This window comes from Tenacibaculum sp. AHE14PA, assembly GCF_019278465.1.
Classification (GTDB): Bacteria; Bacteroidota; Bacteroidia; order Flavobacteriales; family Flavobacteriaceae; genus Polaribacter; species Polaribacter bernardetii.
Genome location: NZ_CP058983.1, coordinates 2157918 through 2388603, shown reverse-complemented (window position 1 = coordinate 2388603; position 230686 = coordinate 2157918). Strand labels below are relative to the sequence as shown.

Below are 230686 nucleotides of genomic sequence, written 5' to 3'. Positions count from 1 at the left end.
GTTTCCTTGTACATCATAAATTACATTATTTCTTTGTCTTTCGAAATCAGAAACAGGATCTTCTTTATTCCACTTTAAGAATAACTCCTTAGAACCAACCTTTTCAAAAGTTTCACCATATCTTACATTTAAATAAAATACCATTCTAGCGATATCTCCTTTCCATTCATCTCCAGGAAACCAAGTACTACCTTCCTTTTTATATGTTCCTGTTCCATCTATAAAAGGAAAATTAGACCTTTGTGTGTTAATAGCATCATCACATGAACGTAAATGGTGCAAATCTGTAACAGCATCCTCAGCTGATAATTTAGATTGTGGATAAACGTGTTCTGTATTAAATGTTTGTGTAGGATATGTATTAGATCCAGACGTATACTCTCTTTCATCTCTACTTTCACTTGTGTACATTAAAATAACGTTATCTACATTACTTAAATCTTCATCTGCGTTATATAAATAATTATGTCTTTCACCATAAGTTAATATGTTGCTATGAGATTTGGTAACTAAATCTATTAACGTATTGTAGTTGGTGTTTTGATCGTCTATGAAAGATACGCCATTATAATAAGCTGCTAATTCGGCAGGTATATTAAATGATATTACTTCTACAACGTTTATTGTTATTGTTGCTGTTGCGCAAGTTGCTGTTGCGTCGTTATCACATAATGTATATGTAAAATTATCTTGTCCTGTAAAGTCTGCAACTGGTGTGTACGTTATTGTTCCGTCGCTATTTAAAGTTACAGTACCATTTGTACTTGTATCATCTAAAGAATCAACTTTAGCACCATCTATAATGGTATCATTATCTAGGTGGCTACTAATATTAATTGTAGAATTAATACCTACATTATAACTATCGTTAACAGCTTCTGGACTGCCTTTATCTGCAACATTAATTGTAACAGTAGCTGTAGAACAAATTTCAGGTGACACTTTACTACAAATAGTATAGTTAAAAGTATCTTCGCCAGAAAAATTATTTGATGGGGTGTATATGTATGTAATACGGTCTACTTCAATAGTACCTCCATTAGCTGTTGCATCATCAAAGGTAATAGTAATTCCTGTAGATGGGTATTCATCGTTAGTTAAAAAACTAGGTAGCTCTAAAAAAGTACCTTCATTAGCTTCAAAAACATCATCTTTTGCTATTATTACTATTTCTTCATCTATTGGATCAGGAGTAGGATCTGGTTTTACAACATCTGATTCATTTCCTCCACAATTGATAAGTAACAAGGTTAAAAAACCAAGAAATAATACTTTTTTCATCATTTTACTCTTTAAGTTATTGTTTTATTATTTTATCATGCACTTTGGTTGGAATATTATCATTCCACACTGTTAATATATCTGTAGCTACACTTGCTCCGCTACCTGCTGCTATAGCAAACTGACTGCGTATACCTGATAAAGTACCGCAAACATACAAACCTTTTTTAATTAAGTAGTTAAAATTGCGCAATTGTACTCTGTCTTTCATCACATTAGCTCTCATATGAGGCTCAATATACTGCTCTAGTCCTGCTATTTCAAATGGTTTAGAGTAATTTAAGGCTATAACTACCTTTTTACTGTAATATTCATTTTTGTTAGTTATAACTTTATAACCTTCTTCACTATCTAAAACCGATAATACTTTTTCATTTTCAATTTGAGAAACATGTGGATATTGATTAGACAATTGTTCTTTACCTTGCTCTAAAATATCACTACCTAAAGTACCAACAGGTAATCCTAAAACATTATTAAACAAAGCATTTTGTAAATGAGATATTCGTTGATGCATTAAAATACCAACTTTTTTATTTTTTGCATATTCTTTTTTATAAGCAGAGCCTATAACTAGTGCGCATTGCATACCAGAAACTCCTCCTCCTATAATTAAGCAATCAAAACTCATTTATGCTAATAATACTTTTATATTCTCTGCAAATAATCTTACTGCAATAGCTAGTAAGATTACTCCAAAAATCTTTCTAATAATTTTAATTCCGTTATTACCTATAATTTTTTCTATTCTAGATGATGTTTTTAATACAATGTAAATAACTATTACGTTTAATAAAACGGCAATAATTATATTTGATATATGGAACTCTGCTCGCAAAGATAAAAGAGTTGTTAAACTACCCGGCCCTGCTATTAAAGGAAATGCTAACGGAAAAACAGTTGCTGTTAATGTTTCATCCTCATCATCTTTATATAAAGTGATTCCTAAAATCATTTCTAAAGCGATAAAAAATAAAATAAATGCACCTGCAACGGCGAAAGAATGTACATCTACACCTATAACTCCTAATAATTCTTTACCTACAAATAAAAACAGAATCATTATAGCCCCAGCAATAACAGATGCTTTTTCAGACTGTATATGCCCAACCTTTTTACGTAAGTCGATAATAATAGGAATGTTACCTATAATATCAATTACTGCAAACAACACCATAAACGCAGTAAAAACTTCTTTTATGCTAAAATCCATAATATCTTTTTTTTCAGCTGCAAAATTATATAAGTAATGTCACAATCTAGTATTTTTGCACCTAAATTTTATGTGAAGTTATTGTTAACTTGCACTTTTAAATATATTTTATGTTTCAATTAGGAAAAACTATCGTTTCAGAAGATCTTATCGATAAAGATTTTGTTTGTAATTTATCTGCCTGTAAAGGAGCTTGTTGTATTGACGGAGATGCTGGCGCACCTTTAGAAAAAGAGGAAACAAAGATTTTAGAAGATATATATCCTAAAATTAAACCCTTCCTCCGTAAAGAAGGTATTGAGGCTATTGAGAAACAAGGTGTATGGATTACTAGTGACTTTAGTGAACTAGAAACTCCTTTAATAAATAATGCCGATTGTGCTTATGTTATTTTTGATGATAAAAACACTGCATTATGTGCTATAGAAGAGGCTTACAACCAAGGTATTGTAGATTGGAAAAAACCTGTTTCTTGTCACCTTTATCCTGTTAGAGTGAAGGATTACAGTGAGTTTTCTGCTGTTAATTATGATAAGTGGGAAATTTGTGATGATGCTTGTTCTTTAGGTAAAGAATTACAAGTACCAGTTTATAAATTTGTAAAACAAGCACTAGTTAGAAAGTTTGGGCAAAATTGGTATGATGAATTAGAACAAATTGCAGAAAAAAGAAATAGATAATCTAATATATTATTATAATAAAAAAACGACGCTAAATAGCGTCGTTTTTTATTATTTTCAAAGTATTATTATTCTAATTAACACTAAAACTCCAAACTTGCCCTATAGACTTTGCTCCTGAGTTATCAATCGTATTAACTTTCCAGTAATATGTTTTACCTGTTGCAACAGTTACATTATATAATTCTTCATCTTGAGAACTTGTTACATCTGTTAAGTCTGCATCTTGGCCAAAGAAAACCTCATATGATAATGTGTCATCTGTATTAGAATCTGCGCCCGTCCATTTTAAATCAACAGATACAGTTGATGCATCTAATGCTGATTCAGCGGCTGGACTAATTAATTCTGCTGTAAAAGGAGCATTATTTGCTTCTCCTGTTCCTTTCGTATAAAATGCAAATACTGAAGATGCTTCTCCCGATAAGCCTTTACTGTCGGTAGCGGTTACTCTCCAATAATATGCAACGCCCTTGTCTAAATTAATAGATTTAGTGGAAGAACTTGCTGTTTCTGTTTTAATTATAGTAGCCATGTCACGGCTATTAGAAAATTCAACTTTATAACTAATAGCATCGTTATTAGCATCTGTAGCATCGCTCCAATCAAAAGCAATTGTATTATCTATACATAATAAATCTTGTGTTGGGTATGCTAAACTAACTTTACTTGGAGCTTCGTTAACCACCTCTGGTTCTCCTCCGCCTTTACTACTTCCACCTCCACAGGCAACAAATAATGGAAGTGAAAATAATGCGATTTTTTTTATTGCTTTTCTCATTTTTTTAAGATTTTAAAAGTATTAGTCTTATCGTTTCCTAATTTCAGTATATAAATACCTGCTTTATAACTATTGAATGGAATTGATAATTCGTTTCCTTGTCTTTCTATTGTTTTATCTAAAACAACTTTACCTGTTACATCAAACACAATAACTTTAACATTATTTGATGTATCAACCGGTAATAATAATTCGATAGATTCTGTTACTGGATTGTTTCTTAAGAAAACATTATCAATAACTGTTTTAAATTTACCTTCACATGCTTTTGCTGTAGTTACCTCTAAAACACCTTTTCCTTCAACCTTAACGTTAAATGTTGATTGCTCGAATGTATTAATTAAATCGCCATTTAAAAACACTTTATAAGGTGCCGTTCCTGAACTTACATTTACGGTGTAATCTCTAGATTGGTTGTTTTTAGCCACTCTTAATGAAAAAGCTTCAGCTGCTTTTATATTTATTTCAAAACATTGCTTATAATCTTTACCGTCAATCTCTACACAAATTTCATAGCTACCAGGAGTTAAATTTTCGAAAGTAAACGATGTAGATGTCAATGCTGTGGTTTCTTCTTTACCCTCTCCTTTTAATGTTACCGTATAGTTTACAAAAATTTGCTGAACATTAATGGTAATTTTACCATCGCTTTCACCTGCACAAGTTTCTGAAATAGACTCAATTTTAATGTTATCTGTATCTAAATAACTAGTATCACAAGTATCTCCAACTCCGTTTCCGTTAGTATCTGTTTGATCTGAGTTTGCAGTATTTATACAGTTATCAACATCATCCATAATACCATCGTCATCGGTATCTTGACAAGCATCTCCAACTCCATTTCCATCTGTATCTTTTTGATCAGGGTTTGCTGCATTAACACAATTATCTACACTATCTAAAATACCATCTTCATCTGTATCTTGACAAACATCTCCTACACCATTTCCATCAGTATCTAATTGATCAGGGTTTGCAGTACCTGGACAGTTATCAACATCATCCATAATACCATCTTCATCGGTATCCTGACAAGCATCTCCGATTCCGTCGTTGTTAAAATCTTTTTGATCTGCATTTTTAGTATCTATACAATTATCAACATCGTCCATAATACCATCTTCATCGGTATCCTGACAAGCATCTCCTACACCATCTCCGTCAGTATCTAATTGATCAGGATTTGCAGTATTTATACAATTATCTACGTCATCCATAACACCATCTTCATCGCTATCTTCACAAGCGTCTCCGATTCCATTTTCATTTGCATCCAATTGATCAGCATTAGCTGTGCTTGGGCAATTATCTACCCCATTTAATACCCCATCACCATCATCATCTCCTGTTGGGTCTGATATAAATTTACCTGAAAAAACCCCTCTTCCATAAGTTGCTGCAAAAACAGTATTATCATCACGCAAATCTAAATCTAAAACAGGAACATTGCTCATTCCGTTATATGACTGTGTCCAACTAGGTGAAACTGCATTAAAGTTTTTTGTTTTCCATACACCTAAATCAGTTCCTATAATTACTTCATTTGTACTAATTGGATTTTGTAATATTGATTTTACTGGTAAGTCTGGCAAATCCCCTTCTTTATTAGCCCAGTTAATTCCTCCATCTGCAGAGTACCAAATATTTACAACACCATAATTATGCATTGTTACAAAAATTTCATCTTCATTTTCTCCTAATTCAATATCTGATACCGTTCCTACAAAATCAGCCCCGGTAATTTCAGACCAAATACTACTGTCTGTATCTGCATTTTCTATTTTTAATACCTTTCCGTTTTTTAAACCTGCAAAAAGTAGACTTGATGTTGTTGTATAAGTAGATATTTTCAGAGTAGATGGCGCTGAATCCATTAACGAATTTGAAAGTGTACTTTTCTGAGGAACTATTGTTAATATATCTGAGTATCTTCTAATAGAAATACCTGTAGAACCTGAATAGTTTGAATATAGAATATTAAGATTTGAATCTAATTCCTCTTGATTAATAAAATCTCCATTAGATGAATCTTCATCATTAATCGTATAAGATTGTTCCGTTTTATAATCATACAAAACAATACTTTGATTATAAACATAATTAGATATAAAGTATTGATCATTTCCGTCAGTATCAAAGAAACTAGCAGCTCCATCACCTCCTGCAGCTCTTATAGAACTATTAATTCCTGCTCTAGCTGTTTCTACTAGTTGAGTTCCGTTGTCTTGAGCTCCTGCAATGAAATACTCTTCACCTGCAAATGCTGTTGATGGTGCTACACCTACGGTATAAAATTGTAATGTATTATAGTTATTATTTCTTGCCGAAATAATACTTCCTGCATTATTTGAAAAATATACTCCACCGTCGTTACCAAAAACCATTCTTGACGAAGAGGCAAAGGCTAAACCATGCTGATCTGCATGCACATTTTGAGAACCAAAACCTCCATACCAATGTGAGCGTTGATCCCAGGTTTGACCTGCATCTGTAGATTTAAATAAATCTATACCTCCAACATAAAGAATATTTTCATTATTTGGATCTACTTTTAGTAATAAATCATAAAAAGCTTGACCTCTCGTAAAATCATTTGCAGGAATACCTGTGTCTTTATCATCTGGTAATGGTAATTCATTTACTGTCGCAAAATCATCAGTTGTTTTAAACATTTTAACTGGTGTTACAGAACTATTTATTTGAGACAAAACATAAACTGTACCTGCATTAGATGGTGAAACAGCTATTTCTGTTCTTGACCCTGTTTCTACGGAATATATTAAATTAAAAGTATCACCATTAACTGATTTTAAAATAGCTCCACCTCCATCTCCATAAGTATAACTAGAAGTTGTACTTAAATAGATAGAATTATCAGCACCTAATTCAAAATTATTCGGCTCATATTCATTTCCTGCACTTGTTTTTGGCATGTTTAATTTAGAGAAGTTTACACCGTCTGTAGATTTATAAACACCATAACTGTCTCCCCCTAATGAAACACCCCCTAAGTAGCCAGATTCACCTGCTGCTATATAAACTTCTGAAACTCCTGAATTATTTCTTATAACAATATCATTAATATGTTGTATTCCAGGAACAACTAATACATTTGTTGCATTACTTCTACCTTTGGTTAAAGTAATATTAACCGCTTCAGTTGATAGAGCGTTTATTATTGCATTACCGGCTGTTCTGGTTGTCATAACTGCTGGTATTGTGACTGAAGCATCATCCCCTCCCATTGGTATTGGATTTCCATCAACATTATTTACCATAACAACTGCTATAGCACCCGCAGTTTCCGCTTGCTTAACTTTTAAATCAAAATTACAACTACCTCTCCTTATTACTGCTATTTTACCATCTAACTCACTTGCGTTAGTCAATTCCTCACAACCATTATCAAATGGTGCTGTTATATCATTAACTAAAACTACGTCTCCAGTAACTGAAGCTCTTAAATCTCCACCAAAGGCAGTAGCCAAGGTTGATATATATTCTCCTGAAATACTTGCTGGACTATTAACCGTAACCTTTGAGTTTGCATCTAAGAAAGAAGCTCCATCAATACCTCCAAAAATATTAGACCATGTAACTCCACCATCGGTAGATTTCCATAAACCATCTCCGTTTACATCTCCGCTTACATAAGATTCTCCAGTACCTACATAAAATATATTTGGATTATTTGGATCAGCTGCAATACAAGATACTGCTAGATTTTCAGGGATTCCTACACGAATCCATTTAGAGTTTACATCTGATATTTTAGTGTTTTTCCATAAACCGCCACTAACTCCTCCGGCAAAAACAGTTTCATCTGTAGTATCATTTGGATCAAATAAAAGTGCTCGTGTTCTTCCTCCTACATTATCAGGACCTCTTTCTTCCCAAGCATTAGTAGCTTCACCAGGAACTTTTTGACCTGCTCTTAGCTTACTCAACTCCTTTTGAAGTCTTAAAACATCTCTCTTATAAGTTCTTCCTGTATTAGGGTTTATTTCACTTAAATATTTTTGTTCGAAATAAGCATTTGGAGGTAATCCTTGTGCTTTTCTTTCTTTTTTAGGAAGTTTTCCTATTTTCTGAAAAGGGTGATTTTTCAAAAATTCTGCGTGTTGACTTCTCAATTTGTCGGCAGCTGTCTCTTTAGTGCCTATTGAATTAAAGACAACACCACCTACAGCTAAAACAAGTAAGCCAACAAATAGTATTTTTTTATTCATGGTAAAGTTATTTATGATATATAACAGTTAGTGTTAAAATTACCCTAACTTTTTTAACAAAAAGCTAAAATATAGATTATATTTACTAATAAAGCTTAATTTAATAATTAATTACGCAATATTTCCTTTTGTTTTTTTAAATAATCGTATTGCAAAACTATCCGACAAACCAGATACATAACTACAAATTTGCATAACCCTATCATAAAGTGCGGCTTTTTCTTGCTGATATTCATCAGGAAGTAAATTCAACACCAGTGTATCGTAGTTAGATTGTGTTCCGTTATACTTATTGTTTAACGCTGTTACAAAAACATCTAATAGGTCTGCAATAATCTTATACCCAGCAACTTCTTTTTCGATGACATCTTTACTACGGTATATTTTTTCTATACTTATTTTAATGATATCGTTAATTTGTGCTTCGTATATACATTTATCTAGTAATGATTTTTCGAAACTACCGTTTAAAATAGCTGTTTCATTTTCTAAAAAGATGTCAACTGCTTCGTTAATTAACACACCTATTGCTAAAGCTCGTAAATAACTAATACGGTCTTTTGTGTATTTTAACGAATGATATTTTTTACTATCAATCGTGTTTTTAACCAACTTAATCATATACTCTAAAGCATAATCTTCATCGATTAGCCCTAAATTAATTCCGTCTTCAAAATCGATAATTGTATAACAAATATCATCTGCAGCTTCTACTAAATATGCTAATGGATGACGATAATAGGATATACCGTCACTTTCTTTTTTCTGTAAACCTAAATCGTTCGCAACATCTAAAAAACCTGCTGTTTCCGACTGAAAAAAGCCATATTTTTTATCGACTATATGTTTTGTTGGTTTCTTCGGAAGTGATTCTTTAGGGTATTTCATAAATGCTCCTAAAGTTGCATAACTTAAACGCAAACCTCCTTCGCTACCTGGCTTATTTTCGGTTAAAATCTTGAATCCGTTTGCATTTCCTTCAAAATCTATTAAATCTTGATATTCTTTTTCGGTAAGTTGCTCTTTATATTTTAATCCGTTACCGGTTTTAAAATACTCTCCGATGGCTTTTTCACCTGAATGCCCAAAAGGCGGATTCCCAATATCATGTGTTACGGATGCCGCAGCAACAATCGCTCCGAAATCATTAAAAGTGTAGCCTAAATCTACTAAATTCGGGTGGCGTTCTAACAATACTTTACCAACACGTCTTCCTAAGGTTCTACCAACTACCGACACTTCTAAACTGTGTGTTAATCGGGTGTGTACAAAGTCGGTTTTTGATAACGGAATTACCTGTGTTTTATCTTGTAAACTACGAAAGGCTGATGAAAATATAATTCTATCAAAATCTACTTCAAAGCCTAAACGGGTTTCGTCTTGTAATATGCGTTCACGTTTTTGTGTATCACCAAAACGTTTTAAAGAAAGGAGTTGTTCCCAGTTCATTGGTTTCATTTTTATAATAAATCTAAATCTATTAACATATTAAATGCTTTTGCATTTCCTTTTTTATGGGCTTTTTTAAGGTAAGTTATTCCTTGTTCCCTTTTATTAATTGAAATATAATAGGCTCCTAAATGTGCATATGCATCATAATTTCCTAAAAAAAATGCTTTTTTTGCGTAGTTAACTAGCTTAGTGTTAATTTTAGTATTTTTCTTTAATAGTTTTTCTAGGTTACTAATACCTTCTTCTCTTTTTAAAAGCAACATGCAAGACTCTACCACATTGCGCTTGCATAAATTATTGTATTTACTTACTGTATTTTTAGTGTATACTAAAAGACTTGTTTTAGAATGAGTTTTTTGCAAATCGTAAAATGAACTTAGTAATTGGGCTCGGGTACTTGCTTTTTTATTATTTTTTCTGTTGTTTTTAACAGTTTTACCACTGCTATTAACCCATAAAACATCTTTTGTCCATTTACCAACTCCTTTAAGAGTTTTGTTATTTACAATTTTAAATATTAAAATTCCTTTATCTGGAAAAACAAACAAGCTATCGTTTCTATGAAAATAATTTGCCTTAATTTTAGTAAATGGCGCTATGGCTACTTTTCCGTTAGCATCAAATGTAAATGATGTATACATTGATTTACCTACTACCTTAAAATTTCCATATAAATTATTATTACAATTTTGAGCCTTTGCAGCTAGTGTAAAAAGTAATAATGTTATTATAATACTGTTTTTCATGCTTCAAATTTACAAAAAAAGAGAAGCCTTTCGACTTCTCTTTGGTAAACTCTACAACTTCTTTAAAAAAGGTCTTGAAGATTTAAGAATTCATATAATTTAAAGAATCCTAAAATATTAATTAGATAATATATTCCCTTCAATAATTTATCTAAATTAAAAGAAATTCTATTATCTATTTTTGAAATATTTTGAATTACTGTTATATTATTAACTATTATAATTGTACTTTTAAAATTCTCTTTATTTCCTATTTTAGTAATTAATTTATCTTTGCTATATATCATTTAACTATTGTTTTAGGCTATCAACAATTTATTTTTTTTGTTAATAACAATTTAACGTAGCTCCCTAGTTGTTTTTAAAAGGGGTATGCTACTTACAATTTATTTTATAAATATTTAACTTGATAGAAAGAGCATTGTTTTGTACTTTTGTAAAACAAATGGAGACGAGGTAATCTCTTCTTCTCTAATTTTGTAATATTATTGGGCGGCAATCCAAAAAATATTTAAAAAAAATCAAGAGGGATATTTAATTATGTTCCTTTTTTTTATGCTTTTTATTTACTACCTCAGCAAATGACTTTAATGATTCATAAAAAAAAGAGAAGTCAAAAGACTTCTCTTTTTTCACTTTTAATCTAATTTATGTCATTACAAACAAGAAAATCTAATTAACAGATTGCTTCACTTTGCTCGCAATGACCTATTATCTTCTAAGACCCACACATTAAACAATCGTCGTCTGGTGCTCCGTTTTTAGAAGCATCAACCATGGCTTTAAATTCTGTAGCACTCATTGGTTTTTCTTCTTCAACTACAGCCTCTTTCTTTTCGATGTTTAAGGTGAATTGCTTTGCGTTTACTGCCGATTTTGTACGTAAATAGTACATTCCTGTTTTTAAACCACTTTTCCAAGCATAAAAATGCATTGAAGTTAGTTTTGCATAATCAGGATCTTTCATAAATAAGTTTAACGACTGAGATTGATCGATAAAATAACCTCTATGGCGCGCCATATCGATAATATCTTTCATACTCATTTCCCAAACTGTTTTGTATAAATCTTTTAAGTCTTGCGGAATAGTAGCAATATGTTGGATAGATCCGTTTGCACGCATAATATCTTCTTTCATATTATTATCCCATAAATTTAACTCTACTAAATCTTCTAATAAGTGCTTGTTTACTACAATAAACTCACCAGATAATACTCTACGAGTATAAATATTAGAAGTATATGGTTCGAAAGCTTCGTTATTTCCTAAAATTTGTGAAGTAGATGCTGTTGGCATTGGCGCCACTAATAACGAGTTACGAACACCGTGTTCCATCACTTTTTTACGCAAAGCATTCCAGTCCCAACGACCACTTAAATCGTCTTCTTTAATTCCCCACATATTGTGCTGAAATTCTCCTTGAGACATTGGCGAACCTTTAAATGTTGAATATGGTTCTTTTGCTTTTGCAATTTCCATAGATGAAGTTACAGATGCAAAATACAAGGTTTCGAATATTTCTTGGTTTAACTTCTTAGCTTCATCAGATGTAAACGGTAAACGCAACATGATAAACGCATCTGCTAATCCTTGAATACCTAATCCTACCGGACGGTGACGAACGTTAGAGTTTTCTGCTTCAATAACCGGATAATAGTTACGATCAATAACGGTATCTAAGTTTCTAATTACTTTTTTAGTTACTTTAAATAGCTTTTTATGATCAAAAAACTTATTTCCGTTTTCATCTTCACCAACAAACATTGGTATTGCTATGGATGCTAAATTACATACTGCTACCTCATCTTTGGCAGTATATTCCATAATTTCAGTACATAAATTTGAAGAACGAATGGTTCCTAAATTTTTCTGATTTGATTTACGGTTAGCAGCATCTTTATACAACATGTACGGTGTACCTGTTTCTATTTGCGACTCTAAGATTTTCTCCCATAAATCACGTGCTTTTATTGTTTTTCTACCTTTACCAGCAGCTTCATAGCTTGTATATAAACGCTCGAACTCTTCTCCATAAGTATCAAATAAATGCGGACATTCATGAGGACACATCAACGTCCAGTCTGCATCTTTTTGTACACGCTCCATAAATAAATCAGAAATCCACATTGCATAAAACAAATCACGCGCTCTCATTTCTTCTTTACCATGATTTTTCTTTAAATCAAGAAAATCATAAATATCAGCATGCCAAGGCTCTAAATACATTGCGAAAGAACCTTTACGTTTTCCTCCTCCTTGATCTACATAACGTGCTGTATCGTTAAATACTTTTAACATTGGTACAATTCCGTTTGATGTACCGTTAGTACCAGCAATATAACTTCCTGTTGCACGAATATTATGTAAAGACAAACCAATACCTCCTGCAGATTGCGAAATCTTAGCAGTTTGTTTTAGTGTATCGTAAATACCTTCTATACTATCATCTTGCATTTGTAATAAAAAACAAGACGACATTTGTGGTTTTGGTGTACCTGCGTTGAATAATGTTGGCGTAGCATGGGTAAAATATTTTTTACTCATTAACTCGTATGTAGCGATTGCTTCGTCAATATCTTCTTTATGTATACCTATAGATACACGCATTAACATGTGCTGCGGACGCTCTACAATATTACCATTAAGCTTTAATAAATAAGAGCGCTCTAAGGTTTTAAATCCAAAATAATCGTAGTTAAAATCACGACTATAAATAATAGTAGAGTCTAATTTATCAGCATTTTTCATGATAATGTCATACACATCATCTGCTAATAAAGGAGATTTTTTTTCTGTACGAGGGTTTACGTATTCGTACAAATCAACCATCGTTTCTGAAAACGACTTTTTAGTGTTTTTATGTAAATTAGATACGGCAATTCTTGCAGCTAATTTTGCATAATCAGGGTGTGCAGTTGTTAATGTTGCAGCAACCTCAGCAGCTAAATTATCTAATTCAGATGTTGTTACACCGTCATATAAACCTTCAATAACACGCATTGCAACTTTTACGGGGTCAACAATCTTGTTTAATCCGTAACACATTTTTCTAACCCTCGCTGTGATCTTATCAAACATCACAAGCTCTCTTTTACCGTCTCTTTTTGCTACATACATATTATTACTCTTGTTTTTAATTTGGTTATAAGAATCACACAGGTTTTACTCTAAGAGCGACTCTTACATGTTAAAATATTTTTGTTTCTTTTTTGAAACTATATTTAGCTTAAACGCCTTCGTGTTTTTAGCTAAACTTTACCGCATGTAGGGGTTAGCAGTAGTGTTATTCTTTTTTTAAAAATCAGCATCGAAACTAATGTCTCCTGTACCACCTGATGATACTCCTGCTTTTTGATATTCTGAAACTCTTTTTTCGAAGAAGTTCGTTTTTCCTTCTAATGAAATCATTTCCATAAAGTCAAACGGGTTTGTAGCTTCATACTCTTTATCACATCCAAACTCTAGTAATAACCTATCGGTTACATACTCTAAGTATTGTGTCATTAACTTAGCATTCATACCAATTAAACTTACCGGTAAAGATTCTGTAATAAATTCTCTTTCGATAGTAAGTGCATCTAAAATAATTTCGCGAATACGATCTTTAGGCACTTTATTTACCATGTGATGGTTGTGTAAATGAACTGCAAAGTCACAGTGCATTCCTTCATCACGAGAAATTAATTCGTTAGAAAATGCCAATCCTGGCAACAAACCTCTTTTCTTTAACCAAAAAATAGAACAAAAAGATCCTGAAAAGAAAATACCTTCAACAGCTGCAAAAGCAATTAATCTTTCTGCAAACGAATCAGACTCTATCCATTTTAATGCCCAATCTGCTTTCTTTTTAATCGCTGGAAAAATTTCTATTGCCTTAAACAATTTATCTTTTTCTGCATCATTCTTTACATACGTATCTATTAATAATGAATACGTTTCAGAATGCACGTTTTCCATCATTATTTGAAAACCATAAAAGAATTTTGCTTCAGAATATTGTACTTCGTTTACGAAGTTTTCTGCTAAATTTTCATTTACAATTCCGTCAGAAGCTGCAAAAAAAGCTAAAACATGCTTAATGAAATAACGTTCATCGTCAGTTAACTTTGTTTCCCAATCGATAACATCTACTGATAAATCGATTTCTTCGGCGGTCCAAAAACAAGCTTGTTGTTTTTTATACCATTCCCATAAATCGTCATGTTGAATTGGAAAAATTACAAATCTATCTTTGTTTTCTTGTAAAATTGGTTCGATGAAAGCCATTATATATTTGTGCTAAATTTTAATGTTATTTTTATTTTCTAGAGGGGTTAACAAAGATTCAAAAAATTACTAAAAACTGAAAGCCTTACTTATTCACAAATCCCTTGAAGTTTTCAACAAATTGAAAAAAAAACACAAAAGAGCGTCATTTCAACAAAAGCACAACTTATTTAAAAACAAGTATTTAAAATTAAAAAACAAGCTTGAGTAGTGATAATCACTGAGTTTCCTATTTTGGTTTTTTTGCATAAAAAAAGTGATGTTTTCACATCACTTTTTCACTTTATTTTTAGACCTATTTCTCTACCTTTAAAACATCTTTTATAATTTCTTCTATTTGTTTTTTTGGTAATGCTCCGTTTGCCATTTGAGGCTGTTCACCTGCTTTGCAAAATAACATTGAAGGAATACTACGAATTCCGAAAGCAGCAGATAATTCTTGTTCTGCTTCTGTATCAATTTTATAAATATCAATTTTACCTTCATACTCTTTACTCAACTCTTCTAAAATCGGAGCCAAAGTTTTACATGGTCCACACCAATCTGCATAAAAATCAATTAATGCTGGTTTATCTCCTTCAAACCTCCACTCTTTATTTTCTTCAAAATTAAATACTTTTTCTAAAAAAGTTGCCTTTGTTAAATTTTCTGTCATGCTGTTTTTATTAATTATTTACTTGAAAATTTTCAAGCTTAAAGGTAGTCGTTTTTATTTCTTAAAGATTACAAGAACACTATTTAGTGTTAAAAACGTCATAAAAAATAGGATTCTCATACTTTTTTCTGCTAACTTTGAAAGAATTAACTAATTTTTAAACCATGAAAAAAATCCTTTTTTCGATTCTTTGTGCGAGTACTATTTTAGTGTCTTGCAAACAAGAAAATCAACCTAAAAATACAATTACTGTGAAGTATCCAGAAACTGCTAAAAAAGCTGTTATAGACACCTTATTCGGAACTGCTGTCACCGATAACTATCGTTGGTTAGAAGATGATAGAAGCAAAGAAACTGAAAATTGGGTTAAAGCTGAGAATGAAGTAACCTTTGATTATTTAAGTAAAATACCATATCGCGAGCAGCTAAAAAATCGTTTATCTGAATTATGGAACTATGAAAAAATAGGGACTCCTTTTAAAGAAGGCGAATACACCTACTTTTATAAAAACAACGGATTACAAAATCAGTATGTTTTATATAGGAAAGACAAAGAAGGTAAAGAAGAAGTTTTCTTAGATCCAAATACGTTCTCTGAAGACGCAACAACATCATTAGGTTCTGTTAGTTTTTCTAAAAACAGCGAAACAGTTGCCTATTCAATTTCTGAAGGAGGTAGCGATTGGCGTAAAATAATCGTTATGAATGCCAAGAGCAAAGAAATTATTGGTGATACTTTAATTGATGTAAAGTTCTCTGGAATTTCTTGGTACAAAAATGAAGGTTTCTATTATTCTAGTTACGATAAGCCAAAAGGAAGTGAATTATCTGCAAAAACAGATCAACATAAATTATACTACCATAAATTAGGAACGGCACAAAAAGAAGATACTGTTGTTTTTGGAGCAACTCCTCAAGAAAAACATCGTTACGTTGGTGGTAGTGTTACTGAAGATAATAATTATCTTGTAATTACAGCAAGCGTATCAACATCAGGAAATAAATTATTTTTTAAAGATCTTTCTAAGCCTAATAGTTCTTTAATAACAATTTTAGATCATACAGATAGTGATACCTACCCGATAGATAATATTGGCTCTAAAATATACTTGGTAACCAACCTTAATGCGCCTAATAAAAAAGTAGTTACTGTAGATATTTCTAATCCAACTACTGAAAATTGGAAAGATTTTATTCCTGAAACAAAGAATGTTTTAAATGCATCAACAGGTGCCGGTTATTTCTTTGCAGAATATATGGTTGATGCGGTTTCTAAAGTAATACAATATGATTATGACGGAAAATTAATTCGTGAAGTAAAATTACCTGGCGTAGGATCTGCCGGTGGTTTTGGCGGAAAAGCAACTGCTAAAGAATTGTATTTTTCATTTACAAACTACAACACACCTAGTTCATCTTATAAATTCGATCCGAAAGAAGGAACGTATGCTGTTTATTGGAAACCTGCAATTTCTTTTAATGGGGATGCTTATGAAAGCAAACAAATATTTTATTCTTCGAAAGACGGAACAAAAGTTCCGATGATTATCACCTATAAAAAGGGATTAGAATTAAATGGTAAAAACCCAACTATTTTATACGGTTATGGCGGATTCAATGTTTCTTTAACACCTTCATTTAGTATTGCAAACGCTGTTTGGATGGAGCAAGGTGGTGTATATGCCGTACCTAATTTACGTGGTGGTGGTGAATACGGTAAAAAATGGCATGATGCCGGAACACAATTAAAAAAGCAAAATGTATTTGACGATTTTATTGCTGCAGCCGAATATTTAATCAACCAAAAATATACCTCATCAGATTTTCTTGCCATTCGTGGCGGATCTAATGGTGGTTTATTAGTGGGAGCAACCATGACACAACGACCGGATTTAATGAAAGTAGCATTGCCAGCAGTTGGAGTTTTAGATATGTTACGCTATCATACATTTACTGCAGGAGCAGGTTGGGCGTACGATTACGGAACCGCAGAGCAAAGCAAAGAGATGTTCGATTATTTAAAAGGCTATTCTCCTGTGCACAATGTTAAAAAAGTTACGTATCCAGCAACCATGGTAACTACTGGTGATCATGATGATCGTGTGGTACCAGCGCATAGCTTTAAGTTTGCTGCCGAGTTACAAGACAAACAACAAGGGGAAAATCCGGTATTAATTCGCATCGAAACAAATGCAGGTCATGGTGCTGGGACACCAGTTGCAAAAACAATAGAACAGTATGCCGATATTTTCGGATTCACCTTATTTAATATGGGGTTTGATCAGTTACCAAATCCACCAAAATCTAAAATTAAGAGTTAAAATTTGTAACAGCTTAAAAATTACAGATACTAATACATAAATCAATCTAAATTAAACACAATGAAAACCATTCACAAAATGCTGTTTACTACTGCAGTCGCTTCCATAGCAATTGCTTCGTGTAAAACAGAAAGTAAGCCTGAAGAAAAAAAATCTCAGGGAATTATTATTGAAAACATGGATACTTCTGTTAAACCAACAGATGATTTCTTTAGATACGTAAACGGAACTTGGATGGATAAAACCGAGATTCCTGCTGACAGAACTTCTTGGGGTGGTTTTGGTGAATTACGTAAAAAAACGGATGCTGATGTATTGGTTATTTTAAATGATGCTATTCAAGAAAGAGATTTTCCGAAGGTAAAAGACGCTGAAGGAAATGAAATAGATTCTGATCAAGAAAAAGCAGTAAACTATTACGAAACTATAATGGATACTGTTGCTAGAAACAAGCAAGGTACCGAGCCAATTAAGCCTTTTTTAGCTAAAATTGAAGAAATTAAAACTAAAAAAGATGTAGAAAACTATATTACAAACATGGCACCTTATGGTGGTGGTGGTTTTTATGGTTTTGGCGTTTATAACGATTTAAAAAACAGTAGCCAATACGCAGGTTATATGGGCGCTGGTGGTTTAGGTTTATCTCGTGATTATTATATGGATGTTAAAGTTGCCGATAAATTAGCTAAATATCAAGAGTTTGTTGCTAAAACATTAATGACTTTTGGTGATGATGAAGCTACTGCTAAAAAGAATGCAGCTACTATTGTTGCTTTCGAAAAAAGTTTAGCAGCACCAATGATGACCAAAGAAGAGCGTAGAGATACACGTAAAATGTATAACCCTATGACGGTTGCCGAATTAACTGAATTAGCTCCTGCAATTGATTGGGCAGCACATTTAGAAGGAATTGGTGTTACTGATCTTGATAAAATAATTGTTACCGATCTTGGATACTTTAAAGCATTAAGCGGAATTTTAGATGCTCGTTCTGTAGAAGATATTAAATTGTTATTCCGTTGGAATACAATTAACAATTCACTTGGTTTATTATCTACCGATTTAGAAACTGCTAATTGGGAGTTTTACAGCAAAGAAATGCGCGGTGCAAAGCAACAACGTCCAAGAAACGAACGTGCTTTAGGTAATTTAAATGGTGCTGTTGGTGAAGCTTTAGGTAAGTTGTATGTTGATAAAATGTTTCCACCAGAAGCAAAAGCAAAAGCGAAAGAAATGATCGACAATGTAATGTTAGGTTTCGAAAAGCGTATTGCTGGTTTAGAGTGGATGAGTGAAGAAACTAAAACTAAAGCATTAGAAAAGTTACATAAGTTAACTGTTAAAATCGCCTATCCTGATGTTTGGAAAGACTATTCTGAATTACAAGTAAAAGGATTAACAGAAGGTGGTTCTTACTTCGAAAACGCTAAAAACGTTACTAAGTGGAATTATAACAAGAACATGGAAAAATTAGGAAAAGCTGTAGACAGAACAGAATGGGGAATGTCTCCTCAAACTGTAAATGCTTACTTTAATCCTGTAAACAACGAAATCGTTTTTCCTGCTGCAATTTTACAACCTCCTTTTTATGATTACAAAGCTGATGAAGCTGTAAATTATGGTGGTATCGGAGCCGTAATTGGTCACGAAATTTCTCATAGTTTCGATGATTCTGGTGCTCGTTTTGATGGCGATGGAAACCTTAAAAACTGGTGGACTGAACAAGATTCTGAAAAATTTGCTGTAATTGGTAAGCAATTGGTAAAACAATATAGCGACATTATTGCTATCGATAGTATGCACTTAAACGGTGAATTTACTTTAGGTGAAAATATTGGTGATTTAGGTGGTGTACAAGCTGCTTACGAAGGTTTACAAATTTTCTTAGAAAAGAACGGAAAACCTGCTGATATTGATGGTTATACTGCAAACCAACGTTTTTTCCTTTCTTGGGGAACAATCTGGAGAACAAAAATGCGTGATGAAGCTTTAAAGAACTTAATTATGACAAACACACACGCTCCAGGTCAATATAGAGCGTATATGCCACTTAAAAACGTTGATGCTTTCTATGAAGCTTTTGATGTTAAAGAAGGTGATAAAATGTATTTAAAACCAGAAGAAAGAGTTAGAATTTGGTAAGATCACAGACCTTTTTGATATGATTCTCTTTATGAAAGTCATAAAATAAAATGATAAAACCGATACAGAAATGTATCGGTTTATTTATTTTTATAAAATGAATTATCTTAAAATAATCACAGCAGTAATATTACTTTTAGCAACATTATTTTTGCTAGTAAGTTGTAACCAAGAGAAGCTAAACAATAAAATGAATTCAAGGAAAATAGTAATTGCACATCGTGGCGCATCCGCATATTTACCAGAACATACTATGGAGGCAAAAGCAATGGCTTATGCTATGAATCCTGATTATATTGAGCAAGATTTAGTGTTAAGCAAAGACAATGTTCCTGTAGTAATTCATGATATTTACCTAGATGATGTTACCAATGTTACTGAGGTTTTTCCTGATAAAAAAAGAAAAGACAATCGTTATTATGTAATTGATTTTACATTTGATGAGTTGCAGCTGTTACAAGTTACAGAACGTTTTAACCCAAAAACAGGAAAACAGTTTTATCCAACGCGTTTTCCCAAAAATAAAGGAAATTTTAAATTACATTCTTTTGAGCAAGAGATAGAATTGATTCAGGGATTAAATTATAGTACAGGGAAAAATATCGGAATTTATCCAGAAATTAAAAATCCGGAATTTCATTATGAAAACGGAAAAGACATTGCTAAAATTACCCTAGATATTCTTTCAGATTACGGATATAAAACAAAAAACGACAACTGTATTTTTCAATGTTTTGACGCCAAAGAATTAGAAAGAGTTAGAACAGAATTAAAATCTGATTTATTTTTAGTGCAATTGATGGAGTTTCCTGAGGAAACAAAAAAACTACAACATTTTGCAACATATGCAGACGGAATTGGACCTTGGTACAAGCAAATTATTGATAAAAAAGAAAACGGAAAATGGTTGTTTACTTCTTTCGTTTCAGATGCTCATAAACTCGGATTAAAAGTACATCCATATACTTTTAGAGCCGATCAATTAGGCGAGTTTTCTTCTTTTAATGAGATGCTACAAGTGTTATTTTTTGAAGCAAATATTGACGGTGGTTTTACCGATTTCCCCGATAAAATAGTTGAATTTTTAGCTAAGAAGTAACTTCAATCAGTTTTGATCGATAAGCAGATAGTAATTTAGATTTAGAGATAAAGCCAAGGTATTTTCCGTTTTTGATAACAGGTAAATTCCAAACACCACTTTCTTTAAATTTCTGCATTACTTTTTCAACAGAATCCGTGTGCTGAATAATCGATGGCGCACTTCTCATAAAAGTTTCTACAGTAACTTTATCGTACATTTCGGTATCAAACATAATGGGCCTAATATCATCTAACAAAACAATTCCTAAAAACTGTTTGTCCTTTTCAGTTACAGGGAAAATATTTCTGTTAGAATTAGAAACCGCTTTTTTAAGCATGTCACCTAAAAGCATTTCTGGATGAACAGCTTTAAAATTTGTTTCTATCAATTTGTTAATCTTCATCATCATTAGCACATTTTTATCTTTGTTATGTGTAATGAGTTCGCCTCGTTCAGCTAATTCTACCGTGTAAATAGAGTTGGATATAAAGTATTTTGTAACCGCAAAAGAAATTGCGGCAACCAACATTAAAGGAACAAATAGATTATAACCACCAGTAATTTCTGCAATTAAAAAAATAGCGGTTAAAGGGGCATGTAATACGCCTGCCATTAAACCAGTCATACCTATTAAAGTAAAGTTAGATTCTGATACATTACCGCCTAATTGATTAATCATTTTTGCAGATACATTCCCTAAAGCACTTCCCATAACTAAGGTAGGAATAAAGATTCCGCCAACACCACCAGCAGCAAATGTCGTAGTCATGGCTATGGCTTTAAATAGCGTAATTAGTAATAAGAAACCGATAACAATCCAAACATTTTCGAAATCTACATTATACGGAATGTCTTTTAAGGCAGCCAAAGCGTTTCCTTCTAATAAATTATTAATTAATCCGTAACCTTCACCATATAAAGGCGGAATTAAATACAACATTACTCCAATTGCAATTCCGCCAATAATAAATTTATGGATTGGTTTTTTAATCCGTTTAAAGAAATTGGTAATACTAAAATAAATTTTCGAAAAATACACAGAAGCTAATCCGGTAACAAAACCCAACAACACATAATAAAAAATATCTTTTATTTTAAAAGCATCTATCAATTTGAAACCTAATAAAGCATCTTTTTCAAAAAAGAAATAAGAAGTTATAACAGCAGAAACTGACGCCAATAATAAAGGAACCAATGAGGCAAAAGCTAAATCTAAACTAAAAATTTCGATAGCAAATATTATCGCAGCAACAGGCGCTTTAAACATAGATGACATTGCACCGGCCGTTGCACAACCAATTAAAAGCATTCTTGTTTTTTGATTCATATGAAACAACTGAGAAACCGTTGATCCTAATGCGGCACCAGTACTTACAGCCGGACCTTGTAAACCAACAGAACCACCAAAACCAACAGTAATTGGTGCGGTAATTAGAGAGGCATAAATTTTATATCTCTCTATGATTCCGCTACGTTTAGAAATAGCATGAAGTGTTGTAGAGATACCATGACCAATCTCTTTTTTAATGAATCTTTTTTTAATGTAATACACTAAAGCGAGCCCTATAATTGGAAAAATAAAATAAAGAGAATGATGAATATCCTTAATAAACTTACCTTCTAAAATAGTTTGAAAAAAAGAAGTCATATTCTTTAGAATAAGCGTTCCAATTCCGGCTAAAAAACCCACAAAAACACTTAATACATATACAAATTGTCGTTCAGAAATATTTTTATATCTCCAAATTAATATTTTTTTGAATATGTTTCTAGATTTTGGCATTCATCAATTATAATAAGAGCTTTGTATTAAATTACGACTTTTCTTGAGTGCTGATATCTTTTATCAAACCAAAGGCAAAATAAACAACTAAGAATCCACCAAAAACAATACAAAGCCACATAAAAATTTTAGTTTCCCAAAAAGGAGTGGTTTTTATTTTTATTGCTTCTTGTTTAACTTTCGAGAAGTTTAAAACGCTTACTTCTTTTAAGGCAATTGTTTTGTTAGATATAAAATTACCTAGGTCGTACGAAGGTTTAATAAGTATAGTATCAATTACTATGGTGTATTTTTCTTGCTGCTTTAAATTAGCGATTACGTATACTGGTTTTTGTAATAATTGTACGTTTTCTATCGCCAAAGGCGGATTGTCTTTGTTTTCGATTTCGATACTAAATTCTTTTTCATTTAAATTGTTAAGAACAAACGTATTTTTGTTTTTAGAGTTCAATTGAAATCTAGCAATTACCTGATCATAAGTTTCAAAACGTTTTTTAATTTTACGAGTTCTCTTTACGATAACCTTTGCGTTGCGCAGAAAAAAATCAGTAGTAATATTAAACGAAATAGTATTTATTTTATGCGCATTTTCTGACGAAAATTTAAGTTGAGTTACCTTTTTATCTTTTAAAGTAACCGTTTTTTGTTTGTAGTTAAAAACCTCTAAAGGTGCTTGTGTAAAAAACTTACTTTCATAAACACCAGCTTCTAAAATATTGATAGGTAATGAGTTTTTATCGTTAAAGTTAATACGTAAAAAAGCATAGGTGTTTAGCGGGAAATCTATCGTTTTTTCTAAAAACACTTTTCCGGATGTCGTTTTACTAGGAATATTTATATACGATAGTTTTTTGTCTGAAACCAAACCAAACCAATCTTTGCCGTTATCACTACCATACACATTATAGCTTTTTCTGATTTTAGTATTTGCTATTTTGAATATAATATAATCTTGCTTTTTACCACTTTCATTTTTTATAATAATAGAAGTAACAGAATCTTTAATTACTTTTTTAGAAGCTATTTTAATCGTTTTAAAAGCAGAAAAATTCCTGTCGTTATTATAAATTAAAACATACGGAACCTCATTTTTTTCAGCATCTTTAATTCGTAAAAAATTAAAATTATCATTACTTGAAGCACGTATCTTTTGAGATAGCATTATCTTATGTAAACCATCTTCTTTAATTGTATCTAAAGATCCTTTGTAGCTTTGGCTAAAACCAGTAATTGCAATAAATAAGGCTGCTAATAAACTATATTTTTTCATTGTTGTCTTCTTTTTCTGAGGTTTCATCAACTACTAATTTTTTAATTTTTTGATACACAAAAGAAATCACTAGTATTAAAATTCCTAATAAAATAAAAGCAATTATTTTTCCGGTTTCTGATACGTTTTTAATATCGTACATAAACAATTTAACAATCGTTAAACCCAATAACGAAAGTGCAATTACTCGCAATGTTTTCCATTGTCTTCGTATTCCTATAATTAAAAATATAAAAGAGAAAACACCCCAGAGTATCGGATATCCTATTTTTATAATTTGTGCTTTAGTTTCTTGTACTTGGGTGTTTACAAAATTGCTTTTTAAATATTGATTATCTTCAGTATTGGGAAATTTTTCGGCTAACTCAACTGTATCAATCGTATTAGAAATATATAAACCGTGGGTCATTATTTCATTACTTAACACATAAACAATCGCAAAAGTAAATAACCATGGTAACCATTTACTTTTCGTTGCATTAATATTAAAAAGAAATGGTGTTTTTTTAAATAGTTGATATCCGAAATAAACCAAACACGCTAAAACAATATAATGAAAGTAAAAAGCATATTTAGTATTGGTGTTACCTATAAAATTTTGAGCCATTTCGTTTGCCGAAAACTTATAAAATGAAAGAATATAAAATAAGATAGAAAAACTACTTATTAATAATACGAACTTCGAAAATACTTTGTTTTTGAACATTGCCGTTAAGTATAATAAGACAGCCACAAAAACAAAATGATAAACTAGTGGGAAAGATAACACTGAAAAAGTGTTTTCTAAAAATTGATCTGCTTGATAAAAGACTTCTAAAATCCCAGTAAAATAACTTACAAGAATGGCAAGTATTAAAACCAATTTTTTGTAAAAATTAATATTCAGTACAAAAACTTTAGCAACAACTTCCTTTTCTTTTTGTAATAACCAATACGTTAAAAACAACGAAACACTTACCGTAAAACCAGCAATAAATAACGGATTAAAGACCACTGATAATTCTTCGGATGAACCATAACGATCCCAATCTATTAATAAACTAAAAAGCGTTAGCGTTTGTACAATTACGGCACCTATTTTAAAAGAATTAATTTTCGATTTTTGAGACAACCAAAATAACAACACCGCTTCTGCAGCCCAAAATAAGGTAATATGATTTCCTTCAAATTGAATTGGTATTGTAAGTGTAACAAAAGTAAGCGCTAAGCCAATTAAGAGATATATTGCGTTTTTATCTAATCCGAATTTTTTATATAAAACTGTGGCATAGCCTAAATTATAAACCGCTAATAACAATGTAAATAATCCAGTAAGATTAGAGTCTAAATCATTTAGTATTAACATTCCCGTTCCGAAAAATACAAACGTATTCGCAACCAAAATAAGATATTCTATAGCAGAGAAAACGCCTTTATTTTTAAGGTTGTTTAAAACAATGGTAATACTAAATATAAAATAAAAAATAGTTGCAAAATTTAAAGCACCTGTATGTGAAAATGATGGTTCTCCTATTTTTAAGGCGCACCAGCTAGTAAATAATATGGTAGTAAAAATGTAGGCTAAAATGGTAGAAACTTTCCATTTTTTAAAATAAGAAATCCCTAATATACCAATGTTTAAAATGGCAATATAAGTGAACAATATAATGTAATTACCTTCACCAGTACTCACCATAAAAGGTGCCGCAAATCCACCAATTAATGATAAAACAGCTAGTTCTTGACGGTTGTAAGAAACAGAAACTAAACTACTAAAGGCAGTAATCACTGCCATTATACTAAAAGCAACGGTTTGACTAAATAGTTGGTATTCGTTAAACGCAATATAAATAATAAAATAAAAGATACTAATTGCTCCGGCTACTAAAACCGAGCTAAAAGAGGCGTAATTTTTCTTTAGTTTATGAGCAATAGCCATAACAAGCGAACCGCATAAAATACCAATACCAACTCTTGCCGGTTCGTTTATCCAATCTTTATCAATAGCATATTTAACGAAGAAACTAATTCCCAATACTAAAATTAAGATTCCGAGTTTATTAATTAAGTTTTCACCTATAAACTTTTCTAAATCAGGATTTTTCTCCTTAAATGATTTTAACCAAGATTTTTTTGGAACTGTTTTAATTTTCTGCTTTACAACTTGTTTTTGAGTTATTGTTGATGCTGTTTTTTTTGAAGTATCAACAACAGGAACTGGTTGTATTGTTTTTTCGATGCTTTTTTCAGGGACAATAGTAGTAGCTTTTACTACTTTAATAGGTTCATTCTTTACAGGTTCTTTGGCTACAACAACTGTTTCTTTTGTTTCGGAAGCTGTTCTTTTTGAAAGAATTTCATTTTGAAGAAAACGAAGTCGGTTTTTTAAATCTTCAATAGTTAGGTTTTGTTCTTTAAACTTGCTGTTTATATTTCTGTTAAGAAAATAGAAACATAAAATGAGTGTTATAAATAAAAAACCTTCCATAGAATCTCTTTTTGAATTTCAATATCAAATGTAAACTTTTAAAATGATACCGATTGTTGTAATAATTAAAATGAAAAAGTAACTTTAATACATAGAACTTCTATTGGAAATTAATCATTAAAAATATTCAGTTTATAGTTTATTTGTTAGGTAGGAATTTTTGCAACTCTTCATAATCGCCTAAATATAATTGACGTAAAGCTTCTACATAGGGTCTTTGATTATAGTAGCCGTCATTAAAATCTTTTATAGCAGCATCTAGCAGCTTAGTCGCTTTTTCAATTTCACCTTGTTCTTTAAATATAAAGGCTTTGTAGTATTTTGCATCAGCGCTAAAACCGTACGAGTTTTTAATAACACGATCAAAGCAAAGTTGTGCTTCTGTATAGTTTTCTAACTCGAGATATGCGATACCTTTGTATAAAAAGGCTGTAACATCTACAGAGCTTTCACTAAAATCTTCAATTTCTTTATCGATATATTTATCAAAATAAAAAATAGCTTTTTTATAGTCGTTTAAGCCTAAATAAGCAATTCCTCGCCAACAATCTACACTTAAACCTTGCGGAGCATCAATAAAATTAGGTGTTAAAATATCGCTCTTATCAAAATCTGCAATTGCTTTTTTGTAGTCTCTATAAAACCATAAATACAAGTATCCACGCCAAGGAATTCGGTTTACAGAATCTAGTTTTAAAGCCTTGTCGTATTGCGGTTTCCATTTATTTGGCATTCCTCTTTTTAAATGCGCAACTGATAACTCATAGATACCTTGTTCGTATGTAGGATCTATTTTTAAGGCTTCTACAATTCCGTTTTGAAAAGGTGTTGAACCTTGTGTAAAAAACACGGCTTTTTTATATCTTTTTTTAGCTAAAGTTCTTTTGCTTTCTTCATTTTTACAAGACAGAAAACTAATAATAAATATAAGGCTAAGGGATAATTTGAGTAACTTTTCCATTTTCTATTCTATAAGATATGTACATGTAATAATTTTGCGGTGTGTTATCATAAGAAATAACATTCCAATTTGCTGGTTTTGAGGTAAAGGTCAATAACTCATCTACCATTTTAGGATTTAGAGATTTTTCTTTTAAATCTAAATCCATTTCAATAATTTCAAACCAACCAGCATTTCCTTCACAGTTTACTAAAAACCGATAATTTAAATAACCAGATTCTGTATAATTATTTGTGTTAAACTGCGTGTTTACTGCATCTCTAAATTGCTTTTTAGAGCCTTTGTAAGCTTTTAAACTTGCACTACTATAGGTGTGATAAATACCACCATCATTACATAGTTGGTGTTTATCGTTTAAAAGTGCTTTACTTTGGTCGATATAGCCAACATAATGTTTAAAAGGTTTGTTTTCGGTATCGTATGCTTGGTTAATATAAAAGTAGCCGAAGAGAAGTAGCGAACCAATAAGAACTAAAATAGTAGTAATAACTATTAAAACAATTTTTAGAATTTTCTTTTTTTTCATGATTTAAAAGTAATAAAAAAATCCCGTTCTAAATTTAGAACGGGATTTTATATGTTTTCTGTTATTGCGAATGATAATGAAGCAATCTCTTAATTTATAAACAGATTACTTCGTCAGTTTTCCTCGTAATAACGTTTATTCTTTTAAATCTAATTTTATACTTAATTCTGATAATTGCGCATCGTTTAAAGCAGCCGGAGCATCAATCATTACATCACGACCAGAGTTGTTTTTAGGGAATGCAATAAAATCACGAATTGTTTCTTGTCCGCCTAAAATAGCAACCAATCTATCTAATCCGAAAGCTAAACCACCGTGTGGTGGCGCACCATATTCAAAAGCATCCATTAAGAAACCAAATTGTTCTTTAGCTTCAGCTTCTGTAAAACCTAAATGCTTAAACATAATAGCTTGTGTTTCTTTATCATGAATTCTGATAGAACCTCCACCAATTTCATTTCCGTTTAACACTAAATCGTAAGCATTTGCTTTTACATCGCCAGGATTGGTATCTAATAATTCTAACTGACCTGGTTTTGGTGAGGTAAACGGGTGGTGCATTGCGTGGTAATTGCCAGTTTCTTCGTCTAACTCTAATAAAGGGAAATCAATTACCCATAACGGAGCAAATACCTTCGGGTCTCTTAAACCTAAACGTTCTGCCATTTCCATACGTAAAGCAGATAATTGTGCACGTACTTTTGTAGTGTTTCCTGATAAAATACAGATTAAATCACCAGCTTTTGCGCCAGTTTTTTCTGCCCATTTTGCTAAATCTTCTTGGTCGTAAAATTTATCTACAGATGATTTAAAAGTACCATCTTCGTTACATTTAACATACACCATTCCTAAAGCACCAACTTGTGGACGACGTACCCAATCTATTAATTTATCTATTTCTTTTCTTGTATATTTTGCTCCCCCAGGAACTGCAATTCCTACAACTAGCTCAGCATCGTTAAATACTTTAAATTCTTTTTGTTGTGCAACATCGTTTAATTCTCCAAACTCCATTCCGAAACGGATATCTGGTTTGTCATTTCCATATAAACGCATGGCGTCATCAAACAACATTCTAGGGAACTTATCTACTTCAACATTGTTGATTTCTTTTAATAAATGACGTGTTAATCCTTCAAAAATATTTAAAATATCTTCTTGATCTACAAAAGCCATTTCACAGTCAATTTGTGTGAATTCTGGCTGACGATCGGCACGTAAATCTTCATCTCTAAAACATTTTACAATCTGAAAGTATTTATCCATTCCACCAACCATTAATAGTTGTTTGAATGTTTGAGGAGATTGTGGTAATGCGTAAAACTGACCTGCATTCATACGTGAAGGCACTAAGAAATCACGTGCTCCTTCTGGAGTTGACTTGATTAAATAAGGCGTTTCTACTTCTATAAACTCTTGGTCAGATAAATATTTACGTACTTCCATTGATACTTTCGATCTAAAGATCAAACTATCTTTTACAGGATTACGACGAATATCTAAATAACGATATTTCATTCTGATATCTTCACCACCATCCGTTTTATCTTCAATAGTAAAAGGCGGAGTCTTAGCTTCGTTTAATATTTCTAAACTAGTTACTAATAATTCAACCTCACCAGTAGGAATATTTTTATTTTTCGATTCTCGTTCGATAACAGTACCGGTAACTTGAACAACAAATTCACGTCCTAAAGTTTTGGCTTTTTCCATTAAATCTTTAGATGTACGCGCTTCGTCAAAAATTAACTGTGTAATTCCGTAACGATCACGTAAATCTACCCAAATCATAAAACCTTTATCACGAGATTTTTGTACCCAACCAGATAAGGTAACTTCAGTATTTATGTGTGAGGCTCTTAATTCGCCACAAGTTTGCGTTCTGTACATTTCTTGAATTTTAAAAGTGCAAAATTACGTAAATAAAAAGGAGGATTAAAAGTAGTTAGAATAAAAATGAACACTAAATGACTAGCTTTATAACTTTATAGTTAAATATGTTTCTCAACATAAAAAAATAGTACTTTTAAACTTCAAATAACCGCCATGTTTAAAAATATACTTTTAGTAACAGTACTTGTTGTAACTTTTGTTAGTTGTAAGAAGGAAAAAGAGATTCAAGTTTTAAATTCTTCAAATTATTTTGATGTTCTTAATAAAGAATTTACAGGAGATTTAGCTTTCGAAACAACTTCGTTTGTTGAAAAATATTGGAGAGTTGTGGGTAATACAGGTTTTAATAAAAGCGTGTACAGAATTGCAGATGAGCTTGAGAAATCAGGGTTTGTAAAAGAAGATGTTGCTACGAGTACGGATTTTTTAACTTACAGAATTGAAAAAAGACCGCTTGAAAAACCAACATGGGAATCTGTTAATGCTGAGGTGAAAATAGTTGGTGAAGAAACTCCTTTGTTACAACATAGTACCAATAGAAACATGATTGCTTTAAATTCGTACAGTACGCCCAAGGAAGGTGTTACTACCGAAGTAGTTTATGTGAAAGATATACAGAAACTGAAAACTTTAAATATTAAAGGTAAAATTGTTTTTGCAGAAACAAGCCCTAGTAGAATCTATAAACAAACTATTGTAGAAGGCGGAGCAGTAGGTTTGATTACTTATAGCAATCCGAAATATTTACAGCCTAAAAAAAATAAAACATCAATTCAGTTTAGAGCTATTCCTTTAAATGAAGATATAAAAGCATGGGCAATTGCAATGTCTTATGAAGCTAAAGAGAAATTGAAAGCGAAGTTATTAAAAGGGAAAGTTGTTTTAAATGTGAATATAGAAACGAACATTTATCCGTCAGAAGAATTAACAATTATTGCAGATGTAAAAGGAGCTAAATTACCTAAAGAGCGTTTGGTTTTTAGTGCTCACATACAAGAACCTGGTGCAAATGATAATGCAACAGGAGTAGGAGTGGCTTTAGAAATGGCAACTCTTACTGCGAAATTTATAAAAGAGAAGCGATTTTCACCAAACAGAACATTAACTTTTTTATGGGGTGATGAAATTATTTCTACAAACCGATATGTTAAAGAAGATAGCATTAGAGCTAAAGATATAAAGTGGGGAATTTCATTAGACATGGTTGGAGAAGACACCAAAAAAACGGGAGGTACTTTTTTAATAGAAAAAATGCCAGATCCAAGTGCTATTTGGACACGCGGAAAAGACAAGCATACAGAATGGGGAGGTAGAAAAATGAAATTAAGTGAAATGAAACCTCATTATTTAAATGATTTTTTAATTGATAAATTTAAAGAGCAAGGTAAACGCGCAAATTGGGTAGTTAGTACAAATCCTTTTGAAGGAGGAAGTGATCATGTTCCGTTTTTAAAGGCAGATATTCCGAGTGTTTTATTTTGGCATTTTACAGATCAGTTTTACCATACTGATAATGACAGAATAGATAAAGTAGCTAAAACTACTTTAAAAAATGTAGGTGTTACTTCGTTAACATCTGCTTTTACATTATTAAATGCTGATAAAAAAACCGCTAAATCAATTTTAATGAATATCGAAAAAGTGGCTATTTCTAGACTTAAAGAAGAGCAATATCAAAGTGAAATTTCCTTGAGTAAAGGAGATTCTTTAGAAACTCAAATAGCGATTATCTCTGCATGGAATAATTGGTATTCTAAAACGGCATTAACGACAATAGATATTGTAAAAGATAGTACAACTTTTAAAAAGGAAATTAAAAAATCTCAAAAATTAATTGATTCAATGTCTTTAAAGGTTATAAGAGAGCTGGGTAAAAAGGACTCACTTAAAACGTTAGAAAATTAGAACAATGACTATAAATAATTTTAAAAATAAATTAAGAAATACTCCAAAAGATATTAATTTTTCAGAAACTATTAGCGTTATTGAAGAGAACTATGTTTTTACACCATCTGCATTTAAAAATGGAGATTTACAAAACAGTAGCGCAGAAAATTTAGGTTCGTGTAAAGTGTTTTCTTTTGCTTTAAAACAACAGTTAACCAAAGAAGAAACACTAGCTTCTTTTGCACAATATTACTTTATTGATGTTCTAGAGAATCCGAATGGTAGTGATCATCAAAATATTAGAAACTTTATGAATACTGGTTTTGAGGGATTGATTTTTGATAATGAAACCTTAGTGGAGAAAATTTAATTCATTAAATAAGCATAGCCCTAATTGTAATATTTGCTTGAGCTCTCTGGCTTTTTTATGAGAGAAGCGAGTGTTAAAACCTTGGCTATTCTGATTTCCTTACATAAAATTATAACAAGAAGTTGGGCGTTACCATAAATGGTCGCGCTTTTACTACTCGCTTTTTTTTCATTCTTCAAAAAAGAGCTCAAACAAACCGTTCAATCGCTAACGCAACAAATCATAAAAACATATTTTTGCAAGTATGCTACAAGTAAACAATATTTCGTTTTCTTATACTAAAGAAAAAACAACCCTTACAAACATTAATTTCTCTTTGCAAAAAGGAGAACATGTATGTATAATGGGAAAAAGTGGTTGCGGAAAATCAACTTTATTAAAAGTCATTTACGGCTTGTTAGATCTTGACAAAGGAGACATCTATTGGAATGATTTTCAAATCTTAGGACCTGCACATTATTTAGTTCCCGGTATCGATATTTTTAAATACGTTGCGCAAGATTTCGATTTAATGCCATATACTTCCGTAAGTGAAAACATTAAAAAATTTCTATCTCGTTTTTATCCCGAAGAAGCAAAGCAAAGAACAAATGAGTTATTAGAGGTAATAGAAATGACAGGGTTTGCCAATATAAAGATTAAAAACTTAAGCGGAGGGCAACAACAACGCGTGGCAATTGCTCGTGCCTTAGCTAAAGAACCTGAATTATTGTTACTAGATGAGCCTTTCGGACAAATAGATAATTTTAAAAAGAATTCGCTTAGTAGAAACTTATTTACCTACCTAAAGGACAAAAATATTGCTTGTATTATAGCCACTCACGATGGCAATGAAGCGCTTTCGTTTGCTGATAAAATGATTGTTATTAAAGACCATCAAATAATTGCGAATGATATACCAGTGAACTTATATAAAAACCCTAAGTTAAAATATGTAGCCACTTTATTTGATGATGTAAATGAAGTTCTCGTCAATAATAAAAAAGTATTATTATATCCACATCAAATAAAAATTGTTGAAAAATCGGAATTTAAAGCTATAGTTCTGAAGACTTATTTTAAAGGTTATTGTTGGCTTATTGAAGCTGAATATAACCTGCAAACTATTTTTTTAAACCATTCAAAATCTATTGAAATAAAAAAAGCAGTTTCATTAGAATTTAATGAAACTGCTTAAACCAATAATAACTATCTCTTAATTAATTATTACTCAACTATTTTAATATGTTTTTAATTTGGCTAAAAAATACACTCTTATCTAAAAAAAGATAAAAGTGTATTGTAATACTTCTTTTTCTATGAAGGGATAGCAACCTTTCCTATATTAAAAACAAGTAAGTTTTATTTTACCCTACTTTATTTCTAAAAAATTTCTTTTATTTTTTGTTCAACCTTGTTAAATATAAAAATATCTCCTACTTTTTTACCTAGTAACATGGCTCCTATTGGTGAAGAAACCGAAATAGCAAAATAAGTTTTACCCTTAATTATAAGTTGTCCAGCGCTAATACTTATAAAAAAAAATGCTTTATTTGTTTTAACTACACTACCTAAATGTGCAGTTTCAGAAATTTTTCCAATATTAATTTTAGAAAGAATTTCTCTCATTTTTATGATTCCGCTAAGCTGTTGGCTCGCTTTTTCCATCTCTAACTGCAACATTGCTCTACCTGTTTCATGTTTATCTCCTGCCGAACTTTTGGTTTCTGATTGTAATGCGTTTTGGTTAGATGAAATTATTTCTTCTACCGTTTGTAAGCGTTTATTTACAAACGCTTCACATTGTATAAAAAGTTGGTGTTTAATATTCATTTTTTAAGGTAAATGCATATGCTTCGTAATTTCCATGATGAGAAATTGAACATGAATTAGTAAGTAATTTTTCTTTGTAAAAATACAAAGGAGCACCAACAACTGTTTTTCTTTTTTCTATCTCTTTAAATAAATATGATGTTTTCTTTTCAAGTGTTTTTCTGATCACATTATTTACTGTGTTTGGTAAACAAATAGCTGATGTAATTTTACCTCCATTCTTTAATTCATCAGCAATTGTATGAATATAAAAAGTGTTTAAAAAAATAGTTGTATAATATTTTATGCCTTCAAAAACAACAATACCTTCTTCTTTTGAAGTTAGTGTACATTGAAATTTTTTGGGAGCAAAAAAACGTTTTTTAACCTTTTGTGTATAACATTTATAGGCGGCTTCTTTCATGCTCCAAAACACCCAAACTTTTAAAAACGGATTTTCAGAGGCTAAAATTTCACCTTGCTCTTTTTGGGTAAATTGCTTCTCTAAAAAACCTTTTCGTTGCCAGTTACTTTGAATTTTAGCTAAGCCTAAATCAACAATATCATTGCCAATATTATGCATTCATTTTTGTTTGAATAATTACAACGGTTTCTTTTACAGAAAGCATTTTTTCCATAGAATCGTTATCTATTTCAATATTAAACTCATCTTCTACATCTAAAATAATATCTACCAAATTTGCCGAATTTATTTCTAAATCCTTAATAAAATCGGTGTTTTCATTAATATTCTTAAAGCCTTTTTCATTTTGAACATAAGGCTTTACAATCGTTGTTAACTTTACTATAATTTCTTCTTTTTTCATTTTATTTTGAATATTTTTTAAAGATAGCACAAGCGTTTACATCACCAAAACCAAAACTTGCTTTTGCGAGTATATTTATATCTTTATATATAATTTTTGTTGGTATTTTTTCTTTAGAAATAAGTGTTGAAATTTCTGGATGTACATCTTCGCAATTAATATTAGGAAACACAAATTGTTCCTTAATTTGCAAAACAGCTGCTACAATTTCTATTGCACCAGAAGCCGCTAAACAATGACCAACCATCGACTTTAAAGAATTTATATAAGGAAACTCAGTTCCTTTTCTTTGTAAAGCTTTGCTCCAGTTTTCTATTTCTAAACTATCTTTTGATGTTGCTGTTAAATGACCGTTTATAACATCAATTTTATCAGATGCTGTATTCGAATCTAACAAAGCATCCGTAATACATTTCTGAACAGCTTCGGCATTTGGGGCTGTTAAAGTTCCGCCATTTCGTTGTCCGCCAGAATTTATATTTCCGCCTAAAACTTCTGCATAAATGGTTGCATTTCTCGCTAAAGCACTTTCTAAAGATTCTAAAACCAAGGCTCCTGCTCCACTTCCTGGCACAAAACCTGCTGCAGTTTCACTCATTGGTCTCGAACCTTTTTCTGGCGTTTCATTATGCTTGTAAGACATTACTCGCATTGCATCAAATCCGCCCCAAGTATACAAACTACTATCACTTGAACTACCAACCAACATTCGTTTTGCTTTTCCGTTTTTAATGCGCTCAAAACCCAATAACAAAGCCTCTGTGCCTGTTGTACACGCAGACGAATTTGTAGTAACCTGATTTCCTAAACCAAGAATTCCGCCTAAATATGCAGAAATTCCACTTGCCATTGTTTGTACCACAGAAGTACTTCCTAATCTCCTTACTTTCTGATCATCAATTTTATAGATTGCTTCTCTAAATTTTTCAATTCCCGATGTTCCTGTTCCGAAAATTAAACCCGAATCATAATCTAAATTTGAGTTTTCATCCACAGAAAAACCAGCATCTTTCCAAGCATCAATTCCTGCCATACATCCATATAAAATAGAAGTACTATTAAAGCCGCGTAATTGCAAAGCTGTTAAATATGTTGCTTTTTTTTCTTCAGAAACTGTAGGAATTCCACCAATACAACAAGAAAAACCCTTGTCTTTTAAATGTTGATGAAATGTAATTCCAGATTTTCCCTTTTTTATTGCGCTCGAGAATTCTTGCAAACCAACTCCATTGGGTGCAACAACTCCTAAACCTGTAATTACAACTCTATTTTTCATGTTATTTTGCGATTATCATTCCCGAAATAGTTCCTCTACAAACCAATTCATTTTTCTCATTAATCATTTTTACAGCACATTTTAGTTTGTTGAATCTAAAGTATTGTTTCTCGGAAATTACGGTTACTTTTTCGTTTGGTAACACTGGTAAATAAAAATCGACTTGATTAGAAGTTAATGCTATTTGTGGATTTTTATCTGTTGTTAAAATTTCATTTTTCAATAAATAAATACCTAAACAAACAACACCAATTTGTGCCATTGTTTCCGTTAAAATAACACCTGGCGTAATTGGATTATTTTTAAAATGACCTTCATAAAAAAATGCTTCTTCTTTAAACCTATAATTTCCAGTAACTCCGTTTTCTGAAACCTCTGTAAGTAAATCAACAAACAAAAAGGGTTCTTGGTATGGTAGGTTTTTTATGATTTCTGTTTGATTCATTTTATACGTTTTACCATTCTAACAATATTCTTTGTGCAGAAAAACCCGGACCAAAACTTAACATTAAGCCTCTTTCTCCTTTTGCTGGGTTTCTATCCATAAAACGCTCCAAAACATACAAAACTGTTGCGCTAGACATGTTACCATACAAACGTAAAACCTCTTTAGTATCGTCTATATTTTTACCTAAAACACCAAATAAATCTTCTACCGTTTGTACAATTTTTTTTCCTCCAGGGTGAAAAATCAAATGATTTACATCTTCAATTGTTAAATTATTTCTTTCTAAAAACGGATGAATTATTGCAGGAAAATGATCTGAAATTTTCTTTGGAACCTCCTTGTCTAAAATCATTTGTAAGCCTGTATTTACCAAATTAAAACCCATCATTTGGGTAGCGTCATAAAAATGATACATCGCTTCGTCTACAATTTTTGGACCTTTATCTTCATCATAAGAAGACAAAATAACTGCCGAAGCTCCATCACCAAAAATAGCCGCACTTACAATATTCGTCATCGAATAATCGTCTAACTGAAAAGTTGCTGTAGGTGCTTCAACAGCAATTACAACAGCTCTTTTATTAGGGTTTGCCTTTAAAAAATTCTTAGCATATATAATTCCAGATACTCCTGCTGCACAACCCATTTCTGTAACTGGCAAACGCACAATATCTTGTTTCATTTGCAAAGAATTAATCAAATATGCATCCATAGACGGAATCATAATTCCTGTACAACTTACCGTAATTATATAATCGATATCTGTTGCTTTTAAATTTGCTTTTTGCAATGATTTTTTAAGTGATTGCTCGGCTAGTTTTACTACTTCTCTTGCGTAAATAGCATTTTTTTCTTCGAAAGAAGTTGCTATAAAAACCTCTTCGGGGTTCATGATTGAATACCGTTTATCTACTGCTGCTCCTTCGAAAAGTTTAATTACTTTTCGCTGAAAACGTGTATCCTGATCTTGCATCCACGTTTTTACAAACGGAATAATATCTTTTGTTTCTCTATAATATTGTGGCAATTGTTTTGCTACAGATGTTATTTTTACTGCCATTTATTTTTGTATTATCCATTGAAAACGGAATGCCCATTTCCAAGAAATTTGTGGTTTTACATTTATTTTTTCTGAGATTCTAATCAAATCTTTTCGTTTGAACCCCCTTAAAACAGAAATTAATCCATCGTTGATTATCATTTTATTTTTGATAAAAATTGATAATAATAAAAACAAATAATACGCCAATTTATGACGATGTAAATCGTTTACAATTATTGCTTTTTTAGTATGTTTTAAAGTGTCTGATAAGAAAGAAATCAATTGCGGTTCTTTAAAATGATGCAAAAACAACGTTGCCAAAACAATATCGAATTCTCTGTTTTTAAAATCATCAGAAAAAATATCTTCAGTCTTAAAAACCAACTCTGGATATTCTGTTGACAATTCATTCGCATATGCTATTGCGGTAGCATTTGCATCTACACCAATCAGTTTCATTGTATAGCCATTTTTTCTTCCGAATTTGGCTACATCACGTAAAATATCTCCATGTCCACAACCAATATCGGCGATAACGATTTCTATATTTTTAGGATGCTTTTTTAATACTTTTTTTAATGCATTAACCGTTACCAAGTTTCCACCTAGCCAACGATTTATATTTTCTAATTTATCTAAAACATCACGCAATAAATCGCCACCAATAGAAAAATCATCCATCATCTCTTCTTGATCTGTTCTGTATTTTGTACTGATAAAAAAACTCATTCTATTTTTATTGGTTTACCATGTGTTTGCTTAATTATAATAGGTAATAAAAAAGGTAATTTCTTTAACGTTTTAAGTAAAATTTCTGCAACCTTATCTTTTCTAAATAACCACGCAATAAAATGACCCGTTTTTAAGCGCATTTTAAAGTTTTTATTCCATTCTCTAATGTATTGTTTTTCAAGATCATTTCTTGACGAAAGTTTACCATTTAAGTAATTTAGAGTGAGTTTAGATGCAATTTGTGCACTCTGAATTGCCATACTCATACCATTACCGCATAAAGGGTGAATCATTCCCGCAGAATCGCCACACATAATAAGGTGATTTTCTATTGGTTTTTTGGTTTCAAATGAAACCTGACTAATCGTTAATGGTTTTTCAAAAATTGGTGTTGTTGCTTTAAAGATCTCTTTTAAATATTGATTTTTAAAAACAACTTGTTCTTGAAAATCTTCTATACTTTTATATTTTTTAAAAGATGAAAAACTAGTGATATAACACAAATTAATTATATCATTTTCTACTTTAGAAACGCCACAGTAACCACCTTTAAAATTATGAAGCGCTACTAAATTTTCTTCACAGTTTCCTTTTACGTGAATTTTAACGCCTAAATAAGGTGATTTTTTCTGAATAAAATCACGTTCCATTTTTACATCTAATAAAGAACGTTTTCCGAAAGCACCAATAGCAATTTTTGAGGTAAGCGTTTTATTTTCTTTTGTTGCTACATGAAAAATATCTTCAGAAAAATTGACATTTAATACTTGATCTTGTAAAATTATAACACCGTTTTCTTTGGTTTTTTCTGATAAAATAAAATCGAATTGATAACGTGAAATTCCGAATCCTCCTAAAGGTAATTTCGCCGAAATAACTTTATTATTTGTAGTTGATAGCTTAAAATCTGTAATATTAACAGCACCAAAATCAAACGGATTTATACCTAAAAACTCTAAATACGGCAAAACTTCGTTAGATATATATTCGCCACAAACTTTATGTTTTGGATACTTATTTTTTTCAATCAATAAAACTTTTTTACCAAATTTAGATAAATGTATTGCGTTGCATAAACCCGCTAAACCTCCGCCAATAATAATTACATCTGCAGTTATATTACTTTTTTTGTGATTAAAATTGTCGTTGGTTTTTTTCATTTATTCTATTAATTCTGCTAATTCTTTTCCTACCAAACTACCAATAGCAATTCCCATACCGCCTAAACGAACTCCGCAAAAAACATTATTTGATAGCTGTTTTACAATTGCTTTTTTCTGATTTCCAACACCCATAATTCCGCTCCATCGATGTTCAATTTCGAAATTAGTATTAGGTAAGATGGTTGTTTTTAAAATTTCTTCTAATTTATTCTGAATAAGAGCTGTTTCTCCAAATTCAGCAGTTTCTTCCGTTTTAAAATCGAGATTTCTTCCACCACCAAACAAAATTCTATCATCAATATTTCTGAAATAGTAATACCCTTTATCTAAATGAAAAGTTCCTTTAATATGTAGGTTTTTTATAGGTTTTGTAATTAAAACTTGTGCTCTTGCAGGTTGTACATTTTCATTGAATAATTGATTTGCAAATCCGTTTGTGGCAATCAATAACTTATTGGTGGAAAAGCTAATTTGATTGGTTTGTATAGCTACTTTATTCCCATTTTCCTCAAAACTTTTAACGGTAATATTATTTAAAATTTTTATATCACTTTGCTGAATTACTTGAAGTAACTGCGCTACCATTTTACCGGTATCAATTTGCCCTTCAAACTGATTGGTTATATAATTTTCATGAACATTCTTAAACTCAAAAAAATTGTTATCAACCTTAAAAACATCCGAAGAAAAAAGTGGTTTTAATAATTGGTTAATTTTATTTTTTTCAGCCAAGCACTCTTCATAAAAATCGGAATCATTAAATAACTCATAACCTTTATTTTGCTGAAAATCGATCGCGGCATCACCCAAAGTTTTTCGTAATAATTGTAAACCTTTCCATCGTTTTTTTACCAAATTAAAAACCTCTTCTTCACTGTGTGTTTTTAAATCATCAATCAATTCCGATAAACTACCAAAACACGCAAATCCTGCATTTTTAGTGCTTGCTCCTTGTGGCAACATGCCTTTTTCTAAAATTATTATTTTAGCATTCGGATGTGCTTTTTTTAATGTCAATGCACAATTTAAACCTACAATTCCGCTACCAACAATGGTAAAATCTACATTTGTAAACCATTCTTTTAACTCCCAATAACTGTAATTCAACATCTTAATATCTATATATATTTGTACCTTGGCACACTACTTGAATATTTAAATTTAAACAATAAAAAGTAATATTATGAAGTTATTCGGAATCTTAATTTTGGCACTAAGCTTTACACAGTGTGCAAGCATGAAACTAGAATCAAATCCTCCTTTTACGGTTAACACCGCATCTTACGCTCATATTACTGGTGGTTTACCAGGCAACAACACGCTTAATTTAATGATTGAGTTTACAGCAAGTAAAACTATCGATTTTCAAAAAGTATACTTTCAAGATAGAATTGTAAGTGCTGTAATTGAACAAAAACAAGATAAAAATTACATTGCTGCTCGTTATAAAACCTCAACAGGTGAAGATAAAAAAGACTTAGTTTTAAATGTTGATCCTGAAAAAGAATATGGAAATACCGCAAAAACTAAAGAGGAGATTCCTTTTAAACTAAAAGAAAATGAAGCCGTAGTTAGCTACAAAATCGGTGATAAAATTCATTATTATAAAATCGAAAATATTAAAAAAGAGAAAATGGTTTTTATGCCCTCAGCAAAACCTCAAAACTAACAAAAAACACCTCAAATGAGGTGTTTTTTATTTTTGGCACGTAATTTGAAAACTACATAAGTATAATATTAAAACATACGCTTATGAAACGTCTAAAATTACTCTTCCTATTTATTGCCACAGGTGTAACGTTAACATCTTGTACAGTACAGGATACTGATTTTTCGTTAAACGAATATGTATCTAGTTACGATTTATGGTATATCGATTATCATAGAACAACTGGTACAGGCGATGTTCCTTTTTTATCAAAAGCCTTTACAGTTTCTTTTTTAAACGGAACTATGTATGCAAATAATAATATTGCTGACATTGGTAAAACCGGAAATGGGCTTGGAATTGCTGTTGGAAATTATGGCACTTACAGAACCATTTTAGAAACCGATCACGATCTTGATGGACGTTATGATTTTGATGTCGTTCAACTTTCTGAAGATGAAATTAGAATTGATGATTTATCGCAAAACGTAAGTTATTATTTAATTGGTTATCAAAGAAATAATTTTAATTACGATAAGTTGTTTTATGAAAACATAGAATACTTTTTGCAAGAATATGTAGCATGGGAAAGAACTGCTTCTTCTGGTGGTGTATCAAATACATTTGATGATGAACATTTCTTACAGTTTACGCCAGAAAACGACGTAACTTTCTACGCATCTCACGATTCATTTGGCACGAATATTGATTATATAAAATGGGACTATGTAGGTGGTTATAAAGTAGCCAATATAGCAGGTTATAGCGACTTAAAACTTTTAACACTTAATTATGATGGTGGCGATACTGAAAGGTTTGAATTAAGCGTTATAAATGATGAAAGGATACAATTATTTCACCTAAGTTCTAAAACAACGTACACTTTTTCTGGTAGAGGATTTGTACAGTATTTAAAAAATGAAAAAACAATAAAACCAACTGTAAGGAATAGCGGTAGAAAACGTACTAAAGTACAACGTGAAACAGTTGATAGAAAATATTTAAAATAAAGTTTGGTTAGTTGATTTTTGGTTGGGGTAGTAGCCAACTAAAAGAAACCGCTCTAGAGGTAGAGCGGTTTTTCTTTGTTTAAAATATTCGTTTTACCTAAAATATTTTACCTTTATAAAAAACAAAAACATGCAACAAACCGCTTTAATTACAGGAGCAACTTCTGGTATTGGTAAAGCAACCGCTATACTATTTGCTAAAAACAACATAAACCTTATTATTTGTGGAAGACGCGCTGAGAAACTTAAAGAACTTCAACACCAATTATCAACCTTCACAAAAGTACATACGCTACAATTTGATGTTCGTTATAAAGACGAAGTACAAAAGGCCATTGGTAGTTTACCTGATGAATTTAAACATATTGATGTTTTAATTAACAATGCAGGTAATGCACACGGGTTAAGTAGTATTCAGGAAGGAAGTATTGATGATTGGGATGCCATGATTGATGGAAACGTAAAAGGTTTATTATATGTTTCGAAAGCTATAATTCCGCAAATGGTGGATAGAAATAATGGTTTTATTCTTAATATCGGTTCTATTGCTAGTAAAGAAGTATATCCGAACGGAAATGTGTATTGTGCCTCAAAGTTTGCCGTAGATGCTTTAAATAAAGGAATGCGTATTGATTTAAACAAGCACAATATTCGTGTTTCGGCAATTCATCCTGGTTTGGTAGAAACTGAATTTTCAGACGTGCGTTTTAAAGGAGATCTCGATAGAGCAAAAACGGTATATCAAGGCTATAAAGCTTTACAGCCCGAAGATATTGCCGATATTATTTACTTTGTTATTAGTAGACCTTACCATGTAAATATTGAAGATTTAGTGGTATATCCTACCGCACAAGCAACCGCATCAATTATAAATAAAAATGTATAAGCTGTGATTAACAAACGTCTTTTAATTAAAAACTTACTTTCTCATAACGACGAGAATAGTTTTTTTGATAAAAAGCAAAAATTATCGCTACATCATAAAGAAGGTAAAGCTAAGTTTATAAAACATATTTGTGCGCTTTCAAACTCTAACCCTAATAATAATTCTTATATAGTTATTGGGGTTGAAGATGAAGAAAATAAAATTTTGGGAGTCGATTTTTACGATGATAGTAAAATTCAGAATTTAATAAACGCTTACTTAAACAATCCTCCAAAAATAGAATATGAAAATGTTCCTTTTCCACGTTTGCCACGTCATAAAGTAATAGGTTTAGTAACTATTTATCCTAATAATAAAATTACATCACTTTTAAAAAATATCTGGAAATACCGTAGAAACACTATTTTTTTTCGCAGAGGAAGTAACTCAATGCCTTCTGAAGGTAATTTTACCTTAAATGATGCAAATGCTACTATTGTTGCAGCTATCGAAAAAAATGCAAGTAATAATATAAAACTAACGCTCGATGGAGTTTTCGATTTTATTAACAATCATAAACCTACATACAATCCGCAATACAAAGTATTTAACGAACAATTTGTGGTGTGTTGGGCTGGTAAAAAAAAGGTGATTAATAATGAAGAATTTTATACTCGGGTTGATATTGAATTAATAAACGAGCAGGTTCGTTTATTTTTTTCTGCCCTAGATGATGTTCAAATTAGCCATAACGAAAAATCGTTTATTATTACCGAATATATTGTTTTAGGTATTGATAAAAGGAAAAAACATTATCCGTTAGAAAAAACAATTATTCATTTTAAAGAGAACGGAAAGCATGATATTGCCACCCAATTTTTATTTGAAGCTCCTCAATACGATAAAACTATTTTACATGATATTTATAACAATAACAATGCTATTGTTACCAAAATTGAGAGTAATAAACAACTTTCGATAACTGAATCTGAAAACGTTTACAAACTACCTACCTCCTATTTAATATGCTATTTAAACGGATTTTTAGACGCACCTCAACAGCTAAAAAAAATAAAAAATTATATAAAAAACTTAGAAGATAAAACTACTTATATAAAATACAAAGAAGCAATGCGGGTATTACGAAAAGTACGCTATAATTAAAACCTTGTACGAATAGTTTTTAAACTAGTTTCAATGGTTTTTGTTGAAACTTCTGAAACTCCATACATCATAGCATATCGTTTCCATTGATTGGTAATCTCTTTAATTTCATCTATAATTGTCTTTGCTTTTTTTATTGACAATGCACTTGCCAACTCTAATAATTCTTTCTTTCCTGGGTCTACATAATTTCTAGCACATGAGGTACTATGATATCCTTGTGATGAAGATGAAAAAGTTAAATCGTAAGCTGGCGCTAATGACCATTCTCCTTCAGGATTCATTAAAAAAGCAAAATTTTTAGAATGATCGTCTCGGTTATGTACTAAAATATTAAAAACAGCCCTACGGAACATTTGTTCAGCAACTTGTGCGTTATTTGTTAGCTTCTTTGCTTGGTAAATTAAATTTCCATAATCAAGGGTACTGTGCTCGTAATCATCATGAAAAAGTCCTGCAGCTGATAACATATGCAGCTTATCATTCCCTACACGGTCAAATCGTTTGGTTCCGAAATAACTATTTCCTGTATCACTATTAAACACTCTACATTCAGACATTTCAATTCCTGAAGCTAAAGCCATCTTATAATAAGCTAGCTCTATATTGGCAATATCTTTCGAATCTACATCCGCAGCAAATTTAATAATCCAATGCTCATATTCTTCCGGAAGATTGGCGACACCACTAATTAGTGAATCTGTCTTCGGATTATATCCTGCATAAATTTTTGGTCGTGCTCCACCAGGGCTACCTCCTCTTCCGAACATATCATCAATTACAGTGCTACTCTCTCCACTGAGGACTTCAGAAATATTATTATTTAGTTTATCTAGATTAATTTCTATAGCCTCGTGCTCTAATGCTACACTCGGTCTATATTGTAGTGCACCCATACTGTTCTTCCCTGCAAATGTTAAATGATCTAACATATTAAGAGATTCAATAGCAATTCGATCAGTGCTAAGGCGTTTCTTTATTAACAAATATCCCCAAGCGTCTGGTAAAGAATCAGCAAACACGCCAAAAAGACCATTAAATGGTTTTTCTTTGGTTGTTTGAGGAATATCATCAAACGTTAATTGATTTGGAGACAGGTTTGTTCCTGTTTCTAAATAAGTATCGCTATATTTAAATAATATATCTCTACCATCTAAAACAAGTTGACCTATAAGTTCTTCTTCTTTAGAAAACTGTATATATACATCGAGTTTAGTTGTTGCCATAATTAATAATTAAACAACTCTTTTTTCCGTTTCATATCACTTGGCAGTAATATTGATTCAAAATCTGTTAAACGTTTAAGAGCTTCACAAATTTTTAAAAGTGATTCTAGAGAAATGACACCTGTTGATTCAAATTTTCGAACACTAGCGTAAGATACTCCTGATCTTTCTGATAATTCCTTCTGAGACATTTTTTCTTGTTTCCTTAAAACTCTGGTTCTTTTTGATAAAAGAATCATTATTTCCTTAGGCGATTTTTCATCTCCATATCCCCACATATCGTACTCTTAGTTTAGAATACTAATATAATAATTATACTTTAAAAATTGCTACTATAATACCTTTTTTTAATGATACATGGCTAAAATTACTACTATGGTAGCAATTAATTTATTTTTCTATAACCGTTTGTGCAAAATAATTTCGCTTTATTACTATTTACTCATTTCAAAAATTAGTTCTCCTCCGTTTATAATATCAGCATGAGAAAGTACATTATCTGTTATTTTCTTACCGTTTATTGTTATACTTTTTACAAATACGTTTTCTTTACTTTGATTTTGAGCCGTAATTTTTAAGGTTTTTCCATTTTCTAAATAAATAGTAGCTGCTTTAATATTCGGACTTCCTATGGCATAATTTGGCGAACCTGGTGTTACAGGATAAAACCCTAAACTACTAAATATATACCAAGCACTCATTTGACCTGCATCATCATTACCACACAAACCATCAACAGTATCTCCGTACATGGTATCCATAATCATACGAACTCTTTCTTGTGTTTTTTTAGGATGCCCTGTCCAATTATATAAATACGGAATGTGATGTCCAGGCTCGTTACCATGCACATAATTCCCTATAATTCCGTCGCGAGTAATATCTTCATGGTTTGCTATGTATTTATCAGCTATTTCTGTGGTAAATAATTCATCTAGTTGCTTACTAAATTTTTCTTTACCTCCCATCATTTCAATCATTTCATCAATGTTCTGAGGAACATATAATCCATAATTCCATGCATTTCCTTCAATAAAACCTTGCCCGTGCGTATCCATTGGGTCAAAGTTTTTTCTAAAAGTACCATCAGATAATTTAGGACGCATAAATCCAATTGTTGGATCATAAACGTTTTTATAATAGGTTGATCTTGTTAAATACTCTTTTTCTACATCAGCTTTTCCAACTTTTTTTGCAATTTGAGCAATACACCAATCATTGTAAGCATATTCTAATGTTTTTGATACTGATGAATGGCTTTTGTCTTCTGGAACATATTTATAATCAATATAATCTCCAATACCATCAAAATAACGAACAGTGGCTGTGTTTGTTGATGCTTTAAGTGCGTGATTCACATCAAAATCTCCCACATTTTTTGCTAACGCATCTGCAATAACTGAAGTAGCATGATACCCAATCATACACCAATTTTCATTAGCATAATGACTCCAAATTGGTAACATATTATGTACACTTTGATCGTGATGTGCAAGCATCGATTTTATCATGTCGTTGTTTCGCTTTGGTTGTGTTATATTGTATAATGGATGTAATGCGCGGTAAGTATCCCAAAGAGAAAATATCGTATAATTAGTAAAACCATCAGAAGTATGTATATTTTGGTCTAACCCTCGGTATTTCCCATCAACATCTTCATACAAAATAGGTGACAAATTAGTGTGATATAAAGCGGTATAAAAAGTAGTTTTCTCTTTTTCAGAAATTGTTTCTACATCAATTTTTCCCAATTCTTTATTCCATTTATCTTTAGTTTCTTGTTTTGTTTTATCAAAATTCCAATGCGGAATTTCTTGTTTTAAATTATTTAAAGCTCCGTTAGTACTTACTGGTGATAAGGCAAATTTTACATTTATTTTTTCACCTTCTTCTGTATCAAAATTAAAATAAGCTCTTATATCTTTTCCTGCCATTTCAGGAAAGTTTTCATTTTGTTTAAAACGTCTGTAAAATCCATCATACGTTTCTTTATTGTATTTTTTATGACCATAACTTTTAAATGGTTTAGAAAATTTCATCGCAAAAAACACTTTTTTTGTTCTTGCCTATCCTTTTGTTTGTCTATAACCTGTTATTAAACTATCATTTTCAACACGAATAAATGTCCATACATTTTTATTATCATGATGATAGATATTGTACACTAAATCTAAAATAATATGTGCATCGTTAGATTTTGGAAATGTGTATTGATGAAAACCTACACGCTCACTAGCTGTTAATTCGGCTTTTATATTGTAACTATCTAAGTTTACTTTGTAATAACCAGGAGACGCTTTTTCGGTATCATGTGAAAACGTTGAATAAAATCCTTTAGTACCTTCTTTTGTTTTTAACGGATCTAATGTTAGTTTTCCTGTAGTTGGCATTACTAAAAAATCCCCTAAATCAGCATGCCCTGTTCCGCTAAAATTAGTGTGAGCAAAACCTATAATTGTTGAGTCTTTATGTTGATAACCCGCACAATATTCATATGTTGTACTGTTGTAGCTACCATTTTCATTAAACATAACCTCAAAATTAGTTTGAGGACTTAACTGTACCATTCCAAAAGGAGCAGTTGCTCCAGGAAAAACATGTCCCATTTTACTAGTTCCAATTAAAGGATTTACATTTTTTGTAAAATCTTTTTTATGCCTTTGATCTACGACACTTTCTTTTAACTCTTGTTTACAGTTTACCACAAATAAACACAAACTAAAGATCACTAAAAATGATAAATATTTTTTCATATTATTAACCAAAACAGGTTTAAAGTGCTAATAAAGCAAAATGAAAACAAATAAACACCTTAAAAATGCTATAAAACCAAATAAATATAAATAAAAACAATTTAACTAAAAGTGTTTAAATTTAAACACGTTGTTTAAAAAGATCCTTTTATAAACGTTAAAACTGTTTTAATAAATCAGCTAAAAAGTACTGCCTTAAAAAGTATCTTTGTGTTTTATTTATTATATATGTCTATAAACACACTTTTAGTAACACCTCCTTTTACACAATTAAATACTGCGTATCCTGCAACCGCATACATTAAAGGTTTTTTAGAGTCTAAAGATGTAAAAGCAACGCAAATGGATTTAAGTATCGAGCTGTTTACTACGGTGTTTACCAAAGAATTTATAGAGGCTATTTTTAAGCAAGCAGAAATGCTTGGTAATAGTGATTTTCCTTTAGTTGATAAACAAAAAGAAGAATACATAAATAAAGTAGATTCTGTTATGGATTATTTGCGCGTACAAGAAGTTACAGCAGCGTATCAGATGGTACATAAAGATTTTTTACCACACGGACATAGGCGTGTTAAACTAAATAAAGATTTAACTACCGAATTCGGAAAACTAGGAATTTTAGACAAAGCCAAACACATTGCAACACTCTTTGTAGAAGAATTAGGCGATTATATAAACGCCAATGTCGATGAGTTTTTCTCTTTTACACGCTATGCAGAACAACTAGGAAGATCTGCCTCTAGTTTCGATACTATTAACGAGTTTTTACAATATGAAACTACCTTAATAGAAGATGAAATGTTGTATTTATTAGAAGAAAAACTGCAACAAGATAATTATGATTTAGTTTGTTTTACAGTGCCTTTTCCTGGTAATTTATTTTCTGCTTTACGTTGTGCACAATTTATAAAACAAAAATATCCTACCATTAAAATAGGTATGGGTGGCGGTTATTGTAACACTGAGTTAAGACGTTTGTCTGACCCAAGAATTTTTGATTTTATAGATTTTATTACTTTAGATGATGGTGAAGGTCCGTTATTAAAAATCACAGAGTTTTTAGATGGTAAAATAAAAGAAGATGGTTTAGAAAGAACTTTTATCTGTAAAAACAATAAAGTTATTTACGCTGATAAAATACCAAACACCATATTTCATCATAAAAACTTGCCTGCGCCTAGTTATCTAGGACTTCCAACAAATAAATACTTATCTTTTTTAGATGTCATGAATCCGATGCACAGAATGTGGTCTGATGGAAAGTGGAATAAATTAACCATTTCTCACGGATGTTATTGGAAACAGTGTTCTTTTTGTGATGTTACGTTAGATTATATTGGAAATTATCAAAATACAACCGCTGATGATTTAGTGAATAAAATCGAAAAAATAATCTCTGAAACAGGTATTACAGGTTTTCATTTTGTTGATGAAGCTGCGCCGCCAAAAATGCTAAGAGCATTGGCAAATAAACTGCTAGAAAGAAAAGTTTATATTACTTGGTGGACCAACATTCGATTCGAAAAAACATTTACGCCAGAATTGTGTGCTTTACTTTCTAAATCGGGATGTATTGCCGTTACCGGTGGTTTAGAAGTTGCTTCGGATAGGTTATTAGCTAAAATGAAAAAAGGGGTAGATATTGGACAAGTTGCTAGAGTAACCAAAGCTTTTTCTGATGAAAATATTATGGTGCATGCTTATTTAATGTTCGGTTTTCCTACAGAAACAGCACAAGAAACCATTGATTCTTTAGAAGTTGTGCGTCAGTTATTTCAAAACAATTGTATTCAATCTGCTTTTTGGCACATGTTTGCTTGTACAAGTCATAGCCCCGTTGGTAAAAATCCGGATGAATTTGAAATTAACATTACTGGGCCAGAATTTAAAGGTTTTGCTGAAAATGATTTGTATCACGAAGATCCAACAGGAGCAGAACATCACTTATATAGCCAAGGCTTAAATACGGCTTTAAACAATTATTTAAATTATAAAGGATTTGATATTCCTTTACATAAATACTTCGATTTTAAAACACCAAAAACAACTCAAGTGCCTAATTTGATAGCAGGTTTTTTAACTACCTAAATTTAATATCAACTACTTTACATATCCTTAAATAACTGATTATTAATTTAATAAAACTTTAAGAAGTAATCATAAATATTTGTTAAGTCTTTCTTTTTACTGAAACGTTTTTTTTTGATCGTCGTCTTTTTAGATATAAACCGAATCTTAAAAAACATAATATCATGAAAAAATTTGTATTTACAGTATTAGCAATCGCATTATCTTTTGGAACTGTTTCAGCTTCAGAAATAAACAAAACAACCGTAAAAACTACTACCGAATATTATAAAGTTAATACTTTTTGTAAGTTAATTACAGCTGGTAATTACGAGGCTGTTAAAGCAATGATTGAAAATGGAACAAATATTAACAGAAAATCTACTGGGTTAACTCCGTTAATGTTTGCTGCTAGATATAACAAAGTAGCAATCGTTAAATTATTAATTAAAAAAGGCGCTAAACTAAATTCAAAATCGGATAAAGGAAATTTTACAGCCTTAGATTATGCAAAAATGTCTAAAGCACATGCAGCTTATAAAGTAATTGCTACTGCCTTAGAAAAATAAAGTAACCCGAATTTTAAATAAAAAAGGCTTCACAAATTGTGAAGCCTTTTCAATATAATTAAATGTCGATTATCGACTTATAAGTCAAACTTAATTCCTTGCGCTAAAGGCAATTCATCAGAATAATTTACAGTATTTGTTTGTCTTCTCATGTACACTTTCCAAGCATCAGATCCAGACTCACGTCCACCACCAGTTTCTTTTTCACCACCAAAAGCACCACCAATTTCAGCACCAGAAGTACCAATATTTACGTTTGCAATACCACAATCAGATCCTGCATATGATAAGAACTTTTCAGCTTCTTTCATTTCATTCGTCATAATTGCTGATGATAATCCTTGCGCAACACCATTTTGTTTTGCAATCGCATTTTCTACTTCTCCTGAGTATTTCATTAAATATAAAATCGGAGCAAAAGTTTCGTGCTGAACAATTTCGAAATGATTTTCTGCTTCAATAATAGCTGGTTTTACGTAGCATCCGCTTTCGTAACCTTCACCTTCTAAAACTCCTCCTTCAACTAATACGTTACCACCTTCAGCTTTTGCCTTTTCAATTGCAGCTAAATATGTGTTTACAGAATCGTGGTCGATTAACGGCCCAATATGATTTTTTTCATCTAAAGGATTTCCAATAGTTAACTGCCCGTAAGCACCAACAATTGCATCTCTTACTTTATCGTAAACCGATTCGTGAATAATTAATCTTCTTGTTGAAGTACAACGTTGACCACAAGTTCCAACTGCACCAAATACTGCACCAGGAACTACCACTTTTAAATCGGCAGTAGGTGTAATAATAATTGCGTTGTTTCCTCCTAACTCTAATAAAGATTTTCCGAAACGCTGCGCAACAGTTGCACCAACGATTCTTCCCATTCTTGTAGATCCTGTAGCAGAAACTAAAGGAATACGAGTATCGGTAGTCATCATTTCACCAACTTTGTAATCTCCGTTAATGATAGAAGAAATACCTTCTGGTAAGTTATTTTGTTTTAAAACATCTGCAATAATGTTTTGACATGCGATAGAACATAAAGGTGCTTTTTCAGAACCTTTCCATACACATACATCACCACAAATCCATGCTAAAGCTGTATTCCAAGCCCAAACTGCAACAGGAAAGTTAAACGCAGAGATAATACCAACTACACCAATTGGGTGCCATTGTTCTCTCATTACATGCCCTGGACGTTCAGACGGAATTGTTTGTCCGTTTAACTGACGTGATAAACCAACAGCAAAATCACAGATATCGATCATTTCCTGAACTTCACCGTAACCCTCTTGTAAAGATTTACCCATTTCGTAAGAAACTAACTTACCTAATGGTTCTTTTAACTCTCTTAATTTATTACCAAACTGACGTACAATTTCTCCTCTTTGTGGAGCAGGCATATTTCTAAAAGACAAAAATGCCTCTGTAGCCGTTTCCATTACTTTATCATAATCTTCTCTTGTCGTAGATTTTACTTTACCGATTAGTTTCCCATCAACTGGTGAGTAACTTTCAATAATTTCTCCGTTAGAAAAGTTATTAGAACCTGTAGAGGTTCCTTCATTAATATCTTTTACTCCTAATTGAGCTAAAGCTTCTTTGATACCAAAATCTGCCATTATATATTGTAATTTTAGGTGTTTAAAATAAAAAAACAAAACTACGAATAATTTCACACTTCTATAAATTAAACATTTTTATCTGTTTTGTTTAAAATCAAACAAAATATGTTATTTTAAAATATATTATGGGTAAATTTAAAAAGTAATATCATTTATAACACTATTTTTGTAGCCCTTTATGAAAGAGCAATTTTTTAACATACAGTCTGAAGAAGAGTTTACCAAAGTAGCTTTACGTGTTTTTAAACATCAGTTTACTAATAATAAAGTATATCGTTCTTTTTGTGATTTATTATATGTTCATCCAAGTGATGTTACTTCTATAGAACAGATTCCTTTTTTACCAATTGAGTTTTTTAAAACTAAAAAAATACTTTCATCTACTGATAAAGTTCAAGAAACGTTTTCAAGTTCTGGTACCACAGGTAGTATAACAAGTAAGCATTTAGTTACAGATTTATCGTGGTATGAAGAAAGTTACTTAAATGGTTTTAAGCATTTTTACGGCAATATAGAAGAGTACGTAGTTTTAGCTTTATTACCTAATTATTTAGAACGTAAAGGATCTTCATTAGTATATATGGCTAATGATTTGATAAAAAAATCAAAACAAGCAGAAAGTGGATTTTATCTTGATAATTTAGATGAATTAACCAAAAAACTGATAGATTTAGATAAAAAAGGTCAAAAAATATTACTTATTGGCGTTTCTTTTGCTCTGTTAGATTTAATTGAAAAGCATACTTTTAACCTTAAAAACACCATTATTATGGAAACTGGTGGCATGAAAGGGAGAAGAAAAGAACTCGTTCGTCACGAGCTACATACTATACTTTCTAAGGGATTTGGTGTAAAAAAAATACATTCTGAATATGGTATGACAGAGTTATTAAGTCAAGGTTACTCTAAAGGAAATGGTGTTTTTAATTGTCCGCCTTGGATGCGCTTTTTAACTCGAGACACCGAAGATTCATTAACAATTTTACCAAAAGAAAAATCGGGCGGTATTAACGTTATTGATTTAGCAAATTATAATTCTTGTTCCTTTATTGCTACGCAAGATTTAGGTAAAATACATACCGATAATAGTTTTGAAATTATTGGTAGGTTCGATAATTCTGATATTAGAGGTTGCAACCTAATGGTTTTATAGACTTTAATTTTTTCTTTTAAAGTTAATTTTTAAAACTGTTATCTATTACTTCAATTTATGTTTTCTATAATTGAAAATCTTTTTTTAAAAGCTGTAAGTTAGTTAAGAACTTATCGACTACAACATTAAATTCATTTTTTTTGAAACAATTTATAACTCTTTTTTTACTAGTAATTTCTACTGTGTTAGTAGCTCAAAAAACAGACTATAACACAACAAGTGGATATGTTGCTGAAGGTTACGATGTTGTTTCTTACTTTACAAGTAAAGAACCTTTAGAAGGTAAAAAGAAACTTACTACTACCTTCGATGGTACTAAATTTAAGTTTTCTTCAGAAAAAAACCTCAAGCTATTTAAAGTAAATCCTACAAAATACATTCCGCAATATGGTGGCTATTGTGCATATGCAATGGGGAAAAAAGGTGAAAAGGTAGCTATTGATCCTGAAAATTTTGAAATAAGAGATGGCAAACTCTACTTGTTTTATAATTCGTGGATAAACAATACCTTAAAATCTTGGCAACAAGAAGGCGCAGAAAAATTAAAAAAACAAGCAGATATAAATTGGTTAAGAGTAAATCAGTAATTGATTTATTCGTTGCGGGGGCAACTATAAAGGGCTGAATTTATTCAGCCTTTTTTTTTGTGTTTTTTACTTTATTTTATTCTTACTTTTGTTAAATAAAAAGCTAGCTATGAACCACTTTTCTTTTTTCAATCGAAAAAACATTCAACAAGAATTACAAGAAACCGAATTTGATATTTTAATTATTGGTGGAGGAATTACCGGCGCAGGGATAGCTTTAGATGCTGCATCTAGAGGAATGAAAGTTGCTTTAATTGAAAAAAATGATTTTGCTTCTGGTACTTCAAGTAAATCAACAAAACTAATTCACGGTGGTTTACGTTACCTAAAACAATTCGATTTTTGGTTGGTAAAAGAAGTGGGTACCGAACGAGCAATTGTTCATAAAATAGCACCTCATTTAGTAATTCCCGAAAAAATGATTCTTCCTTTAATTGATGGAGGAACTTATGGATCTTGGTTAACCTCTATCGGATTAAAAGTGTACGATGTTTTGGCCTCTGTAGAAGGTGATGATAAACGTAAAATGCTCGATAAAAAGGAAGCTCTTAACAAAGAACCTCTTTTACCTAAAAATATATTAAGAGGTGCTGGTTATTATGCAGAGTATCGTACAGATGATGCACGTTTAACAATAGAAGTACTAAAAACAGCTAGCCAATACAACGCACAAATACTTAATTATACCAAAGCCAATGAGTTTATTTATGAAAATAAACGTGTAGTTGGCGTAAAGGTTTCTGATATTTTTTCTAACCAAGAATACGAAATTAAAGCAAAATATGTAGTTAATGCTGCAGGACCATGGGTAGATGAATTACGACAAATTAACAACTCTAAAATTGGCAAAAGACTTCATTTAACAAAAGGAGTTCATTTAGTTGTTGCTCATGAAAAATTACCTATAAAACAATCCGTTTATTTTGATGTTCCAGATGGTAGAATGATGTTTGCAATACCGCGTGGTAAAGTAACTTATTTCGGTACCACAGATACTAATTTTCAAGAAGATAAAAACACCGTAGAAACCAATATTATTGATGCCACCTATTTAATTGAAGCTGTGAATAATATGTTTACTGGTATCGAATTAACTTTAGATGATATTCAATCTTCATGGGCAGGTTTACGACCATTAATTCATGAGGAAGGTAAATCTGCATCAGAATTATCTCGTAAAGATGAAATTTTTGTTTCTGATACCAAGCTAATTTCTATTGCCGGGGGTAAATTAACCGGTTATCGTAAAATGGCTGAGCGTATTGTTGATTTAGTTGCTAAGAAAATGGTTAGACGTTTTAATGTTGAATTTGATACCATACAAACTGAAGATATTATTTTAGCCGGTGGTCCTTTTCAAAACTACAAATCGGTAGACTTATACATAAATCAAGTATATAAAAATTTAAAAAATAAAGGTTTTACAAAAACTGAAGCTGCTTATTTGGTGCACAATTACGGAAAACAAACAGCCATAATTATAGATAAATTTGATGAGTTAAAAGAAAGTAATGTAGAACTTCGTTTATTAAAAGCTGAAATTTGGTTTACCATTCAACATGAAATGACTTGTACTCCCACCGATTTTTTTATGCGTAGAACTGGCCGCTTATTTTTTGATAAACCTAGTGTAGATAGTTATAAAAATGATGTTTTAAATGAATTTACTACATATTTTAATTGGTCTGAATTAGAAAAAAGTAAACATCAAGAAGAATTAGAAAGTAAAATAAAATTAGCCGTAAATTTTAACTAGTCATTTTACACACTGTAATTGCTCACAACAAAAAGTGTTATATCTTTGGCGTGCTTAAAATTTTTATATTCCCCTAAAAAATGAAAAAAAAATTATTTGTATTTATATTTCTAATCAGTAGTTTTATTGCTAAAAGTCAAACAACTAATATTGTAAAATCTTCAGAATTTGAAGGTATTAAAATAAACAATACCACATTAAACGACCTTAAAAAAACTAAAGGAAAACAAGCTGCTGTAGAAAACTTATTAGGTGCAGTAACTTCTTATAATGTTGATGAAAATGAAAACTATTATTATTTTGTTTTTAAAGGACTTAAAGTAGATTTCTCTACTTTAGGAAGAAGTAAACCTTATATAGAATCTTTTGAAATTAATAGCAGTGAATCGTCTTTAAATATAAAAAATATTGCGGTTACTGTTGGAGATAATATTAGTAAACTAGGTACTGTTGTTTTTAGTGTTGGCCGAAATGGTTCTAAGAGTATTTTATATTCAGTTTGTGAAGATTGTGATAGTTTTGTATATATAGAATTCGATCAAGCAACTAATATTATTACTAAGATTAGTTATATGGATATGGGGTAACTACACCGTTTCCCTTAATAAATTCTGATATTTTTTTCTTAGTATTAATGGTTTCACGCCAAATTTATATAACATAAAAACATATCCATTTATTAAATTTACCTTTAACCACGAATTATTATCGTACTTTCTAGCGCTTACCGTTGCTTTAGATTGAATAACGGTATATTTAATATTCTTATCTCTTATTCTATCTATCATTTCAAAATCTTCCATAATACAGTAATCTTCATTAAATCCATTTAGCTCGTTAAAAATTGTTTTTAAAAAGAACTGACATTGATCGCCACCGCCAGCAAGTAGGCTATCTTTTTTTGTGAAATAACTATTTATATTTAACAAAAAAGACGATCTATCAAAATTATAAGAAAAAAATCCGGCCTTATAATTATTATTAATTGCTTGTATTATTTCTTCATAAAAATTAGTTGGTAACTGAACATCAGCATGTAAAAAAACAACAATATCACCCGTTGCTTTAGCTGCACCATAATTCATTTGTACGGCCCTACCCTTTTTAGGACTGTTGTAAAACAATACATTGTCGAATTTTTTGCATACATTAATGGTATCATCTGTAGTTTCGGGCGAATTTGAAATAATGATTTCAACTGGTTTCTTGTAAGCTATTTCATTTAAAAAAGACAGCTTTTTAAGTAAGTTGTGTTGTTCATTATAAACAGGAATAATAATGCTTATTAGCATAAATACATTAATTTAAAATTATGAAAAACTATTTCTTTAGTATTTTTTTGTTTCTTACGTGCACTCTTATTGCGCAAAATAAAACAGACTATATAAAAACATCGCAAGACTTGTTAACTCGTATCGTAAATGGTGAATCGTATGAGGAAGAAATTTCTATACTCGAAAAAAGTACGTTAACCAATTTGCTAACTCAACTGCCTAAAGATAAGCATAAAAAAGCTTTTTGGATTAACATATATAACGCTTTTATTCAAATACATTTAAATAAAAACCCTAGTTTATTTGATGATAAAGGATCTTTTTTTAAAACTAAAAGAATTAAAATTGCTGGTGAAATATTATCTTTTGATGATGTAGAGCACGGTATTCTTAGAAAATCGAGATGTAAAATTAGTTTAGGTTATTTAAGAAAACCTTTTAGAGCTAAATGGGAAAGAAAATTAAGGGTTGATGATATTGATTGGAGAATTCACTTTGTATTAAACTGTGGTGCCAAAAGTTGTCCGCCAGTTGCTATTTTTTCTTTAAATAACTTAAATGATGAACTAGATTATATGGTTACCAATTATTTAAAACAACATACTACTTTTAATAAAGAAAATGAAACCGCTAGTTCTTCGGCATTAATTTCTTGGTTTAGAGGTGATTTTGGTGGTAAATCTGGCGCTCGTGAAATTTTAAAAAACTACGGAATAACGCCAACCAAACCAAAAAAACTTAAGTTTAATGATTATGATTGGACGTTGTATTTAAATAATTTTAAAGAACTACCTAAAAATCTTAATTAATTAGATTTTTCGTGCGCTTCTAAATCTTTCGTTAAATCTAACTTTCGCAATGTTGGGTTTATAATACCTGTGGTTACAACCGTAATTAATGTCATTGTTCCACCAGAAACAACAGCAGTTACAGTTCCCATTAATTTTGCCGTTACGCCGCTTTCAAAAGCTCCTAATTCATTTGATGAACCTACGAACATAGAATTTACAGATGCTACTCTACCTCGCATATGATCGGGAGTTTTTAATTGTAAAATTGTTTGACGAATAACCATTGAAACTCCGTCGGTAACACCACTAAAAAATAACGCTACCATTGATATCCAAAAAACGGAAGATAATCCGAATACTATAATACAAACTCCAAAGCCAAAAATAGCCGCTAACAACTTCATTCCGGCATTTTTACTAATAGGTATGTAAGCTGTTATTAACATTGTTAAAAAAGCACCTATTGCCGGTGCAGCACGTAAAGCACCAAACCCTTCTGGCCCTACTTTTAAAATATCTTGTGCATAAATAGGTAATAAAGCAATAGCACCACCAAAAAGTACAGAAATCATATCTAAAGTAATGGCTCCTAAAATAGCTTTGGTTTTAAATACAAAATTGATTCCTTCTTTTAAACTCTTTAATACTGGCTCCCCAATTTTCGGATTCATAATTGGTTTTTTCTTTACAAAAAACACCATCAAAAATGAAAATAGTACCAAGCCAAAAACAATACAAAGTGACCAATGAACTCCTAACCAAGAAATAGTAAACCCTGCAAAGGCAGGACCTAATACTGAAGCCATTTGCCAAGTAGAGCTACTCCAAGTTGCTGCATTGGGATATAATTTTTTAGGCACTATTAAAGCTATCAAAGAAAATATTGTGGGTCCGAAGAACGAACGTAAAAGTCCGCCAAAAAATACCAATCCATAAATTGCATATAATACCGTGTTTGTTTCCCAACCTTTAATAAAACTTGGTAAGGTTAAAAAAAACAAGCCTAAACTTATTAATGAAAAAGCACCTATACAAAGTGCTAATAAATTTCTTTTTTCTTTTTGATCAACAATATGTCCTGCAAATAAAGCCATAGATACTGCCGGAATTACTTCCATCAAACCAATAATACCGAGTGATAACGGATTTTTTGTAATACTGTATACTTGCCATTCTATAATAATAAATTGCATAGACCAAGCAAATACTAAGGCAAAACGCACTAAAAGAAATAAATTAAATTCTTTAATTCTTAAAGAAGCATACGGGTCTTTCTTTTCCATTTTATTAATTCAATTTTAAATCCATTAAAAGAGCAAAAGTTTCATTTACATCTTCTTCTTTTACAACAATTGTCATTTCATTTGTTGTAGATATTACTTCTTGTACAGCAATATTTGCCCAAGCAAATTGCTTTAAAATAAAATAATATATTCCCGATTGCTCTAAATTACCCTTTGGAAGTTTAATTGTTATTGAAGCCAAATCATTTACATTATTTATTAATGTTTCGAGTTTAAAAATTTCTTCAACATAAGGTCTTAAATTTTTACTCGTAACAATATTAGTTTCAAAAATTCCTTGAGAAACTGTTAAAAAATAATCATTACTATCGGCAGATTTACTTAAAACTTTAGCAATTTCTTTTAATAATGAAGTAGTGTTTTTAAAGGTAAAGTCGCATAAATCAGATCGTACAATTACATCTCCTAAGTTAAGTGCTAATTTTTTAATGTTTTTGCGTACTCTAATTTCATTTGCTGGTGAAAGTCTATTTATAGCCATCATAACTGCACCTACTTTTACTTCTTTTTTAAGTAATTTACTTACTTCTGGTAAGATAACTCTAGCTAAAGATGATACGTTAATTAACTTTTCATTTAAAGCCTCTTCAATAAAAGGTGTTTTTCTTATTGTAATTTCTACAGCTTCCTGAATTGTTTTCATTTTGTTTAATTTTAAACAAAAATACTTAAAACTAAACTATATGTAAGGTAATTTATACTTTTAAATATGACTTTTTTTATGAAAAAGTTTGTGAATCAGATTTTTAAATTAAATTTGTTTCGATTTCAATTTTTATTGAATGTAATCTTAGAAGCGATTGGTGGGTTGACTTCTTTTTATTAAGAAGGATTATTTGTGCAAATGCAAACAACTAATCTAATCTATTTGTTAACTTTAAAAACTCATCTTTCGCTTCTTTTTTTCCGTATAACACATTGTATACAGCATCGATAATAGGTGTTTTTGCACCATTTTTTTGATTGATTTCATAAGCACTTTTTGCAGCATAATATCCTTCAGCAACCATACTCATTTCCATTTGAGCAGATTTTACCGTATAACCTTTACCAATCATGTTACCAAACATTCTATTTCTACTAAAAACAGAGTATCCTGTAACTAATAAATCACCTAAATAAGCCGAATTATTAATATTACGTTTCATTTTATGCACCTTTTTAATGAAGCGTTTCATTTCACGAATACCGTTACTCATTAACACTGCCTGAAAATTATCTCCATATCCTAATCCGTGAGAAATTCCAGCTGCAATCGCATAAATATTTTTTAACATTGCTGCATATTCTGTACCAATAATATCATCAGATATTTTTGTTTTTATATAACGACCAGCAATATATTTACTTAAATCTTTGGCTTTTTCAGCATCCTGACAAGCTAACGTTAAATATGATAAACGTTCCATCGCTACTTCTTCAGCATGACATGGACCAGTAAGTACACCAATATTTTCCATCGGAATATTAAATTTCTGATGAAAGTGTTCCCCAATAATTAAACCTGTTTCTGGTACAATTCCTTTAATTGCCGAAAAAATGATTTTACCTTCTAATGAAGTTGTTAACTTTTCTAATTCCGTATTTATAAAAGCTGAAGGAATAGCAAAAATAAGCACATCATAATTATCAACAATATAATTCATATCGTCAGACAAATCTAACTGCTCTGGATGTAACTCTGCAGAACTTAAATAACTAGGATTATGCTTGTTACGTTTTATATGTTCGATAGCATATACACTTCGCATATACCAACCAATGTTTTCAAGATTTTCAGATAACATTTTTACAATGGCAGTAGCCCAACTTCCTCCACCTAAAACCGCTATTTTAGTTTGCTTACTCATATCGTTGTTTGTTTAGTATGCTAAATTAATAAATCTATAGGCTTCTTCTAAAAGTTAAGGGTATTATATTTGAATTTTGAAAAACCAAACATCATGAACGTACAAATAATAAACAAATCGAAACACCAAACTCCTGCATATGAAACCGAAGGTTCTGCCGGAATGGATTTACGTGCTAATTTAAATGAACCTGTAGTTTTAAAACCTTTAGAAAGAGCAATTATAAAAACTGGATTATTTATTGCTTTACCTAATGGTTTTGAAGCACAAGTTCGTCCGCGAAGCGGATTGGCAGCTAAAAAAGGAATTACTGTATTAAATTCTCCTGGAACTGTTGATGCGGATTATCGTGGTGAAATTGGGGTAATTTTAGTAAACCTGTCTAACGAAGAATTTATTGTAAATGATGGTGAGCGTATTGCGCAATTAGTAATTGCAAAACACGAACGTGTAAACTGGCAAGAAGTTACTGTTTTAAATGAAACGGAACGTGGTGCTGGTGGTTTTGGTAGTACTGGAGTTTAAGTTATTTTTTTATAAAGTTGACTCATTTTACGAACCTCGTCGTACAATAATTCAAAGTCTAAAAAACAATGTGAATGATATTTGTATTCGAGTTTTTTATAAAATTCGAAAGCTTGTGGTTGTGCATCCATAGCATCTAACCAAATGAGATCATATTGTTTTTTAATGGCTTGAGTTTCTAACCAATTCAATAATTTTTTACCAATTCCGTTTCCTTGTGTTTTTGGATGCAAATAAACGCGGTGTAATTTTACACTCTTTTGGTCAGCAAAACCTGCTAATTGTTCATTCCAAACAATTCTGAAATTACCTATTATTTCATTTTTAAATAATACCAAGTAATTCTGAGAATTTATGTTTAAAAGTTCAGTACTTAATTTTTCTTTAGAATATTGCGTATTCACATACCAATCTCCACCATCTTTCCAAAAATGACTATAAGCCGGCGGATAAATTTCTTTCATTAATGTAAAAAGAGCTTCTAAATCAGTATTTAAAATTTCTTTTAATTGGATGTTATCAGATATGTTTATCAAACTTATTTTTTATAAATTTCTTCTCCATCAAAAATAGTTAAAACTATTTTGGTTTGCTTAATTTGAGTTGTTGGAATTGTAAAAATATCATTATCTAAAACTACAAAATCAGCTAATTTACCTACTTCTAAAGAACCTACTTTATCTTCTTGTCTCATTACATAAGCTCCGTTTAAAGTATATGCTTTAATTGCTTCTTCTAATGAAATATTTTGTGGCGAACGTGTTACAGCATTTTGAATTCCTACAAACGGATTTAATGAACTTACATTCCAATCGCTACTTAATGTAATTCTTGCTCCTGCCTCTTTTAATGATTTAATAGGAACTTGATTATTTGCCAAATCACTACCTAATAAATGATCATTATCGTGCCAATATTCAGGTTGTGTAAATTCGCCACCAACTTGTGCATCTGCTGTTACGTTTAATGCTTTAAAACGATTAATATCGGCAGATGTAACCATTTCTACATGAGTTAAGCGGTGTCTTCCTTTTGGTGTTCCACTTTGTTGAATTGCATTTAAAGCTTCTGTTACACTACGATTTCCAATTGCATGAATATGAAAATCGAAACCAGTGCCTTCTAATTCAGCAATGTATTTAGCAATTCTAGTTTCTGTAAAATAATTCAGCCCGTTATTTGTTGGTTGATGAAAATAATCTTCTTTATAATTAGAATGCAATGCAGCAGTTGTGTTATGAGTTATACCATCTGCATATAATTTTATTTGATTTATTTTTAAGAAACTGTCATTATCATTAGAAAATAACGATTTTAATGATGCTATTTGACTTGCATCAGCTTCCGTTGGATATGCCCATAAACCTAAATTAGAACGTGCAGTTAATTTATCATCGTCTGCTAAATTTTTCCATGTTTTATGTTGGTCTCTCTTCCAATAGGTTCTTGCATCAGAAACTGATGTAATTCCGTGTTTTGCAAGTTCAGGTAATACATACTCAACCATTCCGTTATACTCTCCATCAGCATCGTTTAGAGCGGCTACAGCTTGTTGAAAAAAAACATCGCCTGCATTATCTATTAAAATACCTTGTAAAACACTAGCTTCTTTTATAATGATTCCGCCTTGCGGATTTTCTGTTGTTGCTGTTATACCTGCCAATTCTAATCCTTTTGAATTTATCCACATAGAATGTGATGTTTGCTCCATAATAATTACAGGTCGATCAGAAACGGCTTCATTAATAATTTCTAACGGATTTCTTGTTGCTTCTAAAAGTGTATTTATTGAGTGTCCGAAGCCAATAATCCATTCAACATTAGGGTTTTGGTTTGCTGCTGTTTTAATTGCTGAAATATAATTTTCGGCATTGGTTTCTTCTTCATTTAAAGTAAAAACTGTTGTTGTAGCTCCTACTTCCATCGGATGCATATGTACATCATGAAAACCTGGTAAAATTATTTTACCTTTTAAATCAATTTTTATTACATTGTCGTCTGCCGCTTTTTCTGCTGCTATATTAGAACCTACAAAAATTATTTTATTTTTATCTATTAACAATGCTTCTGCCCAAGGTTTTTTAGAATCAACTGTAAAAACTTTAGCGTTATAGTATAATTTTTGTGTACTTATTTTTATATTAGATGTATTTATTTCATGTTCGCTAGAACATGAATTTGTAGTAAAAACTACACTAAGTAACATAATTAATAGTTTCATTTTTTTCATTTTAATATCGATTTAAAAATCAACCTTTTAAAGGTACATAAATTTCTGTTTCATATTCATTTTGGTCATCTGTATGACTTTCATGTTTTGTGTAAAACTCTAAAAAGGGTTTTTCAGATACTTCTTTGTCAGAAGTAAAAATCCAATTACTAAAAATTTTATCGTATGTTTTACTGATAGATTTATAATTACCAATATGAGTAAAAACATCATATTTTTGTTCTGGAATTGTTTTTACTTTAAATTTTTTGTTTAAAATTTCACTTGTATTATTTATAACAAAACAAGCATCATAATTATATATTATACTTTCAGAAATAATAGGCTCATCCCATATTATTCCGAAAGAAATAGCTTCATCAGTATTAATCTTTACTGCTGACGCTTCCGCTAATAAGTTATCCCAAACTTCATCAATTTTATGATGGCAATAATCTCCTTTATATGTTTTGTACAATACTTTTTTAGATTCTAATACAGTAATTTTATCTTCAAAAAAAGGCATAATTGTATGTTTTTTATTATTCTTTTTTTGTAATATTTGTTCTTTTTTATTTCGGTAAATGGCAGGGGAAATACCAAAGTGTTTTTTAAATGATTTAGTGTATGATTGTACATCTGAATAGCCAATATTATCAGCAATATTTTTTATTTCATCATTTGTAAATAATAACATTTTTGCGCTATTTTCTACTTTTACTCTTGTAACATAAGCTCCTATAGTTTCGTTATAATGTGCTTTAAAAATACGTTGTAAATTTCTGTATGAAAAGTTAGATAATTCTTCTAAATCTTCTATCAGAATTTTTTGATTGTATTTGGTTCTTAAGTAGGATACTACTTGTTGTAAACGGTTTAAATAATATTCTTTAGTATCCATGTAACAAATATAAAATGAATTTTTAGTGTAACTTTTGTCTTAAATTGACAAACTTTAAGGTACAAAAAAAGCTGTTGATTTCTCAACAGCTTTTTAATAAATAAACCTTTTAATTTAAAACTTATTCTTGATTTTCAATAGCATCTTTTATTTTTCCTTCAAGTTCGTCCATTAATTCAGGATTATCTTTAATTAGGCCTTTAACAGCATCTCTACCCTGGCCTAATTTTGTATCTCCATAGCTAAACCATGAACCACTTTTCTTTATAATTCCGTATTCTACACCAATATCTAAAACCTCACCAACTTTAGAGATTCCTTTACCATACATAATATCAAATTCTGCAATTTGAAATGGTGGTGCTACTTTATTCTTTACTACTTTTACTTTGGTACTGTTACCAATAACTCTATCGCCATCTTTAATTTGTGTTCTACGACGAATATCTAAACGAACAGATGCATAAAATTTTAATGCATTACCACCCGTTGTAGTTTCTGGGTTACCGAACATTACACCAATTTTTTCACGTAACTGGTTAATAAATATAACAGTACATTTTGTTTTACTAATAGTACCTGTTAATTTACGCAATGCTTGCGACATTAAACGGGCATGTAATCCCATTTTAGAATCTCCCATTTCACCTTCAATCTCAGATTTTGGTGTTAATGCTGCAACTGAATCAATTACTACAATATCAATAGCTCCTGAGCGAATTAAATTATCGGCAATTTCTAATGCTTGCTCACCATGATCTGGTTGAGAAATAATTAAATTATCTGTATCTATTCCTAAGCTTTCTGCATAAAAACGATCAAAAGCGTGTTCTGCATCAATAAAAGCTGCAATACCACCTGCTTTTTGCGCTTCTGCAATTGCATGTAATGTTAAGGTTGTTTTACCTGACGATTCTGGTCCGTAAATTTCTATAACTCTTCCACGAGGATATCCACCTACACCTAAAGCTAAATCTAATCCTAAAGATCCTGATGAAATTGCCTCAATATCTTCAACTTGGCTATCTCCTAATTTCATTACAGACCCTTTTCCGTATGTTTTATCTAACTTATCAAGGGTAAGTTGCAATGCTTTTAATTTCGCTTCTTTTTCTTTATCTGCTGCCATAAATCGTTCTAATTATATTAAAAATAAGAGTGGCTAAGTTATGAAAAACTACCTTTATTTTACCATCTTTTTTAGGCTACATTTTGTAATATTGTTTTTTATTAATTTTTACCCAAATGAGTACAACTATTCTTTTAAAAAATGCAAATTGTAACGTTACTATAAGTAAAGGTGAAGTTATTAGTTTTATTGTTGATAAAGAAGAAATTATGCATTGTAAAGATGCACCTGGTTGGAATGCTACGGACATTGAAATGTTTCCTGTAATTGGACCTACAAAAATTAATAATTATAGTGTTGAAACACCAAATGGTATTGCTAAGCAAGATCAACATGGGTTATTAAGAGAACTTGATTATCAATTTATTTCTTCGGATACTACTACGGCTATTTTTGAAAAAAAATATGTAAAAAATACACTAATAAATAATGCTAAATTTCCTAAAAAATCTACGCAAGAAAAGTTGTTTTGGCCTTATGATTTTATTTTTAGAAAAATAATTTCAGTATCAAAAAACACTTTAAAAATAGATTTTGAAATTACTTCAGAAAAAGGAATGCCTTATATGTTAGGGTATCATCCTAGTTTTAAACTAACTGGTTTTGATACTGAAATTATAAAAACGGCAGACAAAGAAATTACTTTAAAAGATATTTTAAATGTAGGATCAGCTGCTTATAAGGTTTTAAATACTGATGAAATCATTTTGATAAAAAATGAATTACCTAACGTAAAAATAACGACCAAAAACTTTAATAATTTTATGTTGTGGACAGAAGTTAACAACATGGTTTGTATAGAACCTATAACTCAATATCCGTTACTTAAAACTCAAGAATATTCAGAAAAAAATATGAGAATTAGTACTGGTAAAGAGTATTTTTATGTAACTATTAGTACTTTATAAATATGGAACACCGACATTTTATAATTCATAAACCGTATGGTTTTCTTTCGCAGTTTATTAACAATCAAACAAGAAGAAAGAAAAAATTATTAGGAGCGTTAAATTTTAGTTTTCCTGAAGAAACAATGGCAATTGGTCGTTTAGATGTTGCCTCTGAAGGCTTGTTATTTTTAACTACCAATGGTAAAGTAAGTGCACAAGTACGCAGTAAAAAAGTAGAAAAAGAATATTATGTTCAAGTAGATGGTCTTATTACGCAAGAAGCTATAGATAAATTAAAAGAAGGTGTAGAAATTGGTTTTGATGGTAAAAAATATATGACTTTACCCGGAAAAGCTTTTTTAATAGATACTCCTAATTTTGATAATAGATCACAAAAAATTCGTGATGAACGTCATGGACCAACAAGTTGGGTATCAATTATAATAACAGAAGGTAAATTTAGGCAAGTTCGTAAAATGACAGCTGCCGTTGGTTTTCCTACATTACGTTTAGTTAGAGTGCGTATTGGTGATATTTTATTAAATAATATGAAACCTGGTGCTGTAATTGAAGTTACTGAATTGCTATAACTACGCTATTAAGCTCTCACCATTTTAATATGCGGAATTCCGTCTTCTAAATACCCTTCACCTATTTGTTTAAAACCGTGAGATTCGTAAAATTTCTGTAAATAAGTTTGTGCCGAAATCGTAATTATTCTTTCTTCGTAGTTATTAACAATAGCTTGTATTGATGCTTTTATTAAATCGTGTCCATAGCCAAATTTACGTTCGGTATCTTTTACAATTACTCTACCAATACTAGGAGTATCAAAATATTGCTTACTATCAAACAAACGAGTGTACGCTATTATTTTATCATCTTTTAAACCTAAAACATGCAATGCTTTTTGATCTTTAAAATCAATATCTTGATATACACAATCTTGTTCTACCACAAAAACTTCAGAACGTAATTGAAGTATTTCATACAGTTCTGAAGTTGTTAATTCTTTAAAATTTTTTACTTTAAAATCCATTAACAATTATTAGCTATTTTATTAACTCTACCTGCATGACGTCCTCCTTCAAATTCTGTACTTAAAAATAACTTTACAAAACCCAATGCTTGTTGTAATGATATAAAACGAGCCGGAATTGTTAAAATATTAGCATTGTTGTGTTGACGTGTTAATATTACCAATTCATTATTCCAACATAAAGCAGCACGAACACCTTGGTGTTTATTAGCTGTCATTTGCGCACCATTACCACTACCACATAAAATAATACCCATTTCAGCTTGTTCAGTTTCTACAGCTTCTGCTGTTGGATGAATAGCATCAGGATAATCCATACTATTAGTATCATTAGTCCCAAAATTAATAACCTTATGTCCTAATTCTTCTAAAAGAGTAATAATTTCGAATTTATACTCGGTACCTGCATGGTCATTTCCGATGGCAATTGTCATAATTTGTTGATTTTAATTTAGTTGTGTGTTACAAAAATACAGATATTCAGGGTTATCAACAGTAATTAACAATGCTTTTTTAAGTATTCTTAATAAGTGATTAGTTTTTAAGTACTTGAGTAATGTTAGTTAATTGTTAAGAAGTAATGGTATATTTTAAAAAGTTTATTTGATTTATTACATTTTTTTTACAATACAAGAACTACTATTACATACACAACTTTTTTTATGAGTTTCTAATAAACATTTATCAACATAAAATTAACCTGTTGTTTACAATGTAAATAAAATTAAGTATTCATAATTAACAGTTAATAGTTGTTTATAAGTTTTGTTAATAACTATGTTTTCTAATTGATTTTAAACATTTTATTAAGCTAATAACATGTTTATTTTATTTAATAACTGATACTCACAAAAATTTAATCATTTATTTATGCCACATATTAACACACTATAATAACAATCATTTCTTTTTTTAAATTTTAAAAATTCTTTATATATAATATTATATATGTTAATAACCTTAAATTTAAAAAAATGGAAGTTTTGAAATTCTTTAAAATTAAGGATGTGTTTATTTAAAAGAATAAATTTCTTTTAAAATAATATATAAAACTAGTGATGTTGATAAATAAGAATAAAATAGAAAAAGTACTTATTATACTGTTCTACTCCCTTTTTTAATAAGGTAGATAGTGTCTTTAGCTTTAACTAAATTTGTAGTAGGTTTTTCATTTAAAGTAGTATTAATACTTATTACGGTAACTATAATACCTGTAACAAATATGAATATAAATAAACCTATTATTTTACGTAAGTTTTTCATTATTAGTAACTTCTTATTATAAAGACGTAATAATTTGTGAAATGTTACAATTTTATTAAGATTTTTTTAACTTTTTAAGAAATTATAAATTGTATAGCTTTTGGTAATATAGTTGCAGTTACTTTTCCGGTACCTATTAATTCCCCATCAGCCTGAATAAACATGGGGTTTTTAAGAGAAGACGGAGTTATTAACAATGTATTAGATAAGTGTGTTTCTACCTTCTTATGATTTACAATTAAGCCGTTATATAATTTTTTAATATTTACAATTAAATCTAAAAGAGATAAATTTTTAGCAATGGTTATATCAAATAGCCCATCTGTAATATCCTTATATTTAGTTAATTGCATTCCTCCTGCTGAATATTTACAAATTCCGAATAAAGTCATTAAGCATTTTGTTTCAATTACTTTATTATTAACTTCAATAGTAAAAGAAGTTTTTTTGTAGAATAATAAACCAGCAATACCACTTAAAAGATAGGCTAAAGGACCGAATCTTTTAAGTGTATTCAACTTATTAACAACATAACCATCATAACCAATTCCTGCAACATTATTAAAGAAAGCAGTAGTATTTGTTAGTTCTAAATAGCCAATATCTTGTAAAATTGTTTTTTGTTGGTAAATTAAATCTATGGCTAATTTTATGTTATTTGGTATGCTATAAGTCTTAATCCAATCGTTTCCTGTACCTAAAGGAATCACTGCCACTGTAATATCAGAAGTTTTTACATATCTTTGCGTCATAATTCCGTTTACTACATGATGTAGTGTACCATCTCCACCAACGGAAATTATATTTCTATAACCTTGTTGAATAGCAGTGTGTACCAATTCAATTTCGTGTTTAGAATACGCTGTAAAAGCATAAGAAAAATCGATATTTCTTTCGTTTAACAATTGCTCAATCTCTTTCCAATTTTTAGAAAGTTTTTTATTTCCTGAAAAAGGATTTGCAATAACAAACCAAGAATTTATCATAAATAATAAAATATAATTAAGCCAAAATACAAAATAGATTGGTAACACTTTTTTAATAAACAAAACCTAAATTTATTTGTACTTTGGTAACAATAAAACAAGCAGAAGATTAATGACTAGAAAGAAAAAAATATACAAGAAAAAAGGTAGAGTAATAAAAGACTTGACCAGAAATATATTTAAAATTTTAAACGAAGACAATTCAAAAACATATAACCATAAGCAGATATCTGCTAAAATGGGAATTTCTGATACCGATGGTAAATCGCAAGTACTTAAAAAATTAGCAGAACTTACCGGAAATAAGAAAATTAAAGAAATAGATAGAGGTAAATATAAAATTAATGAAGATCGTAAATACCATATTGGTACGTTAGATTTAACATCTAATGGAAATGGATATTTTATGTCGGATGATTTTGAGAATGATATATTTATTCCATCAATAAATTTAGGAAAAGGATTACATCAAGATACGGTTAAAGCCTATGTTTATCAAAAACGTAGATCTAATAAATACGAAGCTGAAGTAGTAGAAATTATCGAACGTAAAAAAACTGAGTTTGTTGGTGTTTTACAGATGAATAAAAATTTTGGATTTGTAATACCAGATAGCCAAAAAATGTCTGCGGATTTATTTATTGCTCAAAACAAAATAAATGGCGCAAAAGATGGCGATAAAGTGGTTGTTCAAATGATCGATTGGCCAGAAAATTCTAAAAATCCGTTTGGTAAAATAACGCAAGTTTTAGGAAAACCTGGTGAGCATGAAACCGAAATACATTCTATTTTACTAGAATATGGTTTACCATACGAATTTGATGAAGCAGTAGAAAAAGAAGCAGAGAATTTACCAATAGAAATCACAGAGGAAGAAATTGCCAAACGTCGTGATATGCGTAAAGATTTAACCTTTACAATAGATCCGAAGGATGCAAAAGATTTTGATGATGCATTGTCATTTACAAAATTAGAAAATGGGAATTACGAAATAGGAATTCACATTGCTGATGTTTCTCATTATTTACAACCAAAAACTATTTTAGATGATGAAGCATATGATCGCGCAACATCTGTTTATTTAGTAGACAGAGTAGTACCAATGTTACCTGAAATGTTAAGTAACGGAGTTTGTTCTTTACGACCAAATGAAGAAAAATTAACTTTTTCTGCTGTTTTTGAAATCAACGAAAAAACGCAAATTGTAAATCAATGGTTTGGTAGAACTGTTACCTATTCAGATCAACGTTTTGCCTATGAAGAAGCACAATCAATCATAGAAAATTGTACACTTTCTGATACTGTTGAGCCGTATACAATGCCGCTTGATATTTCTATTATAGATAAAGAATATGAAGTAACACCAGAAATTGTAGAAGCTACTTTAAAACTAGATCAATTGGCTAAAAAATTGCGTAAAAAGCGTATGAAAGCTGGTGCAATATCTTTTGATAGAGTTGAAGTGAAGTTTGATTTAGATGAAAAGGCAAATCCTGTAGGAGTTTTCTTTAAAGAATCTAAAGATGCTAATAAACTTATTGAAGAGTTTATGTTACTAGCAAACCGAAAAGTAGCTGAATTCATAGGTTTTTCTAAAGGAAAAGAAACAAAAAATACATTTATTTACCGTACACACGATGAACCAAATATTGATAAATTAGCTTCTTTACAGAACATTATTAATAAATTTGGTTATAAAATTGATACAGAAACTAAAGAAAAAACATCGCAATCTTTAAATAAGTTATTAGCTGATGTTCAAGGAAAAGGAGAAGCCAATATGGTAGAAACTTTAGCAATCCGTTCTATGAGTAAAGCAGCTTATACCACTCAAAATATTGGGCATTATGGTTTAGCTTTCGATTATTATTCTCACTTTACTTCACCAATTCGTCGTTATCCAGATGTAATGACACACCGTTTATTACAGCATTATTTAGATGGCGGAAAGTCTCCAAAAGCAGAAGAATATGAAGTAAAATGTAAACATTCTTCACAAATGGAAGAAATGGCTGCAAAAGCAGAGCGATCTAGCATAAAATATATGCAGATTAAATATATGAAAGACCATCAAGACGAAGAATTTGAAGGTGTAATTTCTGGTGTAACCGAATGGGGAATTTACGTAGAAATTTCTGCCAACAAATGTGAAGGAATGGTTAGAATTAGAGATATAAAAGATGATTACTATATTTTTGATGAAAAGCAATATGCTATTGTTGGTCAATCTTCAAAAAATATAATTCAATTAGGAGATAAAGTTGTTGTTAAAGTTAAAAACACCGATTTAGAACGTAAACATTTAGATTTTCATTTAATTTCGCATTAAACTTTTATTGTTGTCACAATAAATTTTGATATTCGTCTTTATAGTATTGGTATTATTTTTGATTATACCTTATTAATTAATAAAATTAAAAATGAAAAAATTAGTGTTTATATGTTTGTTTTTGATGCCTATTGTAGCATCTGCTCAAACAACCTTAACAAAACAATTAGGAGAATTCTCTACAGTTAAAGTATACAATGGTATCGATTTAGAATTGGTTAAATCAGACGAAAATAAAATTATTGTTACTGGCGAAAAAACAGATAAAGTAAGCATTAAAAATAAAAACAATACTTTAAAAATAGCTTTAAATTTCCCTGAAACTACAGCAGATGGTAAAGTGAAAATTACGCTTTATTATGCATCGTTATTAGAAACTATTGATGCTAATGAAGGTGCTACTATAACTGGTAAAAAAATTGAACAATCACAAATTGAAATTAAAGCCCAAGAAGGCGCCTTTATCAATATAGTTGTAGATGTTAAGCATCTTATGGTAAAAAGTGTATCAGGTGCTGTTATTAAGCTTTCAGGTACAACAAAGAATCAAACTGTAGAAGCCAATTTAGGAGGAATTTATCACGGGTACAATTTAATTGTAAGTGATTTAAATTATGTACGTGCAGGCTCAGGATCTAAAGTAGAAGTGCAAGCTGGTGAAACATTAGATGCTAAAGTTTCTTTTGGTGGTTCTATTTTTTACAAAGGAACTCCAGAAGTTTTTAAAGATAAAAAAGTAATTGGTGGAGTAATTGAACAGAGAAGTTAATTTAGTATCTTTGTAGCATTAAAAATTAGAACAAATGAATTCATTAAATATTTTTTTAGCAATACCAGGTGGTGCTTCTATAGCATTGATTGTTGTAGTTGTATTATTATTATTTGGAGGTCGTAAAATACCTGAATTAATGAGAGGTTTAGGAACAGGTATTAAAGAGTTTAAATCTGCTACTAAAGAAGATGAAGAAGAAAATAAAGTAGAAGAAAAGAAATAATCTATTACTTTTTATCATATAAAAATAAAAGCTCGATTTGTATAAAACAAATCGAGCTTTTATTATCTAATTAAGTTTTTTGGGCTTCGGATTCTTCATTGCTTCACCTATTTGGTTACTTGCTGTAAAACTAGCTACCATATCGTTTAACATTTGACTTCCTGCTTGTGGCGAATTTGGTAATAAAATTAAATTACTGTTTGTTTCCTGTCCAATTGATTGTAATGTATCGTAATGCTGAGTTACGACGATTAAAGCAGATGCCTCTTGGCTATTTATACCTACTTTATTTAGTACTTCTACAGATTCTTCTAAACCACGGGCAATCTCTCTACGTTGATCTGCAATTCCTTGTCCTTGTAAACGTTTACTTTCAGCTTCTGCCTTTGCTCGTTCTACAATTAAAATACGTTGTGCATCCCCTTCATACTGTGCAGCAGTTTTTTCTCTATCGGCAGCATTAATTCTATTCATTGCTTCTTTTACTTGCGCATCCGGATCAATATCGGTAACTAAGGTTTTAATAATATCATAACCATACGTCATCATTGCTTCATTTAATTCAGATTTTACAGCAATAGCAATATCATCTTTCTTTAAAAACACATCATCTAATATCATCTTAGGCACTTCTGCACGAACAACATCAAATACATAAGAGGTAATCTGATCATGCGGGTAATCTAATTTATAAAAAGCATCTTCTACTTTTTCTTTTATAACTTTATATTGAACAGAAACTTTTAGTTTAACAAATACATTATCTAATGTTTTTGTTTCAATAATTACATCTAATTGCTGAATTTTTAAACTTAATTTTCCAGCAATTCTGTCTACTAAAGGAATCTTTAGATGTAAGCCAGACTGACGAATACTGTGAAATTTACCAAAACGCTCAATAATTGCAGCAGTTTGTTGCTTTACCGTAAAAAATGAAGCAAATAATAATATAAGACCAAAAAAGATAACTGGATAATAATAAATAGGCATAGTTTTTTAATTTTTATAGTTAGTTTGTTGTTAAAGATACAATAATATCTACTTTGTTTATTTGACTCTATTTTTATAAAATGTTACAATTTTTGTTTTTAAAGTTATATTTGCTAAAAATCAATTATATGGAACTTATTCAACAAAATGCAACAGAAATTTTAATTCTACTTTTCTTAATAGTTACTTTCTTACAATCGGGTATTGATAAAGTAACAGATTGGAATGGTAATGTAAATTTTATTAAAGATCATTTTAAAAACTCTCCTTTAAAAAATCTAGTACCAATTTTATTAGTTATTATTTTAGTGATGGAGTTAATTGCAGGTGCTTTTATGTTTATCGGAGTATTTAATTTAATAACTACTGATGATACAGCATTATCTTTATTAGGAGTTCAAATTGCAGCATTATCATTAATCTTTTTACTAATAGGTCAACGCTTAGCGAAAGATTATGCAGGTGCTATGACATTAGCTGTTTACTTTCTAATTACCATTGCTGGTATGTACCTTTTAAACAGCTAGTAATTCTTACAAATTATATGAGCTAAGATTCAGATGGTATCAGTTAAATGTATTTTATCAATCGATATATATTTGTATTGAATTTAAAAATAAACTTATATGAAGATTAAAATAATGTTACTATTATTAGTGATTACAGCTACTACACAGGCTCAAAATTTTGGAATTAAAGGTGGTTTAAACTTATCTAACCTAACAAATTTTGATAAATCATTTGAAGATGAAGTAGAATCAGAAAGTATTAGAACATCTTTTCATATTGGTATTTATAATGAAATTAAGGTTACAGATCGTTTTAGCTTACAACCAGAGGTTGTGTATTCATCACAAGGTGTAAACAATGAAGCTAACGGAATTGATGGTAAAGTTCAGTTAGATTATATTAATATACCAGTGATGCTAAAATTTTATTTAGCAGATTCATTCTATCTAGAAGCTGGTCCACAAATTGGATTTTTAGTAAATGATGAAATAGAAGTTGGTGCTATAAATTTTTCTGATAATGAAGATGTTTTTAATAAAGTAGATTATTCTTTAGATCTAGGTTTAGGTTTTAAAATATCAGAAAATGTTTCTTTAAATGCTAGATATGGTTTTGGACTTAACGGTGTTTTTGATAGCTCAGATAACTACGAAGATAATAATCCAAAAAATAGTGTATTTGCTGCTTCAATAGCATTTGGACTTTAATAAATTTTAATTATTGTATTATATTTTAATATAATTTTTACTGATAAAAAACCTCTTAAAATATTCATTTTAAGAGGTTTTTTTTATTTTGTAATGTAATCGTGTGTTTTGTAATTTTAAATTGATTAAAATGATGTTAAAAATCGTTTTAAATGTTTTTTATGATATAAATCAAGGAAGAATATTCACCATTTCCTTTTGCTTTTAAATTTGATCTTAAACCAGTAAGAAAAGCATGAATTGGTCTTGATTTTTTTGATTTGTATTTTTCTGATAAAAGCGAAACATAAAAAGCATCAAACTTCATTGGAAGTATTTTTTCTACGGTCATTTCAATATCAGAGAATAATTTTTTTATAGACGTTTTAGAAAAATGCCACAAGTGTCTTGGTACATCATAAGCTGCCCAAAATTCTTTATAACGGTTTGCATCGTAACTTTTAAAATTTGGAACTGCAATTATTAAAACACCATTTGGTTTTAGTAATTTTTTTAATTGATGCGTATATTCTATTAAATTGGGTACATGTTCTAGAACATGCCAAAGTGTAATTACATCAAATTGTTTTCCTTCATAGTCATAAATATCATTTTTAAGATTGATGTTTTTTTCTTTAGCAAATTTTCTTGCTTTATCAGAAGGTTCTATTCCATTAACTTGCCAATTATTATTTTTACATACTTTTAAAAAATCACCTGTCCCCGCACCTACATCTAAAATCGTTTTATCTTTTTTATTAAAAGAATTTATTAATTTTAATTTCTGATTTAAGGTATGGTTTTTTACTAATTGATATACGCGGTCAAAAAGTGTTTTCTTACTATCGGTATGAGAAATATATGAATCACTCGCATAATAACTTTCTAAATTAACCGGCACAGGTGAAGTAACAAGCATATCATATTCTTTATTATACATTACTTCATAACTCTCATCAGAAACAGTATAATCTATACAGTTTAATAACGGAGTTAGGTTTTTGTAAAGTGCTTTTTCTGTATTCAATTTCTTTTTCTTTTTATGATGTTCCATGTGGAACATGCTATAATGTCATTGCAAAATTACGTAAAAAAGAAAAACGTTCCACATGGAACGTTTTTCTTTTTATTATTAAGTTGATATTGTTATCTACCCATATAAACTAAAAGCACAGAAATATCACTAGGTGAAACTCCACTTATTCTACTTGCTTGAGATATTGAAGTAGGTTGAATACTTACTAATTTTTCTCTTGCTTCAATCGATAATGAATGTACTTTATCATAATCGAAATTTGCAGGTATTACAACTTTCTCTAATCTATTTAGTTTATCAGCATTGTTCTTTTCTTTATCTATATATCCCGAATATTTTAAATGAATTTCTGTCTGTTCTATTACATCAGCATTCATTTCGTTTTCTTTAATATAGTTATGTAATTTTTCAATGCTATTAAAATCATTTAAACTTAATTGAGGACGAGTAGCTATTTTTATTAATTTCATTGTTTGATTAACAACCGATAATCCTTTAGCTTCTAAAATCGGATTTATATCTTCTTTCTTTACACTTAAGTTTGTAATAAAGTGAATCAATTTATCTGTCTTCTCTTTCTTCTCTATTACTCTCTCTAATCTTTCATCAGAAGCTAATCCTAATTTATGACCGATTGGGGTTAATCTTAAATCGGCATTATCTTGTCTTAATAATGTTCTGTATTCAGCACGAGAAGTAAACATTCTATATGGTTCTTCTGTTCCTTTGGTAATTAAGTCATCAATTAAAACACCAATATAAGCTTCACTCCTTTTTAATATAAAAGGTTCTTTATTCTGCGTTTTTAACGCTGCATTTACACCAGCCATTAAACCTTGTGCAGCTGCTTCTTCATAACCTGTTGTTCCGTTAATTTGACCAGCGAAGAATAAATTCTCGATTAACTTAGTTTCTAAACTATGTTTTAATTGTGTTGGCTGAAAGAAATCATATTCAATTGCATATCCAAAACGTAAGAATTTTACATTTTCAAATCCAGGAATATGACGAATTGCTTCGTCTTGTATATCTTCTGGCATAGAAGTAGAAAATCCGTTTACATAAATTTCAACGGTATTCCATCCTTCTGGTTCAACAAAAACTTGATGACGATCTTTGTCTGCAAAACGATCAATCTTATCTTCTACTGACGGACAATAACGTGGTCCGGTAGATTTAATTCTACCATTAAACATTGGTGAACGATCAAAACCGGCACGTAGAACATCGTGTACTTTTTGATTTGTATGAGTTAAATAACAAGAACGTTGTTCTATAAGTTTTTCGGTAATTGGTAAATAAGAAAACTTTTCTGGGTTTTCATCACCAGGTTGTTCAGTCATCTTTGAAAAATCTAAAGAACGAGCATCAACTCTTGGAGGAGTTCCTGTTTTCATTCTTCCAGATTCAAATCCTTTAGCAACTAAATCTTCTGTTATTCCTGTTGAAGCTCCTTCACCTGCTCTACCACCACCAAATGTTTTTTCACCTATGTGAATCAATCCATTTAAAAAAGTACCTGCTGTAATAATAACAGTCTTAGCTTTTATTTCTAATCCTAAAGCTGTTTTTACACCAACGATTTTATTGTCATCAAAAATTAATCCGTTAACAGAGTCCTGATAAAAATCTAAATTATCAGTTTTCTCTAACATATTTCTCCAACACTCTGCAAATTGCATTCTGTCTGACTGTGCTCTCGGACTCCACATTGCAGGTCCTTTAGATTTATTAAGCATCTTAAACTGAATAGCAGTCTTGTCGGTTACAATAGCACTGTAACCACCTAATGCATCAATTTCGCGAACTATTTGTCCTTTAGCAATACCACCCATTGCCGGATTACAACTCATTTGAGCTATATTCTGAAGGTTCATTGTTATTAATAATGTATGTGCACCCATGTTGGCACTTGCTGCTGCAGCTTCACTACCAGCGTGTCCACCACCTACTACAATTACATCGTATGTTGTATTAAATAAACTCATTTTTATATGCTGTTCCACGTGGAACGATTTTAGTTTTCGTTTAAAATTTTTAAAGAATCGTTTTCTTTACTACGCATTATTTGTTTCTCTTCATCAGTTTTATCCTTGTATTTCATGTAATGTAAAACACCATGAATAATAACTCGATGCAGTTCGTTTTCAAATAAAACATTAAACTCTTTTGCATTTTCTTTTACTCGTTCGATAGAAATAAAGATGTCTCCTCCTACTAACTTACCTAACGTATAATCAAAACTAATGATGTCGGTTAAGGTGTCGTGTTGTAAAAATTCAACGTTCATTTTATGTAAATAAGTGTCATCACAAAATACATAGTTGATTTCTCCTAATTCAAATTCTTCTTTCTCTATACAGTTCTGAATCCACTTAGAAGTTTTATCTTCATTTTCTAATTGAAATTCGGTTTCGTAATTAAATACAATCATTCTTTAATTTATGTTGTAATAAAAATAATTTAAATCTATTACTTGTTGTTTTTAGGAAGGTTAAAATACTCTTGAACCTTCTTTTTATAATCAGGGCGCAAAGGTAATGATTGTCTGTTTAATATCTCTGTTTGGTTATAGAACAACTTCTTAAACTTTAATTCCTTAGCCCTTTTTTTATTATACTCTTGTAAATTGGTATTTGATTTACGTTTTTTATCACGATTTTGTTCGAATGTAGCCTTCTCTAATTTTAGTAATTCATAGTTTAATTGTTGCATGCGGTTAATGCTTTGCTGAGTAAAACCTTTTTCTAAAATATCATTCTCTAACTGTTCCATTTCCTTAAGCGCTTTTTTGGCTTTACCATTACCACTTTTGCCTTGACCAATGGCATCTTCTAATTGCTGTCTTAATTCCGATTGTTGTTTATATATTTCATACAAGTCACCATTTAAACCTTCTCCTTGCTCACCGCTCTCACCTTCTTTTTTTCCTTTCTCCCCACCTTTTTTACCGTCTTTTCCATCTTTAGGTTTACCGCCTTCTTTCTTCTGTATACCCTCTTGCATCTTCTTCATTAAATCACTTTGCTTTTTAATAATGTCTGGCAAGCTAAAAGATTTCCCTTTTCCTTTCCCTTTTCCGCTACCAGGTTTTGGGTTTTGCATAGCATCTAGCGTATTGCTTAACATATCTGCTAAAGTGTTTGCAGATGTCATTATATAACGCTGATTTGTTATTCCGTTTTGAAATTTATTATCGGTAAAATTCTCTAAAGATTCACTTAAATTGTAATGTGCTAACGAAAGTTGATCTTGTACTTTAGATGATATTTTAGGGTTTTTCATTGATAAAACAAATAAGCTATCGTCTATATGTTCAAAATAACTCTTAAGTAAATATTGCTTTTGTAGGTTTTTACCAAAGTTTGGATGTGAAGAATTGGTTGATGAAAACACATTCATTAATGTTTCTTGATCAAAAGAAAATGTAATTAAGTTTTCTAAAACCTGGCGTAAACCTTCCATGTTTTCTTCCTCCATATCAGCACTCATTTCTTGCATGGAGTCTTGCATCTTCTGACTCATCTCTTGCATTTTTTTCGCTGCTTTTTTCTGATTTTCTTTTGATTCAGATTGCTTTTTGTTTGCTATATTTTCTTCTGCTTTGTTAAGTTCTTTTTGGGTTTCATCAGATAACTTTTCCATTGAAGGCATTTCCATCGGAGATTTTAATTTTTTATTATCTTTTTTTAACTCATTAAGTTCTTCTTTTGCTTTCTTAAATTCTTTATTTATTGCCTTTTGTTCGTCGTTTGTTGCCTCCTTTTTTGATAATTCATCTTGTTTTTTTGACAACTCATTTAAATTATCCGCTACTTTATGCATTTTCTGTTCAACATAAAAACGCTTAGTCATTTCTAATATACGTTCTAAACTTCTTTCTTGTTGTTTGTTTTGCTCAGCTAGTTCTTTTGTCTTTTTTATTAAATCTTCCCTGTTAAGCTTCTCAGCTAATTTTTTTAGTTCATCTAATATTTTCTGTTGCTTATCTAGCTTTTTAAGTTCTTCTATTCGTTGCTTTAATGCTTCTTTTTTCTCTTGTAAGCTTTCGTTTTTTTCTTTCTTCTCAGTAAAATTGTTTTGCAAATTTTCGGTTTGACGTTGCATCATTTGCTTATACTGATCTTGTCTTTTAATTAAATTCTTAATTTTTTTCTGATCATTCCAATTAACATTTTTCTTATTTTGTAGCTCAAATTGAATTTTCTCCAATTCTTTTTTACTTCGTTCTTGTTTATGTAATGAGTTTTCTAAGTTATCAATATAATTACGTTGTTCTTGTAAAAGCTCCTGCTCTATCTCATTGGTTGTTTTCTGTCGATAAGAAAATTTCTGACTCTTTGTTTTTTTATTTCCGTTTACCGCATCGTTATCAAATACCTGAAAATATAGTTCATAATCAACTCCTTTTTTAAGATCTAAATCCCCAGGAAACTCAAAGAAAAAAGTTTGAATATTATTCTTATTTATAGCAATCTTTTTTGAATCTAAAGCAGCACCAGTATTTTTATCGTAGTAAACCAACTCTAATTTATTAAAACCATAATCATCAGAAATTTGTCCAACAAACTGTGCATTTCCTCTTGCAATACTATCTATATTAGAATTTACATTTATTAAAGGATGCTCATCCGTAATAACCGCTATAGAAAATTGTAGCTGTTCGTAATCTTTTAAACTACTGTTAGAAGTGGTAATTTGATAATTAGTAGCTTTTTTAACCTGCTTTTTAAGTTGAAATTCATCAGTTTTAGTATTGATAAAATTATAACGTTTTTCATTTAATACTAAGTTAACACTATCTGTTTCAGTTGTTTTAACTTGCCATTCTACAATTGTTCCTTGTGGAACATTTATGTTTCCGGTATTATTTATAGTCTCGTTTTTCTTTTTAGTATAACTAGGATATTTTAAATTCAATGAAATATTTTGAATAGAAGGTGTTTTTATAACAGCTAAATTAAAGGCTATAGATTCTATACCGTTTGCACTAGCGTAAAAATTAATAGGTTCTTGTACTTCAATAAATGTATATGAAAATAAACCATTGCCTTCATTTTTTAAAAAATATTGTTGTTTATTAAAATGGATTTTAGCACTTTCGGGAATAATTTCTCCCGTTGTTTGCATATAAATTGTAATATCTTTTCCTTTAATAACGGTTAAATCGGTGGTTGTTAAATTAAAATAAAAAGGTGCAGGAGCTTTATAAGCAACCGTATGATTTACTACACGATTAAAACTATCGGATAGCTTTTGTGTTGTTCCTGTTACAAATGATAATAACCAAATAAAAACCGGAATCACAGCGTATTTTAAGTATTTAATATTGCTGTTAAAATTAACTGCTTTGTTAAATGAGATTGGCTGAATTTCATTCGATTTTTGTTCTATACTAGCTAATAATAAATCAGATTGATTACTATTTTTCTTTAATTGTAATATGTTTAAAAGCTTATCCTTTACCTCTGGAAAATGATTTCCAATAATTTTAGAAGACTCTTCAAAAGAAATTCCTCGCTGTAAGCCTATAATTTTAAAAACAGGAAAGCATATAAAACGGAAAAACAAAAATAATTCAACAACTAAAAACAACCAAAATAATAAAGTTCGGGCAGTAGGTTTAAGCCATAAAAAATATTCTATAAATAAGGTAAAAAACAAGTATAAAACACCTAATGAAATAAATAAAATAACACCTTTTATCAATTCATTTGTGTAGTATTTTTTACTAAACAGTTGTAACTTTTTTTCTATTTTGCTAAAATTCTCCATATCAGTCTATAAAAATACTATATTTAAAAGTAAGTTTAAGTTAAAGGTTTCTGTAAGATTCATTTATTTTTAACTACTAAACAGTTGAAATTTCATTTTAAACTTTACTAATAACTATTTATCGGATGAAAAAACTAACTACTTTACTACTATTATTTATTTCTTTTAACCTTTTTTCTCAAAGTCCGTGGACTAAAAAGAAGAACGAAACCTATGTGCAATTATCATATACATCGATTTCTAATTATGATAAACTATTTGGAAGTCCAGAAATAAATCTAAGTCAAAAAATTTCAGATAACACACTACAATTATATACCGAATACGGTATATCAGACAAAACAACTTTAGTTTTAAATTTTCCGTTTAAACTAACATCATCAAATGCAACATCAGCACCAAGTAATAATTCATTAGGTAACCTTCAATTCGGAATAAAACATAACTTTAGTAATAAAAAATGGTTGTTAACAGGGCAATTAAATGTTGAGGCCAATACAGGTAATTATGATGCGGTAACAGGTTTACGAACAGGTTATGATGCTTGGAGTTTTACACCATTATTTATTGCTGGTAGAGGTTTTAATAATTGGTACGTACAAGCTTTTACAGGTTTTGATATTCGCACAAACGATTATAGTAGCAATTATAAATTAGGTGGTGAGATTGGTTACAAAACATTAAACTGGCTTTGGATTGCTGGTTTTTTAGATGGTGTAGCATCTTTAGATAATGGAGATATTGTATTACCATCAGAAAATTTAAACACAGGTTTGTATGTTAATAACCAAAGTTATGCAGCCTTCGGATTAAAATTAATAGGAGAAGTTAATGCTAATTTTGGAGCAAACGTTGCTTTTGGTGGAGCTTTTGCAGGTAGAAATGTTGCACAAGCACCAGCAATTAGTTTTGGTTTATATCACAAGTTTTAAACTATCATATACTATATTTAATTACAAAGAGAAGCTTTTATAAAAGCTTCTCTTTTTTCTTTTATCTAATTTCTATTCTCTTTTTATTAAAACTATCTTTGCGCTTTCAAATTAATAAAAAATGACTGACAACGTAAGAGTACGCTTTGCTCCTAGCCCAACAGGACCTTTACATATTGGTGGTGTAAGAACTGCTTTATTCAATTACTTATTTGCTAAAAAATATAACGGAACTTTTGTGTTACGTATAGAAGATACCGACCAAACTCGTTATGTAGCAAATGCTGAACAATATATAATTGATGCTTTAAAATGGTGTAATATTCCTTTTGATGAAGGACCAGGAAATAATGAGAAGTTCGGACCATACCGTCAGTCAGAACGTAAAGAATTGTATAAAAAATATGCAATTGAATTAATTGAAAAAGGCTGGGCTTATTATGCTTTTGATACAGCAGATGCATTAGATGCACAAAGAAAGAATGATGAAGAAAACGGAAAAACGTTTATTTATAATTGGCACAATCGTGCTACGTTAGATAATTCATTGAATCTTTCTGATGACGAAATAAAAAATAAATTAGCATCAGGTACAAAATATGTTGTACGTTTTAAAACCCCGCAAGATGAAACCTTGTTATTACAAGACGAAATCCGTGGAACGATTAAAATTGATACTAATACGTTAGATGATAAAGTATTATTTAAGTCAGACGGAATGCCAACGTATCATTTAGCAAATATTGTTGATGATCATTTAATGGAAATAAGCCATGTTATTCGTGGTGAAGAATGGTTACCTTCTCTCCCACTTCACACTTTATTATATCGTGCATTTGATTGGGAAGCTCCAAAATTTGCACATTTACCATTAATTTTAAAACCAGTAGGTAAAGGAAAATTAAGTAAACGTGATGGCGATAAATTAGGATTTCCTGTATTTCCTTTAGAATATACAAACGAGCAAACAGGTGATGTTTCTCGTGGGTATAAAGAAGATGGTTATTTTAACGATGCATTTATAAATATGTTAGCTTTATTAGGATGGAATCCTGGTACGGAACAAGAAATATTCTCTTTAGAAGGTTTGGTTGAAGCTTTCGATTTAAGTAGAGTTAGTAAATCTGGCGCTAAGTTTAGTCCAGATAAAACAAACTGGTTTAATCAACAATACTTACAACAGAAATCAAATAAAGAATTAACGGAATTATATACTGTTATTCTAAATGAAAAAGGAATCAATACAGATGCAGTTTTTACTGAAAAAGTAGTTTCATTAATAAAAGAGAGAGCTACGTTTGTTGCTGATTTTTGGGATTTATCAAGTTTTTTCTTTGTGAATCCTTCAGAATATGACGAAAAAGCATCAAAAAAACAATGGAAAGATACTACTGGCGAGTTAATGCAAGAATTAACCACAGTTATCGATAAGATTGAAGATTTTACGATAGAAAATGCTCAAACTGATATTAAAGGTTGGATAACGGCTAAAGAAATTGGTTTTGGTAAAGTAATGCAACCATTACGTTTAAGTCTTGTAGGTAAATTAGCAGGACCTGATTTGTTTGATATTATGACAATGATTGGTAAAGAGAATACACTACAACGAATTAACAACGCGATTGCGAAATTATCATAAAAACAAAAATCCCGCTTTATTAAAGCGGGATTTTTGTTTTATATACTATTATTTTTAAAACTGATTATAATAACAAGAAGAAGAGTTTCCTCCACGATTAACACTTCCGGCATTATTCCAATTTAATTTAAAAACCAACCCTAAAGTTCCTTGAATATGTGAACGCATACTTTCGTAACTTTCAAGAGAGTGTTTATAATATATTTGTGGGTTTATCCCTATTTTATCAGTTAACCAATAAATACCCCCAGCACCTATATTAGCAGTAGGCGTCATTTTGCGTTCAGAATCAACAATACTAGCACCTACAAATACATACGGACTAAATTTATCTAACACTGCATTAAAGTTATAACGCAACGAACCATCCATAGAAAAATAGTTAACAGAATTACTAATCACACCAATGTCATTAATTGTATTAAAAGACATTGCTCCGTCAATAGATAAACGTTCACCAATTGGCATTGTTATACTAATAACAGGTGTTTGAAAAAGATACTGATCTCCAATAAATGCAACATCACTCTCATTAAACTTAGTAACTCCCATTCCAATTCCTATTTGCCAAGAATCATTTAAATTTTGTGAAAATAAATTTATCGAGCAAAAAAGGATTGTAATTAGTAAAATTTTATTTTTCATAAGTGGGAGCGTTTATAATAATAACTTGATTAACTGCAATTTAGTATAGGTATTTTAAATAGCATTTACTTTTTTAATTGCAATTGTAAATGTATCCAAATCATTGTCGTTCATAACTAGGTGAACAGCTTCATCACAAACTTTCTCTACATTATCTGAAGAAAAATTTAAGGCAATGGCAGTTTTTTGCATTAATTTTATTTGTGCCATATCTATATGTTCATCAGCAAAAACCATTTTAGTTAAACGGTATAAACGCTCAATACGTTCGTCGTAACTTGCAGGTGGATTAACTGGAAACTTTTCTGGATTTTTTAAAATGATTGCATATTCCGTTTCATCAATATGTAATCTTTTTGCAGCCCTATCTAATAACTTTTGTTCACCTTCAGCAATAATACCATCTGACTTAGCAATTTTTACAACGCTGGCAAATTGCCCAATTTCTTGTTTGTGTTTTCCACTTGAATATAAATCTGATATTGACATTTTTTATGTTTTAATAATTAAAAATAACCTTTACTCTTTTATAGGGCAAAGATGAAAAAAAAGTTACGATAAACCTTTTACGAAAGTTAAGAAATAAAGATAAAACTTACTATTATTTTTTTTTATAATTTTAAGTGTTTATATAATTAATATCAATTAAAAACAGCGTCAGATAAACGGTTTTAATACATTAAAAAAAACAACCTTACGGATTGCTTGGATGAGACATAAAGAGCTGTTAAAACATGATTTAAACATGTAATTTTAACATGAAGTTAATAAATATGGAAATTCATAAAACAATAAAATTATTTTTTAATTTATGTGTAGTTTTAGAAATGAAAAACTGAAAAAGTAATGGTTTACTATTCCTAGTCTTTATTTTTACAAATTATAAATGATAAAGTTTTTACCTTCTTAATTTATAAGTTGCTTTTAAGTTTTAAAAACATATTAAATGAAAATACTTCATACTGCCGATTGGCATTTAGGTCATAGATTACATGAACAATCACAATTAGAAGAACAAACCTTGTTTTTAAATTGGATTGAAAACTATATTATCGATCAAAAAATTGATGTATTATTAATTTCAGGAGATATATTTGATACCGGTTCACCATCTAACCAAAGTTTAGAGATGTATTACAGCTTTTTGGTAAAATTAAAAGTAACCAGTTGTAAATCTATTATTATTACTGGCGGTAATCACGATTCTCCAGGAACTTTAAATGCACCAAAACATATATTAGATGCATTGTCTATAAAAGTTGTTGGTAAAGCAACAGAAAACATTGAAGATGAAGTTTTCGAAATTGATATAAATGATGAAAAAATTATCGTTGGTGCAGTACCCTATTTGCGTGATGGAGATATTAGAAGAGCCGTAGCAGGAGAATCTTTTAATGAGCTTACAGATAAGTATAAAACAGCTTTAATTAACCATTATCAGTTAGTTGCAGCACAATGCGAATTAATAAATACAAGCAATGCACCCGTTATTGCAATGGGACATTTATTTGCAACAGGTGGTTCGGTTTCTGATAGTGAACAAAATATTTATGTTGGTACTTTAGGACATATTGGTGCAGCAGATTTCCCTACATATTTTAATTACATCGCTTTGGGGCATTTACATAGACCACAAATAATTGGTGGAAATGACAAAGTAAGATACTCTGGTTCTCCAAATATTTTAAGTTTTAGTGAAATTAACTACGATAAAAAAGTACTGGTTTTAACTACCAAAAACAATGAAATAAATGCTATTGAAGATGTTTTGGTTCCACGTTTTAGAGAGTTTTATAAATTAACGGGAACCATGACCGAATGTATTGATGGGTTTTCGAGTATTACTTCTAATCCTTATAAATTAACACCTTGGCTAGAAATTGTTTTAAATGAAAATAACACCATAAATACAGAAGAGCTAAAAACAGCTGCTGAAAAATATTGCTTCGAAATATTAAAAACCTCTTTAAAAAAACAACGAAAAACACAAGGAATTGAAGAATTGCTAGAAAATACAAAATCGATTAAAGAATTATTACCAACCGAAGTTTTTAGGTTAAAATGCGAAGAAATGGATTTTGATTTAAAGGAAAATCCGGAAGTTTGGGATGCCTTTAATGAAGTATTACAAGTTGTTAAAAATCAATAATTATATATTGATATGAAAATATTAAAAATAGAATTACAAAATATAAATTCTTTAAAATCAGATGCACCTATTGTAATCGATTTTGAAAATGAGCAATTTAAGGATGTTGGTTTATTTGCCATTACAGGTTCTACTGGTGCAGGAAAAACGACTATTTTAGACGCTATAACGATTGCATTATATCATAATGTTCCACGTTTTAGTGGTACAAAAGGTTCGTTGATAGATGTGGTAAGTCACAGTGCAAATGATGCTTTTAGTAGAGTTACTTTCGAAAACAATAATTTTATTTATGAAGCTTTTTGGGGAATTAGAATTGCTGATAAATTAGGAAAAAAATATAAGAATGCCAAAGAAGAAGTAAGTTTAAAAAACTTAACGAACGATGTTATTATTGCCACTCAAAAACGAGCTTTAATTATAGAAGTTAATAAGGTAACTCAATTAGATTATAATCAGTTTTTACGATCTGTAATGCTGGCTCAAGGTGATTTTGCGTCGTTTTTATCGGCTAAAGGGCCAGATAAAGGTAAATTATTAGAGCAAATTACGGGTGAAGAAATTTATAAAAAAATTGGCCAAGGTGTTTTAGATAGAAAATCGAAAGAAGAAAAAAAATTAAAAGATATTCAAGCTAAAATTAATGCCGATGATGTTTTATCAACAGAAGAAAAAACAGCGCTAAAACAAAAAGATACGGCACTTACTTCGGATATTAATACGATCGAAAAAGAGTTAAAAGCTACGCAAGCTATAGCAGATTGGTATGTTCAGTTTGATAAATTAACTAAAGAGGCCAAAGAGTATGAGGAAGCTGTTAAAAGCATTGATCTTTATATAAAAAAGCATCAAACAGAACTAGATGCTTTGGCTTTAAATGAAAAAGCAGCACCGTTTAAAGAACTTATTCAGGATTTAAATAGAACAGAAAAAGAACAACTTAAAAAAATAGCAACATTAAAAAATATTGATAACCAATTAGCACAACTAAAACCAACAATTGATGGTTTAGAAAAATTGGTTTTCACAGAAAAATTGCTGTTTGAAAAAGCAAATAAAGAATTTTCGGAATGGCTGCCAAAGTTCGAATTCATAACAAAACTAGACGGACAATTAAAAAATGAAGTAGCTCAAAAAGAAAAAAATACGCAACAACTTAAAGGATTAACCGAACAAGTAGAGCGTTTAAAAGAAGAAGAAAAAAGCATACTAAAAGAAATTACAGTAACGACGGTTAAAGTAGAAGAAATAGCTTTGTTTTTAAATGAAAACAAGTTTTTAAAAGAGGTTGCTGATAAAATTTCTAATTGGACACAAGAATTAACAACCTTAAAAGCTAGTAAACAATCTTTAAAGGAAGATGCAGATTTTGTAGCGCTTAAAAAGAAAGAAGTTCTAAAAAACACGCATCTTTTAACTACTGATGTTGAATTATTGGCCAAAAAATCAACAGAAATTGCAACGGTAGAAAAAGAATATGTTCGCATTTCAGATGAATTAGTGAAAAAAGATTTTCAGCAACTTTTAAAGAATAAAGAAGAGTTACTGATACAAAAAGACAATTGGGAACAGTTTAAAAATATTTCTGAACAAACCCTTAAAACCAAAGCTGCACAAACGGAAATAGAAGCCGAGCAACACAAATTAGTAAACGCTTCGAAATTAATAGAAGAAGAGTTGAAGTTGGTGAAAATAGCTTTTGAAAATCAAGAAAAAGCAGTTAGTGATGCTTCAAAAATTTTAGATTTAGAAAAAAGCATTGCAAATTACGAAAGTGATCGCTTGCGATTAAAATCAGGAGAACCTTGTGGTTTATGCGGATCTAAAGAACATCCGTTTGTAGATAATTCCAAAATAAATGAGGTTTCTAAAGCCGAATTAGAATTTAATTCAAGAACAACAAAACTACAGGAAATTTCAAGCTCTAAGAGTAGTTTAGAGGTGAAAAAAGCACAAACAATAACTGCAATTGACGGATTAAGTAAACAAAGAAAAGCGATTGTTTTATCGCTTGAAGATTTTAAATTATCAGCAAGTAAAATTAATATTCAGGGTGAATTAACCGATGTTGATAAAATAAAATCAACGTTAAAATCAACTTCAGAAGCGTTGATAGTTTTAAACAAAAACATAGAAATTGCTCAAAAATTACAAACAGCAAAAAATGAAGCTTCAGAGAAAATAAATATTTTAAAAGAAGCTTTAGGTACGTTAACAACATCGGTTGCTACCCAAAAAGAGCATATTAAAAACAGCACTACCGAGATTGAAACTAAAGAGCAAGCAATAGCGCGTTTAAATACAACTTGTAGTAATATAGAAAATGATTTAAGAATAAAACTAGCAAAATATAAGTATGTATTACCATCTGTTGAAACGATAGATGTTTTTATTCAAAATATAGAAGCATCTATTAGTAATTACAATAAAGAAGCTCAAGTTTTAAATACACTAACATCAGCACTTACTGTTTTAAATAATAATTTAAAAAACAATAAAAACCTGCAAGTAAAAGATGGTAAAACTTACCAAGAATACTATAAAAATAAAGAGGGAAATGATGTTAAAATAAAAGATTTTACTAAAAAAAGAATCGCTATTTTACCATTAAATGTTACGGTTACTGATAAAAGAGAGCATTTGCAGTTGGTTGTTAATCAACTTACAGAAAAATTAGAAAATCATAAAAAAGATTTACAAAAGCATCTGGACATAAAAACTGAAACGGTAGCTTTAAAAACAAATACAGTTAAAGAACAAACGGAGCTAATTAAAGTTTTAACCAGCTTAACATCAAATTTAACGAGTGATTTAAAACTAAGTGATTTCACTACTAAAGAGGAAATTGAAAAAGCACTATTACCTAAAGAAGATATAGAAAAATACACGCAAAATAAAGAGCGTATTAAAGAAAATAAGATTACTCTTAAAACCAAAAAAGAAAGTAATTTAAAAGCTTTTGAAAACTTAAATAAACAACGAGATTTTGAAATTTCAGTAATAGAAAACAACGCTGTTTTAGAAGATTTATCAATAAAAAATAAAGGATTTTTAACCGAAAAAGGTAAAATAGTTGAAGCTTTTAGAAAAGATCAAGAAATAAGAAATCGAAATAAAGAAGTATCTAAAAAGATAGATGCACAAGCAAAAATTTGCGGTGTTTGGGCTGCATTATTTAAAGTTATAGGAAACTCTAAAGATGCGTTTAATGTGTACGTACAGCGTTTAACCTTAAAACATTTGTTAGATCTTGCCAATGTGCATTTGTATAAGTTGAATAAGCGCTATTCATTAAAAATGGAAGAAGCGTACAAACCTAAAGAAGAACTTAATTTTAATTTAATTGATCATTACCAAACAGATCAAGCAAGGTTGGTAGATACCTCTAGTGGTGGCGAAAAGTTTATTATCAGTTTAGCGCTGGCCTTAGGATTATCTGACTTGGCAAGTAAAAATGTAAAAATAGACTCCTTATTTATTGATGAAGGTTTTGGTACTTTAGATAGCAATACCTTAGAAACGGTAATTTCTACCTTAGAAACTTTACAAGCGCAAGGCAAAATGATCGGAATTATATCGCATGTAGAAAATTTAAAAGAACGTATTCCTACTCAAATTAAAATCACCAAAAAAAGCAACGGAATAAGTGTTGTTGATATCGTATAATAGCATTCAGATAAAGAATAAAACGCACTAAATACAAAGAAATAATACTCGTATATTTGCGTAAATTTTTTAAGGTTGAGCAAGCAAACTATTGTAAATCATTACCAACAATCAGGCAACGTAAAGCAGGTTGTAAATGCACTTCAACAAGAACAACACCATTTTCAAATAGCGAATTTGGTTGGTTCTTCGTTGTCTTTTGTTATTTCTGAAAGTTTTAAAAAAGCTGATAAACCCTATTTGTTAATTTTTAACGATAAGGAAGAAGCGGCCTATTATTTAAACGATTTAGAACAATTATTAGGCGATAAAAACGTGTTATTTTATCCGGGATCTTACCGAAGACCATATCAGATAGAAGAAACCGATAATGCCAATGTATTGTTGCGTTCTGAGGTTTTAAATCGAATCAATTCGCGCAAAAAACCTGCAATAATTGTAACCTACCCTGCCGCTTTATTCGAAAAAGTAGTTACTAAAAAAGACCTCGAAAAAAACACCTTAAAAATTACGGTTGGCGAAAATGTATCTCCCGATTTTGTAAACGAAGTATTGTTCGAATACAATTTTAATCGTGTAGATTTTGTTACCGAACCTGGTGAATTTTCCGTGCGTGGGGGAATAATCGATGTGTTTTCATTTTCTAATGATGAGCCTTATCGAATGGAGTTTTTTGGTGATGAGGTAGATAGTATTCGAACTTTTGATGTAGAAACTCAACTTTCTAAAGAAAAACTGAAGAAAGTTTCTATAATGCCGAATGTAGAAAACAAAACACTACAAGAAAGTAGAGAGAGCTTCTTAAAATACATCGCTTCTAAAACAGCGATTTTTGTAAAAAACAGCGATATTCTTACCGAAAATTTAGATAAGTTCTATAAAAAAGCAGAGTTATCGTTTAATGAACTATCTACAGATATAAAACACTCAAAACCATCAGAATTATTTTGTGATGGTGCATTAATTAGTAATCAGTTACAAGAATTTACAACCGTAAATTTTGGAAAGGTACGTCACGCTGAACTTGATTCAGCGTCGCATAAAGATGAGGTTCCGAAACAAGTTCGGAATGACGAAACGATTCGATTTAACACCCATCCGCAGCCATCTTTTAATAAAAAATTCGATTTGTTAATTCAGAATTTCAATGAATTTTCAGCAAAAGGATTTACCAATTATATATTCTGCTCTAACGATAAACAAGCACAACGATTTCACGATATTTTTGATGATAATGAAGCTGAGGTTTCTTATGAAACTATTGTGTTTCCGTTATATCAAGGATTTGTTGATTTAGAAAATAAAATTGTTTGTTATACCGATCATCAAATATTTGAGCGTTATTATAAATTCCGCTTAAAAAACGGTTACGAGAAAAAACAATCTATCACTTTACAAGAACTTACCAAGTTAGAAATTGGCGATTATGTAACGCATATCGATCATGGAATAGGAAAGTTTGCAGGATTACAAAAAATTGATGTTGAAGATAGAAAACAAGAAGCCATTAAACTTATTTATGGCGATCGTGACATTTTATATGTTAGCATTCATTCACTTCATAAAATATCGAAGTTTAATGGTAAAGACGGAAAACCACCTAAAATATATAAATTAGGTTCAGATGCTTGGAAAAAAGTTAAACAAAAAACCAAGGCAAGAGTAAAACACATTGCCTTTAATTTAATTCAGTTATACGCAAAGCGTAAATTACAAAAAGGCTATGCTTTTGGTCCGGATACGCATATGCAACACGAGTTAGAAGCAAGTTTTATTTATGAAGATACGCCTGATCAGTTTACATCAACACAAGATGTAAAAGCAGATATGGAAAAAGCACAACCGATGGATCGTTTGGTGTGTGGTGATGTTGGTTTTGGTAAAACAGAAGTTGCTATTAGAGCTGCTTTTAAAGCAGTAGATAACGGAAAGCAAGTGGCTGTTTTAGTTCCAACTACTATCTTGGCTTTTCAGCACTTTAAAACCTTCACAGAGCGCTTAAAAGACTTTCCGGTTACCATAGATTATCTAAACCGTTTTAGAACCACAAAACAGCGTAATACAGTTTTAGAAGGTGTTACTAACGGAAGTGTAGATATTGTGATAGGAACACATCAATTAACTAACAAAAAAGTCAATTTTAAAGACTTAGGATTGTTAATTATTGATGAAGAGCAAAAATTTGGTGTTGCTGTAAAAGATAAGTTAAAAACGATTAAAGAAAATGTAGATACGTTAACCTTAACTGCTACCCCTATTCCACGTACGTTACAGTTTAGTTTAATGGCAGCACGTGATTTATCGGTAATAAAAACGCCACCTCCAAATCGTCATCCTATCGAAACTAGTGTAATCCGCTTTAGCGAAGAAACAATTCGTGATGCCATTTCTTATGAAATTTCTCGAGGTGGACAGGTATTTTTTATCCACAATAGAATCGAAAATATTAAAGAAGTTGCAGGTTTATTACAACGTTTGGTACCGAATGCTAAAATCGGCATTGGGCACGGACAAATGGAAGGTAAAAAACTAGAGGAATTAATGCTTGGTTTTATGAACAACGAGTTTGATGTATTGGTGTCTACTACTATTATCGAAAGCGGATTAGATGTACCAAATGCCAACACTATTTTTATAAATAATGCCAACAACTTCGGATTATCAGACCTGCATCAAATGCGAGGTCGTGTTGGGCGATCGAACAAAAAAGCATTCTGTAATTTTATTACGCCACCATTTCATATGATGACGGATGATGCACGTAAACGTATTGAAGCATTGGTGTTATTTTCTGATTTAGGAAGCGGATTAAATATTGCCATGAAGGATTTAGAAATTCGTGGTGCTGGTGATTTATTAGGTGGTGAACAAAGCGGATTTATAAATGATATTGGTTTTGATACGTATCAGAAAATATTACAAGAAGCTATTGTTGAGTTGAAAGAAAATGAATTTAAAGATTTATATCCGGTAGACGAAAATGTACCGAAAGAATATGTAAAAGAAGTTCAGATTGATACCGATTTTGAAATTCTTTTTCCTGATGATTATGTAAATTCTGTAACCGAAAGATTAAGTTTATACAACAAATTAGGAACCTTAACCGAAGAAAAAGAATTGGTAGAATTTGAAAGTCAAATTACCGATCGTTTTGGAGAATATCCAACACAAGTACAAGATTTATTAGACAGTGTTCGTATAAAATGGTTGGCCAAAGAACTTGGTTTAGAGAAAGTTATTTTAAAACAAAAACGTATGATTGGTTATTTTGTTTCTGATCAACAAAGCGGATTTTATCAAACACCAGCATTTACTAAAATGTTACAGTATGTTCAAAAGAACTCGAAAAGTTGTGTTATGAAAGAGAAGAAAACCAAAAACGGATTGCGATTATTAATCACTTTTATTAGAATTGATTCGGTAAATACAGCTTTAAAAATATTACAAAAAGTATAAAACGAACGTCATTGCGAGGCACGAAGCAATCTCTATAAGAAATACACAGATTACTTCACTTTGTTCGTAATGACGTGAACTAGAATATAAAAAGTGTCATTGTGAGGAACGAAGCAACCTATATCTAAATAAAAGATTATTTCATCATTTTACTATTCGTAATAAAGAAAAAATATAAAATGGCTTCAATATTTGGTCACGCATTAGCATCGTTTGCTATCGGAAAAGGATTTTCGAAATCGATTGTAAATTGGAAATTCCTTTTATTAGGCATTTGTTGTGCAATAGTACCAGATGCTGATGTAATAGGCTTTAGTTTCGGAGTTAAATACAGCAGTTTTTGGGGACACCGCGGCTTTTCGCATTCACTTTTATTTGCGTTCATTTTAGGGATTTTAATCACCTTAATATTTTACAGAAAAGAAATATTCACCAAAAAAGGTGCAGTTCTCATTTTATTTTTTACAATATGTACCGCTTCACATGCTATTTTAGATGCTTTAACAACTGGTGGTTTAGGAGTTGCATTTTTTTCTCCTTTCGATACGAGTCGGTATTTTTTTCCGTGGCGACCAATTAAAGTATCGCCTATTGGAATTGAACGTTTCTTTGGTGAAAGAGGTGTTAAAGTGCTTATGAGTGAGTTTATTTGGATTGGAATTCCGATTATAATTTATATGTTAATTACAAGCTATTTTAAGAGAAGCAAAAAATAACCAATGCAAAACAATCATCTAAAAAATATATCAGGCCTATTAGTAGCTACATTTTTTGTGAGTACTTCAGGTGTTTTGGGCAAATATATTGCTATGCCATCAGAGGTAATTGTATGGTTTCGCTCTGCTTTTGCTATGGTATTTTTATATGTTTTTTGTCGATTTAAAAAAATTGATATTCCATTAAAATCCACCAAACATGTGGTGCCGTTTATAATTAGCGGAGTTTTCATGGCTCTTCATTGGATTACCTATTTCTATGCCCTAAAACGATCTAACGTTGCTATCGGAATGTTGTCTTTATATACTTTTCCGGTAATGATAGCCTTTTTAGAGCCTTTGTTTTTAAGAATAAAATTCAACCCTATATATCTTCTTTTAGGTTGCATGGTTTTATTAGGGATTTACACATTAGCGCCAGATTTTAATTTAGAAAGTAAGAATGTTCAAGGAATATTATTCGGACTCCTCTCTGCCCTATGCTACTCGATTAGAATCTTAATTTTAAAACAATATGTATTGCAATACAACGGTGTATTATTAATGTTTTATCAAACCTTAATAATTACAATATGTTTAGTACCTGTGTTGTTTTTTATGGATGTTTCTGGGTTTGAAAGTCAATATCCGTATGTATTATTGTTAGCATTGTTAACCACAGCAATTGGCCATAGTTTAATGGTACATTCACTACAGTTTTTTTCAGTATCCACTGCAAGTATTATTAGTAGTGTACAACCTATATTCGGAATCATTTTAGCTTTTATCTTTTTAAATGAAATTCCTACGTGGAACACTTTTATGGGCGGAAGCTTAATTTTAGCAACGGTTATTATCGAAAGTATCCGTAGTAAAAAATAACATTGTTTATATTTACAAAAAAACAACTAACATGCGTACTCTTTTCTATTTCTTCTTTTTAACACTTTTAATTAGCTGCTCTTCAACACCCGAAGGAAAAGAATTATCAAACATTAAAATAGCGAGAGATGTATACGGAGTACCACATATTATGGCAAAAACTGATGCTGAGGTTGCCTACGGATTAGCGTGGACACAATGTGAAGATGATTTTGTAACGCTACAAGAATTAATGGCAGCTTGTAAAGGAATGTTGGGGGAAATAAAAGGAAAAGATGGCTTGGTGGCAGATTTCGGAATTAAATTCATGGGATTAAAAGAAATTGCCGAAAAAAAATACCATACTGATGTTACTGGCGATTTTAAAAAATATTTAGAAAGTTTTGTTGCTGGTGTAAACGCGTATGCAACGTTGCACCCAGAAAAAGTGTTGTTAGATGATTTATTTCCACTTACAGGCGCTGATATTATTACTGGCTACCTATTGGGTAATTTAGAAGTTTCGCACGCAGGAGACGATCTAAAAAAGATTTTAGGTGGTACTATTATTAAAGATTTAAAAAGTGATGTTCCTAAAGGATCTAATGCTTTTGCCTTTTCTAAAAATAAAACGACGGACGGTAAAACGTATTTAGCCGTAAACTCTCATCAACCATTAGAGGGTTGGTATTCTTGGTACGAAGCGCACTTAATTTCTGAAGAGGGAATGAATATTTTAGGTGGAACATTTGCTGGCGGGATTTGTATTTTTCATGGAGCAAATGAGAATTTAGGTTGGGCACATACCGTAAATCATGCCGATTTTTCTGATGTTTATCAACTAGAAATGCATCCAGAAAAAGATGATTTTTATAAGTTTGATGAGGAGTGGATTGGGTTAAAAGAAAAAACATATTGGTCTTGGTTAAAATTTGGTCCTATAAAAGTGCCAATTTCAAAAACTATTTACGAAAGTAAATACGGCCCAACTTTTAAAACAGATGATGGTGTTTTTGCATGGAGATTTGTAGTTGGGAAATCGATAAAAATGGCAGAGCAATGGTTTAAAATGAACAAAGCTAGCAACTTTAAAGAGTTTAAAGAGGCTTTAGAAATGCGTGGAATTGCTGCCTTAAATATTGTGTATGCAGATAAAGAAGACAATATTTATTATGTAAGTAACGGTAGTTTTCCGGTAAGAGACCCTGCCTATGATTGGAGTAAAGTATTGCCAGGAAACACATCAAAAACATTGTGGGATAATACGTTGGTTCCGTTTGATAGTTTGCCGCAAGTTTTAAATCCTTCGAGTGGTTGGGTTTTTAATACCAATAACACGCCTTTTTCAGCAACCGATTCTATTAATAATTTTAAAGAAACCCCGTTGAATAAACAAATGGGCTATCAAATTACGGGAATGGAAAATAATAGAAGTTCTCGTTTTTTAGAGCTGATGCAAGAATACGATTCCATTTCATATGATGATTTTAAAACTATTAAGTATGATAATCAATATCCTAACAAAATGATGACCAGAACTGCGTTAAATTTAGAGGATTTAATGAATTTAAATCCGTCTGACTATCCAGATATAGCCGATGCAATTTTATTATTAAATACTTGGGATAGAAAAACGGATAAAACCAATAAAACAGCAGCTTTGTATATTTTAACTTGGATGCACTTAAATGAAAAAAGAAAACAAGAAGGGCGTGATGTTAGGCGAGGTTCTGTTACGTTAGAAGATTGTGTATTCGGAATTACAAAAGCAAAAGAAGAGTTGTTAAAAAACTACGGTTCTTTACAAATAGAATTAGGCGAATTACAAAGACATTCTCGCGGAAATGTAAATTTACCAATAGGTGGAGCGCCAGATGTTTTAGCAGCAATCTATTCTAAAAAAGTAAATGAAACCGACAAAACATATAGAGCTTTTGCAGGTGAATCTCATATAGAATTAATTCGTTTTAGTGATAAAGGTACAGAAATAGAAACCATAAATTCATACGGATCTAACGCAAATATTGGCGATAAACATGCAACTTCTCAAATGGAAGATTTTACCAATTATAAGCTTAAAAAAATGACTTTAAATAAAGCTGAGGTTTTAAAGAATGCGGTAAAAATATACTCTCCAATGCAAGTTGTTGAAGAGTAAATTTATATTAATATAATTTTTGCTGTTGCTGTATAATACTTTTCATAGTTACATCTTCGTAATTTCTACGAATAAAGGTTAAGGCATTGTCTAGTAATTCACCCATACCGTCACTATCTCTAAAATTTATATCGCCAGTAAGTTCAAAAATTTCAGATTTTAATTTTTCGATATTTTTAGGAATCGAAATGTTATCTGATTTCATTGCGGCAAGTAATCTATTTAAGCGAGAACGAGTAGCTAAAATTCTTTTCGCAACAATAGATCTTTCTTCTAATTGATATTGCTCTACCGATTCAGAATCTAATTTTTTAGTAACCAATTGCACCATCTTTAAGTTCTCTTTAAAAAACTGTGGATAATACACTTTAAACTTGCCTTCATAACATTGCTGATCAAAATCTATCGGACGTATTTTATACACTACATTTTCAAAATCGTGCGTGGGCACTACAACATAATTGTAAGAACGCATATCACCTAATAAACGAATCATACAACGTTCGTTAAACTTTACAAACTCTTTTGCTAATTGTGTTTTTTCAATTTCTAAACAATCATCTAAATAATCTTTTATAAAAACATCACCAGGAATTCCTGAAATATGCTCTTCAATTAAAGTGTCTTTATATACCAAGAAGTTTAAATTGTATGGCGATAAAATATCTTCAATCTCTAAGCCATAAACACGAGAAGCATCGGTTTTTTTAACGTAAAAATAGGTGTAGTTATCGTTTAAAATATTACGGACTTTTACTCTAAATGGCTGAGAGTTACCAAAGGTGCAAAAATCAACAGCATCAATATTTAAGTGTTTAATACCTGCATCAGAACCATTTGAGTGTAAGATATTATATATTTTTTTTAAACTTAAATCTATTTCTTCTCGTTCAAATTCATTGTAATACACACGAACCCACAAAGTGTCATTATCATCTTTATCGTATACAGATATTGCTCCTTGAAAACGCAACAAATCATCATAAAAAATAGGAATTTGAATTGTTCTATTATGCCTTTTTAAATAAAGAGCTAGCTTTTTATTAATAGGATATGCAGGTTTTCTTTGGGATATTAATTTTTCTTCAGACATGCGTCAAAGGTACTAAATGGCAAACAATTTACCGGGCAAAGGTTTAATAATACCTTTAAGTTCCATTTCAAGTAACAAAGAAGATAATTTATAAACAGGAATATCACACTCTAAAGCAATTACATCTAACAGTTGTTTTCCTCTTAGTTGTAAAAAATCATATACTTTTTGCTCTTGCTCATTTAAATTAACAAATAATTGTTGTTGCACAGAATCTGCTGTTTTTGATTGTTGAATATCCCAGTTTAACATTTTTACAACATCATTTGCTGAGGTTAATAAATGCGCTTGGTTATTTTTAATAAGATTGTTACAGCCTTTGCTGTACAAATCGGTTGTTCTGCCAGGCAATGAAAAAACATCACGATTATAAGAATTTGCGATGTCTGAAGTTACTAAAGAACCTCCTTTTTCTGCAGATTCTAATATAATTGTAGCTTTAGAAATACCCGCAACAATACGATTTCGTTTTAGAAAATTTTCACGTAGTGGTTGTTCTTCATGCCAAAACTCAGTTATAAATCCGCCGTTTTTATGAACCTCGCTCATATATTTTTTATGTGTTTTCGGATAAATTTGTTCAAATCCGTGCGCTAGAACACCAATAGTTTGGAGGTTGTTTTTAATAGCTGCCTTATGGGCACAAATATCTACACCGTATGCAAATCCGCTAACAATTATCGGATTGTATGCTGATAAATCATCTATCAATTGCTTGCAGAAATCACGACCATAAGAAGTTATTTTTCGTGTACCTACAATCGAAATAATTTTTTTACTATTAAGATTTATATTGCCATCATGAAAAAATAAAATAGGTCCGTCGATACATTGTTTTAGGTTCTGAGGATAATCATCATCTAAAAAATAAGAATATTTAATGTTGTTTTTTTGAATATACAGCAGCTCCTCCTCTGCCCTTTTTAAGTTAGTAATATCAAATAATTGATTGGTAACATGAGATCCTATTCCGTTTATTTTTTGCAAAGAAGTTGCGGTTTCTTTAAACACCTGTTCTACATTACCAGTTGCAGAAATTAACTTTTTAGCTAAAATATCACCCACGTTTTTAGTGGCTTGTAATCTAAGAATAGCTAAGATTTTAGTTGATTTCATGAAGCAATAATTTGATTATCAATATACAAAAAAACTGTTGATAAAAATTATGTATAAATTACAAACTACTCAGCAAAAAAACTATATTTGTTATTATGACATTAGCTAACTACATAAACGATTTATTATACAGATACGATTGCGTAATTGTTCCTGAATTTGGAGGTTTTGTAACCAACAAAATAGGTGCTAAAATGAACGATGCTACGCACACATTTTATCCGCCTAAAAAGCAAATTACCTTTAATGCGTACTTGCAACATAATGATGGTTTATTGGCAAATCATATTGCTTCTAGTAAAAATATTTCTTTTGAAGAAGCGACAGCTTTCATTGCAAATGCAGTTGTTGAGTGGAAAAAAGAAATAGCAACTAGTACTATTACAGTTGCTTCTGTAGGAACATTATCTTTAAACGAAGCAAAACAGGTTGTTTTTGAACCAAATGCTACACATAACTTTTTAGTAGCATCTTTTGGGTTATCAGAAGTTGAAGGTAATTCAGTAACAAGGTTTAAACAAGAAGTTAAACCATTGCCTATTGTTGAAGAAAAGGAAAATAAAATTCCAGTATTTTTAAAATATGCAGCAACAGCCGTAATTTTATTAGGAGTTAGTTATGCTGGTTGGAATGGTATTCAGTATCAATTTGAAAATGAATTATTAGCAGATCAACAAAAATTAGCGACCAAGAAGATACAGTCGGCAACTTTTGTAATCGACAACCCATTACCGGCTATTAATTTAAATGTATCAAAATCTAAAGAAAATAATTTTCATATTGTTGCAGGTGCTTTTCAGGAAGTTAAAAATGCCGAAAATAAATTAGCAGAATTACAACAACTTGGTTATGATGCTAAAATAATAGGGCTAAATAAATTTGGATTAACTCAGGTTACATTTACAAGTTTTAACTCTAAAGAGGAAGCTCGTAAAGAGTTAGCGTTGATTCAGCAAACTGTAAGCGCCGATGCTTGGTTATTGATTAAATAATCGGCTTTTAAATAACTTGTTTTTAGCTTTATTTATATCTTTGCATCAAAATTTAACTGATGACAGCTAAAACACCACAACAATCACTAACAGTACTTACCGACCTTGTTTTACCAGGAGAAACTAATTATTTAGACAATCTTTTTGGTGGAGAATTATTAGCTCGTATGGATAGAGCTTGTAGTATTGCTGCACGTCGTCATTCTAGAAGAATTGTGGTTACCGCTTCTGTAAATCATGTTGCTTTTACCAAATCGGTTCCTGTAGGAAGTGTTGTTACGGTTGAAGCAAAGGTTTCGAGAGCTTTTAAATCATCAATGGAGATATATGTTGATGTTTGGATTGAAGATCGTCAATCTGGTGAAAAAACCAAGGTAAATGAAGGAATTTACACGTTTGTTGCTGTAGATGAAACAGGTAAGCCTGTACCGGTTGCTCAAATTAATCCAGAAACTGAATTAGAGCAAAAACGTTACGATGGCGCTTTACGTAGAAAGCAATTAAGTTTGGTCTTAGCGGGTAAATTAGACCCTAAAGATGCTACTGAGCTTAAGGCGTTGTTTTTAGGATAAAAACAGCTTAAATCTCATCTATTTCGCCGTTTTCGGATAAGAAAATGGCGACTGCTTTTGTTTTCTCGAATTGCGAAAAGATAATAATCATAATTACGGTAATTGGTACACTTAAAATCATACCTGTAACGCCCCATATTTTTCCCCAAACAGCTAAAGATAATATTGTTACTAGCGGACTTAAGTTTAGTGATTTTCCAAATAATTTTGGTTCTATAATATTACCAACCACTACTTGTACGGAACCTACAGCAATTAATACAATTAAGAATGGTGTAAATTCACCAAACTGAATTAAACTAAAAGTTGCCGGAAAAATAGTAGCTACCAACGAGCCTATTGTTGGTATATAATTTAGTAAAAAGATTAAAAATGCCCAAAACGGCGCACTATCTACACCAACAATTAGCAAAACAGTATAACTTAAAAAACCAGTAAGTAAGCTTACATATGTTTTTAAGCGAAGGTAATTAGAAATAGAAAACTCAATTTTATCTAACATAAATTTCATGTTAGTGTACTTATCGTCTTTATCTTTAAAAACTTTTACAAGCTTCTTTTTAAAACTACTTTCTTCTAAAAAAATAAATAAAGCGTAAATTATTATCATAAAAGTATCTCCTAATAAACTACTAATTCCGTTTGCAATATCCCCTAAAAAAGAGCCGTAATTAAAATCACCTATTACAGATTTTACCGATTTAATAATATCAATATGAAAATAGGCATCTAAACTATTAATAATAGCATCAATATTGGGCTCGTATTTAGAGTAAGATGTTGTTAAATCAGATATACTATTTGTAATAATTCCCGATACAAAACCAAAGCTTAAAACAATAAAAGTAAATACTAATATATTACTTAACCAAATAGGTATATACTTTTTAGCAAGTGGTATTTTGTATATAGTTTTACGTATTTCACGTGTTAAAAACCAAAAAAGTAAAGCAAAAACAAAAGGAATTAAAATTCCTTTACCAATAACCAATGCGGCTATAATTACAACAATAACTATGATGAAATTTGCAGGGTTTTTCATTGATTTATATTAGTTAGTACGTATCCATTTTGCAGGATTTAAACGATTAATATTTTTTGATAAAATAAAAAGTAATGTAGTTTTACCAGAAATCTTATCAGTAAAAACTTTACCTACTTTATCTCCGGTTTTTATAATATCTCCTTTTTTTACATAAACACTTTCGAGGTTATTATAAGATGATATATAACTACCGTGTTGAATTAAGACTGATTTCTTCCCTCCAGAATGAGATTGAAGTGCTAATATCTTGCCATTAAATATGCTTTTAGCGTCTGTTTTTGCTTTCGTTACTATATGTAATCCTGGGCTATTTATTTTTATTCCTGAAAAAGTTGGATGCGGTTGTATACCATATTTTCTGGTAATAATTCCGCTTACAGGCCAAGGTAAACTTCCTTTGTTTTGCTCGAAATTTGCTAACAATTTCTTTTCAGCAGTATCTAAAACAAATCCTGAACCTCCTTTTTTAGATGTTTTTTTACCTTTATTTGCTTTTGCAATAGCAGCCTTAATTAATTTATCAATACGAGCTGTTATACGTTGTTCTTCTTTTAATTTTTGTTGTAAATCTCGTTTGTATTTTTTTTCTTCCTTTTTAACTTTAGAAATTAATTTTTCTTGATTTTTTTTATCAGATTCTATTTCTTCTTTTTGAGATTTTTCATCAAAAATTAATTTTTCTTTAGCTTTTCTTTTCTCGATTAAAGAGTTATTAAATGCTTTAATTTCTGTTGTTTTTACAACGATATCTTCTCCTTGCTTTTTTCGATACTCATTGTATTGCTGCATGTATTTTAATCGCTTATAAGCTTGATAAAAGCTTTCAGAAGACAACAAAAACATTGTTTTACTTTGTTGAGATTTACTTTTGTGGGTTTTTACAACCATATCAGAATACTCTCCTTTTAATTTTTTTAACTGATCGTTATAGGTTGCTAGTTGTTTTTCATTTAAAGCTATTTCATCAGATAGCTTTTTAGATTCTAATTCAATCACTTCAATTAAACGCTCTCTTGCACCAATTTTTTGACTCAAATCTTTTAAGTCGTCTAAAGCATTTCCTCTGTCTTTTTTAGCTTTAAACAACAAACTATTAATCTGCTTAATTTCATTTTTAATTGCCTTGTGTTTTTTTTCCAGCGTTTTTCGCTCTTGACTAAACGAAGAAAAGCTTATTAAAAAAAGACATAAAAATGAGAGATAAAGAACAGTTTTTTTCATTATAATTTAATTTCTTTATAACCGTTAGGCATTCTAAAATCAATATTCAATTTTGTATCAAACTCTACCGAGCGTGTTGTAATATCAATAACAGTAAACTTATTGTTTTGTTTTGCATTAATATTAATTTTTTCAGGAAATAACACTCCTTTTTTATTCAAATATGTAGGATATGATATATCTAAACGCTGATTTTTTGTTGAGTTTACAACCGATTGTTTGTTTAGTTTATAATGAAGCGGATTTATATTAAAAAACAAATCAAATAAAATAGCTTGCTTTTTAGGTGATAGTTGATATGATTTTTCAATAATTTCTACCTCGTGACGTTCAGATTTTACGTTAAATAAAGATTGGCCCAACAACATGTTTTGTAATTGCTGAAAGTTAATATCAGTTCCTAATAATTCCTTTAACATAGAAAAATCTCCATCGAAATAATTTTTATAAAAAGAAGAATAAAACTGTACTTTTGTAGGAGTAATTTTGGCTTTAAAAACAGTAATATATTTAGTTCCTTTTAACCAAATAACTTCATCTTTTTTGATTTTCATTCGTACTGAAAAACCAACATCATCTTTAGTATTTTTATAATTAACCTTTAAACGTGCATCAATCGTTTTTTCATCGAAATTTGCCGAAATATGTTTTTTTGCCACTTTTCTGGCAGACATTTCTTTAATTTCAACCAAATTATTGGTAGCTATTTTAGTTGATTTACACGAGGTAAATCCTATAAATAAGACAATAAGTACTGTAAAGTATTTCATATAATTTATAAGTGGAAAGACAATTATTTTAGAATTTGCTTGGCTTTGCTTTTAAATAAATCCGCCTTTTTAGGGTTATTTAATTTTTGATAAGCTCTTGCCATTTCTGTATAAAATTTTGCCTCAATTTCGTTATTATCAATTACAAAATCAATGCCGTTTTGCAAACTTTGTAATGCTTTTTTATATTTTTTAGTATTGTTAAGCGCTTTACCGTTCATTAAATAAACAAATGGTTGGGCTGGAAACAACGTTAAACCTTGCTCACTGTATTTTAATAAATCAACATGATTGCTTGCTGTTAAGTCGTTTAATAAAAGTTGTAAGCTACTGTATGTTTTTTGTTTCTCGAAAGTTGCACGTAAATCTGTGTTTTCTGTTTTCTTTTTGATTTTTTTAACTTCAGTTTCATAAAGTTTTTCCTCAATTCTTCGAAGTCTAGCGTTTAATAGCCTATCCCCTTTTAACTCCGATAAAACTATTTTTGCAGCAGGAATATCTCTATTCTGTAAATGTAAAAAAACTAATAATTGTTTTTTCTTCGGATGTTTTTCTGCAATTTTTTCTTGGGTAACTATCGCATCATTAAAATTTGCAAGCCTTCTTAAAATAGTTACTTTATGCTCTAGCATCCATAAATTATTTGGCTCTTTAAGCAGGGCTAAATGTATATATTCTAAAGACTCATTACTTCTACCTAGTTTTAGGTAATTTTTAGAAAGTTCAAATAATACGGCTTTATTATTTGGTACTAGTTCATTACAATTTTCTAAATACTCAATGGCTTTTTTGTAGTTATAAACTGCTTTTTGAGAGAGTGCTTTAAAAAAGTTATCTTGAAACTGGATGTCATTTTTTTCAATAACACCTACGGCAGCAGGAATGCTGTCTTGAGAGTAGATAAAGAGAGAATAAAGAATCAAGAAAAAAGATAAAAACACCTTAATTCTTGATTCTTGATTGCTTCTTTTATTATGTAAGATCTGTATAATCACCTATACTTACTGATGTATAATTAGCATTATATTTGGCATGATTACCAATCATTGCATTGTCTAATTTTGCATTAGAAATATGAACATTTGTTTGAATTAATGAATTTATGATTGTTGAATTTTCAACAACACTATTTTCACCGATAGAAACAAAAGGTCCGATTTTAGTGTTTTTTAAAACCACATTCTTACCCACAAAACAAGGTTGAATAATTTCTGAATTTTCTAACACAACATCGTTAGCAACTAAATTGTTGCCATCAGCTTGTTCAAAACCTAAAACTTGTTTATTAGTATCAACGGTTGGATCTTTTTTACCACAATCCATCCAAGCATCAACTTTACCAGGAATAAATTTTGCCCCTTGTTGCTTTAAAGACTCTAAAACCTCAGTTAATTGAAACTCTCCAGAAGGGCGTATATCATTATCAATTAAATGCTTTATTTCTTCACGAACTTTATCACCATCTTTAAAATAATAAATTCCGATAATTGCTAAGTCAGAAACAAATTCTTTCGGTTTTTCAACGAAATCAGTAATAACTCCATCTTTTAATTTTACAACACCAAATGCACCAGGATCTGCTACTTGTTTTACCCAAATAGCACCATCAGCATTTGCATCTAACGTAAAATCTGCTTTAAATAAAGTATCAGCAAAAGCAACAACACAAGAACCTGTTAATGATTCTTTTGCGCAATAAATTGCATGAGCTGTTCCTAACGCTTCTTCTTGAACGTACACAGAACCTTTGGCACCTAAACTTTCTGCAATAGCAATTAACTTATCTTTAGTATCTGCAGGAAAACCCTTTGCAGCAGTACCAATTATAAAAGCAATTTCTTCTATAGGTTGGTTTACAACCGAAGTAATATCTTCAACTAAACGTTGTACAATTGGCTTACCAGCTATAACTGTTAATGGCTTTGGAGTTGTTAATGTATGAGGTCTTAAACGAGACCCGATTCCTGCCATTGGAACTATAATTTTCATATTTTTCTTTTCGTTTTTAACGGTGCAATATACTATTAATAAAGCATTGAAAAAAGTTAGAGTCCTTTAGGTACTGCTGCTATTAATGTTTTGGTATAGTCGGTCTTTGGGTTATTGTAAATTTCATCAGCATCAGCAATTTCTTCTACCCTACCATTATTCATTACCACCAATTGATCGGCCATATATTTTACAACAGATAAATCATGGGAAATAAAAATATAAGTAAAATTAAATTCAGCTTTTAATTGATTCAGTAAATTTAAAACTTGCGCTTGTACCGATACATCTAAAGCAGAAACAGATTCATCGCAAATAATTAATTTTGGTTGTAAAGCAATAGTACGCGCAATACCAATTCGTTGGCGTTGTCCGCCAGAAAACTCATGCGGATATCTATTAAAATGTGACTTTTCTAGGCCAACTTTCTCCAATAAATTATACACGTATTCTTTTCTTTCTTTTGATGAGTTTAAAATATGGTGAACTTTCATGGGTTCGAGAATCGCATTACCAACAGTAATTCTCGGGTTTAAAGATGAAAAAGGATCCTGAAATATAATTTGAATTTCTTTTCGTAATTTTTTAAATGCTGATTTTGATAGCTTCGTAATATCTTGCCCGTTGTAAATAATTTCTCCTGAAGAAGCATTTTCTAATTGTAAAATAGTTCTACTTAATGTGGTTTTTCCACAACCGCTCTCTCCTACCAAACCTAAAGTTTCACCTTCATAAATTTTAAAAGACACATTATTTACCGCTTTTACAACAGTAGGTTTGGAAAACCAAGAAGCATTAGAAATAAAATTTTTATGAAGATTTTTAATTTCTAATAATGGCGGTTGGTTATATATTTTTTGATGAAACTCATCACGTTCTTCATTACTATATAAAGAAGTATTTACAGTGTCGTTAATAAAATCAGTAACAGTTGGTAATATTTTAAAACGTTTTTTAGTATTCGGTTTAGAGTTTATAAGCGCTTTGGTATAATTTTCTTTTGGATGGATAAATAAATCAACAGCTTTACCTTGCTCGATAATTTTACCTTTATGCATAACAATAATATTATCTGCAATTTCAGAAACCAGGGCTAAGTCATGAGAAATAAAAATAATTCCCATTTTATATTCTTCTTGTAATTCTTTTAAAAGTAAAATTATTTCTTTCTGAACCGTAACATCTAAAGCTGTTGTTGGTTCGTCAGCAATTAAAATTTTTGGTTTACAAGCAATTGCCATTGCAATAACTACACGTTGTTTTTGACCACCACTAATTTGATGTGGATAGGAATTAAAAATACTTTCAGGCCTTGGTAGTTTTACTTTTTTAAATAAAGAAATTACCTCTTCTTTTATTTCATCTTTTGATAAACTTGTGTGTTGTTGTAAAGCTTCAGAAACTTGAAAACCACAAGATAAAGTCGGATTTAAAGAACTCATCGGTTCTTGAAAAATCATTCCTATTTTACTACCTCTAATTTTTTGAAATTCTTTATTGGTGTAAGTCAATAAATTTTGATCATTAAATAACACCTCACCTTTAATAGCAGCAAAATTAGGTAATAAACCTAAAATAGCTAACGAAGTTACCGATTTTCCACTTCCACTTTCTCCTACAATACCTAGTATTTCAGTTTGTTGTAAACTAAAAGTAATATTTTGAATAACAGGAGGTGCGTTTTTAAAACTTATTTCTAAATTTTTAACTTGAAGCATTTTTGTAAATTTTTAATAAAAATACAATTAATTTTTGCAAAATATAATAATTATGAGCTATTAAGTGTTTTTGAATATTAAATATATAAAACATTAAAAACCTACAGCATCACTGGGTTTATGTGATTTTTATACTTGTTTATTTTATAGAAAATATACAAAAACCACTATAAAAGTAGGATTATTTATGTTTTTTCATATATTTGCCTTTCATTTATTTAAAAAAATGGATTTTTATTGTGAATGTATCATTTCTATTTAAATCTATTTTAACTAACTTAATAACCCTTCAATATGAAAAAAATTACTTTGGCACTTATGTGCGTATTTTTTGTAACAGCATCTTTTGCACAGGAAAAAAGAACCTGTCATGCGATGGAAGACTTAGAGGAAAGGATGGCTCAAGATCCAGGTCTTGAAAAAAGAATGGCACAGATAGAAGAATTTACTCAAAAAAGAGTAAAAGAAATGGAAAGCCGTCACAGCAAAGTGTCAGGTAACATTATAACCCTTCCTGTAGTTGTTCATATTTTATACACAAACTCATCTAACAATATTAGTACAGCTCAAATTCAATCTCAATTAGATGTATTAAATAAAGATTTCAGAAGAACTAATTCTGATAGAAATAACAAATGGTCTCAAGCTGCCGATTCACAAATTGAATTCAAATTAGCAACTGTTGATCCAAATGGAAATGCAACATCTGGTATTACCAGAACGCAGGTTGGAACTTCTACTTGGCTTACAGGAGAAAATAAAATGAAAAGAGCATCTCAAGGAGGTGTTAACCCATGGGATACTGCAGAGTATTTAAATATGTGGATTGTTGATAACATTACAAGACCAACAGGAGGTACTATTTTAGGATATGCACAATTTCCTGGAGGAGCAGCTTCTACAGACGGAGTTGTAATGGCAGATCAATATTTTGGTACAACAGGTACAGCTCAAGCTCCGTTTGATGGTGGTAGAACAACTACTCATGAGGTAGGTCACTATTTAAACTTACGTCACATTTGGGGTGACGGTGGTTGTGGAGTTGATGATTTCGTATCTGATACACCAGAATCGGACGCAGCAAACTACGGTTGTGCATCAACACATTCTTCTTGTGGTTCTTTGGATATGGTAGAGAACTATATGGATTACTCAGATGATTCATGTATGAATTTATTTACAACAGGACAAAAAAATAGAATGCGTGCAGTATTATTGGCAGGTGGTTCTAGAAGAGCTTTAGCTTTATCAGATAAATTTGGAGGAGGAACAACGCCACCAACAGGAACAAACTATTGTACATCGAAAGGAGCAAGTGTAAATGATGAATATATTCAGAAAGTTGCTTTAGGAACAATAGGTAATACTTCAACAGGAGGAAACGGATATTCAGACTTCACATCAATCTCAACTACTTTAGCAAAAGGATCGTCTAATACGATTACTATTACTCCAAGGTGGACAGGAACTACATACGATGAAGGATATGGAGTGTTTATAGATTATAACCAAGATGGCGATTTTTCTGATGCAGGAGAAACAGTGTATACAAAAGCACCTTCAAAAACTACACCAGTAGTTGGATCTTTTACCGTACCAACATCAGCAACAACAGGAGAAACAAGAATGCGTGTAGTATTAAAGTACAATGCAACACCAACAGCATGTGAGGCTTCTTTTGAATATGGGGAAGTAGAAGATTACACGGTTGTAATTGGAGGGGCACAAGCAGATACTACTGCACCAAGTACACCGGCTAGTTTGTCAGCATCAAGTATAGCTCAAACAAGTTTAACATTAAACTGGTCAGCATCTACAGATAACGTAGCGGTAACAGGTTATGATGTATACCAAGGAGCAGCTAAATTAGGTTCTTCTACAGTAACATCTACAAATATTACGGGCTTAACAGCAGCAACAGCATATACTTTTTCTGTAAGAGCAAAAGATGCTGCAGGAAATGTATCATCGTCTAGTAATGTTGTAAATGTAACAACTTTATCAAATCAAGTTTCTTATTGTGCATCAAAAGGAAACAGATCTACTTATGAGTGGATTGATAATGTAGAATTAGGAGGAATGACTAACGCAACTGCAGGAAATGGAGGTTACGGAGATTTTACCTCTAAAGTAGCAACATTAGGTCAAGGAAGTTCAAACCCAATGGTAATAAGTGCAGCATTTGCAAGTACAGCATATACAGAGCACTGGGCAGTATGGATTGACTTTAACCAAGACGGAACATTTGCAGATAGCGAGAAAGTAGTTTCAGGATCATCATCAAGCGCAAATAACTTAACAGCAACAGTTGCTGTACCATCTAATGCAACATTAGGTCAAACAAGAATGCGTGTTTCAATGAAATATAATGCAGCACAAACGGCTTGTGAAACTTTTGCAGACGGTGAAGTAGAAGACTATACTGTAAATATTGTATCTAGTGCTAGAGAAGAAAACCCAGTAAGTGGTGAAAGATTAGGAAACGATGATAACATCAACCTAATGGTATACCCTAATCCTGCAGTAAATAGTGTACAAGTTAAGTTAGCATCTAAAGCTGATAACATTACTTATAAAATTGTAAATGTAATTGGTAGAGTTGTGCAAAAAGGTCGTTTAGATTCTTCTAACATAAACGTATCTAACTTAAACACAGGAATGTATATTTTAGAAGTGAATGATGGTCAAAAATCATTAACAACTAAATTAATGAAAAAGTAATTTTTAATACCTACATAATAAAAACCTGAGCAAATCCTGCTCAGGTTTTTCTATTTTAATTCAAATAAAACCTTTCAGAATGAACAAAAAGCTAAAATTATTAGTTGGAAGTTTGTCTGTAGCCCTTGTTGCGACAATAGGTTACAAGCAATTTTCTACAGAAAACAATGCTTTATCTCTTGAAAAAGAGAGAAAAACGTATTCAGAATTTTTAAAGAATAGTCCTTATCAGGAAACTTTAAAATGGGATAAAAAGAAGAGAAAACATTTTGGTTTACCTCCTAATAGGTATTTCGAGCAAATGTGGGAATTAACGATAAATCCATCAACAGGTAAATTAGAACAAGATGGATTAAATAAATTAAGAAACGAATTAGTACAAAAAAGACAGGCTCAAAGATCTCCTGGAGATAGCGGAAACTCATGGGCAGAAAGAGGCCCAAATAATGTAGGAGGTAGAACTAGAGTTATTATGTTTGACCCTAATGATACTTCAAACAATAAAGTTTATGCTGGTGGTGTAAGTGGAGGTTTATGGGTTAATAATAATATTAGTAGCGCAAATTCACAATGGCAAAGAGTAGAAAATGTGCCAGGTAATTTATCAGTAACTTCTATAACAGTAGACCCTAGAAACTCTAATATTTGGTATGTAGGTACAGGAGAACAATATACAGGAGGTGATGTTGTTGGTAATGGTGTATATAGAACTATTAACGGAGGTACTACATGGACAGCATTAAATATTCCTGCAGCAGGAGGAGGAGATATTAATTTTAATGCTTCAAATTTATTTGTATCAGGAATTCATTATGTAAATGATGTTTTAGCTTGGGATAATGGAAGTTCTACAGAATTATTTGTAGCAGTAGGTGCTTTTCGTTACGGAGCAGCTGCTAGTCCATCAAATTGGTTAGGACTGCAATCAGCAGGTTTATATCGTTCTACTGATAATGGAGGAACATGGAATAGAATTGAATCTGCCAACATGCGTTCAGAAAGAGACGGTGTTTCATATTATCATATACCAAATGATTTAGAAGTAGGAGCAGATAATAGATTATGGATGGGTACTATAAATTCTGCCTTAGGTGAAGGTGGTGGTAAAGTTTATGGTTCTACCAATGGTGCTACTTGGACAGAAGCAGTAGCTTCTCCGCTAGCAAATGCAAATAGAGTTGAAATAGAACCATCTGCAACAAACGGTAATAAAATATATGTCTTAGCACAGGGTTCAACATCAGCTGCTCCAGTTCTTATATATAAAACAACAAACGGTTTTAATTCTGTCGCTGCAACACCTTTACCAAACGATGCCGATACAGGTATTGCTGCTAATGATTTTACAAGAGGACAAGCTTTTTATGATTTAGTAATTGAAGCAGACCCTAATAATGATAACATTGTTTATGTTGGAGGAATTGACTTGTTTAAGACAAGTAATGGTGGGAACTCTTGGTCTCAATTATCTCACTGGTATGGTGGCTTTGGTCAACCAAACAATGTACATGCGGATCAACATTCAATTGCTTTTGGAAACAATTCTTCGTCTAGAATGTTATTTGGTAACGATGGTGGAGTTTACTATTCTGGTAATGCAGGTGGAACAATTGGTGCACGTAATAAAGGTTACAATGTAACTCAGTTTGTAAAAGCAGGAATTGGACCTGATGGACCTGGAAGTTCTAACTTAATATTAACAGCAGGAGCACAAGATAACGGTACACAAGCATTTAAAAATGCATCTCCAGGAGTAAATAGCTCTACAGAGTTAAGTGATGGTGATGGTTTTTACACATTTGTTGATAAAGATGGTCAGTATATGATCGCAACTTATGTTAATAATGTGATATATAAGTTTAATTTACCATGGAATGGTTTAGGAAGAAGACAAGGAGGTTCTTCAGGAACGTTAGCAAGTGATCAAGCAACAGGAGATTTTGTAAATCAAATGGGGTATGATAGTAATGCTAATAGATTATTATCAAATAAATCTACAGCTTCTGCAAATGCTATTATGAGTATTAATGTAGCGGCAAATAATAATGGTACTTTAACAAATGCTTTATTAGATGCAAAACCAACAGCATTTTTACCGTCATCTTTTACGAATAACAGATGGTTTGTAGGTTTAGCAAATGGTAAATTAGTAAAATTATCTAATGTTAATAATTCAAGTGCAACTTGGGCGGCTATAAATACACCTTTTGTCGGTGCTATTTCATCAGTTAGATTAGGAGCAACAGAAAATGATATTTTCGTTACAATTCATAATTACGGTGTAACAAGTGTTTGGGCAACTTCAAACGGAGGTAATGACTGGACGAGTAAAGAAGGTAATTTACCAAACATACCAGTAAGAGATATTTTACAAAACCCATTAGATAGAAATGAAGCTATTTTAGCAACACAATTAGGGGTATGGTCTACTTCTAATTTTAACGATACAAACCCTGTTTGGTCTCAAGCGTATAATGGTATGAGTGATGTTAGTGTAACTTCATTCGATTATTATAATGTTAGTGGAGATAATTCAGAGAATAAAATTATAGCTTCAACTTATGGTAGAGGAGTTTTTACAGGTTCATTTACTGCAAATGCAGTTGCTGATACTGAAGCTCCAACAATACCATCGAACTTAGCAGCATCAAACGTAACTGATGCTAGTTTAACTTTAAACTGGACAGTTTCAATAGATAATGTTGGTGTTGTAGGATATGATGTTTATAGAGGGACTACCAAAATAGGAACAGCAACTAGTAATACATATAATGTTACAGGGTTAAATGCAACAACTGCATATTCTTTTACTGTTAAAGCTATAGATGCGGCAGGAAATGAATCAGCTGCAAGTCCAGTCTTAAACATTACAACTCCAGAAGTTACAATTTCTTATTGTACATCGAAAGGAGCAAGTGTAAATGATGAATATATTCAGAAAGTTGCTTTAGGAACAATAAGTAATACTTCAACAGGAGGAAACGGATATTCAGACTTCACATCAATCTCAACTACTTTAGCAAAAGGATCGTCTAATACGATTACTATTACTCCAAGGTGGACAGGAACTACATACGATGAAGGATATGGAGTGTTTATAGATTATAACCAAGATGGCGATTTTTCTGATGCAGGAGAAACAGTGTATACAAAAGCACCTTCAAAAACTACACCAGTAGTTGGATCTTTTACCGTACCAACATCAGCAACAACAGGAGAAACAAGAATGCGTGTGGTATTAAAGTATAACGCAATACCAACAGCATGTGAAGCTTCTTTTGAATATGGAGAAGTAGAAGATTACACGGTTGTAATTGGAGGGGCACAAGCAGATACTACTGCACCAAGTGCACCAGCTAGTTTAGCAGCATCAAGTGTAACACAAACTACTTTAACATTAAACTGGTCGGCATCTACAGATAATGTAGCGGTAACAGGTTATGATGTTTACCAAGGAGCAACTTTATTAACTTCTACAGCAGGAACATCTACAAATATTACAGGCTTAACAGCTGCAACAGCATATACTTTTTCTGTAAGAGCAAAAGACGCAGCAGATAATATATCTGCAGCAAGTAATGTTGTAAATGTAACAACTTTATCAAACCAAGTTTCTTATTGTGCATCAAAAGGAAACAGATCTACTTATGAGTGGATTGATAATGTAGAATTAGGAGGAATGACTAACGCAACTGCAGGAAATGGAGGTTACGGAGATTTTACCTCTAAAGTAGCAACATTAGGTCAAGGAAGTTCAAACCCAATGGTAATAAGTGCAGCATTTGCAAGTACAGCATATACAGAGCACTGGGCAGTATGGATTGACTTTAACCAAGACGGAACATTTGCAGATAGCGAGAAAGTAGTTTCAGGATCATCATCAAGCGCAAATAACTTAACAGCAACAGTTGCTGTACCATCTAATGCAACATTAGGTCAAACAAGAATGCGTGTTTCAATGAAATATAATGCAGCACAAACGGCTTGTGAAACTTTTGCAGACGGTGAAGTAGAAGACTATACTGTAAATATTGTGGGTTCAACTCCTAACTCAGGAGCAATTGATTCAGGTATAAGTGGTGAAGCATTAGGAAATGAAAAATCATTAAACTTAATGGCGTATCCTAATCCAGCAATAAACAATATTCAAGTTAAGTTAGCATCTAAGAGTGATAACATTACTTACAAGATTGTAAATGTAATTGGTAGAGTTGTACAAAGAGGTCGTTTAGATTCTTCTAATATAAACGTATCTACTTTAAATACAGGAATGTATATTTTAGAAGTAAATGATGGTCAGAAATCATTAACAACTAAATTAATGAAAAAATAGAAGTATAAAACACTAATTATTTTTTTAAAACCATTAAAGCCAGTAATATACTGGGTTTAATGGTTTTTTCATTCCCTTTGTTTGTTAATATCTTTATTTTTTAATCATTTAATTACGAATATTTCATTTTTTTACTATATTTGAGGTGTTAATGATTAAATATTAAGAATTTTTTAATAATAAAGTCATTTACGAATAACTAACTTAAACCCTTCAAAAATGAATCACAAGTACCTTAAAGGCCTTGTATTGGCTGGTGTTGTCTTTGGATTAAATTTTCAGGCACAAGCTCAAGACAAAAGTGAAGTAGAGCAAATTCGTAGTAAATACAATTTGACAAAACTTCAAACAATGAAAGGAAACTTTCAAAAGATTGCAAAAACAGAAAAAGAACAAGCAAAACAAATTGCAAAACAAAAAGGTTGGAAAACTAAATTTACTACTAAAGATGGTAGTTTAGTTGAATTACAAAGAGTTGTAAATGGTAAACCAATATATTACACCACTTCTAATGCAGCTGCAGCAAAATCTACAAGAGCAAACCATTTAAATGCTGGAGGATCTCTAGGACTTAACTTAATGGGGCAGGGAATGACTGCTTATGTATGGGATGGAGGTCTTGCAAGAGCATCTCACCAAGAGTATGATGGTGCAGGAGGAACAAATCGTTTTTCTATTTTTGATGGTAGTTCTACATTAAACTTTCACGCTGCTCACGTAACAGGAACTATTATGGCATCTGGTGTAAGAGCAGAAGCTAAAGGAATGGCACCACATTCAAAAGTAAGAGGAAGTGACTGGAACAATGATAAATCAGAAGCAATTTCTGCAGCATCTAACGGAATGTTAATTTCTAATCACTCATACGGTTACGCAACTAGAAACCAACAAGGACAAGTTCAATTACCACAAAATTACTTTGGAGGATATATTGACGAATCTAGAGGATGGGATGAAATTATGTTTAACGCACCTAACTACTTAATGGTTGTAGCTGCGGGTAACGACGGTAACGACAATACAGCAAACACGAATCCAACAGGAGGTTCTGGTTTCGATAAATTAACCGGGCACTCAACATCTAAAAATAACTTAGTTGTAGCAAATGCACAAGATGCAAATATTGATTCAAACGGAAATTTAGTTTCTGTTTCTATCAATAGCTCTAGTAGTGAAGGACCAACTGATGATTTTAGAATTAAGCCAGATATTACTGGAAACGGAACAAATGTTTACTCAACTTATGAGAGTAGTAACACCGCTTATAACTCTATTACAGGTACGTCTATGGCTTCGCCTAACGTAACAGGTTCATTGTTATTATTACAACAGCACCACAAAAACTTAAATAATGGAACTTTTATGAGAGCAGCTACCTTAAAAGGTTTAGCGCTACATACTGCAGATGATGCAGGAGTTTCTGGACCAGATGCAGTTTTTGGATGGGGATTATTACATACTAAAAAAGCAGCAGAGGCAATTTCAAATAAAGGGAATACATCTAAGATTGAAGAATTAACATTAACATCAGGTCAAACATATACAATTACTGTAAATGCTGATGGAGTTAATCCATTATTAGCATCTATTTCTTGGACGGATAGACCAGGGGTTGCAACTTCAAGTGTAAATTCAACTACACCTGTATTAGTAAACGATTTAGATTTAAGAGTTACTAAAGGAGGAACATCATATTTACCATATGAATTAACAGGAGCAACAAGCAGTGCAAAAAGAGACAACAATGTTGATCCTTTTGAAAGAGTAGATGTTTCTGGAGCTTCAGGAACATATACAATTACAGTTACAAATAAAGGTTCTTTAACCGGAGGTAGCCAAGATTATACATTAATAGTAACAGGTATTACTGGTACACCTGTTGTATGTAATGCAACTGTACCAACAGGAGTTTCTATAAGCGGAGTTTCTTCAGCAGATGCAACAGTAAACTGGGCAGCTGTAACAGGTGCAACATATGATGTAAGATATAAAGCAACAACATCTTCTACTTGGTCAACAAGTGCAGTTTCTACAGCTACAAAAGCATTAAGTGGTTTAGCAGCTTCTACACAATACGAAGTACAAGTACGCAGTAAGTGTTCTTCAGGGAATTCAGCTTACAGTGCGTCTGTAAACTTTACAACTCCAGCAATTACAATTTCTTATTGTACCTCAAAAGGAGCAAGTGTAAATGATGAATATATTCAGAAAGTGGAATTAGGAACCATAAGTAATACTTCAACAGGAGGAAACGGATATTCAGATTTCACATCAATCTCAACTACTTTAGCAAAAGGAGTATCTAATACAATTACAATTACTCCAAAATGGACAGGTACTGTTTATGATGAAGGATATGGTGTATTTATTGATTATAACCAAGATGGAGATTTCTCTGATGCAGGAGAAACAGTGTACATAAAAGCAAAATCGAAAACTACACCTGTAGTTGGCTCTTTTACCGTACCAACATCAGCAACAACAGGAGAAACAAGAATGCGTGTAGTATTAAAGTACAATGCAACACCAACAGCATGTGAGGCTTCTTTTGAATATGGAGAAGTAGAAGATTATACGGTTGTAATTGGAGGGTCACAAGCAGATACTACTGCACCAAGTGCGCCAGCTAGTTTAGCAGCATCAAGTGTAACACAAACTACTTTAACATTAAACTGGTCAGCATCTACAGATAATGTAGCAGTAACTGGGTATGATGTTTACCAAGGAGCAACTTTATTAGGCTCTACTACAGGAACATCTACAAATATTACTGGTTTAACAGCAGCAACGGCATATACTTTCTCTGTAAGAGCAAAAGATGCTGCAGATAATGTATCAGCATCAAGTAATGTTGTAAGCGTAACAACTTTATCAAACCAAGTTTCTTATTGTGCATCAAAAGGAAACAGATCTTCTTATGAGTGGATTGATAATGTAGAATTAGGAGGAATGACTAACGCAACTGCAGGAAATGGTGGTTACGGAGATTTTACCTCTAAAGTAGCAACATTAGGTCAAGGAAGTTCAAACTCAATGATTGTAAGTGCAGGTTTTTCAGGAACAGCATATACAGAGCACTGGGCAGTATGGATTGACTTTAATCAGGATGGAACGTTTGCAGATAGCGAGAAAGTGGTTTCAGGATCATCATCAAGCGCAAATAACTTAACAGCAACAGTTGCTGTACCATCTAATGCAACATTAGGTCAAACAAGAATGCGTGTTTCAATGAAATACAATGCAGCACAAACGGCTTGTGAAACATTCGCAGACGGTGAAGTAGAAGACTATACTGTAAATATTACGGCATCAGCATCTAACTTTAACACCACTTTTACAGATGTAAAAGGAGATGCTTTAGGAAACGAAGCAAGCTTAAGTTTAATGGCATATCCTAATCCAGCTACAAATTTTGTACAAGTTAAATTAGCTTCTAAAGCTGATAATATGACATACAAAATTGTAAATGTAATTGGTAGAGTTGTACAGAAAGGTCGTTTAGATTCTTCGAACATTAACGTGTCTAACTTAAATACAGGAATGTATATTTTAGAAGTAAATGATGGTCAGAAATCATTAACAACTAAATTAATGAAGAAATAATAGAGCTTTTTATTTCGAGGAAAGTTTAAGGAATATAAACCTTAGCTATCTCCTTGCGATTAAATAAATAAAACCCGAGCATTTGCTCGGGTTTTTTGTTTCTTTGCATAAAATATAGAATATGAATTACCTATCGGTTGAAGGCATTGCAAAAGCTTACGGAGAAAAAGTATTATTTGAAGATATTTCTTTCGGAATCAATAAAGATCAAAAAATAGCTTTTGTTGCTAAAAACGGTAGTGGTAAAACCTCTATTTTAAATATTATAGCAGGAGTTGATGAATCTGATTCGGGGCAAGTGGTTAGTCGAAAAGACATTGATATAGCTTATTTATCGCAAGCGGATAACTTAAATCCGGACTTAACGATAGAAGAAACTATTTTTTCTACGGATAACAAAGTTTTATCAGTAATAAAACAATACGAAAAAGCAGTAGAAAATCCTGATAATGCAGATGCGTTTCAAGAAGCTTTCGAGTTAATGGAGCAATATAATGCGTGGGATTTTGAAACGCAATACACACAAATATTATCGAAGTTAAAGTTAGATAACTTACAGTTAAAAGTAGGGAAACTTTCTGGTGGACAAAAAAAGCGTTTAGCCTTAGCTATCGTACTAATTAAAAAACCAGATCTATTAATTTTAGATGAACCTACTAACCATTTAGATTTAGAAATGATTGAATGGTTAGAAGTCTTTTTTGCCAAAGAAAAAATAACCTTATTTATGGTTACGCACGACCGTTATTTCTTAGAACGTGTGTGTAATGAGATTATCGAATTAGATGAAGGTAAATTATATAAATATAAAGGTAATTACTCATATTACCTTCAAAATAAAGAAGAACGTTTAGCACTGGAAGCTACCAATTTAGGAAAAGCTAAAAGTTTATTTAAAAAAGAATTAGATTGGATGCGTCGCCAACCAAAGGCACGTACTACAAAATCTAAATCTCGTATTGAAGATTTTAATCAAATTAAAGATAAAGCTCACCAGCGACGTAACGAGCATGAAGTACAGTTAGAAATTAACATGGAGCGTTTAGGGAGCAAAATTTTGGAGCTTCATAAAATGAAAAAATCGTTTGATGATAAAGTAATTTTAGATGGCTTTGATTATGTTTTTAAACGTGGCGAACGTATTGGTATTATAGGTAAAAACGGTACAGGTAAATCTTCTTTTTTAAATATGTTAACAGGAGCTATCGAATTAGATGGCGGAAAAGTAACTGTAGGAGAAACTGTAAAGTTTGGATATTACACCCAAAACGGAATTGAAATAAAACCAGGACAAAAAGTAATTGAAGTAGTTAAAGAATTCGGAGAATATATTCCGTTATCTAAAGGACGAAAAATATCTGCAAGTCAATTATTAGAGCGCTTTCTTTTTGATAAAAAAAAGCAATACGATTTTGTAGAAAAATTAAGTGGAGGAGAACAAAAACGTTTGTACTTATGTGCGGTTTTAATTCAGAATCCGAACTTTTTAATTTTAGATGAGCCTACCAACGATTTAGATGTTGTAACGCTAAATGTATTAGAAAATTTCTTACTAGATTATCCTGGTAACTTAATGGTGGTTTCTCACGACCGTTATTTTATGGATAAAATTGTAGATAACTTATTTGTATTTAGAGGAGAAGGAAAAATTGAAAATTTCCCTGGCAATTACTCTGATTTTAGATCTTATGAAGACTCTAAGGTAACAGAAGCAAGAGAAGTAAAAAAAGAAGTTGTAAAGCCTGTTAAAACAGCTAAGAAAGTAGCTTTAAGTTTTGATGAGAAACGCGAATGGGGTTTACTCGAAAAAGATATCGAAAGGTTGCAAAAGAAGAAAGAAGTTATTGAAGGTAAATTTAATAACGCTGAATTTTTACCCGAGGAAATTAATGATAAATCAATAGAGCTTCAGCAAATATCAGATGATTTAGAAACTAAAGAAGAACGTTGGTTAGAGCTTTCTATGAAAATAGAAGGGGAATAGTATTGTTTTTTATAAGGTTGATTATAAAAACTAGATGTAATTTTAAACCTTAATAACAGCTGTTTCAGGGAGCATTGGTTTATTTTAATAGCACAATAAAAATTGTACATAACAATCTAGGTTTTTAGAATGTCAGTTCGAGTGATTTTTTGGCAAAAAATCGTATCGAGAACTCGTTATGTAGCTAAAGTCCTATTCTCGATACAAACTTTACTCATTTCAATCTTAAAATTCACTCGAATTGACAGCGTTTTATCAAAATAGATAATAAGAACTTAAACCTTAACAACAGCTTTTTCTGCGAGCATTGGTTTATTTAAAAATCGTAAAACTAATTGCGCTACAGCAACGGTATCACGTTCACAATACTGAATAATACGCGGTAAGTTTTTTTCTTTGTAATACACATTGGCTACTTCGCTACCATCAATATCTTGTTTTGGTGAAGGAATTCCTAAAATAGAGGTTAATAATTTTAAAGAAGTGTAGTGTTTGTAATCACCAAATTTCCATAATTCTAAAGTGTCTAAATGCGGAACCTCCCAAGGTTTTTTACCAAATAAATTTAGTTTTTTAGGCAAGTTAATTCGGTTGATAATCATTCGGCGTGCGATGTACGGAAAATCGAATTCCTTACCATTATGTGCGCATAATAAATGTTTATTTTGATTAAAATGTTTATCAAGCAATTCTTTAAAATCATTTAAAATAACGCCTTCATCATCCGAAGAAAAAGAAGTAATCCTAAATTGTTCTGTTCCATTATTTTCAACGAAATAACCGACAGAAATACAAATTATTTTTCCGAATTCAGCCCAAATACCCGCACGATAATAAAAATCTTCCACATTAATTTCATCCTTCCGTTGATATTGTGTTTTTAAAGCATATAATTTTTGTTTTTCATCCGATAAATCAGAGAATAATTCTACTTCAGGAACCGTTTCAATATCTAAAAACAAGATATCCTGTAAGTTAATTTTATCTAGCATTTTTTATTTCTTTTTTTAAAGATACAAAACCTCCTTATAAAAGAAAAACTTGTAGTTGTTAGTTACATTAGTATTTAAGCAAAGGTTTATGAATGATTAAATGAATGTTAAGTTAAGTAGTAGTGTACAAGATTTATAATATTATAGTTACTTTTGGGTAACACAATATAAAATGACCTATGAATACGAATGATGTTAAAATTTTACTTGTTGATGATGAGCCTGATATTTTAGAAATAGTAGGATATAACTTAAAATCAGAAGGGTATCAAGTTTTTACAGCCAACAACGGTGCAGAAGGAGTTAAATTGGCAAAAAAAGTAAGTCCGCATTTAATTTTATTAGATATAATGATGCCTCAGATGGATGGTATTGAAGCGTGTCAAAAAATAAGAAGTATTAAATCTTTAGAGAATGTAATTATTTCTTTTTTAACAGCTCGTGGAGAAGATTACTCACAAATGGCAGGTTTTGATGCTGGCGCTGACGATTATATTACAAAACCTGTAAAACCAAAAATATTAGTAAGTAAAGTAAAATCTCTTTTAAGACGTTTAAAAACAGCAGATGAAAAAGATGCTACAACGAAAGTTGGCAATATTGTTATAAACAGAGATGAATATGTAGTTTTTCAAGGTGATAAAAAGATAGCTTTACCACGAAAAGAATTCGAATTATTATCATTATTAACATCAAAGCCAGGCAAAGTATTTAAAAGAGAAGTAATTTTAGATAGTGTTTGGGGAAATGAAGTTGTGGTAGGAGGAAGAACTATAGATGTTCACATTCGTAAACTTCGAGAAAAAATAGGAGATGATTTCTTTAAAACTGTGAAAGGAGTTGGGTATAAGTTTGTTTTAGAGGAAGAAAAATAATTAATAAACCAAAAAAATTATATAGATTGCTTATCAAGCAATCTATTTTTTTATAATGAAGAAAATTAAAAAAACATACCGATATGCGCTCTGGTCAGCACTATATTCTACTTCAATTTCAGTAGTAATAGCATTATTATCTTACTTTCTTCTAATTAATTTATTAGGTATTGGAGCCGTTATTGTATTCGGAATTGTAATGTTTGTTATTTCATTTTTTATAATTCAGTACAGAGCCGAATATTTTATATATCAAAGAGTAAAAAAATTATATGAAAATATATCTATTCTTGATGTTAACGATTTAGAAAGAAAAAATGTAACAACAGATGTTGAAGCACTAACTAACAGTGTACAAAAATACGTTGAGGAAAGAAGTGAAGAAATAGCTGTATTAACCCAAAGAGATAGTTTTAGAAGAGATTTTTTAGGAAATGTAGCTCACGAGTTAAAAACACCACTTTTTACAGTACAAGGTTATATTTTAACGTTGATTGAGGGCGCAGCTGAAGATGAAGAAATACGTACAAAATATTTAAATAGAGCTAATAAAGGAGTAGAGCGATTAACCTCAATTATTAAAGATTTAGATATGATTGCTAAGTTAGAAACAGAGGGGATGAAAATGAATATAGAAACCTTTAATATTTTAGAGCTTATTCAGAATGTTTTTGATCTTTTTGAAATGAAGGCAAAGAAGAGAAATATTACTTTAATGTTTGATAAACTATATGATTTTCCTCATTTTGTTAAAGGAGATGTAGAGCGTATAGAGCAGGTTTTAATTAATTTAGTAGTAAACTCTATAAAATATGGTAAAGTAGGTGGTGTTACAAAAATAAGTATTGAAAGCTATAACCCTAATAAATTTATCATTAAAATAATTGATGATGGAGAGGGAATTAAACAAGAGCATATTTCTCGTTTATTCGAACGTTTTTATAGAGTAGATCAAAGTCGTTCTCGTGAACAAGGTGGTTCAGGATTAGGTTTATCTATCGTAAAACATATTATCGAAGCACATCACGAAACTATTTTGCTAAAAAGTGATTACGGTAGAGGTTCTGAGTTTTCTTTTACTTTAGAAAAAGCAATATAAAAGAATTTTCACCTAATTATTAATAGCTCTTTTAACCAAACAAATAATAGTTTCTGTCAGGGACACAAAATTTTAAGCAATCTGTACAAATGTTATGTATTTAACTAGTTTTTCTGCTGATATTTGCAGTGTAACACACAAAGAAATTCATATTGATAATTGGGGGATTAATCAATAAATATAAAAAAAGCGTCACTTTTAAAGTGACGCTTTTTTAGATATATATGTTTTATTTTTACATTAAATCGAACCCGATATCTTTTCGGTAATTCATACCTTCAAAAGAAATTTTATCAATACTCTTATAGGACTTTTCTAACGCTTCTTTAATAGAATCTCCAAAAGAAGTAATTGCCATAACTCTTCCTCCGTTAGAAACTACTTTTCCGTCTTTTTGGGTAGTTCCGGCATGAAAAACGATAGAATCATTTACCGATTCGAAACCAGTAATTTCTTTCCCTTTTTCATAAGCCTCAGGATAACCGCCAGCAACTAACATTACCGTTGTAGCTGTTTGAGAAGTAACTTCGTATGATTTTTCATGCAAAGTTTGATTTGCAACACCTTCAAATAAATCTAGCAAGTCAGATTTAATTCTAGGTAAAACAACCTCTGTTTCAGGATCTCCCATACGCACATTGTATTCTACTACAGATGGATTTCCGTTGTCGTTCATCAATCCTATAAAAATAAATCCGCGATAATCAATTCCGTCTTTTTGTAAGCCGTTTATAGTTGGTTTTACAACGAGTTCTTCTATTTTTTGTAAGAAATCATCTGTAGCAAATGGAACGGGAGAAATAGCGCCCATTCCGCCTGTATTTAAGCCAGCATCACCTTCACCAATACGTTTGTAGTCTTTTGCAGAGGGTAAAATTTTATAATTTTTTCCGTCAGTTAAAACAAAAACAGAGAGTTCAATTCCGTTTAAAAACTCCTCGATAACTACTGTAGACGAAGCTTCTCCGAATTTTTGATTCGAAAGCATTTCTTCTAATTCAGATTTTGCTTCTGCTAAATCAGTTAAAATTAAAACTCCCTTCCCTGCTGCCAATCCATCAGCTTTTAAAACGTATGGAGGTGCTAAAGTTTCTAAGAATTTTTTTCCTTGAGCTAAAGTTTCGGCTGTAAACGATTCGTATTTTGCAGTAGGAATGTTGTGTTTTATCATAAACTGCTTCGAAAAATCTTTACTTCCTTCTAATAAAGCCCCGTCTTTTTTAGGGCCAATTACAGGAATGTTTTTCAAGTCGTTATCTGCTAAGAAAAAATCGTGAATACCCGCAACTAAAGGAGCTTCAGGGCCTACAACTACCATCGTAATATTGTGTTTTAAAACAACTTCTTTTACTTTGTTAAAATCAGTAGGATTAATAGTAATATTTGTAGCTACTTTACTTGTACCTGCATTACCAGGTGCTACAAAAAGTTTTTTTGTTTTGTTACTTTCTGAAAGGCTTTTAGCAAATGCATGCTCTCTACCTCCAGATCCTAAAATTAAGATATTCATTGTTGTTGTGTTGTTGTGTTGTAATTGCAAATATAAAGTAAGAAAAAAGGCTATAGGCAAAACAACTCTCAAAAATCAGCTAAAAAACAAAAAAAGCCTTCTTTTTACTTAAAAGAAGGCTTTTTAAAATTTATTTGTGATTGTACTGTTACTAAAATATTTGCTCTAATATTTTTTGAGTAATAGCATAGGTTGGTGTTACTCCGCTCATTCCTAACCCTCCAGAAGCAAGTGTTGCACCTGTTTCTAAGGGGTTATCTGAAGCATAATATGCGTATCTTACTTTAATATCTTCTCGTACGTTTCCTCTAATTTTAGAAGCAGATTGAATTGCTTTTTGATAATGTGCGCCTTCCATTTCTAAACCAATAACATTCCAGGTAGAATCATGGAAGAACTTAAGTAAGTCTTTATTTTGTAAAGAAGTTCCTAGTACACTCACCATCGTTCCATCAAAAACCTGTACACCAAAGTCTTCTAAATCTTCTTTTGCTAATTCGTTTTTAAACGGATAATTATCAGCAGTACCTTCAAAAATATGTGAAGAAGGAATCATAATGTCTCCTTTACCACCTTCTAAAATACCAGCTTTACCCATAATAGAAACCGAAAGAACATCTAAGTGAGTAGATGTGTTTCCTGATTTATATGGCTTCAATAATTCATCCATTGTTTCAAATGCTTGTTCTCCGAAAGCATAATCCATTACAATAATTACTGGTTTTTCGCCGACAGAATTTACTTTGTCGTATGAAGTTGTATCGAAATCGATTTTATCAGTATCAATAATCTGAACGTTGATATTGGTTCCTGAAGTATCTTTTAAATAGATTAATCCGTTTTCTGATGCGTAATTTTTAACAGCCTTTTGTAAAGGTTGGCTATTCGCATTACTTAATACTTCAAAAAGCTCAAAGCCTTTATGCTTTTTCGTTTCTTTTGGTAAGGCGTTTTGTGCGTAAATACTATTCATAACACTGTGCATATTGGCACTAATAATATGAATAGGACGTTCTAGTAAATTATTATCTAAAAGATTCTTTTTAATGTTGTTTGCCCAGATTTCACCATAAAAATGATGTCCGATTTCTTCAATTAAAACAGAACTAAATTTTACAGAGCGTTTTTGTTCTAAAAGCGCTTCGTTTATAGCTAGTTTACCTAACCAATAAATAAGGTGGAAAAAACGATTCGGATTTTCTTCAGTAGCAAACGTATTATAAGCATCGTAAACCTCGTCGTACGTTCTTCCTAAGATATTACCAAGGTGCACAACAATTACATCTTTTTCTTCGTCAGTAAGTGTTTTATTATACAAAACAACCTCTTCTAAATGCACCCATTCTCTAATAAAACCTTCGCCATTATCAATAACAACGCGATCTTTAATTTTATGAGATTCTATAAATAAGAAAGTAAGGTGTGTAAGAATATCGTAAATTTCAGAACGACCACGTGTAATTTCAATATTCATTTGATCTTTATCGATACGGTAACAATTTCTTCTTCTTTTAGGAGGAACAATTGTTTTAAATTTAGAGTTTCTATAACCTTCATCAGCTGTAAGGTAAATGAACTGGCACTCTTCAATTCCTTCTGGTAATCGCTCTATAATATACACTAAACCGTTTAATTCGGTTTTGTCTTCAGCAATCGATCCGTAAATTTCAGGTCTTAATTGTAATAATGATTTACGTAATGTTTCTCCAGAAATACCCATTGGTTTATAAAAACCACGACTAAATAAATGACGCATAGAAATATATAATTTTTCTATGGCATTGGTAGATTCTTGGGCTCTGGTACGTTCTTTATGATTGGGTTTTGACATATTTGTTTTTAAAGCACAAATATACAAAATATGTTGTGGATACTATTTGGTTAAAATAGTATTATATTTTTTTTGATTTTTAAGTAAATCTACTGCTTTACTTATCGTTTCATCATTTTTAAGTTGATGTTTAAAAACGCCTTCTTTGTAAGTATATCGCTCTATAATTTCGTTTTGTATCTCTTTTGATAAAACATCTTCGTTTAACGCTATTTTACTAACTTTTTCTTCTTTTAATTTTTGAGAAATAGCATTATATTCTGGTAAAATAGTAACGTTATTTTTTACTGAAAGATATGCTGTTTTAAATAATTGCTCTTCTTTAGTAACGAAAACGGTGTCTTTGTTTAATAAATACTCTTTAAAGTTATTGAAATCGGTAGTTTTAAAAAGATAATTTTCAGTATTTAAATTGGGATTTTCATTTGTAAAATCGGTAGCAAAATTAAAAATAGCTCTCGATTTTAATAATTTTTTTGTTACTGTATTTTTTTTAGAAAAGTCCATTTTAATATCGGGAGTAACACCGCCACCTTCATAAACAGTTCGCCCATTTCTTGTGGTAAATAAATTTACTGCTCCGTCAGAAAACTTCGGTACTTTACCTGTTTTAGCATCGCGATTAGCATAATCTAATTCCTGAATGCAACGACCACTTGGTGTATAATATTTAGAAATAGTAGCCTTCATTTGCGTTCCGTAATTTAGCTTAAAATAACGTTGTACTAAGCCTTTACCAAAAGAACGTTCACCCATAATTACAGCGCGATCGTAATCTTGTAAAGCGCCAGAAACAATTTCTGAAGCAGATGCAGAACGCCCATTTATTAAAACAACAATAGGAATTTCAGTGTCTAAAGGTTCTTGATTCGTTTTATAAGTTCTACTATTTTTTTTAATTTTTCCTCGAGTATCAACTACTTTTAATCCTTTTGGGATAAATAAATTAGTAATATTTACAGCATCGAATAAAGAGCCACCTGGGTTACTACGTAAATCGAAAACCAATTTTTTCATTCCCTTTTCTTTTAATTCGCTAAAAGCTTTAGAAACCTGTTGTGTTGCTTTCTGGCTTGTAAATCGTGTTAAAATAATGTATCCGGTTTCGGCATCAATCATATCGTAAAAAGGCACCGGATTTACAATAACTTTATCTAGCTTTAAGCTGATTTTTTTAACAATATTGTTTCTAAGAATAATTAAAGAAAGCTCTTTATTAGGGGTTCCTTTTATCATTTGAGAATATTGACTTTTCTCTAATTCAACCAATTTTTGATCATTTACAGTGGTAATAATATCACCGGCTTTTAAACCTGCTTTATCCGCAGAAAAACCTTTGTAAACCTCGGCAATAACAATTCCTTTTTTTGTGTAAAAAGTAGTAATTCCGATGCCACCATATTCCCCTTCACGGCGAATTCGTGCATCTTCCACTTCTTGTTCGTCGTAAAAATTAGTGTAAGGATCTAAACTTTTTAAAGTATTTTTTATGGCTTTATTAGTCAACTCACCAGGGTTAATTTCATCAATATAATTAATGTTTAACTCCTTAAATAAGTTGTTGTAAATCTCTATTTGCTTCGCTATTTCAAAAAAACGAGATTGAAATGAGAATAACAATGAAATGATAATAAGAGCGCTAAAAAAAAGTACTTTTCTATTTTTCATCCTTGGTAGTTTCTGCAACAAAAAGTGTTAATAATTTCTGCATTTTACGTTCTATATCAGCATACGTCCATTCATCTCTTGCAATATAAGAAATCATAAATACATGAGGTTGATTTACAGCGTTATAAACAGTGTGTTTCTCTTTTCGGTAGGTTTCTCTAAGTAATCGTTTTATGCGGTTTCGATCCACAGCACTTTTAAAATTTCTTTTAGGCACAGAAACCCCTACCTGAACAGGAAATTTAGAAGTATGTTCAGTTTGTATATACACCATTCGTAGTGGAAAAACTTTTATAGATTTCCCTTCTTCATATAGCTTTTCTATTAGCTTTTTGCTCTTTAATCGTTCTTGTTGTCCTAGCGTAAATCTCATCTATTACAAACATACATAAATCGATACTAAAAACCATTTTTTTGAGTATTTTTGAATCAATACTTTTAAATAAAACTACTGTAATTAATTTTCGATCCATCGATATTTACTCGCATTAGTAATTAACTTTAACACAAACCTATGAAAGCCGATTTATTTCAAGCACCAGATTATTATCAAACTGATGATTTGTTAACCGATGAACACAAACTTGTTAGAGATACTGCTCGTGAATGGGTAAAGAAAAATTTATCTCCAATAATAGAGGATGCATCGCAAGAAGCAAAGTTTCCAATACAATTATTAGAAGGTTTAGCTGAGGTTGGTGCTTTTGGGTCTTACATTCCAACGGAATATGGTGGCGCAGGATTAGATCAAATTTCTTACGGATTAATAATGCAAGAGTTAGAGCGCGGCGATAGTGGTATTCGTTCAACAGCGTCGGTACAATCGTCGTTAGTAATGGGGCCAATTTATAATTACGGAAACGAAGCACAGCGAAAAAAATATCTACCAAAATTAGCTTCTGGTGAATGGATGGGTAGTTTTGGTTTAACAGAGCCAAACCATGGAAGTAATCCGGCAGGAATGGAAACTAAGTTTAAAGACATGGGAGATTATTATTTACTTAATGGTGCAAAAATGTGGATTTCTAACGCGCCAATTTGTGATGTTGCCGTGGTTTGGGCAAAGAATGAAGAAGGACGCATTCATGGTTTACTTGTTGAAAGAGGTATGGAAGGTTTTTCTACACCCGAAACACACAATAAATGGTCATTAAGAGCTTCAATTACAGGAGAACTTATTTTTGATAATGTAAAAATTCCTAAAGAAAACCTACTACCTAATAAATCTGGATTAGGAGCACCTTTGTTGTGTTTAGATGCTGCTCGTTATGGAATTGCTTGGGGAGCAATAGGTGCCGCAATGGATTGTTATGATACTGCTTTGCGTTATGCAAAAGAACGCACACAATTTGGTAAGCCTATTGGGCAATTTCAGTTGCAACAGAAGAAATTAGCAGAAATGATTACCGAAATTACAAAGGCACAACTTTTAACTTGGCGATTAGGTGTTTTAAAAAATGAAGGACGCGCAACGTCGGCTCAAATATCTATGGCAAAACGTAATAATGTTGATATGGCTATAAAGATAGCAAGAGAAGCAAGACAAATTTTAGGAGCTATGGGAATATCAGGAGAGTATTCTATTATGAGGCATTCTATGAATTTAGAAAGCGTAATTACCTATGAAGGAACACATGATGTTCATTTATTAATTACTGGCTTAGATATTACAGGTTTAAATGCGTTTAAATAAAAAAAGAAATGTTCTAATTACTAATTCTCTCCAGAATATAACCAGAACACCTCTCTTTAAATTAACTATTATAAAATAAGAAGAAGTACCCTAAAAGTTTAACCACCAACATATAAATAGAGCACTCCTTCTAATAATTAACTATTATAATTATTGCTACAAAAAATTATTCTTTTTTCTTACCACTGCTTATAAGTATTAAAAGAGTTATAACTAAACCTAGGCAAACAAGACCAAAAATGGCAATCATAAAGGTGCCGTTTGTCCAAGAAACTAAAGGGGTCTTAACTAATTGTATCATAGTTATTTATATTTATTTCAAAAATAAACATAAGATTAACTGTAAAATATGATTTTTATCAGGTTTTAGAAATAGTTGATTAGAAAATAGTTTTATTTCTAATGATGATTTATGAAGTTTTAAAGAAAAAAATGTAATTATATTGTTTCTAATTTAATCAGTCAAAAATATTATTTAGATCGGTTGTTGCTATTTTCTTTTTTACCATTATAAATTAGCTCAGCAGTTTCTTTATCTTCTTCTTTTGTAGTTGTTTCAATTATATTGTTAATGACAGAAGAACTGATGTTAAAAACACAACAAATAGGAAAGTGATCAGAACCTATATACCCTAAAAGGCGTAATTCTTTTATAATAATAGAAGTGCTGTGAAAAACTAAATCTAAAGGAGCTCTAAAAAACCAATATTTAGCATGATAAGAAGCAAGAATACCTCTACCATTTCTACCATCAATTAAGCCACTATTTTTACGAAACAAATCGGCAATTCTAGACCAAGAAACAGTATTAAAATCACCAACAACAAGCGTTGGTTTTTTAATTTCTTTAACTCGTTTTGCAATACACATTAAATCGCCATCACGTTCTTTAGAAGTTTCTTCTTCGGTTGGACTCGGCGGCGGTGGGTGCACACAAAAAACAACAAAACCTTCTCCATTTTTTGTTTTAAAATGAGCCTCAATACTCGGAATGTCATTTGCAATAAAATAGTGTGTCTTTATTTCTTGAAAAGGAATTTTTGCATAAAAATGCATTCCGTAGGTGTTTTCTAGCGTTATTTTTTCGGTATAAGGATAATCGCTTTCTAGGCTACGCATTTCAAGTTCCCAATCTTTATTACTTTCGATGGTAACAAAAAAATCAGGTTTTTCACTTCGGATAAATTCTTTAAACTTTTTAAACTGAGTATTAAACTGATAAATATTAGCAGAAATTACTTTAAAGCTTTGTGAATCAGTCATGCTTTTCTTTTCGCGTTTATAAAACTTAGTAAAACGAGCTAAAAGATAGATGTTGTAAATAATTAAAATAATTTGAAATATTAAAATTAACCAAAACCACTTGTTTCTATCAGAAAAAACAAAAAGACCAATACTTACAATTATTTGAAGAATTAATAGTTGTATTTTAATAAATTCAGGAACACGAAAAGCCCAATGCTGATTTTTTACAAACGGCAATAGGTTTAAAAAAATAAGAACTAGTGATAAGATTAGAAAAAACACATCCATTTCTAAAAATTTATGCAAAGTTACCATAAACATGGGCCAATACAATAGTTAAATCATAATTAGGATTATTCTTTAAATTTAGTATCTAATCCGTCAATACTAGTTTGGTTTTTATCTTCCCAGTATTGCTCAATACCACTTTCTCCTATGTCATCTGCCCAATCTAACAGTTCGTTGCGTTCTTCTTTGTATTCGTAAAAAGGGATTGACATGCCGCATGAATTTTGTGCACTTTCAATAGTTACATCAAATATTTGTCGAGTTCCTGATAGTTTAGGAAATTGACTAATTAATTCATTCCAGTCACTATCATTTGGCAATACTTCTTTTGCTTTTCCATACAAACGTAAAATGTTTGGAGCGCCTTCAAAAGCACAAAACATAATAGTAATTCTTCCGTTCTCTAATAAATGAGCTGAGGTTTCATTTCCGCTTCCCGTAACATTTAGCCAGGCAACGCGATTTTCGTTTAATACCCGAAAAGAATCCATTCCTTTAGGAGAGAGGTTTATGCGTCCGTCTTTAGCAGCAGTTGCTACAAAAAAAACTTTTTGTGCTTCAATAAATTTTTGAATTCTAGAAGTAATTTTATTGTAAAATTTAGCCATAATTTTTTATTATTCTTCCCAGTCTTTAGTACGTTCAACAGCTTTTTGCCATTTTGCATATAATTTTTCTCTTTTTTCTGAAGGAAAAGTAGGAGCGAAGGTGTTGTTAATTTTTCGCCTATTTAAAATATCCTCTTGTTTCCATAAACCAACAGAAATACCAGCTAAATAAGCGGCTCCCATAATGGTGGTTTCAATAATCTCTGGTCGTTCAACTTTTGTGTTTAAAATATCTGCTTGAAATTGCATTAAGTAATCATTAGCGCAAGCACCGCCATCAACTTTTAAAGAAGTTAATTCAACTTCACTATCTTTTTGCATTACCTCTAAAATATCTTTAGTTTGGTAGGCAAGAGATTCTAAAGTAGCTTTTACTAAATGGTTTTTACCTGTGTCTCTGGTTAATCCGAAGATAGCACCACGTGCATACATATCCCAATATGGGGCACCTAAACCAGCAAAAGCAGGAACGACATATACAGGGTTTTCTCCTTTAATCTCTTTGGCTAAAGCTTCACTTTCTTCGGCATTGCTAATAATTTGTAATCCGTCACGTAACCACTGAATTGCTGAGCCTGCAACAAACACACTTCCTTCAAGAGCATAGTATATTTTATTATCAATTCCCCAAGCAATGGTTGTTAATAATCCGTTTTTAGAATATTCAAGGTTTTCACCAGTATTCATCAACATAAAACAGCCGGTACCGTAAGTGTTTTTAGCTTCACCTTTACTAAAACATGCTTGTCCGAAAAGTGCAGCTTGTTGGTCACCAGCAATTCCTGCAATCGGAATTTGATATCCATCTAATTCATAGTTTCCAAAATGATGTGAAGAGGGTTTTACTTCAGGTAACATTTTGATAGGAATATTGAGTTCTTTTAATAATTTTTCATCCCAACATAAATTTTTAATATCATACAGCATGGTGCGAGAAGCATTACTGTAATCTGTAGCATGAACTTTACCGTTGGTTAAATTCCAAAGTAACCAAGTATCAATAGTTCCGAATAATAAATTTCCTTTATCGCCTTCTAATTTAGCATCTTTAACGTTATTTAAAATCCAATTTATTTTAGTGGCAGAAAAATAACTATCTATTACTAAGCCCGTAGTTTTACGTACATAGTTTTCTAAGTCTTTTTTCTTTAATTGCTCGCAAATATTAGCAGTTCGTTTGTCTTGCCAAACAATAGCATTGTATATAGGTTTACCTGTTTTTTTGTTCCAAACAACAGTCGTTTCTCTTTGGTTGGTTATACCAATACCTACAATTTCAGAAGGAAGAATTTTAGCTTGTTTAATCGCTTTTTTAAATGTTGATAATTGAGTTTCTAAAATCTCTTCAGCATTATGTTCTACCCAGCCAGAATGTGGGAAAATTTGTTTAAATTCTTGCTGATTCATTGCAATTATTTCTCCAGACTCGTTAATAATTACCGAACGAGAGCTCGTTGTACCTTGATCTAACGCAACAATGTATTTTGCCATTTAAATTGTAATGAGTAGTTAAAGGAAGCAATTTACAATTTAAAATTTGGCAAATAAAAAACCTTCTTGATAATTTTATCAAGAAGGTTTTTATCCCATTTTTAATTGCTACTAATGTTTTAAAGCATACCCAGCACCTTTACCTAGTTCAGATAAAGTTGATAAAAAGTCGTTTAAAATCACTGTAGTTTTTTTAAGTAAAAAAATCCCCATTTTTTTAAGTTATTAATTAATACCCCTTAAGTTTTGTTCAAAAGAACATTACAAATATATAGTGGCTATTTTATTTTAGAAAGGGGATTACCGTAAGAAAAAATGTAGTTTTCCGGATAAGTAGTTGTTTTTTAGTTGTTTATGAAAAAACCTTCTAGAGTTTTCTAGAAGGTTTAGTTTATCCCTTAAATACCATCTTTCGTTATATCCCCATATTCACGAAATCTGATGTGACAAATATATAGTGCTTTTTTTATTCTATAAAAGGGATTACCGCAATAAAAAATGTGTATTACCGCAATGCTATTTTTGTTACTTATTAAAAATAAAAACACCTATCAATAGCAGTGATAGGTGTTTTTTACAAATTGTTTCTTTTTCAGAATCTTCCCATAGAATATTAAATTCTACAGCAAATATATATTGCTTATTTTGCTTTGTGTAGGGGATTACCGCAGTAAAAAGTGTAAATTACCGCAAAAATTAATCTACAATACCTAATTCCTTAGCTTTTAGTACTAAGTCGGTATTGTTATGTGCTTGTAAATCGGTTCGAAGTTTTGCTAGTTTACTTTCTATAGAGCGAACTTTAACTAAAGAACCGTCAGTTTTTTTTACAACACCCTCTAAATTTGCAATTTTAGCATGGTTTGGCAGTTCTTTTAAAATTTGAATAGCAACATCATCCATTTGAATTTCAACTAATGCTCTTTTTAAAAGTTTTTGATGTATTTCATGTGTATAATATATTTCATCCTTTAACATTTTTTGAATAGCAAAGGTTAATTCATCTGTACTGCAATTTCCTTTTAAAATATAAGCAGACGGATTTAAATTATGAATAACATTAAAAACACGATTGGTTTCTGAATGACCAGTAATTACTCCAGTTTTTATATTGATTCCTTCGTTTTTAATAGCTTTTATTAAAGCCTCACCTCCATCTAAAATAACATTTCCGTTATTGTTATCGAAACTTAAATCAGTAAAAACAATATGAAATGGATTGCTATGAAGTGTTGTTTTTATTCTAGAAAAGGCTTCATCACAAGAATTTGCGGTTTCTATTTCTAAATTATCGATATCTTTTAGATAAGAAATAATTCCTTCGATAATTAATTGATGGTCATCAACTAAAAGTATTTTTGTTTGTCCAGACATTTATGGGGATTTGTATGCTAGTTTTGGTTCCGTTACCTTTTTCGCTTTCAATGTTTAGAGTTCCATTTAACTCTTCAACACGTTCTTGTAAATTTTGTAAACCAATTCCTTTTTTACTAATAGCGGTATCAAAACCAATACCATTATCAGTAATAGTCAAATGTACATATTTTTTATGTACTGTAAAATCGATACTTATTTTACTTGCTTGTGCGTATTTTTTACTGTTTTGAATACTTTCTCGAGTGCTTAAATATAGTAAGCGTTTAATAGCATCGTTTATGGTATGCCATTGGTTTTCCTGTAAACCTGCAACAGTTATTCTAAAATCTAGTTCGAAATAATCGCTTACTAAGTTAATTATTTGGTCTTTAAAAGAAACTTTACCAAAACTAATACTACTTAATTGGTGCGATAAATTACGTACGTTTTCTTTAACAGTATCAAGTTTTTTTGCTTCTTCTAATAAATTAGATTTTTCTAATTTTTGATGTAATAAACGCAAATCTCCAGCCACCTCATCGTGCAATGATTTTGCAATTTGCTGTCGCTCGTGTTCCCTAGCTCGTACTCTTTCTAACTGCGCCAAGTATAATAGTTTTCTTTTTCTAAAGAAGAAAAATAAGATGCTCACACCAAATAATAACAAGCCACTTGCAGCCGCCAACCAGCCAATAGTTTTTTGTTGTTTTTGATAAGTAATTTCTACTTCCTTCTTCTCATTATCAGATTTTAAAACAGTGTTTTCTTTTTCTTTTTTATCAGTTTCGTACCTAATTTTAGCAAACTGATTTTTTAGTTGACGCTCTTTAGTAAACAAGCTATCATTAAGTTTAATGTATTGTTGTAGGTAGCTTTTTGATTGCTCACCTGTTGTTAAGGCTGAAAGGTTTTTTAAAGCTTCTAACCATTTTTTGTTATTATGTGTTTGCTTGGCATATTTCAATGCTTTATTTGAATGAAAGAGCGCTTTTTTATTTTGATTAATATCTTTGTAATAGTTAGAAATATTTATAAGTGTAATACTAGCATTACTAAGATTATTATTGTTCTCTCTAATTTTTAAAACCTCATTATACTGTTTTAATGCATTTGTTTTATTACCCAATAAAAAATTGCTAGCAGTTAAATTTTCTAATAGTAAAGTATATTGTATTGGGTATTTTTCTTTAATACTATCAAAAGCTAATCCTTTTTTAAAATAGGGTATAGCTTCTTGATGCTTGTTTTGATTTTGATAAAGAAAACCTGTGTTATTTATAATATTTAAATACCCAATATTGTTATTGTTTATTTTATTATATGTTAATGCTTTTTTATAATAAAATAAAGCTTCTTTTTTTTGATTTAGTTCATCTGAGACTAAACCTAAAATAGTATAATTTCTTTCTAAATATTTATCCGATTGAATAGGTTCTAAATATTGTAAGGCTTCTATAGCACTTACTTCACCACCTAAATAATCTCTTGCTTCACGTTGCAAATAAGAAAGACTTAGTAAACGCCTACCTACAGCTAAAGAGTCTTTTAAATTTTTTGAGATATTTTTAGATTGATGATAATAAAAAAAAGCACTATCAATGTTTAATAAAATTTTTTGTTCTAAAGCTTTAAAGTGTAGGTGTTTTGCTAGTAAAGTAGAATCTTTGTTTTTTAAGAAAAGTTTATTAATGTTTTTATTGGCAAAAAGAAGGTTTTCTGTTGAGTTACTAAAATAAGAATTAGTACCTAATTTGAAATTAGTTTTTTTTATTAAAGAATCAATACCAGATTCATTAGCATAAAAAGCTGCTTTTTTAAGCAAAGGAATGTTTTTGGGACCATAAACATTATCTACCTTTTTTAAATAGAAATTAACAGAATCTATCTCTCTATTTTGTGAAAAAGAAAATTGAATAAAGAGAACAAGAGAAAATAAGAGAAAATTTTTAGTCATAAAATAAAAAAAACACCTTGTTTAAAACAGGGTGTTATAAATAAGTTTATTTACCATCGCCACCTTGGCTACCACCACCACCACCACCGGTGCCTCCTGTTCCTCCACTGCCAATGCCACCAGTATCGTTTCCTCCACCTGTTTTTGGGTTATCTGTATCTGGGCTTAAAGTCATTGCCACTTCTTGTAAATTTTTGTTTTCCATAGTAATAGTTTTTAATTTAAAATTTTAGTGGGGAACTAATTAAGGCAACTAAATTAAGATGTTTAAAATAAAAACACAAAGAATTAACTGCTTTTTATGATGTTGTCTTCTGTGTGTCATTGCGTTTTTAACCTTTCGTCATTGCGAGGTACGAATCAATCTTTAGGTTAGGAGTTTTTAATGAAGAGATTACTTCATTCGTTCCTCTCTCGTAATGACGTGCTGTTTTGTGTTTTCGTCATTGCTATTTAAACCTTTTGTCATTGCGAGGCACGAAGCAATCTGTTAGTTATGTTTTCTGAATGAAGAGATTACTTCGTCATTCTTCCTGGTAGTGACGTGCTGCGTTTTGTGTTTTCGTCATTGTTTTTTAACCTTTCGTCATTGCGATTTAAACCTTTTACGTCATTGCGAGGCACGAAGCAATCTTTAACTTTTGCGTTCTGAATGTTGAGATTACTTCATTCGTTCCTCCTCGTAATGACGTGCTGTGTTTTGTGTTTATGTCATTGCTTTTTAACCTTTTGTCATTGCGAGGTACGAAGCAATCTGTAACTTTTGCGTTCTGAATGAAGAGATTACTTCGTCATTCTTCCTGGTAGTGACGTGCTGTGTTTTGTGTTTTTGTCATTGTTTTTTAACCTTTTACGTCATTGCGAAGCACGAAGCAATTTGTAGCTTTTGCGTTCTGAATGTTGAGATTACTTCGTTCGTACCTCTCTCGTAATGACGTGCTTTTTTGTGTTTTCGTCATTGCGATTTAAACCTTTTACGTCATTGCGAGGCACGAAGCAATCTGTAGCTTTTGCGTTCTGAATGAAGAGATTACTTCGTTCCTCCTCGTAATGACGTGCTGTGTTTTGTGTTTTCGTCATTGCGATTTAAACCTTTTTCGTCATTGCGAGGCACGAAGCAATCTTTAACTTATTAGTTATAAATGTAGCAGATTACTTCGTCGTTCCTCCTCGTAATGACGTGCTGCGTTTTGTGTTTTCGTCATTGCGATTTTAACCTTTTGTCATTGCGAGGCACGAAGCAATTTGTAGCTTTTGCGTTCTGAATGTTGAGATTACTTCGTTCGTTCCTCTCTCGTAATGACGTGCTGTTTTGTGTTTTCGTCATTGCGATTTAAACCTTTTACGTCATTGCGAGGCACGAAGCAATCTTTAGCTTAGGAGTTTTTAATGAAGAGATTACTTCGTTCGTACCTCTCTCGTAATGACGTGCTGTGTTTTGTGTTTTCGTCATTGTTTTTTAACCTTTCGTCATTCTTCCTCGTAATGACGTGTTATTTTGTATTTCCGTCATTTCGAATTTAATTTTCCTCGTCATTGCGAGGCACGAAGCAATCTGTAACTTTTGAGTTCTAGTTACAGAGTTTACTTCGTTCCTCTTCGTAATGACATACTATGAAGTCATCTTATTAAATAAATCCCAAAGTACAACGCCGCAACTAACAGAGATGTTTAAAGAATGTTTGGTGCCTAATTGCGGAATTTCAATACAAAAATCGGCAGCAGAAACAACTTCTTGTTGTACTCCTTTTACTTCATTACCCATTACTACAGCGTATTTCTGGTTAGCATCGGGAGTGAATTTATTTAGCTTCGTACTATTCTCAGCTTGCTCGATGGCCAATACTTTAACGTTATCTTGTTTAAGTTTTTTAACCAACTCAATCGTGTTTTCAACATATTCCGAAGCAACAGATTCAGTAGCTCCTAACGCTGTTTTATGAATTTCTTTATTTGGTGGGGTAGCGGTAATACCACAGAGATATATTTTTTCAATCAAAAAAGCATCCGAAGTTCTAAAAACCGATCCTACATTATTTAAACTACGGATGTTATCTAACACGACAATGATGGGTGTTTTTTCGGTTTGTTTAAACTCATCAACCGTAATTCTACCTAACTCACTATTTTTTAGTTTTCTCATAAATAATGTTAACTTTAAAATCGAATATTTATCTTCGCAAAACTAATTGAAAAAATCTAAAAAGTTGGCAAAAACAAAGGCAAAAAAGGTGACTCCACTAATGCAACAATACAACGGAATTAAAGTTAAATATCCGGATGCAATGTTACTGTTTAGAGTGGGAGATTTTTACGAAACCTTTGGTGAAGATGCAGTAAAAGCATCTAAGATTTTAGGAATTATTTTAACAAAAAGAGGTGCCGGTAGCGAAAGCGAAACTGCTTTGGCTGGTTTTCCACACCACTCGTTAAATACCTATTTGCCTAAATTAGTAAAATCGGGTTTACGTGTTGCTATTTGTGATCAGCTAGAAGATCCTAAAATGACAAAAACGATTGTAAAACGTGGTGTTACCGAATTGGTTACTCCTGGTGTTGCTTTAAATGATGAGGTATTACAATCGAAGTCAAATAATTTCTTAGCTGCAATACATTTTGGCAAAAAATTAGTAGGTGTTTCTTTTTTAGATGTTTCTACAGGAGAGTTTTTAATTGCGCAAGGAAACGAAGAGTATATCGATAAACTGCTGCAAAACTTTACGCCAAGTGAAGTTTTGGTTGAGAAAAAAAATAAACAGCGATTTTTAGAATTTTTCACCAATCGTTTTCATACTTTTTATTTAGAAGATTGGGTTTTTCAAAAGGAATACGGAAACGAATTATTAAGCAATCATTTTAAGGTTAAAAACTTAAAAGGATTTGGAGTTGAAGAATTAGAACAAGGTATTGTTGCGGGTGGGGCGGCGATGCATTATTTATCAGAAACACAACACAATAAAATAGAGCATATTCAATCGATAAGCAGAATTGCTGAAGATAATTATGTGTGGATGGACCGTTTTACCGTTAAAAACTTAGAGTTGTACGGCGGAAACGATGTAAATGCTGTTTCGTTATTAAACGTAATTGATAAAACAATTTCTCCTATGGGGGGGCGTTTGTTAAAACGTTGGTTAGCATTACCGTTAAAAGATTTAGAGCAGATTAAAAAACGCCATGAGTTGGTAAAGTTTTTAATAGATAATGATGCTTTTTTCGAAACCGTTGCGTATCAATTAAATCAGGTTTCAGATATCGAAAGGTTGATTTCGAAAGTAGCCACGGGTAAGGTTTCTCCGAGAGAGGTTATCTTATTAAAAAACTCGTTAAAAGCTATTCTACCGATAAAAACATCCGCAGAAAAAACGAATAACAAAACAGTACAAGAAATAGGAAAGCAATTACACGATTGTAAACTATTAATTGATAAAATAACAACTTCAGTTTTAGAGGAAGCGCCTGTAAATATTAGTAAAGGAAACGCTATTGCAAACGGTGTTTCTGCCGAGTTAGATGAACTACGAAGTATTTCTAATTCAGGTAAAGAATATTTAGATAAAATGTTAGCTCGTGAAATAGAACGAACGGGTATTACGAGTTTAAAAATAGCTTTTAACAACGTTTTTGGTTATTATATAGAGGTTCGAAATAGGTATAAAGATCAAGTTCCTGAAGAGTGGATTCGTAAGCAAACTTTGGTAAATGCTGAGCGTTATATTACCGAAGAGTTAAAGGAATACGAAACAAAAATATTAGGAGCCGAAGAAAAAATTCAGCAATTAGAAGCAGATATTTTTGCGAAATTGGTGCAGTTTATTATTGGCTTTGTAAAGCCAGTACAGCAAAATGCTCAAAATATTGCAAAGATAGACGTGTTATTGTCTTTTGCTCAATTGGCGATAAATAACAACTATGTGCGTCCGATGATGGATGACAGCACAGATATCGAAATTAAAAATGGGCGTCACCCAGTAATAGAAAAACAATTGCCAATTGGCGAAGAGTATATTGCAAACGATGTGGTGTTAAATCGTAATCAGCAACAAATAATCATGATTACGGGTCCCAATATGTCGGGTAAATCGGCAATATTACGCCAAACAGCCTTGATAGTTTTGTTAGCACAAATGGGAAGTTATATTCCGGCTCAGAATGCTCGAATTGGTATTGTTGATAAGATTTTTACCAGAGTAGGAGCGAGTGATAATATTTCGATGGGAGAATCTACTTTTATGGTTGAAATGAACGAAACAGCATCAATCTTAAATAATATCTCTGAACGTAGTTTAGTATTGTTAGATGAAATTGGTAGAGGAACTTCTACTTACGACGGAATTTCAATTGCTTGGGCTATTGCCGAATATTTACATGAGCATCCATCAAAAGGGAAAACGTTATTTGCTACGCATTATCACGAATTAAATGAAATGACTACTACATTTAAGCGAATTAAAAACTTTAATGTATCAGTAAAAGAATTAAAAGATAGTATTATTTTCTTACGTAAATTGGTTGCGGGTGGTAGTAATCATAGTTTTGGTATTCATGTTGCGAAGCTTGCAGGAATGCCTAATTTGGTAATTAGTAGAGCGCAAAAAATTCTTAAAAAATTAGAAGAAAATAACGCTCATAAAGAAGTGAAAGAGGTTTTAAAAGATAGCCAACACGAAGATATGCAAATGAGTTTCTTTCAGTTAGATGACCCTTTATTAGAAGATATTCGTGATGAAATTTTAGCGACAAATATTGATACTCTTACGCCAATAGAAGCTTTAATGAAGCTGAATGAAATTAAGCGAATGTTGGTGAAAAAATAAAACTGTTTAGAAAGATAAATTTCCGTCAACCTGAATTTATTTCAGGTTCTCACACAAATTAGTTATCGGTATGATTTAATTCTGAAACAAGTTCAGAATGACGGTTTAAAAAATCTCTAAACAGTTTGTTAATGTTATAACTTCCCTCTTAAAACTAAAACAGGAATATTACAATGAAATTCCTTTTTTTGAATTGAGTTTTTTTTCCATAGTTTTTGAAAAAAACCTCGTTTTCTTCTAAAAACACATAATAAATCAGGATTATGAGATTGAAAATGCTCTAAAACTCCTAGAAAAGTAGTTGCGTTTTCTGTAACTGTTAAATTATTTTGGCCTCTTTTTAATTCGCTATCTAAAACTAAATCTTCTTCGGTATAATCAGGTGTTTTTACCAACAATAAATTAGATGAAGCAACAAAAGTTTCTAAAATTTTATGCAACGGATCTAATACATTTTTTTTATTCATAACCCCCGATTTAAAAGCTGTTAAAACAGATTTTATAGGAGAGAATTTATATCCTTCAGGAATAACTAACATAGGAATGTCAGTTTGTTTTAAAATACTACCAGAGGTACTTCCTAAAAACATTTCTTCTTTAATAGAATTACTTTTAGGTCCCATAATAATTAAATCGATATTTAATTCTCTGTTTATAGAAGTAATACTTTCTAACACATTTCCTTTAGCAGAAATCATTTTTATAGTTACATTTTTTCTATCAACAGCATTAATCATTGTGCGTAAATATAAATTGGTTTCTCGCTGCATGGTGTCATCCGCATTTACAAACGTACCCGCTTTAGATAATACTTTATAAGCGCGCATTACAAATACTTTTGCATTCACAGCTTCAGCAAAATCTATGGCATATTGCAAGGTGTTTATTGAGTTGTCTGTTGAGCCAATAGGAACTAATAGATGTTTCATAAAATGTTTTTAGTAGTTTTAAAGTGTTGATATGGTTAGTAATATACAAAGATATTTAAAATACGTTAATTTAAGTAATTTGCTTCTTTATGTACTATAATAGCTGTTCTTTTGCTGATAATAAAAAAGTATGAGTTACGATATAAGTTTTAAAAGAATAAATAAACTAGCTTTTCCGGCTTTAATAGCAGGAGTTGCTGAGCCTTTATTATCTACGACAGATTTGGCAATTGTAGGAAATATTGATTTCAATGCTACAGAAAGTATTGCTGCAATCGGAATTGTAGGTGCTTTTTTATCGATGCTTATTTGGGTTTTCGGGCAAGCTCGTAGCGGAATTTCGTCTATCATTTCACAATATGTTGGGGCAAATAAATTAGACGAGGTTAAAAATTTACCAGCACAAGCTATTGTTATAATATTAATTACTAGTTTAATTATTTTAGGAATCAGTTATCCGTTTACGAAAGAAATATTCCAGTTTTACAATGCTTCAGGTACTATTTTAGAATATGCGATTGAATATTACAAAATACGTGTTTTTGGTTTTCCGTTTACGCTATTTGTAATTGCTGTTTTTGGTACTTTTAGAGGTTTACAAAATACCTATTACCCGATGTTAATTGCCATTATTGGTACTGGTGTAAATATAATATTTGATGTTGTTTTGGTATACGGTATTGATGGTTATATACCCGCAATGAATATTACAGGAGCTGCCTATGCAAGTGTAATTGCACAAGTTGTTATGGCACTTATTTCTGGATATTTATTAGTAACAAAAACCGAAATTTCACTAAAACTAAAATTGCCTTTTAACAAAGAAATTCCGAGGTTTATAAACATGATTTTAAACCTATTTGTACGTACGATCGCTTTAAATACAGCATTGTATTTTGCGACTTCTTATGCTGCTTCTTACGGAAAAGAATATATCGCCGCTTATACAATCGGACTTAATTTATGGTTAATGGGCGCCTTTATGATTGATGGTTATTCATCCGCAGGAAATATATTATCAGGAAAATTATCAGGCGCAAAGGATTTTACGAATTTGGTTAAATTAGGTAATAAGCTTATTATTTATGGTTTTGCATTTGGTAGTTTTTTGGCACTTGTAGGATTCGGTTTTTATAATTTTATAGGAAATATTTTTACGCAAGAACAAGAGGTGTTAACAGAGTTTTATAATACGTTTTGGATTATTTTAGTAATGCAGCCAATTTGTTCGATAGCCTTTATTTATGACGGAATGTTTAAGGGAATGGGAGAAATGAAATATTTAAGAAATGTATTATTACTTTCAACAGGATTAGTTTTTATTCCGGTTTTATTATTTTTTGATTCGGTAGACTATAAATTGCATGCTATTTGGATAGCTTTTTTTGCTTGGATAATTGCTCGTGGAGTACCCTTAATTTTTAAATTTAGAAATACGTTTTTATCACGATCACAAAAAGTGTAATTTTGAAATTAAAATAATTAAGTATGACCACAACAAGAGAAAACGGAAGTTTGTATACTCATATAGAAAATAAAATAGCGACTATTGAATTCGGGCATCCGGCAAGTAATTCGTTTCCGAGTGAGTTATTAGCACGTTTAGCAAACGAGTTCGATAAATTATCAGTTAATGAAGCCGTGGCGATTGTGGTGTTAAAATCAGAAGGAGATCGCGCTTTTTGTGCGGGTGCTTCTTTTGATGAGCTAGTTACAATTGACAATTTGGAAGATGGAAAACAGTTCTTTTCAGGTTTTGCAAACGTGCTAAATGCAATGCGCCGTTGTTCTAAATTAATTGTAGGGCGTGTGCAAGGAAAAACTGTTGGCGGCGGAGTTGGTTTAGCAGCAGCTTGTGATTACGTATTAGCAACTGAGCATGCTTCTATTAAACTATCTGAATTTACAATAGGTATTGGTCCGTTTGTAATTGCGCCTGCCGTAGAGCGTAAAATTAGCGTGAGTGGTTTGGCGGAATTAACATTAGATGCTTCTAATTGGAAAAATGCTTATTGGGCAAAAGAGAAAGGTTTATATGCTCGTGTTTTTGATTCAATTACCGATTTAGATAATGAGTTAGTAATTTTCACTGAAAAATTGGCTTCTTATAATCCAGAAGCATTATCAGAAATGAAAAGTGCATTGTGGAAAGGAACTGAACACTGGCAAGAATTATTAATAGAAAGAGCCGAAACGTCGGGTAAGTTAGTATTATCTGACTTCACTAAAAAAGCATTGGCAAAGTTCAAAAAATAAAAATCTTTTTTAAGTAAACAGATGGAAGAAACAGAAAGTTATAAAATAGGATATGAATTGGGTGGATGGATTTATCATAATCCGATATTATCAATAGCCGTAGGAGTAGTTATTTCTATAGGTTTCGTATGGTTATTAACAAAAATTGCAAAACAAATTCGTACTTTTGGCGAATAAAAAACGTAAATTATGGGTGGAGATTATTTATTTGCCATTTTAGCAGCAGGAGTAGCAATTGTATATTTTTACAATAAATACAGAGGTAATAAAAAACACAAAAGATAGTGAGTAATATTAGAATCACAAAGCAATTTAGTTTCGAAACAGGCCATGCTTTATATGGTTATGATGGTAAATGTAAAAATGTTCACGGTCATAGTTATAAGCTTTCTGTAACTGTAATGGGGCAACCTATTACTGACAATTCGAATGTGAAATACGGAATGGTAATTGATTTTACAGATTTAAAGAAAATTGTAAAAGAAGAGATTGTTGATGTTTTTGATCATGCTACCGTATTTAATAAAAACACACCTCATATTGAGTTGGCTAAAGAATTAAAGGAAAGGGATCATCATGTTATTTTGGTAGATTATCAACCAACAAGTGAAATGATGGTGATTGATTTTGCTGCAAAAATTAAAAACAGACTTCCAGAAAACATTAAGCTCCATGCTATAAAACTACAAGAAACTGATACAAGTTTTGCAGAGTGGTTTGCAAGTGATAATTAGTATTTGAAAAGAATAAAATAAAAAAACTCAGCGTTAAATTAATGCTGAGCCTTTTATGTTTTTATAAAGAATTACTTTCCGTTAAACTCATTCATTGTATTTGCCATTCCGGCTGTAATAAAAGAAGTAATAGCGTTAATAGAAGTTGGTATGCGTTCAATCATTTCGCTTTCTTCATCTTTGTTCCATTCGCCTAATACATAATCTACTTGACGACCTCTGCCATAATCAGCACCAACACCAAAACGAAAACGAGGATACGCACCGGTGTTAAATTTATCTTGAATATCTTTTAATCCGTTATGTCCGCCAGAACTACCTTTTGGTTTTATACGTAGTTTTCCGAAATCAATATTTAAATCATCGGTAATTACCAATAAGTTTTCAACCTGAATATTTTCTTGTTGCATCCAATACATTACCGCTTTACCACTTAAATTCATATAAGTATTAGGTTTTAAAACGATTACTGTTTTTCCTTTGATCTTTAACTTGGCAATATCACCTAGTTTTTCAGTTTCAAAACTAGCATCATGCTCTTTTACAAAGGCATCCACTATTTTAAAACCTATATTATGACGTGTATTATCATATTTATCACCAATATTACCTAAACCTACAATTAAAAATTTTTTCATTGAATGTTGCGCTGTGTCTGTTGAGTGTATTTTAATTATTTTTAAAAAAAAGGTATTAAAACCTAATATTACAAAAATAAAAAAAAGCGTTACACAAAGGTAACGCTTTTATAAAAATGCAGTATAATTTCTTATGCTTCTGCAGTAGCTTCAGCATCGTCTCCTTCTGCTGCTGCTTTCGCTGCGTTACGAGACATACGTACTTGAGCAACTACTGTGTTGTCTGGGTGTAATAAAGCGTAGTTATCATTTCTTAACTCAGTAACATATAATTTATTACCAATTTCTAATCTAGTAATATTAGCTTCAATAAAGTCAGGTAAGTTAGCTGGTAAAGCTTTTACTCTTAACTTACGTAAGTTGTGACGTAAAGCCCCACCTAACATAATACCTTTTGCAGTACCTACTAAATGTACAGGGATTTCCATAGTAACCTCTTTGTCTTCAAAGATTTGGTAGAAATCTACATGTAAAATTCTGTCTGTTACCGGGTGAAATTGGATGTCTTGTAAAACAGCACTGTATTTTGTTCCGTTTAATTCAATCGTAGCAGTAAATACATCTGGAGTAAATACTAAAGGCTTGAATGATTTTTCTTCTGCTGAGAAGTGTACTGCCTCTTTTCCTCCGTATAATACGCAAGGAACCTTTCCAGCATTACGTAAGGCTTTAGTTGCTTTTTTACCTACGCTTTCTCTTTGTGATCCGTTGATTGTAATTGATTTCATTACTTCTTTATTTATTAAATTTATTTACATTAAAAATTGTCCGCTAATAGATGTATTGTCATGAACTTTATGCATCACATCAGCGAATAAAGTGGCGCAAGTTACCACTTTTATTTTAGATACACTCTTTTTTAAAGGAATTGTATCTGAAACGATTAACTCTGTTAATTGAGAATTCTGAATTCTCTCATAGGCATCTCCAGAAAGGATTGGGTGTGTACAAATTGCACGAACGCTTAACGCACCTCTTTCTATCATTAAGTTAGCAGCTTTAGTAAGTGTTCCTCCTGTATCAATCATGTCATCAACAAGAATTACGTTTTTACCTTCTACATCACCAATTAACTCCATATGAGAAATTAGATTGGCCTTTTCACGCTGCTTATAACAAATTACTACATCGCTTTCTAAATATTTAGAGTATGCGTATGCTCTTTTAGAGCCTCCCATGTCAGGAGAAGCAATTGTTATGTTTTCTAGGTTTAAGCTTTTTATGTATGGGAGAAAAATAGTAGAAGCAAATAAATGATCTACAGGTTTTTCAAAGAAACCTTGTATTTGATCAGCATGTAAATCCATTGTCATAATTCTTGTGGCACCCGCGGTTTCTAATAACTTAGCTACTAATTTAGCACCAATAGCCACACGAGGTTTGTCTTTTCTGTCTTGCCGAGCCCATCCAAAATAAGGCATAACAGCTGTAATATGTCTTGCTGAAGCACGCTTAGCAGCGTCGCACATTAATAGCATTTCCATTAAATTATCTGCTGAAGGAAATGTTGATCCGATAAGAAAAACTCTTCGACCTCTTACTGATTCTTCAAAAGCTGGCTGAAACTCACCATCACTAAAATGTGTTGTTTCTATATTACCAAGTGCTACTCCGTATTCTTTGGCAATTTTTTCAGCAAGGTCAGTACTTTGAGAACAAGCAAAAATTTTTGGTATTAATTGATTTTCAGGCATTTAAAAAAATGTATTTATAGTTAGTGTTGTTGTTACAGCAAAAGTAAAACTATTTTAAGAGTTTAAAACTTATTTTTAAACGAATTAATTAAAATATTTTATAGATTTGCACACTACTTAATGCTCGAGTGGCGGAATTGGTAGACGCGCTGGATTCAAAATCCAGTTCTTTCGAGAGTGCGGGTTCGATTCCCGCCTCGAGTACACAAAGGAAAACCTCAACTTTATAGTTGAGGTTTTTTAATAACTTAAAAACTGGATTTATAAATTTGAATAAAAAAAGCGAGAATTTTTTCTTGCTTTTTTAGCCATCTACAGTTTTTTTATTTCCAAATCTTATAACATCTAAAACGTTGTCATATTTTGGAGAAAAAAAGAAATCTTCAAGTATTGTTTTAATATCTCTTTTCTCTGAAGTATTATTTTGCACTTCTAGGGGGGCAGGTGCATTTTGTAGAACTTTGGTTTTATAAGTTTCTTGGTAAGAGTTTATAAAATCAATAAATGTGTTCTCAAAATTATAATTAGTTAAACTAATCTCATTATAGCTCATTATTTAAATCTTGTTTGTACTTATTTAAAAGTGTCCTAGTAAGCGCTAAATTCGCTTTTTTAGAATCAACAGCTAAATAAACAAAATACTCACCGCTAGGAGAGATATTAATGATATGTATTTGAGTTTCTAGATTAAAATGAATGTCAGTTAATTGTTCATTTAAGCCTAAAGATTTCATAGCTTTACGTTTTGCATTAATAATTTCTACATTATATGCACATGCTAAGGCAGGGTCAAAACCACTTAAAGCAGAATCTGATATAAGTGATTCACCGGATGCCATTTCAGCAACGCTGATTCCTATATATCCTGAGATATTTTCTTTTACATTAGTTACCAATTTGTCTAAAATTTCTTGCATTTTTTGTTTGTTTTATAGTTAGTAGTTAAATTCTTTTTTCAAAATAAGTTCAAGCAATCCTATGTTTATGTTTTTATCAGATAAGAAACATAATATATATTCATTATGTTTAATAATTAGAATGTTTTCATTGTCAGATTTAAGTATAATCTCTTTCAGGTTCGTTTTAAAATAATTACTAAAAAAGTGATTACTCATATTAAATATAGTGGCTTTAAACACTGTTATTTTGTCTTGTAAATCACCCAAATTATTTTCTTTAGGGTAAAAATCAATAGTTTCTCCGTTATCTTTTAAAAGGAAAATTGCTTTTGACTTTGTTTCTTCTAATAGTTTTTCTAGCTCCAATTTTTTTCTCTATTTATTGAGAGAAATCAAAGTTATGGCATAGTTAATAATGATATATTGAACAATAATATTAAATCATAGCACAATATTGTTTTATACCTATTTTTCTTTAAGGAAAATGCAATTGCATAATTGTTATTGAAGATGAGTATTTTAGCTTTTTTTAGGGTTTTAGCCGTTTAAAGCCATTTTTTGTAAAAAATATTAACATATGATTATATATGCTTTTTTTTTAAATTTTAATTAAGATGCAATAAAAATAAAAAAACGCTACAAGTTTTTTTTTACTCATTAATATTGTTGATTAGTGGAGGAAAAAGCAGGAAGTTTTTTTAATGATTAAGTCATTTATAGCTCTGGCAAAATTAATAAAGGAATTTTACTGTGAAAAGCAGATTTTTTAATCACATTTTCTTCTAATAGGCGATTAAAAAAATTATGTTTATGATTTATTAAAACTAATAATTCGCTATCAGTTTCTTTTATATAATTTTCTAAAGTTGTAGTTTCAGAATCATCCCAATCTATTTTTTTATATTCTACGCCTAAGTCTTTAAAAATTTCTCTTAACTGTACTTTGTGTGCTTTTTGTTTACTATTTAAGGTGTATTCTTCAGAAAGGTTTATAACTTCAATCGGGCAATCTTTTAAAATACTTAATTGAAGTAACGATTTTAATTCTTTATTATTAAAAGGTCTTTTATAATTTGTTGAAAATACTATTTGATGTAATAATTTGTATTTGTAGTCGGTTGGGACCATTAATATTGGGCAGTTATTAATAGTGTTAATAATTTTCATAGTATTTGTGCCAATAAAAGTTTCTTTTAAACTTTTGGCTCCTTTTGTACCAGAGATTATCAAATCTATTTTTTTTTCAGAAACAACCTCTTTAATTGCTTTTATTAACGAAGTTGAGTTAATTATAAATTGATATTCGAAATTTTCCGTTTCTTTATTAAGAATGTCAATTAAGTACTTTGATTCTTCTTCAATCTCATTGTCCATTTCATTAAACCATTCTTCACTTTTTTCAGAACTTAATAAATGCGGCTTTTCAGCGATATAAACATCTAATAAGTAAATACAAATATCTAAGCCTTTAAAAAGTTTTTTAGTATAGTTTAAAGCATTAATAGCTTCTTCAGAAAAATTATATGGAATTAATATATTCTTCATAACAAGTTGATTAGAGTTGGTTTATCAAATGTAATTTTTTTAAAATAAAATCAATTATAAAAAAAAATAAAAACATAATTTTGCAATTAAAACAATAATGAGTAATTTTTTATTGAACAAATACATTCTGCTATTAATATTACTAATAATGCTTTCTGTGTTAGTTATTTTTACTAAAAAAATAACTAAAAGTTATGTAATTAAAAATGCTATAGAGCCGCATAGAAGAAAAATAATACTTAACCTTTTTTACTTAATTTATTATGTGTTTGCATTTTTTTTAGTTCTTATAATTTTAGGAATAGAATTTAAGCAAATAGGTGTTTTTGCATCTTCTATTTTAGCAGTGTTAGGTGTTGGTTTTTTTGCACAATGGTCTATCTTATCTAACTTAACAGCTAGTGTAATTTTGTTTTTTTACCATCCAATGCGTATCGGTGATACTATAAAAATTATAGACAAAGAATATGATTTAACAGGTGAAGTAAAAAACATTACTGGTTTTTATGTGATGTTATATATCCCTGAGGGAAATAGAAAAATAACAATACCAAATACAGTAATACTTTATAAAAGTATTGAGTTAATACAAAATCAAAAATAATTTGTATTTTTCGAAATAAGTCTACTTCTTAGTAAATAGCTAAAATAGTATATTTATAAAACAGAAAGAGTATCCAAAAAAAAGCTTAAAATTATGGCATCTATATTCCACTTATCGCTTCCTTGTTTAAACATTAAGGAAACTAAAAAATTTTATACCGAAGATTTAGGTTTAAACTGTGGTAGGGAAACCAGTGATTGGTTAGATATAAATTTATTTAACAACCAATTGACATATGTTTTAGTAGAAAAATTTAATTTCGAATCACCTAATTATACTTTTGATAAAGATGTTTTACCATCTTTTCACTTCGGGGTTGTTTTAGATGCTGAGGAATGGGAAAAAATGCATGACAGAATTAACCATTGGTCGTCAGAAACTATTATCACAAAAACATTCTTAAAAGATAAAAACGGTGAACATGTTTCTTTTTTTGTGAAAGACCCTAACGGTTATACAATAGAGTTTAAAAGTTTTATTGAAGAGAATGAAATGTTTATGCTATAAATCGGTTAGCTTGCAGAAGAATAAATTTAACCTTTACATTAAATAAAAATATAATATTGAATAATTTAAAAATAATAGGAAGTGAAGAATGGTGTTCGTTTAAATCTTTCAGTATACCAGCCATAAAAGCTAGAGTAGATTCTGGTGCAAAAACATCATCAATACAAGCTAATAATATCACTAGGTTTTTAAAAGATACTGAAGAGTGGGTGCGTTTTGATGTTAATCCATTGCAAGAAAATAGAAGTATTAGTATAACATGCGAATCTAAAATTCATTCAAAACGTTCAATAAAAAGTTCAACAGGTATTTCAGAACCACGTATTGTAATAAAAACACCTATAACTATAGGTGCAGAAACTTTTGAGATTGAATTAACGCTTGCTAACAGAGATTCTATGGAGTTTAGAATGTTGTTGGGGCGTGAAGCACTGTCAAACGGTTACTTAGTAAATGCTTCAGAAACGTATTTATCAGGAACTTTTAGTGAAGAAGATTTAGATGAAAAATATGCGACTTTTAAGAAAGAAAAAACAGGTTTAAAAATAGCTTTATTAGCAAGTAATCCAAATCTTTTTAGCAATAAGCGTATCATGGAAGCTGGTCGTTTAAGAGGTCATGAAATGGTATTTCTTAATGTGCAACAAGCATACATGAAATTTGATGCTAAAGAGCCTCAAATACGTTACCGTGGTGGAAATATTATAGATGAGTTTGATGCTATTATACCTCGTATTAAGCCTTCTGTTACTTTTTATGCCTGTGCTTTAATAAGGCAGTTTGATGCTATGGGAACTTATTGTTTAAATTCTGCAGATGCAATTAATCAATCAAGAGATAAACTGTTGGCTACACAGCTGTTTGCTAAAAACGATATACAAGTTCCTATTACAGGTTTTGCGAACTCTCCTTTAGATACAAAAGATCTTATTAAAATGGTAAACGGAGCGCCATTAATAATTAAGTTATTAGAAAGTACCCAAGGTAAAGGTGTAGTTTTAGCAGAAACAACTAAGGCAGCAGAAAGTGTAATTAATGCTTTTAAAAGTGTTAAAACAAACATTCTTGTTCAAGAATTTATTAAGGAAGCTAACGGACAAGATATACGTTGTTTTGTGGTAAATGGTAAAGTAGTGGCGTCAATGCAAAGGCAAGCTGAAAAAGGTGAGTTTAGGGCAAACATACACCAAGGAGGTTCTGCATCTAAAATAAAAATAACTTCTGATGAACGAAAGTTAGCAATTAAAGCGGCTAAAATTTTAGACCTGCCAGTTGCTGGTGTAGATATTATTCGCTCTAATAAAGGCCCGTTATTATTAGAGGTAAATTCTTCTCCTGGCTTAGAAGGTATTGAAGGAGCAACAGGTTTAGATATTGCAAATATTATGATTGAAGCCATCGAAAAGAAGCTTAAAGCTAAAAAATAATTACTTCATGTAAATCGCTCATTTTACATAAAATGAGCGATTTATAATATTATGCATTCCTAGTATAATAGTCGATACTTAACTTATCTGCTACATATTTTGCAGTTTCAATGGCATTATTCTCTTCGTTATGAAATGAAATTTTAAAACGGTCATTACTTTCATCCCAAATAATTACCTCGTAAACATCATTATTATTTAAATAAATTGATGTGTAAGTGAGTTTACTTATAGTTTGCCATTTTCCATAACCAAAAGGACCAACAGAGTAATATTTACGATATATACTTTCTTTAAGATTAAAGTGATGATTATTAACAACAGAAGCTAATAGTGCAAGTGTTATAATATAAATTTCCATTTCTAGAATATGTAAAAAGGAAATGGTATAATTTTCGACAGTTGATACTGAGGTGTTGATAAAAAACTTCACTATGATAAAAACAGCAAAAGCATAAAGAATAGCAGCCATAAACCTAAAGATAAAATGTTTTTGGCCACCTTTTATTATTATGAGTTTATTCATACTTACTAATCTCCTTTTTAGCAGTTTCAAACTCTTCTGGTGTATTGATGTTTCTAATCAAATGGTCATCTATTTCAATAATTTCAACATCAGAATTAATTAGCACTTTACGAGGACATGAATATCCTTGTGCTAAATATTGTAGTAATTTAGTATACGCCTTTGGTTCGTAAATGGTAATTAAAGGCTCAGGAAATTCTTTGCTTTTCCCTTTAATTGCTGTTGCTATTTTACTCGGATTTCGTTTTTGTAATAATAACTGAATTAACTCATCATTTACAAAAGGAAGATCTGTAGCGACTACCAGCCAAGCTGAATTAGGATCTTTTTGAAAGGCAGAACAAATTCCGCCAAAAGGACCAAGATTTAAAAAAGTGTCGTGAATTTCAGCTGGTTTTTTAGAAGGTAATTGTACAGAATAAAATGTTTCTAAAGCATTGTTTTCTAGGAGTTCTTTTGTGTATTCTTTTTGAGGTTTTCCATAATAATCTAATTCAGATTTATCTGTTCCCATTCGGGTACTTTTTCCACCAGTTAATACCAACCCTTTAACAGGAGCAATATTTTCTTTGATTAAATTATGAATGTGATTTGTAATTTTATCAACATCATGAATCGTGTAACAAGTTGTATTTTCTATCAGTGGAAATTTTTCGATTAAACAATCAAAAATCTTAGTATCCGAATTTAGTTTTACAATAAATTGGATGTTTGTAATTTGATCTAATCTCTTTTCTATAGAAGCTTCTTTTTCATCATCTAGAATCAGAATTTGTTTAGCACCTTCGTAATGATTCCCGTTTATAAGCACAAAATCATGATTAATAAACTGTAAACGTTGCTCAAACTTATTAACGCTTGAGGTTGTGTTTACTTGTAAATTACCTTCATGGTGAAAGGTATATTCGGTTACGATGTTTTTATCAAGGTCTTTTGCGTGAGAAGCATCGAAATACCCTAAGTTATAGTTTGATAATTTAGTTGAAACCTTTGTAACTAAATCAGCAATAACTCCACATTTAGTTCCCAAAATAGCAACTTCATTGGTAGCAAAATTATCGTTGAATTTTTTAGTGATATTTGCGTGTTTTTGATGTTTTTTACCCATTTTTAATATCTGATTTACCGCCAGTTTTTTCTACTAATTTTACTTCTTTAATCACCATTTTTTGATTGATGGCTTTGCACATATCATAAATAGTTAAACAAGTTGCAGAAGCGCCCGTTAAAGCTTCCATTTCAACACCTGTTTTTCCTTCGATAGTTACTTTACAAAAAACCTCTAATTGTTCATCGTCAACAATATTTATATCAATATCTACACCGTTAATTAATAACGGATGACACATAGGAATAATATCAGATGTTTTTTTTACAGCTTGAATGCCAGCAATAATTGCGGTTTGAAAAACGGGTCCTTTTTTAGTAATTAAGTCCTCATTTTTAAAATGAGAAATAATTTCAGCTCCTAAAAACATCGTAGCTTTTGCAACCGCAGTTCGCTTGGTAATTTTCTTATCAGAAACATTCACCATTTTAGGTTGATTCTGCTCGTTTATGTGCGTGAATTTGTTCATTTTTTATATTTAATTACAGGAAAAGTACTTCCTGATTTAAATTCAATTTGTGTTGTTTTCGGAACTTCAATAAAACCAATCGAACTGACATGTTGAATTGTTATTTCATTTTAATATGATAGTGTCACTTCGAGTAATTTTCGATTTTATGAGAAAATTGTATCGAGAAGTTATTTAAACTTCTTCTTTGCTAAATTAGGAAGATTTTCAAAAGCACCATTTATTAAAGCCTCTTTTTTAATTTTTGACCAATTTTTTAGTTGTTTTTCTTTTGCAATCGCTAATGCTACATTTGTAAACTCACAATAAAAAACTAATTTTAAAGGTCTTCTTTTAAACGTATAACTACCTATGTGTTTTCCTTCTTTATGTTCCATTAATCTTTCTTCAAGGTTAGAAGTAAAACCAGTATAATATGATTTGTCAGAACATTTTAAGATGTAAACATAATAGATTTTCATATTGATTGTATAATAGTTCTCGATACACTTTTATTTCCATTGTCATTTCAATAAAACTACTCGAACAGACAATTTATATTGTCACATCGAGTGAATTTGATGTCCGATAGGAAAAACAAATTTGTATCGAAATGTTGATTATATAATAGTTCTCGATACACTTTTATTTCCATTATCATTTCAATAAAACTACTCGAACTGACAATTTATATTGTCACATCGAGTGAATTTGATGTCCGATAGGAAAAACAAATTTGTATCGAGATGTTGATTGTATAATAGTTCTCGATACACTTTTATTTCCATTATCACTTCAATAAAACCACTCGAACTGACAATTTCCATTATTATTTATGTTGATTGTATAATAGTTCTCGATACACTTTTATTTCCATTGTCACTTTAATAAAACCACTCGAAAAGACAGGTTGAATTTAATAAAATAAACGAATAGTATTGTCATATCGAGTGAGTTTGATGTCCGATAGTAAAAACAAATTAGTATCGAGATTTTATTTTTTATATCTAATTACAGGAAAAGTACTTCCTGATTTAAATTCAATTTGTGTTGTTTTCGGAATTTCAATAAAACCATCAGCAGCAACTAAACTTGCTAAATCTCCAGAACCATTTCCTTTTATAGGAGTTGCAATTAAATGCCCAAAACGATAACTTAATTTTACTTGTAAAAAATAAGTTAAATTAGGTTTAAATTCAATATCATGAGCTAAGATAGCTGTTTTTTCATTTGCTTTTATACCTGCTGATTTATAATACCAAGGATAAAAATAAACTAAACAGTTTACAAAAGTAGAAACCGGATTTCCAGGAAAAGCAAAGACAACTGTTTTGTTTTTTTCATTCACGGAAACATGTTGCTCATTAATACCTAAAGCATCTGTGAGGCCGAACCAGAAAGGTTTCCCTGGGCGTTGAGTTACTTTATGAAACAACTTGTTTACTCCTAATTCAGTTAACACCTCGGGTAAAAAATCGAATTTACCTTTACTCACCGCTCCGCTAAATAAAAGCACGTCATATTCTTGCAGGTAGCCAGCAATCTTTTCTTTTAAGATAGTTTTATTATCAGTAATATGTGCTGTTTTAGAAGGAATGTTCAGTTCATTTAATAACGAAACCAACGTATATACATTAGATTTTCTTATTTGATAATTTAAAGGAGTTTCATGCACATCAACTAATTCATCACCAGTAGAAATAATCATTACTTTCGGTTGTTTGGCTACTTTAATAGTCGATTTACCTACAGTAGCAATCACACCGATTTCAGCAGGAGAAATAATAGTGTTTTTGTTAATTAAAACAATTCCTTGTGCTTTGTCTTTTCCCTTTGGATGGATGTTTTGATGTTTGTTTATAACATCAACAGTAATTCTTGCAATTCCGTTTTCTATTTCAATATCTTCATAACGAATTACGGTATCACAGTTATTAGGTAATACGGCGCCAGTCATTACTTCTATACAATTTTCTGAATTTTGCATAGATAATTGCTTGCTGCCGGCTGGCTGAATTGCTTCTGCTTTAAAACTTCGTTGCCCGTTTTTAAAATAAGAATGATTTATTGCAATTCCGTCCATAGCAACGCGATTAAAAGGCGGGAAATCTCTATCGGCAATAATATCTTCTTTTAAAATTCTACCTACAGATTCTATAAACGGAATTTCTTCTGTACCGAAATCTTGAGTGCTTTGTGAAATTAGATGTTTAGCTTCTTTTACAGAAATCATATTTTAAGTTATCAGAGGTCTAATAATGATGTCTCTTTTGTTAAAAATCAAAGTTATGAATTTATTTAGTCAGAAAATATGAGGTTTACATTTTTGTATATTTTATATGTGTTTAGTCGTTGTTTTATTAAATATAATGATGTTTAATTATCAGTAGGTTTTAATAATACTTTTTTAAATGAGTTAATTTTATTCTTATTTGAGCAATACTTATGCTTTTTATCTGTTTAGTTTTGTACCAGCATAAGGATTAAAGCCGAACATCCTTAAAATAGTAGGCATCAACTTTAAAAACAAAAAAATGAAATTAATTAAATTAACAGCTATAACATTAGTTTTATCATTAGTATTAGTGTCTTGTGATAACAATAAAACCAAAAAAGAGCAAATAACTGAAGATACTAAAGAATTAGTAGAAGATGTTAAAGAAAGCATGGAAAATGTTGCAGATGAGATTGAAGAGGGTTTTGATAATTTAGGTGATTATACATACGCTAAGAAATCTGATTTAGAAACAGAGGTTAATAAAAGTATGAAAAAACTAGATGCTGAAATTGAAAGTTTAGAGAATAACTTTAACGAAGCTAAAGCTGAAACTAAAGAGAAAAATAATGAGATGTTGGCTGAATTAAAAGCTAAAAGAGCTGCATTAGGAGAAAGTTTTGATAAGTTAGGTAACAGTACAGAGGATAACTGGCAAGATGTAAAAGATGGCTTTGAAAAAGCATATAAAGATGTAGAGAATAGCTTTGAGAAGTTAGCTGATGATTTAGAGAAATAATATTCTTTATTTTATGAATAAAAATTAAGAGTAGTTTTTTAACTTGCTTTTAATAAAAAGAGATTGGTAGTTTTAAACTATCAATCTCTTTTTATTTTTGTGAATATATCAGCTTTTTAATATATTATTACCCACCAATTGTGCTCATACTTTCAGTAACAATTCCTTTTTTACGATTTGCTTCTGCTATAAATCCATTTTCGGGCTTTTCTTTTATCAGAGATAAAAAAAGTTCTTTTAAATCGTCGTTACTTGCACCGTTACGAATAAAATCACGCAAGTTAAAAACACCATCATCAAATAAACAGTTTTTAAAAGTACCGGTTGAGGTAATTCTTATTCGATTACAATCGTTACAAATAGTACGTGTAAATGCAGGAATAATCCCTAAGGTTCCTTGATGATTTTCGATAGAGAAATTACGTGATGTAGATGATTTTTCTGAAACGATAGGCGCAACAGTATACTCAGATTTTATTTCTTCTATAATTTTATTATAATTCCAGCTTTCTTTCATTTCTCGTTGCCCTTTTCCGTTAAACGGCATTTCTTCAATAAAACGAACTGCAATATTTTTATCTTTGGTTAAGGCTACAAAATCGTTTATTTCATCAGTATTAAAACCAGATTGCACCACTACATTCAACTTTAAGTTTAACGAGCTATTTTCTAATAATTCGAAAGTTTTATACACTTCAGGAAACACATCGCGACGTGTAATTTTCGCAAATTTATGAGTGTCTAAACTATCAATACTTAAATTGATGTTTTTTATTTTCTCTAACTTTTCTAAAGTTTGAATATGGTTAGCAACTAATGCTCCGTTTGTAGTAATATTAATTTCATCTAACAAATCGTTATAAGATAGCATGTCTAAAAACGACATAAAATCTTTACGAGCAAAAGGCTCACCACCTGTTAAACGAACTTTGTTTACACCTAATTCGGTAAGTACGCGAATAAGACGGTACATTTCTTTATAGGTTAATAGCTCTTTTCGTGGTACAATATTAATACCATGAGCAGGCATACAATATTGGCAACGAAGGTTGCAACGATCGGTTACTGCCAATCGAACATAGCTAATTTGTCTGCCGAAATTATCAATAAGTTTGCTCATATTGTAAAGGTATTAAACAATTTCCATCTTCTTTAATAAAAAGGAAGCGTTCATGTTTTTACACACGCCGTTTTTCATTTTATAATCAAAATGCAACTCGTTATTTATAATCTCAGCATCAAAATAATAGTTTTTAATGGTCGTATATTCTGATGATAATTCACATAAACTAACATCGTGTGTGGCGATTATTCCGGTAGAGTTTGATTTGTTTAGTTTTTCAATGAATTTTTTAGAACCAATTGCTTTATCCATGCTATTTGTTCCTTTTAAAATTTCATCTAAAATGATAAAATAATTTTCTGTTTTAATTTCGTTTACGATAAACTTTAAACGTTTTAGTTCGGCATAAAAGTAAGATTCATCATCGTTTAAAGAATCTGAAGTACGCATACTTGTAATTAATTTAACCGGATTGTATTTTACCTTTTCAGCACATATTGGTAAACCAGTATTAGACATTACAATTGCTAACGAAACAGCTCTTAAAAAAGTACTTTTTCCTGCCATATTTGCGCCAGTAACAATAAAAAATGCTTCATTATCTATTACAAAATCATTGTCTATCCTTTTTGTCACATTCAATAAAGGATGTCCTAAATTTACTGCGTTTAAAACTGATTTTTCGTTATTTATAGTAGGAAATATATACTGGGGTTTATTAAAAACAAAGTTTGCTAACGAATTTTGTGCATCAAAAAAAGAAACAACATTAAACCATTCTTCAACAGTGCTTTTGTAGGTAGTAATCCATTTTTCTATTTTAATAGTGTTGCGAATATCCCAAAGAAAAAGTCCGTTACCAACAACAGCAATAATAATATTATTACGTTGATCGAAAGCATCTAGTTTTTTAGAAAACTCTTTAAATATGGTAGATGCTTTTTTGTTTTCTTTTTTAATTTGTGCTTGTTTGTTTTTTAATGTTGAATTGGTGAATTCCTCATTTTCTATTTGTGCTAATAACTGGTGGTATTGATTAAAATTTTCTTTTGCTTTGGTGGTTTCAGTCGCTAATTCTTGAATATTTTTAAAAAAGAAAGCAGTCGTTACTAAACCAATAATAAACCATATTAAAAGTATAGAAAACGGAATAATAGCAAAACTTAATAAGCCAATTAAAACAATTGAAATAGCAGAAAAAACATACGAAAACAGTGTTAAGAAAGTAGGGAGCTTCTGCTCATAAGAATGCACCCATTTTACAATAACAGGTATTGCCGTTTTTGTGTTTATTAAACTAGCAACAGCCGTAAAGTGTTGACGCCATTTTACTTTTGACGCAAGTTCTTGTGTTATTTTTTGTTTTTCTTCAATACTGTTAATATCGTTGCTTGTTAAAATAGTAGCTAATAGTTTTTTTCCTTCATTGGTTGCCGTTCTGTTTATGTATTGAAAGAAAGAACCAATGCCAAATAAATCGATATCATTGCTAAAATAATGCTCGGGATTTGTAAATTCTTTTCCACCCTCTAAATCAGAAAAAGCACCATTTAAAACAGCTATTTCTGTTTTATTAATAGTCAGTTTTGCTTCTAGAAGACTTTTTGTTTGTTTTAAACGTAAGTGTTTTGTTACTAAATAAACAAAAGCAATTAAAGCGATAACACTTGCAATAAAAAATAAGTTGTTTTTTGTAATAGCTATATAGGCTGAAAAAGAAATGGTTAAGAAAGCCAAAAGACGTAAAACACGAGTTATTAGTAATCGTTTTTTTAACGCAATTAAAAGGGTATTTAAACTATTGATTTCTTCTTTATAAAAAGGAATTGGTTGTTGCATTGTGTAGTAAATAAATATTAGTGTAAATGTACATATAGCAACTTACATATCTTTATAAAATTGTATTTTCGTTGTATGCCAACTTCATTAGAACTTCAGCTAAAAACACTACCTTCTTCACCAGGAGTTTATCAATATTTTGATAAAGATGAGGTGATTATATATGTAGGAAAGGCTAAAAACTTAAAAAAACGTGTTTCTTCTTATTTTACGAAGACTCATGAGAATGGTAAAACGCGAATTTTAGTCAAAAAAATTGTTCGGATAGAGCATGTTGTTGTCGATACAGAAACGGATGCATTATTGCTAGAAAATAACTTAATTAAAAAGTATAAACCGCGTTACAATGTTTTATTAAAAGATGATAAATCTTATCCGTGGCTTTGTATAAAAAAAGAACGTTTTCCGAGAGTTTTTTCTACTCGAAGAGTTGTTAAAGATGGTTCTGAATATTTTGGACCTTACACCAACATGAAAATGGTGCAATCACTCTTAAGTTTAATTAAAGAGTTGTATCCGCTGCGAACTTGTACATACGATTTAAGTCAAGAAAAAATAGATTCTTACAAGTATAAAGTTTGTTTAGAATACCATTTAGGTAATTGTAAAGGGCCTTGTGAAGGGCATCAGCATGAAGATAATTATTTAGAAGAAATTAAGGCAATTAGAAATATTCTTAAAGGAAATTTTAAAGAAATTTTAGAGCGATTACAACAAATAATGCTCGATTTTGCTTCGGATATGAAATTTGAAGAAGCTCAAAAAATTAAAGATAAATTAGATTCTTTAAAAAATTATCAAGCAAAATCTACTATTGTAAATCCGTCTATTAATAACGTAGATGTTTTTTCTATTATTTCTGATGAAACTCACGGTTACGCAAATTTTTTTAAAGTGATGAATGGCGCAATCGTGCAATCATACACCACAGAAATAAAAAAGAAACTAGAAGAAACTGATAAGCAACTGTTAGAGTTGTTTATTATAGAAACTCGAAACCGATTTAATTCGTTGTCAAGAGAAGTTTATGTGCCTTTTAAAGTCAATTTAGGAGAGCAAATAAAAGTGACCGTACCTAAATTAGGAGACAAAAAACGGATTGTAGATTTATCAGAAAGAAATGCGAAATATTATCGCATGGAGCAGTTTAAGCAAATAAAAATTGTAGATCCAGATCGTCATGTAAAACGAATCATGAGTCAAATGCAAAAAGATTTACGTTTGCATGTAGAGCCACGCCATATAGAGTGTTTTGATAATTCAAATATTCAAGGAACGCATCCTGTGGCGGCTTGTGTGGTTTTTAAAGACGGAAAACCGAGTAAAAAAGAATATCGTCATTATAACATTAAAACTGTTGAAGGACCCGATGATTTTGCATCGATGGAAGAGGTGGTTTTTCGTCGTTACAGGCGCTTGTTAGAAGAAAAGCAACCGTTACCTCAGTTAATTGTTATTGATGGAGGAAAAGGACAATTATCATCAGCCTTAAAAAGTTTAGACGCTTTAGGTTTGCGAGGAAAAATAGCTATTATCGGAATTGCAAAACGATTAGAAGAAATTTATTATCCAGGAGATTCTGTGCCTTTATATTTAGATAAAAAATCAGAAAGTTTAAAAATAATTCAGTTTTTAAGAAACGAAGCCCATCGATTCGGAATTACGTTGCACAGAAATAAGCGAAGTAAAAGTGCTATCCAATCAGAATTAGAACAAATTCCTGATATTGGTAAACAAACCATTACTAATTTATTACGTAAATTTAAATCAGCAAAAAGAGTAAAAGAAGCTACGTTAGAAGAATTAAAAGAAATTGTTGGGTTCTCAAGAGCTCAAAAAGTATATCAATTTTATCAAAAAGAAAAAGAATGAAAAAACTATTAATTATTTTGTTTTTACCTGCAATTATGCTGGCACAAAACCAACCTAAAGTAGGATTAGTTTTAAGTGGAGGTGGGGCTAAAGGTTTTGCTCATATTGGCGTTTTAAAAGAATTAGAAAAGGCAGGAGTACAAATAGATTATATTGGCGGTACAAGTATGGGAGCCATTGTTGGTGGTTTATATGCTGCTGGATATTCTGCAGATAAAATTGAAGAGATTATTTTAAACACCGATTTTGAAACAATTATAAGAGATAAAATTTCTAGGAGAGAAAAACCTCTTTTTAATAAAGAAAATGGAGAAAAATATGCTATTAGCTTGCCTATAAAAGAAGGTAAAATAGGACTTCCGTTAGGGTTATCGAAAGGGCAAAACATATTAAATTTTTTAACAGAGTTGCTAGCTTCTGTAGATAATATTCGTGATTTTTCTCAACTACCAATTCCATTTTATTGTCTAGGAACAAATATTGAAACAGGCGCAGAGGTTCTTTTAGATAAAGGTTCTTTGCCTTTAGCGTTAAGAGCAAGTGGTTCTTTTCCATCGTTATTAAATCCTGTTGAAATTGATGGGGAATTATTAGTAGATGGTGGTGTTGTAAATAACTTTCCTGTTGATATTATGAAGGAAAAAAATATGGACATTATAATTGGAGTTAGTGTTCAGGGAGAGTTGCTTAAAAGAGAAGAGCTATCATCTGTAGCGTCTTTACTAATGCAAATTGTAAATTTTAAAATGTATGAAAAAGCAGATGATCAAGTTAAGTTGTTAAATGTTTACATTAAACCAAAAGTTGAAGAGTATAATGTGATTTCTTTCGATAAAAAAGAGGAAATTATTGGCGAAGGAAAAAAAATAGCTAAAACTTTTAAGAATGTTTTTGATAGCATCTCTAAACTTCAATACAATAAAAAGAAACCTAAAAAAATAGAAGTTAAAAAAAATAAATTTTTAGTAGATAGAATTATTATAAAGGGAAATAAAAAATATACAAATAATTATATTTTAGGTAAACTGCAGTTAAAGGAGGGTGATAGTATTTCATATAGTGATATTTCAAGAAAAATAAATACACTAACAGCTTCTAAAAATTTTAAAAGAATAGATTATCATTTCAGAAAATCATTTGAAGGAAAAAAACTTGAATTAGTAGTAAAAGAAGATGATGTAGAATCTTATTTGAGATTCGGATTGCATTACGATTTGTTATATAAGTCGGCTGTGTTATTAAATTATAATCACAAAAAATTACTAACTCAAAATGATGAGTTATCTCTAGACGTAGGAATAGGAGATAAAATAAGGTATGATTTCCAGTATTTTATAGATAATGGCTTATTACCAAGCTATGGTGTAAAATCTAGATACAATACATTTAACAACGATTTTTTGTATGATGCTGATTTAATAAATGTGAGGTATGCCGATTTTACAAACTCGTTTTTTTTGCAAACAACAATGGATAAAAAGTTTGCAATAGGCGTAGGTGTTGAACAAAAGAAGATAGAAATAAAATCTAGTAATGTATTAAGTAACGGTCAGGAAACATTTTTTGATGATAGTAATTATATAAATACATATGCCTTTTTAAAGTTAGATACTTATAATAAAGAGATGTTTCCTACAAAAGGTTTTTATGCAGACGTTGGTTTAAAGTGGTTTGTTTGGTCAGATAGAAATGATAAATTATCAAGATTAGTACCAGATAGCGAACCTTTTCAGCAATTTTCTCAAGCTGGTGGAACATTAGGTTTCGCAACCACTTTTTACAATAAACTTACATTTCAATATACATCACAAGCAGGTTATACTTTGGGTGATAAAACATCTTTAATGTTTAATTATCGTTTGGGAGGTTATAACCAAAACTATATTAATAATTTTAAACCCTTTTACGGATATGAAACAGGGGTTTTAAGTGATCAGTCTTTTTTAAAATCAGAGTTTAATTTCAGGTATCAGGTTATAGAGAAGCATTATGCTTCTTTTATTGCCAATTACGCTAGAGTAGATGAAGATGTTTTTTCTGACCCAAATCTGTTTAAAAACACCAAATCGGGCTATGCTTTAGGGTATAGTGTTGAAACTTTTTTAGGTCCAGTAGAATTAAAATATACATGGTCGCCAGATCATAAAGAAAAATACTGGTTATTTAATTTAGGTTTTTGGTTTTAGCGCATAAAAAAACCCGTTTCGAAAGAAACGGGTTTTTATTTCATAATAAGATTGCCTTACTTACTTGTCCTTTTTTTTCAAAAAGAATTTATACTGTAAGTATTGGTATGCATCTCTAGGTAATATTTTAATCCACTTTTTGTGTTGAACATACCACTTAAAACGAATAGAGTTTACGCCTTTAGTTAAATAAGCAGCTATAAAAGGATGTGTATTTAATGTAATTTCCTTGTAGTCTTTACCGCTATTTAATATGCGTTCTAATTCAGCTTCTATTTTATCTATTAAAACAATAGGAGCCTCAACTTCTCCGTTTTTATTCGGGTTTGGTTCACGTGTTTTTATTTCTAATTCAGGTCGTACACGTTGTCTTGTAATCTGTACTAAACCAAATTTACTCGGAGGTAAAATTTTGTGTTTTGTACGATCTAATGACATTGCATCTTTTAAATGCTGATATAATTTCTGTCTATTTTCAGTACTCTTCATATCAATAAAGTCAACCACTATAATTCCACCCATATCACGCAGTTGTAACTGTCGTGCTATTTCTGTAGCAGAAATTAAGTTAACTTCTAAAGCAGTTTCTTCTTGGCTTAAAGCTTTGTTTGAGCGATTACCACTATTTACATCAATAACATGTAAAGCTTCGGTGTGTTCAATAACTAAATACGCACCTTTGCTCATAGAAACTGTTTTACCAAACGATGTTTTTATCTGACGTTCAATACCGAATTTTTCGAAAATTGGAGTGTCAGATTTATGAAGTTTTACAATACTTTCCTTTTCAGGAGATATTTCTTGTAAATACTCTTTAATCTCAACCATTAAATCTTTATCGTTGGTTACAATACTTGTAAAAGAATCATTCATTACATCTCTTAAAATAGAAGATGCTCTGTTTAACTCACTTAATATTTTTGTTGGCGTGTTTTTGTTAGCGATGCTATTACACATTTTCTCCCAACGTTCAAGTGAATTTTGTAAATCTTTATCTAGTTCTGCTACCTTTTTATTCTGGGCAACAGTACGTAAAATAAGCCCAAACCCTTTTGGTTTGATGCTTTTTGCTAATTTTTTTAAACGTTCTTTTTCTTTTGGATCTGCTATTTTCTGAGATACAGATACTCTGTTAGAAAAAGGAACTAAAACTAAAAACCTACCAGCTATTGATAGTTCCGAGCTAATACGCGGACCTTTGGTAGATATTGGTTCTTTTACAATTTGTACTAATAAATTTTGACCTGATTTTAGTACATCATTAATACTCCCGTCTTTATTGATATCATTCTCAGAGCGAAAGTTTTTTAAAGTGAATTCTTTATAATTACCTGTGCTTACCTTCTTAATGAATTTGTTTAAAGATTGTACTTGTGGCCCTAAATCATGATAGTGTAAAAAACCATCTTTAGGGTAACCAACATTTACAAAAGCGGCGTTTAAACCAGTCATCACTTTTCCTATTTTTGCTAGAAAAACATCTCCGACTGAAAATTTATTATCGCTTGTTTCTTTGTTTAATTCAATAAGTCTACCATCTCTTAGTAAGGCGAAATCAATATCAGAAGAATTTGAACGAATTATTAATTCTGTTTTCATTCTGAATATAGTTTTGTGCCAACGTAATAATTTTTACGAAGACGGATTAAAATTTGTAAACAGGTATAATTTTTATACCATTTTAAGGTGTTTAAACCTTAATGTCAATGAACTTAATAAGCTTATAAAAGCAACGAAAAAGTAAGCGTTAGCTTACTTTTTCTTGTGACGATTTGCTCTTGCTCTTTTCTTTCTTTTGTGTGTAGAGATCTTAGCTCTTTTTCTTTTTTTACCGCTTGGCATAATTTTAAATGTTTTATAAAGTCTTTAGAAGTTAAAGACCTCTGATTAATAATTTTATTCTTTTACAGAAACTTTAGTTTTCACACCTTCTGTAAACACTTTTGATGGTTTAAAAGCAGGTATGTTGTGTGCAGGAATCTTAATAGTCGTATTTTTTGAAATATTTCTACCAGTTTTTTCTGCCCTAGTTTTGATGATAAAACTACCAAAACCTCTTAAATATACATTATCTCCGCTCTCTAATGCATCCTTTACCTCGTCCATAAACGCCTCAACAGTTGCTAAAACATCTGCTTTTTCAATTCCACTCTTATCTGAAATTTTAGATACGATATCTGCTTTTGTCATTCTATATATATTTTGAATTTATTTTTAAAAATGAGGGTGCAAATATATGATAATTAATCTATTCCGAAAATAATAAGAATAAAAAAATGTAAATAAAATAGAGTACTTTCGCTGGCTCAATTTACATAAATGATATTTGCTAACCAACTTATTTACTGGTATTTAAAAAACAAAAGAGATTTGCCTTGGCGTAAAACTAAAGACCCTTACTTGGTTTGGTTAAGTGAAATTATGTTACAACAAACACGAGTAGCACAAGGATTGCCATATTTTACGACCTTTACAACAGAGTTTGAAACAGTGTTTGACTTGGCAAAGGCTGATGAAAGCAAGGTGCTTAAATTGTGGCAAGGTTTAGGGTATTATTCAAGGGCAAGAAACCTACATTTTACCGCAAAATACATTGCAAATGAACTTAACGGAGTTTTTCCAAAAAACTATAAAGAGCTCTTAAAATTAAAAGGAATTGGAGATTATACAGCCTCTGCAATAGCCTCTGTTTGTTATGATGAACCTGTGGCAGTTGTTGATGGAAATGTGTACCGAGTTTTGGCGCGTTATTACGGAATCAGCACGCCAATAAACTCATTAAAAGGAATAAAGGAGTTTAAAGAATTAGCACAAACATTAATTGATGTTTCTCAGCCAGGAACTTATAATCAGGCTATAATGGATTTCGGAGCAACGCAGTGCAAACCACAAAATCCGCTATGTGATTCTTGTCCGTTATCTGAAAGCTGTATTGCGTTGGCTAAAAAGCAAATTAAAGAACTTCCAGTAAAAGAGAAGAAAATCAAAATAAAAAAGCGTTATTTTAATTTCTTGGTAGTTGTTACAGATGATAAAAAAACAATTATCGAGCAAAGAATAGGTAAAGGTATTTGGCAAGGAATGTATCAATTTCCGTTAATTGAAACAAAAGAACCAATATCTGAAAATGCATTAGTTGCTAGTGAGCAATTTTTAACTCTTTTCCCTCAAGAAACGTTGTTGTCTTTATTTAATAAAGAAGATATTGTTCATAAATTATCACATCAGCATTTATTTACAAAATTTTGGATTGTTAAAATTTCAAATTCCGAAGAGAAAACTATTTTATGGCAAGACATTAAGCAATATCCGGTGCCTGTTTTGATTGATAAGTTTTTAAACGAATTTTCAGATAACAAATAGTAAATTTTGTATATTTGATTTTATACAACTAAGTTATGGCAGGTACAATTAATAAAGTTATTTTAATAGGTCATTTAGGTGATGCCGTAAAAATGCATTATTTTGAAGGCGGTAATGCTATTGGTCGTTTTCCATTGGCAACAAACGAAACGTATACAAATCGCCAAACAGGCGAGAAAGTCACCAATGTAGAATGGCATAATATTGTTGTACGTAATAAACTAGCAGAAATTTGTGAAAAATATTTAACAAAAGGAGATAAAGTGTATTGCGAAGGACGAATTAAAACGCGTCAGTATGAAGCAGACGGACAAAAACGTTATGCTACAGAAATTCAAGTACAAGAAATGACCTTTCTGTCAACAAAAAAAGACCTAACTAGCGGAGGTTCTAATACCGAAATAGTACAAAAAAATAATGCTGCACCTAATGTAGCACCACCAAATAATGATGATTTACCATTCTAGTTTAATTAAATTATAAAAATTGGATACAGAACCCAACTCCTTGTTTTTAGTCTTATCAACCATTAATTGGTTAACCACAATAAACTGTATTGCATTACTTTTTTTATTAGTTTGCTCAGCTTTGGTTTCAGGAACCGAAGTGGCCTTTTTTTCAATTTCACAACCTCAAATAGACGAACTTTCATCTTCATCAAAAGGACAAAGTACCGTTGTAACGCTTCTAGAGGATCCGAAGAAATTATTAGGAACAATCTTAATAACAAATAATTTTATAAATATTCTTATTGTACTAATATTTGCCTCTTTAGGCGAGGTTTTTTTTAGCGGACTTTCTAGTGGAGTAAAATTTTTAATAGAAGTTGTTTTAGTAACTTTTTTAATTTTATTGTTTGGTGAGGTTTTGCCAAAAGTATATGCGACCAGAAAATCGATGAAATTTGCAAGTTTTATGGCGAAGCCTATTCAGGTTTTAAATATTCTTTTAACTCCGCTAAGCACACCACTTATAAAGTTAACTAGTATTGTAGAAAATAAGCTAGGTAATAAGAATAATAACCTTTCTGTAGAACGTTTATCACAAGCTTTAGAATTAACTTCAAGCGGAGCAACAACAAAAGAAGAACAAAAAATATTAGAAGGAATTGTAAGTTTTGGTAATACAGAAACAGTGCAAATTATGAAACCGAGAACCGATGTTTGTGCAATTGCAGACGATACTTCATATGAAGAGGTTTTAAAGATGATTTTAAAAAATGGGTATTCAAGAATTCCTGTTTATCACGAGAATATAGACAATATTAGAGGTGTTTTATATGCAAAAGATCTATTAGCATATTTAAATAAGAAGAGTTTTCAGTGGCAAAAATTATTACGCGAAGCTTTTTTTATACCAGAAAACAAAAAATTAGATGATTTGTTAAGTGAGTTTCAAGAAATGAAAAAACACTTAGCAATTGTTGTAGATGAATATGGCGGAACAAGCGGAATTGTAACCTTAGAAGATGTTATAGAAGAAATTGTAGGAGATATAAATGACGAATTTGATGATGAAGATTTAACGTATTCTAAAATTGATGAAAACAATTATATTTTTGAAGGTAAAACAACCATCAAAGATTTTTGTCGTGTATTAGATGATGATGATGAAGAGAAGTTTGAAGAGTTAAAAGGCGAAAGCGAAACCTTAGCAGGTTTTATTTTAGAAGTGTCTGGTAAGTTTCCTAAAAAGGGCGAGAAAATAATCTTTAACATTTATACGTTTACTATAGAAGCGTTAGATAAGAAGCGTATAAAACAAGTAAAAGCAACACGAAATGCATAAATTTTTATTGTTGATGTCAGCAATGTTATTATTAAGTTGTGGTGAAGAAAGTTTACCAAAACCTAAAGGTTATTTAAGTCTTGAGTATCCCGAAACAGAATATAATAAGTTAAATAAAACAAGACCTTACCGTTTTGATGTTGCAAAAAACGCGACTGTTAAAACTTTGCCGCAAAATTGGTTAAAAATACAATACCCTAAATTAAAGGCTTCGGTAGATATTACGTACCGACCTGTAAATGATAATTTAAAAGAGTTGCTGGTTGAAGCTGAAAAATTGGTGCTAGAACATACCGTAAAAGCCGACCATATTTCTTGGAGAGATTATGCAGATACCGATAAAAAAATATATGGTAAAATGTGTGAAATATCAGGAAATGCGGCTTCACAAATTCAATTTCATGTTACCGACAGCACAAATCATTTTTTAAAAGGATCACTGTTTTTTTACACAAAACCTAATTACGATTCTATTTTACCAGCAGTTGAATATATCAAAAAAGATATGATTCATATGTTGGAAACCTTAGAGTGGGAGGATTAATTTTTGTTGAAGCTATTTCCCGCTTTTCGCACTCGCTCTCTGCGAGGAGCTCAAACAAATGCTACAATCAGGGCTAGAAATTTCATGAAGTTTTGTTACCTCGAACTTATTCTTTTACACTTCTATTTTGTAGTAATAAGTAAAATTGTAATCCGAATAAGATAGCTCCAGAAAGTAAATGTATTGCTTGCGTTCCGATAGGGAAATCAGCATAATACATTAAAATACCTGTCATTGTTTCTAAAAAAATCAAGAACACAATCCAGTTTACCAATTTGTAGCCTAAGTTTTTAATTTGGTTTAAGTAAAATATCCCCAAGTTTACCAACACAATAGCAATGGTAAATGAGCGGTGAAAGTAAAACTTAAAACTAGGGTTTAGCAAGCTGTAATGTTTATTGTCGAATCCGAATAATTTTACTTGCTCATCGATAAATTGACGAACTTGAGTTCCTAGTGCAATTTGAACTAAAGAAAATACTACCGAAACGATTAACAATTTGTTAAAAAGCGAATTGTATTTCCTTTTGTTTGTTTCCTCTATCGTAGTTGATGTTTTTTTGTCTTTAGAAACTATAAATAGCAACCATAATAGCAAGCCAACAATAACTAAACCACCAACCATGTGAATGGTAATAATGGTAGGTTTTAAGTTAGAATCTACTACAGTTTTACCTAGCCAAGCTTCAAAAAGCATTAAAAAGAAAGCACCGAATGATAAAAGAGTAATGATTTTCTTTTCTCTCCAGAATTTAGTAGAAACAAAAATTAAAAACAAAAACGGAATTCCAGCTAAAGCTGAAGCTAATCGGTTGATGTACTCTGTCCAGGTATGAAATTTATTAAATTTTGCGTAGCTGTGTTTTGTGTATTTAACCCAATTGTTATTGTTAAACTCTGTTGTTGTTTTTAAATCACTCTCAGCAACGAATAAAACCTCGTTTTTAACGATTATCATTCCTTCTTCATATGTAGTGTTGGGTTGCCAAGTAATTTGCTCTTCTGAGGTTGGTGGAATGTAATACCCGAAACATTTTGGCCAATCTGGGCAGCCCATTCCAGATCCTGTCATACGAACTACAGATCCTGCTAAAAAAATAAGGTATACAGCAATCAACGAAATTTTTACTATGAGCGGAAAATGTTTTTTCATCAGAAGAAATGTTTTTGCAAAGATAATATAAACGCACAAAAAAAGCCCCTCAAAAGAGGAGCTTGATTTTTATTTTTAAGATAAAATTTATGCTTTTTTCTCAGCATCACCTTTTGTGCAGCATTCTTTTTTACAGTCAGCGTCACAGGTTTTCTTATCTGTGTCTTTTTTTGCACAACAAGCCATAGTGCAACCTTCTTTGCATTCTTTTTTACTTGTTTCTGAAGCTTTGTACATGTCGCCACTACCAATCCCTTCAACAAAAGCAATTAAATCGGCTTTATTTGTAATGTTTGCATCATATTTTACATTGGCAATACTATCGTTAAATACCACGTTAGCTTCTATTACTCCTTCTTTTTTAGATAAATCAGATGCTATTTTTTTAGCACATCCTATTTCGCAGGTCATTCCTGAAATACTTAAAGAAAGCTCTTTTGTATTTGCAGCAACTTCAGTTTTTTCTTCTTTAGTAGCGTCATCTTTCTTTGCTTCGTTTTTGCATCCAACGGCTAAAAAACTAACAAGAGTTAAAGCGAATATTATTTTTTGAATTTTCATCATTTTAATTTATTGAGTTATTTAGCAAAGTTATTAATAAAATCAAATTTATAGATATTAATAAACGAATTTTGTGCTTAAATGAATTGAAAATGAATAATCAACAACGAAAATGGTTCTATTTAGTAGTTCTTTCACTAGTTTGGGGAAGTTCTTTTATTTTAATGAAAAAAGCATTAATAAGTATATCGCCTATACATGTGGCTGCTTTACGAACTTTTTTTGCTGCTATTTTTGTGATTATAGTTGGTTTTAAAAGTTTACGAAAAATAAAAAAAAGACATTGGAAATATGTTTTCATAAGTACTTTAGTAGGTACCTTTTTTCCAGCGTTTTTGTTTGCATACGCAATTAAAGGAATCGATAGCTCAATAGCATCAATATTAAATTCACTAACACCATTTAATACTTTTATTATTGGTGCTTTAGTGTTTGGTTTTGCTTTTAAGAAAAGACAGTTTATAGGAATTTTTATAGGTTTGGTAGGAACGCTAATTTTAATTTTAAAAGGAGCAGACTTAAATCCAAATCAGAATTATTGGTATGCTTTGTTGCCAATTATTTCTTCAGTAGGTTATGCGTTTAATGTAAATATTATAAAGAAATACTTACATGATTTAGATGGGCTTACTATTACTACTGGGCACTTTTTAATAGTGATAATTCCTGTGTTAATAATATTAGGTTGTACAGGTTTTTTTACTGAATTTGAATTAAACTCTGAAACTAAGCTAGCGTTATTATATATAATTGTTTTATCAATTTTAGGAACAGCAATTGCAAAGGTGATATTTAATGATTTAGTACATATTTCTTCACCAATTTTTGCTTCTTCGGTAACTTATTTAATTCCGATTATAGCAGTAATGTGGGGAATTATAGACGGAGAGCAATTAAGTGTAATTCAATTGCTTGCTGGTGGAGTTATCTTATTTGGAGTTTGGATTACAAATAGATCAAAATAAAAAAGAGCCAAAACTTTCGCTTTGGCTCTCTTACTTATTTTAACGTTTTTCTATTTACTGAAAATCAGCATCAGAAACACCTTCGTTAATTTTTATTTCTTTTACTACGAAGTTTAAATTCATTGGTCCTGATTTTAATCCAATTGAATGTGGGAATTTAATTCCGTTTACTTCTTTATAGTCAGAAAACACAGTTGGTACTTTAGTTTCTTTACCATCTGGAGTTTTTACTGTTTTAACTTCTTTTACTTTTAATCCAGAAGTCATATCATAATAAACCTCAGTGTCATTATATTTTAAAACAATAGCATTTTTACCCTCTATTGGTTCTACTCTTAATAATTTACCTGCAGTGTATTTTAAATCACTAAAAAGAGCATTACTATTTTTTGCTTTTTCAACTTGCTCTGGCGTCATAGCTGTTTTCTGACCTCTAGCTTCAGAATATCCTTTAGTTCCGTCAAAAACAGATTTCTGCATTACATTACCCATCACAGCAATTGACTGAGACGTTTTGTTTGGTGCAGCAGCTTTAACAGTCATCGCTAACGGAGTTCCTTGAATTGTTGCGTTAGAAACTATAGTTACTGTTTTAACAGCCTTAACTTTGTCTTTCCCTCCAATTGCAGTAAAATATTTATTTACAACATTTGCAGAAGTCATTCCTGCAGGAATAGGTAGCGTCATTGCTGGCTTAGTAGTAGGGTTTCCTTCAGTATCGAAATAGTTGATTTTATAATCAGAATTTTTTTCTAAATTCTTTAAAACTTCAATTCCTTTACCAGTAATTATAATACGCGCTTTATCACCTCTAAAATATTTAATTGCTGCATTTTGAACATCGTCTAAAGTTACAGCGTTAATATTTTTTAAGTAGTTTTCATAAAAATCTACAGGCAAGTTATAAAGTGCAATATTTAAAGCATAACGAGCAGCGGTTGCAGGCTTTTGAACCTCCATTACAAAACCACCAACATATTTAGCTTTCGCATTTTTTAATTCTTCAGCAGATACTTTTTGATAACGAATTTTGTTGATTTCTTTTTGTATTTCTACAACAGAGCTATCTGTTACAGCATTACGAACACTTGCTGTTGCTCTAAATGTTGCAGCATCTCTACTTTGTCTAACACTAGAATAAGAGCCATAAGTATACCCTTTATCTTCACGTAAATTCATGAATAAACGAGCAGTTCCGCCACCACCTAAAATACTGTTTGCTAATAAAGCAGCATAATAATCTTTATCACCTAATTTTAAATCGATGTTATTTGCAACTACAATTTCTGATTGTACAGCATTAGACATGTTGATAAAGTTAATTTCGGTAGTATTTACGTTTTCTGGCTTAGAAAAAGCAACCGCAGGTACATTTCCTTTTTTCCAGTCACCAAATAGTTTTGTTACCATTTTTTTAGTTTCTGAAGGATCAATATCTCCAACAATTACTAAGTAAGCATTATTTGGTTTGTAGTAGGTATTAAAATTATTATGAACATCTGTAAGTGTAATATTACTGATAGATTCTTTGGTTGTAAATTCACCAAAAGGGTGATTTTTACCATAAATTAAAGCACCTTCAGCTCTTCTTGCGATTGCTGTTACACTTTTTTCATTTGATTTTAATCCGTCTAAAGTAACTTTAACCTCTTTGTCGAATTCTTCTTGGGTAAACTGAGAGTTCTTAACACCGTCTGCCATTAACCCTAATACTTCAGGAAAGTATTTTTTTAATGATGCAGCAGCAGCTCCAGAACTAAAAAAGTTAACACGAGCACCAAGATAATCTACCTTTTCGTTAAATTCATCTTTTGTAATATTTGTAGTTCCGCGGCCTAATAAGCTTCCCATCATACCAGATAAACCAGCTTTGTTTCCTTCAGCAACAGCTTTGTTATCAATAGTTAAACTTGCAGATGCTCTTGGTAATTTATGGTTTTCAACCATTATAACCTGTAGCCCGTTTGGCAATGTGAATTTATCAACTTTACCTAACTGTACTTTTGGTGCTGGTCCTGGCTTGGGTTGTACGCTTCTATCTATCTGTGCAGTTGTAGCAAAAGACATTGCTAAAATTGCGATAAGTGATACTATTTTTGTCTTCATAATATATTATTGTCTTTTGATTTATTTCTTTTTTGGTAAATATTCTAAAACTAATCGTTGATTAGGGTTTAAATATTTTTTAGCAACTTCTTTAATTTCTTCACGGGTAATTGAACGGTAAATGTCAATTTCTGTGTTAATTAAATTAGTATCACCATATAAAACATTGTAGCGAGCTAATGAATTCGCAATTCCTTCAACACTAGCGTTCGCATTCACAAAATTGTTTTCGAATTTGTTTTGTAATTTTTGATACGCCTTTTCAGAAATTAAGTTCGTTTGAATCTTTGCAATCTCTTCATCAATTTCTTTAGTTAAATCAGTTAAAGATGTTTTTCCTAAAGGAAGACCATAAACAATATAGGTTCCGTAATCTTCTTGGTTAGAACTGAAAGCTCCAACTTGTAATGCCATTTTTTTAGTATCTACTAATTTTTTATATAAAACAGAGCTTTTACCATCGCTTAAATAAGTAGAAATCATATCTAAAACTCTAGCATCTCTTGTTTTCATAGATGGAGTTCTGTAGGCATTAACTATAGCAGGTATTTGAATGTTAGCATCGTATGCCTTTGCATTTATTTGCTTAGTAATAGGATCTTCTTTTAAGAAGGTTCTGGTTATTTCTGCACCCTTAGGAATTGGGCCAAAATAATCTTGTACCATTCTCTTGGTTGTTTTAATATCAATATCACCAGCAACAACTAAAGTTGCATTATTAGGAACGTAGAATTTTTTATTGAACGCTAAGAATTCAGCTAAAGTAGCGTCATCTAAATGTTTCATTTTTCCAATAGTAGTTCCTTTATAAGGGTGTTTTTTAAAGATGTTCTTTTTAACGTTCTCTAAAAAGCTACCGTAAGGCTGATTATCTACACGTAATCTTTTTTCTTCTTTTACAACTTCATTTTGAGTATCAACTCCACCTTGATTAATAACCGGGTGTAATAAACGTTCAGATTCCATCCATAAACCTAACTCTAAATTATTAGAAGGAAAGACTTCGTAGTAATATGTTCTATCATCGGTTGTATTTGCATTGTTTTTACCTCCGTTAGAAGAAACAATTTTAAACCAATCTCCTTTTTTAATGTTTTTAGTTCCTTCAAATAATAAGTGTTCGAAAAAATGAGCCATACCTGTTCTATCTGGCTGTTCATCTTTTGCTCCAACATGATACATTACAGCTGTTGTTACTACAGGTGCAGATTTATCTTGATGTAAAATCACATGCATTCCATTACTTAAATCGTACTCTTCAAAGGCTACTTTTTGTGCATTAGCAGCAAAGCCAATAAACAAAGCAGCACTAAGAGTTATAATACTTTTTTTCATTGATAAAATTTTAGTTTTAACTGATTTTATTATATGTGACGTGAAATTAGGATATTCGTTACATTAAAAAAGGTAGAATAAATTATTTTTTTACAAACTGAATATTAATTTACTGAATTAAAGCTTGTTTGTTGTAAAAAATGTATATTTGCATCCGCATTTTCACTAAGAAAGTGTAAAATAAGTATAACGCAAAACAAAAAGTATGTACGCAATCGTAGAGATAGCAGGGCAGCAATTTAAAGTAGCAAAAGACCAAAAGGTATTCGTACACCGTTTACAAGACGCAGAAGGATCAGAAGTAATTTTTGATAATGTAATGCTAATTGAAGACAAAGGGAACGTAACTATTGGCGCCCCAGCTATAACAGGTGCAGGAGTAACTGCAAAGGTATTACGTCACTTAAAAGGTGATAAAGTAATCGTTTTCAAGAAGAAAAGAAGAAAAGGTTACAAGAAGAAAAACGGACACAGACAGTATTTAACTGAGATTCAAATCGAAGGAATTGCTGCATCTGGTGCTAAAAAAACAGTAACTAAAAAAGAAACTCCTAAGGTTGAGGCAAAAGCTGAATCTAAGGACTTAAGTTCAATGACTGTTGCTGAATTAAAAGCTTTAGCTAAAGAAAAAGGTATCTCAGGATATACTTCTTTAAAGAAAGCAGAATTAATTGAAGCGTTAAGCAAATAATTAACTTTAAAAACTTAGAGAGATGGCTCATAAAAAAGGTGTCGGTAGTTCGAAGAACGGTAGAGAATCAGAATCGAAACGACTAGGAGTAAAGATTTTTGGAGGACAAGCTGCAATTGCAGGAAACATTATTGTTCGTCAAAGAGGAACAACTCACAACCCAGGTGAAAATGTTTACATGGGAAAAGATCATACTTTACACGCTAGAGTTGATGGTGTAGTTGAATTCAGAAAGAAAAGAGACAACAGGTCATACGTTTCTATAGTTCCTTTCGAGGCTTAAGAAATTTTTGATTTAATAAATTAAAGCTCAAACACTTGTTGTTTGAGCTTTTTTATGTTTTAAAACGAAATTAAATTTAATGCAAAAAAAAACACTACTATAAAGTAATGCTTGTTTTTTTAATTTCTTATTGATTAATCCCCCAATTTATCAATACGATTCCCTTGTGTATTATATAACAAATATATGGCGTAAATATATTTTAAAAAGTTACTAATGTGTAAATGGTCTTAATTTGTGTGTAGATGGTTTTTGTATTGTTTTTTTAGGTAATTTTTTATGTTCTTTAGATCGTTTCTTCATTTTTAACGTTTTATTATTACATTAATATCAGTTACATTTGATAGAAATACTACTATATGTTAAAAGCTGTAATTGTTGATGACGAGCCTAAAGCTATACAGGGACTTACTTGGGAATTGTCTAATTTTGACACTGATTTAGAGGTTATAGAAACCTTTACGGAGGCAGAAGAGGCTATTAAATATATTAATAGTAATGCCATCGATTGTCTTTTTTTAGATATTGAAATGCCAACAATGGACGGTTTTCAATTGCTTGATAGATTAGATAAAAAAGATTTTGCAATTGTAATTACAACAGCTTATAATGAGTATGCAATAAAGGCTTTAAAAAATGAAGCGATCGATTATTTGCTTAAACCTGTAGATTCTGATGATTTAGAGGAAACATTAAACAGAGTTAAAAGTCATCATGTTAAAAATAATAACCACGAAAAATTCGAGCAAATACTAACAAACTTTAATAAAAAATTCAAAAAAAGAAAAATAACAATAAATACCGATGGTAAATTAATTTTTTTAGAAGAATCGGAAATTTTATTTGTTGAATCTGACGGTAATTATTGTTCTATTCATACAGTCAACAATAAAAAAATTGTAATAACAAAAAAGTTAAAAGAGATTAATTTATTACTCCCAGAAGAACATTTTTTTAGAATACATAATTCATTTATTATCAACTTAAACAAGATTAAAGAATTTTTAAGGTCGGATGGTTATGTGGTCTTAGAGGACAATCATAAAATACCAGTTTCACGTCAGAGAAAATCTGATTTTCTAGAAAAATTTTAAAAATGAAATCCTTCCTTGTAACAATCTTACTCTTTTTAAATACTATCACCTGTCTATCACAAAATAACGTTGACAGTTTAATCACTGGCGCTTTATTGAAAAAAGAAACTAGTTACTTTAAACTCCAACAGCATTTTAAAAGAGCTAGGTTTACTGATAATCAGATAAAAAATCTTTTAGAGGAAAGCAAAAAGAGTAATTATGTAATAGGAGAAATATTTGCAAAAAAAGTAGAAGGGCGTTTATTTAGAAATATTACAGAGTATGATAAGGCAGTAGAAAGCTATAACGAGGCGCTAAGACTCGCTAAAGAAATAGAAAGTAAAGAGGCTGAAATCGTAATATTAAATCAGTTAGGGGTTGTTTACAGGCGTCAAGATAAAATTAGATCTGCATTAAACAACCATCAAGCAGCTTTAGAGATTGTTACTCAAATAGAAAGTCCAAATGAAGATATTAAAAAGAGTAATAGTATTACTATAAATAGTATTGGGAATATTTATTTGGCTTTAAAACAATATGGAAGAGCTTTAGAAAAGTTTAACCAATCTATTCTTATTCAGGATAGCTTAGATGATAAAAGAGGTTTAGCAATTAATCATCAAAATATTGGATACGCTTATAAAAATATTGGCGATTTAGATTTAGCTTTAGAAAATTACCAAAAGTCTTTAAGATATAACACCTTAAATAATGATAAATTAGGAAAAGTAATTTGCCATAATAGTATCGCTGATGTTTTAATTCAAAAAGGAAAATATAATGAAGCATACGAATACATTGCAGAGGTTGTTGCTTCTGCAGAAGAAATAAGTAATAGATATTACTTGTCTGAAGTTTACAATACATATGGTTGGGTTTCAATAAAATTAAATAAAGATGAGGATGCTGAAGACTATTTAGAAAGGGCACTTAAAATAGGCTTAGAAAATAATATTCTTTCAAGCTTAACTTTATCATATGCACACTTATCTGAGTTAAATCAAAAAAAAGAGAATTATAAAAAAGCTTTAGAATACTATCATAAATCTATAGATGTAGAAAGAAGAACTTACAACAATAAAAATGTTAGGTATGTAAATAGTCTTATAGATAGGTATGATAGCGAAGTAAATACTAATAAAATAAAAGACTTAGCAAAAGAAAATGAAATTACTAAATTAAAACTGCTAAGAAATCGTAATATTTTAATTATCGCGCTGGTATCGATTGCTTTATTTGGAGTTTTATTGTACTCGATATACAGACAACGTTTGTTAAAAAATGATAAACAAATATTACTTTTAGAGCAAGATGCTTTAAGAATACAAATGAATCCTCATTTTGTGTTTAATGCGTTGAATTCTATTAAACTATATATTATAAATAACGAACAAAAAAATGCAGTTCGATATTTAAATAAATTCTCAAAGTTAATTAGAAGTATTCTGGAATCTAGTACGGTAAAAGAAGTTAACCTTGCAGAAGAACTTAAAACAATGACTTTATATATGAGTATTGAAAATATTCGTTTTTCAAATGCAATAGTATATGAAGAAAAAATAAGCTCAATTGTTAACTTAGAAGTTATTAAAATACCGCCATTAATTTTACAGCCATTTTTAGAAAACGCTATTTGGCATGGACTTTCTTCAAAAAAGGGAGATAAAAAAGTTGTATTATCTGTTGAGAAAATATCTGATGAATTTGTTCAAATAGATATAGTTGATAATGGAATTGGTCGTAAAGAAGCTTTTAGAATTAAAAGTAACAAAACGTTAAATAGAAAATCAATAGGCATTGATTTAACGAAAGAAAGATTAATGAATTTCTCTTCTCAGTTTCAAAACGATTATTCATTAGTTTATGTCGATTTACTTGATGAAAGTGGTAATATTAAAGGAACAAAAGTATCTTTAAAACTACCTTTAATTTAAAAATTAAACTTTAATTGTACCCATATTGCTTCTTTTATTTCGGTATTTAGGTTGCTAAAAGAAATACCAAGTAACCGAACAGAGTTTTTTAAAGATTCTTGATATAATAGTTTTTTTATAATAGGATAAAAATCTTGTTTATCCTGAATATAATTATCAGTAGTTTTACTTCTAGTTTGTTGTGTAAAATCACTGTACTTTATCTTTAAAGTAATCGTTTTTCCTTTTGTATTCGATTTTTTCATTCTTCGTTCTAACTCATCTGCTATTTTTTCGAGAGGTTGTAGCATAAAAATTTCCGAAGATAAATTTTCATTAAAAGTAGTTTCTGCTGCAACTGATTTTCGAATCCTATTTGGCTTTACCTCACTATTATGAATTCCTCTTACAATATTATAATAATGTAGTCCAGATTTGCCAAATAAAAGAGTAAGTTCTTCTAGTGTTTTTTTCTTTAAATCTAGCCCTTTAAAAATACCTAAATTATGCATTTTAGCAGCGGTAACTTTACCTACGCCGTAAAATTTATTGACAGACAGCTGTTCTAAAAAGGGAATAACATCATCAGGATTAATAGTTTTCTGACCATTAGGTTTGTTAATGTCAGAAGCAATTTTAGCTACAAATTTATTAATTGATATTCCTGCGGATGCTCTTAACTCGAGTTCGTTCCAAATACGTTCACGAATTTCTTCGGCAATTAAACTAGCCGATAAATTACTTTTTTTATTTTCGGTAACATCTAAATAAGCTTCATCTAAAGAAAGAGGTTCAACCAAATCGGTATAATCATAAAAAATTGCTCTAATCTTAGAAGATATTTCCTTGTAACGATCAAACCTAGGGGGAACAAATATTAAATGAGGGCATTTTTTTTTAGCGAGAAAACCACTCATAGCAGATCTAACGCCAAATTTTCGAGCTTCGTAGCTAGCAGCTGAAACCACACCGCGTATTTCATTACCACCAACAGCAAGAGGTTTATTTCTTAAGTCAGGATTATCTAATTGCTCAACCGAAGCATAAAAGGCATCCATGTCTACATGAATAATTTTACGATATGGTGGTTGAAGAGACATTTTTAGGATGCTAAATTAGAATATAAAATTAGGCATTTAAAAAGAAAAAGCACTCGAAAGAGTGCTTTTAAATTGATTTACTTTTTAAATTTAAGAACTTCAGATCGCCCTTTTTTAAATATTTTATTACTGGCATGTGTGCCTTTTCGTAATTCTTTTTGTTCTTCGTATGATAGTTGAATAATTTCTTGACAATCAGAAGAACATGTGTTTTCTGTTCTTTCTGCACATTCATCACACTGAATAAATAATAAATGACAACCTTCGTTTGCGCAGTTAGTATGTTCATCGCAAGCTTTACCACATTGATGACAATTAGAAACTACATCGTCTGTAATTCGCTCCGCTCTTCGGTGATCGAAAACGAAGTTTTTACCAATAAATTTATTCTCAATACCTTCATCTTTTACCTGACGCGTATATTCTATAATTCCACCTTCTAACTGAAAAACGTTTTTAAAACCTTTGTGTTTGTAATAAGCAGAAGCTTTTTCACAACGAATTCCGCCAGTACAATACATCAATAAATTTTTATCTTCTTTATTGTTTTTTAAATCTTCTTCAATAATATCTAAAGAATCTCGAAAAGTATCTACATCAGGTGTAATTGCGCCATTAAAATGCCCAATTTCACTTTCGTAATGATTACGCATATCAACACAAACAGTGTTTGGGTTGGCTAACATTTCATTAAACTCTTTCGCATTTAAATGCACACCTTTATCGGTAACATCAAAAGTATCATCATTTAAACCATCGGCTACAATCTTGTTACGAACCTTTACTTTTAATTTTAAAAATGATTTGTTATCGTGTTCAACTGCAACATTTAATCTAATATCTTTTAAAAAAGAAATAGCATCTAATTGTTCTTTAAGTTGTAAGAAATTATCAGCGGGAACAGACATTTGGGCGTTAATTCCTTCGTAAGAAACGTATGTTCTACCAAGAACCTCTAAATCATTCCATTCTAGGAATAATTTATCTCTAAATAATTGTGGATTTTCTATCTTAAAATATTGATAGAAAGAAATTGTTAAACGATCCTTACCGGCTTCGTCAATTAATGCAGCGCGTTCTTTTGCGCTTAACTTATTGTACAGTTGCATGCTATACTTTTTTTAGTTAGTCAAAATATTTGTTGATTTTTATAAAATCTTTGCAAATGTACTTCTTTTTTGATTTTTTTTGTTTAAAACCACACTTTTTACTTTAATTTGATGTTTTTTGAACTTTAACTAAAAATATCAATAAAAACAGATACAACTAATTCAATTTTTTTAAACCTTTGTATCATTATAGATTAACAGAACTAAATAATAAAAAATGAGAGTAGCAGTTGTTGGTGCCACCGGAATGGTAGGTAATGTAATGTTACAAATATTAGCAGAACGTAACTTTGGCGTAACAGAATTAATTCCTGTTGCTTCTGAACGTTCAGTTGGTAATAAAATTGATTTTAAAGGAACTGAATATACTGTTGTTGGTTTAGAAACAGCCGTTAAAATGAAGCCAGATTTGGCATTGTTTTCTGCAGGAGGCGAAACTTCTTTAATTTGGGCACCAAAGTTTGCAGAAATTGGTACCACGGTAATTGATAACTCTTCTACTTGGAGAATGGATTCAACCAAAAAATTAGTGGTTCCAGAAATTAACGGAGATGTGCTAACGTCCGAAGATAAAATTATTGCAAACCCTAACTGTTCCACGATTCAGCTAGTAATGGCATTAGCGCCTTTGCATAAAAAATACACGATGAAGCGTGTGGTAATTTCTACCTATCAATCTGTTTCAGGAACCGGTATAAAAGCAGTACAACAATTAGCCAACGAAGAGGCTGGTATTGACGGTGAAATGGCTTATCCTCATAAAATAGGAAGAAATGCTTTGCCACATTGCGATGTTTTTTTAGAAAACGGATATACTAAGGAAGAGATGAAATTGGTAAAAGAACCAAAGAAGATTTTACGTGATGCTTCTTTTTCTGTTACTGCAACTGCGGTTAGAATTCCTACAGCAGGAGGGCATTCAGAAGCTGTAAACGTACAGTTTAAAAATGATTTCGATTTAAAGGAAGTTCGTGAAATCTTAAATAATACTGCCGGAATTATAGTGCAAGATGACGTAGCGAATAACTTATATCCAATGCCAATAACAGCACACAATAAAGATGAAGTTTTTGTAGGAAGGATTCGTAGAGATGAATCTCAAGATAACACCTTAAATCTTTGGGTTGTTTCTGATAACCTTCGTAAAGGAGCTGCAACTAATACGGTACAAATAGCTGAATATTTAGTTGCTAATAACTTGATTAAGAAATCGATTACAGTTTAAAATGTAATTTTATATGTATACAATCCTGTGCTAATTAGTACAGGGTTTTTATTTTTGAAGAATGAATAAAGAACTAATAACTACAAATACCATAGTATTTGTAAAAGAAACGTTAAAGGGAGCAGAAGGAGGACATGATTGGTTTCATATAGAGCGTGTATATAAAAATGCTTTATTAATTGCCAAAGATGAAGATGTTGATGAATTTATTGTATCGCTAGGTGCGTTATTACACGATATTGCCGACGCTAAGTTTTATGACGGAGATGAAACTGTTGGGCCAAAGTTGGCACGAGATTTTTTAGAAAGCGAGCAAGTTACTGAAGAGATTATTATACATATAGAAAATATTATTAATTATATTTCTTTTAAAACAAGTTTGACGAACGGAGAAAAATTTAGCTCACCAGAACTAAGTGTTATTCAGGATGCAGATAGGTTAGATGCGATTGGAGCGATTGGAATTGCACGTTGCTTTAATTATGGAGGATTTAAAAATAGAGCTTTATATGATCCAGAAATAGCTCCGAATTTAAATATGACAAAAGAAGAGTATAAAAAATCTACAGCACCAACAATTAATCATTTTTATGAAAAGTTATTACTTTTAAAAGATAAGATGAATACGGAAACTGGTAAAAAAATTGCCAACGAAAGACATTTTTATATGAAAGGTTTTTTACAACAGTTTTACGATGAGTTTAATGGTGTTAAATAGTGGTTTATTTAAGAATAGTTTATTTATTTTTTATTTTAAATAAAAAAACCGCAATATAAGTTGTGAGTGTTTGAAAATAATATATATTTGTTTTAAGAGTTAGTAATTCCCCTTTATTAACTATAACAATCCCCTAAATTGTTAAAAAAGCATCTAGATTTCTAGATGCTTTTTTATTGTTTAGGTTTTAAGGTTTTTAATATTAAATGAATATGAAAAAATTGTATCTAAGCTTTGTAAATAATGAGATATTTTATTAAAATATTACAGCTAAGAAAGTAACAATTATAATTATACTCTTTATGACTATTTTTGTTATTATTGATATCATAATATTTTTATTGAATTATACCATCCTTAATAACTACAGTTTCAGTTTTTTGTCCGTTTACGAATTCTAGTTCTAATAAATCAATATTCTCATAACCTTTAATCTTTGATTTTAATAGGTTTTGAATTTTTCCCGTTTCTTTTTTTATTGATTCAAACTTACAGTCAATTAGTTGATATTCTCCTTTTTCAGTACTTAATCCGTTTTTACCAACCTGAATTCCTTTTGCATATATAATTTGGTTTACTTCCTTACAATCGCAATTGTCTTTTAATACCTCTATAATATTACTTGATTTATCTATGCTTTTTATTGTAGTTGTAACTGTATAACCAAATAACCCGCCAAGACATAAAAATAAAGTTGCTCTTACTATTGTTTTCGTTAATTTTTCCATGCTTCTGATTTATTTATTAGGATTAATTTCCTGAAACAAATATTATACATAATATACCTTTATAAAAGAAAAGTAAACCTAGTTTTAGAAAATTAGGGTGTTAAAAAAATATTTTAACTCTTTGTTAACAAGGCTTTTGGTTGTTTTTTGTCTTTAATGAATTGTTATATATATGAAGCCCTAAATTTATAAATTTAGGGCTTCATATATATATTAGTAAAATTATTTAGTTAATAGAGTTCAATTTTTTAATATAAACAGAAGGTAGCAGCCCTGTTCTTTTTCTAAAATATTTGGTAAATGAGTCTGTGCTTTTATAACCTATTTCTTCAGAGATAGATTGAACAGCATAGGCTCTAAATTTAGAATCTTTCTTTAGTTTTAATAGCACATAGTTTATCCTGAGATCATTTATATAAGTATTAAAATTCTTCTGATAATGTGTGTTTATAACTTTAGATAAATAAGAGGTATTTGTTTTTATTTTTCGTGCAATGTTATATGAATTACATTCTTGTTTTAAATAATAGTGTTGTTCTTCTACTTTATGTAATCCGGCTAAAATTTCATTAAATGTTTCCTTATTAATATCTATAGATAATTTTTCCTCTAAAATTTTATCTTTTGTATCTATTATTTTTTGTTGTTGCTCTAGTGAGTTTATCTTGTTTATTAATTTAATAAAACGATCAGAATCTTTTTTCTTTCTGCTAGATAAACGAAGTAAGTATAAAACAAGTAACAAAATAATACTACTACTTGTAATCATTAAATATTTAGTTGTTTTTTTTTGATTTTCTTTTTCAGATTCTAAACTAGATAACTCTTTATTATGAAAAGAATTTATAATGTTTTTTTTATTTTTTTCTAATGCTGTTTGGTTCAAAACATATTTCTCGAAATATTCATTTGATTTTTTAATATTGCCAGATTTCTTGTAAGTCTTTGCAAGAGTTTTATAATCATCAACTAAATAAAATTCTTTAGTTTTTGTTAATCCAATTTCAATCCCTTTTTCCATAACAGCAATAGCTGAGTCGTATTTTTTTAAACCAGTATAAGCTGCTGTTAATTCTTTGTAATAATAATAGTTTCCAGAATTAGGGTCATGTTTGTGGCTTAAAATACTTAGTTGCTTAATTTTATTTAAAGCCTCAGAATATTTTTTTTCTTCAATTAAAATTTTAGCATTTTGACTATAAAAACCTATCCGAATAAAATTATTAAGTGTATCTAATCCTTGTTTGATAGCTTTTTTTAATACTAATTTTGCAGAATCTATATTTTTAAGTTTTATGTAGGTATCGCTAATACTTGTTATGGTTATTGCACTATTAAAATTTTTGTTTCGTTCATCAATTTCCGTTGTAGTTTGTAATCTATTTAATCCTTTTTTATAGTTTAATAAAGCTTTCTTGTAATCTCCTGCAGAATAATTCATAGCCCCAATAAGCACAGGAATAACAGCTTTGTAAAACTGTAAATTTTCTTGACTAGCAATAAGTTCACTTTTAGAATAAAAAGCTAAAGCCGTTTTCGTTTCACCAACAGCAGCATAACTATTACCTAGCTGAACTATTATTTCGATAGGTGTAATTTTTAAAGAATCTATAATCTCTTTTTCTTGTTTACTTAAATTATAAGCGTTAAATAATACTAATTCTTTTTCAAAAGATTTTATTGAAACATGATATTCGTTAAGGAATTGAGACTTCCGTCCCATTTGATGTAGTAATCTAATTGTCTGAAAAGTATCTTTATTCTTTTTAGACAGGTTTAGCATTTTTTGAATTATAACAACCTGATTTCTTGCTTCACTTTCAGTTTCTAAGATGTTCGAAAGACTAAGTATTTTTTCTTTATAAGTATCTTTATTAATCTCTTGTGCAGAAAGATTAATAGTTAATAAAAAAAGAAAAAAAAGAAGAGTTTTTTTAGGTGCCATAAATTATTATCCAGGAAAATTTGGTTTTCTTTTTTCTAAAAAAGCGGTTGTTCCTTCTTTAAAATCTTCTGTTCCAAAAGAATCACCAAACTCAGCTATTTCGGTTTCATAACCATTTACACCGTCTTTAAAGTTGTCATTTACGGCTCTAATTGCTGCGCTAATTGCTACAGAAGAATTGCGCATTATTTTACCAGCTAGTTTTTCTGCTAAAGGTATTAATTCTTCTAAAGAAACAACATGATTTACTAATCCCCATTGTTTAGCATCTTCGGCAGATATCATTCCTGCTGTCATAATTAATTCCATTGCTTTTCCTTTACCAACTAATTGAGGTAAACGTTGTGTACCACCATAACCAGGAATTACACCTAAAGATACTTCAGGTAGGCCCATTTTAGCACTGTCTGATGCTACTCTAAAATGACAAGCCATTGCTAATTCTAATCCGCCACCAAGAGCAAAACCATTTACAGCTGCAATTACAGGAGTTGATAAGTTTTCTACGAGATTAAATAACGACTCTTGTCCTAATCTAGCTAATCTACCACCTTCTTCTACAGAGAAGTTTGCAAATTCAGAAATATCTGCCCCAGCTACAAATGCCTTTTCACCACTTCCAGTAATAATAATTGTTTTTACATTTGCATCATCTTCTAAGTCTTCAAAAGCTGTACTTAACTCTTCAATTGTAGCGCTATTTAAAGCATTTAACTTTTTTGGTCTGTTAATAGTAATTGTTGCTAATTGGTTAGTGATAGAAACTAAGATGTTTTCGAAATTCATTTGATTGAGTTTTTTAAGGCCTGGCGAAAATTCTCTAGGCGTAAATTTTTAATTTTTAGGTAAAATAACTGTAAAAACGGTTCCTATGTTTTCTGTTGAGGTGAAACTGATAGAGCCGTCATATGCTTCAATTATATTTTTTATCATGGCTAAACCTAAGCCCATTCCGCTTGTTTTGGTGGTAAACTTAGGCTCGAAAATTAATTCTTTATTTTGTTCTATGATTCCTTTTCCGTTATCGGAAACAGTAATTTTAACATTATTCCCTTCAGAAGTTACCTTTACTTCAATTCTAGGAGTAGCTGTATTTTCTGTAATTGCCTGCGTTGCATTTTTTATTAAATTAGTTAAAATTCTAATTAATTGAGTCTTATCTAAATTAGCAAATAGTTCGGTTTCTTGCGGAATGTAATGTATGTAATCTTCAGAGAAAATATCTAAAGAATGTTTAACAATATCAACTACATCTAATCTTTCGCGACGTTGTGTAGGCATTTTTGCAAAGTCTGAAAAAGCAGAAGCAATAGAGCTCATTACATCAATTTGTTGAATTAATGTTTCACTGTATTCAGATAATTTTTCTTTTATGGCCGGATCTTCTGGGTTAAACTTTCTTTCGAAGCTTTGAACTGAAAGACGCATTGGTGTAAGCGGATTTTTTATTTCATGTGCTACTTGTTTGGCCATTTCTCTCCAAGCTTGTTCACGTTCACTTTTAGCAAGTTTTACAGCACTTTCTTCTAACTGATCAATCATATTATTGTAAGAATCAATTAAAGAGTTTATTTCTGAACTGGCAGAATTCAACGTAATTTTTTCATTCCGCTGATTTAAACGGGTTTCTTTAATTTTTTCAGAAATTGCTTGGATAGAACGCGTAATATAACTCGATAAAAAATATGCTAATGAAATAGCGGTAATAAACATTAAGAGGTAAACTAGTGAGAGACGTGATATAAATTCACGTAACTCTTTTTCTTGCTCTTCATTGTCTTGTGCTATTTGTAGTTTTAAAATACCAATTCGTTTAAACCTAGTATCAGTTATATAAGTGTACGATGATTGATAGGTAATTCCTTTTTCATCTCGATCTTTTATAACTTTATGGTCAGAATTGTTAGCAAGTTCTTTTATAATATCTATAGATAAATTGGTGCCTTCTTTTTTATCAAAATTATAAGGAATAGATGATTTTAAAAGACCTCCATCCATATCATACATAGATACGGTAAGTTTATGAACATATGCAATATCATAAATACGATCTTGAAATATTTTAGCTAAATTACTAGTTGTTATAGGGTATGTTGTTTTGCGCTTTAACTCGATTTCTATATCGTGTTTTGTGGCATTTTCTTTTCTACTGAAGCGTAAAATATTATAATCATCTGTTTGTTCACCGTATTGAACTATGGTAACTATTAAAATTAAAATAGAGGCCAACAATACTAAAAGTATCATTGATAAAAAGATTCTAATTCGTAGTGATATATTTTTAATATTTAGCAAATTTATTATTTTATTCTTTTAGTATTCATAATTAAGGTGTCGTCGGCTTGACCATCATTATCCCAATCGTATATTGATGTTCCTTTAAAACCATTTTCTATTTGTTGTATTTTATACCAAGCCTGTACTTGTTTACCCATATAAAAATAATCAATAAATAAACTATCTTTTTTCATCTTCCATTTACCATTAGTCTGGTCTAATTTTTCTCCGTTAGGTTGTTTAAACCATGCAGAAAATGTTCCGTCTTTTTTGTAAGATGATTGCGCCTTACCTGAATTGGGTTTGTTAAAATCATCTTCAAAAACAGAAGTACTATCAGTTTTGTTTACGGTAATCATTTTAATTTTTAAATAAGTGGTTTCCCAATTACCAACTAGGTAATTACTTAAAGTAGTTTTTTTATGTTGATTACAACTTACAAAAAGTATTCCAAAGCTTATAATAGCTGCTAGTTTTATTTTCATAATCAAGATTTAATTTTGTCTTCTTTACTGTGTAAAAGGCGAGTTAATTTAATTGATAAATCTAATAAGATTATTTTAGCATTCCCGTTTCTTTCAATGTGATATTGAGCATCACTTACCTCCTTTTCAATAACTAAAATATTTGCACTGTGTATAAAAGGTGCAAATTTTTCTAATTGAAAATTAGCAGATTTTGTTTCTAGGAAAACTAAGTCTGGTGTTCCGTAATTTAATAGCAAGGCTTGCCTAAAAAACTGCAAACAATATTGTAAAAATTGTTTTTGTGTTTCTCTACCCGATTTAGCAATAGCTTCAGACCATTTTATTAAATCCTGAATTACAGCAGCATTTCCTTTGGCTTTAAAGGCAGCACGAATCCATGTAATAAACCATTCTTCAAAAATTAAATCATTAGAGTTGTTGTTTAATATACGTAATGCTTTGTTGTAATTCCCTTCAGATTGATGCGCTATTTTTATAGCTTCATTTTCTGCAACATTCTGGTTTTTAACTAAAGTATTAGCAATATCGGCATCACTTAAAGAAGGGAAATTTAATGCTTGACAGCGAGATTTTATGGTGTTTATAATTTGCTCTTCATCTTCAGTAATTAATAAGAAAATGGTTTTGTTTGGCGGTTCTTCAATCAATTTTAATAATTTATTAGAAGCTGCAATGTTCATTTTTTCAGCCATCCAAATAATCATCACTTTAAAACCACCTTCGTAAGATTTTAATTGTAGCTTTTTAACAATATCTAAGGCTTCATCAACACCTATTTGACCTTGTTTATTTTCTATACCAATATGTTTAGACCAGTCGAAAATGCTTCCGTAAGGTTGCGTTTCTATAAAACTTCTCCAATCATTTAAAAACAAATTGCTAACAGGGTGTTTTTTTACAGCATCGTTTGTGGTTACAGGAAAGGCAAAATGTAAATCAGGGTGTTGTAATTTATTACATTTTATATTACAAGCTTCTTCGTTGTTTGATGATTTACATAATAAAAATTGAGCATAAGCAATTGCCATTGGCAAAGTACCAGAACCTTCTTTACCAACAAAAAGTTGCGCATGCGGAATTCGGTTATTCTCAGCAGATTGCTGTAAATGCTTTTTAATATGTTCCTGTCCTATAATTTTATCGAAAGTCATGCAACAAATATAAGATTTCAAATATAGAGAACAACCAATAAAAAGAAAGAACAGATTGTTTGAGGCTAATTGTTTAGAACGGTTCTATTTTAGTATATTTGTGACCCAATTTATACGTCTCATTTGAATTCAATCGCAAATTTACAGCTAGGAGAAAGAGGTATTATATCTGAACAATGTTTAGATGTTATTCCTTTAAAATTATTAGAAATGGGTTGCTTACCAGGAACAGAAGTAGAGTTGTTGCAGATAGCTCCTTTTAAAGATCCGTTATACATTTGTGTAAACGGCAGTCACTTGGCAATACGAAAAGAAACGGCAAGCAAAATTGTAATTACCAAAATATAATTGATGGATAAGCGTATTAAAGTAGCTTTGGTTGGAAATCCAAACACGGGAAAAACATCATTATTTAACCAATTAACGGGTTTAAACCAAAAAGTTGGTAACTATCCCGGTGTAACGGTCGATAAAAAACAAGGAATTTGTAAGTTGTCAGGTAAAAATACTGCAATTATTACCGATTTACCAGGAACATACAGCATTAATCCAACCTCTATTGATGAAAGTATTGTTTTAAAAACCCTTTTAAGTTCTCAGGAAGATGAAAAGCCTGATGTAATTGTAGTGGTTGCAGATGTAGAGAATTTAAAGCGAAATTTATTACTCTTTTCTCAAATTCAAGATTTAGAAATACCCACGATTTTAGCCTTAAATATGGCAGATCAAATGCTGCGTAAAGGTATTTTAATAGATATTGAGAGTTTAGAAAAAGAACTACACACAAAAGTAGTTTTAATATCTGCTAGAAAAAACGAAGGAATAAACGACGTAAAAAAAGAAATTGAGAATTATAGCGTATTAAAACCACACTCTAATTTTAATGAGATTTCTACTAAAATAGATGCAGCTTATTTTAGTGAGCTAGAAAAAATAAGTCCAAATTTTTCATCATATGAATTATGGATGATGCTTACAAAGCAGCATATTTCTTTGCTTTCTGATAAAGAAAAAGAGCAGTTACTATTTTTTAACGACGCAGGTGTTAAGCAAAAAAAATATCAGCATAAAGAAACAATTTATCGATATCAGAAAATAAATTCGATTTTAAATAAAACATATAAAGTTGATGCCTCTAAAGCAACAGATTTACGTGCAAAGTTAGATCGTGTTTTTACACACAAAATATTCGGTTATATTATTTTCTTTGGGTTATTATTGTTGATTTTTCAATCAGTTTTCGATTGGGCATCAACACCAATGGATTTAATAGACGGCTTATTTGCAAATATTGCTGATTTAACTAAAACAAACTTACCAGCCGGTATGTTTACCGATTTATTAACGGAGGGAATTATTCCGGGAATAGGTGGTGTTGTTATTTTTATTCCGCAAATAGCCATTCTGTTTTTATTTATTGCCATTCTAGAAGAAACAGGTTACATGAGCAGAGTTGTTTTTTTGATGGATAAAATTATGCGTCGTTTTGGAATGAGCGGTAAAAGTGTAATTCCGTTAATTTCTGGTACTGCATGTGCAATACCTGCAATAATGGCAACACGAACTATTTCTAGTTGGAAAGAGCGCTTAATAACCATTTTAGTAACGCCTTTTACAACCTGTTCGGCACGTTTACCTGTATATGCTATTTTAATAGCCCTGATTATTCCAGACACCAAAATATTCGGAATATTAAGTTTACAAGGATTAACATTATTAGGGTTATATTTTATAGGGTTTGCAGCAGCAATAATAGGTGCTTACATTTTACATAAAACATTAAAAATAAACAACACTTCGTTTTTCGTAGTAGAAATGCCTAATTACAAGCTGCCTTCAGCAAAAAATGTATTTTTTGATGTGTTAGAAAAAACGAAAGCCTTTGTTTTCGGAGCCGGAAAAATAATTTTAGCCATCTCAATTGTATTATGGTTTTTAGCTTCGAACGGGCCATCAGCCTTTGAGAACGCAGAGAAAAATGTAATAGAGAATGTTGCAAATCAACAATTATCAGCAGCTGAATTATCGCAAAAAATAGCATCCGCTAAATTAGAAAATTCTTATATAGGTATTGCAGGTAAAGCAATAGAACCTGCCGTGAAACCATTAGGTTACGATTGGAAAATAGGAATTGGTTTAATAGCTTCATTTGCTGCAAGAGAAGTCTTTATAGGTACGTTAGCAACAATTTATAGTGTTGAAAACGATGATGAAAATATTTCGACAATTAAACAAAAGATGGCGGCTGAAATAAACCGTGAAACAGGTGAAAAACGATACAATTTTGCTACCGGAATATCTTTGTTGTTGTTTTATGCATTTGCAATGCAATGTATGGCAACTTTAGCCATCGTAAAGAGAGAAACGAAAAGTTGGAAATGGCCAATAATACAACTTATAGGTATGGGAGCATTGGCATATTTAACGGCATTTATAGCATATCAAACTTTAAGTTAATGCAAGAAATTATTACGTATATCGCAGTAGGTTTAGCAGTGTTTTTTTTAGTGAAAAAGTTTTTTATTAAAAAAAATAACAAAGGTTGTAATACGGATTGCAATTGTTCTTAATCAATAAATAATATATTTTTTATTTGTAACACTTTAGGCAATTAATGTATGTTTGTGGTATTGTAATTGATGATGTAACCTACATCTATAATTGATTTAAAATATAAATATGAAAAAAGCATTTTTAATAGCTGTTATCTTTATCAGCTCATTTGCACAAGCACAACAAGAGGTAAAAGTAGATATATTAGATGCTCTGGCATTAAAAACAGTAGAGGTTTCTTACGAATATTATACTAGTGAGCAATCATCTATCGGTATTTCTGCCTTGTTTAATTTTGAGAAAAAATCATCGGATTTTAGATACAATGAAGAGTTAATGATTACACCTTATTTTCGTCATTATTTTACAAATAATACTAATTGGAATTATTTTGGTGAAGTTTTTATGGGGATTAATACAGGCGAAAAAGAAATTGAAGTAGAAGGTAGCACAATAAAACAGTATAAAGAATATACAGACGGAGCTTTAGGTATTGCTTTTGGTTCTAAATATGTGTCATCAGGAGGTTTTGTTATTGATGTTCATGCAGGTTTAGGAAGAAATATGTTTTCTTCAGAATCGCGCTCTGTAGTGCCAAGAGTTGGTATTAATGTAGGATATAGATTTTAGTGTAAAACTGAAATAAAATGATTAAAAAGCTTGCGTTATGCAAGCTTTTTTGTTTGTATAACATTAGCTAAAATAAAACTTATACAGGCTGGTATAACCCAACCTAAACTATAATTAGCTAAAGGAATATAGTTTTTAATAGTTGTTAAGTATGCACCTGGAATAATGAATCCTAAAAAATCAGGGATACTGAATAGAAATGTAACGACCACAACGACTTTAAAAACGATACTTGATGTGTATCTACTTGAAATTACATTTAAAATAATTAAAATAATTGTTATTGGGTAGATAAACATCAATGCAGGTAGGGCAATGTTTATAATATAAGTTACATCAAACTGACCAACTAAAACGCCAAGAATACATCCAATTACCGCGGTAATTGTAAACACTTTTTGAGAGTTGTTACTAATTCCTTTAAAATAATCAGCAGTACCAGTAATAATTCCTACAGCAGTAGTAAAGCAAGCTAAGGCAACTAAAACACTTAAGAAAATACTACCTATATTACCTAAAGTTTGGTTGCTTAATGATTTTAAAATTTCTGTTCTATTAGCTTCTTCAGGAAAAGTTGAGCTAAACAAAACTCCATTATAAATAAGGCCTGCATAAATAATTAAGAGTCCTAAACCAGCAATAAAACCAGCTTTAGTTATCAGTTCTTTTTTGTAGTTAAAAGTTGCTTCTTTGTTAAAATTCATAGAGATAACCAAAACACCACCTACTACTATCGAAGCAATGGCATCGAAAGTTTGATAGCCTTCTAACAATCCATCAACAAAAGGTGTTTTAAGAGTACTTGTGTTTATGGCATCTGGAGCAGTAAAAATTCCAATAAAAATAATAGAAAGTAACATGCATATTATAAGCGGAGTTAAAAACTTACCTATAAGATTTAGTATTTTAGATCGGTTCATGGCAAACAAAAAAACAAATCCGAAGTAAATACTACTGGTGATTAAAGAGCTAACATTATTAAAATAAGGAGCAATAGCCATTTCATGAGTAACCGAAGCAGTTCTTGGCGCTGGTAACGCAATGCAAATTGTATAGATAACAAAACAATATATAAGGCTAAAGGTAGGGGAAACTTTTTTACCAAAGTCATACATAGTACCTTGTAATTTGGCGTGTGCTAAAATTCCTAATATAGGAATGAATACTGCGGTAATAAAAAAACCAATTGTAACCCAGCTCCATAAATCGCCCGAATTTTTACCTAAAAAAGGAGGTAAAATTAAGTTTCCTGCTCCAAAAAACATAGAAAACAAGGCGAAACCGGTGATGTATATATCTTTAGTTTTATTCATTCTTATTTGTGTTTGTAATTATATAGATGATAAAATTTATAAATAAGTATAAAAGAGCAACGATAATTAGTGTAAATTTTATAGTAGCAAAGTAGTAAGCCATTAAAGCTAAATTTTTATCAGTACTACCTAATAATATATGTATTAATCCTATATTTTCAATAGCATCAAAAAAGGCGGTAAAAAATTGAGAAAACAATAAGACAAGTCCAACTAAATAAAATGGTTTTCCGTGCCAAAGTATTTTATTGAGTTTGTGAATTAACAACGCTATTAAGGCTGGATAAATAGTTAAGAATAAAAAATCGAGACCTAAACTTATACCTGCATTAATTTTTGCATTTGCATCCCAAGAATTTAGAATAGCTTGAGATATGCGAATATCTTTGGCTAACTCAAAAGATATAATTCCGTTTTCACAAATATCATTAATTAAAAAATAATCAATGCTTAGCATAGCATATCCAATACAAATAGTCATAATAGCCAAAAAAAAAGTGACTATTTTTTCAGTTTTATTATCTAATATAGAAAATGGAGAGCTTAACATAATTTTATAAAAACACAAGCGAAAGATACATATTTTTGCAGGATGCAGAACTTTATCAGTTACAAAAATAGTAAAATAGCATATTTAGATGTTGGAAAAGGAACTACGATAGTTTTGCTTCATGGTTTTTTAGAAAATGCTACCATGTGGAATGGCGTGGTAAAAGAATTGTCTAAAACAAATAGGGTAATATGTATTGATCTTTTAGGTCATGGAAAATCAGACTGTATTGGTTATGTTCATACGATGAACGATATGGCAGAAGCAGTAAAAGAAATTTTAAATTTTTTACGCCTCAGAAAATTTTATATAATTGGTCATTCAATGGGAGGGTATGTTTCTCTAGCATTTGCAGAAAAATATTTAAAAAACATAAAGGGATTGTGTTTGTTAAATTCATCTGCACAAGCAGATTCTGAAGAGCGAAAAGAGTTGCGTACTAGAGTAGGTGAAATGGCCAAAAAGAATTATAGTAATTTGGTAAGAATGTCTATCTCAAATTTATTTTTAACTGAAACTAAAGCGATTTTTACTTCAGAAATAGCACAGATAAAAAAAGAAGCATTACAAACTTCTGTACAAGGGTATATTGCCGCAACAAAAGGAATGCAACTAAGAGAAAATAAAGAAGCTGTTTTACAAACTATTCCTAAAAGGCTTATAATTGCTGGTGAAAATGACCCTGTAACACATTTTAATTCGATTGTTAAAGAGGCTAAGCGAACAAAAACATCTTTAATAAAACTATCTGGAGGTCATATGAGTCACATAGAAGATAAAGATGAATTAATAGCTGCTTTAAAGAAATTTATTAAAGGCTAAATATTTTCTGTTTCTTTGCAATGTAAAAAAGATACTTATGAAAATTCATCACCTAGCAACAAAAAAATCTATTTTAAATAAATTTTTAGCAGAAATAAGAAATGTAGATGTTCAGAAAGATTCTCTGCGTTTTCGTAGAAATATTGAGCGAATTGGCGAGATTTTGGGATATGAATTAAGTAAAGAATTATCTTTTGAAAACAAAGAGATTAAAACACCTTTAGGTGCAATGTCTATAGAAACTCCAGTTAACGATGTGGTTTTGTGCTCAATTCTTCGAGCGGGATTGACTTTACATAATGGATTGCTAAATTATTTTGATGATGCAGAAAATGCTTTTATTTCAGCTTACCGCCATCACCCGAATAATGATGAAGAGTTTGATATTATTGTAGAATATTTCGCCTCTCCATCAATAGATGGTAAAACATTATTGTTAGTAGACCCTATGTTAGCTACAGGTAGATCGATTGTAGCGGTTTATGAAGCAATTAAAAAACACGGAACACCAAAAAAAATTGAGATAGTATCGGTAATTGGTTCAGCAGAAGGTGTAGCGTATATTGAGGAATTTTTTCCTGAAGACACCAATTTATGGATTGCAGATATCGATGCAGAATTAAATGACAAAGGATATATTGTTCCTGGTTTAGGAGATGCAGGTGATTTGGCTTTTGGCGTTAAAATGTAGCCTTATATAAAGTTTGTGATAATCGATATAGCTAAAAACAACAACAATAATACATTGGCAATCCATTTATGTTGATATAATTCTAGTCCGTTTGCTAATATTACCGCTACAGGAAAAAACACGAATAATAATTCACTACTCGCTTTGTTGCTCATTAAAAGGATAATTAGTAGAGAAATTATTAGGTGAATAATAGTTAAAATCCAGTTTTTCCTAAAAGTATTAAGTATTGCTAATGTCTTAGGGCTTTTTAAAACAACCGCAGTAATAACCAAAGAAGTAATAAATGTATTCTGAAATAAATACTTGGTACTTAAGTATAAGTTAAAGTCGTAGTGAATACTCCAATCGAAAAGAAGGTAGAAGTCAGTCAACTTATCATACCAAAAACAATAGGTAAAAAATAAAAACACCACGCTTCCAAAACCTATTAAAGGCGTTAAAAGTGTTTGGTAAGTATATTGTTGATGCAGATATATAGATATGTATAGAAGTACGGCAAATAAAGCGGTGTAAGGCTCTATTAAAAAAGAAACACCTAGCCATAAACCACCATCAAATAATTTATGCAGAATGTTTTTTTGTGATTTTAAACTATACACCTTACGTAAAAACAGTAAAACAGTTAAGCATGCGTAAAACGTACTATTAATAATTATTACATCAGGAAAAAATCCGATAAGTATTACGAAAAATAAAAAAGCAAAAGAATTATCGAATGTTAATTGATTTTTAGCAAGAATAAAGTTGAAAATAGAAAAAACAACAATAAACCCAAGCAATTCTTTAAAGAGATTAAGAGATAATTCTTTAGAAAATAAACTGAAAGAAAAGTAAATTAAAAACAGCGCAAACAGCACTATGAAATTTACAGGTTTTGATTTACCGAAAAAATTGGCTAACATGGTTTCTTTTTATACTTTTGCAAACGTAAAGATAATCAAGTTATGTTAGGATTAAATATTTTTAGATTAATTGGAGATTTATTTCAATACATTTTAATTCCATTCAAATGGTTGCGACTAGAAGTTGCTAAAGGAGATTATGGATGGTGGACATCAAATGCTGTAAACTGGCTATTTGTATTGGTGTTAATCGTTTTATTTGGATACTGGATGTGGCAATCGGCAACTTTCTTAAAAGAAGGAACTGAAGATAAAGCTTAATTTAGATACACATTGGGAAGCAAAAATAAATTAAAACGTTTCAAAGAAAATGAAACGTTTGCTAACGTACTTCAGCCTACAAGAGAAGAAGTAGTTGGTGATTTTTCTTTAAAAGGAAAATGGCATACTTTTTTTAAAAACGACAATCCAATTGTTTTAGAGTTGGGATGTGGTAAAGGGGAGTATACTATTGCTTTGGCAGAGAAAAACCCAGATAAAAATTTTATTGGTATTGATATTAAAGGAGCTCGTTTTTGGCGTGGTGCAAAAACCGCAATAGAAAACGACATGCAAAATGTTGCCTTTATTAGAACACAAATAGAGTTGGTAGATTACATTTTTGCTAAAAATGAAGTTGATGAAATTTGGATAACATTCCCAGATCCACAAATAAAATATCAACGTACAAAGCATAGAATGACCAATACAGCATTCTTAAAAAGATATCACCATATTTTAAAAGAAAACGGAATCATGAACCTAAAAACCGATAGCGAATTTATGCACGGTTATACTTTAGGTTTGTTGCATGGTGAAGGTCATGAGATTATACACGCAAATCATAATGTGTATAAAAACGAAGGCGCACCAGAAGAGGTAACTTCTACCCAAACTTTCTACGAAAAACAATATTTAGAAGTAGGGAAGCCAATTACTTATATCCGATTTAAATTAAATTACTAATTTTACTCGGTGAGTAAAAATCAAAATTTTTTCGAAAGAGTTTACAAGGTAGCAAAGTTAATTCCACACGGAAGAGTAACTAGTTATGGTGCAATTGCAACCTATTTAGGTGCTGCAAGATCTGCAAGAATGGTTGGTTGGGCAATGAATAATTCTCATTCTAAAAACATACCAGCTCATAGAGTCGTAAACCGAATAGGCCTACTTACAGGGAAGCAACATTTCGATGGTACAAACTTAATGCAACAGCTTTTAGAAAATGAAGGTATTGTTGTATTTGAAAATCAGATACAAGATTTTAAAACTGTTTTTTGGAATCCGATAAACGAACTGCGACCTGAAGAAGAGCTTTAGCTTCTAAATAAAGGCGTTTATCTTCGTTTTTTTGGATTAAAAATATGCCATAAAATAGAATTATCACTTCATAAATAATCACAATCTAACTCCCTTTATTTTCTGACGTCTAAAACGTATCTTTGCAGTTAGGTATTAATTAATTTAATTAAACACTCTAATGAGTTTTAAAAAACAAGATATATACAAAGCGTTAGAAACTATAACTGCACCAGGAGAAGGTAAGAGTTTAGTTGAAAACGAAAACATAAAAAACATCGTTACTTTTGGTAACGAAGTTATTGTTGATGTAACAATTTCAAACCCATCTTTACAGGCTAAAAAGAAGGCAGAAGTAGAAATTACGAAAGCAATTCACGAGCACGTTGATAAAGCAATCGATGTAAAGGTGAATGTAAAAGTTGAGGTAAAGGAGAAAGAAAATCCGAATGAAATAAAAGGAAAATCAATTCCTAATATTCAAAATATTATTGCAATAGCGTCTGGTAAAGGAGGTGTAGGTAAATCTACAATTACCTCTAACATGGCAGTGTCTTTAGCTAAAATGGGCTTTAAAGTTGGTGTTTTAGATGCTGATGTTTACGGGCCATCTCAACATTTAATGTTTGATGTAGAGAAGGAAAAACCATTAGCAGTAAAAGTTGACGGACGTTCTAAAATGAAACCTGTTGAAAATTACGGCGTAAAATTATTATCTCTAGGTTTCTTTACAGACCCTAACCAAGCAGTAATTTGGCGTGGGCCAATGGCTTCAAAAGCGTTAAATCAATTAATTTTTGATGCAGATTGGGGAGAATTAGATTTCTTATTGATCGACTTACCTCCAGGAACAGGAGATGTGCATTTATCAATCGTACAAGCAGTACCAATTAACGGAGCTGTAGTGGTAAGTACACCGCAAAACATTGCTTTAGCTGATGCTAAAAAAGGTGTTGCAATGTTTAAGCAAGAAAGTATTAATGTACCAGTATTAGGTATCGTAGAAAACATGGCGTATTTTACACCAGAAGAATTACCAGAAAATAAATATTACATTTTTGGTAAAGGTGGTGCTAAGAATTTAGCGGAAGATATCGAAACTAGTTTCTTAGGTGAAATACCATTAGTGCAAAGTATTCGTGAAGCAGGTGATGTAGGTCATCCAGTGGCATTACAAGAAAACAGCCCTTTACAAAAAGCATTTACAGATGTAACCAAAGAAATGGTTTCTCAATTATTAAAAAGAAATGCTAATTTGCCAGCTACCGAAGTAGTTCGTATTACTACAATGAGCGGTTGTAGTACTAAATAGTTAAAAGATTATGACAGCAACAGAAATAAAAGATAACGTAGAAAAAGCTTTAGAAGAAATTCGTCCCTTTTTAATAAGTGACGGAGGAAACATTAAGTTATTATCTATCGAAAATAATAAAGTAAAAGTTCAGTTAGAAGGAGCTTGTAGTGGCTGTACAGTAAATCAAATGACGTTAAAAAACGGCGTTGAGGCAACTATAAAAAAATATGTTCCATCAATAGAAGAAGTAATTAATGTAGCTTAAAACTTGATTTTTATCAGGTTTTAATAACTACAAACTTATTATTTTTGGGCGTTCGAGCGCGCTTTCGCTACTCGCTTTTTTAAAAATAGAAAAATATTTTTAAAAAGAGCTCAAACAAGCCGCTCAATCACTAACGCATATATTCCTGTCTTCAAAAAAAGACAGGAATATCAGTATAAAAAAGAAAATTCTTGTCATTAAAATGATACAAACAGATATACTAATTATAGGAGCAGGTCCAACAGGATTGTTCACCGTATTTGAAGCAGGATTATTAAAATTACGTTGTCACTTAATTGATGCATTGCCACAACAAGGAGGGCAATGTTCAGAAATTTACCCTAAAAAACCTATTTACGATATACCAGCGTATCCAGAGATTTTGGCAGGCGATTTAACGGATAAATTAATGGAACAAATTAAACAATTTGAACCAGGATTTACCTTAGGAGAACGCGCTGAGACAATAGAAAAACAAGAAGATGGTAATTTTATAGTAACCACTAATAAAGGTACAAAACACCAAGCACCTGTAGTAGCAATTGCAGGTGGTTTAGGAAGTTTTGAGCCACGTAAGCCTCCAATTCCTGGTATTGCAGATTATGAAGATAAGGGAGTTGAGTACATGATTAAAGAGCCAGAGCTTTACCGAGATAAAGATGTGGTTATTGCAGGAGGTGGAGATTCTGCTTTAGATTGGTCTATTTTCTTAACAGATATAGCTAAATCTGTAACTTTAGTGCACCGTAGAAATGAATTCCGCGGAGCGTTAGATTCTGTTGATAAAGTACAGGAATTAAAAGATGCAGGTAAAATTAATTTAGTTACACCAGCTGAGGTTAAAGGAATCGTTGGTGAAAATAATGTTGAAGGTGTTTTAATCGAACAAAAAGATAAAGAGCAATACACGTTAAAATGTGATCATTTTATTCCGCTTTTTGGATTATCACCAAAACTAGGACCTATTGCAAATTGGGGGTTAGAAATTGAAAAAAATGCCATTAAAGTAAATAATGCATTAGATTATCAAACGAATATTCCTGGTATTTATGCGATTGGCGATGTAAATACCTATCCAGGTAAATTAAAGTTGATTCTTTGTGGTTTTCACGAAGCAACGTTAATGTGTCAAAGTGCTTTTCAGCGTATTTTTCCGGATAAAAAATACGTAATGAAATATACCACAGTTGGTGGAATAGATGGTTTTGATGGTACACGTAAAGAAGCTCCGAAAGCAGTAGTTAAAAAAATAGAGTAGTATTTTAACTAACTTTAGCTGGTTTATAAATAGATAAAATTTGACGTTAATAGATTACATAGAACAATTATCACAAGATAAACTCTTGTATTTTGCATTGCCAATATTTTTAATTTCGATGTTGGTAGAGTATAAAATATCAAAAGAAAAATACAATGCAAAAGACACAGGGATATCAATCTTAATGATGGTTTTCTCTGCATTTGTAGAGTTTTTTCCTAAGATAATAGCTTTTGTTGTTTTCTTCTATTTACATGAGTTAAGTCCGTTAAAAGACATTGTACAACGACAATGGTGGGTGTGGATATTGCTGTTTTTTGCAGATGATTTTGCCTATTACTGGTTTCATCGCTTAAACCATGAAGTCCGTTTGTTTTGGGCAGGTCACGTGCCGCATCATTCATCAATACACATGAATTTAGGTACAGCTCTGCGTCAAGGAGTTGGTGAGCGTATTCATAAATTTTTCTTTTGGATATGGATTCCTTTATTAGGTGTCGATCCATTAATGATTTTTGTAATGATGTCTGTAAGTTTAATTTATCAATTTTTTGTTCATACCGAATTGGTAGATAAACTACCAAAACCGATTGAATTTATTTTTAACACACCTTCGCATCATAGAGTACATCATGCATCTAACATTCGTTATTTAGATTGTAATCATGCTGGAGTTTTAATTATTTGGGATCGTATTTTTGGTACTTTTTCTGAAGAATTAAAAGATATAGAACATCCCGTTTACGGTTTAACAGTAAATATTGAAACGTATAATCCAATAAAAGTTGCAACACACGAATATTCGGCAATTTTAAAAGATATAAAAAGAGCTCGTAAATTTTCTGACAAGCTAAATTATATTTTCAACTCACCAGGTTGGACGCATGATGGAGAGGATAAACGAGCAAAAACATTACGTAAAAAAATGAATTTGTAATATGGAACAAGATATCACCCTAAAAATAACTGATAGAGAAGGTGTTTTACACGAAATTCAAGCGCCAACAGATATGGCAATGAATTTAATGGAGGTTGTACGTTCGTACGAATTAGCGCCAGAAGGAACAATTGGAATTTGTGGTGGAATGGCAATGTGTGCTTCTTGTCAATGTTATATAAAATCAGCACATGAATTGCCAGAAATGGGCGATGATGAAGATGCAATGTTAGCAGAAGCTTTTTATGTAGAAGATAATAGCCGTTTAGGCTGTCAACTAGCAATAACTCCAGCACTTGATGGTTTAGAGGTTGAACTAGCACCTGAAAGTTAAATAATAACTGAAACTTTCTGTATATTTGTGGAGTAAGCAACTTAAAAAGGCTAAAAAATGTATTTAGACTTACTATCACATTTAAAATTTTTGATAAAACGCAATCCCGAATAATTAATGGAATAATCTATCAATGTTAAAATGTAGCAATACTTAATTGTTACATTGTTATATTAATTTATTAAACTATTAAGCAATATGCCTTTTTATCATAAGTTAGGAAATATTCCTCCAAAAAGACACACACAGTTTCGTAAAGAAGACGGAAGTTTGTATTACGAACAATTGTTTGGTACGATTGGTTTCGACGGAATGTCTACCAATTCATATCACGAACACAGACCTACAATGGTCAAAGAAATTCGCAAGCAATACTCTGTTGCACCCAAAATAGCGAAAGCAAATAATATTCAATCGTATCGTTTTCGTGGATTTCAAGTAAAGCCAGAAAACGATTATTTAGAAAGCAGAAAGGTTGTTTTAACGAATTCAGATTGTAATATAATTTTATCGGCGCCAAAAAAATCTACAACCGATTATTTTTATAAAAACACCGATGCTGATGAGGTAATTTTCATCCATAAAGGAACCGGTAAACTAAGAACACACCTTGGAAATATCGATTTTAAATACGGAGATTATTTAGTAATTCCACGTGGGATTATCTATAAATTAGATTTTGATGATGAAAATAACCGACTTTTCATAGTAGAATCTTACAGTCCGGTTTACACTCCAAAACGTTACAGAAACTACTTTGGGCAACTTTTAGAACATTCACCATTTTGTGAACGCGATTTAAGAAGACCAGAAGAATTAGAAACTTATAACGAGTTAGGCGATTTCTTAATCAAAGTAAAAAAGCAAGGAGAAATTATAGAAATGGTCTATGCTTCACATCCTTTTGATGTGGTTGGTTACGACGGCTATAATTTTCCGTATGCTTTTTCAATTCACGATTTCGAGCCAATAACAGGTCGTATTCATCAACCGCCACCAGTGCACCAAACATTCGAAACAAACGCATTTGTAATTTGTAGTTTTGTACCTCGCTTGTACGATTACCATCCAGATTCAATTCCTGCTCCATACAACCACAGTAATATCGATTCAGATGAAGTTTTGTATTATGTAGATGGTGATTTTATGAGCAGAAATGATATCGATCAAGGTCATATTTCACTGCACCCGGCAGGTATAGCTCATGGTCCGCACCCAGGAGCAACCGAGCGCAGTATCGGGCATACAAAAACCGAAGAATTAGCTGTAATGGTAGATACATTTAAGCCGTTACAAGTAACCGAAGAAGCAATGAAAATTGCCGATGAAGACTATTATAAATCTTGGTTGGAATAAAAAAGATAAAAGAAATTAGAAAAAAGAATAGAGAAATTGAGCGATAGAAAAAGACATAACTACAAGAACTTAAAGATTTGGAAAATCGGAATTGATATTGTAGATGATGTTTTTAAAATCACTAATTCTTTTCCAGAGGAAGAAAAGTTTGGATTAGTATTATAAATTAATAGATGTTCTATTTCTAGTAATATTCCAGAAGGTTCATCAAGAACAGATAAATCTTTTTCACATTTTATTGATATTTCTCCTGGTTCTTCTTTCGAATTTGAAACACAATTAATAATAGCGTGCAATAGAAATTATATAAATAAAGAACAATTAACAAAGATTGAAGTAAAAATTCAAGAATTTCAAAAGATGACAATGGGCTTCCAAAATAAGCTGTAAAAGTCTTTTTTCTTGCATCTCTTCTCTCTTTTCTATAAAACACAAACATGAGCAAAAAAGATATAAAATCAGTAGAATACGGTTTAGAAAAAATATTTGAAGGAGCACAAGATTTCCTTCCATTACTAGGCACCGATTACGTTGAGTTTTACGTAGGTAATGCGAAACAAGCAGCACATTTTTATAAAACAGCATTCGGATTCCAATCACACGCATATCGCGGATTAGAAACAGGGTCAACAGATTCTGTGAGTTATGTGTTAACACAAGACAAAATTAAGTTGATGCTAACAACTCCGTTAAATAGTAAATCGCCAATAAATGACCATATTGTAAAACATGGTGATGGTGTAAAAATTGTAGCTCTTTGGGTAGAAGATGCAAGAAAAGCATACGAGGAAACAACATCAAGAGGCGCAAAATCCTATATGGAACCTACTGTAGAAACAGATGAACATGGTGAAGTTGTAAGGGCAGGAATTTATACGTACGGTGAAACGGTGCACATGTTTGTAGAGCGTAAAAACTACAACGGTGCATTCTTACCAGGTTTTCAAAAATGGGAATCAGACTACAATCCGCCAAGTGCAGGTTTAAAATTTATCGATCATATGGTTGGTAATGTTGGTTGGAACCAAATGGATGTTTGGGTAAAATGGTATGAAGATGTTATGGGGTTTGAAAACTTTTTATCTTTTGATGATAAGCAAATTCACACAGAATATTCGGCATTAATGAGTAAAGTAATGTCTAACGGAAATGGCCGTATTAAATTTCCAATAAACGAACCAGCAAAGGCAGCTAAGCGTTCTCAGATAGAAGAATATTTAGATTTTTACGAAGGTGCAGGTGTGCAGCATATTGCAGTTGCAACAGATGATATTATTAAAACAGTATCTCAATTAAAAGCAAACGGAGTAGAGTTTTTATCAACGCCACCAGAAGAATATTACAGGTCAGTTCCTGGAAGATTAGAAGAATTTAGCCATGAATTAAGAGAAGATATCGAAAAATTAAAAGGTTTGGGTATCATGATTGATGCTGATGAAGAAGGGTATTTATTACAAATTTTTACAAAACCAATTGAAGACAGACCAACGTTATTTTTTGAAATCATTCAAAGAATGGGAGCTCGTGGATTTGGAGCAGGTAACTTTAAAGCATTGTTCGAATCTATTGAGAGAGAACAAGAAAAAAGAGGAACGTTGTAGAAATATAGAAACAAGAGGTTAGAGTCAAGAGTTAAGAGAGGTTTGTCTTTTTTCTTGACTCTTTTTTCTCTATTCTAAAAAAGAAAAATGAATAAAGACGAATTGCTAAAAGCAATAGAAAATAAGTACGAAAAGTTAGGTGTTCCGTTAGAAACAATGTTAGAAGGTTTGTTGCACAGCACACCAATAACTTATTGGGATTATATTCAAACCGATGCCTTATTAGGATTGCAAATACCAAGAACAACAGAGCCTGATGAAATGGTTTTTATTATGTATCATCAAGTAAATGAGCTGTTGTTTAAAATGGTGTTATGGGAAATTGATCAAATTTCACTTTCTGAAGAAGCAATTACTGCAGATAAATTCTCAAAACACTTAATGCGTATCAGTAGGTATTTTGATATGTTGTGTAATTCGTTTACCGTTATGCAAGACGGAATGGATGTAGAGCAATATTTAAAGTTTAGAAATACGTTGGCGCCTGCAAGCGGATTTCAAAGTGCGCAATATCGAAAAATTGAATTTGCATCAACAGAACTAATTAATTTAATTGATGCTCGTTATAGAGATACGATTGATAGGAACTCGTCTTTTAAAAATGCTTTCGACCATTTGTATTGGCAAGCAGCTGGTAAAAATCATCAAACAGGTAATAAATCAATCTTAATTAAACTTTTCGAGAAAAAGTATATGGGTGATTTTATCGATTTTATGGAAGATTATAATGACTGTAACTTATCTACAAAATTTAAACAGCTTCCAGAGGGCGTTCAAAAAAATGAAGAATTAGTTAAAGCAATGCGTCATTACGATTACACGGTAAATGTAAAATGGGTAATGGCACATTATAACGCTGCGGGGAAATATTTAGGTGGCGGAGATAAAGATTTAGAAGCTACAGGTGGAAGTAATTGGCGTAAATATATGCATCCGAAATACCAACGCAGAATATTTTTTCCGTATTTGTGGAGTGAAGAAGAACTAAAAAATTGGGGAACATTTTAATCCTGATTAACAATAGTAAAAAAGCTGCTTGATTTTAAAATCAAGCGGCTTTTTTTAGTTTGGAACAGTAATTGTCTTACTTTTTTCATAAGTTTGAATACTATGAAGAAACAACTATTTTTTATTTCCGTACTATTTTTTACCATAATTACTTTTGGTCAACAAAAACCAGTAGCTTTTAAAGATGGCGAATGGCTTAAGTTTAAAATGAGTTACAGCGGTTTTTTAAAAGCCGGTGAAGCTACATTATCAGTAAAAGAAGAAGTTTTAAATGGTAAAAAAATATTACATGCAACAGGAAAAGGAAAAACCACAGGAATGATTAAGTGGTTTTTTAAGGTAAATGATAATTACCAATCATACTTTGATATTCAAACCGGTAAACCATATTTGTTTAAAAGAAAAATTAACGAAGGCGGTTACAAGAAAAACAAACAAATAACATTTAATCAGGAAGATAATACTGCATATGTAGAAGATTTTAGAAAAAAAACAGATACACTTATTTCAGTAAACGAACCTCAGGATATGATTTCGACTTTCTACTTTTTAAGAAGTTATGATACTAAAGGAATGAAAAAGGGAGAGGAAATAAGTATAGATATGTTTTTTGATAATAAAAGTTATCCTTTTAAATTACGCTTTTTAGGTAATGAAACTCTAAAAACAAAGTTCGGGAAAGTTAAAACGCAAAAGTTTAGACCAATCGTTCAGTCAGGTAGAGTATTTAAAGCAGAGGAAAGTGTAACAGTATGGATTACTGCAGATGATAATAAAATACCAATAAAAATAAATGCTTCATTATCTGTAGGTTCTCTTCGTGCGGAGTTAGATGCGTATAAAGGATTAGCAAATCCTTTTGAAATAGTTTTTGATTAAAAAATAATATAGATAGTTTACTTATCGTTAAAGTGTCATAAACAATATTTTTTATTTGTATTTTTGCAGATAAACACAAATTTAAACCACTTTTTTTGAAAAAATTTATTTTCCCACTTCTTCTTTTTTGTTTTTTTTTATCTTGTAAAGAAGAAAAGAAAGATCCTATAAAAATTCCGATTAAAATAGAAAAGCCAAAACCTGTTTTTGCCTTTGGTTTTAATTTAGATAACTACAATTTGATAAACGATACCATAAAAAGTGGAGAAAGTTTTGGGGTTATTTTAGACAGGCATCATGTTATGTATCCTAAAATAAACGAAATAGCAACAGTAATTAAAGATACTTTTGATGTTAGACGAGTTCGTTCAGGTAAAGCATATACGATACTTACCTCTAAAGATTCTCTTGAAAAAGCACAAGTTTTTATATATAAACACAACAAAGTTGACGCTACAGTAATCAATTTTAAAGATTCTGTTATATCGGCATATAGAATTAAGAAAAAAATTAAAATTCTAGAAAAAGAAATTGCAGGAGAAATTTTTTCTAGCTTATCAGTTACTATGGATAGTTTAGGCTTAAAACCAACCTTAACAAATACTGTTGCTGATATTTATGCGTGGACTTTAGATTTTTATGGTTTGCAAAAAGGAGATCGTTTTAAGTTAATTTATGAAGAAAAATTCATCAACGATTCTGTTTTTGTAGGATATGGTGAAGTAAAAGCAGCGGTTTTTAATCATAAAGGAGATGATTTGCATGCCTATAAGTTTGTTGGAGATACGATAAATAAGATTCCTGAATTTTATGATGAAAAAGGAAATATGTTGCGAAGAGCATTTTTAAAATCACCAATTAAGTTTCAATATCGTATTTCATCACGTTATAATTTAAGGAGAAAAATAGCACTTTATGGTAGAGTGCGTGCACATAGAGGAACCGATTTTGCAGCAAGATACGGAACTCCAATTATGACAACAGCTAGCGGAACCGTAGTGAAATCAGCAAGACGTGGTGGTAACGGAAATTATGTAAAAGTAAAGCACAACAGCACTTATAGTACTCAGTATTTACATATGAAACGCAGAAATGTTAAAGTAGGAGATTATGTTAAGCAAGGAGATATTATAGGGTATGTAGGTATGACGGGAAATACAAGTGGGCCACATGTTTGTTATCGTTTTTGGAAATACGGAAGAGAAGTAGATCCGTTTAGAGAAAAATTGCCTTCAGCAGAGCCTTTAGATCCGAACATGAAACCAGCGTATTTTGAATTTATAAAGCCGCTTAAAGAGCAGTTAGATAAAATTGAATTGACTAAAAAGGATACAATTTCTAAGCCTTTAATTGAGAAAGAACTATTACTGATACATTAAACTATGGCTTTAGAAAATATAAATCCAATTCAAACCGAAGCGTGGAAAAAGTTAATCGACCACTTTAGTGAAGCAAAAAAATATGAGTTAAAAGAATTGTTTCGCAAAGATAAAAACAGAAAAGAACAATTTTCTATTTCTTTAGGTGATTTTAAAGTTGATTATTCTAAAAACCACATTACTCAGGAAACAATTGATTTATTAGTTTCATTAGCAGAAGAAACTAAGTTAAAAGACGCTATTGATAAATATTTTTCGGGCGATAAAATTAATGTTACAGAAAATAGAGCTGTTTTGCATACAGCTTTAAGGAGTAACTCAAATAGTCCTCTTTTAGTTGATGGAAAAGATATAAGACCCAAAATACAAACCGCTCTTAGAAAAATGAAAAGCTTTAGCAATAAAGTTATTTCAGGGAAATGGAAAGGTTTTACAGGTAAACCAATTACGGATGTTGTAAATATTGGAGTAGGAGGTTCTGACTTAGGTCCGCGTATGGTTGTGGAGGCATTGCAGTTTTATAAAAACAAATTAACCACACATTTTGTTTCTAATATAGATGGAGATCATGTATTTGAAATTTTAAGTAAGCTTAATCCTGAAACCACTTTATTTGTAATTGTATCAAAATCATTTACTACAGATGAAACTATAACGAATGCAAATATCATTAGAAATTGGTTTTTAAAATCGGCCATTGTTTTTGATGTAGCTAAACATTTTGTAGCTGTGTCTTCTAATATTGAAGAAGCAGTTAATTTCGGGATAGACAAAAAGAATATTTTTCCAATGTGGAATTGGGTTGGAGGACGATTTTCATTATGGTCAGCCGTAGGGCTGTCTATTAGTTTGTCTATAGGGTATGATAATTTCAAAGAATTATTAAACGGAGCAGAAGAAGTTGACGAACACTATAAAGATGCTAATTTTAAAGAAAACATTCCTGTAATATTAGCTTTGTTAAGTGTTTGGATGAATAATTTCTTTAAATGCGAGACAGAAGCAGTTTTACCATATAGCTATCACTTGTCAAAGTTTCCTTCTTACTTGCAGCAATCTGTTATGGAAAGTAATGGGAAAAGTGTTGATAGAAATGGTAAACCAGTAAACTATCAAACAGGAAATATTATTTGGGGAGCAGCGGGTACAGATATGCAACATGCTTTTATGCAATTAGTACATCAAGGAACAAAACTAATTCCGGCTGATTTTATTGGTTTTGAAGAGTCATTATATGGTTTGGTAGATTCACATAAAAAATTAATGGCTAATTATTATGCTCAAATGGATGCCTTAGCTTATGGTAAAACAAAAGAAGAAATACATTTAGAGTTAAAAATTGAAAATAAATTAGATCAAATAAATTTACTACTGCCTTATAAGACATTTAAAGGAAATCGACCAACTAATTCGCTGCTCTTAAAAAAACTTACACCAAAATCTTTAGGAATGTTAATCGCTACTTATGAGCATAAAATATTTACACAAGGTGTTATATGGAATATTTATTCTTTTGATCAGTTTGGAGTGGAGTTAGGTAAGGAACTGGCTAAAAAAATGTTAAATAATTAAGGAATCTTTTTTTTAATGTGGTTTTATTGAACTTACCTTGTTAAGGTAATGTTAAAAAGCTTAACATTAAATTAATATTAGCAACTTATAAAAGCAAGACCTTTGCGCCGCATTTAATAACAATTAGATTAAAAATGAAAAATTTTAAAAATGTTTTACTAGTAGCACTGTTCATTGTAACAGCTACTGTTTTAGGGCAAACTAAACTAACAGGTACAGTTGTTGACGAAATGGGAGAGCCATTACCAGGAGCTGGAGTTGTAGTTAAAGGAACATCAAACGGAACGGCAACAGATTTTGACGGTAAGTTTATGTTAAACGCTAAATCTACTTCAGGTACTGTTGTATTATCTTTTATAGGGTACAACAATAAAGAAGTAGCTTATTCAGCTTCAAAAATAAATTTAGGCTCTATTGAGTTAGAACCTTCAAATGTTTTAAGCGAAATAGTAGTAACAGCAACATCTTTTGCTGTTGATAGAAAAACTCCAGTAGCAGTATCTACAATTAAAGCATCAGAAATTGAAGCGAAATTAGGAACTCAGGAATTTCCTGAGATTTTAAAATCAACTCCAGGTGTATACGCAACTAAACAAGGTGGGGGATACGGAGATTCAAGAATTAACTTACGTGGGTTTAGATCTCAGAACGTTGCCGTAATGATTAATGGGGTTCCTGTTAATGATATGGAGAACGGAAACGTATATTGGTCTAACTGGGCTGGTTTATCAGATGTTACATCTGCAATGCAAGTTCAAAGAGGTTTAGGTGCTTCTAAAGTAGCTGTTCCTTCTGTTGGGGGTACAATTAACATTCTTTCAAAATCTACTGACGCTGAAAAAGGAGGTATGGTAAGAGCTTCAACAGCTAATGACGGTTATCAAAAATACGGAATGACATTATCAACAGGTTTAATGGAGAACGGATTGGCTATTACAGCATCTGCAGCTACTATTAAAGGTGATGGTTATGTAGATGGTTTATGGTTTGATGGGTTTAATTATTTCTTAAACGTAGCTAAAAAATTTAATGATAATCACAAGCTTTCTTTTACAGTTTTTGGAGCGCAACAAGAGCACGGACAAAGATTTAATAGAACTACTGTGGCTGTAAACAGAGCTACTGAAAGAGGTGGGAAAAGATTTAATCCAGATTGGGGTTACAGAAATGGACAAATTGAAAATAGTTCTTTTAATTATTATCATAAACCACAGATTTCTTTAAATTATGATTGGGTTATTTCTGATAAAACATTTTTAACTACAGTATTATATACATCATTTGGTAAAGGTGGTGGTAGAAGATCAAATCCAGGTTCATCTAAGTTTGCTTTTGGTGTTGGTCAAGATGAATACAGGCTAGGAGGTTTTGATAGCCCAATTGATTATGATAAAATTGTTGATGAAAATAAAACAAGAGGTACACAAGGTTCTTCAGATGTTTTCTTAAACTCAGTAAACAACCATAACTGGTACGGAGTATTGTCTACTTTTAAAACTGATTTAACAGACGAGTTAACTTTTTCAGGAGGTTTAGATGGTAGATATTATGAAGGTATTCATTATTATGAAGTTGCTGATTTATTAGGAGGAGATTTTTATATTAACGAATACAACAACACTAATAATTTTGGTGAAGCCTTAGAAGTAGGTGATCGTTTAAGATACGATTACGTAGGTAGAGTTTTAAGATATGGTTATTTTGCACAGTTAGAGTATTCTAAAAATGACTTGTCTTTATTCTTAGCGTCATCTATGTCTAACACAGAATATAACAAAACTAACAACTTAAATGATGCTTTAAATCCAAATGGTAGAGATTCTGATGATGTTAGCTTTTTAGGATATAGTATTAAAGGAGGGGCAAATTATAACATCGATGCAAATCATAATGTTTTTGCTAATGTAGGATATTTCTCTAGAGCACCTTTTTTAGCAGCAAGTGTTTTTTCAAGAAGAGAGTCAGGTAGTATAAATGAAGATGCTGTAAACGAAAAAGTATTTTCAGCAGAAGTTGGATACGGGTTTAGAAGTGAAAAGTTATCAGCAAATTTAAATGTGTATAGAACTTCTTGGTTAGATAGATCAAGAGTTGTTTCTGGACAACCAGATCCTATTTCAGGACAGATTCCTGTAGCTAACGTAACAGGATTAGATGCATTACACCAAGGTGTTGAATTAGATTTTATTTATAAAATGACTGATAATTTAAAACTTACAGGTATGGTTTCTTTAGGAGACTGGAACTGGACAAGTGATGCATCAGGTGATCTTTTTGATGGAGCGGGAAATTTCGTGAGCCAAACTAATATTTATGCAGACGGTTTAAAAGTGTCAGATGCTGCACAAACAACTTGGGCTTTAGGTTTAAACTATAAAGCAGCACAAAGAACTTCTTTCTTTGTAGATTATAACTATGCAGGTGATAACTATGCTACTATGGATGTAGTTAGAAGAACAAACCCTAGTGATAGAGAAGATACTTGGCAGTTACCTAACTTTCATTTATTTGACTTAGGATTCTCTCACGGTTTTACTATAGGAGATTTTGATTCTACCTTATCAGGAAAATTAAACAACATCTTCAATACAGAATATATTTCTGATGCAAGAGACGGTAGTTCTCACACTGTAGATGATTCTTTAGTGTACTATGGTGCAGGTAGAACATTTAGTTTAGGTTTAAAAGTTAAATTTTAATTATAAAACAATTTAGAGATGAAAAAAATTATATATTTTTTCGCAATATTTACACTTGTTTTATCTTCTTGTAACCCATTAGAAGATATTAATGAACAAATTGATGCTCAAGAAACTTCAATTGTTGATAACATAGTTTATACACTAACAAATGATGATTATACAGAAGAAGTTGAAGATGGTGGGTTAGGTTTTCGCTTTCCTAACTTCAACTCTGTAGATGATGTAAAGGCTGAAGTACCAGCTTTTTTAACAAATAAATATCCAATATTAGGTAATGGTTCTACTGCATTAATTACCTATAAGCTATATGCTCCAAAGCGTACTGAAAGAAGTTTAATAGTTTATGAGGTAACAAGAGCTGATTATGATGCACAAGGTTTAAGGTTTCCTAATTTCTCTAATGATAGTGAAATATTTGATTTCTTAGAGGCTAAATATCCTACGCCTGATGATAGAGTGTTAGTTTCTTTAACTTACGACTTTTTTAATGGAAGTGTAAACGAACTTAATGATGGATTCTTCTTTACAGAGGGTGAATGGGTTAAGGTAACAGGTTTAACTGATGATCAATATGCAGCAGCCGGAGAAAGATTTCCTAATTTTTCAGATGAGGAAGAAGCATTGTCAGTATTACCAATATTCTTAAAAGAAAACTTTAAATTTAGTCCAAAAGTTAAAGGTGATATTGAGCCATTTATGTATAAATTATTTGTTACAGATGAAGATGATGTAGATGGTGATGGAAGAACTGACGATAGAACTACTTATAGCTATGTTACTTATTTTGTGTATGATGGTGCAGATTGGTTACCATATGATAACACAGTAGAGGAATCTATACAGTTTGGTCATGATGGTGTTACTTGGGTACCAGACAATACAATAGCTTATACATTAACTACAGAAGATTACGATTTAATAGCAAATAGCGAATTAAAAGATGTGACAGGTTATGAATCAGCTATATCTAACTTAGCTCGATTTGGTAATATCAATAGAACTGGTAGTGCAGAAGGTGATGAGCCATCAGGAGCTAGTAGTTGGAATGACCTTATGGTTTACAGAGCTTTGGCAATTGTTTTAAATAATTTAGATCCATCTGCAGATGAAGATCAAAAGTATTTAGTTTCAATTAGCGTATTTAACGGTTCTAGTGCTACAGAAAGTTTTGGACTTATTAAAAAGTCAGGTGAGTGGGTTAAGCAATAGTATTTGCTAAAAACACAAATAATATTTTTAAAGCCACCTCAATTGAGGTGGCTTTTTTATGCGTAAAAATTAGTACATTTACCATTATTAAAAACAATGATATTATGATGAAAACATTACACTCTTATTGGGCATATATTGTATTGGCTGTATTAATTTTTACAGTAATAAACGCAATTATAGGTTTAGTACAGAAAAAAGAATTTACCCATAAAGAATTCCGTTTGGGGTTGTTTAGTTTAATAACAACACATATTCAGTTATTGTTAGGGTTTTTGGTGTATTTCATAGGAGGTTTTCAAAAAGGACTGGGAGATATGAAAGATGCTCCTGTACGACTCTTAGCTTTAGAACATCCATTAATGATGATCTTAGCAATTGTGTTAATAACCATCGGATGGTCTAAACATAAGAAACAAGTGAAAAGTGAGGCTAAATTTAAAACCTTTGCAATTTTTTACGGAATCGCATTGCTACTAATATTATCAAGAATTCCTTGGAGTAATTGGTTTTAATTACAAAATATAGTCCCGCTCTCGCGGGATTTTTTATTTTTGTAAGCTATTAAATATTTTAAAATGAAATTCATAAGTTATATCGTTTCATCAATATTCGCATTGGTGTTTTTTTTACTATTAATCATATTTCAACCATTGCAATGGTTAGGGTTAAAATTGTTCGGTCAAAATGGTCATCAGAATGTAGTAAATATTATGAATTGGGTATTAATAAAATCACTTTTGATTTTAGGAGTTCGTGTTCAGGTAGAAAATGAACAAGATTTACCAGAAAACACCACTTTAATATTCGTTTCAAACCATCAAAGTACTTTTGATATTCCACCAATTATTTGGCATTTTAGAAAACACTTTCCGAAATTTGTATCTAAAAAAGAACTAGCAAAAGGAATACCAAGTATCTCTTTTAATTTAAGACACGGTGGCGCTGCTTTAATCGATCGTAAAGATGCAAGACAAGCATTAACTGAGTTGGCAAGTTTTTCAAAAAATATAAATAAAAACAAATGGTCTGCGGTTATTTTTCCTGAAGGAACAAGAAGTAGAACAGGTAAACCAAAGTCATTCTCAATAAATGGCTTAAAAATGATTACAAAGTACAACCCAGAAGCTTATATTGTGCCACTAACCATAAATAATTCATGGAAAGTATTCAAGTATGGTAAATTTCCGTTAGGTTTGGGAAGTCCAATAAAAATTAAGACACACGCGCCAATAAAGGTAAACAGTTTACCGTTTAATGAATTGGTGGCAACAGTAGAAAATACGATTAAAGAATCAATTTTATAATCACTTATAAATTATAAAAAATTATGTCAGTACAAAATATCCGAAAGGAAGTAATGAAAACGCTCGAGAAGAATATCGATAGTTTCGTAGAAAAATTTTTAATACCCGCGGAAAAAATTTGGCAACCAACAGATTTTTTACCAAACTCACAAAAAGATACTTTTATTTCTGAAGTTGAAGAAATTAGAGAATTATCTAAAGAATTAGATGATGACTTTTGGGTAGTATTGGTAGGAGATACAATTACAGAAGAAGCACTACCAACTTACGAGTCTTGGTTGTTGGATTTAGATGGAATAACACAACACCCAGATAACGGTTGGGCAAAATGGATTCGTGCTTGGACGGCGGAAGAAAATCGTCATGGAGATACTTTAAACAAGTATTTATATCTTTCAGGACGTGTAAATATGCGTGAGGTAGAAATTACCACGCAACATTTAATTACTGATGGTTTTGATATTGGTACTGCAAGCGATCCATATAAAAACTTTATATACACGAGTTTTCAGGAATTAGCAACGTATGTTTCTCACTTAAACGTAGCTAAAATTGCAAAGAAAAAAGGACACAAAGCGTTGGCAAAAATGTCTCGAATTATTGCAGGAGATGAAATGCGTCATCACCAAGCATATACAGAATTTGTGAAGCAGATATTTAAAATTGATCCTAGCGAAATGATGTTAGCATTTCAATACATGATGAAATACAAAATAGTAATGCCTGCAATGCACTTAAGAGAGTCTTTTGGAGCAAAAGGAACTTTATTTGATGATTTCTCTACAGTAGCGCAAAGAGTTGGGGTATACACAGGTTTTGACTATGTTGATATTATTAAAAAACTAAATACAACTTGGGAGATAGATAAGATTACAGGTTTAACTCCAGAGGCTGAGAAAGCACGTGATTACTTAATGAAATTACCAGATAGAATGTATCGTATTACAGAACGTATTGTGGTTCCTGATACCAAATTCAATTTTAAATGGATGATTCCATCTTAGAAAGATAATTAAAGAACGTCATTACGATAAAGAGAAGTAATCTTCTATTATTGCAATGACGTTTTTTTTATTGAAAAGTAAATACGTCTTTATCTTCTAAAAACCGAAACTTATCGCGAGTTTTACACTGTATTTCTTTATCTAGCTCAATAACTAAAGAGATTTCTTCTCCTTTATTTTTAGTTAAACATTTTCCTAACATATCATACGTAGCGGAATTACCGCTGTACTCATAACCGTTAGCATCAGTACCAATTCTATTTACACCAATTGTATAACTCATGTTTTCTATAGCACGCGCTTTTAAGAGTGCATTCCAGGCTTCAATTCTTGGTGTAGGCCAATTAGCTACATACAATAGTAAATCGTAATTATGAGTGTTTCTGGCCCAAACAGGAAAGCGTAAATCATAACAAATTAGCGGACAAATCTTCCAATCTTTATAATGGATTAAAACAATGTTTTTTCCTGCAGAAAACACCTTGTGTTCTCTCGCCAATGTAAATAAATGTTTCTTGTCGTAAAAATCAATTTTACCTGAAGGATGTACAAAAAGTAATCGATTGTAATAATTGTAATCTTTATCAGCATCTAAACACGGTTCTTTAATAATAATACTTCCAACAATTGCTGCTTGCTTTTTGTTAGCTACATCTTGCATCCAAATAATAGTATCACCAGTCATCGTTTCTGCTAAATGCTGTGCGTTCATAGTAAAACCAGTGCTAAACATTTCGGGTAAAATTATTAAGTCGATACCTAAAGGAAGCTTGTTTATTTTTTCTTTAAAATGATTTCTATTTTCAGCTGGTTTTTCCCAAATTAAATCAGCCTGAATAAGTGCAGTTTTAAGTTTGTTTGTTGTAATCATTAGCAAAGAAATGAAGTTAATTATCCTCTCAAAAATAAGATAAATATTGTACTTTGGGTAGATTAAAAAACCGCTATGAACTCTTTTATTTCAGAAACTTTAGATACTATTTTACAAACCACCAAATCGTTTGAAAATGTTGTATTTGTCTTGCCGTCACAAAGGGCAGGAGTGTTTGTAAAGCAAACATTTAAAAATAAAATTTTAGCAGGTTTTTTACCTCAAATTTTAAATATTGGCGATTTTGTTGAAGAAATTTCTGAAATTAATAAAGCTGATTCAGTACAACTGCTATTTCATTTTTATACTATTTATAAAGATATTGAAGAAAATCCAGATACGTTTGATGTTTTCTCTACATGGGCTTTTACTGTTTTACAAGATTTTAATGAAATTGACCAACACTTAATTAATCCGAAGGATATTTTTGTGTATTTACGCGATATTCATCGTTTACAAAAATGGTCGGTAAAAGGAGAGTTTAAAGAAACGGAGCTAATGAAAGATCATTTCTCTTTTATGGAGAAATTAGAAGATTTTTATGCTGTTTTTTATCAATTTTTGATTTCAAATAAAATTGGATATCAAGGTGTTTTATATCGTGAAGCAACTAAGAATGTTGAAAATTTTATTAGTAAAAATCAACATAAAAAATATTTTTTCATCGGATTTAATGCTCTAAATACAGCGGAAGAATTTTTATTTCAAGAGTTTTTATCTGCAGGAAATAGTGAGGTTTATTGGGATATTGATAAAACTTTTTATGAAGGAAATCATCAAGCGGGTAGTTTTCTTAGAAAGTATAAAAAGCAGTGGAAATATTATGAAAAAAACCCAATTCAAACGATTAAAAATTATTTCTCTGAATCTAAGAATATTCAGGTTATAGGAGCATCAAAAAATATTACACAAATAAAACATGCGGGAGAAATTTTATCAAAATTACCAAATCATAATAATACAGCCTTGGTATTGGCCGATGAAACATTGTTGCCAATAACCTTAAATTCATTACCTAAAAGCGTAGAGGCAATAAACATTACCATGGGATATCCGTTAAAAGATATTCCTACAACGAGTTTAATTTTTGCTATTTTTCAGTTATTTAACAATCAAGAAAAACTACAAAAACAAAAAGATAAACAGTTTTATCATAAAGATGTTGTTCGGTTTGTAAAAGATGAATCAATTTATAAATTATTACAAATTGATGCTGAAACAAATGTTGCAGATATTATTTCGGCAACGATTGTTAAAGAGAATACTACTTTTATCAATCAAACAAAAATCGCTGAGTTTCTTGCTCCTTTAGACGAGGAAATTAAAGAAGTTGTTTGTCTTATTTTTAATCCGTTTTCTACAATAGCAGAATTTTTATCAAGAATACTAAAGTTAATTAATGTTTTAAAAGACACAGCCAACGATTTAGAAAAAGAATATTTATTCCGTTTTTACACGGCATTTACACAATTACAAAATTTACATATTGAGTTTAACTACGTGCAAAATCTAAAAACATTGCACCAGTTTTTTAGGCAATTAATTCAGTCTGAAAGTTTGTCTTTTAAAGGAGAACCGTTGCAAGGTTTACAATTAATGGGTGTTTTAGAAACACGAATGTTAGATTTTGAAAACGTAATTATCACATCGGTAAATGAGGGTGTTTTACCCGCAAGTAGCCAACAAAATACTTTTATTCCTTTTGATGTAAAAATTGAATTCGGATTGCCCACATATAAAGAAAAAGATGCACTTTTTTCATATCATTTTTTTAGGTTATTGCAAAGAGCAAAAAATATTTTTATCTTATATAATACAGAGCATGATGTTTTTGGAAGTGGAGAAAAAAGCCGTTTTGTTACGCAATTAGAAATGATGCGAGACGACATTACTGAGAAGATAATTAGTCCGAAAGTAGTAACATCGGAGACAAAATTAAAAGAGATTCAAAAAGATGAGAAAGTTTTAGAACGCTTACAAGAGTTGGCTAAAAAAGGAATATCACCATCAGCATTAACCAATTACTTATACAACCCGATTGCTTTTTACAAACAGAAAGTTTTAAAAATTAATGAGTTCGAAAATGTAGAAGAAACCGTTGCCGCAAATACTATGGGAACTGTGGTTCATGATACTTTAGAAGCGTTATATAAACCTTTTATAGGTAGGTTTTTATCTGTTGATGATATTATTAACATGCAACAGAAAACAAAAGAACTGGTTACTTTTTATTTCTCAGAACATTTTAAAAACGGAGATATTGCTACGGGGAAAAATAGGCTAGTTTTTGAAGTTGCGAATCGATTTGTAGAAAATTTTTTAGCAAATGAAAAACAGTTGTTAAAAGATGAAAATAATCAATTAAAAATAATTGGAACAGAACAAAATTTAGCTGCTGAAATTACGGTTGAAGGTATTGATTTTCCTATAAAAATTCACGGACAAGTTGATAGAATTGATGAGTTAAATGGTGTTGTTAGAATTATAGATTATAAAACCGGAATGGTAGATGCAACTAAACTAAAAGTGGTGGATTTTGAAAATATTAGAGATTTAAAACACCATAAGGCAATTCAGGTTATGCTGTATGCTTTTTTGTATACTCAAAACAATAAATTTGATTTCTCTAATAATTTAGAAGCAGGTATTATTTCGTTTAAAAACTTAAAAAACGGGTTCTTAAAAATGAATTTTTCATCTAATTACCGTACTCCAGATAATGAAGTAACAGAAGAAAAACTGAATGATTTTATGGATGAAATAAAAGTGTTTTTAAAAGAGATATATAATTCTAAAATTGATTTTATCGAACCAGCAGATTTACCTTATTAGCATATAATGTAGCTTTTATAAAAAAAGAAAGGATAAAAATTAAATTTTTATCCTTTTGCACCTTTATTTGTAAATTATCAATATGTTCCCCCCCAGAAACATATTGACATTTCGAAGATATAAACTTATAGAAGCATAAAAATGTAAATAATCGTAATTTTAAAAAAAAAAATAAAAAATATTTTTTAAGGATGCGCATTAACCCATACTTCACCATCTTCAAAATATTCTTTTTTCCAGATAGGAACAGTTTCCTTTAAAGTATCAATTGCAAATTGGCAAGCATCAAAAGCCGCTTTTCGGTGCGGAGAAGAAACTGTAATAATTACAGGAACATCTTTTATTTGCAGTAAACCTTCAGCGTGATGAATCGCTATTTTTTTTATAGGAAATTTTTCTAAAGCCAATTCAGCAATTTTTTGCATTTCTTTAATGGCCATTGGTTTGTAAGTAGAAAAATCTAAATGAGTAACACTTTTATTTTGAGTAGCATCTCTTACGGTGCCAACAAAAACAGAGATTCCGCCACAAGAAGTATCTACTACAAAATCATAGCATTCTTGCAAGTTTAGTTTTTCTGAAGTTACCTTTATCGAAGTTATTTTCATTTTAAATAATAAACTTTAACAAAGATATAAGTTTGAAAATGTAAATAGTATAAACGAATCAGATTTAAATATTTATTTTTGTAAGCAACATAAAAGAAGATACTTTTTAACAAAAAATATGAAAACACTTAACGATTTTAATTTCGAAAATAAAAAAGCATTAATACGAGTAGATTTTAATGTGCCTTTAAACGACAGTTTAGAGGTGACTGATGTTACACGAATTAAGGCAGCAAAGTCAACAATAATCAAAGTATTAGAAGATGGCGGTAGTTGTGTGTTAATGTCGCATTTAGGTCGTCCGAAAGGAAAAGAAGATCAATTTTCATTGCGTCATATTATAGCTAAAGTTACAGAAGTTATAGGGGTTCAGGTTAAGTTTGTTGAAGATTGTATTGGAGATAAAGTTACCGAAGCGATTGCAAATTTAAAAAGCGGAGAGATTTTATTATTAGAAAACTTACGTTTTTATCCAGAAGAAAAAGCAGGAGATGTAGTTTTTGCTGAAAAATTATCTGAATTAGGTGATGTTTATGTGAATGATGCTTTTGGTACTGCACACAGAGCGCATGCTTCTACAGCAGTTATTGCACAATTTTTTGCTGAAAATAAATGTTTCGGAAATTTATTGGCAACCGAAATTGAAAGTATCAACAAGGTTTTAAATGATTCTGAAAAACCAGTAACTGCAATTTTAGGAGGAGCAAAAGTATCGTCTAAAATTGGAGTGATAGAAAATATTATTGAAAAAGTAGATCATATTATTGTTGGTGGAGGAATGACCTTCACTTTTATTAAAGCTTTAGGCGGAAACATTGGTAATTCGTTAGTAGAAGATGATAAATTAGAGTTGGCATTGTCAATTTTAAAATTAGCAAAAGAAAAAAACACTGAAATACATTTACCAGTAGATGCTATTATTGCTGATGCTTTTTCAAATGATGCAAATACGCAAATAGTTGATACAACTAAAATTCCTGATGGATGGATGGGGCTTGATTGCGGGCCAAAAACATCAGAGAAATTTGCAGCAGTAATTGCAAAATCTAAAACTATTTTATGGAACGGACCTTTAGGAGTTTTTGAACTGGAAAAGTTTGCAACAGGAACCATCGAATTAGGAAACGCTATTGCTAAAGCAACTGAAAGCGGAGCATTTTCTTTAGTAGGAGGCGGAGATTCTGTAGCAGCAGTAAAGCAATTTGGTTTTGGAGATAAAGTAAGTTATGTTTCTACAGGTGGTGGAGCAATGTTAGAAATGTTAGAAGGAAAAACATTACCAGGAATTGAAGCGGTTTTAAAATAAAATGTCATTTCGAGCGCAGTCGAGAAATAGTTGTTAATTAAATTGATAAAATGAAGTACACTAAACTACCAAATACCGATATAAAAGTTTCTAAAATTTGTTTAGGAACCATGACATGGGGAAATCAGAATACTGAAGTGGATGGACACGAGCAAATGGACTATGCGTTGGAGCAAGGCGTAAATTTTTGGGATACAGCCGAATTATATTCAGTACCAGCAACGCCAGAAACTTATGGTGCAACTGAGAAAATAATTGGTTCTTGGTTTAAAAAAACCGGAAATCGTGATAAAGTAGTATTGGCGAGTAAAATTGCTGGTGGTGGCGACTATACAAAACACATTCGAACTGGTGGCTTTACAAAACAAAATATTATTGATGCGGTTGAAGGTAGTTTAAAACGTCTACAAACCGATTATATCGATTTATATCAGTTTCATTGGCCTTCTCGTGGTGTAAATTGTTTTGGTGTTCGTGATTATCCGTATAAAACAGCAACCAAAGAAGCTGAAAATCATTTAGAGATTTTAGAAACAATGAATGCTTTAGTAAAACAAGGAAAGATAAAACACATTGGATTATCAAACGAAACGCCTTGGGGAACCATGAAGTATTTGCAAACTGCCGAGCAACATAATTTGCCAAGAATGAGTACTATTCAAAACTCATATTCTTTAATTCACAGAGGTTATGAAGTAGGTATGAGTGAAGTTTCTATGAGAGAAAACATTGGTTTGTTAGCATATTCGCCTTTAGCACAAGGAGTTTTATCAGGTAAATATTTAGATGGTAAAACGCCTGAAGGAGCAAGAGGAACTTTGTTTCCGAGGTTTATAGCTCGTTATATGAGCGAAGATTCTTTAAAAGCAGTTAGAGAATATTTGAAAATAGCCGAAAAACACGGACTAACATTGGCTGAATTGTCATTAGCATACATAAATCAGTTGCCCTTTGTAACTAGTAATATTATTGGAGCTACAAAAATGAGTCAGTTAAAAGAAAATATCAACTCTATTAATATTGATTTATCAGAAGAAATTTTGGCAGAAATAGAATCGGTTCATAGTTTAATTCCGAATCCTGCACCGTAAATTTTAAGGCTTGACATATCAAAATAAAAAAAATCCGAAGTACTATTTACTTCGGATTTTTTTGCAATTATTTATCTACGAAAACTACTCAACTATTTTAAGAGCGGTAGCTTTAAATCTATCATTTTCTAATTTACCAGTTACTTCTACTTTTCTAACAACATTACAAAAGCCAATTTTCTTGTCGTGCGCATCACCGAAATCATCAATATGAGCGCCATCAACAAAATAGGCTTTATCATCAATTTTAATGGCTAAATCACATCCGTTTTGACTTTCTAAACCGAATTTACATTGACCGCAAGAAGCATCGGCTATAAACGTTTTTTCTTTTGGTTGTGAACAAGCTATTATTCCGAATAAAAATATAAAAAGTAAATTTTTCATCTGATTTTTAAATTTTGAGATTAGTATCCTATTTTTTTACGAACTCTTTGTAAAACATCCGTAGCAACCGTACGAGCTTTTTCGGCTCCAACAGCAAGAGCTTCGTCAATTTCAGTACGGTTCTCCATGTAATGATTGTACTTTGTACGAACGTCAACAAATTTATCGATAATCAACTCGTATAAAGCTTGTTTAGCATGACCGTAACCATAGTTTCCACCTTCGTAATTTGCACGCATTTCAGCAATTTGTACATCCGAAGCTAATAATTTATAAAGCGCAAAAACATTATCTGTATCCGGGTTTTTAGGATCTTCAAGTGCTTTACTATCCGTTTGAATCCCCATAATTTGCTTGCGTAGTTTTTTATCAGACAAGAAAATATTGATGAAATTATTTCTAGATTTACTCATTTTTTCACCATCAGTTCCAGGAACTAATTTTGTGTTTTCGCTAATCTTAGCTTGTGGTAAAATTAAAGTATCACCCACAACATTATTTAATCTACTAGCTACATCACGAGCCATTTCTAGGTGTTGTAACTGGTCTTTTCCAACCGGTACAATTTCTGCGTCGTATAATAAAATATCGGCAGCCATTAACATCGGGTATGTAAATAACCCACTGTTAACATCAGCCAAACGATCGGCTTTATCTTTAAAACCGTGCGCTAATGTTAAACGTTGGTACGGAAAATAACAACTTAAGTACCAAGATAATTCTGCAACTTGAGGAATATCACTTTGGCGATAAAAAACAGTTTTGTTAATGTCAATTCCACATGCAAGCCAAGTAGCAGCAACACTATAGGTGTTTTCTCTTAATTCGTTACCATCTTTAATTTGTGTTAAAGAATGCATATCTGCAATAAAGATAAAAGCTTCGTTTTTAGAGTCGTTAGCCATTTCAATGGCTGGTAAAATAGCTCCCAATAAGTTACCTAAATGCGGAGTTCCTGTGCTTTGTACTCCTGTTAAAATTCTTGACATATTCTGTTTTGAAAAATTATATAAGCAGCGCTTACGACTGCTTGATGATAGCAAAAATAAGCTTAAAATTGTTCAAACAAAAGAAATTACTACATTCGCAGTTATGAAATACCTATTTTCCCCGCTTCGCTTAATTTGGCGCATTTGGTTTTACCTATTAATGATTACTTCGATAATTGTTATGTCTCCGTTTATATTGGTGCTGCTGTCTGATGAAAAATACTATGGCCCTTTTTGGAAACTAATGAGAGGATGGTCGTATTTTTTAATTTACGGAATGGGTTTCATATTAAAAATCGATAGAGAACAAGAGCTTGATCGTGAAAAAAGTTATGTATTCATTGCAAACCACGCTTCTTTATTAGATCCATGGATTATGATTGCATCTAGTAAAAATCCGATTTTGTTTGTAGGGAAAAAGGAATTGGTAAAATTACCAGTTTTCGGGTTCTTTTATAAAAAAGCTGTTGTTATGGTAGATAGAAAAGACCCAGAGAGTAGAAAAAAAGTGTATGCCCGTATAAAAAAGCGATTAGATAAAGGATTAAGTATTGCAATCTTCCCTGAAGGATTAGTACCAACAGAAGACGTAGTTTTAGCACCTTTTAATAACGGGGCCTTTAGTTTAGCTATACAATATCAAATGCCAATTGTACCACAATTATATTTTGATGCAAAGCGTTTTTTTTCTTGGGATTTCTTTAAAGGACGTCCAGGTGTTTTTAGAGCAAAACAATTAAAATTTTTAGAGACAAAGGGTTTAACAATGGAAGATAAAGATGCTTTAAAAAAACAATCTTTTGATTTGTTATATAATGAATTAGCGAATGATAAATCATATATGAAAGACACAAACCGACCAAACAATGAGCGAGAATTTAAATCACCGTTATAGTAATACTGAGGAAAAATTAAATGTGTTAACACATGGTTTTGGGCTATTACTATCTATCATCGTTTTACCTTTTTTAGTTTTAAAATCATTAACATATCAAGAGTTTTGGCAAACAATTAGTTTTGTTATTTACGGATTGAGTTTAATTATTTTATATGCAGCATCTACTTTTTACCACGCTGCTAAAAAACCTAAACTTCGTCGCAAACTTAATATTTTTGACCATGCTGCTATTTATGTTTTAATAGCCGGAAGTTATACGCCTTTTTGTTTAGTAGTTTTACCAGGACAAACAGGTTGGTATATGTTTATTTTTGTTTGGTTATTCGCACTTACGGGTGTTATATTAAAGTTGTTTTTTACTGGTAGGTTCGATAAACTATCAACGGCCTTGTATTTAATAATGGGATGGCAAGTTGTTTTTTTAATAAAACCGTTAATGAATAATTTGTCGTACGACGGATTATTTTATTTAATAGCTGGCGGTGTTTTTTACACAATTGGGGCAATCTTATATTCAATTAAAAAAGTGCCATACAACCACGCTATTTTTCATGTTTTTGTACTTTTGGGAAGTTTTAGTCATTTTTGGGCAATCTATAAATACATATAGTTTTTACCATTTAGAAAAAGGAATTTTACTTAAGTTTGAATTGTAATATTTAACAGTTCCGGTTACTTCTTTGCCTAGCCAATTTGGCTTAGAAAATTGTTCGGTTTCATTTTTTAACTCTATTTCGGCAACAACCAAGCCTTTATTTTCACCTAAAAAATCATCAACTTCATAAGTATGGTTGTTTTCCTTTACTAAATAGCGGTATTTTTCAATAATTCCTTCCTCGCATAAATTAAATAAATCTTGAGCTTCCTTTAAATCTATTTCTTTTTCCCATTCAAATCGGGTAGTTCCGCTTTTATTAGAAGCACCTTTAATGGTTAAAAAACCGGTATCATCTTTTATACGAACTCTTACTACGCGTTCTTTTTTAGAGTTTAAGAAACCTTGCTTGATGTAACTTTTTTTATAAGCTACTTGTTTGTACTGATCAGAAATTACCAAGAATTTTCGTTCTATTTCAAAAGTCATAAGAAGTTGAATCAAATTTGTACGAATGTATCATTTTTGTAGTTATTATTAAATATCTTTGATACTATTAATTATTTAAAACTTTAATTTAATGGCGTTAATTACAACAAAAGCAATTGTTATTAGTGCTATTAAGTACAGCGATACAAGTTTAATTGTTAAGTGTTTTACCTTAGAAGATGGTATTCGATCTTACATGATAAGAGGTGTATTAAAATCGAGAAAAGGAAAGTTGAAAAAAGCCTATTTTCAACCATTAACACAATTAATAATTGAGGCTAACCATAATAATAGAAACTCTTTAAACTCAATAAGGGAAGCTCAGGTAATTCATCCTTATGAGAGTATTTATACTTCGGTTGTAAAACAATCAATCGTTTTGTTTTTATCAGAAACACTTTCTACTATTATTAAAGAGGAAGAAAAAAATGAAGTACTATATGAATTTATCGAAACTAGCTTAATTTGGTTAGATACTCACGATGTTGTTGCTAATTTTCATTTACTGTTTTTGTTGAATTTATCGCGGTTTTTAGGATTTTATCCAGACGTTTCAGAATCAAACAAAATGACTTTTAATTTATTAGACGGAAGATTTACAGATGCGTCCTATGAAAAACTTGTTATTACAGGTAGTGAATTAATTCTTTTTAAAAGGCTGTTGGGCATAAATTTTGATAGCATAAATACAATTTCGTACAATAAAAACGAAAGGCAAATAATTCTCAGAATTATAGTTCGATATTTTGAATTACATTTGGAGGGTTTTAAAGAGCCAAGATCATTAAATATTTTAGAAACCGTGTTTAGTTAACAGATGAAGCAAGTTATTACCTTATTTTTTTTACTGACAATTACCGCTATTTTTTCGCAAAACCTTACTATAATTGACGCCGAAACTGGCAAGAGAATTGATGAAGTTGCGGTTTTTAATAAAAACAAAACAATATCATCAATTAGTACTATTGATGGTGTTGTAGATATTACGAAGTTT

203 protein-coding genes, 1 tRNA gene and 1 pseudogene (2 of these 205 only partly in view) are annotated in these 230686 nt (G+C 30.9%); 98 read left to right on the top strand and 107 right to left on the bottom strand.

The genetic code is table 11. The features are described 5' to 3' along the window. The 3 genes in view from H0I30_RS10945 to H0I30_RS10935 are tightly spaced (at most 16 nt apart) and all read right to left on the bottom strand, a layout consistent with a single transcriptional unit that may run on beyond the window. Window positions 1-1281 carry the 5' portion of an endonuclease gene (locus H0I30_RS10945; protein WP_218771899.1) on the bottom strand. 78 nt of this gene lie to the left of the window's left edge, so only the first 1281 of its 1359 coding nucleotides appear in the window; it begins with the start codon at window positions 1279-1281; the stop codon falls past the left edge of the window. Between the two features lie 16 nt (window positions 1282-1297). After that, on the bottom strand, window positions 1298-1912 hold the full coding sequence (locus H0I30_RS10940; protein ID WP_218771898.1) for an NAD(P)/FAD-dependent oxidoreductase: 615 nt from the start codon (window positions 1910-1912) through the stop codon (window positions 1298-1300). Continuing rightward, window positions 1913-2494 (bottom strand): MarC family protein, encoded by a 582-nt coding sequence (locus H0I30_RS10935; protein WP_218771897.1) that lies wholly within the window; start codon window positions 2492-2494, stop codon window positions 1913-1915. Between the two features lie 110 nt (window positions 2495-2604). Here H0I30_RS10935 and H0I30_RS10930 point away from each other — a divergent pair, with 110 nt between their 5' ends. Continuing rightward, window positions 2605-3174, top strand: a complete 570-nt coding sequence (locus H0I30_RS10930; protein WP_218771896.1) for a DUF3109 family protein — start codon at window positions 2605-2607, stop codon at window positions 3172-3174. 73 nt (window positions 3175-3247) lie between these two features. Here H0I30_RS10930 and H0I30_RS10925 read toward each other — a convergent pair whose 3' ends face one another. The 8 genes from H0I30_RS10925 to trxA all read right to left on the bottom strand — a co-directional run bounded on the left by H0I30_RS10925 (window position 3248) and on the right by trxA (window position 15304). After that, on the bottom strand, window positions 3248-3955 hold the full coding sequence (locus H0I30_RS10925; protein ID WP_218771895.1) for a hypothetical protein: 708 nt from the start codon (window positions 3953-3955) through the stop codon (window positions 3248-3250). Further along, window positions 3952-8184: a thrombospondin type 3 repeat-containing protein gene (locus H0I30_RS10920; RefSeq protein WP_218771894.1), complete on the bottom strand. Its 4233-nt coding sequence runs from the start codon at window positions 8182-8184 to the stop codon at window positions 3952-3954. The genes H0I30_RS10925 and H0I30_RS10920 overlap by 4 nt, the downstream gene beginning before the upstream one ends. Window positions 8185-8295: 111 nt before the next feature. Next, complete coding sequence (locus tag H0I30_RS10915) at window positions 8296-9633, bottom strand: deoxyguanosinetriphosphate triphosphohydrolase (RefSeq protein ID WP_218773520.1); 1338 nt, start codon at window positions 9631-9633, stop codon at window positions 8296-8298. Window positions 9634-9644: 11 nt separating this feature from the next. Next, the gene (locus H0I30_RS10910) at window positions 9645-10382 is read right to left on the bottom strand and encodes a hypothetical protein (RefSeq protein ID WP_218771893.1); all 738 of its coding nucleotides are present in this window, start codon (window positions 10380-10382) and stop codon (window positions 9645-9647) included. Window positions 10383-10444: 62 nt separating this feature from the next. Further along, a complete protein-coding gene (locus tag H0I30_RS10905; RefSeq protein WP_218771892.1) occupies window positions 10445-10669 on the bottom strand; it encodes a hypothetical protein in 225 nt (74 codons plus the stop codon). Window positions 10670-11100: 431 nt separating this feature from the next. Next, window positions 11101-13500: a ribonucleoside-diphosphate reductase subunit alpha gene (locus H0I30_RS10900; RefSeq protein WP_218771891.1), complete on the bottom strand. Its 2400-nt coding sequence runs from the start codon at window positions 13498-13500 to the stop codon at window positions 11101-11103. 177 nt (window positions 13501-13677) lie between these two features. After that, window positions 13678-14649: a ribonucleotide-diphosphate reductase subunit beta gene (locus H0I30_RS10895; protein ID WP_218771890.1), complete on the bottom strand. Its 972-nt coding sequence runs from the start codon at window positions 14647-14649 to the stop codon at window positions 13678-13680. Window positions 14650-14944: 295 nt separating this feature from the next. After that, window positions 14945-15304, bottom strand: a complete 360-nt coding sequence (trxA, locus tag H0I30_RS10890; protein WP_218771889.1) for a thioredoxin — start codon at window positions 15302-15304, stop codon at window positions 14945-14947. 164 nt (window positions 15305-15468) lie between these two features. On the opposite strand from trxA, the gene H0I30_RS10885 reads away from it, so the two are divergent. The 3 genes from H0I30_RS10885 (at window position 15469) to glpQ (ending at window position 20866) form a co-directional block, all read left to right on the top strand. Further along, entirely contained in the window at window positions 15469-17625 is a 2157-nt protein-coding gene (locus H0I30_RS10885) for a prolyl oligopeptidase family protein (RefSeq protein ID WP_218771888.1), read from the top strand. Window positions 17626-17685: 60 nt separating this feature from the next. Further along, complete coding sequence (locus H0I30_RS10880) at window positions 17686-19767, top strand: M13 family metallopeptidase (protein WP_218771887.1); 2082 nt, start codon at window positions 17686-17688, stop codon at window positions 19765-19767. Between the two features lie 70 nt (window positions 19768-19837). Beyond that, complete coding sequence (gene glpQ / locus H0I30_RS10875; RefSeq protein WP_338056310.1) at window positions 19838-20866, top strand: glycerophosphodiester phosphodiesterase; 1029 nt, start codon at window positions 19838-19840, stop codon at window positions 20864-20866. On the opposite strand, the gene H0I30_RS10870 is transcribed toward glpQ, so the two are convergent. From H0I30_RS10870 to aspS, 6 genes are all read right to left on the bottom strand, one after another. Beyond that, window positions 20856-22631, bottom strand: coding sequence for a chloride channel protein (locus tag H0I30_RS10870; protein WP_218771885.1), 1776 nt, complete (start codon window positions 22629-22631; stop codon window positions 20856-20858). The genes glpQ and H0I30_RS10870 overlap by 11 nt on opposite strands. 31 nt (window positions 22632-22662) lie before the next feature. Then, window positions 22663-23901 carry a hypothetical protein gene (locus H0I30_RS10865; RefSeq protein ID WP_218771884.1) on the bottom strand — a complete coding sequence of 413 codons (1239 nt, stop codon included), beginning with the start codon at window positions 23899-23901 and terminating at the stop codon, window positions 22663-22665. Further along, the gene (locus H0I30_RS10860; RefSeq protein WP_218771883.1) at window positions 23888-26368 is read right to left on the bottom strand and encodes a DUF2339 domain-containing protein; all 2481 of its coding nucleotides are present in this window, start codon (window positions 26366-26368) and stop codon (window positions 23888-23890) included. Before H0I30_RS10860 ends, H0I30_RS10865 begins: the two co-directional genes overlap by 14 nt. A gap of 139 nt (window positions 26369-26507) precedes the next feature. After that, the gene (locus H0I30_RS10855) at window positions 26508-27329 is read right to left on the bottom strand and encodes a tetratricopeptide repeat protein (protein ID WP_218771882.1); all 822 of its coding nucleotides are present in this window, start codon (window positions 27327-27329) and stop codon (window positions 26508-26510) included. After that, entirely contained in the window at window positions 27301-27855 is a 555-nt protein-coding gene (locus H0I30_RS10850) for a hypothetical protein (protein ID WP_218771881.1), read from the bottom strand. Before H0I30_RS10850 ends, H0I30_RS10855 begins: the two co-directional genes overlap by 29 nt. Window positions 27856-27990: 135 nt before the next feature. After that, window positions 27991-29745, bottom strand: coding sequence for an aspartate--tRNA ligase (gene aspS / locus H0I30_RS10845; RefSeq protein WP_218771880.1), 1755 nt, complete (start codon window positions 29743-29745; stop codon window positions 27991-27993). 156 nt (window positions 29746-29901) lie between these two features. Between aspS and H0I30_RS10840 the strand changes: the two genes are divergently transcribed. The 3 genes from H0I30_RS10840 (at window position 29902) to H0I30_RS10830 (ending at window position 33182) form a co-directional block, all read left to right on the top strand. Continuing rightward, the gene (locus H0I30_RS10840) at window positions 29902-31653 is read left to right on the top strand and encodes a M28 family peptidase (RefSeq protein WP_218771879.1); all 1752 of its coding nucleotides are present in this window, start codon (window positions 29902-29904) and stop codon (window positions 31651-31653) included. Between the two features lie 4 nt (window positions 31654-31657). Beyond that, entirely contained in the window at window positions 31658-32005 is a 348-nt protein-coding gene (locus H0I30_RS10835) for a HopJ type III effector protein (protein WP_218771878.1), read from the top strand. A gap of 244 nt (window positions 32006-32249) precedes the next feature. Next, on the top strand, window positions 32250-33182 hold the full coding sequence (locus tag H0I30_RS10830; protein WP_218771877.1) for an ABC transporter ATP-binding protein: 933 nt from the start codon (window positions 32250-32252) through the stop codon (window positions 33180-33182). Between the two features lie 185 nt (window positions 33183-33367). Here the strand turns inward: H0I30_RS10830 and H0I30_RS10825 are convergent, their stop codons facing one another. Genes H0I30_RS10825 through H0I30_RS10785 form a run of 9 tightly spaced genes read right to left on the bottom strand, consistent with a single transcriptional unit; the run spans window position 33368 to window position 40391 of the window. After that, window positions 33368-33817 (bottom strand): 3-oxoacyl-ACP synthase, encoded by a 450-nt coding sequence (locus tag H0I30_RS10825; protein ID WP_218771876.1) that lies wholly within the window; start codon window positions 33815-33817, stop codon window positions 33368-33370. After that, window positions 33807-34379 (bottom strand): 4'-phosphopantetheinyl transferase superfamily protein, encoded by a 573-nt coding sequence (locus H0I30_RS10820; RefSeq protein WP_218771875.1) that lies wholly within the window; start codon window positions 34377-34379, stop codon window positions 33807-33809. Before H0I30_RS10820 ends, H0I30_RS10825 begins: the two co-directional genes overlap by 11 nt. Continuing rightward, the gene (locus tag H0I30_RS10815; RefSeq protein WP_218771874.1) at window positions 34372-34623 is read right to left on the bottom strand and encodes an acyl carrier protein; all 252 of its coding nucleotides are present in this window, start codon (window positions 34621-34623) and stop codon (window positions 34372-34374) included. The genes H0I30_RS10820 and H0I30_RS10815 overlap by 8 nt, the downstream gene beginning before the upstream one ends. Before the next feature lies 1 nt (window position 34624). Then, window positions 34625-35899: a beta-ketoacyl synthase gene (locus H0I30_RS10810; protein ID WP_218771873.1), complete on the bottom strand. Its 1275-nt coding sequence runs from the start codon at window positions 35897-35899 to the stop codon at window positions 34625-34627. Between the two features lies 1 nt (window position 35900). Continuing rightward, window positions 35901-36344 carry a 3-hydroxyacyl-ACP dehydratase FabZ family protein gene (locus H0I30_RS10805; RefSeq protein WP_218771872.1) on the bottom strand — a complete coding sequence of 148 codons (444 nt, stop codon included), beginning with the start codon at window positions 36342-36344 and terminating at the stop codon, window positions 35901-35903. Window positions 36345-36354: 10 nt separating this feature from the next. Beyond that, window positions 36355-37407, bottom strand: a complete 1053-nt coding sequence (locus tag H0I30_RS10800) for a type III polyketide synthase (protein ID WP_218771871.1) — start codon at window positions 37405-37407, stop codon at window positions 36355-36357. Next, window positions 37408-38118, bottom strand: coding sequence for a methyltransferase domain-containing protein (locus H0I30_RS10795; protein WP_218771870.1), 711 nt, complete (start codon window positions 38116-38118; stop codon window positions 37408-37410). Further along, complete coding sequence (locus tag H0I30_RS10790) at window positions 38115-39281, bottom strand: NAD(P)/FAD-dependent oxidoreductase (protein ID WP_218771869.1); 1167 nt, start codon at window positions 39279-39281, stop codon at window positions 38115-38117. Before H0I30_RS10790 ends, H0I30_RS10795 begins: the two co-directional genes overlap by 4 nt. Further along, window positions 39282-40391 (bottom strand): FAD-binding oxidoreductase, encoded by a 1110-nt coding sequence (locus H0I30_RS10785; protein ID WP_218773519.1) that lies wholly within the window; start codon window positions 40389-40391, stop codon window positions 39282-39284. A gap of 130 nt (window positions 40392-40521) precedes the next feature. On the opposite strand from H0I30_RS10785, the gene H0I30_RS10780 reads away from it, so the two are divergent. The 4 genes from H0I30_RS10780 to H0I30_RS10765 all read left to right on the top strand — a co-directional run bounded on the left by H0I30_RS10780 (window position 40522) and on the right by H0I30_RS10765 (window position 43971). Further along, window positions 40522-40953, top strand: a complete 432-nt coding sequence (locus H0I30_RS10780; protein WP_218771868.1) for a hypothetical protein — start codon at window positions 40522-40524, stop codon at window positions 40951-40953. A gap of 83 nt (window positions 40954-41036) precedes the next feature. Next, window positions 41037-41942, top strand: coding sequence for a hypothetical protein (locus H0I30_RS10775; protein WP_218771867.1), 906 nt, complete (start codon window positions 41037-41039; stop codon window positions 41940-41942). 130 nt (window positions 41943-42072) lie between these two features. Continuing rightward, the gene (locus H0I30_RS10770) at window positions 42073-42828 is read left to right on the top strand and encodes an SDR family NAD(P)-dependent oxidoreductase (RefSeq protein WP_218771866.1); all 756 of its coding nucleotides are present in this window, start codon (window positions 42073-42075) and stop codon (window positions 42826-42828) included. Window positions 42829-42831: 3 nt separating this feature from the next. Then, window positions 42832-43971 carry an ATP-binding protein gene (locus H0I30_RS10765; RefSeq protein WP_218771865.1) on the top strand — a complete coding sequence of 380 codons (1140 nt, stop codon included), beginning with the start codon at window positions 42832-42834 and terminating at the stop codon, window positions 43969-43971. Here the strand turns inward: H0I30_RS10765 and H0I30_RS10760 are convergent. The 4 genes from H0I30_RS10760 to H0I30_RS13090 all read right to left on the bottom strand — a co-directional run bounded on the left by H0I30_RS10760 (window position 43968) and on the right by H0I30_RS13090 (window position 47950). Then, entirely contained in the window at window positions 43968-45197 is a 1230-nt protein-coding gene (locus H0I30_RS10760) for a type II toxin-antitoxin system HipA family toxin (RefSeq protein WP_218771864.1), read from the bottom strand. The two genes, H0I30_RS10765 and H0I30_RS10760, sit on opposite strands and share 4 nt — an antisense overlap. A gap of 2 nt (window positions 45198-45199) precedes the next feature. After that, complete coding sequence (locus H0I30_RS10755) at window positions 45200-45475, bottom strand: helix-turn-helix domain-containing protein (protein WP_218771863.1); 276 nt, start codon at window positions 45473-45475, stop codon at window positions 45200-45202. Window positions 45476-45631: 156 nt separating this feature from the next. Continuing rightward, on the bottom strand, window positions 45632-47248 hold the full coding sequence (locus tag H0I30_RS10750) for a GH92 family glycosyl hydrolase (RefSeq protein WP_370624105.1): 1617 nt from the start codon (window positions 47246-47248) through the stop codon (window positions 45632-45634). 15 nt (window positions 47249-47263) lie between these two features. Further along, window positions 47264-47950 (bottom strand): hypothetical protein, encoded by a 687-nt coding sequence (locus tag H0I30_RS13090; protein ID WP_370624094.1) that lies wholly within the window; start codon window positions 47948-47950, stop codon window positions 47264-47266. 228 nt (window positions 47951-48178) lie between these two features. On the opposite strand from H0I30_RS13090, the gene H0I30_RS10745 reads away from it, so the two are divergent. Together H0I30_RS10745 and H0I30_RS10740 are read left to right on the top strand one after the other, a co-directional pair. Further along, a complete protein-coding gene (locus H0I30_RS10745) occupies window positions 48179-50038 on the top strand; it encodes a radical SAM protein (RefSeq protein ID WP_218771862.1) in 1860 nt (619 codons plus the stop codon). A gap of 164 nt (window positions 50039-50202) precedes the next feature. Continuing rightward, window positions 50203-50586 (top strand): ankyrin repeat domain-containing protein, encoded by a 384-nt coding sequence (locus H0I30_RS10740; protein WP_218771861.1) that lies wholly within the window; start codon window positions 50203-50205, stop codon window positions 50584-50586. A gap of 77 nt (window positions 50587-50663) precedes the next feature. Here H0I30_RS10740 and H0I30_RS10735 read toward each other — a convergent pair whose 3' ends face one another. After that, window positions 50664-52205 carry an aldehyde dehydrogenase family protein gene (locus H0I30_RS10735; protein ID WP_218771860.1) on the bottom strand — a complete coding sequence of 514 codons (1542 nt, stop codon included), beginning with the start codon at window positions 52203-52205 and terminating at the stop codon, window positions 50664-50666. A 181-nt stretch (window positions 52206-52386) separates the two neighbouring features. Here H0I30_RS10735 and H0I30_RS10730 point away from each other — a divergent pair, with 181 nt between their 5' ends. The 4 genes from H0I30_RS10730 to H0I30_RS10715 all read left to right on the top strand — a co-directional run bounded on the left by H0I30_RS10730 (window position 52387) and on the right by H0I30_RS10715 (window position 56291). Then, a complete protein-coding gene (locus H0I30_RS10730) occupies window positions 52387-53361 on the top strand; it encodes an acyl transferase (protein WP_218771859.1) in 975 nt (324 codons plus the stop codon). Between the two features lie 140 nt (window positions 53362-53501). Beyond that, complete coding sequence (locus H0I30_RS10725; protein WP_218771858.1) at window positions 53502-53948, top strand: YHS domain-containing (seleno)protein; 447 nt, start codon at window positions 53502-53504, stop codon at window positions 53946-53948. 109 nt (window positions 53949-54057) lie between these two features. Beyond that, window positions 54058-55704, top strand: coding sequence for a glycerol-3-phosphate dehydrogenase/oxidase (locus tag H0I30_RS10720; RefSeq protein ID WP_218771857.1), 1647 nt, complete (start codon window positions 54058-54060; stop codon window positions 55702-55704). An 80-nt stretch (window positions 55705-55784) separates the two neighbouring features. Then, the gene (locus H0I30_RS10715; RefSeq protein ID WP_218771856.1) at window positions 55785-56291 is read left to right on the top strand and encodes a hypothetical protein; all 507 of its coding nucleotides are present in this window, start codon (window positions 55785-55787) and stop codon (window positions 56289-56291) included. Here the strand turns inward: H0I30_RS10715 and H0I30_RS10710 are convergent, their stop codons facing one another. Then, window positions 56292-56996 carry a TIGR04283 family arsenosugar biosynthesis glycosyltransferase gene (locus H0I30_RS10710; protein WP_218771855.1) on the bottom strand — a complete coding sequence of 235 codons (705 nt, stop codon included), beginning with the start codon at window positions 56994-56996 and terminating at the stop codon, window positions 56292-56294. It lies immediately after the preceding gene. Window positions 56997-57016: 20 nt separating this feature from the next. Between H0I30_RS10710 and H0I30_RS10705 the strand changes: the two genes are divergently transcribed. Next, the gene (locus H0I30_RS10705; protein ID WP_218771854.1) at window positions 57017-57787 is read left to right on the top strand and encodes a DUF547 domain-containing protein; all 771 of its coding nucleotides are present in this window, start codon (window positions 57017-57019) and stop codon (window positions 57785-57787) included. On the opposite strand, the gene H0I30_RS10700 is transcribed toward H0I30_RS10705, so the two are convergent. From H0I30_RS10700 to H0I30_RS10690, 3 genes are all read right to left on the bottom strand, one after another. Further along, window positions 57784-59052, bottom strand: a complete 1269-nt coding sequence (locus H0I30_RS10700) for an MFS transporter (RefSeq protein ID WP_218771853.1) — start codon at window positions 59050-59052, stop codon at window positions 57784-57786. The genes H0I30_RS10705 and H0I30_RS10700 overlap by 4 nt on opposite strands. A 4-nt stretch (window positions 59053-59056) precedes the next feature. Continuing rightward, entirely contained in the window at window positions 59057-59716 is a 660-nt protein-coding gene (locus H0I30_RS10695; RefSeq protein WP_218771852.1) for a hypothetical protein, read from the bottom strand. 211 nt (window positions 59717-59927) lie between these two features. Then, on the bottom strand, window positions 59928-60923 hold the full coding sequence (locus H0I30_RS10690; protein ID WP_218771851.1) for an NAD(P)H-dependent glycerol-3-phosphate dehydrogenase: 996 nt from the start codon (window positions 60921-60923) through the stop codon (window positions 59928-59930). A gap of 93 nt (window positions 60924-61016) precedes the next feature. On the opposite strand from H0I30_RS10690, the gene dut reads away from it, so the two are divergent. Then, the gene (dut, locus tag H0I30_RS10685; protein ID WP_218771850.1) at window positions 61017-61448 is read left to right on the top strand and encodes a dUTP diphosphatase; all 432 of its coding nucleotides are present in this window, start codon (window positions 61017-61019) and stop codon (window positions 61446-61448) included. Here the strand turns inward: dut and H0I30_RS10680 are convergent. The 4 genes from H0I30_RS10680 to recA all read right to left on the bottom strand — a co-directional run bounded on the left by H0I30_RS10680 (window position 61445) and on the right by recA (window position 65687). Further along, window positions 61445-61984, bottom strand: coding sequence for a GNAT family N-acetyltransferase (locus H0I30_RS10680; protein WP_218771849.1), 540 nt, complete (start codon window positions 61982-61984; stop codon window positions 61445-61447). The genes dut and H0I30_RS10680 overlap by 4 nt on opposite strands. Window positions 61985-61986: 2 nt before the next feature. Then, entirely contained in the window at window positions 61987-63669 is a 1683-nt protein-coding gene (locus H0I30_RS10675) for an amidohydrolase (protein ID WP_218771848.1), read from the bottom strand. A gap of 28 nt (window positions 63670-63697) precedes the next feature. Continuing rightward, window positions 63698-64558 carry a GyrI-like domain-containing protein gene (locus H0I30_RS10670; RefSeq protein ID WP_218771847.1) on the bottom strand — a complete coding sequence of 287 codons (861 nt, stop codon included), beginning with the start codon at window positions 64556-64558 and terminating at the stop codon, window positions 63698-63700. 121 nt (window positions 64559-64679) lie between these two features. Beyond that, a complete protein-coding gene (gene recA, locus H0I30_RS10665; protein ID WP_218771846.1) occupies window positions 64680-65687 on the bottom strand; it encodes a recombinase RecA in 1008 nt (335 codons plus the stop codon). 116 nt (window positions 65688-65803) lie between these two features. On the opposite strand from recA, the gene H0I30_RS10660 reads away from it, so the two are divergent. Beyond that, on the top strand, window positions 65804-66595 hold the full coding sequence (locus H0I30_RS10660) for an aldose 1-epimerase (RefSeq protein WP_218771845.1): 792 nt from the start codon (window positions 65804-65806) through the stop codon (window positions 66593-66595). 2 nt (window positions 66596-66597) lie between these two features. Next, window positions 66598-67167: a pseudouridine synthase gene (locus H0I30_RS10655; RefSeq protein ID WP_218771844.1), complete on the top strand. Its 570-nt coding sequence runs from the start codon at window positions 66598-66600 to the stop codon at window positions 67165-67167. 8 nt (window positions 67168-67175) lie between these two features. On the opposite strand, the gene H0I30_RS10650 is transcribed toward H0I30_RS10655, so the two are convergent. From H0I30_RS10650 to H0I30_RS10635, 4 genes are all read right to left on the bottom strand, one after another. Continuing rightward, entirely contained in the window at window positions 67176-67616 is a 441-nt protein-coding gene (locus H0I30_RS10650; protein WP_218771843.1) for a GNAT family N-acetyltransferase, read from the bottom strand. Further along, window positions 67616-68050, bottom strand: coding sequence for a ribose 5-phosphate isomerase B (gene rpiB, locus H0I30_RS10645; RefSeq protein ID WP_218771842.1), 435 nt, complete (start codon window positions 68048-68050; stop codon window positions 67616-67618). Before rpiB ends, H0I30_RS10650 begins: the two co-directional genes overlap by 1 nt. A gap of 661 nt (window positions 68051-68711) precedes the next feature. Next, on the bottom strand, window positions 68712-68879 hold the full coding sequence (locus H0I30_RS10640; RefSeq protein ID WP_218771841.1) for a hypothetical protein: 168 nt from the start codon (window positions 68877-68879) through the stop codon (window positions 68712-68714). A 74-nt stretch (window positions 68880-68953) separates the two neighbouring features. Then, window positions 68954-69865, bottom strand: coding sequence for a diacylglycerol kinase family protein (locus tag H0I30_RS10635; protein ID WP_218771840.1), 912 nt, complete (start codon window positions 69863-69865; stop codon window positions 68954-68956). A gap of 112 nt (window positions 69866-69977) precedes the next feature. On the opposite strand from H0I30_RS10635, the gene rnr reads away from it, so the two are divergent. From rnr to tatA, 3 genes are all read left to right on the top strand, one after another. Next, a complete protein-coding gene (gene rnr / locus H0I30_RS10630; protein WP_218771839.1) occupies window positions 69978-72194 on the top strand; it encodes a ribonuclease R in 2217 nt (738 codons plus the stop codon). 91 nt (window positions 72195-72285) lie between these two features. Next, entirely contained in the window at window positions 72286-72963 is a 678-nt protein-coding gene (locus H0I30_RS10625) for a head GIN domain-containing protein (RefSeq protein WP_218771838.1), read from the top strand. Window positions 72964-72997: 34 nt separating this feature from the next. After that, window positions 72998-73189, top strand: a complete 192-nt coding sequence (tatA, locus tag H0I30_RS10620; RefSeq protein WP_275315136.1) for a twin-arginine translocase TatA/TatE family subunit — start codon at window positions 72998-73000, stop codon at window positions 73187-73189. Window positions 73190-73255: 66 nt separating this feature from the next. Here tatA and H0I30_RS10615 read toward each other — a convergent pair whose 3' ends face one another. Next, entirely contained in the window at window positions 73256-74179 is a 924-nt protein-coding gene (locus tag H0I30_RS10615) for an SPFH domain-containing protein (RefSeq protein ID WP_218771837.1), read from the bottom strand. Between the two features lie 128 nt (window positions 74180-74307). Here H0I30_RS10615 and H0I30_RS10610 point away from each other — a divergent pair, with 128 nt between their 5' ends. Both H0I30_RS10610 and H0I30_RS10605 read left to right on the top strand, forming a co-directional pair. Continuing rightward, window positions 74308-74706: a DoxX family membrane protein gene (locus H0I30_RS10610; protein WP_218771836.1), complete on the top strand. Its 399-nt coding sequence runs from the start codon at window positions 74308-74310 to the stop codon at window positions 74704-74706. Window positions 74707-74805: 99 nt separating this feature from the next. After that, on the top strand, window positions 74806-75396 hold the full coding sequence (locus H0I30_RS10605; RefSeq protein ID WP_218771835.1) for a porin family protein: 591 nt from the start codon (window positions 74806-74808) through the stop codon (window positions 75394-75396). Between the two features lie 148 nt (window positions 75397-75544). On the opposite strand, the gene H0I30_RS10600 is transcribed toward H0I30_RS10605, so the two are convergent. The 4 genes from H0I30_RS10600 to H0I30_RS10585 form a co-directional block, all read right to left on the bottom strand. Continuing rightward, entirely contained in the window at window positions 75545-76429 is an 885-nt protein-coding gene (locus H0I30_RS10600; RefSeq protein WP_218771834.1) for a bifunctional 2-polyprenyl-6-hydroxyphenol methylase/3-demethylubiquinol 3-O-methyltransferase UbiG, read from the bottom strand. Between the two features lie 92 nt (window positions 76430-76521). Further along, a complete protein-coding gene (mnmG, locus tag H0I30_RS10595) occupies window positions 76522-78399 on the bottom strand; it encodes a tRNA uridine-5-carboxymethylaminomethyl(34) synthesis enzyme MnmG (protein WP_218771833.1) in 1878 nt (625 codons plus the stop codon). A 29-nt stretch (window positions 78400-78428) separates the two neighbouring features. After that, entirely contained in the window at window positions 78429-78845 is a 417-nt protein-coding gene (gene ybeY, locus H0I30_RS10590; protein ID WP_218771832.1) for an rRNA maturation RNase YbeY, read from the bottom strand. A 38-nt stretch (window positions 78846-78883) separates the two neighbouring features. Next, window positions 78884-82186, bottom strand: coding sequence for a DUF4175 family protein (locus tag H0I30_RS10585; protein ID WP_218771831.1), 3303 nt, complete (start codon window positions 82184-82186; stop codon window positions 78884-78886). A gap of 125 nt (window positions 82187-82311) precedes the next feature. Here H0I30_RS10585 and H0I30_RS10580 point away from each other — a divergent pair, with 125 nt between their 5' ends. Together H0I30_RS10580 and gltX are read left to right on the top strand one after the other, a co-directional pair. After that, window positions 82312-83118 carry a hypothetical protein gene (locus tag H0I30_RS10580; protein ID WP_218771830.1) on the top strand — a complete coding sequence of 269 codons (807 nt, stop codon included), beginning with the start codon at window positions 82312-82314 and terminating at the stop codon, window positions 83116-83118. A gap of 121 nt (window positions 83119-83239) precedes the next feature. Then, window positions 83240-84757, top strand: coding sequence for a glutamate--tRNA ligase (gene gltX / locus H0I30_RS10575; protein WP_218771829.1), 1518 nt, complete (start codon window positions 83240-83242; stop codon window positions 84755-84757). Between the two features lie 54 nt (window positions 84758-84811). Here the strand turns inward: gltX and H0I30_RS10570 are convergent, their stop codons facing one another. Both H0I30_RS10570 and H0I30_RS10565 read right to left on the bottom strand, forming a co-directional pair. Beyond that, window positions 84812-85402 (bottom strand): outer membrane beta-barrel protein, encoded by a 591-nt coding sequence (locus H0I30_RS10570; protein WP_218771828.1) that lies wholly within the window; start codon window positions 85400-85402, stop codon window positions 84812-84814. A 54-nt stretch (window positions 85403-85456) separates the two neighbouring features. Then, the gene (locus H0I30_RS10565) at window positions 85457-85891 is read right to left on the bottom strand and encodes a TerB family tellurite resistance protein (RefSeq protein WP_218771827.1); all 435 of its coding nucleotides are present in this window, start codon (window positions 85889-85891) and stop codon (window positions 85457-85459) included. Window positions 85892-86348: 457 nt separating this feature from the next. Here H0I30_RS10565 and sbcD point away from each other — a divergent pair, with 457 nt between their 5' ends. From sbcD to H0I30_RS10535, 6 genes are all read left to right on the top strand, one after another. Beyond that, on the top strand, window positions 86349-87551 hold the full coding sequence (gene sbcD / locus H0I30_RS10560; protein WP_218771826.1) for an exonuclease subunit SbcD: 1203 nt from the start codon (window positions 86349-86351) through the stop codon (window positions 87549-87551). A 12-nt stretch (window positions 87552-87563) separates the two neighbouring features. Next, entirely contained in the window at window positions 87564-91217 is a 3654-nt protein-coding gene (locus tag H0I30_RS10555) for an AAA family ATPase (RefSeq protein WP_218771825.1), read from the top strand. 75 nt (window positions 91218-91292) lie between these two features. Continuing rightward, window positions 91293-94673: a transcription-repair coupling factor gene (mfd, locus tag H0I30_RS10550; RefSeq protein WP_218771824.1), complete on the top strand. Its 3381-nt coding sequence runs from the start codon at window positions 91293-91295 to the stop codon at window positions 94671-94673. A 179-nt stretch (window positions 94674-94852) separates the two neighbouring features. Beyond that, window positions 94853-95389 carry a metal-dependent hydrolase gene (locus tag H0I30_RS10545; protein WP_218771823.1) on the top strand — a complete coding sequence of 179 codons (537 nt, stop codon included), beginning with the start codon at window positions 94853-94855 and terminating at the stop codon, window positions 95387-95389. A gap of 3 nt (window positions 95390-95392) precedes the next feature. Next, complete coding sequence (locus H0I30_RS10540; protein ID WP_218771822.1) at window positions 95393-96250, top strand: DMT family transporter; 858 nt, start codon at window positions 95393-95395, stop codon at window positions 96248-96250. A gap of 31 nt (window positions 96251-96281) precedes the next feature. Beyond that, on the top strand, window positions 96282-98387 hold the full coding sequence (locus tag H0I30_RS10535) for a penicillin acylase family protein (RefSeq protein WP_218771821.1): 2106 nt from the start codon (window positions 96282-96284) through the stop codon (window positions 98385-98387). A gap of 7 nt (window positions 98388-98394) precedes the next feature. On the opposite strand, the gene H0I30_RS10530 is transcribed toward H0I30_RS10535, so the two are convergent. Together H0I30_RS10530 and dprA are read right to left on the bottom strand one after the other, a co-directional pair. After that, window positions 98395-99480, bottom strand: coding sequence for a hypothetical protein (locus H0I30_RS10530; RefSeq protein ID WP_218771820.1), 1086 nt, complete (start codon window positions 99478-99480; stop codon window positions 98395-98397). 12 nt (window positions 99481-99492) lie between these two features. Continuing rightward, window positions 99493-100596: a DNA-processing protein DprA gene (dprA, locus tag H0I30_RS10525; RefSeq protein WP_218771819.1), complete on the bottom strand. Its 1104-nt coding sequence runs from the start codon at window positions 100594-100596 to the stop codon at window positions 99493-99495. A gap of 95 nt (window positions 100597-100691) precedes the next feature. Between dprA and H0I30_RS10520 the strand changes: the two genes are divergently transcribed. Further along, complete coding sequence (locus tag H0I30_RS10520; protein WP_218771818.1) at window positions 100692-101588, top strand: SPOR domain-containing protein; 897 nt, start codon at window positions 100692-100694, stop codon at window positions 101586-101588. A 59-nt stretch (window positions 101589-101647) separates the two neighbouring features. Then, window positions 101648-102160: an acyl-CoA thioesterase gene (locus tag H0I30_RS10515; RefSeq protein WP_218771817.1), complete on the top strand. Its 513-nt coding sequence runs from the start codon at window positions 101648-101650 to the stop codon at window positions 102158-102160. Between the two features lie 7 nt (window positions 102161-102167). Here H0I30_RS10515 and H0I30_RS10510 read toward each other — a convergent pair whose 3' ends face one another. The 6 genes from H0I30_RS10510 to H0I30_RS10485 are packed head-to-tail and all read right to left on the bottom strand — an operon-like array spanning window position 102168 to window position 108903. Beyond that, the gene (locus tag H0I30_RS10510) at window positions 102168-103202 is read right to left on the bottom strand and encodes an AI-2E family transporter (RefSeq protein WP_218771816.1); all 1035 of its coding nucleotides are present in this window, start codon (window positions 103200-103202) and stop codon (window positions 102168-102170) included. A 9-nt stretch (window positions 103203-103211) separates the two neighbouring features. Further along, on the bottom strand, window positions 103212-104426 hold the full coding sequence (locus H0I30_RS10505) for a murein hydrolase activator EnvC (RefSeq protein ID WP_218771815.1): 1215 nt from the start codon (window positions 104424-104426) through the stop codon (window positions 103212-103214). After that, the gene (locus H0I30_RS10500) at window positions 104426-105196 is read right to left on the bottom strand and encodes a DUF4292 domain-containing protein (RefSeq protein ID WP_218771814.1); all 771 of its coding nucleotides are present in this window, start codon (window positions 105194-105196) and stop codon (window positions 104426-104428) included. Before H0I30_RS10500 ends, H0I30_RS10505 begins: the two co-directional genes overlap by 1 nt. Window positions 105197-105219: 23 nt before the next feature. Next, window positions 105220-106191 carry a lipopolysaccharide assembly protein LapB gene (locus H0I30_RS10495; protein WP_218771813.1) on the bottom strand — a complete coding sequence of 324 codons (972 nt, stop codon included), beginning with the start codon at window positions 106189-106191 and terminating at the stop codon, window positions 105220-105222. Next, a complete protein-coding gene (locus H0I30_RS10490) occupies window positions 106169-107185 on the bottom strand; it encodes a sugar phosphate nucleotidyltransferase (protein WP_218771812.1) in 1017 nt (338 codons plus the stop codon). The genes H0I30_RS10495 and H0I30_RS10490 overlap by 23 nt, the downstream gene beginning before the upstream one ends. A gap of 56 nt (window positions 107186-107241) precedes the next feature. Beyond that, on the bottom strand, window positions 107242-108903 hold the full coding sequence (locus tag H0I30_RS10485) for an ABC transporter ATP-binding protein (RefSeq protein ID WP_218771811.1): 1662 nt from the start codon (window positions 108901-108903) through the stop codon (window positions 107242-107244). A gap of 294 nt (window positions 108904-109197) precedes the next feature. On the opposite strand from H0I30_RS10485, the gene H0I30_RS10480 reads away from it, so the two are divergent. From H0I30_RS10480 to H0I30_RS10465, 4 genes are all read left to right on the top strand, one after another. Then, entirely contained in the window at window positions 109198-111624 is a 2427-nt protein-coding gene (locus tag H0I30_RS10480; protein WP_218771810.1) for a GEVED domain-containing protein, read from the top strand. A 79-nt stretch (window positions 111625-111703) separates the two neighbouring features. Beyond that, a complete protein-coding gene (locus H0I30_RS10475; RefSeq protein ID WP_255554370.1) occupies window positions 111704-115957 on the top strand; it encodes a GEVED domain-containing protein in 4254 nt (1417 codons plus the stop codon). A 219-nt stretch (window positions 115958-116176) separates the two neighbouring features. After that, entirely contained in the window at window positions 116177-119560 is a 3384-nt protein-coding gene (locus H0I30_RS10470) for a GEVED domain-containing protein (protein ID WP_218771809.1), read from the top strand. 121 nt (window positions 119561-119681) lie between these two features. Continuing rightward, the gene (locus tag H0I30_RS10465; protein ID WP_218771808.1) at window positions 119682-121544 is read left to right on the top strand and encodes an ABC-F family ATP-binding cassette domain-containing protein; all 1863 of its coding nucleotides are present in this window, start codon (window positions 119682-119684) and stop codon (window positions 121542-121544) included. A 275-nt stretch (window positions 121545-121819) separates the two neighbouring features. Here H0I30_RS10465 and H0I30_RS10460 read toward each other — a convergent pair whose 3' ends face one another. After that, on the bottom strand, window positions 121820-122536 hold the full coding sequence (locus tag H0I30_RS10460; RefSeq protein ID WP_218771807.1) for a 3'-5' exonuclease: 717 nt from the start codon (window positions 122534-122536) through the stop codon (window positions 121820-121822). 179 nt (window positions 122537-122715) lie between these two features. Between H0I30_RS10460 and H0I30_RS10455 the strand changes: the two genes are divergently transcribed. Both H0I30_RS10455 and H0I30_RS10450 read left to right on the top strand, forming a co-directional pair. Beyond that, window positions 122716-123411 (top strand): response regulator transcription factor, encoded by a 696-nt coding sequence (locus H0I30_RS10455; protein WP_218771806.1) that lies wholly within the window; start codon window positions 122716-122718, stop codon window positions 123409-123411. A 55-nt stretch (window positions 123412-123466) separates the two neighbouring features. Continuing rightward, a complete protein-coding gene (locus H0I30_RS10450; protein ID WP_218771805.1) occupies window positions 123467-124510 on the top strand; it encodes a cell wall metabolism sensor histidine kinase WalK in 1044 nt (347 codons plus the stop codon). Window positions 124511-124745: 235 nt separating this feature from the next. On the opposite strand, the gene purD is transcribed toward H0I30_RS10450, so the two are convergent. The 4 genes from purD to rnpA form a co-directional block, all read right to left on the bottom strand. After that, window positions 124746-126020 (bottom strand): phosphoribosylamine--glycine ligase, encoded by a 1275-nt coding sequence (gene purD / locus H0I30_RS10445; protein ID WP_218771804.1) that lies wholly within the window; start codon window positions 126018-126020, stop codon window positions 124746-124748. 151 nt (window positions 126021-126171) lie between these two features. Then, complete coding sequence (locus H0I30_RS10440) at window positions 126172-127851, bottom strand: hypothetical protein (protein ID WP_218771803.1); 1680 nt, start codon at window positions 127849-127851, stop codon at window positions 126172-126174. A gap of 42 nt (window positions 127852-127893) precedes the next feature. Beyond that, window positions 127894-129519, bottom strand: coding sequence for a S41 family peptidase (locus H0I30_RS10435; RefSeq protein ID WP_218771802.1), 1626 nt, complete (start codon window positions 129517-129519; stop codon window positions 127894-127896). Next, window positions 129509-129892: a ribonuclease P protein component gene (gene rnpA / locus H0I30_RS10430; RefSeq protein ID WP_218771801.1), complete on the bottom strand. Its 384-nt coding sequence runs from the start codon at window positions 129890-129892 to the stop codon at window positions 129509-129511. The genes H0I30_RS10435 and rnpA overlap by 11 nt, the downstream gene beginning before the upstream one ends. 141 nt (window positions 129893-130033) lie before the next feature. Between rnpA and H0I30_RS10425 the strand changes: the two genes are divergently transcribed. After that, the gene (locus tag H0I30_RS10425) at window positions 130034-131212 is read left to right on the top strand and encodes an acyl-CoA dehydrogenase family protein (protein ID WP_218771800.1); all 1179 of its coding nucleotides are present in this window, start codon (window positions 130034-130036) and stop codon (window positions 131210-131212) included. 471 nt (window positions 131213-131683) lie between these two features. Here H0I30_RS10425 and H0I30_RS10420 read toward each other — a convergent pair whose 3' ends face one another. From H0I30_RS10420 to H0I30_RS10390, 7 genes are all read right to left on the bottom strand, one after another. Beyond that, window positions 131684-132694: an endonuclease/exonuclease/phosphatase family protein gene (locus H0I30_RS10420; protein WP_255554369.1), complete on the bottom strand. Its 1011-nt coding sequence runs from the start codon at window positions 132692-132694 to the stop codon at window positions 131684-131686. A 116-nt stretch (window positions 132695-132810) separates the two neighbouring features. Beyond that, the gene (locus H0I30_RS10415) at window positions 132811-133353 is read right to left on the bottom strand and encodes a pyridoxamine 5'-phosphate oxidase family protein (RefSeq protein WP_218771798.1); all 543 of its coding nucleotides are present in this window, start codon (window positions 133351-133353) and stop codon (window positions 132811-132813) included. A 9-nt stretch (window positions 133354-133362) separates the two neighbouring features. Then, a complete protein-coding gene (gene glpK, locus H0I30_RS10410) occupies window positions 133363-134844 on the bottom strand; it encodes a glycerol kinase GlpK (protein ID WP_218771797.1) in 1482 nt (493 codons plus the stop codon). Between the two features lie 696 nt (window positions 134845-135540). After that, window positions 135541-136218, bottom strand: coding sequence for a response regulator transcription factor (locus H0I30_RS10405; protein ID WP_218771796.1), 678 nt, complete (start codon window positions 136216-136218; stop codon window positions 135541-135543). Beyond that, window positions 136187-138022 (bottom strand): ATP-binding protein, encoded by a 1836-nt coding sequence (locus tag H0I30_RS10400; protein WP_218771795.1) that lies wholly within the window; start codon window positions 138020-138022, stop codon window positions 136187-136189. The genes H0I30_RS10405 and H0I30_RS10400 overlap by 32 nt, the downstream gene beginning before the upstream one ends. A 178-nt stretch (window positions 138023-138200) precedes the next feature. Further along, a complete protein-coding gene (locus tag H0I30_RS10395; RefSeq protein WP_218771794.1) occupies window positions 138201-138359 on the bottom strand; it encodes a hypothetical protein in 159 nt (52 codons plus the stop codon). A 1407-nt stretch (window positions 138360-139766) separates the two neighbouring features. Then, window positions 139767-140297 carry an RNA methyltransferase gene (locus H0I30_RS10390; protein ID WP_218771793.1) on the bottom strand — a complete coding sequence of 177 codons (531 nt, stop codon included), beginning with the start codon at window positions 140295-140297 and terminating at the stop codon, window positions 139767-139769. A 64-nt stretch (window positions 140298-140361) separates the two neighbouring features. Here H0I30_RS10390 and mutS point away from each other — a divergent pair, with 64 nt between their 5' ends. Next, a complete protein-coding gene (mutS, locus tag H0I30_RS10385) occupies window positions 140362-142971 on the top strand; it encodes a DNA mismatch repair protein MutS (protein WP_218771792.1) in 2610 nt (869 codons plus the stop codon). Between the two features lie 134 nt (window positions 142972-143105). Here the strand turns inward: mutS and H0I30_RS10380 are convergent, their stop codons facing one another. Next, on the bottom strand, window positions 143106-143900 hold the full coding sequence (locus tag H0I30_RS10380; RefSeq protein ID WP_218771791.1) for a universal stress protein: 795 nt from the start codon (window positions 143898-143900) through the stop codon (window positions 143106-143108). Between the two features lie 130 nt (window positions 143901-144030). Here H0I30_RS10380 and H0I30_RS10375 point away from each other — a divergent pair, with 130 nt between their 5' ends. From H0I30_RS10375 to H0I30_RS10360, 4 genes are all read left to right on the top strand, one after another. Continuing rightward, window positions 144031-145365 carry an MATE family efflux transporter gene (locus H0I30_RS10375; RefSeq protein ID WP_218771790.1) on the top strand — a complete coding sequence of 445 codons (1335 nt, stop codon included), beginning with the start codon at window positions 144031-144033 and terminating at the stop codon, window positions 145363-145365. Window positions 145366-145388: 23 nt separating this feature from the next. Then, on the top strand, window positions 145389-146156 hold the full coding sequence (locus tag H0I30_RS10370; RefSeq protein ID WP_218771789.1) for an enoyl-CoA hydratase/isomerase family protein: 768 nt from the start codon (window positions 145389-145391) through the stop codon (window positions 146154-146156). Window positions 146157-146177: 21 nt separating this feature from the next. After that, window positions 146178-146333, top strand: coding sequence for a hypothetical protein (locus H0I30_RS10365; protein WP_218771788.1), 156 nt, complete (start codon window positions 146178-146180; stop codon window positions 146331-146333). A gap of 107 nt (window positions 146334-146440) precedes the next feature. Beyond that, a complete protein-coding gene (locus H0I30_RS10360) occupies window positions 146441-146890 on the top strand; it encodes a 6-carboxytetrahydropterin synthase (protein WP_218771787.1) in 450 nt (149 codons plus the stop codon). 71 nt (window positions 146891-146961) lie between these two features. On the opposite strand, the gene pth is transcribed toward H0I30_RS10360, so the two are convergent. From pth to H0I30_RS10345, 3 genes are all read right to left on the bottom strand, one after another. Beyond that, window positions 146962-147528 (bottom strand): aminoacyl-tRNA hydrolase, encoded by a 567-nt coding sequence (pth, locus tag H0I30_RS10355; protein ID WP_218771786.1) that lies wholly within the window; start codon window positions 147526-147528, stop codon window positions 146962-146964. A 131-nt stretch (window positions 147529-147659) separates the two neighbouring features. After that, entirely contained in the window at window positions 147660-148256 is a 597-nt protein-coding gene (locus H0I30_RS10350) for a 50S ribosomal protein L25/general stress protein Ctc (RefSeq protein WP_218771785.1), read from the bottom strand. Between the two features lie 24 nt (window positions 148257-148280). Further along, window positions 148281-149222 carry a ribose-phosphate pyrophosphokinase gene (locus H0I30_RS10345; protein ID WP_218771784.1) on the bottom strand — a complete coding sequence of 314 codons (942 nt, stop codon included), beginning with the start codon at window positions 149220-149222 and terminating at the stop codon, window positions 148281-148283. 122 nt (window positions 149223-149344) lie between these two features. On the opposite strand from H0I30_RS10345, the gene H0I30_RS10340 reads away from it, so the two are divergent. Then, window positions 149345-149426, top strand: a tRNA-Leu gene (locus tag H0I30_RS10340). A 100-nt stretch (window positions 149427-149526) separates the two neighbouring features. Here H0I30_RS10340 and H0I30_RS10335 read toward each other — a convergent pair. The 4 genes from H0I30_RS10335 to H0I30_RS10320 form a co-directional block, all read right to left on the bottom strand. After that, entirely contained in the window at window positions 149527-149775 is a 249-nt protein-coding gene (locus H0I30_RS10335) for a hypothetical protein (RefSeq protein WP_218771783.1), read from the bottom strand. Beyond that, window positions 149765-150139 carry a hypothetical protein gene (locus H0I30_RS10330; protein WP_218771782.1) on the bottom strand — a complete coding sequence of 125 codons (375 nt, stop codon included), beginning with the start codon at window positions 150137-150139 and terminating at the stop codon, window positions 149765-149767. Before H0I30_RS10330 ends, H0I30_RS10335 begins: the two co-directional genes overlap by 11 nt. An 18-nt stretch (window positions 150140-150157) precedes the next feature. Next, complete coding sequence (locus H0I30_RS10325) at window positions 150158-150487, bottom strand: hypothetical protein (protein WP_218771781.1); 330 nt, start codon at window positions 150485-150487, stop codon at window positions 150158-150160. 348 nt (window positions 150488-150835) lie between these two features. After that, entirely contained in the window at window positions 150836-151666 is an 831-nt protein-coding gene (locus H0I30_RS10320) for a universal stress protein (RefSeq protein ID WP_218771780.1), read from the bottom strand. Between the two features lie 148 nt (window positions 151667-151814). Here H0I30_RS10320 and H0I30_RS10315 point away from each other — a divergent pair, with 148 nt between their 5' ends. From H0I30_RS10315 to rimK, 3 genes are all read left to right on the top strand, one after another. Then, window positions 151815-152270 carry a mechanosensitive ion channel domain-containing protein gene (locus H0I30_RS10315; RefSeq protein WP_255555821.1) on the top strand — a complete coding sequence of 152 codons (456 nt, stop codon included), beginning with the start codon at window positions 151815-151817 and terminating at the stop codon, window positions 152268-152270. Window positions 152271-152363: 93 nt separating this feature from the next. After that, a complete protein-coding gene (locus tag H0I30_RS10310; protein WP_218771778.1) occupies window positions 152364-152777 on the top strand; it encodes a VOC family protein in 414 nt (137 codons plus the stop codon). Window positions 152778-152833: 56 nt separating this feature from the next. After that, complete coding sequence (gene rimK, locus H0I30_RS10305) at window positions 152834-154204, top strand: 30S ribosomal protein S6--L-glutamate ligase (protein ID WP_218771777.1); 1371 nt, start codon at window positions 152834-152836, stop codon at window positions 154202-154204. A 49-nt stretch (window positions 154205-154253) separates the two neighbouring features. Here rimK and H0I30_RS10300 read toward each other — a convergent pair whose 3' ends face one another. The 5 genes from H0I30_RS10300 to H0I30_RS10280 all read right to left on the bottom strand — a co-directional run bounded on the left by H0I30_RS10300 (window position 154254) and on the right by H0I30_RS10280 (window position 158519). Then, the gene (locus H0I30_RS10300) at window positions 154254-154730 is read right to left on the bottom strand and encodes a hypothetical protein (protein WP_218771776.1); all 477 of its coding nucleotides are present in this window, start codon (window positions 154728-154730) and stop codon (window positions 154254-154256) included. Next, entirely contained in the window at window positions 154723-155838 is a 1116-nt protein-coding gene (locus H0I30_RS10295) for an NTP transferase domain-containing protein (protein ID WP_218771775.1), read from the bottom strand. The genes H0I30_RS10300 and H0I30_RS10295 overlap by 8 nt, the downstream gene beginning before the upstream one ends. Continuing rightward, the gene (moaC, locus tag H0I30_RS10290; RefSeq protein WP_218771774.1) at window positions 155831-156307 is read right to left on the bottom strand and encodes a cyclic pyranopterin monophosphate synthase MoaC; all 477 of its coding nucleotides are present in this window, start codon (window positions 156305-156307) and stop codon (window positions 155831-155833) included. Before moaC ends, H0I30_RS10295 begins: the two co-directional genes overlap by 8 nt. Window positions 156308-156477: 170 nt before the next feature. Next, window positions 156478-156768: a GIY-YIG nuclease family protein gene (locus tag H0I30_RS10285; RefSeq protein ID WP_218771773.1), complete on the bottom strand. Its 291-nt coding sequence runs from the start codon at window positions 156766-156768 to the stop codon at window positions 156478-156480. 512 nt (window positions 156769-157280) lie between these two features. After that, window positions 157281-158519: a molybdopterin molybdotransferase MoeA gene (locus tag H0I30_RS10280; protein WP_218771772.1), complete on the bottom strand. Its 1239-nt coding sequence runs from the start codon at window positions 158517-158519 to the stop codon at window positions 157281-157283. Window positions 158520-158820: 301 nt separating this feature from the next. Between H0I30_RS10280 and H0I30_RS10275 the strand changes: the two genes are divergently transcribed. Further along, on the top strand, window positions 158821-159300 hold the full coding sequence (locus tag H0I30_RS10275; protein ID WP_218771771.1) for a hypothetical protein: 480 nt from the start codon (window positions 158821-158823) through the stop codon (window positions 159298-159300). Between the two features lie 127 nt (window positions 159301-159427). Here the strand turns inward: H0I30_RS10275 and moaA are convergent, their stop codons facing one another. Continuing rightward, on the bottom strand, window positions 159428-160420 hold the full coding sequence (moaA, locus tag H0I30_RS10270; RefSeq protein WP_218771770.1) for a GTP 3',8-cyclase MoaA: 993 nt from the start codon (window positions 160418-160420) through the stop codon (window positions 159428-159430). A 12-nt stretch (window positions 160421-160432) separates the two neighbouring features. Then, window positions 160433-162202 (bottom strand): DNA mismatch repair protein MutS, encoded by a 1770-nt coding sequence (locus tag H0I30_RS10265; protein WP_218771769.1) that lies wholly within the window; start codon window positions 162200-162202, stop codon window positions 160433-160435. A 75-nt stretch (window positions 162203-162277) separates the two neighbouring features. On the opposite strand from H0I30_RS10265, the gene uvrC reads away from it, so the two are divergent. Together uvrC and H0I30_RS10255 are read left to right on the top strand one after the other, a co-directional pair. Then, window positions 162278-164074 carry an excinuclease ABC subunit UvrC gene (gene uvrC, locus H0I30_RS10260; protein WP_218771768.1) on the top strand — a complete coding sequence of 599 codons (1797 nt, stop codon included), beginning with the start codon at window positions 162278-162280 and terminating at the stop codon, window positions 164072-164074. Continuing rightward, the gene (locus tag H0I30_RS10255; protein WP_218771767.1) at window positions 164071-166260 is read left to right on the top strand and encodes a patatin-like phospholipase family protein; all 2190 of its coding nucleotides are present in this window, start codon (window positions 164071-164073) and stop codon (window positions 166258-166260) included. Before uvrC ends, H0I30_RS10255 begins: the two co-directional genes overlap by 4 nt. Before the next feature lie 60 nt (window positions 166261-166320). Here the strand turns inward: H0I30_RS10255 and H0I30_RS10250 are convergent, their stop codons facing one another. Both H0I30_RS10250 and H0I30_RS10245 read right to left on the bottom strand, forming a co-directional pair. After that, the gene (locus H0I30_RS10250) at window positions 166321-167859 is read right to left on the bottom strand and encodes a ribonuclease E/G (protein ID WP_218771766.1); all 1539 of its coding nucleotides are present in this window, start codon (window positions 167857-167859) and stop codon (window positions 166321-166323) included. A gap of 297 nt (window positions 167860-168156) precedes the next feature. After that, a complete protein-coding gene (locus H0I30_RS10245) occupies window positions 168157-168450 on the bottom strand; it encodes an HU family DNA-binding protein (protein WP_218771765.1) in 294 nt (97 codons plus the stop codon). A 129-nt stretch (window positions 168451-168579) separates the two neighbouring features. Here H0I30_RS10245 and mutY point away from each other — a divergent pair, with 129 nt between their 5' ends. Genes mutY through gldD form a run of 4 tightly spaced genes read left to right on the top strand, consistent with a single transcriptional unit; the run spans window position 168580 to window position 171955 of the window. Beyond that, window positions 168580-169623, top strand: a complete 1044-nt coding sequence (mutY, locus tag H0I30_RS10240) for an A/G-specific adenine glycosylase (RefSeq protein ID WP_218771764.1) — start codon at window positions 168580-168582, stop codon at window positions 169621-169623. A gap of 35 nt (window positions 169624-169658) precedes the next feature. Beyond that, window positions 169659-170090: a single-stranded DNA-binding protein gene (locus tag H0I30_RS10235; RefSeq protein WP_218771763.1), complete on the top strand. Its 432-nt coding sequence runs from the start codon at window positions 169659-169661 to the stop codon at window positions 170088-170090. 19 nt (window positions 170091-170109) lie between these two features. Next, window positions 170110-171411: a gliding motility-associated protein GldE gene (gldE, locus tag H0I30_RS10230; protein ID WP_218771762.1), complete on the top strand. Its 1302-nt coding sequence runs from the start codon at window positions 170110-170112 to the stop codon at window positions 171409-171411. Continuing rightward, window positions 171404-171955 carry a gliding motility lipoprotein GldD gene (gene gldD / locus H0I30_RS10225; protein ID WP_218771761.1) on the top strand — a complete coding sequence of 184 codons (552 nt, stop codon included), beginning with the start codon at window positions 171404-171406 and terminating at the stop codon, window positions 171953-171955. Before gldE ends, gldD begins: the two co-directional genes overlap by 8 nt. A 106-nt stretch (window positions 171956-172061) precedes the next feature. Here the strand turns inward: gldD and H0I30_RS10220 are convergent, their stop codons facing one another. Continuing rightward, entirely contained in the window at window positions 172062-173108 is a 1047-nt protein-coding gene (locus tag H0I30_RS10220; protein ID WP_218771760.1) for a heme A synthase, read from the bottom strand. A gap of 87 nt (window positions 173109-173195) precedes the next feature. Then, window positions 173196-173672, bottom strand: a complete 477-nt coding sequence (locus H0I30_RS10215) for a cation transporter (protein WP_255554367.1) — start codon at window positions 173670-173672, stop codon at window positions 173196-173198. 89 nt (window positions 173673-173761) lie between these two features. On the opposite strand from H0I30_RS10215, the gene H0I30_RS10210 reads away from it, so the two are divergent. After that, on the top strand, window positions 173762-174634 hold the full coding sequence (locus tag H0I30_RS10210) for a DMT family transporter (protein WP_218771759.1): 873 nt from the start codon (window positions 173762-173764) through the stop codon (window positions 174632-174634). Between the two features lie 54 nt (window positions 174635-174688). Here the strand turns inward: H0I30_RS10210 and H0I30_RS10205 are convergent, their stop codons facing one another. Then, a complete protein-coding gene (locus H0I30_RS10205) occupies window positions 174689-176740 on the bottom strand; it encodes a pitrilysin family protein (RefSeq protein WP_218771758.1) in 2052 nt (683 codons plus the stop codon). Between the two features lie 21 nt (window positions 176741-176761). After that, entirely contained in the window at window positions 176762-178075 is a 1314-nt protein-coding gene (locus H0I30_RS10200; protein ID WP_218771757.1) for a pitrilysin family protein, read from the bottom strand. A gap of 205 nt (window positions 178076-178280) precedes the next feature. Between H0I30_RS10200 and rplU the strand changes: the two genes are divergently transcribed. The 4 genes from rplU to H0I30_RS10180 all read left to right on the top strand — a co-directional run bounded on the left by rplU (window position 178281) and on the right by H0I30_RS10180 (window position 182059). Next, entirely contained in the window at window positions 178281-178766 is a 486-nt protein-coding gene (gene rplU / locus H0I30_RS10195; RefSeq protein WP_218771756.1) for a 50S ribosomal protein L21, read from the top strand. A 22-nt stretch (window positions 178767-178788) separates the two neighbouring features. Next, window positions 178789-179049, top strand: coding sequence for a 50S ribosomal protein L27 (rpmA, locus tag H0I30_RS10190; RefSeq protein WP_218771755.1), 261 nt, complete (start codon window positions 178789-178791; stop codon window positions 179047-179049). 359 nt (window positions 179050-179408) lie between these two features. Then, a complete protein-coding gene (locus tag H0I30_RS10185; protein WP_218771754.1) occupies window positions 179409-180143 on the top strand; it encodes a LytTR family DNA-binding domain-containing protein in 735 nt (244 codons plus the stop codon). A gap of 2 nt (window positions 180144-180145) precedes the next feature. Further along, on the top strand, window positions 180146-182059 hold the full coding sequence (locus tag H0I30_RS10180; protein ID WP_218771753.1) for a tetratricopeptide repeat protein: 1914 nt from the start codon (window positions 180146-180148) through the stop codon (window positions 182057-182059). On the opposite strand, the gene dinB is transcribed toward H0I30_RS10180, so the two are convergent. Together dinB and H0I30_RS10170 are read right to left on the bottom strand one after the other, a co-directional pair. Next, window positions 182056-183138 (bottom strand): DNA polymerase IV, encoded by a 1083-nt coding sequence (gene dinB, locus H0I30_RS10175; RefSeq protein WP_218771752.1) that lies wholly within the window; start codon window positions 183136-183138, stop codon window positions 182056-182058. The two genes, H0I30_RS10180 and dinB, sit on opposite strands and share 4 nt — an antisense overlap. Window positions 183139-183215: 77 nt before the next feature. Beyond that, entirely contained in the window at window positions 183216-184247 is a 1032-nt protein-coding gene (locus H0I30_RS10170; protein WP_218771751.1) for a rhodanese-related sulfurtransferase, read from the bottom strand. A gap of 217 nt (window positions 184248-184464) precedes the next feature. Between H0I30_RS10170 and H0I30_RS10165 the strand changes: the two genes are divergently transcribed. Then, on the top strand, window positions 184465-185472 hold the full coding sequence (locus H0I30_RS10165; RefSeq protein ID WP_218771750.1) for an aspartate-semialdehyde dehydrogenase: 1008 nt from the start codon (window positions 184465-184467) through the stop codon (window positions 185470-185472). A gap of 61 nt (window positions 185473-185533) precedes the next feature. After that, complete coding sequence (locus H0I30_RS10160) at window positions 185534-186190, top strand: HD domain-containing protein (RefSeq protein WP_218771749.1); 657 nt, start codon at window positions 185534-185536, stop codon at window positions 186188-186190. 338 nt (window positions 186191-186528) lie between these two features. Here H0I30_RS10160 and H0I30_RS10155 read toward each other — a convergent pair whose 3' ends face one another. From H0I30_RS10155 to H0I30_RS10130, 6 genes are all read right to left on the bottom strand, one after another. After that, the gene (locus H0I30_RS10155; protein WP_218771748.1) at window positions 186529-186918 is read right to left on the bottom strand and encodes a hypothetical protein; all 390 of its coding nucleotides are present in this window, start codon (window positions 186916-186918) and stop codon (window positions 186529-186531) included. A 226-nt stretch (window positions 186919-187144) separates the two neighbouring features. Beyond that, window positions 187145-188863, bottom strand: a complete 1719-nt coding sequence (locus tag H0I30_RS10150; protein WP_218771747.1) for a helix-turn-helix domain-containing protein — start codon at window positions 188861-188863, stop codon at window positions 187145-187147. A 6-nt stretch (window positions 188864-188869) separates the two neighbouring features. Further along, entirely contained in the window at window positions 188870-189649 is a 780-nt protein-coding gene (locus H0I30_RS10145; protein WP_218771746.1) for an enoyl-CoA hydratase/isomerase family protein, read from the bottom strand. A gap of 48 nt (window positions 189650-189697) precedes the next feature. Then, window positions 189698-191110, bottom strand: coding sequence for a PAS domain-containing sensor histidine kinase (locus H0I30_RS10140; protein WP_218771745.1), 1413 nt, complete (start codon window positions 191108-191110; stop codon window positions 189698-189700). A 53-nt stretch (window positions 191111-191163) separates the two neighbouring features. Continuing rightward, the gene (locus H0I30_RS10135) at window positions 191164-191625 is read right to left on the bottom strand and encodes a hypothetical protein (protein ID WP_218771744.1); all 462 of its coding nucleotides are present in this window, start codon (window positions 191623-191625) and stop codon (window positions 191164-191166) included. Between the two features lie 2 nt (window positions 191626-191627). Continuing rightward, on the bottom strand, window positions 191628-192779 hold the full coding sequence (locus H0I30_RS10130) for a DNA polymerase III subunit delta' (protein ID WP_218771743.1): 1152 nt from the start codon (window positions 192777-192779) through the stop codon (window positions 191628-191630). Window positions 192780-192902: 123 nt separating this feature from the next. On the opposite strand from H0I30_RS10130, the gene H0I30_RS10125 reads away from it, so the two are divergent. The 3 genes from H0I30_RS10125 (at window position 192903) to H0I30_RS10115 (ending at window position 195962) form a co-directional block, all read left to right on the top strand. Further along, complete coding sequence (locus H0I30_RS10125) at window positions 192903-193127, top strand: FeoA family protein (protein ID WP_218771742.1); 225 nt, start codon at window positions 192903-192905, stop codon at window positions 193125-193127. A gap of 3 nt (window positions 193128-193130) precedes the next feature. Beyond that, window positions 193131-195236, top strand: coding sequence for a ferrous iron transport protein B (gene feoB / locus H0I30_RS10120; RefSeq protein ID WP_218771741.1), 2106 nt, complete (start codon window positions 193131-193133; stop codon window positions 195234-195236). Between the two features lie 222 nt (window positions 195237-195458). Then, window positions 195459-195962, top strand: a complete 504-nt coding sequence (locus H0I30_RS10115; RefSeq protein ID WP_218771740.1) for a DUF3575 domain-containing protein — start codon at window positions 195459-195461, stop codon at window positions 195960-195962. A gap of 35 nt (window positions 195963-195997) precedes the next feature. Here the strand turns inward: H0I30_RS10115 and brnQ are convergent, their stop codons facing one another. Together brnQ and H0I30_RS10105 are read right to left on the bottom strand one after the other, a co-directional pair. Then, on the bottom strand, window positions 195998-197275 hold the full coding sequence (gene brnQ / locus H0I30_RS10110) for a branched-chain amino acid transport system II carrier protein (RefSeq protein WP_218771739.1): 1278 nt from the start codon (window positions 197273-197275) through the stop codon (window positions 195998-196000). Next, window positions 197268-197825 (bottom strand): hypothetical protein, encoded by a 558-nt coding sequence (locus tag H0I30_RS10105; protein ID WP_218771738.1) that lies wholly within the window; start codon window positions 197823-197825, stop codon window positions 197268-197270. The genes brnQ and H0I30_RS10105 overlap by 8 nt, the downstream gene beginning before the upstream one ends. Window positions 197826-197867: 42 nt before the next feature. Here H0I30_RS10105 and H0I30_RS10100 point away from each other — a divergent pair, with 42 nt between their 5' ends. Continuing rightward, window positions 197868-198647 (top strand): alpha/beta fold hydrolase, encoded by a 780-nt coding sequence (locus tag H0I30_RS10100; protein ID WP_218771737.1) that lies wholly within the window; start codon window positions 197868-197870, stop codon window positions 198645-198647. A gap of 37 nt (window positions 198648-198684) precedes the next feature. Next, window positions 198685-199338, top strand: a complete 654-nt coding sequence (gene upp, locus H0I30_RS10095) for a uracil phosphoribosyltransferase (RefSeq protein ID WP_218771736.1) — start codon at window positions 198685-198687, stop codon at window positions 199336-199338. A gap of 2 nt (window positions 199339-199340) precedes the next feature. Here the strand turns inward: upp and H0I30_RS10090 are convergent, their stop codons facing one another. Continuing rightward, window positions 199341-200243 (bottom strand): hypothetical protein, encoded by a 903-nt coding sequence (locus H0I30_RS10090; RefSeq protein WP_218771735.1) that lies wholly within the window; start codon window positions 200241-200243, stop codon window positions 199341-199343. Window positions 200244-200285: 42 nt separating this feature from the next. Between H0I30_RS10090 and H0I30_RS10085 the strand changes: the two genes are divergently transcribed. The 20 genes and pseudogenes from H0I30_RS10085 to H0I30_RS09990 all read left to right on the top strand — a co-directional run bounded on the left by H0I30_RS10085 (window position 200286) and on the right by H0I30_RS09990 (window position 219626). Next, the gene (locus tag H0I30_RS10085) at window positions 200286-200504 is read left to right on the top strand and encodes a hypothetical protein (protein WP_218771734.1); all 219 of its coding nucleotides are present in this window, start codon (window positions 200286-200288) and stop codon (window positions 200502-200504) included. A gap of 12 nt (window positions 200505-200516) precedes the next feature. Further along, window positions 200517-201188: a tRNA (guanosine(46)-N7)-methyltransferase TrmB gene (gene trmB, locus H0I30_RS10080; protein WP_218771733.1), complete on the top strand. Its 672-nt coding sequence runs from the start codon at window positions 200517-200519 to the stop codon at window positions 201186-201188. Between the two features lie 9 nt (window positions 201189-201197). Further along, on the top strand, window positions 201198-201542 hold the full coding sequence (locus H0I30_RS10075) for an MGMT family protein (RefSeq protein WP_218771732.1): 345 nt from the start codon (window positions 201198-201200) through the stop codon (window positions 201540-201542). Between the two features lie 160 nt (window positions 201543-201702). Further along, a complete protein-coding gene (locus tag H0I30_RS10070) occupies window positions 201703-202833 on the top strand; it encodes an Mrp/NBP35 family ATP-binding protein (RefSeq protein WP_218771731.1) in 1131 nt (376 codons plus the stop codon). Between the two features lie 10 nt (window positions 202834-202843). Continuing rightward, entirely contained in the window at window positions 202844-203080 is a 237-nt protein-coding gene (locus H0I30_RS10065; protein ID WP_218771730.1) for a NifU family protein, read from the top strand. 202 nt (window positions 203081-203282) lie between these two features. Next, window positions 203283-204338 carry an NAD(P)/FAD-dependent oxidoreductase gene (locus tag H0I30_RS10060; RefSeq protein ID WP_218771729.1) on the top strand — a complete coding sequence of 352 codons (1056 nt, stop codon included), beginning with the start codon at window positions 203283-203285 and terminating at the stop codon, window positions 204336-204338. A 40-nt stretch (window positions 204339-204378) separates the two neighbouring features. Continuing rightward, on the top strand, window positions 204379-205275 hold the full coding sequence (locus H0I30_RS10055; RefSeq protein WP_255554365.1) for a sterol desaturase family protein: 897 nt from the start codon (window positions 204379-204381) through the stop codon (window positions 205273-205275). A 1-nt stretch (window position 205276) separates the two neighbouring features. Continuing rightward, window positions 205277-205609: a 2Fe-2S iron-sulfur cluster-binding protein gene (locus H0I30_RS10050; RefSeq protein WP_218771728.1), complete on the top strand. Its 333-nt coding sequence runs from the start codon at window positions 205277-205279 to the stop codon at window positions 205607-205609. A gap of 198 nt (window positions 205610-205807) precedes the next feature. Continuing rightward, window positions 205808-206965: a homogentisate 1,2-dioxygenase gene (locus H0I30_RS10045; protein ID WP_218771727.1), complete on the top strand. Its 1158-nt coding sequence runs from the start codon at window positions 205808-205810 to the stop codon at window positions 206963-206965. Window positions 206966-207001: 36 nt separating this feature from the next. After that, window positions 207002-207355, top strand: a pseudogene (locus H0I30_RS10040) (four helix bundle protein). Window positions 207356-207402: 47 nt separating this feature from the next. Next, window positions 207403-208566: a 4-hydroxyphenylpyruvate dioxygenase gene (gene hppD / locus H0I30_RS10035; protein ID WP_218771726.1), complete on the top strand. Its 1164-nt coding sequence runs from the start codon at window positions 207403-207405 to the stop codon at window positions 208564-208566. Window positions 208567-208653: 87 nt separating this feature from the next. Further along, window positions 208654-209574 (top strand): tryptophan 2,3-dioxygenase family protein, encoded by a 921-nt coding sequence (locus H0I30_RS10030; RefSeq protein WP_218771725.1) that lies wholly within the window; start codon window positions 208654-208656, stop codon window positions 209572-209574. A 102-nt stretch (window positions 209575-209676) separates the two neighbouring features. After that, on the top strand, window positions 209677-210453 hold the full coding sequence (locus H0I30_RS10025; RefSeq protein ID WP_218771724.1) for a DUF3108 domain-containing protein: 777 nt from the start codon (window positions 209677-209679) through the stop codon (window positions 210451-210453). 95 nt (window positions 210454-210548) lie between these two features. Next, on the top strand, window positions 210549-211832 hold the full coding sequence (locus H0I30_RS10020; RefSeq protein ID WP_218771723.1) for a peptidoglycan DD-metalloendopeptidase family protein: 1284 nt from the start codon (window positions 210549-210551) through the stop codon (window positions 211830-211832). Between the two features lie 3 nt (window positions 211833-211835). Next, window positions 211836-213404, top strand: a complete 1569-nt coding sequence (gene pgi, locus H0I30_RS10015; RefSeq protein WP_218771722.1) for a glucose-6-phosphate isomerase — start codon at window positions 211836-211838, stop codon at window positions 213402-213404. Between the two features lie 134 nt (window positions 213405-213538). Beyond that, entirely contained in the window at window positions 213539-216103 is a 2565-nt protein-coding gene (locus H0I30_RS10010; RefSeq protein WP_218771721.1) for a carboxypeptidase-like regulatory domain-containing protein, read from the top strand. Between the two features lie 18 nt (window positions 216104-216121). Beyond that, the gene (locus tag H0I30_RS10005; RefSeq protein WP_218771720.1) at window positions 216122-217315 is read left to right on the top strand and encodes a hypothetical protein; all 1194 of its coding nucleotides are present in this window, start codon (window positions 216122-216124) and stop codon (window positions 217313-217315) included. A gap of 107 nt (window positions 217316-217422) precedes the next feature. Then, window positions 217423-217830, top strand: a complete 408-nt coding sequence (locus tag H0I30_RS10000) for a hypothetical protein (protein WP_218773514.1) — start codon at window positions 217423-217425, stop codon at window positions 217828-217830. Window positions 217831-217893: 63 nt separating this feature from the next. Next, the gene (locus H0I30_RS09995; protein WP_218771719.1) at window positions 217894-218622 is read left to right on the top strand and encodes a 1-acyl-sn-glycerol-3-phosphate acyltransferase; all 729 of its coding nucleotides are present in this window, start codon (window positions 217894-217896) and stop codon (window positions 218620-218622) included. 23 nt (window positions 218623-218645) lie between these two features. Further along, on the top strand, window positions 218646-219626 hold the full coding sequence (locus H0I30_RS09990; protein ID WP_218771718.1) for an acyl-ACP desaturase: 981 nt from the start codon (window positions 218646-218648) through the stop codon (window positions 219624-219626). A gap of 67 nt (window positions 219627-219693) precedes the next feature. On the opposite strand, the gene H0I30_RS09985 is transcribed toward H0I30_RS09990, so the two are convergent. Continuing rightward, on the bottom strand, window positions 219694-220497 hold the full coding sequence (locus H0I30_RS09985; protein ID WP_218771717.1) for a nitrilase family protein: 804 nt from the start codon (window positions 220495-220497) through the stop codon (window positions 219694-219696). Window positions 220498-220572: 75 nt separating this feature from the next. Here H0I30_RS09985 and H0I30_RS09980 point away from each other — a divergent pair, with 75 nt between their 5' ends. Beyond that, window positions 220573-223329 (top strand): PD-(D/E)XK nuclease family protein, encoded by a 2757-nt coding sequence (locus tag H0I30_RS09980; RefSeq protein ID WP_218771716.1) that lies wholly within the window; start codon window positions 220573-220575, stop codon window positions 223327-223329. Between the two features lie 185 nt (window positions 223330-223514). Here the strand turns inward: H0I30_RS09980 and H0I30_RS09975 are convergent, their stop codons facing one another. Further along, window positions 223515-223937, bottom strand: coding sequence for a molybdenum cofactor biosynthesis protein MoaE (locus tag H0I30_RS09975; RefSeq protein WP_218771715.1), 423 nt, complete (start codon window positions 223935-223937; stop codon window positions 223515-223517). Window positions 223938-224055: 118 nt separating this feature from the next. On the opposite strand from H0I30_RS09975, the gene pgk reads away from it, so the two are divergent. Together pgk and H0I30_RS09965 are read left to right on the top strand one after the other, a co-directional pair. Then, window positions 224056-225243 carry a phosphoglycerate kinase gene (gene pgk / locus H0I30_RS09970; RefSeq protein WP_218771714.1) on the top strand — a complete coding sequence of 396 codons (1188 nt, stop codon included), beginning with the start codon at window positions 224056-224058 and terminating at the stop codon, window positions 225241-225243. Window positions 225244-225293: 50 nt separating this feature from the next. Continuing rightward, complete coding sequence (locus tag H0I30_RS09965) at window positions 225294-226334, top strand: NADP(H)-dependent aldo-keto reductase (RefSeq protein ID WP_218771713.1); 1041 nt, start codon at window positions 225294-225296, stop codon at window positions 226332-226334. Window positions 226335-226418: 84 nt separating this feature from the next. Here the strand turns inward: H0I30_RS09965 and H0I30_RS09960 are convergent, their stop codons facing one another. Next, complete coding sequence (locus H0I30_RS09960) at window positions 226419-226721, bottom strand: DUF6370 family protein (protein WP_218771712.1); 303 nt, start codon at window positions 226719-226721, stop codon at window positions 226419-226421. Window positions 226722-226741: 20 nt separating this feature from the next. Continuing rightward, on the bottom strand, window positions 226742-227710 hold the full coding sequence (gene trpS / locus H0I30_RS09955) for a tryptophan--tRNA ligase (protein ID WP_218771711.1): 969 nt from the start codon (window positions 227708-227710) through the stop codon (window positions 226742-226744). Between the two features lie 181 nt (window positions 227711-227891). On the opposite strand from trpS, the gene H0I30_RS09950 reads away from it, so the two are divergent. Both H0I30_RS09950 and H0I30_RS09945 read left to right on the top strand, forming a co-directional pair. Next, a complete protein-coding gene (locus tag H0I30_RS09950) occupies window positions 227892-228605 on the top strand; it encodes a 1-acyl-sn-glycerol-3-phosphate acyltransferase (RefSeq protein ID WP_218771710.1) in 714 nt (237 codons plus the stop codon). After that, on the top strand, window positions 228577-229218 hold the full coding sequence (locus tag H0I30_RS09945; protein ID WP_218771709.1) for a hemolysin III family protein: 642 nt from the start codon (window positions 228577-228579) through the stop codon (window positions 229216-229218). Before H0I30_RS09950 ends, H0I30_RS09945 begins: the two co-directional genes overlap by 29 nt. 3 nt (window positions 229219-229221) lie before the next feature. On the opposite strand, the gene H0I30_RS09940 is transcribed toward H0I30_RS09945, so the two are convergent. Next, window positions 229222-229692 (bottom strand): CYTH domain-containing protein, encoded by a 471-nt coding sequence (locus H0I30_RS09940; protein WP_218771708.1) that lies wholly within the window; start codon window positions 229690-229692, stop codon window positions 229222-229224. A gap of 91 nt (window positions 229693-229783) precedes the next feature. Here H0I30_RS09940 and recO point away from each other — a divergent pair, with 91 nt between their 5' ends. Together recO and H0I30_RS09930 are read left to right on the top strand one after the other, a co-directional pair. Continuing rightward, entirely contained in the window at window positions 229784-230506 is a 723-nt protein-coding gene (gene recO / locus H0I30_RS09935; RefSeq protein WP_218771707.1) for a DNA repair protein RecO, read from the top strand. Window positions 230507-230509: 3 nt separating this feature from the next. Then, window positions 230510-230686: the start of a TonB-dependent receptor domain-containing protein gene (locus H0I30_RS09930; RefSeq protein ID WP_218771706.1), read on the top strand. Its footprint extends 2289 nt past the window's final position; 177 of the gene's 2466 nt are visible here — the first part of the coding sequence; its start codon is at window positions 230510-230512; its stop codon lies beyond the right edge, outside the window.

What these genes read in the sequence shown, in the direction of transcription:
- H0I30_RS10940 (WP_218771898.1), bottom strand. Translation starts at nt 1,912, where the DNA reads ATGAGTTTTGATTGCTTAATTATAGGAGGAGGAGTTTCTGGTATGCAA.
- H0I30_RS10935 (WP_218771897.1), bottom strand. Translation starts at nt 2,494, where the DNA reads ATGGATTTTAGCATAAAAGAAGTTTTTACTGCGTTTATGGTGTTGTTT.
- H0I30_RS10930 (WP_218771896.1), top strand. Translation starts at nt 2,605, where the DNA reads ATGTTTCAATTAGGAAAAACTATCGTTTCAGAAGATCTTATCGATAAA.
- H0I30_RS10925 (WP_218771895.1), bottom strand. Translation starts at nt 3,955, where the DNA reads ATGAGAAAAGCAATAAAAAAAATCGCATTATTTTCACTTCCATTATTT.
- H0I30_RS10920 (WP_218771894.1), bottom strand. Translation starts at nt 8,184, where the DNA reads ATGAATAAAAAAATACTATTTGTTGGCTTACTTGTTTTAGCTGTAGGT.
- H0I30_RS10915 (WP_218773520.1), bottom strand. Translation starts at nt 9,633, where the DNA reads ATGAACTGGGAACAACTCCTTTCTTTAAAACGTTTTGGTGATACACAA.
- H0I30_RS10910 (WP_218771893.1), bottom strand. Translation starts at nt 10,382, where the DNA reads ATGAAAAACAGTATTATAATAACATTATTACTTTTTACACTAGCTGCA.
- H0I30_RS10905 (WP_218771892.1), bottom strand. Translation starts at nt 10,669, where the DNA reads ATGATATATAGCAAAGATAAATTAATTACTAAAATAGGAAATAAAGAG.
- H0I30_RS10900 (WP_218771891.1), bottom strand. Translation starts at nt 13,500, where the DNA reads ATGTATGTAGCAAAAAGAGACGGTAAAAGAGAGCTTGTGATGTTTGAT.
- H0I30_RS10895 (WP_218771890.1), bottom strand. Translation starts at nt 14,649, where the DNA reads ATGGCTTTCATCGAACCAATTTTACAAGAAAACAAAGATAGATTTGTA.
- trxA (WP_218771889.1), bottom strand. Translation starts at nt 15,304, where the DNA reads ATGACAGAAAATTTAACAAAGGCAACTTTTTTAGAAAAAGTATTTAAT.
- H0I30_RS10885 (WP_218771888.1), top strand. Translation starts at nt 15,469, where the DNA reads ATGAAAAAAATCCTTTTTTCGATTCTTTGTGCGAGTACTATTTTAGTG.
- H0I30_RS10880 (WP_218771887.1), top strand. Translation starts at nt 17,686, where the DNA reads ATGAAAACCATTCACAAAATGCTGTTTACTACTGCAGTCGCTTCCATA.
- glpQ (WP_338056310.1), top strand. Translation starts at nt 19,838, where the DNA reads ATGTATCGGTTTATTTATTTTTATAAAATGAATTATCTTAAAATAATC.
- H0I30_RS10870 (WP_218771885.1), bottom strand. Translation starts at nt 22,631, where the DNA reads ATGCCAAAATCTAGAAACATATTCAAAAAAATATTAATTTGGAGATAT.
- H0I30_RS10865 (WP_218771884.1), bottom strand. Translation starts at nt 23,901, where the DNA reads ATGAAAAAATATAGTTTATTAGCAGCCTTATTTATTGCAATTACTGGT.
- H0I30_RS10860 (WP_218771883.1), bottom strand. Translation starts at nt 26,368, where the DNA reads ATGGAAGGTTTTTTATTTATAACACTCATTTTATGTTTCTATTTTCTT.
- H0I30_RS10855 (WP_218771882.1), bottom strand. Translation starts at nt 27,329, where the DNA reads ATGGAAAAGTTACTCAAATTATCCCTTAGCCTTATATTTATTATTAGT.
- H0I30_RS10850 (WP_218771881.1), bottom strand. Translation starts at nt 27,855, where the DNA reads ATGAAAAAAAAGAAAATTCTAAAAATTGTTTTAATAGTTATTACTACT.
- aspS (WP_218771880.1), bottom strand. Translation starts at nt 29,745, where the DNA reads ATGTACAGAACGCAAACTTGTGGCGAATTAAGAGCCTCACACATAAAT.
- H0I30_RS10840 (WP_218771879.1), top strand. Translation starts at nt 29,902, where the DNA reads ATGTTTAAAAATATACTTTTAGTAACAGTACTTGTTGTAACTTTTGTT.
- H0I30_RS10835 (WP_218771878.1), top strand. Translation starts at nt 31,658, where the DNA reads ATGACTATAAATAATTTTAAAAATAAATTAAGAAATACTCCAAAAGAT.
- H0I30_RS10830 (WP_218771877.1), top strand. Translation starts at nt 32,250, where the DNA reads ATGCTACAAGTAAACAATATTTCGTTTTCTTATACTAAAGAAAAAACA.
- H0I30_RS10825 (WP_218771876.1), bottom strand. Translation starts at nt 33,817, where the DNA reads ATGAATATTAAACACCAACTTTTTATACAATGTGAAGCGTTTGTAAAT.
- H0I30_RS10820 (WP_218771875.1), bottom strand. Translation starts at nt 34,379, where the DNA reads ATGCATAATATTGGCAATGATATTGTTGATTTAGGCTTAGCTAAAATT.
- H0I30_RS10815 (WP_218771874.1), bottom strand. Translation starts at nt 34,623, where the DNA reads ATGAAAAAAGAAGAAATTATAGTAAAGTTAACAACGATTGTAAAGCCT.
- H0I30_RS10810 (WP_218771873.1), bottom strand. Translation starts at nt 35,899, where the DNA reads ATGAAAAATAGAGTTGTAATTACAGGTTTAGGAGTTGTTGCACCCAAT.
- H0I30_RS10805 (WP_218771872.1), bottom strand. Translation starts at nt 36,344, where the DNA reads ATGAATCAAACAGAAATCATAAAAAACCTACCATACCAAGAACCCTTT.
- H0I30_RS10800 (WP_218771871.1), bottom strand. Translation starts at nt 37,407, where the DNA reads ATGGCAGTAAAAATAACATCTGTAGCAAAACAATTGCCACAATATTAT.
- H0I30_RS10795 (WP_218771870.1), bottom strand. Translation starts at nt 38,118, where the DNA reads ATGAGTTTTTTTATCAGTACAAAATACAGAACAGATCAAGAAGAGATG.
- H0I30_RS10790 (WP_218771869.1), bottom strand. Translation starts at nt 39,281, where the DNA reads ATGAAAAAAACCAACGACAATTTTAATCACAAAAAAAGTAATATAACT.
- H0I30_RS10780 (WP_218771868.1), top strand. Translation starts at nt 40,522, where the DNA reads ATGAAACTAGAATCAAATCCTCCTTTTACGGTTAACACCGCATCTTAC.
- H0I30_RS10775 (WP_218771867.1), top strand. Translation starts at nt 41,037, where the DNA reads ATGAAACGTCTAAAATTACTCTTCCTATTTATTGCCACAGGTGTAACG.
- H0I30_RS10770 (WP_218771866.1), top strand. Translation starts at nt 42,073, where the DNA reads ATGCAACAAACCGCTTTAATTACAGGAGCAACTTCTGGTATTGGTAAA.
- H0I30_RS10760 (WP_218771864.1), bottom strand. Translation starts at nt 45,197, where the DNA reads ATGGCAACAACTAAACTCGATGTATATATACAGTTTTCTAAAGAAGAA.
- H0I30_RS10755 (WP_218771863.1), bottom strand. Translation starts at nt 45,475, where the DNA reads ATGTGGGGATATGGAGATGAAAAATCGCCTAAGGAAATAATGATTCTT.
- H0I30_RS13090 (WP_370624094.1), bottom strand. Translation starts at nt 47,950, where the DNA reads ATGAAAAAATATTTATCATTTTTAGTGATCTTTAGTTTGTGTTTATTT.
- H0I30_RS10745 (WP_218771862.1), top strand. Translation starts at nt 48,179, where the DNA reads ATGTCTATAAACACACTTTTAGTAACACCTCCTTTTACACAATTAAAT.
- H0I30_RS10740 (WP_218771861.1), top strand. Translation starts at nt 50,203, where the DNA reads ATGAAAAAATTTGTATTTACAGTATTAGCAATCGCATTATCTTTTGGA.
- H0I30_RS10735 (WP_218771860.1), bottom strand. Translation starts at nt 52,205, where the DNA reads ATGGCAGATTTTGGTATCAAAGAAGCTTTAGCTCAATTAGGAGTAAAA.
- H0I30_RS10730 (WP_218771859.1), top strand. Translation starts at nt 52,387, where the DNA reads ATGAAAGAGCAATTTTTTAACATACAGTCTGAAGAAGAGTTTACCAAA.
- H0I30_RS10720 (WP_218771857.1), top strand. Translation starts at nt 54,058, where the DNA reads ATGAACCACTTTTCTTTTTTCAATCGAAAAAACATTCAACAAGAATTA.
- H0I30_RS10715 (WP_218771856.1), top strand. Translation starts at nt 55,785, where the DNA reads ATGAAAAAAAAATTATTTGTATTTATATTTCTAATCAGTAGTTTTATT.
- H0I30_RS10710 (WP_218771855.1), bottom strand. Translation starts at nt 56,996, where the DNA reads ATGCTAATAAGCATTATTATTCCTGTTTATAATGAACAACACAACTTA.
- H0I30_RS10705 (WP_218771854.1), top strand. Translation starts at nt 57,017, where the DNA reads ATGAAAAACTATTTCTTTAGTATTTTTTTGTTTCTTACGTGCACTCTT.
- H0I30_RS10700 (WP_218771853.1), bottom strand. Translation starts at nt 59,052, where the DNA reads ATGGAAAAGAAAGACCCGTATGCTTCTTTAAGAATTAAAGAATTTAAT.
- H0I30_RS10695 (WP_218771852.1), bottom strand. Translation starts at nt 59,716, where the DNA reads ATGAAAACAATTCAGGAAGCTGTAGAAATTACAATAAGAAAAACACCT.
- H0I30_RS10690 (WP_218771851.1), bottom strand. Translation starts at nt 60,923, where the DNA reads ATGAGTAAGCAAACTAAAATAGCGGTTTTAGGTGGAGGAAGTTGGGCT.
- dut (WP_218771850.1), top strand. Translation starts at nt 61,017, where the DNA reads ATGAACGTACAAATAATAAACAAATCGAAACACCAAACTCCTGCATAT.
- H0I30_RS10675 (WP_218771848.1), bottom strand. Translation starts at nt 63,669, where the DNA reads ATGAAACTATTAATTATGTTACTTAGTGTAGTTTTTACTACAAATTCA.
- H0I30_RS10670 (WP_218771847.1), bottom strand. Translation starts at nt 64,558, where the DNA reads ATGGATACTAAAGAATATTATTTAAACCGTTTACAACAAGTAGTATCC.
- recA (WP_218771846.1), bottom strand. Translation starts at nt 65,687, where the DNA reads ATGGCAGCAGATAAAGAAAAAGAAGCGAAATTAAAAGCATTGCAACTT.
- H0I30_RS10660 (WP_218771845.1), top strand. Translation starts at nt 65,804, where the DNA reads ATGAGTACAACTATTCTTTTAAAAAATGCAAATTGTAACGTTACTATA.
- H0I30_RS10655 (WP_218771844.1), top strand. Translation starts at nt 66,598, where the DNA reads ATGGAACACCGACATTTTATAATTCATAAACCGTATGGTTTTCTTTCG.
- H0I30_RS10650 (WP_218771843.1), bottom strand. Translation starts at nt 67,616, where the DNA reads ATGGATTTTAAAGTAAAAAATTTTAAAGAATTAACAACTTCAGAACTG.
- rpiB (WP_218771842.1), bottom strand. Translation starts at nt 68,050, where the DNA reads ATGACAATTGCCATCGGAAATGACCATGCAGGTACCGAGTATAAATTC.
- H0I30_RS10640 (WP_218771841.1), bottom strand. Translation starts at nt 68,879, where the DNA reads ATGAAAAACTTACGTAAAATAATAGGTTTATTTATATTCATATTTGTT.
- H0I30_RS10635 (WP_218771840.1), bottom strand. Translation starts at nt 69,865, where the DNA reads ATGATAAATTCTTGGTTTGTTATTGCAAATCCTTTTTCAGGAAATAAA.
- rnr (WP_218771839.1), top strand. Translation starts at nt 69,978, where the DNA reads ATGACTAGAAAGAAAAAAATATACAAGAAAAAAGGTAGAGTAATAAAA.
- H0I30_RS10625 (WP_218771838.1), top strand. Translation starts at nt 72,286, where the DNA reads ATGAAAAAATTAGTGTTTATATGTTTGTTTTTGATGCCTATTGTAGCA.
- tatA (WP_275315136.1), top strand. Translation starts at nt 72,998, where the DNA reads ATGAATTCATTAAATATTTTTTTAGCAATACCAGGTGGTGCTTCTATA.
- H0I30_RS10615 (WP_218771837.1), bottom strand. Translation starts at nt 74,179, where the DNA reads ATGCCTATTTATTATTATCCAGTTATCTTTTTTGGTCTTATATTATTA.
- H0I30_RS10610 (WP_218771836.1), top strand. Translation starts at nt 74,308, where the DNA reads ATGGAACTTATTCAACAAAATGCAACAGAAATTTTAATTCTACTTTTC.
- H0I30_RS10605 (WP_218771835.1), top strand. Translation starts at nt 74,806, where the DNA reads ATGAAGATTAAAATAATGTTACTATTATTAGTGATTACAGCTACTACA.
- H0I30_RS10600 (WP_218771834.1), bottom strand. Translation starts at nt 76,429, where the DNA reads ATGGAACATCATAAAAAGAAAAAGAAATTGAATACAGAAAAAGCACTT.
- mnmG (WP_218771833.1), bottom strand. Translation starts at nt 78,399, where the DNA reads ATGAGTTTATTTAATACAACATACGATGTAATTGTAGTAGGTGGTGGA.
- ybeY (WP_218771832.1), bottom strand. Translation starts at nt 78,845, where the DNA reads ATGATTGTATTTAATTACGAAACCGAATTTCAATTAGAAAATGAAGAT.
- H0I30_RS10585 (WP_218771831.1), bottom strand. Translation starts at nt 82,186, where the DNA reads ATGGAGAATTTTAGCAAAATAGAAAAAAAGTTACAACTGTTTAGTAAA.
- H0I30_RS10580 (WP_218771830.1), top strand. Translation starts at nt 82,312, where the DNA reads ATGAAAAAACTAACTACTTTACTACTATTATTTATTTCTTTTAACCTT.
- gltX (WP_218771829.1), top strand. Translation starts at nt 83,240, where the DNA reads ATGACTGACAACGTAAGAGTACGCTTTGCTCCTAGCCCAACAGGACCT.
- H0I30_RS10570 (WP_218771828.1), bottom strand. Translation starts at nt 85,402, where the DNA reads ATGAAAAATAAAATTTTACTAATTACAATCCTTTTTTGCTCGATAAAT.
- H0I30_RS10565 (WP_218771827.1), bottom strand. Translation starts at nt 85,891, where the DNA reads ATGTCAATATCAGATTTATATTCAAGTGGAAAACACAAACAAGAAATT.
- sbcD (WP_218771826.1), top strand. Translation starts at nt 86,349, where the DNA reads ATGAAAATACTTCATACTGCCGATTGGCATTTAGGTCATAGATTACAT.
- H0I30_RS10555 (WP_218771825.1), top strand. Translation starts at nt 87,564, where the DNA reads ATGAAAATATTAAAAATAGAATTACAAAATATAAATTCTTTAAAATCA.
- H0I30_RS10545 (WP_218771823.1), top strand. Translation starts at nt 94,853, where the DNA reads ATGGCTTCAATATTTGGTCACGCATTAGCATCGTTTGCTATCGGAAAA.
- H0I30_RS10540 (WP_218771822.1), top strand. Translation starts at nt 95,393, where the DNA reads ATGCAAAACAATCATCTAAAAAATATATCAGGCCTATTAGTAGCTACA.
- H0I30_RS10535 (WP_218771821.1), top strand. Translation starts at nt 96,282, where the DNA reads ATGCGTACTCTTTTCTATTTCTTCTTTTTAACACTTTTAATTAGCTGC.
- H0I30_RS10530 (WP_218771820.1), bottom strand. Translation starts at nt 99,480, where the DNA reads ATGTCTGAAGAAAAATTAATATCCCAAAGAAAACCTGCATATCCTATT.
- dprA (WP_218771819.1), bottom strand. Translation starts at nt 100,596, where the DNA reads ATGAAATCAACTAAAATCTTAGCTATTCTTAGATTACAAGCCACTAAA.
- H0I30_RS10520 (WP_218771818.1), top strand. Translation starts at nt 100,692, where the DNA reads ATGACATTAGCTAACTACATAAACGATTTATTATACAGATACGATTGC.
- H0I30_RS10515 (WP_218771817.1), top strand. Translation starts at nt 101,648, where the DNA reads ATGACAGCTAAAACACCACAACAATCACTAACAGTACTTACCGACCTT.
- H0I30_RS10510 (WP_218771816.1), bottom strand. Translation starts at nt 103,202, where the DNA reads ATGAAAAACCCTGCAAATTTCATCATAGTTATTGTTGTAATTATAGCC.
- H0I30_RS10505 (WP_218771815.1), bottom strand. Translation starts at nt 104,426, where the DNA reads ATGAAAAAAACTGTTCTTTATCTCTCATTTTTATGTCTTTTTTTAATA.
- H0I30_RS10500 (WP_218771814.1), bottom strand. Translation starts at nt 105,196, where the DNA reads ATGAAATACTTTACAGTACTTATTGTCTTATTTATAGGATTTACCTCG.
- H0I30_RS10490 (WP_218771812.1), bottom strand. Translation starts at nt 107,185, where the DNA reads ATGAAAATTATAGTTCCAATGGCAGGAATCGGGTCTCGTTTAAGACCT.
- H0I30_RS10485 (WP_218771811.1), bottom strand. Translation starts at nt 108,903, where the DNA reads ATGCTTCAAGTTAAAAATTTAGAAATAAGTTTTAAAAACGCACCTCCT.
- H0I30_RS10480 (WP_218771810.1), top strand. Translation starts at nt 109,198, where the DNA reads ATGAAAAAAATTACTTTGGCACTTATGTGCGTATTTTTTGTAACAGCA.
- H0I30_RS10475 (WP_255554370.1), top strand. Translation starts at nt 111,704, where the DNA reads ATGAACAAAAAGCTAAAATTATTAGTTGGAAGTTTGTCTGTAGCCCTT.
- H0I30_RS10470 (WP_218771809.1), top strand. Translation starts at nt 116,177, where the DNA reads ATGAATCACAAGTACCTTAAAGGCCTTGTATTGGCTGGTGTTGTCTTT.
- H0I30_RS10465 (WP_218771808.1), top strand. Translation starts at nt 119,682, where the DNA reads ATGAATTACCTATCGGTTGAAGGCATTGCAAAAGCTTACGGAGAAAAA.
- H0I30_RS10460 (WP_218771807.1), bottom strand. Translation starts at nt 122,536, where the DNA reads ATGCTAGATAAAATTAACTTACAGGATATCTTGTTTTTAGATATTGAA.
- H0I30_RS10455 (WP_218771806.1), top strand. Translation starts at nt 122,716, where the DNA reads ATGAATACGAATGATGTTAAAATTTTACTTGTTGATGATGAGCCTGAT.
- H0I30_RS10450 (WP_218771805.1), top strand. Translation starts at nt 123,467, where the DNA reads ATGAAGAAAATTAAAAAAACATACCGATATGCGCTCTGGTCAGCACTA.
- purD (WP_218771804.1), bottom strand. Translation starts at nt 126,020, where the DNA reads ATGAATATCTTAATTTTAGGATCTGGAGGTAGAGAGCATGCATTTGCT.
- H0I30_RS10440 (WP_218771803.1), bottom strand. Translation starts at nt 127,851, where the DNA reads ATGTCAAAACCCAATCATAAAGAACGTACCAGAGCCCAAGAATCTACC.
- H0I30_RS10435 (WP_218771802.1), bottom strand. Translation starts at nt 129,519, where the DNA reads ATGAAAAATAGAAAAGTACTTTTTTTTAGCGCTCTTATTATCATTTCA.
- rnpA (WP_218771801.1), bottom strand. Translation starts at nt 129,892, where the DNA reads ATGAGATTTACGCTAGGACAACAAGAACGATTAAAGAGCAAAAAGCTA.
- H0I30_RS10425 (WP_218771800.1), top strand. Translation starts at nt 130,034, where the DNA reads ATGAAAGCCGATTTATTTCAAGCACCAGATTATTATCAAACTGATGAT.
- H0I30_RS10415 (WP_218771798.1), bottom strand. Translation starts at nt 133,353, where the DNA reads ATGGCTAAATTTTACAATAAAATTACTTCTAGAATTCAAAAATTTATT.
- glpK (WP_218771797.1), bottom strand. Translation starts at nt 134,844, where the DNA reads ATGGCAAAATACATTGTTGCGTTAGATCAAGGTACAACGAGCTCTCGT.
- H0I30_RS10405 (WP_218771796.1), bottom strand. Translation starts at nt 136,218, where the DNA reads ATGTCTGGACAAACAAAAATACTTTTAGTTGATGACCATCAATTAATT.
- H0I30_RS10395 (WP_218771794.1), bottom strand. Translation starts at nt 138,359, where the DNA reads ATGGAAAACAAAAATTTACAAGAAGTGGCAATGACTTTAAGCCCAGAT.
- H0I30_RS10390 (WP_218771793.1), bottom strand. Translation starts at nt 140,297, where the DNA reads ATGAGAAAACTAAAAAATAGTGAGTTAGGTAGAATTACGGTTGATGAG.
- H0I30_RS10380 (WP_218771791.1), bottom strand. Translation starts at nt 143,900, where the DNA reads ATGAAACATCTATTAGTTCCTATTGGCTCAACAGACAACTCAATAAAC.
- H0I30_RS10375 (WP_218771790.1), top strand. Translation starts at nt 144,031, where the DNA reads ATGAGTTACGATATAAGTTTTAAAAGAATAAATAAACTAGCTTTTCCG.
- H0I30_RS10370 (WP_218771789.1), top strand. Translation starts at nt 145,389, where the DNA reads ATGACCACAACAAGAGAAAACGGAAGTTTGTATACTCATATAGAAAAT.
- H0I30_RS10365 (WP_218771788.1), top strand. Translation starts at nt 146,178, where the DNA reads ATGGAAGAAACAGAAAGTTATAAAATAGGATATGAATTGGGTGGATGG.
- pth (WP_218771786.1), bottom strand. Translation starts at nt 147,528, where the DNA reads ATGAAAAAATTTTTAATTGTAGGTTTAGGTAATATTGGTGATAAATAT.
- H0I30_RS10350 (WP_218771785.1), bottom strand. Translation starts at nt 148,256, where the DNA reads ATGAAATCAATTACAATCAACGGATCACAAAGAGAAAGCGTAGGTAAA.
- H0I30_RS10345 (WP_218771784.1), bottom strand. Translation starts at nt 149,222, where the DNA reads ATGCCTGAAAATCAATTAATACCAAAAATTTTTGCTTGTTCTCAAAGT.
- H0I30_RS10335 (WP_218771783.1), bottom strand. Translation starts at nt 149,775, where the DNA reads ATGAGCTATAATGAGATTAGTTTAACTAATTATAATTTTGAGAACACA.
- H0I30_RS10330 (WP_218771782.1), bottom strand. Translation starts at nt 150,139, where the DNA reads ATGCAAGAAATTTTAGACAAATTGGTAACTAATGTAAAAGAAAATATC.
- H0I30_RS10320 (WP_218771780.1), bottom strand. Translation starts at nt 151,666, where the DNA reads ATGAAGAATATATTAATTCCATATAATTTTTCTGAAGAAGCTATTAAT.
- H0I30_RS10315 (WP_255555821.1), top strand. Translation starts at nt 151,815, where the DNA reads ATGCTTTCTGTGTTAGTTATTTTTACTAAAAAAATAACTAAAAGTTAT.
- H0I30_RS10310 (WP_218771778.1), top strand. Translation starts at nt 152,364, where the DNA reads ATGGCATCTATATTCCACTTATCGCTTCCTTGTTTAAACATTAAGGAA.
- H0I30_RS10300 (WP_218771776.1), bottom strand. Translation starts at nt 154,730, where the DNA reads ATGAATAAACTCATAATAATAAAAGGTGGCCAAAAACATTTTATCTTT.
- H0I30_RS10295 (WP_218771775.1), bottom strand. Translation starts at nt 155,838, where the DNA reads ATGGGTAAAAAACATCAAAAACACGCAAATATCACTAAAAAATTCAAC.
- moaC (WP_218771774.1), bottom strand. Translation starts at nt 156,307, where the DNA reads ATGAACAAATTCACGCACATAAACGAGCAGAATCAACCTAAAATGGTG.
- H0I30_RS10285 (WP_218771773.1), bottom strand. Translation starts at nt 156,768, where the DNA reads ATGAAAATCTATTATGTTTACATCTTAAAATGTTCTGACAAATCATAT.
- H0I30_RS10280 (WP_218771772.1), bottom strand. Translation starts at nt 158,519, where the DNA reads ATGATTTCTGTAAAAGAAGCTAAACATCTAATTTCACAAAGCACTCAA.
- H0I30_RS10275 (WP_218771771.1), top strand. Translation starts at nt 158,821, where the DNA reads ATGAAATTAATTAAATTAACAGCTATAACATTAGTTTTATCATTAGTA.
- moaA (WP_218771770.1), bottom strand. Translation starts at nt 160,420, where the DNA reads ATGAGCAAACTTATTGATAATTTCGGCAGACAAATTAGCTATGTTCGA.
- H0I30_RS10265 (WP_218771769.1), bottom strand. Translation starts at nt 162,202, where the DNA reads ATGCAACAACCAATTCCTTTTTATAAAGAAGAAATCAATAGTTTAAAT.
- uvrC (WP_218771768.1), top strand. Translation starts at nt 162,278, where the DNA reads ATGCCAACTTCATTAGAACTTCAGCTAAAAACACTACCTTCTTCACCA.
- H0I30_RS10255 (WP_218771767.1), top strand. Translation starts at nt 164,071, where the DNA reads ATGAAAAAACTATTAATTATTTTGTTTTTACCTGCAATTATGCTGGCA.
- H0I30_RS10250 (WP_218771766.1), bottom strand. Translation starts at nt 167,859, where the DNA reads ATGAAAACAGAATTAATAATTCGTTCAAATTCTTCTGATATTGATTTC.
- H0I30_RS10245 (WP_218771765.1), bottom strand. Translation starts at nt 168,450, where the DNA reads ATGACAAAAGCAGATATCGTATCTAAAATTTCAGATAAGAGTGGAATT.
- mutY (WP_218771764.1), top strand. Translation starts at nt 168,580, where the DNA reads ATGATATTTGCTAACCAACTTATTTACTGGTATTTAAAAAACAAAAGA.
- H0I30_RS10235 (WP_218771763.1), top strand. Translation starts at nt 169,659, where the DNA reads ATGGCAGGTACAATTAATAAAGTTATTTTAATAGGTCATTTAGGTGAT.
- gldD (WP_218771761.1), top strand. Translation starts at nt 171,404, where the DNA reads ATGCATAAATTTTTATTGTTGATGTCAGCAATGTTATTATTAAGTTGT.
- H0I30_RS10220 (WP_218771760.1), bottom strand. Translation starts at nt 173,108, where the DNA reads ATGAAAAAACATTTTCCGCTCATAGTAAAAATTTCGTTGATTGCTGTA.
- H0I30_RS10215 (WP_255554367.1), bottom strand. Translation starts at nt 173,672, where the DNA reads ATGATGAAAATTCAAAAAATAATATTCGCTTTAACTCTTGTTAGTTTT.
- H0I30_RS10210 (WP_218771759.1), top strand. Translation starts at nt 173,762, where the DNA reads ATGAATAATCAACAACGAAAATGGTTCTATTTAGTAGTTCTTTCACTA.
- H0I30_RS10205 (WP_218771758.1), bottom strand. Translation starts at nt 176,740, where the DNA reads ATGAAGACAAAAATAGTATCACTTATCGCAATTTTAGCAATGTCTTTT.
- H0I30_RS10200 (WP_218771757.1), bottom strand. Translation starts at nt 178,075, where the DNA reads ATGAAAAAAAGTATTATAACTCTTAGTGCTGCTTTGTTTATTGGCTTT.
- rplU (WP_218771756.1), top strand. Translation starts at nt 178,281, where the DNA reads ATGTACGCAATCGTAGAGATAGCAGGGCAGCAATTTAAAGTAGCAAAA.
- rpmA (WP_218771755.1), top strand. Translation starts at nt 178,789, where the DNA reads ATGGCTCATAAAAAAGGTGTCGGTAGTTCGAAGAACGGTAGAGAATCA.
- H0I30_RS10185 (WP_218771754.1), top strand. Translation starts at nt 179,409, where the DNA reads ATGTTAAAAGCTGTAATTGTTGATGACGAGCCTAAAGCTATACAGGGA.
- H0I30_RS10180 (WP_218771753.1), top strand. Translation starts at nt 180,146, where the DNA reads ATGAAATCCTTCCTTGTAACAATCTTACTCTTTTTAAATACTATCACC.
- dinB (WP_218771752.1), bottom strand. Translation starts at nt 183,138, where the DNA reads ATGTCTCTTCAACCACCATATCGTAAAATTATTCATGTAGACATGGAT.
- H0I30_RS10170 (WP_218771751.1), bottom strand. Translation starts at nt 184,247, where the DNA reads ATGCAACTGTACAATAAGTTAAGCGCAAAAGAACGCGCTGCATTAATT.
- H0I30_RS10165 (WP_218771750.1), top strand. Translation starts at nt 184,465, where the DNA reads ATGAGAGTAGCAGTTGTTGGTGCCACCGGAATGGTAGGTAATGTAATG.
- H0I30_RS10160 (WP_218771749.1), top strand. Translation starts at nt 185,534, where the DNA reads ATGAATAAAGAACTAATAACTACAAATACCATAGTATTTGTAAAAGAA.
- H0I30_RS10155 (WP_218771748.1), bottom strand. Translation starts at nt 186,918, where the DNA reads ATGGAAAAATTAACGAAAACAATAGTAAGAGCAACTTTATTTTTATGT.
- H0I30_RS10150 (WP_218771747.1), bottom strand. Translation starts at nt 188,863, where the DNA reads ATGGCACCTAAAAAAACTCTTCTTTTTTTTCTTTTTTTATTAACTATT.
- H0I30_RS10145 (WP_218771746.1), bottom strand. Translation starts at nt 189,649, where the DNA reads ATGAATTTCGAAAACATCTTAGTTTCTATCACTAACCAATTAGCAACA.
- H0I30_RS10140 (WP_218771745.1), bottom strand. Translation starts at nt 191,110, where the DNA reads ATGATACTTTTAGTATTGTTGGCCTCTATTTTAATTTTAATAGTTACC.
- H0I30_RS10135 (WP_218771744.1), bottom strand. Translation starts at nt 191,625, where the DNA reads ATGAAAATAAAACTAGCAGCTATTATAAGCTTTGGAATACTTTTTGTA.
- H0I30_RS10130 (WP_218771743.1), bottom strand. Translation starts at nt 192,779, where the DNA reads ATGACTTTCGATAAAATTATAGGACAGGAACATATTAAAAAGCATTTA.
- feoB (WP_218771741.1), top strand. Translation starts at nt 193,131, where the DNA reads ATGGATAAGCGTATTAAAGTAGCTTTGGTTGGAAATCCAAACACGGGA.
- H0I30_RS10115 (WP_218771740.1), top strand. Translation starts at nt 195,459, where the DNA reads ATGAAAAAAGCATTTTTAATAGCTGTTATCTTTATCAGCTCATTTGCA.
- brnQ (WP_218771739.1), bottom strand. Translation starts at nt 197,275, where the DNA reads ATGAATAAAACTAAAGATATATACATCACCGGTTTCGCCTTGTTTTCT.
- H0I30_RS10105 (WP_218771738.1), bottom strand. Translation starts at nt 197,825, where the DNA reads ATGTTAAGCTCTCCATTTTCTATATTAGATAATAAAACTGAAAAAATA.
- H0I30_RS10100 (WP_218771737.1), top strand. Translation starts at nt 197,868, where the DNA reads ATGCAGAACTTTATCAGTTACAAAAATAGTAAAATAGCATATTTAGAT.
- upp (WP_218771736.1), top strand. Translation starts at nt 198,685, where the DNA reads ATGAAAATTCATCACCTAGCAACAAAAAAATCTATTTTAAATAAATTT.
- H0I30_RS10090 (WP_218771735.1), bottom strand. Translation starts at nt 200,243, where the DNA reads ATGTTAGCCAATTTTTTCGGTAAATCAAAACCTGTAAATTTCATAGTG.
- H0I30_RS10085 (WP_218771734.1), top strand. Translation starts at nt 200,286, where the DNA reads ATGTTAGGATTAAATATTTTTAGATTAATTGGAGATTTATTTCAATAC.
- H0I30_RS10070 (WP_218771731.1), top strand. Translation starts at nt 201,703, where the DNA reads ATGAGTTTTAAAAAACAAGATATATACAAAGCGTTAGAAACTATAACT.
- H0I30_RS10065 (WP_218771730.1), top strand. Translation starts at nt 202,844, where the DNA reads ATGACAGCAACAGAAATAAAAGATAACGTAGAAAAAGCTTTAGAAGAA.
- H0I30_RS10060 (WP_218771729.1), top strand. Translation starts at nt 203,283, where the DNA reads ATGATACAAACAGATATACTAATTATAGGAGCAGGTCCAACAGGATTG.
- H0I30_RS10050 (WP_218771728.1), top strand. Translation starts at nt 205,277, where the DNA reads ATGGAACAAGATATCACCCTAAAAATAACTGATAGAGAAGGTGTTTTA.
- H0I30_RS10045 (WP_218771727.1), top strand. Translation starts at nt 205,808, where the DNA reads ATGCCTTTTTATCATAAGTTAGGAAATATTCCTCCAAAAAGACACACA.
- hppD (WP_218771726.1), top strand. Translation starts at nt 207,403, where the DNA reads ATGAGCAAAAAAGATATAAAATCAGTAGAATACGGTTTAGAAAAAATA.
- H0I30_RS10030 (WP_218771725.1), top strand. Translation starts at nt 208,654, where the DNA reads ATGAATAAAGACGAATTGCTAAAAGCAATAGAAAATAAGTACGAAAAG.
- H0I30_RS10025 (WP_218771724.1), top strand. Translation starts at nt 209,677, where the DNA reads ATGAAGAAACAACTATTTTTTATTTCCGTACTATTTTTTACCATAATT.
- pgi (WP_218771722.1), top strand. Translation starts at nt 211,836, where the DNA reads ATGGCTTTAGAAAATATAAATCCAATTCAAACCGAAGCGTGGAAAAAG.
- H0I30_RS10010 (WP_218771721.1), top strand. Translation starts at nt 213,539, where the DNA reads ATGAAAAATTTTAAAAATGTTTTACTAGTAGCACTGTTCATTGTAACA.
- H0I30_RS10005 (WP_218771720.1), top strand. Translation starts at nt 216,122, where the DNA reads ATGAAAAAAATTATATATTTTTTCGCAATATTTACACTTGTTTTATCT.
- H0I30_RS10000 (WP_218773514.1), top strand. Translation starts at nt 217,423, where the DNA reads ATGAAAACATTACACTCTTATTGGGCATATATTGTATTGGCTGTATTA.
- H0I30_RS09995 (WP_218771719.1), top strand. Translation starts at nt 217,894, where the DNA reads ATGAAATTCATAAGTTATATCGTTTCATCAATATTCGCATTGGTGTTT.
- H0I30_RS09990 (WP_218771718.1), top strand. Translation starts at nt 218,646, where the DNA reads ATGTCAGTACAAAATATCCGAAAGGAAGTAATGAAAACGCTCGAGAAG.
- H0I30_RS09985 (WP_218771717.1), bottom strand. Translation starts at nt 220,497, where the DNA reads ATGATTACAACAAACAAACTTAAAACTGCACTTATTCAGGCTGATTTA.
- H0I30_RS09980 (WP_218771716.1), top strand. Translation starts at nt 220,573, where the DNA reads ATGAACTCTTTTATTTCAGAAACTTTAGATACTATTTTACAAACCACC.
- H0I30_RS09975 (WP_218771715.1), bottom strand. Translation starts at nt 223,937, where the DNA reads ATGAAAATAACTTCGATAAAGGTAACTTCAGAAAAACTAAACTTGCAA.
- pgk (WP_218771714.1), top strand. Translation starts at nt 224,056, where the DNA reads ATGAAAACACTTAACGATTTTAATTTCGAAAATAAAAAAGCATTAATA.
- H0I30_RS09965 (WP_218771713.1), top strand. Translation starts at nt 225,294, where the DNA reads ATGAAGTACACTAAACTACCAAATACCGATATAAAAGTTTCTAAAATT.
- H0I30_RS09960 (WP_218771712.1), bottom strand. Translation starts at nt 226,721, where the DNA reads ATGAAAAATTTACTTTTTATATTTTTATTCGGAATAATAGCTTGTTCA.
- trpS (WP_218771711.1), bottom strand. Translation starts at nt 227,710, where the DNA reads ATGTCAAGAATTTTAACAGGAGTACAAAGCACAGGAACTCCGCATTTA.
- H0I30_RS09950 (WP_218771710.1), top strand. Translation starts at nt 227,892, where the DNA reads ATGTCTCCGTTTATATTGGTGCTGCTGTCTGATGAAAAATACTATGGC.
- H0I30_RS09945 (WP_218771709.1), top strand. Translation starts at nt 228,577, where the DNA reads ATGAGCGAGAATTTAAATCACCGTTATAGTAATACTGAGGAAAAATTA.
- H0I30_RS09940 (WP_218771708.1), bottom strand. Translation starts at nt 229,692, where the DNA reads ATGACTTTTGAAATAGAACGAAAATTCTTGGTAATTTCTGATCAGTAC.
- recO (WP_218771707.1), top strand. Translation starts at nt 229,784, where the DNA reads ATGGCGTTAATTACAACAAAAGCAATTGTTATTAGTGCTATTAAGTAC.